This window comes from Streptomyces sp. CNH189, from assembly GCF_000527195.1.
On sequence record NZ_AZUS01000001.1, the window covers coordinates 398,673 to 615,916 of the forward strand.

The following is a 217,244-nucleotide window of genomic DNA, read 5'->3' on the forward strand; positions in this document are numbered from 1 at the left end:
GTGCTGGCGAACACCTCGCACGTGGTCGGCGGGGTGGCGGTGCCGACCCTGCACGGGTTCCGCCTGTCGTTCGGTATCGCCACGGCGGCGGTGGCCGTCGGCCTGGTGCTGGCCCTGTTCCTGCCCGGCCGGCGCCCGTCGGCCCACCCGCAGCTGCGGGCGAGCAGCGAGGAGGAGGCCAACCTGGAGCGCGCGGAGGAGGCGCTGCGCGGCTTCCGCGGGCGGGTGCTGGACGCGTCCGGCGCGCCGGTCGCCCGCGCGCGGGTCACGCTCATCGACCGGCACGGCCGCCGGGCGGGCGCCACGGTCTCCGCGACGGACGGCAGTTACGCCCTCGCGGTCCCGGCCCAGGGCCCGTACGTCCTCGCCGCACGCGCTCCGGGCCACGGCCCCCTGGCCTCCCCGGCGACCCACACGGGCGGCAGCCACAGCATCGCCCTGGACCTGTCGCTCCCCCCGGAGACGGTCACGGCGTGACGTCCGCCGGTTCGCCGGCGACCGCCCGGCGCACTGGTCCGGGCCGGGCTCCCAGGCCCCGGACACCCGCCGCCCGAGGCCGGGCACGCCCCGCTCCCCGCACACCGTGCACCGGGACCCCCGCCGACGCTTCCCCGGCGCCCCGCTCACGGGTCACCGGGCTTGCGGAGACCGCTGACCGGAGGCCGGGCGGCACCGGGGCCCCACGCGGTGCGGGTGGCTCCCGCCCACCGGCGGGCGGGAACCTGGGAGGCGGGTCCAGGGCGGCGGACGGCACCGCGTCCGAACGTCGCCGACGCGCCCCCCTGGTGCACCGGCCGATGCCGGCAGCCGGGTTTGCGGGCTCACCGCCGAAGCGCGGTGGTCCGGGCCTTGCACGCACCCGGTCACCTCCCGGTACCCCCCTCCCCCGCCCTCGCGGGGACTACGGCAGCATGGCCCCGTGGAGACTTCTGTGACCTGCGGAGAGGCGGACCCCATGGTGAAGGCGCCGGAGGCGGCCGTGCTCGCCGCGTTCGAGGCGGCGAAGGGGTTCATGCCGCTGGACGAGGGCCTGGCCCTGTACGCGGCCGCCGTCGAGGCGGGGCGGCTGGGGCTGCCGCTGCTGGAGATCGGCACGTACTGCGGGCGCTCCACGATCCTGCTCGCCGACGCGGCCCGCGCGGCCGGCGTCACCGCCCTCACCGTGGACCACCACCGCGGCAGCGAGGAGCAGCAGCCCGGCTGGGAGTACCACGACCCGGACACCGTCGACCCGGAACTGGGCGTGATGGACACCCTCCCCACCTTCCGCCGCACCCTGCGCCGGGCGGGCCTGGAGGAGCACGTGGTCGCGCTGGTGGGCCGCTCCCCGCAGATCGCCGCCCTGTGGGGCCGTCCGCTCGGCCTGGTCTTCATCGACGGCGGCCACACCGACGAGCACGCGAGCGCCGACTACGAGGGCTGGGCGCCGCACCTCGCGGAGGGCGGCCTGCTGGTCATCCACGACGTCTTCCCGGACCCGGTGGACGAGTTCACCGGGCAGGCCCCGTACCGCGTGCATCAGCGGGCTTTGGCGTCCGGCGCGTTCACGGAGATCTCCGCCACCGGTTCCCTGCGCGTCCTGCGCCGTACGGGTGCGGCCGCCGGGCCCCGTTAGGGTGGCTGCGTGTCGTACACCGGTCCCGACTTCGATCCGCCCCCGAACCCCCGGTCCCGCCGCCGGCCGCTGACCGTGGCCGTCGCCGCGCTCGTCTGCGGCGGCCTGCTCGGGTGGGGCGTGTACGCGGCCACGGGCGGAACGGACGACGACGGGGCGGGCGGCGCGGAGGCCAAGGGCTCCCCGTCGGCTGCCTCCCGTACGCCGTCGCAGCCCGCCTCGCCCTCCGCCGAGGACACCGGGGACACCCGGGGCGGCGGGGACGAGGAGCCCCCCGCCTCGCGGCCGCCCTCCGCCTCCGCTCCCGCCGCGACCGGCCCGCTCAAGGGCAAGGTGGTCGTCATCGACCCGGGACACAACCCGGCGAACTTCCGGCACACCGCCGAGATCAACCGCCAGGTGGACGTCGGCACCCACCGCAAGGAGTGCGACACCACCGGCACCGCCACCAACGACGGTTACACGGAGGCGGAGTTCACCCTGGACGTCGCCCACCGGATACGCGTGCTCCTGCGGAAGCAGGGCGCCACGGTGAGGCTGACCCAGGACCGCGACCGCCCGTACGGGCCGTGCGTGGACGAGCGGGCCCGGATCGGCAACGAGGCGAAGGCCGACGCCGTCGTGTCGATCCACGCCGACGGCTCGGGCGCCGGCAACCGCGGCTTCCACGTCATCCTGCCGGGCGCGGTGAACTCGGGCGGGGCGGACACCCGCGCCATCGTGGGACCCTCGCGTGAACTCGGGGAGCGCGTCGCGGGCAACTTCGTGCGCGTCACCGGCACCGCGCCGTCCAACTACATCGGCGGCGGTACCGGACTCGTCACGCGGGAGGACCTGGGCGGTCTCAATCTGTCAACGGTTCCGAAGGTGTTCATCGAGTGCGGGAACATGCGTGACGGCAAGGACGCGGCGCTGCTGACCAGCGGCGCGTGGCGGCAGAAGGCGGCGCAAGGGATTTCCGAGGGAATCGTGAGCTTCCTGCGCGGGTAGGGATCGGCCCACTGATCCGGGCGGACAGCCCGATCCGGCGGACGATAGTGTCGTCCGTACGATCAGGGGCCACCCCCGCGCTTCGCACCAGCACCCTCCGGGCGACATGGTGGCAGCGACGCCTCTTCCGACGACGAGACGACCTACGAAGGACCTGAAGTGAATATCCGCTCCCTCACTCGAGGCGACGGCGTGGTGATCGGAGCAGCGGTATTGCTGTTCATCGCGTCGTTCCTCGATCTGTACTCGATCGACGGCGCCCCGGACAGCGTGGACATCCCCAGCCTGTGGGCCAGCGGTCCGGTGCTGCTGGGCGTCGTGCTGGCGGGCATCATCGGCGCGGCCCTCGTTGTGGTCGCCCGGGGTCTGCCGCAGCCGCCGAAGGTGGCGGGTCTCGAACTGGCGCCGTTCGGTGTGGCCTTCGCGGTGTTCGCCGCCTGGAGCGCGCTGGGCAACGTCTTCGACCCGGCCGGTGGCGCCGACAACTTCGGGGGGTCGAGCGACGGCCCCGACGCGGGCATCGGTCTGATCCTCGCGCTTGTCGCCACCCTGGTGATGGCCGCCGCCGCCGTGGCCACGCCGCTGGTGCCGGCGCTCAAGGGCGCGCTGCTCCCCGCCGCCCGTCCCGCCGCCGCCCCGCAGCAGCCGTACGGCGGGCAGCCGCCCAGCGGTTACGGCTACCCGGGCGCGCAGCAGCAGGCGGCCTTCGGCGGCGGTCAGCAGCCGGGGCAGCCGTTCGGCGGTCAGCAGCCCCCGCAGGGTCAGCCGGCCGCGGCGCCCGCCCCCGACTTCTCCCCGTTCTGGTTCGCCGTGCCGGTGCCGCGCCCGCTGTTCCCGGAGGACGGCTCGCCGACCCCGATCGCCGAACTGGCCCCCGGTACCTGGTACCTGGCGGTGGAGCAGCGCGGTCAGGTGCTGGTCGCGCAGACGCAGGACGGCCGCCGCGGCGTCCTTCAGGACACCTCGGGCATCCAGCGCGGCTGAGCCCCGGTTCCGTCGTCACGGCCCCTCGCCCGCGCGGGCGGGGGGCCGTTCGCGCGCCGGGACGGCGAACGGGGCTGGTTTCAAGCGGGCGTTCGGGGCCAGACGGACACCATGTCCCCTCGATATCGCTCTGGTTCCACCTCCGCGGGGACGGTCATCGCGGTGATCGCGGACGTCATGGCCGTCATCCTCGGACTGTGGATTCTGATGTATCTGCTGGACGCCAACCGGGCCAACGACCTGGTCCGGTTCGTCCATGACGCGGCCAACTGGCTGGCTGCCTGGTCGCGTGACCTGTTCACCTTCGACGAGGAGTGGGCCCGGGTGGTCTTCGGCTACGGACTCGCCGCCGTGGTCTACCTCTTCATCGGCCACGCCATCGCCGGCCGCCTGCGCCGCCACTGACCCCACCCCACACCCGCCCGACGACACGCCCACCCACGGCCCGGCCGCGTGACCCGGGGGTCCGGGGGCACCCCCCGGGAGAACACAGCACGTTCGACGAGGAGTGGGCCCGGGTGGTCTTCGGCTACGGACTCGCCGCCGTGGTCCACCTCTTCATCGGCCACGCCATCGCCGGCCGCCTGCGCCGCCACTGACCCCACCCCACACCCGCCCGACACCCGCCCCCGGACCTGCACTGATCCGGGCCGGCACTGACCCGGACCTGCACTGATCCGGGCCGGCACTGACCCGGACCTGCACTGACCGACCCGGACCCGTACCGACCCGCCCCGGCCGGCCCGGTGGGTTCACGCGCCGGTGCGGCGTCAGGCGTCCGGGCAGCAGTCCGGGTCCATGCCCTTCGGCAGCTGTTCCCCGCCGAAGACCGCGCAGGTCGGCTCGTGACCGCCGAGGGCGGCGACGGCCAGCAGCAGCGAGCCGGCCGTCCAGGTGGTCAGCTCGCGCGGCCATATGGCGTCGTCGTCGAAGACGTACCCTGTCCAGTACAGGCCGCTCTCCGGGTCACGCAGGTGCTGGATGGACTGGAGCACCTCCAGCGCGCGGTCGGACTCGCCCGTCGCCCAGAGCGCCAGGGCGAGTTCGGCCGACTCCCCGCCGGTCACCCACGGGTTGGGGACCACGCAGCGCACGCCGAATCCGGGCACGACGAAGCGTTGCCAGCCCTCCTCGATGCGGTCCCTGGCCTCGGCGCCGGTCAGCGCGCCGCCGAGCACCGGGTAGTACCAGTCCATCGAGTAGCGGTCCTTGTCCAGGAACCGCTCCGGGTGGCGCCGGATGGCGTGCCGCAGCGCGCCCACGGCCAGCTCCCAGTCGGGCTGGGGCTCCTCGCGCTGCTCGGCGATGGCGAGGGCGCAGCGCAGCGCGTGGTGGACGGAGGAGGAGCCGGTGAGCAGCGCGTCCGTGGTGGGCGTGCCGTCGTCGTCGCGCCGCCAGCCGATCTGCCCGCCGGGCTGCTGGAGCTTCAGCACGAACTCCACGGCCGCGCACACGGCGGGCCACATGCGGTCCAGGAAGGTGTCGTCGCCCGTGGACAGGTAGTGGTGCCACACGCCGACCGCGATGTAGGCGACGAAGTTGGTCTCCCGGCCCCGGTCGGTGACGTCGTCCGGGTCGCCGTCGGCGTACGCCGCGTACCAGGAGCCGTCCTCCAGCTGGTGCCGGGACAGCCACAGGTACGCCCGCTCGGCGGCCTCGTGCTCGCCCGCCGTGTCCAGCGCCATCGCCGCCTCGACGTGGTCCCACGGGTCGAGGTGGTGGCCCCGGAACCACGGGATGGCGCCGTCCTCCCGCTGCACGGCGAGGATCCCGGCGACGGTCCGCGCCGCCTGCTCGGCCGTCAGCACGCCCTCGAGGACGAGGTGTTCGGACTGCGGGGTGCGGGGGTCGCCGGCCGGGCGGGAGGTCGTCACGTGGCGTCCGCCTCGGCGCGCGGCAGGTGCGGCTTGGTCGCGTAGGCCACGAAGCTCTTGCCGATGACCGGGTTCAGCGCCCGCTCGGCGACCCGGGTGGCCAGCGGCTTCTTCATGATGTCCCAGACCAGCAGCTTGTGGTACGCCCGCACCGGCAGCGCCTTGTCGTTGTCCACGCCGAAGGCGCACTTCAGCCACCAGTACGGCGAGTGCAGCGCGTGGGCGTGGTGGGTGCCGTAGGGGCGCAGGCCGGCCTCGCGGATCTTCCCCAGCAGCTCGTCCGCCCGGTAGATGCGGATGTGGCCGCCCTCGACCTCGTGGTAGGCGTCGGACAGGGTCCAGCAGACCTTCTCCGGGCCGTACCGCGGGACGGTGATGGCGATGCGTCCGCCGGGCTTGAGCACCCGGACCATCTCGGCGAGGACGCCCTTGTCGTCGGGGATGTGCTCCATCACCTCGGAGATGATGACGACGTCGAAGGACTCGTCGGGGAAGGGCAGGGCGAGGGCGTCGCCCTCCATGGCGGTGGCGGTGGCCCCGGCGGGCGCCTCGCCGGCCTCCTTCATCGCCGCGAACCACTTGGCGACCTCGCGGATCTCCTCGCCGTTCTGGTCCAGCGCGACGACCTGGGCGCCGCGCCGGTAGCACTCGAAGGCGTGCCGTCCGGCCCCGCAGCCGAGATCCAGGACACGGTCGCCCGGGGCGAGCGGGAACCGGGAGAAGTCGACGGTCAGCACGTGGCCCTGCTTTCACGATCGGAGGTGTCGGCCGCGGTCACGGGTACGCCGCCCGTGTCCGCGAGAGCGTCGGGGACGAGGTCGAGGTCCTCGGGCGCCGGGGCCTTGGGGGCCGGTGCCGCCGCGCGCGGGGCCCCGCCCCGGCCGGCGCGGGCGGTGTCGATGGCCTCGCGGTAGCGGGCGACGGTGCCCTCGGCGGCGCGCGCCCAGGTGAAGTTGGCCAGGACGCGTTCTCGTCCGGCGGCGCCGAGGCGGGCGCGCAGCTCGCTGTCGCCGAGCAGCCGGGTCAGCGCGGCGGCCAGCGCGCCGGCGTCGCCGGGCGGCACGGCCAGGCAGGTCTCCCCGTCGCGGCCGGCGACCTCGGGGATGGCTCCGCCGGTGGTGGCGACGAGCGGGGTGCCGGTCGCCATGGCCTCGGCGGCCGGGAGGGAGAAGCCCTCGTAGAGCGACGGCACGCAGGCGACCTGCGCCGAGCGCACCAGGTCGACGAGTTCGGCGTCGGAGATGCCCTTGACGAACTCGACGGCGCCTTCGAGGCCGTAGTGCTCCATCGCCTGGGCGACGGGGCCCTCGGCGGGGCGCTTGCCGACCACGACGAGGTGGGCGTCGGGCTGTTCGGCGCGCACCTTGGCGAGCGCCTCGACGAGGAACACCAGGCCCTTCAGCGGCACGTCGGCGCTGGAGGTGGTGACGATCCGGCCCGGGACGACCGCGACGGACGGGTCGGGGGAGAACAGGTCGGTGTCGGCGCCGATGTGGACGACGTGGATGCGGTCCTGCCGTACGCCGAGGTCCTCGACGATCTCCGCGCGGGAGCTGCCGGAGACGGTGAGCACGGACGGCAGCCGGCGGGCGACACGCTTCTGCATGCGGGTGAACGCGTACCAGCGGCGCACCGACATGCGGCGCTTCCAGTCCTCGGCGGCGTCCAGTTCGAGGCGGCGGTCGACGGTGATGGGGTGGTGGATGGTGGTCACCAGGGGCGCGCCGACGTCGCCGAGCAGGCCGTAGCCGAGGGTCTGGTTGTCGTGGACGACGTCGAAGTCGCCGCGGCGGGCGCGCAGATGGCGGCGGGCGCGCAGCGAGAAGGTCAGCGGCTCGGGGAAGCCGCCGGTCCACATGGTGCCGACCTCGAGGGCGTCGACCCAGTCGCGGTACTCGTCGCGCTTGGGGGTGCGGAAGGGGTCCGGCTGGCGGTAGAGGTCGAGGCTGGGCAGCTCGGTGAGGCCGAGCCCGTCGTAGCCCTCGTCGAGCACCGGGTAGGGCTGGGATCCGATGACCTCGACGCGGTGCCCGAGCCGGGCCAGTTCGCGGGAGAGGTGGCGTACGTAGACGCCCTGGCCACCGCAGAACGGGTTTCCCTTGTAGGTGAGGAGCGCGATGCGGAGCGGTCGCGAGCCGTCGGATGCGGGGCCCGCCGAGGGCCCGGCCTGACTGGCCTCAGCGGTCACTGCGGGACCCCCTTCTGCCTGCGCTGTCCCGCGACAGTACGACGGGACGCCGATCTAGAACAAGTTTCAGAGTTGATCGTTCGGAGGATCCGAATCTACCGGCAGGTAAGAAGGCCGGCAGCGGTGGATCAGGTGATTCACGCCACGACGGACGCCGTGCCATGCTGTCCGATCATCGATCCTCACCGACTGTCACGGACGGGACCCATGCCCGCGGAAGCCCACAGGACCAAGGCGGCGCCGGACGCCGGGCGCACCGACCCGGCCTCCCCGCTCACGGAGCGGCAGGAGGCCCGGCGGCGGCGCATCCTCGAGGCGTGCGCGCGGCTGGCGTCCCGGGGCGGTTTCGACGCGGTGCAGATGCGGGAGGTGGCGGAGTCCTCCCAGGTGGCGCTGGGCACGCTGTACCGCTACTTCCCGTCCAAGGTGCACCTGTTGGTGGCGACGATGCAGGATCAGCTGGAGCATCTGCACGCGACGCTGCGGAAGAAGCCGCCGGCCGGGGACACGGCGGCGGAGCGGGTCGCGGAGACGCTGATGCGGGCCTTCCGGGCGCTCCAGCGCGAGCCGCACCTGGCGGACGCGATGGTGCGGGCGCTGACCTTCGCGGACCGCGGTGTGAGCGCGGAGGTGGACCAGGTCTTCCGGCGGACGACGGCGATCATCCTGGACGCGACGGACCTCACCGACCCGACACCCGAGCAGCTCTCGGCCGTGCGGGTCATCGGGCACACCTGGCACTCGACGCTGATCACCTGGCTGTCGGGCCGTGCCTCCATCGCGCAGGTGGGCGTGGACATCGAGACGGTGTGCCGGCTGATCGACCTGACGACACCGGAGCCCCCCGGCTCCCCCGACGACACCCGAGCCTCCGACTCCCCCGACGACACCCGAGCCTCCGACTCCCCCTGACAGGCCTGCCGGCCGCGTCGGCCGGCGCCGGCCCCACGCCCCTCGTGTGCCGCCCGTCTCACGTGCGCCGTGACCTCGGTCACCGCACGTGTCCGTGTGTCTTCCCCGCACACGCGGGCACCCCCGGCCCCCGCCCCGGGGGCGGGTAGAGTGGCCGCGTCGTCCACGCCGTACGGGGGGAAGCCGGTGCAAATCCGGCGCTGACCCGCAACCGTGAGCCGTCCGCGAGACGGTGAGCCGGAATGCCCCATACGGATCGTGACCGGCTCACGTGCCCGGCAGCCCGCCGGCGCACGGGCACCGTCGAGGTATACGGAGCCGAGCCGCCGGGGTGTCCCGCGCTGCCCGGCCCTCTTCAGGGAGAGGCCCCGCCCACCATGAACGTCCGCCGCAGCGCCGCGGTGCTGGCCGCCGTCGCCGTCATAGGCGCCGCCGCACCGGCCGCAGCCGACTCGTCCCCCTCGCCCTCGCGGCCGGCCCTGCCGTCCGCGCTGTACGGCGACACCGACCCGCAGTACGACGGGGTGTGGCGCCAGTCGCTCGCCCTGCTCGCCCAGCACGCGGCGGACGCCGAGCCGCCGAAGGCCGCCGTCGACTGGCTGACCGGCCAGCAGTGCGCCGACGGCTCGTTCGCGCCGTTCCGGGCCGATCCGGCCGCCGCGTGCGACGCGAAGACCATGGTCGACACCAACCAGACCGCCGCCGCCGTCCAGGCGCTCGCCACGCTCGGCGGCCACGACGCCGTCACGGACAAGGCCGTCGGCTGGCTGAAGTCCGTCCAGAACAAGGACGGCGGCTGGGGCTACACCAAGGGCGGCGCGAGCGACACCAACTCCACCTCCGTCGTCGTCGGCGCGCTCGCCGCGGCCGGCGAGAAGCCCGGCGAGGTGAGAAAGGGCGGCAAGTCCCCCTACGACGCGCTGCTCGGCCTGGAACTGCCCTGCGCGGGCAAGAGCGCGGGTGCCTTTGCCTTCCAGCCGGAGAAGGACGGCGGCCTGACCGCCAACCTGGACGCGACGGCGGCGGGCGTGCTCGGCTCGCTGGGTCAGGGCCTGCTCGTCGAGCCCGGCACGGGTGACGGCACCGCGGCCACCGGCTGCGAGAAGGCCACCACTCCGGAGCGGGCCGCCGCGAACGGCGCCGCGCACCTCGCCGGCGCCCTCGCCGCGAAGGGGCACCTCCTCGCCGTCACGCCCGGCGCGGAGGACCAGCCGGACTTCGGCAACACCGCCGACGCGGTGGTCGCGCTCGCCGCGCAGGGCGACGCGGCGCGGGCGAAGAAGTCCTACGCCTGGCTGGAGGCGAACGCCGCCGACTGGGCCGCGCAGAGCGGACCCGCCGGTTACGCGCAGCTGATCCTGGCCGCCCACGCGACGGGCGCGGACCCGCGCGACTTCGGCGGCACCGACCTGGTGAAGCAGCTCACCGCGACAGGCCCGGCCGCGGCGCCGGAGAAGACCGCGAAGACGGGCGAGGAGACCAAGGACGAGGAGAAGTCGGACTCCCCGTTCGGCGTCTGGTGGTTCGTCGGCGTCTGCCTCGTCGCGGGCATCGGCATCGGCTTCCTGATCAGCAACCGCGGCAAGAGGCAGCAGCCGTGATCCGCCGGGTCACCCTGCTGTTCCTGGCCGCGCTGCTGCCCCTGCTGGCGGGCGCCGGCCAGGCCCAGGCCGTCGGCTACCGCTACTGGTCCTTCTGGGAGCGGGACGGCGGCGCGTGGACGTACGCCACCGTGGGCCCCTCGCTCGTCCGGCCCGCGGACGGCTCCGTGCAGGGCTTCCGCTTCTCCGTCAGCGAGGACTCCGGCGACGCGGCCAAGCCGCGCGGCACGGCCTCCTTCGACGAGATCTGCGCGAAGACGCCCCGGAAGGACGGCTCGAAGCGGGTGGCGCTGGTCGTCGACTTCGGCACACCCGCCGACGCCCCGTCCGGGGAGAAGCCGCCGGCCGTCCGCACGGCGTGCGCCCAGGTGCCCGAGGACGCCTCGACGGCGGAGGCCCTCGCCTCGGTCGCGAAGCCCCTGCGCTACGACAGCAACGCCATGCTGTGCGCGATCGAGGGCTACCCGGCGAAGGGCTGCGGCGAGCAGGTCGCCCTGGACAAGGAAGGCGCTTCCTCCGGCGCGCGGGACGACACCTCCGGGCAGGACTCCGCGCGGGAGGAGGACGGCTCCGGGCCCTCGGTGGGACTCATCGCCGGTGCGGCGGTGGTGGTCGTGCTGGGTGCCGCGGCCGTCTGGCAGGTCCGTCGCCGTGCGTGAGTCACGCGGCTCCGGGCGCCCGGGCCTCACCCGGTCCCGCCCGGAGCGGGGGGCGCCGCCCGCCGGCGCCCCCGTCCCGCGCTCGCGCCGCGCGGGGCTGCACCCCGGCGCGTGGTGGCTGTGGGCCCTCGCGCTGGGTGCCGCGGCCACCCGCACCACCAACCCGCTGCTGCTCGCCCTCCTGATCACCGTCTCGGGTTACGTCGTGGCCGTCCGCCGCCCGCACACACCGTGGGCCCGCTCGTACGGCGCCTTCGTCAAACTCGCCGTCGCCGTGCTGGTGCTGCGGCTGGCCTTCGCGGTCGTCCTCGGCTCCCCCATCCCCGGCACGCACACCCTGTTCACCCTGCCCGAGGTGCCCCTGCCCGGCTGGGCGCAGGGCATCCGGCTGGGCGGCCGGGTCACCGCCGAGGGCCTCACCTTCGCCCTGTACGACGCGCTGCGGCTGGCCGCGCTGCTCATCTGCGTGGGCGCCGCGAACGCCCTGGCCAGCCCCTCCCGCCTGCTGAAGTCCCTGCCCGGCGCACTGTACGAGCTGGGCGTGGCCGTGGTGGTGGCGCTGACCTTCGCCCCGAACCTGATCGCCGACGTGCGCAGGCTGCGCGCCGCACGCCGGCTGCGGGGCCGCCCCGACAAGGGCGTGCGCGGTCTGCTGCAGGTGGGGCTGCCGGTCCTGGAGGGCGCGCTGGAACGCTCGGTGTCGCTGGCCGCCGCGATGGACGCGCGCGGCTACGGCCGTACCGCCGAGGTGCCGCCCGCCGTGCGGCGCACCACGGCCGCGCTCACGCTCGGCGGTCTGCTCGGCGTCTGCGCGGGCACGTACGGGGTCCTCACCGCTGAGGGCGGCAGCTACGGGGTGCCCGTGCTGCTCGCCGGTCTGGCCGCCGCGCTGGCGGGCCTCTGGCTGGGCGGGCGGCGCACCCTGCGCACCCGCTACCGCCCGGACCCGTGGGACGCCCGCGCCTGGCTGGTCACCGCGTCCGGCGCGGCGGTGGCGGCGCTCCTCGTGCTGGCTGGCGCGCGCGACCCCGGGGGCCTCAACCCCGGTGTGGTCCCGCTGGTGGCGCCCACCCTGCCCCTGTGGCCGGCGGCGGCCGTGCTGATCGGCCTGCTGCCCGCCTTCGTCACCCCCGCCCCCGAGGCGGTCCGCGACACCCGCAAGGAGCCGACGCCGTGATCCGCTTCGAGAACGTGTCGGTGACCTACGACGGCGCGGCCGAACCCGCCGTGCGGGACGTCGACTTCGAGGTCCCGGAGGGCGAACTGGTCCTGCTGGTGGGCCCGTCCGGCGTCGGCAAGTCGACGGTGCTGGGCGCGGTGAGCGGGCTGGTCCCGCACTTCACCGGCGGCACCCTGCGCGGGAGGGTCACGGTCGCGGGCCGCGACACCCGCACCCACAAGCCGCGCGAACTCGCCGACGTGGTGGGCACGGTGGGCCAGGACCCGCTGTCGCACTTCGTCACGGACACGGTGGAGGACGAACTCGCCTACGGCATGGAGTCGTTGGGCCTGCCGCCCGAGGTGATGCGCCGCCGGGTGGAGGAAACCCTGGACCTGCTGGGCCTCGCCGACCTGCGGGACCGCCCGATCTCCACACTGTCCGGCGGCCAGCAGCAGCGGGTGGCGATCGGCTCGGTGCTCACCCCGCACCCGAAGGTGCTGGTCCTGGACGAGCCGACGTCCGCCCTTGACCCCGGCGCCGCCGAGGAGGTCCTGGCGGTCCTCCAGCGCCTGGTCCACGACCTCGGCACGACGGTCCTGATGGCCGAGCACCGCCTGGAGCGGGTCGTCCAGTACGCCGACCGGGTGGCGCTGCTGCCCGGTCCCGGCGAGCGCCCCTGGCTGGGCGCTCCGGCGGAGGTCATGGCGGTCTCGCCGGTGTGCCCGCCGGTGGTCGAGCTGGGCCGGCTGGCCGGCTGGTCCCCGCTGCCCCTGACGGTCCGCGACGCCCGCCGCAGGGCGGCCCCGCTGCGGGAGCGTCTGGAGGGCAGGCAGCCCGAGCGGGAGATCGCCGCTCCCGCGACCACTCCCCCGGTGAGGCGTCTCTTCGGGCGCGCGAAGAGGGGAGCCGCCGACGCGGCCGAGCCGGTGGCCGAGGTGCGCTCCCTCGCCGTCCGCCGCGACCGCGTGCGGGCGCTGACCCAGGTGGACCTCACCGTCTCCGCCGGGGAGACGATCGCGCTCATGGGCCGCAACGGCGCGGGCAAGTCGACGCTGCTCGGCGCGCTGGTCGGGCTGATCGCCCCGTCCTCCGGGTCGGTCCGCACGGGCGGTGCGGTCCCGCACCGCACCCGCCCCCGCGACCTGGTCCGCAAGGTCGGCCTGGTCCCGCAGGAACCCCGGGACCTGCTGTACGCGGACACGGTCGCGGCGGAGTGCGCGGCTGCCGACCGGGACGCGGAGGCGGAGCCGGGCACCTGCCGCGCGCTGCTCACCGAGCTGCTGCCGTCGGTGGCCGACGACGTCCACCCCCGGGACCTGTCCGAGGGCCAGCGGCTCACCCTCGCCCTCGCGGTGGTCCTGACCGCACGGCCGCCCCTGCTGCTGCTCGACGAGCCGACCCGTGGCCTGGACTACGCGGCGAAGGCCCGGCTGACGGCGATCCTGCGCGGGCTGGCCGCCGAGGGCCACGCGATCGTGATGGCGACGCACGACGTGGAGCTGGCCGCGGAGCTGGCGCACCGGGTGGTGCTGCTCGCCGAGGGCGAGGTCATCGCGGACGGCCCGTCGGCGGAGGTGGTCGTGGCGTCCCCGGCGTTCGCCCCGCAGGTGGCGAAGATCCTGGCGCCGCAGCCGTGGCTCACGGTCCCGCAGGTCAAGGAGGCGCTGGAGCGATGAGCGAACCGATCTCCGTGCGGCGGACGGACCGCCAGGCCCGCGCCCTGCGGCTGGGCGCCCGCTCCTGGCTGGCGCTGGCCCTGGTGAGCGCGGTGGGCGTGGCCGGGTTCGGCTGGCCGTTCCTCGCCCCGCCCGAGTCGGCGGTGAACGCGCACGCCGCGGACGCGCCGTGGCTGTTCGCCGGGCTCCTCGTCCTGCTGGTGGCCGTGGTGGCGGCGACTCTCTCGGAGTCGAGCCTGGGGCCGAAGGCGGTGGCGATGCTCGGCGTCCTCGCGGCGGCGGGCGCGGCCCTGCGCCCCATCGGCGCGGGCACGGCCGGCCTTGAGCCCATGTTCTTCCTGATGGTGCTCAGCGGCCGGGTCCTCGGGCCGGGCTTCGGCTTCGCCCTGGGCTCGGTCACGATGTTCGCGTCGGCGCTGCTCACCGGCGGTGTGGGTCCCTGGATGCCGTTCCAGATGCTGGCGATGGGCTGGTTCACGATGGGCGCGGGTTTCCTGCCGGGCCCCGACCGGCTGCGTGGCCGTGCGGAGATCTGGATGCTCGCCGGGTACGGCTTCCTGGCCGCCTTCGCGTACGGCACGGTGATGAACATGGCGGGCTGGCCCTTCATGTCGGCGCTGAGCTCGAACATCGCCTTCTCCGCCGACGCCCCGCTGGCCACCAACCTGGCCCGTTTCGTCGCGTACTGCCTGGCCACTTCCCTGGGCTGGGACCTCGGGCGGGCCGTGATCACGGTGGTGCTCACCCTCACCGTCGGCGCGACGGTGCTGCGGGCGCTGCGCCGCGCCACGAGGAGGGCCGCTTTCGAGGCGCCCGTCACATTCGGCGACGCCCCTCGGTAGGGGTTCGGACGCGTGCGGTAGGCGAGTTGGTGAAGCACCCCACATGACCGGCGTCACATACGAACGGACACCGTAGACCGGCCACAGGCCCTACTGGGGCGATCCCACCCCACAACGGATGTTGCGGACGCAAGGACACCACCCCCTCCGACCGCCGGTAGTAAAAGGGACCTTTGCGGGCAATCCCGGGATTTGTTTCTGTGGAGCAGTCGCCAGGCGCCGACGTCCCCCACGGGTCGCGGCGCCGACGTTTTGCCCGGCCTCACGGCAGGGCGCGCGACTCCCCTGCTTCCGACCGAAAGGCCGCCTGTGTCCGCCGCTTCCTTCCTCCGCTCCGTCGCCACCCCGAAGAAGGCCATCGCCGGTGCCGCCCTCACGGCCGCCACCTGCGGCACGCTGATCGCCGCCGCGCCCGCGCAGGCCGCGCCCACGGCGGCCCCCACCGCCGCCTCGGCCCAGGCGACCGCGAAGAAGTTGATCGGCAACTCGGCCGAGTTCCAGTGCTTCTCGAAGATCGTCTCGCACGAGAGCGGCTGGAACCCGCAGGCCACCAACGCCTCCAGCGGCGCCTACGGCCTGGTCCAGGCGCTCCCGGCCTCGAAGATGTCCTCGGCCGGCTCCGACTGGAAGACCAACCCGGCCACCCAGATCAAGTGGGGCCTGGATTACATGAAGGACCGCTACGGCAGCGCCTGTGACGCCTGGTCCTTCTGGCAGGCCAACAACTGGTACTGACGAACGAGCGTCACCCTGATACCGAAGGCGGCGGCCCCCCGATCCCCGGGGCCGCCGCCTTCGCCTGTGTTCAGCCCAGGACCAGCGGAAGCCGCTCTCCGAGGCCGCCCGGCGTGGCGGTCTCGTCGGCGGTGGGCAACGCCTACTCGTCCCGACGAGCAGGGCGTCCGGGTCGGACAGCTCGCCCGGGAAGGGGGCACCCGCGATCCGCTCCAGCGCCGTACGGGCCGCCGTGAGGGTCTCGGCCGGGGGTAGCGGCGCCGACGGCAGACGGGCGATCAGGTCGAGGTGGTGCGGGGTCGGCAGCTTCCTGGCCGTCTCGATCCGGCGGCGTCCGACGCCGTGGAACTCGGTGTGACCGAACTGCTCGCCAACGTCGTCCGCCATGTTCCGGGCCGCCGTTGCGCCCTGCTGGTGCTGCGCCGGCCGCAGGGGGTCCGCGTGGAAGTGACGGACGGCAGCGACCAAGTGCCGTGCGTGCCGGACGGCTTGACGCCCGACGCGGAACACGGCCGCGGGCTCGTGCTGCCGGCCGCGGTGAGCGACGCGTGGGGTGTGGTGCCCGGGGAACGGGGCGGCAAGACCGTGTGGTTCGAGTGCGCCCTGAGGCCGCACACCTGACCCGCTTGTCGGATGAACGTCACGATGGCGTATGACGTCTCCATGATCGTGGCCTCTGCCGACCTCACCCTGATCCAGCGCCCGGACACGGTGCTGGAGCGGAGGCAACCCTTCCGCTCCTTCTGCCGGCGTCATCGCCTGCCGCTCCTGACGACGCTGCCCGTGCTGCCGCTGTACGCCCTGTGGTGGGCGCTGCTGGCCACCGGCGGCGGTGACCTCGCCGCTCAGGACGCGTGGGCCGGTTTCGCCGAACGGCACGGCTCTTCGGCATACAACCTCTTCTGGTACGGCGGTATGCACACCGCCAACTACAGCCTGATTTCGCCGTACCTGATGGCGGCGCTCGGGGTGCGGGCGCTCACCGTGGTGTCGGGGGTGGCCGCCACCTGGATCGCGGCGGTGCTGATCGGGCGGGCGCGGCCACGGAAACCGCTCGCGCCCGCGCTGCTCGCCGCGCTGGGCCTGTGGTGCAACGTGGCCTCCGGGCGTACCACCTTCGCCCTCGGGGTCGCCTTCGGTCTGGCCGGGTGTCTGTACCTCACCGAGCAGAAACGTCTCGTCCTCGCCGGTGCCTACGCCGCCCTCGCCACCATGGCGTCCCCGGTCGCGGGGCTGTTCCTCGCCGTCGTCGGGGCGGGCCACGTGCTGGTGCGCCGGCCCGGACCCGCCGTCGCCCTGCTCCTGCCGCCCGCCGTGGTGGTCGGGGCGACCAGTCTGCTCTTCCCCTTCCACGGGGAGCAGCTGATGCCGGCGGGCCGCATAGGGATACCCGCGACGCTCGGGATCGCCGTCGCCGTTCTGTCCCCGCCGTCGTGGCGGGTGGTGCGGTGGAGCGGCGCCGTCTACGCGGCCGGCACCGTGCTGGTGTACCTGATCCCCTCCCCCATCGGCACGAACGTCGAGCGCTTCGCGGAGTACGCGGCCCCGATCGCCTTTCTGGTCGCGCTGCTGGCGCAGCCGCGCATGGCCGCCGTGCGGCGCGGTCTGCTGGTGGTGGCGCTGGTGTTCTCCGTGGGGTGGACCGGCAAGAAGACCGTCGACGACCTGAAGGTGTCCACGACCGTCCCGGCCTGGGCGGCGCAGACGGACGGGGTCGTGCGGGCCCTGGAGTCGCTCGGCGCGGACCGCACCCGGGTCGAGGTGGTGCCGGCGCGCAACCACCGGGAGGCGGTGGCGCTGGCGCCGTACGCGCACCTCGCCCGGGGCTGGAACCGGCAGCTCGACATGGAGCGGGCGCGGCTGTTCTACGACGGCTCGTTCTCCGAGGCGGCCTACCGGGCGTGGCTGGACCGGTGGGCGGTCGGGTTCGTGGTCCTGCACGACGGCAAGCCCGACGGGTTCGCCGAGGAGGAGGCGCGGCTGGTCCGGGCCCAGCGGACCGACTGGCTGCTGCCGGTCTGGCAGGACGCCCACTGGCGGATCTACCGGGTCCGGGACGCCGTGCCGCTGGTCTCCGCGCCGGGGACCGTGGTGCGGACGTCCGGCGCGGAGCTGGTGCTGCGGGTGGCGCGGCCCGGGACGGTGACCGTGCGGATCGCGCACTCGCCCTGGCTGCGGGTGGACGGCGGCGGGTGTCTGAGCCGGGCGGGCGAGTTCACCCGGCTCAGCGTGTCGGCGCCCGGCGAGTACCGGATCAGCTCGGAGTACGGTCCTTCTCCGGAACCGGAGGCCCGCTGCTGACCTCCGTCTCCTTCTCCGTCTCTGTCTCCTTTTCCGCGGCTGCGGTGACCGTGCGGGCGCGCGGGCCCTGGAACAGGTAGGTCAGGCCGAAGCCGGCGCCGACGACGACCGCGCCGCCGGCCGCGTCCAGGATCCAGTGGTTGCCGGTGGCGACGATCGCGGCGGCCGTGAACAGCGGGTGCAGCAGGCCGAGGGCCTTCATCCACGCCTTGGGCGCGATGATCGCGATCACGAGACCGCACCACAGCGACCAGCCGAAGTGCAACGACGGCATCGCCGCGTACTGGTTGGTGAGCGCGGTGAGCGTGCCGTAGTCGGGCTGGGAGAAGTCCTGCACGCCGTGGACCGTGTCGATGATGCCGAGGTCCGGCATCAGGCGCGGCGGGGCGAGCGGGTAGAGCCAGAAGCCCACCAGGGCGAGCAGCGTGGCGAAGCCGAGGGCGGAGCGCGCCCAGCGGTAGTGGACGGGGCGGCGCCAGTAGAGCAGGCCGAGGACGGTCAGCGGCACCACGAAGTGGAACGACGTGTAGTAGAAGTCGAAGAACTCCCGCAGCCAGCCGACCTTCACGACGGCGTGGTTGACGGCGTGCTCGATGTCCAGGTGCAGGACGCGTTCGAGGTCGAGGATCTGCCGGCCGTGCTCCTCGGCGCGGGCGCGGCCCGCCGAGTTGCTGCCGCCGGTCGCGGCGAGGCGCACCTTGGCGTAGGCGGCGTAGGTGACGCGGATGAGCAGCAGTTCCAGCAGCAGGTTGGGGCGGATCAGCACCCGGCGCAGGAACGGCAGCAGCGGCACGAACGCGAACCGGGCCGGCACGGGCGGGGCGTACGGCGTCGGCTCGGGGTCGCGGAAGTACGGCGAGGTGCGGGCGAGGAACGGCACGGCGGTGGCGGCGGCCAGTGCGGCGAGCAGCACCACGTTGTCGCGCAGCGGGTACAGGAACGCCATGTTCGGCAGCATCATCTTGGCCGGCAGTGTCATCACCAGGACGACGGCGACGGGCCACACCAGCCGGTCGCGGGCCCGCTTGCCGACCCGGCCGACGACCGTGAGCAGCACCCAGAGCAGCTGGTGCTGCCAGGCGGTCGGGGACACCGCTATGGCGGCGCACCCGGTGATGCCGACGGCGAGGAGCAGTTGGCCGTCGCGGGCGTGGTGGACGGCGCGCCGCATGCCGAGGGCCACGACGGCGGCGCCCAGCAGCAGGAACACGGCGATCTCCAGCGGGCCTTCGAGGCCGAGGCGGAGCAGGGCGCCGTGCAGGGACTGGTTGGCGAGGGCGTCGGCGGGGCCGCCGAGGCCGACGCCCGCCATGTGGTGCACCCAGTAGGTGGTGGAGTCCTGAGGCATGGCGGCCCAGGCGAGCGCGGTGGCCGAGGCGAAGGTGACAGCCGTCGTGGTGGCGGCCTGCCGGCGGCCGGTGAACCACAGCAGCGGCGCGAAGAGCAGCAGGGTCGGCTGGAGGGCCGCCGCGACGCCGACGAGGACTCCGCCGGCCCGCCGGCCGTGGGCGACGAAGCAGCCGAGCAGGACGAGCAGCACCGGGATGATGCTGGTCTGGCCGAGCCAGAGGGTGTTGCGCACCGGCAGGGACAGCATGAGCAGGCTGACGGCGACGGGCGCGGCGAGCAGGGCGGTGCGCCGGCCGACCGGCCGGGGCAGCGCGCGGGCGGCGATCAGCGCCAGGGCCACCACCAGCAGCAGGGTGCCGAAGGTCCAGCCCCAGCCGAGGGTCTCCTCCGCCGATCTGGTGAGCGGTTTGAGGACCAGCCCGCCGAAGGGCGTGCCGGTGAACTCGGTGGAGTCGTAGAGGGACCCGCTGACGTGCAGGACGCCCGCGGGGCCGACCCAGGTCTCCAGGTCGGTCAGCCGTTCACCGCTGGGGGTGGTGAGGACGTGCGCGACCTGACGTACCGCGAGGACGGCCGCGAGCAGCCACAGTCCGAGGCGTGCCGCCCGCATCCGCGCCTGGGCGCCGCCCACGGCCGTCGCCCCGAAGGGCTCGGCCGGTCTCCCACCGTGTTCCGCATTCGCCACGCCTCGTCGGCCTCCCGCCCCGATTTCTCCCCACGCGTCCCGTGCGGGGGGATTCGTCGTGCGCAGCCTATGAGGCGCGCACCCCTCGACAAGGACGCGGGACACCGCCGCTTCACCTGACGGCCCGCTCTCTTTTGTCCGGATGACGATAGTCCGCGCGGGATCACGTTGCCTCGGGATGACGCGAGAAGGATCACAACCGGCCACGACGGAGGGGGCCTCGGGGCACCGCTGCATGCCTGGACACACGGCATTTAGATGCAGTGTGCAGCTAATTACGTACCGCCCGTAAGGGGGGAAACGGCGCCTATGGTCGCTTGCTTCGGCCCGCCCGACAGTGCCGCCGCGCGGACCCCGTCCCTGATCCCGACGAAAGGCAGGCGAGCGACGTCTTGTCGACTGTCCCGGTCGCCCCTCACCCCGTCGTCCCCGGTCCAGGCTCTCCCGCGCCCGGGAAGGCCGGTCCCGCACAGGCACCCGACCCCGCCGTCGGCCCCCCGACGGTCACCGACCCCGCGCTCGTCCGGCGCGCCGTCAAGGCGGCCGCGCTCGGCAACGCGATGGAGTGGTTCGACTTCGGTGTCTACAGCTACATCGCCGTCACCCTCGGCAAGGTCTTCTTCCCCTCGGGGAACCCCACCGCCCAGCTGCTCTCGACGTTCGGCGCCTTCGCCGCGGCCTTCCTGGTCCGCCCGCTCGGCGGCATGGTCTTCGGCCCGCTCGGCGACCGCATCGGCCGGCAGAAGGTCCTCGCCCTCACGATGATCATGATGGCGGCGGGCACCTTCGCCATCGGCCTGATCCCCTCCTACGCCGCGATCGGCGTGGGCGCCCCGATCCTGCTGCTCGCGGCCCGCCTGGTGCAGGGCTTCTCCACCGGCGGCGAGTACGCCGGCGCCTCCACCTTCATCGCCGAGTACGCCCCCGACAAACGGCGCGGCTTCCTCGGCAGCTGGCTGGAGTTCGGCACCCTCGCCGGATACATCGGCGGCGCGGGCCTGGTCACCCTGATGACGGCACTGCTGTCCACGGACGACCTGCTCTCCTGGGGCTGGCGGATCCCGTTCCTGATCGCCGGCCCGATGGGCATCATCGGCCTGTACCTGCGGATGCGTCTCGAGGAGACCCCCGCGTTCAAGGCCGAGGTCGCGAAGGCCGAGACCGAGCGCCCGAAGGTGCCGCTGCGCGAGATGGTCACCGGCCAGTGGCGCGCGCTGCTGCTGTGCGTGGGCCTGGTGCTGGTCTTCAACGTCACCGACTACATGCTGCTGTCGTACATGCCGAGCTACCTCACCAGCGAGCTGGGCTACGACGCGACGCACGGCCTGGTCGTCGTGCTCGGCGTGATGGTCCTGATGATGATCGTCCAGCCCTTCGCCGGCGCGCTGACCGACCGGGTCGGCCGCCGACCGGTGATCGCGGCCGGCTGCGCCGGGTTCCTGGCGCTGTCCGTCCCGGCGCTGCTGCTGATCCGCGACGGCTCGCTGCTCGCGGTCGCCGTCGGCCTGGGCGCGCTCGGCATGCTGCTGGTCTGCTTCACCGCCGCGATGCCGTCCGCGCTGCCCGCGCTGTTCCCCACCCGGGTCCGCTACGGCTCGCTGTCGATCGGCTTCAACGTCTCGGTGTCCCTGTTCGGCGGCACGACCCCGCTGGTGGTCACGGCCCTGATCGGCGCGACCGGCGACGTCATGATGCCCGCCTACTACATGATGGCGGCCGCCGTGATCGGCGGGTTCGCGGTGTGGCGCATGGCCGAGTCGGCGGGCCGTCCGCTGCCCGGCTCGGCGCCCTCGCTGGAGGCCGGGACACAGGCGGAAAAGGTCTGACAGCCGGCGGCCGTGCCCCGTATCTTCGACAGCCGACCCGGCCGGGCCGACCGGCCGGGCGACCGACGGAAGGTACGACCGCATGAGCGAGGCACAGCTCTGGCACACGGTGGACGAGTACTTCACCGGCCGGCTCCTGGGCGACGACCCCGACGAGGCCCTGACGGCGGCGCTGCGCGACAGCGACGCCGCCGGCCTCCCGCCCATCGCCGTCTCACCGCTCCAGGGCAAGCTCCTCCAGCTCCTCGCCCAGCTCCAGGGCGCCCGGACCATCCTGGAGATCGGCACCCTCGGCGGCTACAGCACCATCTGGCTGGGCCGCGCCCTGCCCGCCGACGGGCGGCTGGTGTCCCTGGAGTACGACCCCCGGCACGCCGAGGTCGCCGTCCGCAACCTCGCCCGCGCCGGGCTCGGCGAGCGGGCCGAGGTGCGGGTCGGCCCGGCCCTGGAGTCGCTGCCGAAGCTCGCGGACGAGCAGCCGCCGCCGTTCGACCTGGTGTTCATCGACGCCGACAAGGCGAACAACCCGCACTACGTCGAGTGGGCGCTGCGGCTGACAGCCGCCGGCAGCCTGATCGTCCTCGACAACGTCGTGCGGGGCGGCCGGGTGGCCGACCCCTCGAACGGCGACCCGGACGTGGTGGGCACCCGCGCCGCCCTGGAACTGTTCGGAACCCACCCGCGGCTGAGCGCCACCGCGCTGCAGACGGTCGGCGACAAGGACTACGACGGTTTCGCCCTGGCGCGCGTGGTGGCGTGAGCGGACCCCGGCGGGCGGCTCACGCCTCGCGGTTCACACCTCGTGGTAGAAGCCGACGTTGACGCTGCGCGGGGCGGTGCGGTCCTGGATCACGACCTCGCCGCTGCCGCCCCGGGGCAGCGCCACGCTGCCGCCGTAGGTGACCGGGTGGGCGTACTCCCCGACGGTCAGCCGCACCTCGGACGACGGCTCGGGCAGCGAGCCGCGCAGCCAGGTCAGGTGCCAGGTGCCGTCCTGGCCGCACTGGAACTCCAGGTGCACGCGGGAGACGAACAGCCAGTCGTCCGGCGTCGACAGCCGGCACAGGGACCTGTCCCGGCCCACCCGCAGCACCGCGCCCGGCTCGCTGGGCGCGTCGGCCATGAGCATCCCGGCCGTGGCGCCCGCTTCCGCCGCGGACACGGCGGCCATGGTGAGTTCGAGCACGTGCGCTCCTCCTGGGAGGTCCTGGGGGCCGGGGCGGGCCCGGCGCCGGCCGGGGCGGCCGGATCGGCTCCCCGCCGCCGCATGATAAAACGCCCGGCCGTACGGCGTCCGGCACAATGGGCTCATGACCGAGCGAAAGCCACCCGGCGTCGACTTCGAGAGCTGGGTCGACAAGCAGATCCGTGATGCCGACGCGCGTGGGGAGTTCCAGCAGCTGGAGGGCGCGGGCAAGCCCCTGCCGCGCGAGGTCGAGAGCACCTACGACGAACTGTGGTGGGTGAAGCGGAAGATGGCCCGCGAGGGCTTCTCGGTCCTGCCGCCGACGCTGGCCCTGCGCAAGGAGGCCGAGGACGCGCTGGAGGCCGCTCTCGCGGCCCCCTCGGAACGGATCGTGCGGAAGATCCTCACGGAGATCAACGCGAAGATCAGCGACATGATGTTCAAGCCGCCGCCCGGCCCCCCGCTGGGCAAGAAGCCGTACGACGTCGAGGACGTCGTACGCCGGTGGCGGGAGCGCCGGGCGGCGTCGGACTGACGGGATGGTCAGGACCGACTGGAAGCTCAGGACCGACGGGACGGTCAGGACTGACGGGACGGGCGAGGACTGAGGTGACGGGCGGGACGGCTCAGACGCCCATCAGGCGCTCCGCCAGCTCGCGGTAGTCCCGCAGCGCGAGGCGCAGTTGCTCGGTGTCGGCGGCCGGCGCGGCCCCGTCCTTCGGCTCGCCCTGGGCGGGCGCCTTCCAGTTCTGCGTGAGGGTGCGGCGGCGTTCGGTGAGCGCGTCGGTCAGCCGCTCGGTCAGCTCGTGCAGGACGAGGTCGGCCTCCTCGACCGCGTCCCGCGGCCGGTCCACGAAACCGGCCACCGCCTGCCGCAACTGCTCGGAGAGCCGGTCACAGGTGTCGGTCGGCAGCAGCCGCCCGTCGGGACCGGTCTGCGGGGAATTCCCGTGCGGGGTGCCGCCCTTGTGCAGACCGGCGGTCCGGGCGCCGGCACCGTCGTGGTCCGGGGTGGTGGCGTGAACGCCGGTCCCTTCACGGCCCGGGGTGGTGGCGTGCACGCCGGTGGTGTGGGCGCCGGTGCCGTCGGGGCCGGGGGCCGTGGTGTGGGTGCCGGTGGCGTGCGTGCCGGTGGTGTGGGCGCCGGTGCCGTCGGGGCCGGGCACGGAGGTGCGGTCGGTCGAGCCGGGCACGGAGGTGCGGTCGGTCGAGCCGGGCGCCGAGGTCCGGGCCGACGCGGTGGCGTCGGTACCGTGCGTGCCGGAACCGGGCGTACCGGTCCGGGTGCCACCGGCACGGTGCCTGGTGTCCGTCCCACGGGCGGCACCTGCCGCGTCCGTCTTGCCGTGCAGTGTGGTCGCCTCGTCCCCGGGGTCCGCGGCGGCGGAACCGGTGTGCGGGGCGTCCGGGGCCGGGCCGGACCCCGGGGTGCCGGGGAGCCAGGTGTCCTGGGTGTGACGGGGGGTGTCGGGCATGACGGTCAGCTCTCCTTCGCCTGGCGGCGGTGCAGCATCGACGGGGTGCGGTGGCCGGCGCGCTCGGTGGCCGGGGCAGTGCGGTCACCGGCGGCGGCACGGCGTCCGCCCTCGTGCCGCGACGGGCGCACCAGTTCCTCGAACAGCGCCCGCGCCTCGACCATCGCCTCGCGCATCTCCTCCGTGCCGGTGTTCACGTCGTGCGTGCCGTCCGGACGGGTCTGCGCGACGCGGTGCACGCGCCGGTAGCCCTCGACGTGGTGGGCGTGGTGTACGGACAGCGCGGCGAGCTGCTCCTCGTAGTGGCCGTCGGCGGGGAAGCCCCGCGTGCCGGCGAGTTCGGCGATCAGGCGGTCCGCCTCGACGACCGCGTCCCGCGGCGCGTCGACGAACCGCTCCTGGGCGGCCGTCCAGCGCGCCTCGTACCTCTCACGCTGGGCCGGTTCCAACGGCCGTACCTCCAGGGAGCCGTGGCGCTCCACGCGCTCGGCCAGCTCCCGCTCGGCGGCCTTGGTGTCCCCGTCGTGCCGGGCGACGGCACGCTCGTACTCGGGGCCGAAGCGGCGCTTCAGGTTCGCGCCGTGGCGCGGGCCGCGTGCGCGCAGGGTCAGGACGGCCGCGACGGCGACAACGACCGCGACAATCACGATCAACGCAATGATCAGGCCAGTGGACATGGATGCCTTCCGGGGTTTCGTCCCAACCGGCACTCCTCGCGAGCCGGTTCGCGCATCGGGTTGCCCGATGCGCCGCGCACAAACTGCGCGGCGCAGACGCCCGGCCCGCCGGCCACGCCCAATTCGCTTGCGCGGGCGCCCCGCCGGGCCCCGACAATGCGTGCATGACCTGGACCGTCGCACCGGAACAGCCCGACTCACCCGCCGCCTCCGCGCTCTGGCGGGCGTATTACACGGAGGTCAGCGACCGCTGGTACCTGCTGCACGAGGGCCGCCGTACCGACCCGGAGGAGCTGGAGCGGGAGGTCGCCGCCGAGTCGGGCGCCGATCTCGCCCCGCCCCGGGGCCGGCTGCTGGTCGCCCGGTACGCGGGCGAGCCGGCCGGCTGCGCGGGCGTACGGCTGCCGTCCGGCGGGCCCGCCGAGCTGACCCGGGTGTTCGTGCACGAGCGGATGCGCGGCCGGGGCGGCGCGGCCCTGCTGGTGCGGGCGGCCGAGGACATGGCCCGCGCCGCCGGCGCCCGTGACATCGTGCTCGACACGCGGGGCGACCTGGTCGAGGCGCGAGCGCTGTACGCCCGCCTCGGCTACCGCGAGACCGCGCCCCACAACACGGCCCCCTACGCCGAGCACTGGTTCGCCAAGCGGCTCGTGTGACGGACTCCCGTAGGGGCCGCCGGGTCAGCCGGTGGGGGTCACCGCGCGCGTGCTCTGGGGGCGTTCGCCCTGGGAGCCGCACAGTTCGTCGTTGAGTTCGTGCACGAGCTGCACCAGGTCGGTCGGGCGATCCGGCCCCCACCAGTCGCCGAGCAGCTCGGCCAGGGACTCCTCGCGCGCCCGGGCCAGTCGTTCGGTCACCTCGCGGCCCTCGTCGGTGAGCACCAGGTCCACGCCCCGGCGCACGGCGAGGTGCCGGCTCTCGACCTGGCGGGTGGCCTCCAGGACGACGTCCAGCGGGACGGGGTTGCGCTCGGCGAGCCGGGCCGGTTCCACCGAGCCGTGTCGGCGGATCCGCAGCAGCAGCCAGCTCGACGCCGGGAGCAGGTCGTAACCCGCGCGGTCGGTGATCTTGAGGTAGATCTCCCGGCGCCCCTCCCGGGTGCCGAGCACCGACAGGGAGCGGCACACCTCGTCGTGCGAGGAGCGCTCCACCGGGTTCGGGGCCAGGGTTTCGGACGCGTCGGGCGCGGTGACCGAGGCGCGCAGCGGGTCCTCCTTGAGGAACCAGGCCAGCACGAAGCCCAGCAGCGCCACCGGCACGGCGTACAGGAAGACGTCCGTGATGGCGGTGGAGTAGGCGTCGAGCGCGGCGGGGCGCAGGGCGGGCGGCAGGGCGCCGATGCCGCGCGGGTCGGCCTCCAGCGTGTCGGCGGAGACGCCGGCCGGGAGGTCCGCGCCGCGGAAGGCGGCCGAGAGCTGGTCGCCGAGCCGGCCGGCGAAGATCGCGCCGAACACGGCGACACCGAACGAGGCGCCGATGGACCGGAAGAAGGTCGCGCCGGAGGTGGCGACGCCGAGGTCCTCGTAGGGGACGGCGTTCTGCACGATCAGGATGAGGACCTGCATCACCAGGCCCAGCCCGAGGCCGAAGACGAAGAAGTAGGCGCTCATCAGCGCGGTGGAGCTCTGCGTGTCGAGCTGGTGGAGCAGCAGCAGTCCGACGGCGGTGACGGCGGTGCCCGCGACCGGGAAGACCTTCCAGCGGCCGGTGCGGCTGACGATCTGTCCGGAGCCGGTGGAGGACAGCAGCATGCCGGCCACCATCGGCAGCATGTGCACCCCGGACAGGGTCGGGCTGATCCCGTGCACCACCTGGAGGAAGGTCGGCAGATAGGTCAGCGCGCCGAACATGGCGAAGCCGACGATGAAGCTGATCACGGCGGACAGGCTGAAGGTCCGCACCCGGAACAGCTTGAGCGGCAGCACCGGTTCGGCGGCCCGCCGCTCCACCGCCACGAAGGCGACGATCAGTACGGCGCCCAGCACCGCGAGCCCGATGATCTGCGGTGAGGACCAGGGCCAGGTGTTGCCGCCGAGGGAGGCCACCAGCACCAGGCTGGTGGCGACGGAGGCGATGAGCAGGGTGCCCAGGTAGTCGATCACGTGCTTGGTGGACCGGCGGGGGATGTGCAGGACGGTGGCGATGACGGCGAGCGCGACGACACCGACGGGCAGGTTGATGTAGAAGACCCAGCGCCAGCTCAGGTGCTGGGTGAACAGTCCGCCGAGCAGCGGCCCGAGCACGCTCGTCGCACCGAACACGGCCCCGAACAGGCCCTGGTAGCGGCCGCGTTCGCGGGGCGGCACCAGGTCGCCGACGATCGCCATCGACAGCACGATCAGGCCGCCGCCGCCCAGGCCCTGCAGCGCGCGGAAGCCGATCAGCTGGGGCATGTCCTGCGCCGCCCCGCACAGCGCCGAGCCCACCAGGAAGATGACGATGGCGGTCTGGAACAGGCGCTTGCGGCCGTACTGGTCACCGAGTTTGCCCCACAGCGGGGTGGCGGCGGTGGACGCCAGCAGATAGGCGGTGACCACCCAGGACAGGTGCTCCAGGCCGCCGAGGTCGCTGACGATGGTGGGCAGGGCGGTGGAGACGATGGTCTGGTCGAGGGCGGCCAGCAGCAGGCCGAGCAACAGCGCGCCGATCGACAGCACCACGCTGCCGGACACCTGTTCCTTGCTGTGGGCGGTGCCCGGCGCGTCCCCGGCCATGCGGACCTCCAGAGGTTCGTTTCACCATCCATCGTGATCGGAGTGACCGCATATGGCCTGTTGAGTCCTTCCGGAAGTCGCCATTCCGGGGGCGCGCGGACGAGAGTGTGAAGAAGATCTGCATAATCTCTGGAGTTCGCGAGGGGAGGGACGACACGTGGAACAGCCGAACGGACACCCGTGCCCGGAATGCGGTGCGCCCAGGAACAGGGACAACACCCCGGCGTGCGGCTGCACCCGGCGTGCGTCCGAGGCCCTGCGCGACGCCCGCACGGCGGAGGCGGCAGCGGCGGAGGACTTCGACCCCCTGCGCATACGGCCGTACGTAGAACTGGACGACCGCCCCGCCCCCACTACGCCGGACGGGTCCCCGGAGTCCTCACGTACGCCTCCGGCGCCGGACGGAGGACGGGCGACGCCCCCCGCCGAGGCACCGCCCACGGACGGGGCACGGTCCGCTTCCACGCACGGGGGACCTCCCTCGCCCGACGGACCGGCCGCTCACGGGACGCCCGCGCCCCGAGGACCGCACGGACCCGCGCCGGAGGGCACGCCCGCCACCCCGTCCGCACCCGGCGGACCGGCACCCGACGCCACCATGACCCTGGCGGCGATCCACCCCGGCACGCCCTCACCGGGCACGCCCCCGACCGGGCCGGCGCACGGCACCGGGCCGGCAGACGCGACGACGCACGCCACGGGAGCGCACGGCACGGGACCACACGACGCGGGACCACACGGCACCACGGCAACCGGCTCCGGGAGGCCCGGCACCGGGGCGGCAGGGGCAGACGCCGCCGGGGCGACGTCGCCCGGCACGGGAGCCTCCGGCACCGGGACGGCCGGGCCGGCGCACAGCACCGGGGCGTTCGGGGCGGGAACGCCCGGCACGGGACTTCCCGGCACGGGACTTCCCGGCACCGGGGCGACCGGGGCAGACGCCGCCGGGGCAAGGACGCACGGGTCGGCCGCACATGACGCCAGGCCCCCCGCTGCGGCACCGCCCCACGCCGACGCGCCCCACGCCGGCGCTCCCGGCACGGGAGCCTCCGACGCGGGGGCGTCCAATGCGGGCGTATCCGGCGCCGGAGCGCTCGGCGCCGGTGCGCACGGCGCGGAAGGGCAGGAGGGCCGGCCGGGCGGCGGGGTTCACGCACCGGTGCCGGCGGAGGGGGCGGTCGACGCCACCATGACGCTGCGGGCCGTCCAGCCCGGCGCGGCGGCGGGAGCCGCAGGGACCGGCGCTGCGACAGCGGCCGTGTCCGACGGGGACGCCCCCGACCGTACGTCCGGGTTGCCCACCCCCCTCGCGCCGGGGACGGCACGGCCCAACGCCGACGATCTCGGCCTCTTCGACGACGCCACGCGCCCTCTCCGACACGTGCCGGCAGGGGCGGCGGCCGCACGGCACACGGGCGACGAACCCCCGCAGCGTGGCCGCCGCAGGCGCGGTGCGCTGATCGCGGCGTCCGGTGCGGTCGTCGCCGTGCTGGGCGCGGCGGGTTGGGCGAGCGGGCTGTTCTCCTACGACTCGCCGTCCCGGGACGCCGCGGCACCGGACGACATCAGGGCGAGCGTGCCGGACCAGCCGTCCGGGTCGCCGTCGGCGGAGCCGTCCCCCGACGCTTCGCCCGCGTCGCCGTCGGCGTCCCCCTCGGGCTCGGACTCCCCGTCCGCGAGCGCGAGCGCGTCCGCCTCCCCGTCGCCCTCGGCGTCCAGTTCCGCGCCGAGCGCCTCCGCGCCGGCCGAGCCGTCGGCGACCGCGTCGAGCGGCGCCGCGTCGTCCGCGCCCGCCGTGGCCCCGGAGCCGACGGACCCGGGCGGCACCTCGCCCGTGCTGCGGCGCGGGGACCGGGGACCGGAGGTCGCCGGACTCCAGCAGCGTCTGCGCCAGGTGTGGCTGTACCACGGCGACATCAACGGGCAGTACACCCCGCGCGTGGAAGAAGCGGTCCGCGCGTATCAGTGGTCGCGCGGCATCGCGGAGGAGCTGGGCGCCTACGGCCCTCAGACCCGCGCCCGCCTGGAGGCGGAAACCCGGGTTCCCTGAGCGCTCCGGGGCCGACTCCGCCCCGGCCCACGCTGCTCGAACGCCGGAGGGGCTGATTCCGGCCCGTCCGGCGCTTGAGGACGAGGCCCGCCAGGGCCGACAGGGGGTCCGGGGCGCAGCCCCGGACACGGGCCCCGCCTACGCGGCGATGTGCAGCCGGACCATCCCCGAAGGCATCCGCTCCACCCGCACCTGCGTCAGATCACGGACGACCGCGTCCGGCCCGTGGAAGCCGGCCCGCGGCCCGATCCCCACCACCCGCATCCCCGCGGCGCGCCCCGCCGCGATCCCCGCACCGGAGTCCTCGAAGACGACGCAGTCGGCCGGGGCGACACCCAGTTCCGCCGCACCCTTCAGGAAGCCCTCCGGATCCGGCTTGCTCGCGCCGACCGACTCCGCCGTGACGCGGACCGCGGGCTGCTCCAGCCCGGCGGCGGCCATCCGCGCCGTGGACAGGGCGACGTCCGCGGACGTCACGAGCGCGTGCGGCAGCCCGGCGAGGGACGCGAGGAACTCACGGGCGCCCGGTATCGCGACGACGCCCTCGGTGTCCGCGGTCTCCTCCGCGAGCATCCGGGCGTTCTCGGCGTGGTTCTGCTCCATCGGCCGGTCGGGCAGCAGCATGGCCATCGAGGCGTAGCCCTGGCGTCCGTGCACCACCTTCATGACCTCGTCGCCGTCGAGCCCGTGGCGGTCGGCCCAGCGCCGCCAGATGCGCTCGACGGAGGCGTCGGAGTTGACGAGGGTGCCGTCCATGTCCAGCAAGAGGGCACGGGCGGTGAGTACGGAGGGGGTGGCCGTCATCGGCTGCTCCAAGAAGCGGGGGGGCGGGACCTGGGGGCGGGGTCCGTCGGTGACAGAGCGGCCCCGCCCGCCGGTCAGGGGAAACGGGCGGGAGCCACTTTGTTCACCCACGGTACAAAACTACCCCGCTCTCCCGCCAGCGGGTGCACCGGGTGTTCGCCGGCCTGCCGTCCGGGCGTCACCCGGCGACCGCCTCCCACAGGCTCCACACACCGAGGGCCAGCATGAGCAGCGCCGCTATCCGCGTGATCAGCTTCAGCGGCACCCGCTTCATCAGCGCCTTGCCGCCGACGATGCCGAGACCGGCCACCGCCCACAGCGCGAGCACGGCGCCCAGGCCCACGGAGATCGGGTCGTCGTACCGGGCGGCGAGGTTCGCCGTCATGATCTGCGTGAGGTCGCCGAACTCGGCGACGAGGATCAGCATGAACCCGGCCCCGGCGACCTTCCAGAAGGACTGGTCCTCGGGCTTGCGGACCTCCTCCTCGTCGTCGTCCTTCTTGAACAGCAGCACCGCCGCGCCGCCGAGGAAGAGCACACCCGTGATCGCGTGAACAAGCTGCTGCGGCAGCAGGGTCAGCACACTTCCCGCCGCCACCGCCAGGGCGACGTGCACCGCGAAGGCGGCGGCGACGCCGGCGAAGACGTACGAGGCGCGGTAGCGGGTGCCGAGGACGAGCCCGGCGAGCGCGGTCTTGTCGGGCAGTTCGGCCAGGAAGACGACGCCGAAGACGACGGCCGTCACGGTCAGGCTGATCAAGGTTCCTCAATCGGTCGGGGGCTGCCCCGCCGAGAGTGACGAACTTGCGCGCAAGACACCTCGGCACGGCAGAACACACGGTGCCTGTGCCGTACGGCACAGGCGTGCACTGCTTGCCGAAGGTCTCGCCGGCCGACCCTCGCGGGCCTGCCTCCGGGCGCCGGCTCAGGCTGGCTGAGCAGTATGTCGACGGTCCGGCAAAGGGCTACTCCCCTTCTGCGCCGTCCATGGTACGTGACGTCCGCGCGGACCCCGAAAGCCCGTCCCCCACGACGGGTCCCGCACCCCCGTGCGCGGAAACTTCACATCTGAACCATAGACGTGTCATGAGCGCGTCATTAACTTCTTACCGGACCCACGCCTCCCGGCAACAGGGCGCCGCGAGCATTCCCCTGCCCGCACGCCAATCCCCGCACCCCACAAGGGAGTTCGCATGACGAAGTTCTACGCGCGTCGACGGCTCAGCATAGCCGCGGCCCTCACCGGACTCATAGCCTCCGCGGGGCTGTTCAACGCCCCGGCCGCCTCCGCCGCCCTTCCCACCCCGGTGAGCGCCGCCACCGCCCGCGGCTACCTCGCCACCCTCCCCGTGCGCACCGAGAGCCGCACCGGCTACAACCGCGACCTGTTCCCGCACTGGATCACCGTCAGCGGCAGCTGCAACACCCGCGAGACGATCCTCAAGCGCGACGGCACGAACGTCGTCACGAACTCCTCCTGCGCCGCCACCAGCGGCAGTTGGTACTCCCCGTACGACGGCGCCACCTGGTCCGCCGCCTCCGACGTCGACATCGACCACATGGTGCCGCTGGCCGAGGCCTGGGACTCCGGCGCGAGCTCCTGGACCACCGCCCAGCGCCAGGCCTTCGCCAACGACCTCACCCGCCCGCAGCTGATCGCCGTCACGGACAACGTCAACCAGTCCAAGGGCGACCAGGACCCCGCCACCTGGATGCCGTCCCGCACGGCCTACCGCTGCACGTACGTCCGCGCGTGGGTCCAGGTGAAGTACCACTACGACCTGGCGGTCGACTCGGCCGAGAAGTCCGCCCTTCAGGGGTACCTCAACAACTGCTGACGCGGCACGGCCCGAACTGCCGGGTGCGCCAATCTCCCCGGTGGCCTCCGTCGCTGCGTACCGTACGGGGCGACGGAGGAAGGGGTCACCATGGCCGGACTGCGGCTCGGACCACTGCTGAGGTACGTCGACGGCTCGTCCGCGACCGTCTGGGCCGAGACGGACGGCCCGGGCACCGTGGAGGTGCGCTGTCCGGACGGTTCCGGCGGGACGTCCGGCACCTTTCAGGTGGCCGGTCACCACTACGCGCTGGTGCGCGTCACCGGCCTCGCGCCGGGGACGGCCACCCCGTACGAGGTGTTCGTGGACGGCACCCGGGTGTGGCCGCTCGACCGGAAGCCCTTCCCGTCGTTCCCGCCGTCGGTGATCCGCACCCCGGCCGGCGACGACCGTGCGCGCATCTCCTTCGGCTCCTGCCGCTGGGCCTCCCCGCCCACCGGGGAGCCCGACCCCGTGGGACCCGACGCCCTGGACGCGCTGGCGAAGCGCATCGCCGCCGATCCGGAGGGCGAACGGCCCGACGTGCTGCTGCTCCTGGGCGACCAGGTGTACGCCGACGAGACCTCCGAGGCCACGAGGGAGTGGCTGGCCGGGCGCCGCGACCTGAGCCGGCCGCCGGGCAGCCAGGTGGCGGACTACGAGGAGTACACCCACCTCTACTACGAGTCCTGGCTCGACCCGCAGGTGCGCTGGCTGCTGTCCACCGTGCCCACGTGCATGATCTTCGACGACCACGACGTGATCGACGACTGGAACACCTCCGCCTCCTGGGTCGAGGACATGCGCGCCACCTCCTGGTGGCGGGAGCGGGTGCTCAGCGGACTGATGTCGTACTGGGTGTACCAGCACCTGGGCAACCTCTCCCCCGCCGACGTCGACGCCGACCCGCTGTACGCGGCCGTACGGAAGGTCCCCGACGGCACCGACGCGCTGCGCGCCTTCGCCGCCGAGGCGGAGGCCGACGCGACGGCCGTGCGCTGGAGCTACCGGCGCGACTTCGGCCGGGTGCGGCTGGTCATGGTGGACAGCCGTGCGGCGCGGGTGCTGGAGGAGGAGCGGCGCTCGATGCTCGACCGGGACGAGGCCGACTGGCTGCGCGCCCAGGTGTTCGACGACCGCGCCTCGTACGACCACCTGCTCATCGGTACGTCGCTGCCCTGGCTGCTCCCCCACCTGGTGCACGACGTCGAGGCGTGGAGCTCCGTGCTGTGCCGGGGCGACAAAGGGCCGCGCTGGGCCCGTCTCGGGGAGAAACTGCGGCGGGCCGCGGACCTGGAGCACTGGTCGGCATTCCCGGACTCGTTCGCCGAGCTGGCGGAGCTGGTCGCCGACGCGGGCAGCGGCCCGGACGCGCCCGCCACGGTGTGCGTGCTGTCGGGGGACGTCCACCACGCCTATGTCGCCGAGCCGAGCTGGCCGGGACGTCCGGCGCCGGACGCACGCGTGCTGCAGCTGACCTGCTCGCCGGTCCACAACTCCATCCCCTCCTCCATGCGGGCCGGCTTCCGCTTCGGGTGGAGCGCCGCGGCCCGGCGGCTGGGCCGGGTGTTCGTGCGGCACGGCGGGCTGGGGCGGCCGCCGGTCGGCTGGCGCCGGACGGGCGGGCCCTGGTTCGGCAACCAGCTCATGACGCTGGCCACGCGGGGGCGTTCGGCGGCGCTGCGGCTGGAGCACGCCCAGCAGGAGCAGGCCGGTGTGCGGCTCCGGCGCGTGATGGAGCGGCAGTTGAGCCGCTGAGACCGGCGTGCACCTGTGAGTCCGCTGTGCAACGGGGGGTGGATCCGGTCACCCCGGCGGCCGGGCGGGCGGGCCGGTGCGCGCGGTGACATGCGCAGAGGGGCCTCGGGGGCGGCCGAAGGAGGGCTGAACCCGTGGCCAAATGTTGAACTTGCAAGCATCTTTTAGGCACACCTAACGTGGGATCACGACTCGGTTCCGCCCCCAGGACCGGCCTCTTCCGGGGGCCGGTTCGTGACCGAAGGAGATCCCCCGCATGAACGGACGCCTCACCAGCGCCCAGCCCTACGCCCTGGGCCTGTTCCGCATGGTCGTCGGACTGCTCTTCGCCTGCCACGGCGCCGTGTCCCTGCTCGGCCTGCTCGGCGGCACGGACGGCAACGGCGGCACCGTCGAGACCGGCACCTGGCCGGGCTGGTACGCCGCCCTGATCGAACTCGTCGGCGGCGGGCTCGTCCTGCTCGGCCTCGGCACCCGCGCCGCCGCGTTCATATCGTCCGGCGCGATGGCGTACGCGTACTTCAAGGTGCACCAGCCCGAGGCCCTCTGGCCGATCCAGAACCGCGGCGAGGGCGCGGCCATGTACTGCTGGGCCATGCTTCTGCTCGTCTTCACCGGCTCCGGGGCCTTCGGGCTCGACCGCCTGCTCGCCAAGCGCTCCACCGCGCAGGAGGGACAGCCGGCGGAGCAGACCCCGGTGACCGCGTGACCGGCCCTGACCGTCTGATCGCCTGACCGCTTCACCGCAACGACCGCACGACCGCACGACCGCACGACCGCCGGAGCCTCCCCACGGCACCCGCACCGAGTCGCACACGTCGCCCCCTGCCGCACACCGGGCAGGGGGCGCCCTCGTGTCCGGAACGGGAACCGGCGGCGCCGGGCGTACGAACCCCCCGTGACCTTTCTGTCACTTACCGGGCGTACGCTGTATGGCTGTCATCGGCCTCTCCTGCCACTCCTGCCGCTTCCCCCGCGACAGCGCGGCGGGGCACGGGCCCACGGGGGCGTACGGGGAGTGCGAGTGGAGAGTGTCGGGTCGCTGGTCGGCAGCCCGTGGATCTACGCGGTGGTGGCCCTGTCGGTCCTGCTCGACGTGTTCCTCCCGGTGTTGCCCAGCGGGGTGCTGGTGATCACCGCGGCCACGGCGGCGGCCGCGAGCACCGCGGCCTACGTGCCCGACATGTTGATCCTGACGCTGTGCGCCGCCACCGCCTCCGTCCTCGGCGACCTGGTCGCCTACCGCCTCGCCTGGCGCGGCGGCCCCCACCTGGACCGGGCCATCGCCCGCTCCCGCCGGCTGCGGAGCGCGCAGGAACGTCTCGGCGCGGCGCTCGCCCGGGGCGGCGGCGGCCTCGTGGTCCTCGCGCGGTTCGCGCCGGCCGGCCGCTCGGTGGTCTCCCTCGGCGCCGGCGCCGCCCGCCACCGCGCCCGCGACTTCCTCCCCTGGTCGGCCCTGGCGGGCCTGTCCTGGGCGGGCTACAGCGTCGCCCTCGGCTACTTCGGCGGCCAGTGGCTCGGCGCCACGTGGCTGGCCACGGCGGTCTCCGTCGGCGCGCTCTTCGCGGCGGGCGCCGGCGCCGCCTACCTGATGCGCCGCCCGCGCCCCTCCCAGGCCCAGGCGCAGTAACCGACGCGCGGCCGACACGGGGGGCAGGTCGGGCGACCGCCGACCGTCGCGAACGGCCCGCCGTCAGCACTCAGCACCCGCCGGGACCGGCCATTCCGCCCGGGACCCGCACCCGGCGGGTGCGCGGCGCGATCCGCAGGCGTCGCGGAGCCCGCGCGGCCACCCCAGGCCGGCGGGGCGCCACATCACGGCGAGGCCCGCAACGGGCGACACGGCCGCCCACCCAGTGTCCGGCGAGCGTCACCGGCAGACGCACCATCCGGCTTCACGGCCCTCGCCGGGGGCCTCGCGCCCCCTGGCGCCACGGGTCGACGGCGTGCCGTCGGCCCGCCGACGGGGGTTCAGCTCGCCGCTTGGCGGGCCGGGGCGCCCCGGACCTCCAGGTTGCCCAGGAGGTCGGCCGTGGCCTCGGCGATCGCCTCGACCGCGCGGTCGAACACCTCGCGGTTGTGGGCGGCCGGGGCCCGGAACCCGGACACCTTCCTGACGTACTGCAGGGCGGCGGCCCGGATCTCCTCCTCCGTGGCCTCCTCGGGCAGCGCGGGCGGACGCAGGGTCTTGATACTCCGGCACATGCCCCCAGTCTTGCGCCTCGGGCCGCCCGGGGCCACGAAGGAGTGAATCCCGCTCCAGGACCCCTGAGTAACTCGCCACCCAAATTCGAACAGGCGTATCATTGTCGTGTGGCTGCGACCTATGACTTTCCGAGTGACCTCCGTGCCGGTCAGGAGGAACTGCATCAGGTCCGGGCCGAGCTGTCGGCCCTGCTGAAGCGGCTCCCCTGGTCGGTCGAACCCCTCGACGGGTTCAGTGACGACAACGGCTGGCGCAAGGTCGAGCGCCCCGCCTCCCCCGGCTGGACCGAGGACGAGCAGGCCGAGGTCGAGAAGCTGCGGCGCCGCGAGCACGAACTCGCGGTGTTCGTCAGCACCCACCGCTACTGGACCGCACTCACCGGCACCGACCGCGTGCACGCCCGCTCCGCGCTGAAGCACGCCCGCGAAGCCGCGGAGGACTCGCCGTAGTTCCCGCGCACGGCCAGTGGATTGCACGTGGGGCATCCCGGCAGCAGCATGGAAGTGGACCATCGTTCCAGCGGCCGTGCGTCACATGCGGAGACCACGAGAGGCAGAGGTGAGCAGCCGAAACGTCCTGCGCAGGGGGTTCGCACTCGTGGCCGGGGGCGCGCTGCTGCTCGTCGGCGTCGCGCTGCTGGTGCTGCCCGGCCCCGGACTGCTGCTCATTCTCGCCGGGCTGCTGGTCCTCGCCGAACAGTTCCCCACCGTGGCCCGCTTCGTCGACCCCGTGCGCCGGCGCGCCATGAGCGCGGCCAGGGAGAGTGTCTCCTCTGCCGTCCGGATCGCCGGCTCCTGCCTCGTGGCGGCGGCCTTGCTCGCGGCGGGTCTGTTCTGGGGCGTCATGCCCGAACTGCCCTTCGGCGGCTGGCCGACAGGCGCGGGTCTCATCCTGTCGGCTGTCATCCTCATCGCCCTGCTGGTGTACAGCTACCGCACGACGCGCACCGGTGTCCGCGGGACCGGCTGACCGCGGGACCGGCTGACGAGATCACCGGGCCGGGCTGTCCGCGCGGTCTGATGAGAACCTCCCGGACGACCGGAAAGAGGCCCCTCACCGGGTGGGTGAGGGGCCTCTGGCCTGTGTGGGCGCGGACGGTTTCGAACCGCCGACATCCTGCTTGTAAGGCAGGCGCTCTACCCCTGAGCTACGCACCCCCGGCCCGGGCGGCACCGCCCAGGTCGAGTGGACAGCCTACATGGCCGGGGTCGCGGTCCCGCAAACCCCGTCGGGCCCCGGACCCTGGGGTTATCCCCACCCCATATCCGCCGGTCGGCCGGATCCCCGTGCGACCCCCGGCTCCGTACGGTCGAAGACATCCGAACACCGCCGCAGGGCCAGCCGTCCGTTCCAGGGGGAGACCGTCATGACCGCCACCACCCGCGCCGCCCGCACCACCCGTAGCTCCGGCACCCGGCGGGCGCGGGCCCTCGCGCTCGCCGGTGCCGTCGTGGTGCTCGGCGCGGCCCTGACCGCCTGCGCGTCGGCCGACGACGACACCGAGCCGGACCACCGCACCTTCGCCCTGCCCGGCACCACCCTCACCATCGACTCCGACGACTCGGCGCTGGAGATCGTCGCCTCGGACGCGCAGCCGGCGGGCGAGATCGCGGTCACCCGCTGGTTCCAGGGCAGCGTCACCCTCGGCTCGGGCCCGGAGGTCACCTGGTCCATGGAGGGCGACCGGCTGGTGCTGCGCGAGAAGTGCTCGGGCTTCGTAGCCGACTGCGCCGCCAAGCACCGCATCGAGGTGCCGCGCGGGGTCGCCGTCACCGTCGAGGACAAGGACGGCAGCGTCCGCGCCGAGGGCTTCCAGGACGCGCTGAAGATCCGCACCACGGACGGCTCGGTCCGGGTCACGGACACCAGCGGCCCCCTTGAGCTGCGTACCGGCGACGGATCGGTGCGCGCGGAGGTCTCCTCCCGCAGCGTGCGCACGCAGAGCGGGGACGGCTCGGTGCACCTCACTCTCAGCGCCGTACCGGACCGGGTGGAGTCCCGCAGCGGCGACGGTTCGCTGACCATCGAACTGCCCCGCGGCGCGTACCGGGTGGACACCTCCACCGGGGACGGCGCCGAGGACGTGTCCGTGCCGCGCGACGACTCCAGCGCCCACGAGGTGACCGCCCGCACCGGCGACGGCACACTCACCGTCCGCACGGCGAACTGACGGGCCCGTGTGTTCGTCCTGTACCGGTGGGAGAATGACATCGGGCCGGGCGAACGACAGTACGGGAGAGGGATGTGACGGCGACACCAGCGCAGCCGTACTCGCCGTCGGAGCCGCGCGTGCCTCGCGCGCGCCGGACCGTGTCCCCCCTGCCGCCGGGGCGGCGCCGACGCCGGGCCGCGGAGCCGCTGCGTGACACGCTCGCCCTCATGGCGCTGCCGCTGGTCGCGGCGCTGACGCTGCCCGCCGCGTTCGCCGGCGGCGGCACCCGCCGCTGGTTCGGCGGACGCGCGGAGAACCAGCGCGCCGAGGCGCAGGCCGCCAAGGACGCGGCGGCCGCCGCCTTCTACGAACTCGACACCGCCCAGCGTGATCTGCGGATCTCCGTCGAGACGATCACCGCCGTCGACGACTCCCCCGCCGCCCGCCGGGTCGTCGACGACTTCGCGGCGCTCGGCCGCCGCATCGACGAGGCCAGCCACCACTACATCGCCGCCGTCGACGCCCACGACCTCGACCGGGACGACCTGGACGCCGCCACGGCCTCCCGGGCCCGCACCGAGCTGACCGCCGCCACGGAGGAGCTGGACCGGGTCAGGCAGGACCTGGACCGGTTCGCGGACGGGCTCGGCCCGCTGCTCGGCAAGGCCGAGACCCAGCTGGCCCGGCTGGCGCCCGCCGTGGAACGCGCCCGGCAGGCGCTGCTCGCCGCCTCCCAGGCCCTCGACACCGCCCGCGGCTCCGGACTCAAGGCCGACGACCTCGCGGCCCGGCTCGCCGCGCTCTCCCCGGAGCTGACCAAGCTGAACCAGGGCGCCGGACAGCACGGCGTGCCCGGCACCCTGGACCGGGCGGCCCGCGTCACCCGCGAGGCCGAGGCGGTCCGCGTGGAGGCGGAGCGGCTGCCGGAACGGGCCGCCGAGATCGACCACCGGCTGGTGTCCCTGCGCACCCGCGCCGAGGCGCTCACCACCCGTTCCGGGCAGGTCGAGCCGGTGCTGAGCGAGCTGCGCCGGCGCTTCACCGTCGCCTGCTGGCAGGACCTCCAGGGCGTGCCCGAGATGGCCGGGCGCAACGTCCGGCAGGCGGAGGAACGGCTCGCCGAGGCCCGGGCGGCCCGTGACGAACAGCGCTGGGCGGACGCCACCGCGCTGCTGTCCACCGCGCGGGCGCTGCTGAACACCACCGACGAGGCCGTGTCGGCCGCCGGCGACCGGCTGCGGCGGCTGAACGCCGTGCAGAAGAACCCGGAGCGGGAGATCGAGCGCACCCGGTTCGCCATCCGCGACGCCCAGCGGCTCGCCATGGCCGGCCGCAACACCCCCGATCCGCGCCACGCCCGTCCGCTGGACGACGCCGTGGCCCGGCTGGAGCGGGCCGTCGCCGGGCTGGAGGGCCGCCACCCCGACTACTGGCACTTCCTCACCGAGACGGAGGCGGTACGGGAGACCGTGGGCCGTGTGGTCGCCGGGATCCGGGAGGAGCGCGGGGCCGGCGCCAACTGACCGGTCCGCTCCCGCCGGTCCGGTTAACCTGTGCCCATGCCTCGCTACGAGTACCGCTGCCGCACCTGCGGCGACACGTTCGAAATGAGCCGTCCGATGGCGGAGTCCTCGGCCCCCGCGGCCTGCCCGGCGGGCCACGACGACACGGTGAAACTGCTGTCCACGGTGGCCGTGGGCGGCACCGCGTCCGCGGCGGCCCCGGCGCCCGGCGCGGGCGGCGGGGGCGGCGGCTGCTGCGGTGGGGGCTGCTGCGGCTGACCTCCGTCCTCAGGTCCCCTTCAGCTTGGTCTTCCTAGCGTGGGGGCATGACAGCCGGCGCAGCATACGGGATCACATCCGCCGCGGACACGGGCGGCGGACCGCAGTGGGTCAACGGCCTCATGGACGCCCTCGGCGCCCCCGGGGCCGGGCTCGCCATCGCGCTGGAGAACCTCTTCCCGCCCATCCCCAGCGAGGTGATCCTGCCGCTCGCGGGGTTCGCCGCGAGCAGCGGGCGGATGAGCCTCGTCGCCGTGCTGCTGTGGACCACCGCCGGCTCGGTGGTCGGCGCGCTCGCGCTGTACGGGGTGGGCGCGCTGCTCGGCCGGGAGCGGACGCTGGCGCTGGCGGGGCGGCTGCCGCTGGTGAAGGCCGGGGACGTCGAGAAGACGGAGGCGTGGTTCCTGCGGCACGGACCGAAGGCGGTGTTCTTCGGCCGGATGATCCCGGTCTTCCGCAGTCTCGTCTCGGTGCCGGCCGGGGTGGAGCGGATGCCGCTGCCGCTGTTCCTGGGCCTGACCACGCTGGGCAGCGCGATCTGGAACACGGCGTTCGTGCTGGCGGGCTGGGCGCTCGGCGACAACTGGACCGAAGTCACGTCCGTCGTCTCGGCCTACTCCAAGGTGGTGCTGGCGGCTGCCGCCCTGGCCCTCGTGACCTTCGTGATCCTGCGCCTCCGCCGCGCCCGCACCGCCAAGGCCGACGCGGCCGCCGGGCCCGATGACACCCCTCCCGGCCCCTCCCCCACGGACACCCTCACCCTGCGCCGCCCCGACTGACGGGACCGGCCCCGGCCCTCCCGCCCACGTCGGCGCGACCACCGACACCGTCACCACGCGCCTGAACGCTACCCCGGCACCACCGCAGCCCCGGCAGCACCGCAGCACCGCAGCCCCGGCAGCACCGCAGCACCGCGGCACCGCGGCACCGCGGCACCGCGGCACCGCGGCACCAGGAAACCCCAGGACACGCCACACCACACGGCTTCCACAGCCGCACGCACCGGTGAGCCACCCGCACGCCTGCGTCCCACGGGCACGCGCCCGCACCGGACGGTCGCCGTCGCCACGCGCACCGGTGCGCCCACCGGGACACCGGCGTACCTGGAGGGACTCCCCCACCGCGTGGCTTCTGCCGCCACGCGCACCGGACGGCCCCCGAACACCGGTGCGGGCCCCCTTCGGCGCCGCGCCACCGCGCGACCGTCTCCGCTTCGCCGCGAACGCCTCTGTCGTCCAGCCGGACGGCGGAGGCGGCGCGCCGAGCCGGCGCCCCACGGTGCCCGCACCGCCGCAAGGCGGGACGGGGTCAGCGGGAGCGGATGGTGCGGAGGAGTTCGCGGAGGATGCGTTCGCCCGCCGCGACGCCCCGCTCGGGCAGGGAGCGGATTCCGGGGGCCGTCCAGTCGGCCTCGGCGAGTTCGCCGTGGCCGGGTCGCCAGCCCAGGTCGGCGGCGAGCAGCAGGTCCGCGTCGAGGAGGGAGTCGCCCGCGGCGAGGGTGAGATCCGCGCCGGTGCGCCGGGCGACCTCCCGCATGGCCGCGCTCTTGGTGAGCGGCTTCGGCACGGCGTAGATCTTGCGGCCCTGGAGAGACACCGTCCAGCCGCGGTTCTCCGCCCACTCGCCGAGTTCCTTCACCCACTCCTCGCGCAGCAGCTCGCGCTCGACGACGAGGTAGGCGAAGAGGTCCTCGGCGGTCCGGTGCTTGCGCACCCACACGGGGTCGGCGGTGCGCAGCAGATGCTCCTGCACCTCGGCCAGCGGGGCGCACTCGTCGGCCAGCCGCGCCTGGACCCGCGCGTGCCAGTCGGGGTCGGAGACGCCGTCGACGAGCAGGTGCCCGCCGTTGGCGCAGATCGCGTACGTCGGGGCGGGGCCGGGCAGGTTGATGCGCTGGTACTGCTTGCGGGTGCGGGTCGTGGTGGGGACGAACAGGGCCTCGTCACCCAGCTCGGTGAGGAGCTGGGCGGCGGTCTCCGTCAGGTAGGAGAGGGGCCGGCTCTCGTGGACCTCCACGCACAGCAGCCTGGGCGCCCGCGCGTCGGGCATGGTCAGGGCGAGGGCGGCGGCGGAGTAGATGAGGGTGCGGTCGAGGTCGCTGGCGACGATGACGGGCATCAGCGGCTCACCGCCGTGCCGTCGGCGCCGGTCGCGCCCCGGGTGTAGCGGGGGTGGATCAGGCCGACGCAGGTGTACGGCAGGTCGGCGACCTCCTCGACGGGGACGCCCCGCTGCTCGGCGAGCAGCCGGACGTGGTCGAGGTCGCTCCCGGCCCCGGCACGGGCCAGCACCTTCCACGGCACCCGGCGCAGCAGCACCCGGGTGGTCTCGCCGACGCCGGGCTTGACGAGGTTCACGTCGTGGATGCCGTACTCCTCGCTGATGCGCTCCACCGCTGCCCAGCCCTCCCAGGTGGGCGTGCGGTCGGCGGCGAGCAGCTCCTTGGCCTCTGCGCAGGCGGCCTCGGTGACCTCGTCGAAGCGGGCGGCGACGGCGTCCAGGAAGGCCACCGACAGGTCCGCGCCGGCGAGTTCACGGTAGTACTTGGCGCCGTGGTAGTCGTCGGGACCGACCAGGTCGGCGCGCAGCACGGTGCGCGAGATCAGGCCGGACACCGTGGAGTTGAGGCACGCGGACGGGATCAGGTAGTCCTCACGGGTGCCGTACGTACGGACGCAGGAGCCGGGGTCGGCGAGGACCGCGATCTCCGGGTCGAAGCCGGTGACGCCCTCGGCCTTCTCGAACTCCTCGACGGCCTGGGCGAGTTCGCGCGTGATGGCGCCCTTGCCGGTCCAGCCGTCGACGAACACCACGTCGCGCGGGTCGTGGTGGGCGGCCAGCCAGCGCAGGGCGTTGGCGTCGATGCCGCGGCCGCGCACGATGGACACGGCGTAGTGCGGCAGGTCGAGGCCGTGCCGGTGCTGCGCCCAGCGGCGCATCAGGATGCCCACCGGGGTGCCGGCGCGGGCCAGCGACACCAGGACCGGGCGGGGGGTGCGCTCGGCGAGGACGGTCTCGGTGACCACGCCGACGGCGTGCGCCAGCCGGGCCGCCGACGCCTCCAGGGCGCTGTGGAAGAGCTGCTGGTACTGCTCGCTAGGCTGGTACTCCACCGGCAGCGACTCGGCGTAGTGGGCGCCGCCGCTCTGGATCGCTTCCTCGCGCTCCTCGGTCGGCGCCTCCAGCGTCACGTCCGAGAGGTCCTGGAGCAGCCAGCCGACCTCCTCGGGCGCGTACGAGGAGAAGGCGGGGCCTCGGAGGGGCTCGGGCAGCATGGTGGCGGGCCTTTCGGGGGCGTCCTGGGCGGCGGGCGCGGCGGGCACGTACGACGGTACGACCGCGAGGAGGACCCGCGGGGTGTGTTCGGCGAGCCGGGCGAGCAGGCCGTCGGGCGCGTGCAGCGCGGGGGTGTCGGCGGCCGAGTCGACGACGGCGACGACGGCGTCGAAACCGGCGCCGGCGACGTTGTAGGCGTAGCGCTCGCCGGGGCCGTCGGCGGGGTCGTCGTGGGCGGGGAAGACCAGACGGGTGCGGATGGCGTAGCCGGGGTCGTCGACCGCGAGGACGGGTGAGCGGGTGGTGGTGGAGTAGCGCACCTCGGCGCCGGTGGTGCGCTCCAGCTCGGTGGCGAGGCGCAGGGGGGCGTACATGAGTTCCTCGAAGCCGAGGACGAGCACGCGGTGCGTTTCTTCGGGGAGGGCGGCGGATATTCGGGCCGCCATGGCGGGGAGGGCGTTCTCGAGTGCGGTGCGGTGGGCTGGGGTGAATCCGTGTCGACCGCCGTCAGGCAGACGCGTCGGCCAGCGGAGGTCGACTCGGGTGACGCGGTCGGACGGCGACTGCGGCCCGGTGGGGGCCGGTCGCGCACTTCCCCGCGCCCCTGAGGGTGCTGTCGCCGAGGCGCCTGGAGGGGGCGCGGGGAACTGCGCGCTCGACCCCGACGGCGCCGCGGCCGTCTCATGTTCCGCGACCAGCGCCTGCCCCTTCTCCAGGACGCCGTCAGGCAGCCGCACCGTCCCCGACGCGACCGTCACCAGATCGATCCGCGCCCCGATCTCCCGGCCGAACTCCTCCAGCCGCCCGGCGTCCGCCGCCGACCGCATGTCGACCAGCGCGACGACGACGTACCTCCCCCGCGGATACCGCGCGTGCAGAGCGCGCACGGTGTTCAGCACCGTGTTCCCCGTCGAGAACTCGTCGTCCACCAGCACCAGCGGCCCGTCCCCCGCCAGCAGCGCCGGATCCTCCGGCAGCAGCAGGTGGGAGGTGGCGTGCGAGTGCGACTCCTCGAAGCCGCCGGCGGTGGCGACGCCGGCGACCGGCCGGCGCGTGGAGTGCAGGTAGGGGGCGGTGCCCAGGCCGTCGGCGACGGAGTGGCCGAGACCGGTCGCGGTCTCGGCGTACCCGAGCACGACGGCCCGCCCGGCCGCCTCCTCGCCCAGCAGCTCCCGCACCCGGCGGCCGAGCTCGACGCCGTGCCCGTGGACCACGGACGGAGCCTGGGGGACGTGCTTGCCGAGGACGTTGGACACCAGCAGGTGGGCCCGCTTGGGGTTGCGGCGCAGCGCCAGCCCCAGCAGGCCGGGCAGCCGCTCGTCGCCGGTCAGCTCGACGCCGAGCCGCTCGGCGACCCAGGTGCCGGACCAGGTGTCCGCACCGGCCGGGGTGTCGTGACGCGCCGGCCGGCGCATCCCCTCGTTCACAGCCTTGTTCTCCCTCTCGGTCACTCCGCCAGACCCGCCGCGAGCAGTTCCACGAAGCCGATGTCCTCGTTGGCGACGCCGAAGACCTCGGCGCGCAGCATGGTCCGCTCCGCCCAGGCGCGGTGCGGCTTCACCTCGTTCATCTTGTTGGTGTACGCGGACCTGAGTACACCCCCGCCGCCGCGTTCCGGCCGCAGGATGTCCTGGGCGTCGCTGTACTCCTCGTGACTGACGACGGACAGCGCGTGCACGGGCAGCACGTGGGACGGGTGGATGCAGGTCTTGCCGAGCAGCCCGTTGGCCCGGTCGAGGGCGATCTCGCGCAGCAGGCCGTCCATGGCGTGTTCGATCAGCGTCTCGCGCAGCGCCGTGGCCTGCACCTCCAGGAAGGGGCTCTGCCGCAGTTGTGGCTTGAACATGCGCTCCTGGACCCGGAAGTACTCCCAGACGGGACCGGTCACGGTGAACCCGGTGCCGTCGGCCCGGGCCAGCATGTTCACCACGTCGGAGATCACCGAGGCGACGACCTGGATGTCGTACGCCGTCATGTCGGGGCCCCGGCGCAGCCCGTAGGAGGAGCAGAAGTCGGTGACGCCCAGGCGCAGGGCGAGCACGCGGTCGCGGTACTTGTCGACGGCGCCGAAGATGCCCTCCAGCGTCTCCACGCGGCTCTCGCGGTAGAGCAGCTCGGGCGACTCCAGCACCGGCATGGCGAACAGCCGGCGGCCGCTCGCGGACTCGGCGGCGGTGAGTGCCTCCAGGAACGGCAGTCCGCGCTCGGCGGTGAACTTCGGCAGCACGAATCCGGACAGCAGCGAGACCGCGGGGCCGAGGCGGCGGACCAGGTCGGGGATCTGCTCGGGGGCCCGGACCCGGATGAACAGCAGGGGCAGGTCCGCCCCGGGCCGTCCGGCCAGGTCGGTGAGCTGGCGGACCAGGTTCTCCTCGCCGGCGACGACGTCGGCGTCGCTGATGGAGTCCTCCAGGCAGAGCACCATGGAGACCACGCCACGGGCGCCCTGCTTGACGACGTCGTCGGCGAGCCGGGACCGGGTGGCGGGGCTGTAGAGGGTGGCGCCGAGCGCGGCGGACAGCACCCTGGCCGGTGAGTCGGCGGTGAAGGAGCAGGGCTCCCGGTAGAAGAGACGTTTCCTCACCGCAGGGGCGATGTGCCCGAAATGACGCATTGAACTCCCCCGTGGCTGTGGTGGACGCTGTGATGTGCCGAAAGGTGGCCGGTAATAGTACGTAGAAGTCCGTGTCGGCGGTTCCCGCCGGGCATGAACTTCAGGTAACCCCGTGGTGACGGAGCCAACCCCCCGCATTGTCGTGACCAGGACGGAGAAGGCAGGATGACCGCATGACGCACGCGATGCTGAAGGGGTCGAACGTTCCTCTCGAGGCCACCACGGTACGCGCCGTGCTGCGCTGGTCGCCCGGGCAGGGGGTGCCGGACGTGGACGCCTCCGCGCTGCTCCTCGGTCTCGACGGCCGTGTGCGCTCCGACGAGGACTTCGTTTTCTACAACCAGCCCCGGCACCCGTCCGGGAAGGTGTGGCGGCTCGGCAAGAAGCGGGTCACCGAGGGCCTGACCGACACGATCCAGACAGACCTGGCCGGTGTCGAGTCGGGTGTCGGCCGGATCCTCCTCGTCGCGTCGGCGGACGGGGTCACCTTCGACCGCGTGCGGGACTTGCGCATCCTGCTGTACGACGCGCAGACGTCCGACGGCGAGGCGCTGGCGTCCTTCGACGTCAAGCCGGAGACGGGCCGGGAGACCGCGCTCATCTGCGGTGAGCTGTACCGGCGCGGGGAGGGCTGGAAGTTCCGGGCACTCGGCGAGGGCTACTCCAACGGGCTGAAGGGCCTGGCGACCGACTTCGGCATCTCGGTGGACGAGTCGGAGGCCGCCGAGGGACCTGACGCGGACCGCCCGGCCACGCCGGAGCCGCTCGCTCAGGCCCCCGAGGGCGTCTCGCCCGACGCGCTGACCCAGCCGCAGGCCCCGGTGGTGCCGGCGGCCCCGGACGTGTCCCGCCCGCTGCCGCCCGAGCAGCCGCCCGCGGGGGTACCCACGCAGCCCGCGTACGGCTATCCCCCGCAGCAGCCCCCGGCCGCGCAGCCCGCCTACGGCTACCCGCACCCGACGAGCCCGCCCGCGTACGGCTATCCGGCGCCCGCGCCCGCCACGGCGGCGGCCCAGGCGGGGCAGGACCGGTACGGCTTCCCGCCGCCGGCCACGGGCGCGCCCGACCCGGACTTCCGGCTGCCGCCGCAGGGGCCGCAGTTCATCGGACGCTAGACGGGACAGCTCCCGGGCCGGCCGCGCTTCAGCGGTCGGCCTTCGTCTTGTAACCCCTGCCCCACTGCAGGCCCCAGCCGTAGAGCCGGTCCAGCTCCGCCTGGAAGCCGTAGACGAACCGCACCTCGCGGTGGACGAGGATCTCGTTCTTGACGTTCTCGATCATCACCACCGCGCAGGAGCGGGCCTGCGGGTGGCGTTCGTCGAGGGAGATCTCGATCCGCGGGCCGTTGCTCGGGTAGAGCGTGACCACGGCCTGGGTACGGTCGAAGGCCGGCGTCTGGTCGTAGATGTAGGCGAAGATCAGCAGGCGCTTGATGTTCTCCCGCTGGTCCAGGTTGACGTACATGGTCTCGCCGGAGGCGGAGCCGAACCGGTCGTCACCGCTCAGCTTCACGTACGGCGGGTCGTTGACGTCGCCGAGGAATCCGCCGAGGGGCTGCACCACGCCCTTGGTGCCGTCCTGGAGTTCGTACAGGCAGCCGAGGTCGAGGTCCACGTTGACCATGGACTGGCTGTGCCCGACGACCTCCGGCGGCTTGAGCGCCTTGAACGGGTGGCGCAGCAGGCTCTCGCGCTGCGGGCCGCCGAAGTCGGAGGTGCGCATCCGCCAGCTGAGGTTGATCCGCAGATGGCCGGTGGCCGCGCCCTGCTTGGTCAAGGACACGTGGCCGTGCCGTTTGGTCAGCTCGATGGCGTTGGTGGCCGCGTTGCCGGAGTCGAAGGCGTTCCCGCGCCCGCGCCACAGTCCGTCCAGGAAGCTCATTCCCGCCCCAAGTCCACTCGTCGAACCCCCGCCGGTGGCCGCGGGGCGCCGGGGCGCCGCACGGCCGACGGGGCGGCATCGAGGACTGGTCCTCGGTGCCGCCCCGTCGAGAGCGTTCCTCACCCGGAGGGCTGTCACACCCCGGACGCGACCTCTGTCTTGTCGCCCGCCCGCGCCTCGGCCTCCGCGATGCGCTTGTTGCGCCGCACGGAGGACCAGAAGGAGGCGCCGATCAGGACGACGCCGACGAGACCGGTGATGATCTCGTTGATCTGGTACTGGATGGTGACGAGCAGGATCAGCGCCAGGGCGCCGATGGCGTAGTGCGCGCCGTGCTCCAGGTACACGTAGTCGTCCAGGGTGCCCTGGCGGACCAGGTAGACCGTGAGCGACCGGACGTACATGGCGCCGATGCCGAGGCCGAGCGCCATCAGCACGATGTCGTTGGTGATGGCGAAGGCGCCGATCACGCCGTCGAAGGAGAAGGACGCGTCCAGCACCTCGAGGTAGAGGAACATGAAGAACGCGGCCTTGCCGGCCAGGGCGATCGCCGATTTGGGCTTGCCCTCGCGTGCGGCCTTCTCCTCCTCCTCGTGTTCCTGCTCCTCCTCCTCTTCGAGTTTGTCCTCGAAGTAGCCGGAGAGCCCGCCCACGATCATGTAGGTGATCAGACCGGCGATGCCGGCCAGCAGGACCGTCTCCGCCTTGTCCACGTGCGTGCCGCCGTGCTGATGGGCGTTGGCGGCGAAGGTCATGGCGGAGATCAGCAGGATGATCAGCGCGATGCAGACCGACAGCATGTCGACCTTGCCGAGCTTGGCCAGCGGCCGCTCCAGCCAGGCCAGCCACTTGATGTCGCGGTCCTCGAAGATGAAGTCGAGGAAGATCATCAGGAGGAACATGCCACCGAAGGCGGCGATCGCCGGGTGGGCGTCGGTGACGAGCTCCTGGTAACGGTCCTTGTCGCTGAGCGCGAGGTCGACCGCCTCGATCGGACCGAGCTGTGCGCTGACCGCGACGATGACGACGGGGAAGACCAGTCGCATGCCGAAGACGGCGATCAGGATGCCGATGGTGAGGAAGATCTTCTGCCAGAAGGCATTCATCTTCTTCAGGATTCCGGCGTTGACCACCGCGTTGTCGAAGGACAGCGAGATCTCGAGGATCGAGAGGATCGCCACGATGCCGAAGGCGGTCCACCCCCCGAAGAGGACCGCTGCGACCAGGCCGAGCGCGGTGACCGCGAACGACCAGCCGAAGGTTTTCAGAACCACTGGCTACCCCATGTGTGTGTACGGGTCTCCCCCGCCGCCGTGGCGGCTTTACGAAACGTTGACCCCGAAGTCTAGAGCGATGCCGCGCAGGCCTGACGCGTACCCCTGCCCTACTGCACGGAACTTCCACTCGCCCTGGTAGCGGTAGAGCTCACCGAAGATCATCGCTGTCTCGGTGGAGGCGTCCTCGCTCAGGTCGTACCGGGCGAGTTCCTGGCCGTCCGCCTGGTTCACCACGCGGATGAAGGCGTTGCTGACCTGGCCGAACGTCTGGCCGCGCTCGTCGGCCATGTGGATGGAGACCGGGAAGACGATCTTGTCGCACTGGGCCGGCACCTTGGACAGGTCGATCAGCAGGGACTCGTCGTCACCTTCACCCTCACCGGTGAGGTTGTCGCCGGTGTGCTCCACCGAGCCCTCCGGGCTCTTGAGCTGGTTGTAGAAGATGAACCACTCGTCCCCCATGACCCGGCCGCCGCTGCACATCAGCGCGCTGGCGTCGAGGTCGAAGTCGGCTCCCGTGGTGGAGCGCGCGTCCCAGCCGAGCCCGACCATCACCTGCGTGAGGTTGGGTGCGGCCTTGGACAAGGAGACGTTGCCCCCTTTGGCAAGCGTGACGCCCATGATGCTGGTCCCCCTCCGGGTGGTGTTTCTCAGGTGGTCCTGCACGTCCGGCGCCGCACGTAAACCGTGCGGCGCCGGGCGATGTGGCCGTGCGGGACGGCCGCCCGGGCGTAGCTGCCCGGGGGGTGCGCGTCTCAGACGTTCACACCGAAGTCCTGCGCGATGCCGCGCAGACCGGAGGCGTACCCCTGGCCGATGGCGCGGAACTTCCACTCCGCGCCGTGCCGGTACAGCTCGCCGAAGACCATGGCGGTCTCGGTCGAGGCGTCCTCCGACAGGTCGTAACGGGCGATCTCGGCGCCGCCGGCCTGGTTGACGACGCGGATGAACGCGTTGCGCACCTGGCCGAAGGACTGCTGGCGGTTCTCGGCGTCGTAGATGGACACCGGGAAGACGATCTTCTCGATGTCCGCCGGGACACCGGCCAGGTTGACCTTGATCTGCTCGTCGTCGCCCTCGCCCTCACCGGTGAGGTTGTCACCGGTGTGCTCGACGGATCCGTCGGGGCTCTTGAGGTTGTTGAAGAAGACGAAGTTGGCGTCGTTGCCGACCTTGCCCGAGTTGTTCAGCAACAGGGCACTGGCGTCGAGGTCGAAGTCGGTGCCGGTCGTGGTGCGGACGTCCCACCCCAGTCCGACGATGACCGCGGTCAGGCCCGGCGCCTCCTTGCTCAGCGATACGTTGCCGCCCTTGCTGAGGCTGACTCCCACGAGTCCTCCCTTGGTGTCCAGGGGCGGGATGCCCCGTTGTGCTTGGATGTCGGATCAACGAGTCGATCCTAGTGACGGGTTCCCCGGGGCCGCAGTCCCTGGCGGCGAACGATCACAGCGCGTCGAGCGCCGCGAGGTACTCGTCCGGGTCACGGGCGTCCGCCATACCGCTGCTCACGGTCCGGCGTACGACACCCTCCTTGTCGATCACGAAGGTCTTCCGTACCGCGCATCCCTTGTCCTCGTCGAGGACGCCGTAGGCGCGGGAGACGTTGCCGTGCGGCCAGAAGTCGCTGAGCAGCGGGAAGGGAAGATCCTCCTGCTCACCGAAGACGCGGAGGGTGTGCATGGAGTCGTTGGAGACGGCGAGCACCTCGGCGTCACGCTCGGCGAACTCCTTCAGCCGGTCGCGGATCTCGCCCAGCTCGCCGGTGCACACACCGGTGAACGCGAACGGGTAGAAGAGCAGCACGACGTTCTTCTGCCCACGGAAGTCGGACAGACGCACCGGGGCGCCGTGGTTGTCCTTGAGTTCGAAGTCGGGAGCCTGCTCGCCGACCGGGATCGTCATCGTCGTCCTCGTCCCTCCGCGGTGGTGCGCTGCGACCACCCTACGCAGGGGAGACGACGGTCCCGCGAACGGGCCGACGCGTGCCACGCACGACGCCGCCGGCCCGTCCGGGGGTGGTTCACCGCTTCGACTTGGCCGCCTTGGGGGTCGCCAGCCGGCTGCCGCTCCAGTCCTTGCCGACGCTGACGCTCTTGGACGCCGTCAGGCCGGCCGTGGTGGCGGCCTCCGAGATCTCGCTCGGCTCGACGTAACCGTCCCGGCCGGTCTTCGGCGTGAGCAGCAGAATCGCGCCGCCCTCTTCGATGTACGTGGTGGCATCCACCAGCGCATCCGTCAGGTCGCCGTCGTCGTCGCGGAACCACAGCACAACGGCGTCAGCCACGTCGTCGTAGTCCTCGTCGACAAGGTCGCTCTCGATGACGCCCTCGATGGCCTCGCGGAGCTCCTGGTCGACGTCGTCGTCGTAGCCGATTTCCTGGACCACCTGCCCGGGCTGGAACCCCAGCCTGCCGGCAGGGTTCGTCCGCTCCTCCGCGTGGTCCGCGGTCGCGCTCACGGGTTGCCTCCTGATCATGTCTTGGGAATGTCTCAGCCACGCGCGTGCGCGAAGCATTGGCCGTAGTCCACACGGGCGGGACCGATCGCGCAAGTACCCGGCCGTGCGCACCGCCGAAACGGTGACGATCCTGGCCGGGTCACCGCAACTTCAGGCACACCATCATCGCCCGCAGTGATGGACACCACACCTTTGTGCCCCGTTTGGGCGTTTGGGAACCGTCTGTGGGTACGAGACTCGAATGTACTCGCCCCTTGCCTCACCGTACCGGCCGGACCTTCGGATTACCTCTCGGTAGAGATGACGTCCGAGGTCCAGGGGTGGAGCATGGGACCGGCGCAATCCGGGCCGTGGCGAGCGAGACGACGGCCCTTTCACGGCCCTCCGACAGGTAAGGAACAGCGTGGCTTCCGCATCCGATCGCAACCCGATCATCATTGGCGGCCTCCCGAGTCAGGTTCCTGACTTCGATCCCGAGGAAACCCAGGAGTGGCTCGACTCCCTCGACGCCGCGGTCGACGAGCGCGGCCGGGAGCGGGCCCGTTATCTGATGCTGCGGCTGATCGAGCGGGCCCGCGCCAAGCGCGTCGCCGTGCCCGAGATGCGCAGCACGGACTACGTCAACACGATCCCCACCCGGGCCGAGCCGTTCTTCCCGGGCAACGAGGAGATCGAACGCAAGATCCTCAACGCGACCCGCTGGAACGCGGCCGTGATGGTCTCGCGCGCCCAGCGCCCGGGCATCGGGGTGGGCGGCCACATCGCCACGTTCGCGTCCTCCGCCTCGCTGTACGACGTGGGCTTCAACCACTTCTTCCGCGGCAAGGACGAGGGCGACGGCGGCGACCAGGTCTTCTTCCAGGGGCACGCCTCGCCGGGCATCTACGCCCGCGCGTACCTGCTGGACCGGCTGAGCGAGCAGCATCTCGACGGCTTCCGCCAGGAGAAGTCGAAGGCGCCGTACGCCCTGTCGTCGTACCCGCACCCGCGGTCGATGCCGGACTTCTGGGAGTTCCCGACGGTGTCGATGGGCCTCGGCCCGATCGGCGCCATCTACCAGGCCCGGATGAACCGTTACATGCACGCGCGCGACATCGCGGACACCTCGAAGTCGCACGTGTGGGCGTTCCTCGGCGACGGCGAGATGGACGAGCCGGAGTCGCTGGGCCAGCTGACCATCGCCGCGCGGGAGGGTCTGGACAACCTGACCTTCGTCGTCAACTGCAACCTCCAGCGGCTCGACGGCCCGGTGCGCGGCAACGGCAAGATCATCCAGGAGCTGGAGTCGGTCTTCCGGGGGGCCGGCTGGAACGTGATCAAGCTGGTCTGGGACCGCACCTGGGACCCGCTGCTGGCCCAGGACCGCGACGGCGTGCTGGTCAACAAGATGAACACCACGCCCGACGGACAGTTCCAGACGTACGCCACCGAGTCCGGCGCGTACATCCGCGACCACTTCTTCGGCGACGATCACCGGCTGCGCGCGATGGTCGAGGGCATGACCGACGACCAGATCCTGCACCTGGGGCGCGGCGGCCACGACCACCGCAAGATCTACGCGGCGTACAAGGCGGCCCTGGAGCACAAGGGCCAGCCGACGGTGATCCTGGCGAAGACGATCAAGGGCTGGACGCTCGGCCCGAACTTCGAGGGCCGTAACGCCACGCACCAGATGAAGAAGCTGACGGTCGACGACCTGAAGCACTTCCGGGACCGGCTGCACCTGCCGATCTCCGACAGGGACCTGGAGTCCGGTCCGCCGCCCTACTACCACCCGGGGCCGGACACCGAGGAGATCCAGTACATGCACGACCGCCGCCGGTCCCTCGGCGGGTACGTGCCGACGCGGGTGGTGCGGTCCAGGCCGCTCGCCCTGCCGGACGACAAGACGTACGCGACCGTGAAGAAGGGCTCCGGCCAGCAGTCCATCGCGACGACCATGGCCTTCGTCCGGCTCCTCAAGGACCTCATGCGGGACAAGGAGATCGGCCGGCGGTTCGTGCTGATCGCGCCGGACGAGTACCGCACGTTCGGCATGGACTCGTTCTTCCCGAGCGCGAAGATCTACAACCCGCTCGGCCAGCAGTACGAGTCCGTGGACCGGGAGCTGCTGCTCGCGTACAAGGAGGCGCCCAACGGGCAGATGCTGCACGACGGCATCTCCGAGGCCGGCTGCACCGCCTCGCTGATCGCGGCGGGCTCGGCCTACGCCACGCACGGCGAGCCGCTCATCCCGGTGTACGTCTTCTACTCGATGTTCGGCTTCCAGCGCACCGGCGACCAGTTCTGGCAGATGGCCGACCAGCTCTCCCGTGGCTTCGTGCTCGGCGCCACCGCGGGACGGACCACGCTGACCGGTGAGGGTCTGCAGCACGCCGACGGCCATTCGCAGCTGCTCGCCTCGACCAACCCGGCGTGCGTCGCCTACGACCCGGCGTTCGGCTACGAGATCGCGCACATCGTGCAGGACGGGCTGCGCCGCATGTACGGCTCCTCCGCCGAACACCCGCACGGCGAGGACGTCTTCTACTACCTCACCGTGTACAACGAGCCGATCCAGCACCCGGCGGAGCCGGCGAACGTGGACGCCGAGGGCATCGTCAAGGGCCTGTACCGCTTCAGCGAGGGCCCGGCGGGCTCGCTGCCGGCGCAGATCCTGGCGTCCGGGGTCGTGATGCCGTGGGCGGTCGAGGCGCAGAGGATCCTCGCCGAGGAGTGGAACGTCAAGGCGGACGTCTGGTCGGCGACCTCCTGGAACGAGCTGCGGCGCGAGGCCGTGGACTGCGAGCGGCACAACCTGCTGCACCCGGAGGAGGAGCAGCGCACCCCGTACGTGACGCGCAAGCTGGCCTCGGCGCAGGGTCCGGTGGTGGCGGTGTCGGACTGGATGCGGTCGGTGCCGGACCAGATCGCGCGCTGGGTGCCGGGGACGTACCAGTCGCTGGGCGCGGACGGCTTCGGCTTCGCGGACACCCGCGGGGCGGCCCGGCGGTTCTTCCACATCGACGCGCAGTCGATCGTGCTGGCGGTGCTGACCGAGCTGGCCCGTGAGGGGCACCTCGACCGCTCGGTGCTGAAGCAGGCGATCGACCGGTACCAGCTGCTGGACGTGTCGGCCGCGGACCCGGGTGCGGCGGGCGGCGACGCGTAACGCCTCCGGCGGGGGCGGGGGACGCCACCCGGGGCGGTGGGGCGGCCGCGGGTGCGTCTGGGCCGATCGCGCGGTTCCCCGCGCCCCTGGGGGACCGTCCCACCGCCGGCCCGGAGGCGCGGGGAACATCAACGCGTGTCACGTGCGGCGGCAGCATCGGTGAGGGGGCCTCCGGCTGGTTCGCCGGAGGCCCCCTCACCGATGCTGCCCCGCCGGGTCAGAGCATGCCGGAGCCCATGGCGCCCGCCCCGGCCAGCCAGATGACGGCCAGGAGCGTGTCGATGGCACCGAGGACCAGGGCGATCAGGGCCGGCACCGAGCGGGAGCCCGCCCAGCTGCGCCCCATCGCGAGCCAGCCGCACACCATCGCCACCGGGCCGAGCACGATGCCCAGGACGAAGAAACCGGCGACGGCGCAGATGGCTCCGATGATCCCGAGCGTCGCGCGATCCGGCCCGGACCGTGACCACGTCCGGCCACTGGAGCGGGGGTGCCTGCGCGTACCTTGTCCGAAGCTCGCCATCATCAACTCCCTGATGGGTTGGTTGACATGGCGGGTACCCCCGCTTCCGTCCTGAATTCCCCTTGTGTGTACGGCGGATGACCGCCGAGGCGCGCCGCACCCCTCCGGCGGCGCGCCCCGGCGGTCCTCACGGGCCGTCAGATGTGACCGACGCCCGCGCCCGCCTCCGCGTTCTCGCCGCGCTTGGTGAACAGCGCCACCGCGACGGCGACCGCGGCGACCCCGGCGGCCACCAGGGACGCCAGGCTCATGCCGGAGATGAAGGTGTCGTGGGCGACGTCGGTGATCTTCGCGGCGATCGCCTCGGGGGTGCCCTTGGCCACCGGCGGCACACCGACCTGGACCGCCTGCGAGGCCGCGGCGGCCTGCTCCGGGTCCAGCGGCGGGAGCCCGGCCTTGTCCCAGTTGCCCGGCAGGTCGCCGTCCACCTTGGAGGCCATCACGGCTCCCAGCACGGCGGTGCCGAGGCTGCCGCCGACCTGCATCGCGGACTGCTGCAGACCGCCGGCGACACCGGAGAGCTCCAGCGGGGCGTTGCCCACGATGACCTCGGTGGCGCCGACCATGACGGGGGCGAGGCCGAGGCCGAGCAGGGCGAACCAGACGGACATGGCGAGGCTGCCGGTGCTCTTCTCCAGCGTGGAGATGCCGTACATGGCGAGCGCGGTGCAGGCCATGCCGCCGGCCAGCGGGATCCGCGGTCCCACCTTGGTGATCATCACGCCCGCGAGCGGGGAGCCGACGATCATCATGCCGGTGAGCGGGAGCAGGTGCAGACCGGCGTCGACCGGGCTCAGCCCGTGCACGTTCTGCAGGTAGAAGGTGACGAAGAACAGGCCGCCCATGAAGGCGATGGCCATGAGCACCATCAGTACGACGCCCGCGGACAGCGGGACCGAGCGGAAGAGGGCCAGCGGGATCAGCGGCTCCTTCACCCTGGTCTCCCAGAAGGCGAAGGCGACGAAGCCGACCACCGAGGCGGCGATGAACCCCCAGGTCCTGCCGTCGCCCCAGCCCCACTCGGGGGCCTTGATCAGGGCCCACACGAGGCAGAACATCGCGCCGGACAGCAGGACGATGCCGGGGATGTCGAAGGAGCGGGGCGCGTTCTCCGCGCGGTGGTCGAGCAGGATCCAGGCGCCGAGCGCGACGGCGACGACACCGACCGGCACGTTGATGAAGAACACCGACTGCCAGTTGACGTGCTCGACGAGGACGCCGCCGAGGATCGGGCCGCCGGCGGTCGAGGCGCCGATGACCATGCCCCAGATACCGATGGCCATGTTGAGCTTCTCGGCCGGGAACGTGGCCCGCAGCAGGCCGAGCGCGGCCGGCATCAGCAGCGCGCCGAACAGACCCTGGAGCACACGGAAGACGATGACCAGGGTGATGCTGTCGGACAGGCCGATCGCGCCGGAGGCGGCGGCGAAGCCGACGACACCGATGAGGAAGGTCTGCCGGTGCCCGAAGCGGTCACCGAGCTTGCCCGCGGTGATCAGGGACACCGCGAGGGCGAGGAAGTACGCGTTGGTGATCCACTGGACGTCGGCGAGGGTGGCGCCGAGGTCACTGGCGATGGCGGGGTTGGCGATGGCCACGATGGTGCCGTCCAGGGCCACCATCATGACCCCCACGGCAACGGTGAACAGCGTGAACCAGGGGTGCCCGCGCAGCCCCTTGCCCGGCGTCGCCTCCGACGGGGCGCCCGAGGGTCCGTCCCCCTGCCCCGCCTTGTCGATGGTGGTCTGACTAGTCATACGTTCGAGGCTAGTGACAGCCACTGACACTTGACAAACCAATTCACCAGTCAGTAACTGACAGGACATGCGCCTATAGCCTGAACTGGAAGAACGGTTCGAGGAGGAGCCATGGAATCGGCCGGGACCGTCGCGGGCACGCTGCCGCGACCGGGTCTGCGCGAGCGCAAGAAGCAGCGCACCCGGGACGCCCTGGTCCGGGCCGCCCTGGAGCTGATCGCCACCCGCGGGTACGACGGGACGACCGTCGACGACATCGCCGCGGCCGTCGACGTCTCGCAGCGCACCTTCTTCCGCTACTTCGCCAGCAAGGAGGAGGTCGCGCTGTTCGTCCCGCGCCTTGCGGAGTCGCAGATCGCCGACGCCGTCCGGGCGCGCCCGCGGGACGAGGCGCCGCTGGAGGTGCTGCGCCGGGCCGTGCTGGACAGCTGGGACGCGATCAACGAGGCCGTCGGGCGGCTGGTCCCGGTGGAACTGCACATGCGGGTCTACCGGGTCATCGAGTCCACGCCCGCGCTGCTCGCGGCGCATCTGCGGCGGGCGGCGGAGCTGGAGGAGGAGCTGGCGGGCATCATCGCCGAGCGCGAGGGCCTGGACGTGGACGCCGACCCCCGGCCGCGGATCCTGGTGGCCGCGTTCGGCGGGGTGATCCGGGTGGCGGAGCGGCGCTGGTCCGCCGGGAACGACCTCAGGCCCGAGGCGCTGAGGGATCTGATGCGGATCTGCCTGGACCACGTCGGACCGGCCCTCGCCACGAACTGGCGTACGGAAGCATCCCCGGATCGGCACAACGAAACGTGATCCCAGTCACTGGATTGACGCGAGACACTCTCGTTCTCCTAGTGTGTCCTCCCAGTGACTTCCTTCGACACCTCCCCCCAGCTGAACATGTGGCGGGCGCTGCTGGCGCTCGCCGTGGTCTTCGTGATGCTGGCGACCACCGGCTGGACGGCACTGCGCCACCAGCGCCACCCCGCTCCCCTGCAGGCGTCGATCGCCGCGTGGGAGGACGGCCGGGTGGCCGGGAAGCGGCTGCCCGACCCCGAGTCGGCGCCCCTGCGGCTCGCCCGGTTCTTCGCCTCGCTCACCGAGGGACAGCGGGTGCGGCTCGCCCACCGCTATCCCCTGGCGGTCGGCAACATGAACGGCGCGCCGGTCGAACTGCGCTACCGCGCCAACCGGATCGCGCTGGCCGAGGCCCGCGAGGTGGAGCTGCGCCGTCTGCACGACAGCCGTCTCACCTCCTCGGGCCAGCAGCAGGCGGCCCGCAGGATGGACCGCATCGAGGCGCTGATGCGGCCAGGACGGCACATCCTCGCCTTCGACCCGGCGGGCTCCGGCCGCGTCGCGGAGGTCTTCGGCGACCTGCGGCACGCCGAGCGGGTGTCCGTGGTCGTCCCGGGTGTCGACACCGACCTGCTCACCTTCCAGCGCGCCCGGCGCGCGCACTCCGCCCCCGTCGGCATGGCCACGTCGCTGTACGCGGCCCAGCGCGCCGCCGACCCGGCGGCCCGTACGGCCGTGATCGCCTGGGCCGACTACACCGCGCCCAGCGGTCTCGGCATGGACGCGGCCACGGCGATGCGCGCGGAGGACGGAGCGGCCCGGCTGAACGCGATGGTGCGGGGACTGCCGGGCGTGGCCCCGGTCTCGCTGTTCTGCCACAGCTACGGCTCGGTGGTGTGCGGGCTGGCCGCGCACCGCGTGCCGGAGCGGGTGAGCGACATCGCGGTGGCCGGCAGCCCGGGCATGCGGGTGGAGAACGCCGCGCAGCTGCACACCACCGCGCGGGTGTGGGCGATGCGGGACGCCGACGACTGGATCCAGGACGTGCCGTACCTGGAGCTCGGCGGGCTGGGCCACGGGGCCGACCCGGTGGCCGACGGCTTCGGCGCGCGGGTCCTGTCGGCCCGTGAGGCCAAGGGGCACGCCGGGTACTTCGTGCCCGGGACGGACAGCCTGCGGAACTTCGCCGAGATCGGGGTTGGCGCATACCGGGCGGTTTCCTGTGCGCGTCAGGACGACGTCTGCCGGGCGGGTTTGTCCGGTACGACCCCTACCGGACGCGCGTAGAAGCGGAGATACTGCGGTATGCGTGGGGAGGGGACGGAGAAGCTCGTGCCGCATACGATGAGCCGCATGGGTGACGTACTGGCCGGATTTCATGCCGCCTGGGAGTTCGAATCCGACTCCGTGCTCATCCGTTACGAACGAGGGATTCGAACACCCAAGCTGTTCCAGGCGCTCGGTGAGCGGCGTGTGCCGCTGGAGGCGATCGAGGGCGTGAGCCTCACACCCGGCAAGCGCGGGTCCGTGGTGCTGCGTCTGGAGCCCCGGCCGGGAGCCGATCCGCTGATGGAGGCGGCCGCCGGGCAGTTGAAGGAGAGCAGCGACCCCTACCGGCTGGTGCTGCCCGCCGAGCGGGAGACGCTCGCCGAGTACTACGCCGACGAACTGCGCGACCGGCTCACCGAGTCGGGCCCGGCCGAACGCCACCTGGTGGCGGCGCCCGAGGCGCCGCTGCAGTTCAAGGCGTACGACGGCAAGGCGACGTTCGACGGCACAGCGGTGGCGTTCCGCTGGTTCTGGACCGGGGCCTCGTCGGCGAAGTGGAAGGCCGGCGACCAGCGGTTCCCGATAGCCGAGCTCGGCGGGGTGGAGTGGCGGTCGCCGGAGGTGTTCGAGGGTCATCTGCGGCTGCTGCGCCGGGACACGGCGGTGCCGGCGCCGGCGCAGGCCGACCAGGACCCCGCCGCGGTGGTGTTCGGACTGGGGTACGGGCCCGTGCACGAGTCGCTGCCGTTCGCGGCGGCCGTGCTGGCCGCTGTGCGGGACTGTGCGGCGGTGCCGGTGATGTCGTCGCCGGCGATGGCGGCGCCGGTGGCCGCGGCTCGGCGGGATCCGGCGGACATCGCCGAGCGGATTCGGCATCTTGGGGAGTTGCATCAGGCGGGGCTGGTGACGGATGAGGAGTTCTCCGCGAAGAAGGCGGAGTTGCTTGCGGAGCTTTAGCCCTGCCGGGTGGGGTGAGTTGTCGGGTGCGGGTGCGTGGGGGCTTGTCGCGCAGTTCCCCGCGCCCCTGGAAGGGGGTGTCCTCGCGGAGTTGTGAGGGCCCGTTCCTTCGCGAGGCGTTGCGCAGTTCCCCGCGCCCCTGAGGGGCGGTCCCTCAGGGGCGTTGTGGCGTTGCCCGCGTTTTTCTACTCCCTGCCTGCTGAGGTGAAGGTCATGTCCGCGTAGCGGGGGCCCGCCACCTTGTCGGCGATGGGGTCGAGGGACGCCAGCTCGGACTCGGTGAGGGCGATGCCGGTGGCCGCCGTGTTCTCCTCCACGCGGGACGGGCGGCGGGTGCCCGGGATCGGGACGACCGGGAGGCCGTGCACCCGCGCCTGCTGGTGGACCCAGGCCAGGGCGATCTGGGCCGGCGTCACGCCGTGTGCCTCGGCGGCCGCGCGGACCGGTGCGAGCAGGGCGGCGTTGGCGGCCGCGTTGTCCCCGGTGAACCGGGGCATCGTGCGGCGGAGGTCGTCCTCGCTGAGGTCCTTGGAGGCGTCCGCGAAGGCGCCGGTGAGGAAGCCCCGGCCGAGCGGCGAGTACGGGACCAGGGTCACGCCCAGCTCACGCGCCGCCGGCACCACCGCGGCCTCGATGTCCCGGCTGAACAGCGACCACTCCGACTGCACGGCCGCGATCGGGTGCACGGCGTGGGCGGCGCGCAGTTCGCCGGCCGTCACCTCGCTCAGCCCCAGCTGCTTCACCTTGCCCTCGCGGACCAGCTCGGCCATGACGCCGACGCTCTCCTCGATCGGGATGTTCACGTCGCGCCGGTGCATGTAGTAGAGGTCGATGACGTCGACCTCCAGGCGCCGCAGGCTCTCCTCGACGGCCTGCCGGATGTACGGCGGGTCGTTGCGGACGATGCGCCGGGTGGGCTCGTCCGGCGGGATCGACAGGGCGAACTTGGTGGCGATGACCACCTCCTCGCGGTGCGCCGCGAGGAACGGGGCGAGGAAGCGTTCGTTGTCGCCCGCGCCGTACGCGTCCGCCGTGTCGTAGAGGGTGACGCCGAGGTCCAGGGCGCGCTCCAGGGTCGCCCGGGAGGCGTCCGCGTCGGCGGGGCCGTAGGCGAAGCTCATGCCCATGCAGCCGAGGCCCTGCACACCCACCTCGGGGCCGTCCGCGCCCAGCGTGGTCGTGGGGATCGTGTGCTCGCTCATCATGCCCTTTCCGAAGCCAGGGCGCGCCCGGCGTCCGCGTAGAAGCTGATCTTGCGGTCCAGGACGGCGAGGGTGCCCTGAAGTTCGGCGATGCGGGCCAGTACGTCCTCGCGGGTCGCCTTGAGCAGTTCGAAGCGCTCGGTGTACGTGTGGTCGCCGGCCCGGACCAGCTCGGCGTAGCGCACCATGTCGGCGACCGGCATGCCGGTCAGCCGGAGCTTGCCGACCAGGGCGAGCCAGTCCAGGTCGCGGTTGGTGTAGCGCCGCTGCCCGGTGTGGGAGCGGTCGATGTGCGGCATCAGTCCGATGCGCTCGTACCAGCGCAGGGTGTGTGCCGTCAGCCCGGTGAGGGCGGCCACCTCGCTGATCGTGTACTTGTCCTCGCCGTCCGGCCGCCGGTTCCCCTGCGGGGGTCCGGCGCAGGTGTCGGTCCTGGTACCCGTGGTCTCCGTCACCGTCATGGCTTCCACGCTAGATCCTTGGAGTGCGCTCCAGGCAAGCGACGCCGAAGAGAAATGGGCGGCACGGGTCAACGGCGTCCGACTACCGTGCCGCCATGACTCCTGTACGCCGTGCGACGCCCGACGACGCCGAGGAAGTGCTGCGGCTGCGTCAGGTGATGATCGACTCGCTCGCCCGGTCCGACCCGTCCACCGCGTGGCACGCCGAGTCGCTGCCCGTGCTGCGGGAGAGACTGGCCGCGCCGGACGACGGGTTCGCCGCCTTCGTCGTGGACCACCCCCGGCGGGCGGGCGCCCTCGCGGCACTGGTGGCCGGCACGATCGAGTACCGCATCGGCGGCGCGCACAACCCGCGCGGCACCGACGGCTACGTCTTCAGCGTCGCCACCGACCCGGACGCCCGCCGCCGGGGCTACGCGCGGGCGTGCATGGACGCGCTGCTGGAGTGGTTCCGCGAGCGGGGCGCCGTGCGGGTGCGGCTGACCGCGAGCCCGGAGGCCGAGCCGATGTACCGCGCTCTGGGCTTCAGCCCCAAGCCGGACCCTTTGCTGGAGCTCAGGCTGTGAGCGCTTAGGCTCGACGGCATGTCGCTGAAGAGCCTCGCGTCGATCGAGAACTGGCCGGTTCCCACCGCTGCGGCGGGGGTGGTACGGGCGGACGGCACCGTCCTGGGCACGCACGGACCGGCCGGGCACCGCTTCTGGCTGGCCTCGGTCACCAAGCCGCTGGCCGCGTACGCGGTGCTCGTCGCGTACGAGGAGGGGGCGGTCGAGCTGGACGAGCCGGCGGGCCCGGACGGCTCGACGGTCCGCCACCTGCTCGCGCACACCTCGGGCCTCGCCTTCGACGAGCACCGGGTGACCTCCGCGCCGGGCGAGCGGCGGCTGTACTCCAACGCCGGGTTCGAGCAGCTGGGCGACCACGTGGAGAAGGCGACGGAGATCCCGTTCGGCGAGTATCTGCGGCAGGCGGTCCTCGAGCCGCTGGGGATGACGTCCACCTCGCTGGAGGGCTCCCCCGCGAAGGACGGCGTGTCCACGGTCGACGACCTGCTGCGGTTCGCGGCGGAGGTGCAGGCGCCGCGCCTGCTGGACCCGCGGACGGTGGCCGCGGCGATGACCGTGCAGTACCCGGGCACCAAGGGCGTGCTGCCGGGCTACGGGCACCAGAACCCCAACGACTGGGGGCTGGGCTTCGAGATCCGGGACGGCAAGGCCCCGCACTGGACCGGCGGGTCGTCCTCGCCGCGCACCTTCGGGCACTTCGGTCAGTCGGGCACGTTCCTGTGGATCGACCCGGACGCGGGCGCGGCGTGCGTGGCGCTCGCCGACCGCGCGTTCGGCCCCTGGGCGGTCGAGGCGTGGCCGCCGTTCACGGACGCGGTGCTGGCGGAACTGCGCGGCTGACCCCCTGTCCCGCGGCCGGACACGGCGGCTGATCCCGCCCCCCGCGGCCGGACGAACCGGAACACCCCGTACGACCTGGGGCGTTCGCGTGGGCCCGATGTGAAAACCCTGTGGAAGCGATGTCGGTGGGGCGCCCTATGATGCGCCGGACGATCACGCGGACCAGGGGAGGGCGCGACATGTTCGGCAAGTTGTTCGGCAGGGGCGGGGACGGACCGGGGGCGGATCCGTACGCCCTTCCGGCACCACGCAGGAAGAACGGGACGTACGCCCTGCGCGCCCTCGGGGACGCGCGGGTGCTGGCGGCCGTGGAGGCCGCGGACGCGGGTGACTGGGAGGCGGTCAAGACCGCCCTGGCCCCCTTCGACCTGGGCCGCGACCATCAGGTCCTCGGCCAGCTGGCCGTCCTGGACGGGGTGCAGGACTGGATCGGCCGCGCCGTCGAGGAGGACAAGGAGCACCGGGCCCTGGCCCTGCTGATATCCGGGGCGCGGCACGTCGAATGGGGCTGGGAGGCGCGGACCAGCGCGCGTGCCGTGGACGTCACGCGGGAGCAGTGGCAGGTCTTCCGCGAGCGGCTCCAGATCGCCGAGCAGCAGCTGTTCGAGGCGGCCGAGCTGCGTCCCGACTGGATCACACCGTGGCGCCACCTGCTCACCTCGGCGCGCGGCATGTCGCTCGGCTCCACGGTCGCGGAGACCCGGCGCGACGCCGCCCTGCGCCGCGATCCGCTCGACCTGGAGGTCCACCTCGCATGGCTGTCCCAGCTCCAGCCCCGCTGGGGCGGTGAGCCGGGCGAGGCCCTGGAGTTCGCCCGCGCGGCGTTCGCCAAGGCGCCCGAGGGCCACCGGCTCGGCTGCGTGGTCGCCATGGCGTACATCGAGGAGTGGGTGGAGTCCGACGACAGCGCCTGCCTCCAGGATCCCAGGATCCGGACCGTGCTGAGGCAGGCGGCGGAGCGCAGCGTCCTGCACCACGCCTACCAGCGCCGCCTGGGCTGGCAGGGCGACTACAACATCTTCGCCATGGCCCTGTCCCTGGCCGGAAGCAGCACGGCCTCGAACGTCTTCCGCGAGCTGGAGGGCGCGTACACCGAGTGGCCGTGGACGTACATGTCCGAGCCGCAGAAGACGTACGCGCGCTTCCGCAAGGCCTTCTGAGCCCCGGCTCGCCCCCTCTTCCGCCGCCCGTCGCACGCCTTCACACCCCGGACCGCCGATGACCCTGCCCGAGAACACCGCCGACCGCACCTTCCAGGTCGACCTGCGCGGCCTCGTCGACCTGCTCTCCCACCACCTCTACTCCAGCCCCCGGGTCTATCTGCGTGAACTGATGCAGAACGCGGTGGACGCGCTCACCGCCCGGCACGCCCTCGAACCGGCCGCCCCCGCGGGCACCTTCGGCATCCGGCTGTACGCCGACGCCGCCGTGGTCCGCGTCGAGGACGACGGCGTCGGCCTCACCGAGGCCGACGTGCACACCTTCCTGGCCACGATCGGCCGCAGCAGCAAGCGCGCCGACAGGATCGCCGAGCAACGCGGGGACTTCATCGGTCAGTTCGGCATCGGCCTGCTGTCCTGCTTCCTGGTCGCGGACGAGATCCACGTGGTCAGCCGGTCCGCCCGTACGCCCGGCGCGCCCGCCGTGGAGTGGCGGGGACGCGGCGACGGCAGCTACACCGTGCGCACCCTGCCCGCCTCCGCCCGGTCCCGGCCCGGCACCACGGTCACGCTGACCCCGCGCGCCGACGCCGGCGAGTGGACCCGGCCGGCGCAGGTGCGTGCGCTGGCCGGGCACTTCGGCTCGCTGCTGCGCCACCCGGTGACCTTCGACGACGGCACCGGCCCCGCCGTGCCGGTCAACCCCGAGGCGGCGCCCTGGGCGCGGACGTACCCGACGCCGGGTGCCCGCTCCCGCGCGCTGGCCGCCTACGGCGAGGAGGTGTTCGGCTTCGCCCCGCTGGACACCATCGAGCTGGACCTGCCGGCGGTGGGTCTGAAGGGCATCGCGTGCGTGCTGCCGGAGGCGGTGCCCGCCGGGCGCCGTCACGGCCACCGGGTGCACGTCAAGGGCATGCTGCTGTCGGAGCAGGCGGAGGAGATCCTGCCCGACTGGGCGTTCTTCGTCCGCTGCGTCGTCGACGCGGAGAGCCTGCGCCCGACGGCGTCCCGTGAGTCCCTGTACGAGGACGACACCCTCGCCGCCGTCCGGGACGCGCTCGCCGAGAAGCTGCGCGCGTGGATCGCCCGCGTCGCCGCCAGCGACCCGGACCTGCTGCACCGCTTCCTCCAGGCGCACCACCTGTCGGTGAAGTCGCTCGCCGTGCACGACGACGAGATCCTGCGGATGCTGCTGCCGTGGCTGCCGTTCGAGACGACCGACGGCCACTGCACCCTGGACGAGTTCTCCCGCACCCACCGCACCGTGCTGGTGACGTCCAGCGTGGAGGAGTTCCGGCAGGTCGCGGCCATCGCGTCGGCCGCCGGGCTCGGCGTGGTCAACGGCGGTTACACCTACGACCGTGAACTGGCGCACCGGCTCCCGGAGATCAGGCCCGAGGTGAGCGTCGCCGACCTCGACCCGGCGACCCTGACCGCGCACCTCGACCCGGTCGACCGGGAGACGGAACTGGCCGCCGCGGCCTACCTGGCGCTGGCCCGCGACGCCCTCGCGGTGTTCGACTGCGACGTGGCGCTGCGCGCCTTCCAGCCGGCGTCCGCGCCCGCCCTGCTCGTCGACAGCCGCGAGGCCCGGCACGAGCGCACCCGCTCCCGGCTCGCCCGTGAGCAGGAGGGCGGCCTGTGGGGCGACATCCTCGGCGCCCTGCAACAGGAGGCCCCCCGCGCGCAGCTGATCCTCAACCAGCTGAACCCGCTGGTGCGCACCGCCGTCGCGATCGACGAGCCCGAACTGGCCCGCACCAGCGCGGAGGCGCTGTACGGGCAGGCGGCGCTGCTGTCCCGACGTCCGCTCCGGCCCGCCGAATCCAGCCTCATCAACCGCTCCTTCCTCGACCTTCTCGCCCACGCCCTGCGCAAGGACAGCTGACGATGCAGACCGCACCCCAGACCACCGACGAGCTGTTCGAGGCGCTGCGCGAGAACGACCGGCGCCCCTACGGCCGCACCCGAACCGTCACCGCCGAGGAACTCGCCGAGGCGGCCGAGCTGTTCGACGAGCCGGTGCCGCTGATCCACGCTCTCCTGGAGCTCCAGGAGGCGTACACGTACGGCTCGGAGCCGCGGAAGTCGCCGGTCGTCTTCGCCCGGCTGCTGAACCTCTTCGACGAACAGCCCGACGTGTTCGACGACCGGCTGCGCCACCAGCTGTTCTGGCGGTTCAAGTGGGTCGCCAACGCCCTGCGCTGCCTGCCCGAGGTACCGCTGGCCAGCCTGCGCCAGTGGCAGACGGAGATGCGCGACCGCTACGAGAAGGCCGGGCTCGACCTCCAGCCGTACTACGGGCAGGCCTACCAGCTCGCCGCCCACGTCGGTGAGGACACCGCCCTCGCCTACGAGCTGTGGGCGGGCCGGACCCGCGGCATGCTCAGCGACTGCGAGGCGTGCGAGACCTGCGAGCGCGCCCTGTACCACCTGGCGGCGGGCGACGACGAGCGGGCCCTGCGCGCCTGGGAGCCGGTGCTGGCCGGCGAGGAGTCCTGCCAGGAGGAGCCGGCCCGTTCCGTGTCGTACGCGCTGCTGCCGCTGCTGCGCGCCGGCCGCACCGACGAGGCGCGCCGGCTGCACCTGGCGGGGTACCGGGGCTGCCGCCGCAACGCCTCGATGGCCGGGGAGATCGGCCGCCACCTGGAGTTCTGCGCGCTGACCGGCAACGAGGCGCGCGGTCTTGAACTGCTGGCGGAGAACCGCACCCTGTTCGACGAGGTGGACTCGCCGCTGGCCCAGCTCGACCTGTTCACCGGCGTGGAGGTGCTCCTCGCCCGGGTCGAGGCGCTGGGCCACGGGGAGCTGCCCGCCGCCGGGTTCCCCGCCCGGAGCTGGACGGTGGCGTCGCTGCGCGCCGAGGTGCGGCGGCGCGCCGACGACCTGGCCGGCCGCTTCGACGCCCGCAACGGCACGACGGCCCACACCGACCGCCGCACGGCCCGTCTCGGCCGGGCGCCGCTGCTGGAGTCGCTGGAGCTGACCCTGCGGCCGCGCACCCTGGAGGACGTGGCCCCGGCGACCGCCCCGGCCGCGCCGGAACCGGCCGAGGCGCTTCCCGAGGCGCCGGCCGACCTGATCAGGCGGGCACGGGAGCTGGACGAGCAGGGTCATCCTGACGCGCACGCCTGCTGGGCGCGCCTGCGCACCCTCACCACCGCCCCGGACTACGTCCACCCGGACGACCCGGAGGTGGGCCCGCTGGTGCGGCTGCGGGCGGACCTGCTGGAGGAGGAGGCCACGCTGGCGGAGCGCAAGGACGCGCACGCCGACGCGGCGGCGCTGTACGAGGAGGCGGCGGGCCTGTACGAGGACGCGGGTCTCCCGGGCCACGCGGTGGTCGCCCGCGCGTGCGCGGTGCTGGCGGGGGCGCAGGTGGCTCCGCCGGGGGCGGCCAAGGAGGGCGCTGATCCTCAGGCGCGGGCCGCCGCCCAGGTCGCGGTGTTCACGGAGGCGCACGCGGAGCTGGTGCGGCTGCACGGGCAGACGTCCGCGATCGACCCGTACCTGGAGGCGCGGCTGCTGCGCCTGCGGGTGAGTGGGCGCGGACTGCGGCTCCAGGCGTCCGGGGACAGCGAGCACGTGGCCCCGATCCTCGCCGAGGCGGAGCTGCTGTACGACTTCGCCGTCCGGCACAACCTCACCGGGCAGATCGCCGCCGCCCGGCTGCTGCGCGCCACCGCGCACGCCATGGCCGGCGACCTGCCCGCCGCGCTCGCAGAGGTGGACGGACTGGTCGAGCTGCTGCGGACGGACGGCCCCGCCTGGCACCTGCCCCGCGCGCTGTCCCTGCGCGGCAAGATCCAGCTCGGCCTGGGGGACGCGGAGGCCGCCCACGCGAGCCTCAGCGAGGGGATACGGCTGGCCGCCGAGTGGCCCGCCGAAGCGGTCGACGCTTCGACCCTGCACGGCGAACTGGCGCAGGCCTGCATGGGCCTGGGCCGTCCCGACGAGGCGTTGCGCCATCTGACCCGGTCGGCGGAGCTGGAAATGCGGGCGGGCACCCGGTTCGACGCGTTCTGCACCTACAGCAACGCCGCCCAGCTCAGCCTCGACCTCGGCCGGATCGACGACTGCATCGCGCTGCTCGACTCCCTGCTCGTGGAGCCGGACGTCGTGGGCGGCGAGCTGGACGACCGGCTCGTCGCCCAGCTGCGCCTGACCCGCGCCCGCGCGTTGCGCGCCGGCGACGACCTCAAGGCCGCCACCGCGGAGTTCGTCGCCCTCGCGGCCGAGTCGGCCGGCTGGGACGACGACCCGGGCAGCCACGCCATGATCGCCGCGGAGACGGCCGTCCTGCTCGGTGAGGCCGGGGAGTTCGCCAAGGCCCGGGAGGCCGTGGACCAGGCGCTCGCCGCCCACGCCCGCGACCCGCGGTACGAGCTGGTCAGCAACGCCCTACGGGAGCTGGCCCGGCTCCAGGCCCAGCAGCAGGGCCCCGAGGGCCTGGCCGACGCCCGCGCCTTCCTCGACGGCGCCGGCCGGGTCGCCGACGCGGCCCGCGCCGTCGGCTTCGAGGCGCACGGCCGCTCCCTGGACTCTGCCCTGGCCTACGAGTACGGGCGGATCAACGCCTACGCCGGCGCGTACGACGAGGCGCTGGCCGCACTGGAGAAGGCCGTCGGGCTGCTCGGGGAGCCGGGTGAGGACGCCGACGTGGCCGGTGAGTGGGCGGAGTGCGTCCGCCTGGCCGGTGTCGTGGAGGGCGTCTACCTGGAGCGCACCGCCCCGGCCCTCGCCCGGGTCGAGGCGGCGGCGCACCGGCTGACGGCCCTCGGCCACACCGAGGAGGCCGAATCCCTGACGGGGCTGGCGGAGCGGCTGCGCGACGAGGAGTGAGCGGTGCCGGTGCCGGGGTGGGGCGCGTGTGTCCCTCCCCGGCACCCCGAGGGGAGCCGGGCGCCGTCCCGTCTCGCGATGCGGGACGAGCGGCCGCACCGGCCCCACGCGGTGACTGTGACGGTGATCTCGTTTACGGAGCGTATCTGCGCCTTTGATGACCTTGTGTCACTGCCTCTTTGTGGCACGGACGTTAACGCCCGCCTGAACCCCTTGTGCAATCCGCGTAGACAGATCAATCTTTCGCCTGGCGGCAGGACATGCGGAGCGCGGCCACAGCGCCCGTGTTTGGCATGTTCCTGACACTTGCTCGTCCCGGTGACCTGGTGCGGACGTCCGCCGTGCGGCGCCTCACCCCCAGAGGCGCCACCCCCACACTCCCCACCTGTCGAGGAGAAACCTCAGATGGCAGTGAAGCGAAACACCAAGCGCAGATCGATCGTCGGCGTCGGCGCGGTCGCCGCGGCGGCTCTGACGGGCGGTCTGTTCACCGCTCCCGCCGCGCACTCCGCCGAATCCCCCAAGGGGGCGATCGCCTACGCGGACGCGCCGAACGCGGTCGAGGGCAGCTACATCGTCACCCTGACGTCGGGCACCAAGGCCACGTCCGCCAAGGGCAAGGGCCTCGCCAAGAAGTACGGTGCCGACGTCGAGCACACCTTCCGCGAGGCCGTCAACGGCTACACCGTCGAGGCCACCGAGGCCGAGGCCGCCGAGCTGGCCGCCGACCCGTCGGTCGCGCTGGTCGAGCAGAACCGCGCCTTCACCATCCAGGCGACGCAGACCAACCCGCCGTCCTGGGGCCTGGACCGCATCGACCAGACCTCGCTGCCGCTCAGCGGTTCCTACACGTACGACGACACCGCCGGCCAGGGCGTCACCGCGTACATCATCGACACCGGTGTGCGCGTCTCCCACAGCGACTTCGGCGGCCGCGCCCGCAACGGCTACGACGCCGTGGACGGCGACAACGTCGCCCAGGACGGCAACGGCCACGGCACGCACGTCGCCGGCACCGTCGCGGGCAGCGCCTACGGCGTCGCCAAGAAGGCGAGCATCGTCGGCGTGCGCGTCCTCGACAACAACGGCTCCGGCACCACCGCCGGCGTGATCGCGGGCGTCGACTGGGTCGCCGCCAACGCGGTCCTCCCGGCGGTCGCCAACATGTCGCTCGGCGGCGGCGCGAGCACCACGCTCGACAACGCGGTCCGCAACGCCATCGCGGCCGGCGTGACCTTCGCCGTCGCCGCGGGCAACGAGTCGACCACGGCGACCGGTTCCCCGGCCCGGGTGGCCGAGGCGATCACCGTCGGCGCGACCACCAGCACGGACGCCCGCGCCAGCTACTCCAACTACGGCTCGAACCTGGACATCTTCGCGCCGGGCTCGTCCATCACGTCGACCTGGAACACCAGCGACAGCGCCACCAACACCATCTCCGGCACGTCGATGGCCACCCCGCACGTGGCGGGCGCCGCGGCGCTGTACCTCGCGGACAACCCGTCGGCCACCCCGGCGCAGGTCTCCTCCGCGCTGGTCGCCGGCTCGGTCTCCGGCGCGGTCACCAGCCCCGGCACCGGCTCCCCGAACCGTCTGCTGTACGTCGGCGGCAACGGCGGCACCACCCCGCCCACCGGCAAGACGTTCACCAGCTCGACGCGGTACACGATCAGCGACCGGACGACGGTCGAGTCCCCCATCGCCGTCACCGGCGTCTCGGGCAACGCCCCCTCGACCCTCAAGGTCCCGGTGAACATCGTCCACACCTACATAGGTGACCTGACGGTGTCCCTGGTCGCCCCCGACGGCTCGGTCTACACCCTCAAGTCCTCCGGCACCGGCGGCTCCACGGACAACATCAACACCACGTACACCGTGAACGCCTCCTCGGAGACGGCCAACGGCACGTGGAAGCTGCGGGTCACCGACGGCTACGCCGGCGACACGGGCTACATCAGCGGCTGGGGCCTGACCTTCTGAGGTCCTGACCGAAGCGCTCCTCCTCCGCCCCGGCACGGACGTCCGTGCCGGGGCGGAGTTCGGCCGACTGGCTGGTCGTCCCCGTCCCACCCCGGCCCCGTTGTCCGACCCGTACGCCATGATCTCCCCGTAATGCCTTCGAGCACGGTACGGGGAGACGGCATGACGGCGGACGAACTGCCCACGGCACGACGCGACATGGCGGTGCTCGACGACCACGGCGTGGGGGACGCCCTCAGAGGGCTGGTGGACGGCGCGGGGTACTGGACCCGGGCCGGATCGCTGGCCGCCGTCGAGCGCACGGGACGCTACCTGGCCACAGGCGAGGGAGAACCGGGCACGGCGGGCGAGGGCTCCTGGGCGGCGTTCATAGGCCGCGTCGGCGCCCTCGCGCTGCGCGCCGCCGTCGAGCCCACGCGCGACGACCGGCGCCAACGCCTGCTCGCCCTGCTGGAGATCTGGGCGGCGGCTCCTTTCGCCGACCCCTCGGCCCGGATACGCACCGGGCTGGTCCGTCTCGCGCAGCACGGCGCCGAGGCGGCACGGGACGAGCGGGGCGCCGCGGCGGCCGTCGGCTGGGCCGCCGGAGGACTGCGGAAGTTCGTCGACCTGCGGGCGGGCGTGGCGGAGCCGCCGAGCCTGGGGACGGTCGAGGAGGTCACCGACGTACCGCGTGGCGGGTGGGGCCGCCCCGGGCAGATACGCCGGCTGGTGGACCTCGTCCGCGAGCGCGGGCCGGTGCCGTGGGACCGGGGCGCCGTGGAGGCGCTCGGGCAGGGCACCGGGATGGGCCGGGCGCAGGCGTCGTACGCGCTGGCGGGGCTGATCGAGGGGTACCTCGATGACGAGGAGCGCGCGGTGCACGGGCTGAGGGTGACCGAGATCGAGGACTGCGTCCGCGGGTCCGGCCGGACCCGCCCGCTCGACCGCCTGGACCTGCTCGCGGACGTTCTGCCCGAGGACCCGGCCGGGCTGTGGGAGCCGGGGGCCATGCACATGGTGGCCGACCGGCTCGCACGGGCGTGGCGGGAGCGGTACGGCAGGCGGACCGTGGTCCCTGAGCGCACGTTCGCCACGGTGATCGAGCTGCACCCGTTCCCGCTGTCGGCGGGCCGCTTCTGCGCGGCGTTCACCGACCACGCGTCGATCCGCGGCCTCGGCACGGACCTCGACACCTGGCTCACCAACAGCGAGTTCGGCCCGTACGCGACCGGCGGGGACCGGGAGCTCATCGACTTCAGAGACACCCTGCGCGCCCTGGCGGGCCTGGTCTCCCGCGTCTACGCCGAACTCCCCGCGGGGGACCCGGTCCGCGCCGGGGCGCCGGGCCTCCTGCGGTCCCTGCGCCGGCGCCTGGACCACCCCGGCCTGCTGCTGAACGCCGGACGGCTCAGCCGCACGGTCGGCCACCGGCTCTCCGACGTCCACGACAGGTTCGGCACCCGCCCCTACGCCGCCCCCGAGCCCCTGGACGCCGAGGCCGTCGACGACGGACTGACGGTGGCCGTGGACGGCACCGTCGACCGCCGGGGCGAGCGTTCCCAGCCGAGCCTGTACTTCCGCCCCGCGTACTACGGCGTCGACGAACGCTCCGAGCGCCTGCTGACGGCCCGCGCGGGCTCGCCCCGCGACCCGGAGTTCGCGGTCGTCGAGTGGCTGCGCGGACCGGCCTGCGAGCGCCTGGTGCAGCGGCTGGAGGACCCCTCGCTCCCGCCCGGCTCGTACGAGACGAACCCTGCCCTGTCCGCACCCGGCGTCCTGAAGAAGGCCGCAGACACCCTTCGCCTGGACGAGGACGCGACCACGCTGTACCTGCAACTGCTCACCCTGTACGCCCCGACCGACCGCAACGTCCGCACCTGGAACGGCTGGAAGCCCGCCCGCCACCGGCAGGCCGCCGCCGCCCTCCTCGACCGTGGGCTGGTCGTCGAGGACAAGCGCCCCCGCGCCGGCCGCCGCCTCTTCCTCGGCGGCGACTGGCTCCACGCCGACAAGCCCTACCAGCCCATGGAGCTTTGGAAGGCGGACCTGCTCGGCCTGGAACGCTCCTACAACGGCCGCCTGAACACTCCCCTCCCCCTCCCCACCCGCACCCTGCCCGAGCTCTTCCCGCACGCCTGGATGCTGGTGGAGTCGGGCCGGGGGCCGTCGGTGCAGCCCACCCCGTAAGACGTCGCTTCCTGTAGCTCGCGCGGACAGGCGGCATGGGGTTCGGGGCGTGCGAGTCAGTGCCGTTGCCTGATCTCGGCGCCGCTCACCAGGGCGCGGGCGTTCCGTCCCAGGAGAAGAAGCCACCGGTGGGGCCGTCGTCCGACAGCAGGGCCAGGCGGGCGGCTCCCTGGGCGGCCTCGGCCGGGTCGTCACCGGCAGCGGCGGCCAGGGGGTTGAGGTCGGTGGCCCGCATGCCGGGGGCGAGCGCGTTGACCTTGAAGCCGTCCTCGGCCAGCGTCTGGGCGTAAAGGACGGTAAGGGCGTTGAGGGCGGCCTTGGACGACCGGTAGGCGGCTGCGCCACCGCCTCCCGGGGTGAAGTGGGGGTTGGGGTTCGTGCTCCAGGTCAGCGATGCGGTACCGCTGGAGATGTTGACGATGCGCGGCTGCGGGGACCGGCGCAGGGCGGGCAGGAAGGCATTGGTCACCGCCACCACCCCGAAGACGTTGGTCTCGTACGTGCGCCGGACCTCCTCGACGCTCGTGTCGGTCGGCAGGGCGAGTGACGGTGAGATCCCGGCGTTGTTGACCAGCACGTCCAGACGGTCCACCTGGGTCGCGGCCCGTGCGATGCCGTCGGGATCTGTCACGTCGAGGACCAGCAGGCGGGCGCCTTCGCCGATCTCCTCGACGGCTCGCTGTCCGAGCCCGCGGTCGCGAGAGCCCACGTACACGGTGAGGCCCTCGGCGGCGAGGAGCCGGGCGATGTGCTTGCCGATGCCCTTGTTGGCACCGGTGACAAGAGCTGTGCGATCGTTCATGGCACCTAGCGTTCCCTGGCTGTGGGCGCCCTGCCAGGGACAACCTGTACCAGGCAGCGGGAGGAAGCGGCATGGCACGGCAGGAACTGGCCCGCTTCCTGCGGGAGCGCCGGGCGGGCCTGCGTCCACACGAGATCGGCCTGACGGTGACGGGCACCGATCGCCGGACACCTGGTCTGCGCCGCGAAGAGGTGGCGGAACTCGCCCACATGTCGGTCGACTACTACACGCGGCTGGAGCAGGCCCGGGGCCCACGGCCGTCCACTCGGATCCTGGACGCGTTGTCCCAGGCACTACGGCTTACACCGGCCGAGCGCAGCCACCTGTTCCGCCTGGCGGGATCGAGCGCGCCGCCCGGCATCAGCGCCGTGCGGTGGGTACGCCCGCATGTGGCCCGGATGCTGGAGCGGTTGCCGGAGACCGGTGCCGTCGTCACTGACGCGACGTACGGCGTCGTCGCCTGGAACCCCCTGGCCCAGGCACTGTTCGGCGGCGATCTCGAAGGCGGGAGGACGAACCTGGCCCGGCGCCGCTTCCTTGGCCAGGGGCGGATGTACGAGAGCTCCAGCGCTGAGGAGTTCGGCCACATTGTGGTGGCGCGGCTGCGACGGGCCGCCGACCGCTACCCGCATGACCCGCGGCTGACCGCTCTGCTGGCCGAACTGCACGCCGGCAGCGAGGAGTTCCGACAGATATGGCAAACGCGTCCGGTCCACGCCCCCGGGCACCGCACCAAGATCCTCGATCACCCGGAGACCGGCACGCTGCGGTTGAACTGTGACGTCCTGCTCGTGCCCGAGGACGACCAGGAAGTCGTCCTGATCACGGCCGACCCCGGATCACCCGCCGCGCGGGCCCTGCACAGGCTGGCCAGGCAGGCGGCCTGAAACGCAGGACTGGCACAGGTCTCGCCATGTCACTCACGAGACCGGCGAACCGGACCGATCCCCCTCACGCAATGCGCCCTTCAGCGAAGCATTCGCGAGCGGGATTTCGAAACTCCCGGCTTCTCTCCGGCAGACCGGGCCCTCCTTCACCTGACGAGGGAGGTCGTCCAGCAGCCTCGCGTGAGCGACGGAACCTTCGAGCCGGCTCGTCGATACTTCAGCGATCGCGAGATCGTCGAAATCCTCCAGGTCACCGGCTACTACTGGTCGTTCGGTCGCATCGCGACCGTTCTGGACGTAGAGGTGACCCAGGCCTACGGAGACGAACCGGACGGAACAAGCTGACCTCAGCGCCGCGACCCGGTCGTTGGCGGCCCGAACCTCCGGCTCAAGGAAGCAGCCTGGCTCCGTCGACTCACGGACGGCGAAGGCTAGCTCCGCTTGGGGCAGAGGTGGCGGCGGAAGAAGCGGAGTGTGTTGTCCAGTTCGGTGGGCGGCATCTCGCCGTGTCGGCCGGGGTTGGCGTGGAGCGTCTTCTCCGGGGAGGCCAAGGCGTCGAAGAGTGCCAGGCTCTGGTCCCTCGGGACGCGCTCGTCGTCCCACTGCACCAGGAATTCCACCGGGGCCGTGATCCGCGCTGCCGCCTCGGCTGACGCCGATGCCCCGCCCAGGCCCAGGACTGCCGCGCGCACCCGTGGCTCCGCCGCGACGAACGGCACGCCGAGTCCGCAGCCCAGCGAGACGCCCCAGTAGCCCACCGGGCCGGTGCCCACGTGGTCGAGCCGCTGCACCGCGTCCAGGACCGCCCGCCATTCCGGCACGGTCCGCCGGGCCACGAGGGCCTGGAAGCCGGCGATCAGCGGGGCCAGTTCCTCGCCGGCCTCCACGCGGGCCTGGTTCTCGGTCGCGATCCGGTCGTACTCCTCGACCGTCGGCCGGTCGCCGTGGGCGGGAACGTCGACGGACACGGCCGCGAAACCGCACTCGGTCACGAAACGGCGGGCAAGGGTGAGGATCTCGGGGTCCCTCTTGTGCCGGCCGCCGCCGTGTCCCAGGAGGACGAGCGGCAGCGGGGTGGCGGTGTCGTCCGCCGGCGTCCACAGGACGCCGGGGATGTCACCGAGGGAGAAGAGCTGTTCGCGGACGCCGTCGGACGACGTGTCGGAGAGGAAGCGCATAGCGATGCGTGCCTTTCGGGAGACCTCTGCGGGCGCTCCCTAGGCCATGCGAGGGAGGGAGGCCCGACCTGTCGAAGCGTTGATCGGTCTCACCTCCTCAGGACGCAGCAGTGCACGGCGGCAGGAACGTACCACGGCGGCCTGTCGGGACGCCCCCGTCCGCCTATGGCTCGTGGCGCGCGAAGTCCGGTACCCCGTCGAGTGCTTGCGGATCGCCCAGCGACCTCGTCGGCACGGGCGCACAGGAGGGCCGATCCGAAGGCGGGGCCTCGTCGTGGGCGGCCGTCCGGATGCCGTCGACCGGCCCCCGCCGGAGGCTGGAGGGGTGGAGGCGTCGGACGAGTGTTAGATTACAGTCGACATATAAACGCACCGGAACGGAAAGAGACCGACATGAGCACCTACCTGATCAACCACCTGCGGATCCCCGGTGACGTACCCAACGAGGCAGGGCTGTCCTACCTGGAGCAGGTCGAGGCGACCGTCGCGCCGTTCGGGGGCAAGTGGCTCGCACAGGGAGACGTGGACGTGGTCGAAGGAGCGTGGCCGGGGACGGTCGTGCTCATGGAGTTCCCCGACCGCGCCGCGGCGGAGGCCTGGTACAACTCCCCCGAGTACCGGGACATCCGTCCCCTGCGGGTCAACAACGCGATCTCGGATCTCATCCTGGTCGACAGCCTTCCCGACGGTTTCACCGTCCGCGGCTTCGCACAGCAGGTCCGCGCCATGGTGGCGCAGGCGTCCGACAGCTGACATCGCCGGAGCCGGAGGCCGACACGGGGAGGTCAGAACCCTGACATCTCCCACAGCAGCAGCTCCGCCTCCGTGACCGCCACCGCCTCGATGTTCTTCTCGTCCGTGAGGCGGGCCGCGTCGCCCGGTTCCAGCAGCTCGCCGTCCAGGCGGACCGTGCCGCGGACCACATGGGCGTAGACGTACGGCGCGTCCGGGACCGCCGTCCGCCCGCCCGGCGACAGGCGGCGGACGTGCAGCATCGCCCCCGCCTCCGGGAGGGCGTACGGCGTGGAGTCCGCTATGCCGCGGACGACCTCGTAGCGCGGCTCGCCGCCCGGCTTCAGCGGGGCCAGCCACATCTGGAGGAAGGTCAGCGAGGACCGGCCCGCGTTGCGCTCCACGTGCCGCACGCCCGACGCCGCACTGAGGCGCTGCACGTCGCCGGGGCGGATCACCGTCTCCTGCCCCGTGGAGTCACGGTGGGTCAGCTCGCCCGCGACCACCCACGTGACGATCTCGGTGTGGCTGTGCGGGTGCTCGTCGAAGCCGGCGCCCGGGCCCAGGTGCTCCTCGTTGCAGGCGATCACCGCGCCGAAGCGGAGGTTGTCCGGGTCGTAGTGCGGGCCGAAGGAGAGGGCGTGCCACGTCTCGATCCCGGCCGCCGGATCGCCGCCCCGAAAGCGCTCGCTCGCCCGCCTCACGTCCATCACGGCATCCACCGTAGGCCCTGTGCGGCGGGGCCGGGACGGCGCACGGCGGGGGCACCGGAGCCCGGGCGCGGGGCACGGACCGGCGGCCGGGGCGCGACCCGGGGCACGCGCGGCCGTCCGGATGAGGCAGTCTTGTCCCCGTGCCCGAACCCGAAACCAGTACGCCCGAACCCGACGCACGCCCCGCCCATCCGCACCCGGCGACCCTCAAGCGGCTGGAGCAGTCGTCCGGCAGTCTCGCCGCCCAGGCCATCGCGCGGATGGACGAGACACTGTCCTGGTACCGGGCCATGCCCCCGGAGAACCGTTCCTGGATCGGTCTGGTCGCCCAGGCGGGCATCGCCGCCTTCACCGAGTGGTTCCGGCACCCCGACGCCCCGCAGGCCATCTCCACCGACGTCTTCGGCACGGCGCCGCGCGAGCTGACCCGGGCCATCACACTGCGCCAGACCGTGGAGATGGTGCGGACCACGATCGAGGTGATGGAGACCGCCATCGACGAGGTGGCGGCGCCGGGCGACGAGAGCGTGCTGCGCGAGGCGCTCCTCGTGTACGCCCGCGAGATCGCCTTCGCCACCGCCCAGGTGTACGCCCAGGCCGCCGAGGCACGCGGTGCCTGGGACGCACGCCTGGAGTCGCTGGTGGTGAACGCCGTACTCAGCGGGGAGGCCGACGAGGGCGCCGTGTCGCGGGCCGCCGCCCTCGGCTGGAACTCGCCGGAGCACGTGTGCGTGGTGCTGGGCACCGCCCCCGACGGGGATTCCGAGCTGACCGTGGAGGCGATCCGGCGGGCCGCCCGGCACGCCAAGCTCCAGGTGCTCACCGGGGTGCTCGGCGACCGGCTCGTCGTCATCGCGGGCGGCAGCGACAACCCGCTGGCCGTCGCGAAGTCGCTGATCGGGCCGTACGCGGCCGGTCCCGTCGTCGCCGGGCCCGTGGTGCCGGACCTGCTGGCCGCGACCCGGTCCGCGCAGGCCGCCGCCGCCGGCCTCAAGGCGTGTTCCGCCTGGCAGGACGCCCCGCGCCCGGTACTGGCGGACGATCTGCTGCCGGAGCGCGCGATGGCCGGGGACCCCTCGGCGCGCGAGCAGTTGGTGGAGGAGATCTACAGACCGCTGGAGGAGGCAGGCGCGGCGCTGCTGGAGACACTCAGTGTGTATCTGGAGCAGGCGAGCAGCCTCGAGGGCGCGGCACGCATGCTGTTCGTGCATCCCAACACCGTGCGTTACCGGCTTCGACGTGTGACAGACGTCACCGGTTGGTCACCCTCCGATGTACGCTCTGCGTTCACCCTGCGGATCGCGCTGATCCTGGGGCGTCTGGTCGATGGCGATCCCCAGTCCTAGCCTTTTGTGGGGGGTCGACAAAACCCCCCTCGGTTCTTCGTCCTTGTCCCCACGGGCGGCCGCGCCCGTCCCCAAGAGAGAGTGTGAGAGTGCTCGTACTCGTCGCTCCCGGCCAGGGCTCCCAGACGCCCGGCTTCCTGACCGAATGGCTCGAACTCCCCGGTGCCGCCGACCGTGTCGCCGCATGGTCCGACGCCATCGGACTCGACCTCGCCCACTACGGCACGAAGGCCGACGCGGACGCGATCCGCGACACGGCCGTCGCGCAGCCGCTGCTGGTCGCGGCCGGGCTGCTGTCCGCCACGGCACTGGGTGACATCGCTCCCGGCGCGGTCGCCGGTCACAGCGTCGGTGAGATCACCGCCGCCGCCCTCGCCGGTGTGCTCGACGACACCGCCGCCCTCTCCCTGGTCCGCAAGCGGGGTCTGGCCATGGCCGACGCCGCCGCGATCACCGAGACCGGCATGGCGGCGCTGCTCGGCGGCGACCCCGAGGTGACGGTGAAGCACCTGGAGAAACTGGGGCTGACCCCGGCGAACATCAACGGCGCCGGCCAGATCGTCGCCGCCGGCACCAAGGAGCAGATCGCCGCGCTGGAGGCGGACAAGCCCGAGGGCGTCCGCAGGGTCGTCCCGCTCAAGGTCGCCGGCGCCTTCCACACCCACCACATGGGCCCCGCGGCCGAGACGCTGGCGGAGGCCGCCAAGGCCCTCGCGCCCGCCGACCCGAAGGTCGCCTACGTGTCCAACAAGGACGGCAAGGCGGTCGCGACCGGCACCGAGGTGCTGGAGCGCCTGGTCGGCCAGGTCGCCAACCCGGTCCGCTGGGACCTGTGCATGGAGACCTTCAAGGACCTCGGCGTCACGGCCCTCCTGGAGCTCTGCCCCGGCGGGACCCTCACCGGCCTGGCCAAGCGTGCCCTCCCCGGCGTCAAGACGCTGGCCCTGAAGACCCCCGCCGACCTCGAAGCGGCCCGCGAGCTCGTCGCCGAGCACGCCGCCTGACGCCCTTAAGGAGCCGACCCGCATGGCGAAGATCAAGCCCAGCAAGGGCGCCCCGTACGCGCGCATCCTCGGCGTGGGCGGCTACCGTCCCACCCGGGTCGTGCCGAACGAGGTGATCCTCGAGACGATCGACTCGTCCGACGAGTGGATCCGCTCGCGCTCCGGGATCGAGACCCGGCACTGGGCCTCCCCCGAGGAGACCGTCGCCGCGATGTCGATCGAGGCGTCCGGCAAGGCGATCGCGGACGCCGGGATCGACGCCGCGCAGATCGGCGCCGTGGTCGTGTCGACCGTGTCGCACTTCGCCCAGACCCCGGCCATCGCCACCGAGATCGCCGACAAGCTCGGCACGGACAAGGCGGCCGCCTTCGACATCTCCGCCGGCTGCGCGGGCTTCGGCTACGGCCTGACCCTCGCCAAGGGCATGGTCGTCGAGGGTTCCGCCGAGTACGTCCTGGTCATCGGCGTCGAGCGGCTCAGCGACCTGACCGACCTGGAGGACCGCGCGACGGCCTTCCTGTTCGGTGACGGCGCGGGCGCCGTGGTCGTCGGTCCCTCGCAGGAGCCGGCCATCGGCCCGACCGTGTGGGGCTCCGAGGGCGACAAGGCGCAGACCATCAAGCAGACCGTCTCCTGGGACCGCTTCCACATCGGGGACGTCTCCGAGCTGCCCCTGGACAGCAAGGGCAACATCAAGTTCCCCGCAATCACCCAGGAAGGCCAGGCGGTGTTCCGCTGGGCCGTGTTCGAGATGGCGAAGGTCGCCCAGCAGGCGCTGGACGCGGCCGGGATCAGCCCGGACGACCTGGACGTCTTCATCCCGCACCAGGCCAACGTGCGGATCATCGACTCGATGGTGAAGACCCTCAAGCTGCCGGAGCACGTCACGGTCGCCCGTGACATCCGCACCACCGGCAACACCTCGGCCGCCTCGATCCCGCTCGCGATGGAGCGGCTTCTGGCGACCGGCGAGGCGAAGAGCGGCGACACCGCGCTCGTCATCGGCTTCGGGGCGGGTCTCGTGTTCGCCGCGACTGTCGTTACCCTCCCCTAGGCACTCCGTGCCGGATCATGCGTCCGGTACGCGAGGAAACACCGCCACACCCTCTGGAATCACAAAGAAGGAGCGCCACCATGGCCGCCACTCAGGAAGAGATCGTCGCCGGTCTCGCGGAGATCGTGAACGAGATCGCCGGCATCCCGGTTGAGGACGTCCAGCTGGACAAGTCCTTCACCGACGACCTGGACGTCGACTCGCTGTCCATGGTCGAGGTCGTCGTCGCCGCCGAAGAGCGCTTCGACGTCAAGATCCCGGACGACGACGTCAAGAACCTCAAGACCGTCGGCGACGCGACCGACTACATCCTCAAGCACCAGGCCTGAGCACGCGCGGGGCGTGAGCCCCGTCAGGGCCGGGGATCACCCCGGCCCCGCCACCCGGCGGTGGCGCCGTACGCATCCTCGTCAATCGTTGGAGAAAGAATTCCGATGAGCTCGACCAATCGCACCGTGGTCGTCACCGGTATCGGCGCAACCACACCGCTGGGTGGCGACGCGGCCTCTACCTGGGAGGGCCTCGTCGCCGGTCGTTCCGGCGTGAAGCCCCTGGAGCAGGAGTGGGCCGCCGAGCAGGCGGTCCGTATCGCGGCCCCCGTGGCCGTGGAACCCACCGAGGTCATCCCCCGGCCGCAGGCCCGCCGCCTGGACCGCTCGGCGCAGTTCGCGCTCGTGGCGGCCAAGGAGGCGTGGGCGGACGCCGGGTTCGAGGCCAAGGCCGGCGAGGACCCGAACGTCGACCCCGACCGGCTGGGCGCCGTGATCGCCTCCGGCATCGGCGGCGTGACGACCCTGCTGGACCAGTACGACGTGCTGAAGGAGAAGGGCGTACGCCGTGTCTCCCCGCACACCGTCCCCATGCTGATGCCGAACGGCCCGTCCGCGAACGTGGGTCTCGCGGTCGGCGCCCGCGCGGGCGTGCACACCCCGGTGTCCGCGTGCGCCTCGGGCGCGGAGGCCATCGGCTACGCCATCGAGATGATCCGCACCGGGCGCGCCGACGTGGTCGTCGCGGGCGGTACGGAGGCGGCGATCCACCCGCTGCCGATCGCCGCGTTCGGCAACATGATGGCGATGTCCAAGAACAACGACGACCCGCAGGGTGCCTCGCGCCCCTACGACGTCGCCCGGGACGGCTTCGTCCTCGGCGAGGGCGCGGGTGTGGTCGTCCTGGAGTCCGCCGAGCACGCCGCCGCGCGCGGCGCCCGCGTCTACGCGGAGGCGGTCGGCCAGGGCATCTCGGCCGACTCGCACGACATCGTGCAGCCGGAGCCGGAGGGGCGGGGCATCTCGCACGCCCTGCAGAACCTGATGGACCGCACGGACCTGGACCCGGCGGAGATCGTGCACGTGAACGCGCACGCGACGTCGACGCCGGCGGGCGACATCGCCGAGCTGAAGGCGCTGCGGAAGGTCTTCGGGGACGACGCGGACCACATGGCGGTCTCCGCGACGAAGTCGATGACCGGGCACCTGCTCGGTGGCGCGGGTGGCGTGGAGTCCGTCGCCACGGTGCTGGCGCTGTACCACCGGGTGGCGCCGCCGACGATCAACGTGGAGAACCTGGATCCTGAGGCCGAGGCGGCTGCGGATGTGGTGCGCGGTGAGGCGCGGAAGCTGCCCGTGGACGGGCGGATCGCCGCGTTGAACGACTCGTTCGGGTTCGGTGGGCACAACGTGGTCTTGGCGTTCCGGACGATTTGATCGCCCCCCGGGGCGGTCCGGAAGGGGTTCACCTCTGGGAGGTGGGCCCCTTCTGGTGTTCGCCTTGAGCGCAGTCCCCCGCGCCCCTGGATGCCTGCGGGCCGGTGGGGGCTTGTCGCGCAGTTCCCCGCGCCCCTTCGGGCGCGTGCCTGGCTGCGGGTTCGTGGGGGTTGAGGGCGCAGTTCTCCGCGCCCCTTCGGGGCGCTACACGACCTGGTGGAGCCAGCGGACCGGGGCGCCTTCGCCCGCGTAGCGGAAGGGTTCCAGTTCGTCGTCCCAGGGCTTGCCGAGGAGCTTGGCGATCTCCGACTCGAGGTCGGTCTCCTCCGCGCGGGAGCGGACCAGGGCGGCGCGCAGGCGGTCCTCCGGGATGAGGATGTCGCCGTGGATGCCGGTGACGGCGTGGAAGATGCCGAGGTCGGGGGTGCAGCTGTAGCGCTCGCCCTCCGCGCTGGGGCACGGCTCGGAGGTGACCTCGAAGCGCAGCATCTGCCAGCCGCGCAGCGCGGAGGCGAGCTTGGAGGCGGTGCCGGCCTGGCCCTGCCAGGAGAACTCCGAGCGCCAGGTGCCGGGGGAGGCCGGCTGGCGGATCCAGTCCAGGCTGACGCGCGTGCCGAGCACCGCGGCGACGGCCCACTCGACGTGCGGGCACAACGCGCGCGGCGCGGAGTGCACGTACAGAACTCCACGAGTCGTCACCGGAACCTCCGGGCTGAGCGGGTCGTCTTCGATCGGGCGGAACAGCCACGGCCCGCCGGGCCGCGCTGATGGCGAGGCTACCGTGCGACGGCGCAAGGAGTGTGACGTACCGTCCGTCCCGGCGGGGGGAAAGTCGCGCCGTTCACCCGGCAGGACGCCGGTGCGGGTGACGTGGGTTGCTTCCGGACGGGCCCCCCGGACGAGCGGGAACTCCCGTGCGTTGTTATGGGTTGGGGGTCGGACGGATGACAGCGGGACGTGCGGGGAGGCGACGGATGGAGCAGGCGACGCGGAGGCGGGGCAGGGCCGTGCTCGCCGCGGTGGCGGCCGTCGCGTTCGGCGTGGCGGGCTGCGACGCCGTCGGCGGTGACGCTCCCGGCGCCGCGGGGACGAAGGCGTCGTCCGCCCGGCCCACGCCGCTGTGGGACACCCGCCCGGACTCGGTGGCCGCCGTCGGTGACTCGATCACCCGGGGGTTCGACGCGTGCGCGGTGCTGACGGACTGTCCGGAGGTGTCCTGGGCGACCGGCGGCAGCGAGGAGGTCGACAGTCTCGCCGTACGGCTGCTGGGGCGGGCCGGCGCGGCCGGGCGGAGCTGGAACTACGCGGCGACCGGGGCCCGGATGGAGGACCTGCCCGCACAGATGGAGCGGGCGGTGCGGCGCGCCCCGGAGCTGGTGGCGGTGATGGCGGGGGCGAACGACGCCTGCCGGGAGAGCGTGGCGGCGATGACACCGGTGGCGGAGTTCCGCGCGAACTTCGAGGCGGCGATGCGTACGCTGCGCCGGTCGCTGCCGAAGACGCAGGTGTACGTGGCGAGCGTGCCCGACCTGAAGCGGCTGTGGTCGCAGGGGCGGACCAGCGCGCTGGGCAAGCAGGTGTGGCAGCTGGGCATCTGCCCGTCGATGCTGGGCGACGCGGACGCGTTGGACGCGGCGGCGACCGAGCGGCGGGCGACGGTGCAGAAGCGCGTGGAGGACTACAACGAGGTGCTGCGCGAGGTCTGCGCCAAGGACCGCCGCTGCCGTTCCGACGACGGCGAGGTGTACGCGTACCGGTTCGGCACCGCGCAGCTGAGCCGCTGGGACTGGTTCCACCCGAGCGTCGACGGACAGGCCAAGCTGGCGGAGATCGCCTACCGGACGGTCACGGCGCCAGGCCCGTGACCTATTGTTTCGCACATGAACGAACTCTTCGGCACACTTTCCGACGGCACGCCGGTGCACCGTTGGACCCTGGAGCGGGCGGGCGTACGGGTACGGATCCTGTCGTACGGCGGCATCGTGCAGGACGTCGAGGTGCCGGACCGGGACGGGCGGACCGGGAACGTAGTGCTGGGGTTCACCGGCCTGGACGGCTACCTCGCGCATCCGGAGCCCTTCCTGGGTGCCCTCATCGGCCGGTACGCCAACCGGATCGCGGGCGCGCGCTTCACCCTGGACGGCGTCGAACGCACCCTCGCGCCGAACGACGGGCCGAACTCGCTGCACGGCGGTGAGCGGGGCTTCGACAAGCGCGTCTGGGACGTCACCGAGGTGGAGCACGGTCTGCGCCTGTCGCTGGTCTCCGAGGACGGCGAGGAGGGCTTCCCGGGCCGCCTGGAGGTCACGGTGACGTACACGCTGGACGAGCGGGGCGCGCTGCACCTCGCGTACGAGGCGGTGACGGACGCCGCGACGCACGTGAACCTGACGAACCACACGTACTGGAACCTGGCCGGTTCCGGCTCCGCCTCCGGACACGAGCTGCGGCTGGCCGCCTCCCGCTGGACGCCGTCCGGCCCGGATCTGATCCCGACCGGTGAACCGGCGGACGTCTCCGGCACCCGCTACGACTTCCGCGAGGCGCGCAAGACCGGCAGCGGCTACGACGACAACTTCGTGCTGGACAAGGGGGTGACGCCGGCCGCCGAGGAGGTGGCCGAGCTGTACGACCCCGCGTCGGGCCGGGTGCTGACCGTGGCGACCACCGAGCCGGGCATGCAGGTGTACACGGCGGACCACATCGGGGAGCCGTTCGAGCCGGGTGCGGGCATCGCGCTGGAGACGCAGCACTTCCCGGACTCGCCGAACCGTCCGGAGTTCCCGGGCACGGTGCTGAGGCCGGGCGAGGTGTTCCGCTCCGAGACGGTGTACGGCTTCTCCGCGCGGTAGCGGGCGGGCCTCGCGCGGGGCCCAGGCGCGGCGGGCCCGGACACACATGAGCCCCGGTCCGGGGTCAGGGTCCCGGGCCGGGGCTGTTCATGGGGTACCCCGCCGGGACCCGACGTTAACCGCTGAGCCGCTTCCGGTCGCTGCCGATCCCGCTCCCGCGGCGAATCCCGTACGAACCCTTCACATTCGGCCAGTGGTGTTCCCCCGCCGCTCCGGTACGCGTCGGGCGGTGTCCGTCGCACCGTGGTGTGATCCACCCCGGTCACGCGATACTGCGGGCCTCCGGCATCCACCCGTACCCCACGACGACGGAAGGCCCCCATCCCGTGATCTCTCCCCGTGTGCGCATCGGTGTGCTCGGTCTGGCCCTGCTGACCGCCCTGTCCGCCCCCACGACCGCGACCGCGACCGGACCGGCGGCCCCGACCACCGGCACCGCCGCACCGCCGACCGTCGAGGAGCTGCGTCTCGACGAGGCCGCGCCCCAGGAGATACTCCGCCGCTCCGGCTTCGACACCGTCGCGCCCGCCTTCGCCCGTGCCCTGGACCGGGCCCGCTCCTACGCCGAGGCCCGGCGCGTCGTGGAGCGGGAGGGCTCCGCCCTGTGGCGCGGGGCGGTGGACCGGGCGCAGGGGCGGGGCCCCGCGGGCGGCGACCTGAGCCGGGACGACGACCGGCCGCTGTACTGGGCGCGGCTCGGCATGACCCGCGAACTGCGGGGCTGGGAACCGCGGTTCGGGCTGGACGAGGCGCGGCGGGCGAAGCTGCTCGACACGCTGGAGCAGACCTCGCGCGGGCAGACCGCGATCAGGTATCCGCACGGCAAGGGCCTGAAGCGGGTGCTCGTGACCGGCTTCGACCCGTTCACCCTGGACCGGGACATCCGCATCTCCAACCCTTCGGGCGCCGTCGCGCTGGCCCTGGACGGCACGGTGATCGAGACGGCGAGCGGCCCGGCGCGCGTCGAGACGGCCGTGTTCCCGGTGCGCTGGCGGGACTTCACCGACGGCACGGTGGAGCGGGCGCTGCGGCCGCATCTGCCGGAGGTCGACCTGTTCACCACGGTCAGCCAGGGCCGGGTGGGCCGCATCGACGTCGAGCGGACGAACGGCGCGTGGCGGGGCGGCTTGGGAGACAACGAGAACACCGGCACCCCCGAGATCGTGCCGGTCTCCGACCCCGCCTCGCAGCCGCAGTGGACGTCGACGACACTGCCGTACGCGGCGGTCGTCGCGGCGGACACCGGCCGGTTCCCGGTGTACGACAACACGACGGTCACGGAGATCCCGGCGGGCGGGACGGAGAAGGTGGACCGGCCCGACGGGCCGACGCCCGGCTCGACGGCGCGGGCCGGGGGCGGCGGCGACTACCTGTCCAACGAGATCGCCTACCGGGCGACGCTGCTGCGCGACCGCCTGGGACTGCACGACACGCTTCCGGGCGGACATGTGCACACCCCGGTGCTGGAGTTCGGCGCGGGCAACACCACGGAGGTCACCGACCCGCGCTTCGTGCGGAACCGGCTGGACATCATCGCCCAGGTGCGCGCCGTCGTGGCCGTCGCGGTCAGTGCGTCGGAGCGAGCGCGAGGCTGACGCCGAGGCCGGCCAGCGCGGTCCCGATCACCTTGTTGAGGACCCGCTGGCCGCGCAGCATCAGGCCGCGCATCCGGTCGTGGGAGAAGAACAGCGCGACGACGCCGAACCACAGCAGGTGGGCCAGCGACATGAACAGGCCGTAGCCCGCCTGCCTCAGGAGCGGGGTGCCGGGGTCGACGACCTGCGCGAAGGTCGAGACGACGAAGAGGGTCGTCTTGGGGTTGAGGACGTTGGTCAGGAACCCGGTGCGCAGGGCGGCGAGCGGTGTCAGGCCGGTGCGGTGCTCCAGGTCGACGGTGACCTCGGCGCGGGTGCGGAAGGTGCGGACGCCGATGTACACGAGGTAGGCCGCGCCGGTCAGTTTGACGACCGTGAAGAGGAAGGCGGAGGAGGCGATCAGCAGCCCCACGCCGAGCATCGTGTAGGTGACGTGCACCAGGACCCCGGCGGCCACCCCGGCGGCACCGAGCAGCCCGGTGCGGCGGCCGTAGAGATAGCTGTTGCGGACCACCATGGCGAAGTCGGCGCCCGGGGCGATCACCGCGAGGACGGTGATGACGGCGACGGCGAGGACCTCGGTCACGCGTCGACGCCCTCCTCCTCGGACTCGGCGGCGCTGTCGTCGTCCTTGGTCTCCTCGCCGAGGAGGTCCCGGGCCATGAGGGTGGCACCGGCGACGGCGCCGGGCATCAGGAACACCGCGACGAACGGCACGAGGAAGGCGACCGCCAGGGGGGTGCCGAAGCCCCACACGAGGGTCTTGCGGGACCGCAGCAGCGTGAGGCGTTCGCGCAGCTGCACACCGCGCCGCTGGAGGGCGACGGCGGTGAGCTCCTCGGTGAGGAAGAACCCGGTGACGAAGAAGCCGATCACCGGGACGACGGTCTGTCCGGCCACCGGGATGAACCCGAGGGCGAACAGCAGCACCGCCCACACGGCCGCGCGCACCACGATGCGGAGGCTGTCGCGGGCGGAGATCCACAGCTCGCGCCAGAGCGGCAGGTCCGACTCGGGCGCGGTGCCGTCGGGCGAGACGTCACGGTCGACCTTCTCGGAGAGGCTCTCGTAGAACGGCTGCCCGACGAGCAGGGTCACGGCGGTGAAGGTGAGCACGCTCAGCAGCAGGCCGAGCGCGAACAGCACGGCGGTGAGGAAGCCGCGGAACAGGCCCGCCCAGGGGTCGGCCCAGTCGTCGGCGAACGGCGTCGCCCAGCCGACCAGATCCGCGCCCCACAGGGCGAGCGAGATCAGGGCCGCCGCGTACAGCACCAGGGTGATCAGTCCGGGCAGCAGCCCGAAGCCGTAACTCCTGCCGTGCCGGCCGACCCACTTCTGGCCCTTCAGCAAGTACCGGAACCCTGCCCCGAGATCGCGCATGGGAGGACTGTAGCGGGCGCCCGGACGGGTGACGGGCGTGGGCCGCACCCCACGTCCAGGGATGCGGCCCACGCCGTACGCAACGAGGCCGGCCGGGCGGGCGTCACGGCCCGCCCGGCCGGCGTCTGCCGTCTGTCGCCCGCCGTCAGAGCTTGACGATCATCTTTCCGGTGTTGTCGCCGCGCAGGACGCCGAGGAAGGCGTCCAGGTTGTTCTCGATGCCCTCGACGACCGTCTCGCGGTACTTCAGCTCGCCCGAGCGGATCCAGGCGCCGACCTCCTGGACGAACTGCGGCTGCAGGTCGTAGTGGTCGCCGACCAGGAAGCCCTCGATGCGGCCGCGGGTCTGGATCAGCCGGGCGAGGTTCTTCGGGCCGGGTGCGGCCTCGGTGTTGTTGTAGACGGAGATGGCGCCGCAGATGGCGATGCGGCCGTCCCGGTTGAGGGAGCCGATGGCCGCCTCCAGGTGGTCCCCGCCCACGTTGTCGAAGTACACGTCGACGCCGTCGGGGGCGGCGGCGCGCAGCTGCTCGCTCACGGGGCCGTTCTTGTAGTTGAACGCGGCGTCGAAGCCGTACTCCTCGGTGAGGAGCTTGACCTTCTCGTCGGACCCGGCGGAGCCGATCACCCGGGAGGCGCCCTTGAGCTTGGCGATCTGGCCGACCTGGCTGCCGACGGCGCCGGCCGCGCCGGACACGAAGACGGAGTCGCCCTCCTTGAAGGAGGCGGTGCGCAGCAGGCCCGCGTAGGCGGTGAGGCCGGTCATGCCCAGCACGCCCAGGTACGCCGACAGCGGGGCGGCCTCCGGGTCCACCTTGACGGCGGTCTTCGCGTCGACGACGGCGTACTCGCGCCAGCCGTAGAAGTGCAGGACGTGGTCGCCGACGGAGATCCCCTCGGCGTTCGACGCGACGACCTCGCCGACGGCCCCGCCCTGCATGGCCTTGCCCAGCTCGTACGGGGCGACGTAGGACTTGGCGGCGCTCATCCGGCCGCGCATGTACGGGTCGACGGAGAGGTACTCGTTGCGCACCAGCACCTGGCCCTCGCCCGGGGTGCGGACCTCCGCCTCGACGAACGCGAAGTCCTCCGGCTTGGGCCAGCCGACCGGCCGGCTCGCCAGCTGCCATTCGCGTGCGGTGGCGGGGGGCGTGGGGGTGTCGGACATGAAGAGGACCTTTCCTCGAATACTTCAGTACCTGAAACAACCATGCGACTGAACATTTCAGGCTGTCAAGCAAGTGGGTACCCTGGAGAGCATGGCCACACCCCGCACCACGCCCAGCCGCCCCGACGATCTCACCCTGGAGGTCGTCGAGCTGATCGGCGCGGTCGTGGCGCGCTACCACGAGGAGTACGAGGAGGCGGCCGCCGGATACACGCTGACCGGCGCCCAGGCGAAGCTGCTGAGCCTGCTCAGCCTGGAGCCGCTGCCGATGCGGAGGCTGGCGCAGCGGCTGAAGTGCGAGCCGTCGAACGTCACCGGCATCGTGGACCGGCTGGAGGCGCGCGGACTGGTGGAGCGGCGGCCGGACCCGGCGGACCGACGCGTGAAGCTTGCGGCGGCGACGGCCGAGGGGCGGCGGGTGGCGCGGAGCCTCCAGGAGTCCTTGCGGTTCGCCCGCGCCCCGCTCGCGGGCCTGTCGGACCAGGAACGGGTGGCCCTACGAGACGCGCTGCGACGCATGCTGGGGCCGGAGAGCGACTAGCCCCCTACTCCGACGGGGGCGCCGGCCGCCACGCTCGGGGGACGGCGGGGCCGCTGTACCCCTGGGAGACGGCGCGCGGGGGCCGCTGCGGCTGGGGGCGGTAGGACGCGCCCCGGTACGCCCCAAGGCGGCGGGCGCCGCCCGCAGTGCGCGCCTGGGGGACGGCGAGTGAGGGCCGCTGGGCCCGGAGACGGCTCACGGTGGCTGCTGTGGTCGGGGGCGGCTCGCGGCGGCCGCGGTACGACCGACGGCTGCCGGTGGGGCCGCTGCCCGGCACGGCGGGTGGGGGCTGTTGGGCGGCCGCCGGGTGTGATGTTCGGGGGCGCGCTGCGGCGGCCCCCGGGTGGAGGCCGTTCAGGTCACCGGGATCGGGTGCGGTGCGGGCCGCGTCCGGGTCAGGTGCACCACCAGAGGAACTTCTTGCAGGTTTGCGAGGGTTCGGGTTCCGGCTCCGGCTCCTCGGTGGTCGGATCGGGGTCGGGGGCCTCCGTCTCCGGCGGGTCCTCCTCGGTGGGAGGTGTCGCCGGCTCGGTCGTGGGCGCGTCCGCGGGCGCCGACGACTCGGTCGCCTCCGCCGACTCCTCGTCCGCCCCTTCCGACTCCTCGTCCTCGGGTGAGGACGCGGACGCCGAGGCGGACCCAGACGCCCCGGGGCTGGGTGACGTCCCGGGCGTCCCGGCCTCCGCGGCGGAACCACCGCTCTCCGACGCGCTCGGCTCGACCGCCTCCGCGCCCCCGTCGACCGACTCCTCACCGGCGACCGCCGGGCGGGCCTCCGACCCGGGCGCGTCCAGCCCCAGTTCCGCCAGGCTCAGTCCGCCGGCCGCGAGGACGAAGCCCGCGACGACCATCAGGGTGCGGTTGCGCCGCCTGCGGTGGGCCGCCGCCTTGCGGTCGCGGCGGCTCGGCCCGGTGTGCCGGTCCTCGTCCTCCGGCTCCCGCCCCCGGCGCCGGGCGGCGCGCCGTCCCTGCGGCGGGGCGTCGGCCTCGACGTCCTCACGGTCCTCGCGCACGTCGTCCGGGCGGTCCTCGGCGCGGGCGTCGTCACCCGCGTAGGCATCGTTGTCGGCGTACGCGCCGTGGTCGGCGTCCTCGCGGAGGTGCGCGTCGCCGTCGCCCCGCACGGGCGCCGGCGCGCCCTGCCCCTGCTGGGCGCGCAGCGTCTCGACGGGCGTGCCGCAACCGGGGCAGGCCAAAGCGCCGTTGAGGTGCCGTCGGCACGGCTGACAAAAGTCCATGACGCGGGAAGGTTAGATTCCGGTCCGGTCCGGTTCCTAGGCCTTCCTGTGAAGGTTTGGTGCGGACGCTTACGCAATGGTTTCGAACCTGCCGAAACCGTTATGTGCGCGACCCATTGACACCCCCGCCGCACCGTCCTTAGTGTCTCGCCAGCATTTCGAACGTGTGACGAAATATCGAACGAGTCGATCCACCGCACACGCCGATGACAGTCCATCACCGCAGCGAGGGGCAACCGCCGTGCGCATCACCGGAATCAGCACACACGTGGTCGGGACGCCGTGGCGCAACCTGACGTACGTCCAGGTGCACACCGACGAGGGAATCACCGGAGTCGGCGAGACCAGGATGCTCGGCCACACCGACGCGCTCCTGGGCTACTTGAGGGAGGCCGAGGCCAACCACGTCCTCGGCTCGGACCCGTTCGCCGTCGAGGACCTGGTCCGCCGCATGAAGTACGGCGACTACGGCCGCGCGGGCGAGATCGTGATGTCCGGGATCGCGGTCGTCGAGATGGCCTGCTGGGACATCAAGGGCAAGGCGCTCGGCGTCCCCGTCTGGCAGCTGCTCGGCGGCAAGGTCACCGACAAGGTCAAGGCGTACGCCAACGGCTGGTACACCACCGAGCGCACCCCGGAGGCGTACCACAAGGCGGCGCGGACGGTGATGGAGCGCGGCTACCGGGCGCTGAAGATCGACCCGTTCGGCACGGGCCAGTTCGAACTCGACCACAAGGACACCCTGTACGCCGTCTCCCTGATCGAGGCGGTGCGGGACGCGATCGGCCCCGAGGCCGAGCTGATGCTGGAGATGCACGGCCGCTTCTCCCCCGCCACCGCCGTCCGTCTCGCGCACGAACTGGCGCCGTTCAAGCCCGCGTGGCTGGAGGAGCCGGTGCCGCCGGAGAACCTCAAGGCGCTGGAGAAGGTCGCCGCGAAGGTCGACATGCCGGTCGCCACCGGTGAACGCATCCACGACCGCATCGAGTTCCGCGAGCTGTTCGAGAGCCAGGCGGTCGACATCCTGCAGCCGGACGTCGGCCACATCGGCGGCATCTGGGAGACCCGCAAGCTCGCGGCGACCGCCGAGACGCACTACATGCTGGTCGCCCCGCACAACGTCGGCGGCCCGGTGCTCACCGCCGCGTCCCTCCAGGTCGGCTTCACCTCCCCGAACTTCAAGATCCTGGAGCACTTCAACGACTTCGCCGACGCGGAGATCAAGAAGGTGGTCAAGGGCGCACCCGTGGTCGACCCGGAGGACGGCTGCTTCCACCTCTCCGACGCGCCCGGCCTCGGGGTGGAGCTGGACGTCGACGCCGCGGCCGAGTTCCCGCAGCAGCAGGCCCGGTTCGACCTGTGGGCCGAGGGCTGGGAGCAGCGCAAGCCCAAGGGCACGAAGTGAGCGCCCCGGACGCCCCCGCCGGGGGTGCCGCCGTCGTCGTCGAGGCGCCCGGCGCGCACCGCCTGGTCCCGCACGAGCCGCGCGAGCCCGGTCCCGGCGAGGCGCTGGTCCGGGTGCACGCGGCCGGCATCTGCGGCAGCGACCGCGAGGTCTACCAGGGCAACCGGCCCGAGGGGTACGTGCGGTACCCGCTCACGCCCGGCCACGAGTGGTCCGGGACGGTGTGGCGGGTGGGCGCGGGCGTGCCCGGGGAGCTGGCCGGCCGCAAGGTGGTCGGCGAGGGGTTCCGCAACTGCCAGGTGTGCGACCGCTGTCACGCCGGTGAGACGACCTTGTGCACCGCGGGCTACGAGGAGACCGGCTTCACCCAGCCGGGCGCCATGGCCCCCACGCTGACCCTGCCCGCCCGCCTGCTGCACGTCCTGCCGGACGACGCCGACCTGTCCGCCGCCGCGCTGCTGGAGCCGGCCGCCTGCATCGCCGCCGCCGCGCTGAAGGCGCGTGCCGTGCCCGGTGAGCGGGTGGCGGTGGTGGGCACCGGCACGCTGGGCATGTGCGCCACGCAGTTCCTGCGCGCCGCCTCGCCCGCCGAGCTGCTGGTGGTCGGCACCAGGGACGACCGGGAGGCGCTGGCCCGGCAGTTCGGGGCCACCTCGTTCCGCACCAAGGACCAGCCGCTCCCGGACGACTTCGACGTGGTGATCGAGACTGCCGGGTCGGCCGACGCGGCCCGCACCGCGGCGGGTCTGCTGCGGCGCGGCGGGCGACTGGTGCTCACGGGCATCCCGGCGCCGGGCGCCGACGGGCTCGACCCGACGGATCTGGTGGTGCGGCAGCTGGAGGTGCACACCGTCTTCGGCGCGCCGCCGGACGCCTGGGCGCACACGGTGCGGATGTTCGCGGCCGGACTGCTCGACCCGCTGCCCCTGGTCACCCACGAACTGCCGCTCGCCGAGTTCCCCGCCGCCATCGAGCTGGTGGGGTCCGGTGATCCGAAGGTGGGCAAGGTCCTGCTCCGTCCCTGATCCGCGCCGGTACGAGGACGAGCCGACGACCCTCGTACCGGCGCGCTCCGCCCGCGTCCCGACCGCGCCGGCTCCCTGTCCCGTTCCTCCCGCTCCCGTCACCCGTACCGCACCGGCCCCGGTCGGCCCGCATCCCGGGTCGCGAACCATGTCCGGTATATCGAACACGAAGGACACCCTGTGACCGACGTTTCCGTCACGGCGCCCCGCAGGCCCGGTGAGCAGGCGCTCGCCGCGCTCGGCCTGGGCGCGCCCGCCCTCGACCCCGTCGACGCCTCGCCGCACTCCTTCCCCGGCGGCGGCCGCTGGCGCACCGAGGTCCCCTCCTGCGAGGGACCCGAGGCGCTGGCGGTGGTACTGAAGGAGTCCTCGCGCCTCGACGTGCCGGTGCACCGGATCAGCCAGGGCAGCGGCGTGTGGATGCTGACCGACGCCGAGATCACCGAGATGGTCGAGGCGACCGCCGAACGGGACATCGAGCTCTGCCTGTTCACCGGCCCGCGCGGCACCTGGGACATCGGCGGCTCGGTCCGCACCGACTCGAACGGCGCCGGGCTGCGCGCCCGGGGTCACGACGCGGTGGCCGGCTGCGTGGAGGACGCGGTGCGCGCCACCGAGCTGGGCGTGAAGTGCCTGCTGGTGGCCGACGAGGGCGTGCTGTGGACGCTGCACCGGGCGCGGGCGGCGGGCATCCTCCCGGCGGACACCACGCTGAAGGTGTCGGCGCTCGTCGGGCCGGTCAACCCGGCGTCGTTCGCGGTGCAGGAGCAGCTCGGCGCCGACTCGGTCAACGTGCCCAGCGACCTGACGCTCACCCATCTCACGGAGATCCGGCGGGTGTCGGCGGCCCCGATGGACATGTACATCGAGGCGCCGGACGACCTGGGTGGTTATGTGCGGATGTACGAGGTGGCGGAGCTGATCCGGCGCGGCGCCCCGGTGTACCTGAAGTTCGGGCTGGCCAAGGCGCCCGGCATCTACCCGTACGGCCACCACCTGCGGGAGGTCGCCCTGACGACGGCGAAGGAGCGGGTGCGGCGCGGCCGGCTGGCGCTGGACCTGCTGGCCCGGCACGGCGCCGACGGCGACATGGCGCCGCTCGGTTCGCGGCTGCCGGGCGAGCTGCGCAGGTTCGACACCCCGTCATAACGTTCCGGAAACGCGGCTTCACACAAGTGGACACAGCCGCGCACAATCCCACACACCTGTTCTCGGCCCAGGGGGCGAACGCCCTTCCGGCACAGGCCCGGCACCGCCTCGCACACGGCACCACCGACTCCACCGACTCCACCGAGTCGCCCGATCCGCTCAACCCGCCCGACGATCAAGGATGATCATCATGCGCAACCGCAGAGCCGCATTCGCCACCACGGCCACCGCCGTCTCCCTCGCCCTCGCCCTGACCGCCTGCGGCCAGAACAGCGAGGGCGGCAGCGAGAACAAGAAGGGGAGCTCCGAGGGAGCGACCATCGGCATCGCGATGCCGACCAAGTCCTCCGAGCGGTGGATCGCCGACGGCAACAACGTCGTCAAGAACCTGGAGGACAAGGGCTACAAGACCAAGCTGGTGTTCGGCGAGGACGAGCCGGACCAGCAGGTCTCCCAGATCGAGAACATGATCACGCAGGGCGTGGACGCCCTGATCGTGGCGGCCATCGACAACAAGTCGCTGGGCAACGTGCTCCAGCAGGCCGCCGACGCCGACATCCCGGTCATCTCCTACGACCGCCTGATCCTCGGCACCGAGAACGTCGACTACTACGCCTCCTTCGACAACGAGAAGGTCGGCGAGCTTCAGGGCACCTACATCGCCGAGCAGCTCGGCCTGGCGGACGGCAGCGAGAAGGGCCCGTTCAACATCGAGCTGTTCGCCGGCTCCAACGACGACAACAACACCCGCTACTTCTTCCAGGGCGCGATGAACGTCCTCCAGCCCTACATCGACAAGAAGCAGCTCGTCGTCCGCTCCGGCCAGACGGAGCTGACCCAGGTCACCACGCTGCGCTGGGACGGCGCCACCGCCCAGCGGCGCATGGACGACATCCTCACCAAGTCGTACAAGAGCGCCAAGGTCGACGCGGTGCTCTCGCCCTACGACGGCATCTCCATCGGCATCCTGTCGGCGCTGAAGTCGGACGGCTACGGCACCGCGAGCAAGCCGCTGCCGGTCATCACCGGCCAGGACGCCGAGGTCGCCTCGGTGAAGTCGATCATCGCCGGTGACCAGTCGATGACCGTCTACAAGGACCTCCGCAAGCTCGCGAAGGTGTCCTCCGACATGGTGGACGCCCTGCTCAACGACAAGAAGCCCGAGGTCAACGACACCAAGACGTACGACAACGGCTCGAAGGTGGTGCCGGCCTACCTGCTGGAGCCGGTCGCCGTGAACAAGGACAACTACGAGAAGGCCCTCGTCGACTCCGGCTACTACAAGGAAAGCGACCTCAAGTAACCGCCGCCCCCTAAGGATTGGAAGGCACGACCATGGCGGGACCCGTCCTGGAAATGCGCTCGATCGTCAAGACCTTTCCCGGCGTCAAAGCGCTGTCGGACGTCAACCTGACCGTCCGGCAGGGCGAGGTCCACGCCGTCTGCGGGGAGAACGGCGCCGGCAAGTCCACCCTGATGAAGGTGCTCTCGGGCCTGCATCCGCACGGCAGTTACGAGGGGGAGATCCTCTTCGACGGAGAGGTCTGCCGCTTCAAGGACATCCGGGCGAGCGAGCAGCGCGGCATCGTCATCATCCACCAGGAACTGGCGCTGGTGCCGTTCCTCTCCCTCGCGGAGAACATCTTCCTCGGCAACGAACACGCCCCCCGCGGGTTCATCGACTGGAACGAGACCCTCCGGCACGCCACCGAGGTGCTGCGCCGGGTGGGGCTCGACGACCACCCGGAGACCCGGGTCGCCGACATCGGCGTCGGCAAGCAGCAGCTCGTGGAGATCGCCAAGGCGCTGTCGAAGAAGGTGCGGCTGCTCATCCTCGACGAGCCGACGGCGGCGCTGAACGACGAGGACAGCGGCAAGCTCCTGGACCTGATCCTCGAGCTGAAGAAGCAGGGCATCACCTCGATCATCATCTCCCACAAGCTCAACGAGATCCGCCGGGTCGCCGACTCGGTGACCATCCTGCGCGACGGGCGGACCATCGAGACGCTCGACGTGAAGGCCCCGGAGACCACCGAGGACCGGATCATCAGCGGCATGGTCGGCCGGGACCTGGAGAACCGCTTCCCGGAACGCACCCCGCACCAGCCGGAGGAGGGCGCGGCGCCGGCCCTGGAGATCCGCGACTGGACCGTGCACCACCCCATCGACCAGTACCGCAAGGTGGTCGACGACGTGTCGCTGCACGTGCGGCGCGGGGAGATCGTCGGCATCGCCGGGCTGATGGGCGCGGGCCGCACGGAACTGGCGATGAGCGTCTTCGGCCGTAGCTACGGCCGGTACGCCGGCGGCACGGTGGTCAAGGACGGCGAGGAGATCCGCACCCGGAGCGTCCCCGAGGCGGTCAAGCACGGGATCGCCTATGTCACCGAGGACCGCAAGCACTTCGGGCTCAACCTCATCGACACCATCAACCGGAACATCTCGCTGAGCGCGCTCGGCAAGGTGTCGAGGGCCGGTGTGGTCGACGAGCACGAGGAGCGGACGGTCGCCGAGTCCTTCCGCACGTCCATGAACATCAAGGCGCCGACCGTGTTCGAGCCGGTGAACAAGCTGTCGGGCGGCAACCAGCAGAAGGTCGTCCTCAGCAAGTGGATCTTCACGGGCCCCGACGTGCTGATCCTGGACGAGCCCACCCGCGGCATCGACGTGGGCGCCAAGTACGAGATCTACACGGTCATCGACCGGCTGGCCGCCGAGGGCAAGGCGGTCGTCTTCATCTCCTCCGAGCTGCCGGAGCTGCTCGGCATGTGCGACCGCATCTACACCATGGCCGCCGGGCGGCTGACCGGGGAGTTCTCACGGTCCGAGGCCACGCAGGAATCGCTGATGCGCCAGATGACGAAGGACAAAGAGGTAACGCGATGAGCACGGATGTGACCGCCAAGACGCCGGCCCCGGCGCCGTCCGGCAAGGGCGGCGGGGCCCCGGGCGGCGGACTGTGGGGGCTGGTCCTCGAGGGCATGCGCCGCAACATGCGGCAGTACGGCATGCTGATCGCCCTCGGCCTGATCGTGACGCTGTTCGCGGTGTGGACCGACGGCGACCTGCTGCTGCCCCGCAACGTCTCCAACCTGGTGCTGCAGAACAGCCATATCCTGATCCTCGCGATCGGCATGATGCTGGTCATCATCGCGGGCCACATCGACCTGTCGGTGGGATCACTGACCGCGTTCGTCGGCGCCCTGGCCGCCGTGCTCATGGTCAAGAACGACATGCCATGGCCGCTGGCCGTGGCGCTGTGCCTGGTCATCGGCGCGGTCTCCGGGGCCGTGCAGGGGTTCCTCATCGCGTACGGCGGCATACCGTCGTTCATCGTCACCCTCGCGGGCATGCTGATCTTCCGCGGTCTGACGGAGATCTACCTGGAGGGCCAGACCCTCGGCCCGTTCCCCGAGGGCGAGCAGAAGATCGGCATGGGCTTCCTGCCGGAGGTCGGCCCGGAGACCAACTACCACAACCTCACGCTGCTGCTCGGCCTGGTGCTGGTCGCGGCCGTGGTCCTCCAGGAGGTCCGGGACCGCAGGCGGCAGCAGTCGTTCTCGCTGGACGTGCTGCCGAGGAACCTGTTCCTGCTGAAGCTGGTCGCGGTCACCGCCGCGATCCTCACCGTCACCCTGCTGCTCGCCAGCTACAAGGGCACCCCGGTCGTGCTGCTGATCTTGGGCGTGCTCGTGGTCGGCTACAGCTACGTGATGCGCAACGCCGTGTTCGGCCGTCACATCTACGCGATCGGCGGCAACCTGCCGGCGGCCAAGCTGTCCGGCGTGAAGGACAAGAAGGTCACCTTCTACGTCTTCCTGAACATGGGCATGCTCGCGGCCCTGGCCGGTCTGGTGGTCGCCGCCCGGCTGAACGCGGCCTCGCCGAAGGCGGGTCTCAACTTCGAACTCGAGGCGATCGCCTCGGCGTTCATCGGCGGGGCCTCCATGAGCGGCGGTGTCGGCACCGTCCTCGGCGCCATCATCGGCGGTCTCGTCCTCGGCGTGCTGAACAACGGCATGAACCTCCTCAGCGTCGGCACCGACTGGCAGCAGGTCATCAAGGGCCTGGCCCTGCTGGCCGCGGTCGGCTTCGACGTGTGGAACAAGCGCAAGGTCGGTTCGTAAGTCAGCCCGGGCCCCGCCGCACGGCGGGGCCCCTTCCCTTCAGGGAGCCGCACTGATGGAACTGAACAGACGCACGGTCATCGCGGGAGCCGCCGCGGCCGGCGTGGCAGCCACCACCGCCCTGGGCGGCGGCACGGCGTACGCCTCGTCCGGGGGACGGACCAAGCCGGTCCGGGAGCCGTTCGGCAGGCTCGCGGACGGCACCCGGGTGGACCGCTGGACGCTGGAGAACGGCGGAACCCGGCTGAAGGTCCTCTCCTACGGCGGCATCGTCCAGTCGCTGGAGATCCCCGACCGGCGCGGCCGGCGCGCCAACGTCTCCCTCGGCTTCGCCGCCCTGGAGGACTACGTCGCCTCCAGCCCGTACTTCGGCGCGCTGATCGGCCGCTACGGCAACCGCATCGGGAAGGGCACCTTCACCCTCGACGGCAAGCGGTACCAGCTCTCCGTCAACGACGGCGAGAACAGCCTGCACGGCGGCGCGCAGGGCTTCGACAAGCGGGTGTGGGACGTCGAGCCGTTCACCCGGGGCTCCGACGTCGGCTTGTACCTGTACTACACCTCCTCCGACGGCGAGATGGGCTACCCGGGCACCCTGCGCACCAAGGTGACGTACACCCTCACCCGGGACGGCGACTGGCGTGTCGACTACGAGGCGGTCACCGACCGGCCCACGGTCGTCAACCTCACCAGCCACGTCTACTGGAACCTGGCCGGCGAGGGCAGCGGCAGCGTCCTGGACCACGAGCTGTCCGTGGCCGCCGCCCGCTACACGCCGATCGACGCGGGGCTGATCCCCACGGGCGAGCTGGCGAAGGTCGCGGGCACCCCGTTCGACTTCCGGCGGGCCAAGCCGGTCGGACGGGACATCCGCACCGCCCACCAGCAGCTGCTGTACGGGCAGGGCTTCGACCACAACTGGGTGCTCGACAAGGGCATCACCGCCCGGCCGGAACACGTGGCGACCCTGCGCGACCCGTCCTCCGGCCGCACCCTTCGCATCGCGACGAACGAGCCGGGCCTGCAGTTCTACTCCGGCAACTTCCTCGACGGCACCCTCGTCGGCAGCGGCGGCCGGGTGTACCGGCAGGGCGACGGGCTGTGCCTGGAGACCCAGCACTTCCCGGACTCGCCCAACCGTCCCTCGTTCCCCTCGACCGTGCTGCGGCCGGGCCGGACGTACCGGACGACGACGGTCCACTCGTTCGGGGTCTGAGGAGGTCCTGACCCACCTCCGGGAGGTGTGAGCGCGTTCACAGGGCGTCCTCACATTTTCCTCACACGTGCTGAACGGCCCCTCGGTCCGTTCCGTATGTCTGGGTGGCCCGTGCTCCCCCGCGCGGGCCACCCAGGCATGACGGGCCCGTCACGTCCCCGGTGGGCCCGCCGCACACGGAGGTTCCCTTGGCCGACAACGTCACCTCGTTGTTCCGCAGCACCGCGGCGCACAGCCCGTCGATGGCGGCGCTGACGAGGGAGAGCGACGGGGCCGGCCCGGTGGACTTCTGCATTCCCTGCAACCCGTACTTCCCGACCCCCGCCATGTTCGAGGAGCTGGCGGCCCGGCTGCGCGACATCATCACGTACTACCCGAGCAGCGCCGACACCATCACCGCCGAGCTGTGCAGCCTGCTTCGACTCCCCCCGCAGTGCGTGGCGATGGGCAACGGCTCGACGGAACTCATCACCTGGATCGACCACCTGCTGGTGCGCGAGTCGCTCGCGGTGCCGGTGCCGACCTTCGGCCGCTGGACCGACCAGCCCATGGAGACCGGCAAGCGGGTCGACATGTTCCCGCTCCAGGAGTCCAGCGGTTTCGCCCTGGACCTCGCGCAGTACGCCGAGTTCATCCGCGCCCGCGGCACCCGGGTCGCCGTCGTCTGCAACCCGAACAACCCCGACGGCGGCTTCCTGCACAAGCACGCGGTCGTGCAGTTCATGGACGCCATGGCCGACCTGGACCTGGTGGTGATCGACGAGTCGTTCCTGGAGTTCGCGGACGCGGAGAACGAGCCGAGCGTCGTGCAGGAGGCGATGCTCCGCCCCAACGTCATCGTGCTGCGCAGCCTCGGCAAGAACTTCGGCCTGCACGGCATCCGCTTCGGCTACCTGGTGGCCAACCCCGCGCTGGCCGGGCGGATTCGTTCCATGCTGCCCAAGTGGAACCTCAACTCCTTCGCCGAGTACGTGGTGTTCATGCTGAAGGAGCACGGCGCCGAGTACGCGCAGAGCCTGCACCAGGTCCGCCGCGACCGGATGGACATGTCCGGCCAGCTCTCCTCGCTGCCCGGCCTCACGGTCTACCCCTCGCAGGGCAACTTCCTCTTCGTGCGCCTGCCCGTCGGTGCCGAGGGCACCGTGGTCCGCGACCGGCTGCTCACCGAGCACCGGATCCTGGTGCGCGAGTGCGGCAACAAGATCGGCTCGTCCAGCCGCTTCCTGCGTCTCGTGGTGCGCCCCCAGGTGGACGTGCGTCGCCTGGTGTCCGGCCTGGAACAGGTGCTCTACGGGACGTCCAGGAGGGGAGCCGCCGTGCCCGAGCAGGCCACAGGGACCGGCTACAGCTCGGGCACGGCGGCGGTGGACCGCCTGGTGAGCGAGACCAACGGGGCCGGGACGCACGGCCTCGCCCAGGCCGCCGGTGCCGGCATGCCGCTCCCCGCCGCCGCGTCCGCCCCGGCGGTGGGCGCGGGCGGCGGGATGCCGGTGCCGGCCGCGGCCGGGCTGCCCCAGCCGGAGGCCCGGCCGGTCGTGCGGGAGGCGCCCCGGCCGCAGCCCGTACCGCAACCGGCGCCGCAGCCCGTGCCGCAGCCCGTGGCGCAGCAGCTTCCGCCGCTGGTGCCTTTCCCGGAGCCGGCCGGGCAGCCCGCGCCCGCCGCCCCTCCACTGGCGCCCGCCGCGGCCGCCTTCCCCGCGCCCGCGCCCATGCCCGCCCCGATGCCCGCGCCCGCCCCGATGCAGGCGCCGGCTCCGATGCAGGCGCCGCCGCCGCCCACCGGGCCCACGCCGCCCGGGGTGCCCGCCCGTGGCGGTCTGACGGCCGCACAGGTCCGCGGGACCGACGGGCTGTCCATGGCCCCGGCCACGGGCTGGCCGGGGGCCCAGAGCTGGCCGGAGGCCGCGGGCATGGGGCAGACGGGCTGAGTCACCGGCCCGCCTGTCTCCGTCCCCGGTTCGTCACTGCTCGGACGAGGTCGCCGTCGGGGTCGGGCAGGGCGCGTCGGGGTCCTGCGGGGTGGGGCTGGGGTCGGGTGTGGCCGACTCCGGGGAACAGGGGTCCGGGGTGGTCGGGTCCGGCGACGGTTCGGGAGTCCCGGTGGGGGACTCGCCGGGCGGCTCCGTGGGCTCCTGGCTCGTCGGGGGCTCCGTCGGAGTGTCCGTCGGGGAGGTGCTGGGCCCCGGTGACGGTGATGTGGGCGCCGAGGGGTCCGGAGAGCCGGGAGAGGACGGGGACGGGCGCGGGGACGGTCCCGTACCGCCCGGAGGGCTGGGCTGCGGCCCGATGACGACGCCTCCGCCGCCGTTTCCGCCGTCGACCGGCTTCGTCGCCGGGGTGTCGCCGCCCGCGCCGGGACTGCGGGGGACGACGCCCTTGCCGTCGGGCACGGCGTGGACCCCGTGGCTGTAGAACGCCAGCCAGTACCTGACCAGGCGCAGGTAGGAACGGGAGTGGTTGTAGCTCAGGACCGCCCGGTCCAGGTCCGCGGGACGGCCCAGGTTCCGGTCGCCGGCGCACAGGTAGTGGCCGGCCGCCAGCGCCGCGTCGAAGATGTTGTTCGGGTCGGCGCGGCCGTCGCCGTTGCCGTCCGTGCCCCAGCGGGCCCAGGTGGAGGGCAGGAACTGCATCGGGCCCACGGCCCGGTCGTATACCGTGTCGCCGTCGTGGGCGCCCCCGTCCGTGTCCCGGATCAGCGCGAAGCCGCGTCCGTCGAGGGGCGGCCCGGTGATCCGGCCGAGGGTCGTGCCGTTCCTGTCGACCGCGCCGCCGCGCGCCTGGCCGGACTCGACCTTGCCGATGGCGGCCAGCAGTTCCCACGGCAGCCGGCAGCCGGGGTCCGTCCTGGCGACCGAGGTCTCGGCGGCGCGGTAGGCGCGCAGCACGGTGGCCGGGATGCCCGACTGCGCGCGGACCTCCCGCCCGAGCACGGGCGAGGCGGAGGTGGTGGCCTTCGCGGTGCGCAGCGGCGGCAGTTCGGTGTGGTACGAACCGTCACCCGGGGGAGCGAGTGCGGCGTAGGGGTCGCCCACGGTCGGCGGCTCCGCGCCGTCGCCCGCCGGTTCGGCCCGGGCCTTCTCGGCGTCCCGGACGAGACCGGGCGCCTGGGAGGCGGTCAGGGCCGTCATGGCGGCGACGGCGAGCACGGTCGTGCGCAGTCCCCTGCGCACCCGGCCGGAGTACCGGCGTCGGGATCGGCGTACGGACATGGGTGTCACTCCTGTCGGATCCGTCCGAGGTGCGTGCTGGCCGCGGGCGTGGGGGTCCCGGTGGGGACGGGGTCCCGGCGGGATCGGGGTCCCCGGCGGGTGCGGGATCCCCGGCGGGTGCGGGGTCCCGGCGGGTGCGGGGTCCCGGTGGGTGCGGACCGTTCCGGTGGCCCGGGGTCCCCGTGGCGGCGGGTGGTTCCGGTGGCGCGGGGTGTCTGACGGGTGCGGGTGGCTCCGGTGCTACGAGGGCGTTCGGTGCGGGGCGTGGGCCGGGACGGGGCACGGTGAGGACCGGAGGGTGCCTCCGGTGGCGGCCCTAGCCGCGGCCGAAGGTGTCGAGGGCGGTGACGAGCCAGCGTCCGTCGCGATGCACGACGTCCACGGCGAGCATGGCCGCCGCGTACACGCCCTCGTCCCGCGCCGCGTCCTGCCCCTCGCCCGCCTTGGCGCCGGCGGTGGCGACGCTGCTCTGGTCGGCGTAGACGAGGACCCGGGCCCGGTCGCCGTCGATCCGCTCGACCGCGGTCTCGGTGACCGTCGTGGTGATCACGGCCTTCTGCGCGTCGGCCCGCTTGCGGACGTCGGCGAGCAGGGCCCGGTGCTGGGTGACGGCCTTCCCGGTCAGGAGGTCCTTCGCGGCCTTGTCGAACGCGCCGGGGTCGGCGTGGTCGTAGGAGAACAGCAGGTCGACGGCCTCGGCCACCTGCCCCTTGATCTCGCTGGTGCGGGCGAGGTCGGTCAGTGCGGTGTTGCTCCGCGCGGGCTCGGCGCGCAGCGACTCCGCCTCGGCGTGGGCCCAGCCCGCGAAGGCGCCGAGGAGCAGCGTGAGCGCGCAGAGCGCCACCAGACCGAAGGGGCGGCGCGGCCGGGACCGGGCGGTCGCGCTCCCCCCGTCCGCGGCCGGTTCGGGCCCGCGCGGGGAGGGCGGCGCCTTCACGGCGGTGCGGACGGCCCCGCCGCGCTTGCCGGTGCGGTCCTCCGCGGCCTCGGGGCGAGGGGCGGCCGTCGCGGTCGCGGCGGGGCCGGCGACGCGGGCCTGACGGCGCCGCTGGCGGTTGATGTGGTGACGGGTCGTCGACATGGTGGTGTCCTCCTCGCTGCGGCCGGCTGGTGCGGTACGTAACCGGTCAGCCGGCCGGTGTGCCGCCCACGGGTGCCTGGCCGAGGGCGCTCAGCTTCCACCGGCCATCGGTGCGGGTGAGTTCGCCGAGCATGCGGCTGTCCTTGTCGGTCCGGGTCCCGTCGGACGCCTCGACGGTGACGCGCAGGGCGACCAGCACCCGGGCACGGCCGGCGCGGTCGTCGAGTTCGGTGACGGCGCCGGACAGCACCCGGGCGGTGCTGACCGTCCTGGCCTCCTTCACCTGGTCGGCGAAGTCCGTCCGGCCGGAGCTGAGTTGCTCGTGCAGTTCCCCGGTCGTCGACGCCTCCCAGAGGTCGAGTCCCTGGTTCACGTCACGGTGGTCGAGCGTGTTGAGGTTCTGCACGGCCTGCTCCCCCGCGGCGAGCGCCGCGTCCCGCTGCACGGCGTAGGCGGCCCGGTCGTCGTGGGCCGCCCGGTACCAGTCCTGGCCCGCCCACGCGGCGAAACCGCCGGCGGCGAGGGCGAGAGCGAGCGCGGCGGCGTGCAGCGTCCGGAAGCGGCTCGCGGCGAAGCGGCGGACCGGTCGTTCCATGGGGTGCTCCAGTCTCCCGCGCATGGTCAGCGGGCCTTGATGTCGACGATCCGCCACCGGTCGTCCTCGAGCCGTGCCGTGACCGTGAGCTGGGCCGCCGCGGTGGTGGCCGCGTCCCCGCCCCGGCGCGAGGCCTGGTCGAGGAAGACCAGCAGGCGGGCCCGGTCGCCGTCGAGTTCCACCACGCCGGTGCGGACGGCGCGGGTGCTCAGGGTGACGCGTTGCGCGGTGAGGTCCTCGCGGACGCGGTCGAAGAGGGTCGCGTACTGGCGGGCGGCCCGCCCGTCGAGGGCGGTGCGCGCGGAACGCTCGGCGGCGGCGGTCCCGTCGGGCGTGTAGGAGAAGACCCGGGCGAGGGCGTTGCCGACGTCCCCGGCGACCCGGGTGGTGGCCTCGGTGTCGGTGAGCGCCCGGTTGCGGGCGGACTCGGCCGACCGCAACTGGTGGGCCGCGTAGAAAAAGCTGCAGCCGCCGAGGAGCAGGGTCGCCGCGGCCCCCGCCGCGACGGCCCGCCGCAGCCGCGTGCCCCGCGAACGGCCGTCGCGGGCGGCGGAGTTCTCCGGGCGGTCGTCGCGGGCGGCGGAGTTCTCCGGGCGGTCGTCGCGGCCGTCACCGGGCTCGCCCTCGGCGGAGGCGTCCCCCGGCACATCGTCGTCGGCCGTGAGTCCCTCGCCGGCGGGGTCCTGTCCCGTGCCGGGCTCACGCGCGCCGGCCCCGCGGGGCAGCCACGTCCGTGTCATCGGTCGCTTCCCTCCCTCTCACCTTCGACCGGGACGGCGCTCAGCGCCTTCACCTTCCACACGTCCTCGCCCGTGCGGGCCAGAACGGCCTCCAGGCGCTTGCGGTCGACGGCCGGCTTCTTCGTCCCGGCCGGCGTGGTCTCGACGCGGACGGTGGCGATGAGCTTGGCCGTGCCGGAACGGGTGTCGAGCGCGGTGACGGCGGCCTCGGTGACCGTGCCGCGCGCCGACGCCCCCGCGCGGACCCCGGTGCCGCCGAGTTCCTCGCGCAGCGGGCCGGTGGACACCTCACGCCAGTCCCGGACGCTCCGCTGCGCACGCTGCCGTGTGGAGGCGTCGATCGTGGTGAGCACGGCGAGGGCCCGGCGCCCGTCGGCGAGCGCCTCGTCCCGTTCCCTGCCGTACGCGAGACCGTCGTCGGTGCGTGCCTGGGCGTACGTCCACGCGCCGGTGCCGCAGAAGCCGGCCGCCAGTGCGAGTGCCACTGCGGCGAGGATCCGGGCGCGCCTCATCGGGTCCCTCCGGTGGCCGGAAGGAGGACGCCCGTCAGGTCGCGCGGTGCCTCGCCGCTCTGTCCGGGCAGGGCGAGCGCGCCGGGAGGCGCCGCGTTGCCGCCGCGGGCGGCGTCGTCGCTGCGGGCCGCGCCGCTGCCGGAGGGCAGGGAGCCGGGGCGGGCCGGTGCGGGCACCGCGCCGCCCTTCGGGGCGTTGGCCGCGCCGCGCACGTTCTTGCCCGTCGACGGTGGTGAGGTGCAGGCCGCGCCGGTGTTCAGGGGCGGGGCGGTGCCGAGGTCGAGGCCGTTGCGGTAGCGCGTGGCGCCGTATCCGGCCGTGCAGGGCAGGGGGTCGAAGAAGGTGACGGCCATGCCGAGGTTCAGCTTCCCTCCGTCGACGGCGGTGGAGCCGGCGGAGACGACCGCCGGGTACGTCACGAGCAGTTCCTCGATGCCCCGCTGCCGGGTGACGGCGACCTCGGCGGTGGTGAGGAGGTTGGCGAGCACGACGCCGAGGCTCGGGTCGAGGTCCCGCAGCACGCCGCTGACCTGGGTGGCGGCCTCGGGGGTGACCGCGAGGAGGCGGCGCAGGTCGGCGTCGGACCCCTTGAGGGCCCGCGCCAGTTCCTCCGCCCCGGTGGCGAAGCCGCGGATCGCCTCGCCCTCCTGGGCCTGGGTGCGCAGGACGGTCTCGCCGTCGTGGATGAGCAGGGTGGTCGACGGCAGGGCCCGGTCGGCGGCCCGGACGAAGTCGCTGCCGCTGTCGAGCAGCACCTGAAGGTCGTCGCCGTGCCCCTCGAAGGCCTTGCCGAACTCGTCGACGACCGTGCGCAGATCGTCCTGCGGGACCGACCGCACCAGGTCGTCCACACTGGCGAGGACGTCGGTGACGGGGGCGGGCACGTGGGTGTCGGCCTGCTCGATGCGGGTGCCGTCCGTGAGGTAGGGGGAGCCGTCGCTCTCCGGCCGCAGGTCGACGTACTGCTCGCCGACGGCGGAGAGCCCGGCGACCACGGCCTTGGTGTCGGCGGGGATGCGGGGGGCGGACTTCTTGATCCGCAGCTCGGCGACGACGCCGTCGTCGGTCAGCCCGATCGGGCCGACACGGCCCACCGAGACGCCTCGGTAGGTGACGTCCGCGTGGGTGAACAGGCCGCCGGTGCGGGGCAGTCGTACGTCGACCGTGTAGTGGTCGGCGACGCCGACGTGCCGGCCGAGGTCGGCGTAGCGGATGCCGAGGTAGGAGAGGGCGAGGACCGCGACGAGGAGGAAGGCGAGGTTCTTCAGCCGTACGGCGAGGGTGATCACCTGCTGTCACCCGCCTCCGGGCTCGACGGTGCGCTGCCCGCGCCGGCCGTGGGCGGGGACACGGAGGGCAGGGGCAGCGAGGAGGCGCCCCGCGACCGCGTCGACGAGGAGGGGGCGGAGGCCTCGGGGGGAGCGGAGGGCGTCGGGGAGGGCCGTGGGTCGTCGATCGGCGGGATCACCTGGGTCCCGGGCACGGCGACCATGCTCAGGTACGCGTTGAGGTAGTCGCCCTTCACCCCGTTCAGCACCTCGTCGGTGAAGGGGTAGGTCACCAGCACCTGGAGGGAGTCGGGCAGGTCCGCGCCGGCGTCGGCGAGCTCCTTCAGCGTCGGCGCGATGGCCTTGAGGTCGGCGATCATGTCGTCCTTGCTCGCGTCGATGGTGGACACGGCGACGCCGGAGAGCGTGTCGAGGGAGCGCAGCATGGTCAGCAGGGAGCCGCGCTGCCTCTCCAGCGTCTTGAGTCCCGGCGAGAGGTCGGTGAGGACCGTCCCGACGTCGTCCTTGCGGTGGGCGAGGGTCGAGGAGAGCCGGTTGACGGCGTCGAGGGCGTCGGTGATGTCCTCGCGGTGGTCGTCGAGGTCGGTCACCAGGGTGTTCACCCGCCGGAGCATCGAGCGGACCTCGGGTTCCCGGCCGCCGAGCGCCGCGTTGAGTTCCCGGGTGATGGTCTTCAGCTGGTTGACGCCACCGCCGTTGAGCAGCAGGGACAGCGCGCCGAACACCTCCTCCACCTCGGTGTTGCGGCTGGTGCGGGCCAGCGGGATGACGCTGCCGTCGGAGAGCCGGCCGCCCGCGCTCCGCCCGCGGGGGGCGACGAGCTGGATGTACTTCTCGCCCAGCAGGCTGGACTGCTGGAGACGCGCGGTCGCGTCGGCGGGCAGCGTGACGTCGCCGTTGATCTCCATGGTGACGCGGGCCGACCAGTCGTCACCGAGTTCGATGCCGGTGACCCGGCCGACCGCGACGTCGTTGACCCGCACCGCGGAGTGCGGAACGAGACTGAGGACGTCACCGAGTTCCGCGGTGACGGTGTAGGGCCGGTCACCGAGGTCGGCGCCGCCGGGCAGCGGCAGGTCCTCGATGCCACCGAAGCCGCCGCGGGGCAGGGCGGCGACCCCGCCGACGGCGAGGGTGAAACCGAGGCCGAGGGCGATCAGCCCGCCCACGGTGAGGCCGGCCGCCCGGCCGGTGGTGAAGACACCGCGTCCGAGGGCCGAGGCGGCCCGTTCGCCGGTCCGTGTGCCGCGCCTCATCTCTGCCCCTCCCCCTGGGCCGCGGGCCCGCCGCTCGTGGCGGAGGCGCCGGTGACGGGCAGTGGGAGCAGGGGGCCTCCCATGCTGATCTCGTTGAGGTTCGCGCGGCCGTCGAGGGTGCGGGTGTCGGGGTTGTAGGCGTTCACGACGTTGCCGGCGGCCAGCGGCGCCACGTCCAGCGCCTCGGCCAGCGAGGCCCGTTGCTCGACGAGGGTGCGGGTGATGGGGACGAGCCGGTCGACGTTCTCCTTCAGCTCGCCCCGGTGGTCCTCGATGAAGGTCTTCACCTGGCCGAGGGCCTTGCCGAGTTCCTCGAGGGCGCCGGTGAGGTCGTCCTTGTTGTCGGCGAAGAAGCCGACGACCACGTCGAGGCGTTCCTGCGCGGTGCGCACGTCGGTGTCCTTGTCCTTCAGCATGGTGGTGAACGTCTGGAGGCTGCGGAGCGTCGAGAACAGGTCGCCGCTGCTGCCGTCCAGGGTCTTGGCCGCCTTGCCGAACTCCTCGACGCCGTCACCGATGGCCTCGCCGTTGCCGTCCAGGTTGGCGGCGCCGGTCCGCAGCAGCCCGGACAGGGCGCCCTCGGCGTTGGCGCCGTCCGGGCCGAGCGCGTCGGCGAGTTCGGTGATCGAGTCGTAGATCTGGTCGATCTCGACGGGGATCCGGTTGCGCGAGGCGGGCAGGACCGCTCCGTCGGCGAGGACGGGGCCGCCCGTGTGGGCGGGGGTGAGCTGCACGTAGCGGTCGGCGACGACGCTGGGGGCGACGACGACGGCCCGCGCGTTCTCGGGGACCTTGACCCCTTCGTCGAGGCGCAGGTCCACGCGGACGGTGGTGCCCTGCGGCCGCACCGACTCCACCTCACCGACCCGCACCCCGAGGATGCGCAGGTCGGATCCGGCGTAGACGCCGATGACGCGGTCGAAGTAGGCGGTGACGCGGACGCCGTCGGGGGCGAGGGCCGAGGCGGCGGTCAGTCCGCCGGCGGCCAGCACCACCAGGGCGAGCAGTCCGCCGAGGATCTTTCTGCGTCGGGTCATCGCTCACCGCTCCCCGCGGCCGCCGCCTGCTGCTTGGGAGGCAGGCATCCGCTCTCGGGCTGGGACGTCTCCGGCAGGTAGTCGCGGGGCACGACGCCGCACAGGTAGCTGTCGAACCAGCGGCCGTTGCCCAGGGTGTTGCCGACCATGCGGTAGTACGGGCCGACCAGGGCGAGCGTCTTGCCGAGCTGGTCGTTGTTCTTCTCCAGGACGCCGGTCACCCGGCCGAGGGCCTTGAGGGTGGGGCCGAGCTGTTTCTCGTTGTCCTCCACCAGGCCGCCGAGTTCGGTGCCGAGGTCGCGGCTGCCCTTGAGCAGGGCGCTGATCGCGGTCCGCCGCTTCCTGAGTTCGCCGAGCAGGGAGCCGCCGTCCTCGATGAGGGTCTCGAAGCTGGACTTCTTGTTCTCCAGCGTCTTGCTGAAGCGGGCACTGCCCTTGAGGAGGCGGGAGAGTTCCGCGTCGCGCTTGGAGACGGAGCGGGACAGGTCGGACAGGCCGGTGGCGGCCTTGCTCACGTGGGGCGGTGAGTCCTTGAAGGTGTCGGAGATGGTCTCGAAGCTCTCCGCGAGCCGGCGGGTGTCGATGGCGTCGACGGTGCCGCTGAGGTCCTGGAAGGCCTGGGTGACGTCGTAGGGGGAGGTCGTGCGGGTCGACGGGATGCGGCTGCCGGGGTCCTGCGGCCGGGATCCGAGCGGGTCGACCGCCAGGTACTTGTCACCGAGGACGGTCTTGACGGCGATGGCGGCGGTGGTGCGGTCGCCGATCCAGGCGTCTTCGACCGTGAAGGAGACCTTCACCTTGGCGCCGTCCAGCGCGACGCCGGTGACCTTGCCGACCTTGACGCCGGCGATGCGCACCTCGTCGCCCTCGTCGAGGCCCGCCGCCTCGGTGAAGTCGGCGCTGTAGCCGGTGCCGCCGGTGAACGGGAGCCGGTCCGCGCCGTAGGCGAGGCCGCCGAGCAGGGTGAGGGCGAGCAGGCCGGCGATGCCGACGGCGACGGGGTTGCGGTCCTTGACCGGCTTCAGACGCGGGCGCCTCATCCGCGGCACCTCGATTCGGTGATCGCGATGCCGGTCGGCGGTTCGGAGCCGTCCGAGGTGGTCACTCCGCTCACGCGTGCCTCGCAGAGGTAGAGGTTGAACCACGATCCGTAGGAGGACAGTCGGGCCAGGGCGGTCATCTTGGCGGGGGTCCGGTCGAGGAACTCCTCGATCTGCGGGGTGTGTTCGCCGAGGTTGCCCGAGAGGCGGCCCAGTTCGCGGATGTCCCGCTTTAGGGGGGCGCGTCCGTCGTCGAGGAGGTCGGCGGTCACGGTGGTCAGGTCGCCCATGGCCACGACGGCCCGGCCGAGGGGCTCGCGGTCCTCGTCGAAGCCGGAGACGAGGTCCCGCAGGGTGACGACGAGGTCGTCGAAGCTGTCCTCGCGGTCGTTGAGGGTGTCCAGCACGGTGGTGAGGTTCTCCACGACCGCGCCGATCACCTTGTCCTTGGCGGCGACGGTGGTGCTGAGCGAGCCGATGCGGCGGATCAGGCTGTCGACGGTGGCGCCCTCGCCCTGGAGGACCTGCACGATCGATCCGGCGAGCTCGTTGACGTCTTTCGGCGAGAGCCCTTCGAACAGCGGCTTGAAGCCGTTGAAGAGGAGAGTCAGGTCGAGTGCCGGCGTCGTGCGGTCCAGCGGCACGGTGGCGCCCTCCTCCAGGGTGCCGCCGAGGTCGCCGCTGCCACGTCCGAGGGACACGTAGCGCTGGCCCACCATGTTGAGGTACTTCACCGCGGCGGTGGTGGAGCGCGGCAGCCGGCGGTCCTCGCGGACGGTGAACGTGACCTGGGCGAGGCGCTGTCGCACGACGCGTACGTCGGTCACCTCGCCGACCGTCACGCCCGAGACGCGCACGCTGTCCCCGTCCCGCAGGCCGGTGACGTCGGTGAAGAGGGCCTTGTAGGTACGGCCGCCGCCGCCCGTCCCGGAGCCGGCGACGCCGAGGCCGAGCAGGGTGGTGGCGAGGGCGGTGACCACCACGAAGGCGAGGGACTTGAGCAGCGGTCCGGTCAGCGGCCGGCGCCGGGTGTGCGCGGTGTCGTCCCTGGTCATCCGAGGGTCACCTCCGTACCGCGGTAGACGGGACCGACGAGGAGGCTGCTCCAGTCGGGAAGGTCGCCGGGGGCCGCGCCGGTGGCGGGGGCGAGCAGTTCGTTGACGAGGTCGTTCTCCGCCGGGGAGTTGGCGGGTCCGAGGTCCTCGTCGGCCGCGGCGGAGGCGGACCGCGCGGTGGGCCGGGGCAGCGGGCCGACGTAGGGCACGGAGGGGCAGCGCGGCCCGCCGGCGGAGTCGTACACCGGGGTGTCGCGGCCGGGGCGGTAGGCGCCGCGCGCGGCGACGGAGGTGACGTCGACGTGGATGCCGGGCCGGTCGGTGCCCTTGCCGAGTGCCCGGTCCATGTCCGGGACGAACTCGGCGAGGGTGCGCAGGGTGCACGGGAAGGAGGAGGAGTACTCGGCGAGCAGTTCCAGGGTCGGCCGGCCGGCGGCGGTGAGGCGGATGAGGTTGCCCCGGTTCTTCCGCAGGAAGGCGGTCATGTCCTCGGCCGTCCGGGTCGTGGTGCCGAGGGTGGAGGCGAGTTGGGCCTCCTGCTCGGCGAGGGTGCCGCTGGTGGTGGTGAAGTCGGTGAGCGCCGTGACGATGTCGGGTGCGGCGTCCGCGTAGATGTGGCTGACCTTCACGAGTTCCCTGAGGTCGCGGTTGAGGGCGGGCAGGTGCGGGTTGAACTCGGCCAGGTGCTCGTCCAGCAGGCTCAGCGTCTCGCCGAGCCGGCCCCCGCGGCCTTCCAGGGCCTGCGAGACGGCCGACAGGGTCGCGGAGAGCTTCTGCGGCTGGACGGCGGTGAGCATGGGCAGGACGTTGTCGAGCACCTGCTGGAGTTCGACGGCGTTCGCGGAGCGGTCCTGGGGGATGACGGCGCCGGCGGCCAACGGTTCGGCCGACGGGTTCTCGGGCGGTACGAGGGCCACGAACCGTTCGCCGAACAGGGTGGTGGGCAGCATCTGGGCGCGGACGTCGGCAGGGACGGAGTCCAGCGTGCCGGGCTTCATGGCGAGGGTGAGGCGGGCGCCGTCGCCGGTCGCGTCGATGGCGCGGACCTCGCCGACGACGACGCCGCGCAGCTTCACCTCGGCGCCGGGGTGCATCTGGTTGCCGACACTGCCGGTCTCGACCACCACCGGGTCGGACGCGGTGAACTTCTTGTCGTAGACGGCGACGGCCAGCCAGATCAGCAGGGCCGGCACCAGCACGAACACCACTCCGGCGAGCCGGTGGCGCAGGGTCTGTCCTCGGGATCCCCGGGGTCCGTTCATGTCACCCCGCCACCTTCACGGTCGTGGTCGCGCCCCACAGGGCGAGCGACAGGAAGAAGTCGGTGACGCTGATCAGGACGATGGCGTTGCGCACGGACCGTCCGACGGCGACGCCGACACCGGCGGGGCCGCCCGAGGCGCGGAATCCGTAGTAGCAGTGGGCGAGGATCACCATCACGCTGAAGATCAGCACCTTCAGTACGGAGAGCAGCACGTCCGTCGGGGAGAGGAAGAGGTTGAAGTAGTGGTCGTAGGTCCCCCGGGACTGTCCGTTGAACAGGACGGTCACGTAGCGGGAGGCGAGGAAGGAGGAGAGCAGCCCGATCGCGTAGAGCGGGACGATGGCGACGACGCCGGCGATGATGCGGGTGGTGACCAGGTACGGCACGGAGCGGATGCCCATGCCCTCCAGGGCGTCGACCTCCTCGTTGATGCGCATGGCGCCGAGCTGGGCGGTGAAGCCCGCGCCGACGGTCGCGGAGAGGGCGAGGCCGGCGACCAGGGGGGCGATCTCGCGGGTGTTGAAGTAGGCGGAGACGAATCCGGTGAACGCGGCCGTGCCGATCTGGTCGAGGGCCGCGTAGCCCTGGAGTCCGACGACGGTCCCGGTGAAGAGCGTCATCGCGATCATCACGCCGATGGTGCCGCCGATGACGCCGAGGCCGCCTGAGCCGAAGGCCACCTCGGCCAGCAGGCGCTGCACCTCCTTGAGGTAGCGGCGCAGCGTCCGCGGGATCCACAGCAGGGCCCGCACGTAGAACAGCAGGTGGTCGCCCGAGCGGTCGAGCAGGGCGAGCGGGGAGGCCATCGGGACCTCAGCCTCCCTTCGGCGGGACGATCTGGAGGTAGACGGCCGTCATCACCATGTTGACGAAGAAGAGCAGGAGGAACGTGATGACGACGGACTGGTTGACGGCGTCGCCGACGCCCTTGGGCCCGCCGCGCGGGTTGAGGCCCCGGTAGGCGGCGACGATGCCGGCGATGAACCCGAAGATCAGCGCCTTGAGTTCGCTGACGTACAGGTCGGGCAGCTGGGCGAGGGCGGAGAAGCTGGACAGGTAGGCGCCGGGGGTGCCGCCCTGCATGACGACGTTGAAGAAGTAGCCGCCGAGGATGCCGACGACGGAGACCAGACCGTTGAGCAGGACGGCGACGCCCATGGCGGCCAGGACCCGGGGCACGACCAGCCGCTGCACCGGGGAGACGCCCATGACCTCCATCGCGTCGAGTTCCTCGCGGATGGTGCGGGAGCCGAGGTCGGCGCAGATGGCCGAGCCGCCGGCGCCGGCGATGAGGAGGGCGACGATGAGGGGGCTCGCCTGCTGGACGACGGCGAGGACGCTGGCGCCTCCGGTGAAGGACTGGGCGCCCAGCTGCTGGGTGAGGGAGCCGACCTGGAGGGCGATGACGGCGCCGAAGGGGATCGAGACGAGGGCGGCGGGCAGGATCGTCACGCTCGCGACGAACCAGAACTGTTCGGTGAACTCGCGGAACTGGAAGGGTCTTCGGAAGACGGCGCGGCTGACCTCGGCGGCGAGCGCGAAGAGCCGGCCGGTCTCGCGCAGCGCGCCGGTGATCATGCGCCGCTCCCGGCGACGGGCGCCGTGACGGTGGCCGCCGCCGCGTCCCGCGCGTAGGTCTCCCGGATGGCGGAGCGCGCGGCCGGCGGCAAGGTGTCGATCATGCCCATGACGCGCTCACGCCGTCGTGCGACGGCGCGGCGCGGCGGAAGACCGGGGGACGGCTCCAGCTGCGGCACGATCAGCCGGGGCGCGGCGGGCGTCGCGGAGTTCGCCTCGGCGGCGAGGGTGGCCGCGTCCTTCTCCTCGGACATCCCGATGGGACCCTCACGCCGGCCGCCGAGGAACTGGGAGACGACCGGCTCGTCGCTGGTGAGCAGCACCTCGCGCGGGCCGAAAGTGACGAGCTCGCGCCGGAAGAGCATGCCCATGTTGTCGGGCACGGTGGCGGCGATGTCGAGGTTGTGCGTGACGATCAGCATGGTCGCGTCGATCTGCGCGTTCAGGTCGATCAGCAGCTGCGAGAGGTAGGCGGTGCGGACCGGGTCCAGCCCGGAGTCCGGTTCGTCGCACAGGATGATCTGCGGGTCGAGCACGAGCGCGCGGGCCAGGCCGGCCCGCTTGCGCATGCCTCCGCTGATCTCGCCTGGAAGCTTGCCCTCCGCGCCCAGCAGTCCGACGACCTCGATCCGCTCCATGACGATGCGGCGGATCTCGGACTCCTTCTTGCGGGTGTGCTCACGCAGCGGGAAGGCGATGTTGTCGAAAAGGGACAGGGACCCGAAAAGGGCTCCGTCCTGGAACATGAGACCGAACAATTTCCGGGTCTCGTAAATATCCCTCTCGGGGCTGTTCACCATGTCCACCCCGTCGATGAGGACACGGCCCTTCTCGGGTTTGAGCAACCCGATGAGCGACTTCAGGAAAACGGTCTTCCCGGTGCCGGACGGACCCAGCATCACACTGACTTCTCCGGCCGGGAGAGTGAGTGACACGTCCCGCCAGATGTTCTGCTTACCGAAGGACTTGGTCAGCCCTTCGACCACTACTTCGATTCCCATATCACCTCCAGCGGACGTCCGTGACACACAGGGCGGGCGCACGTCGCCCTCCACGACTTGTCACCACGCAGACAACACATCGGCCCGGCACCCGAGCCGAGGATCAGGGGCGGGGTCTCGCGCCGCCGGGGGGCGGAGCGACGCGAGTCCCCGCCGACGAACGCACCGGCCGGCGGGAGGGTGGGCCGGTGGAACGTCCGTCGGGACTCCGTCCGCCAGGGGTCCGCGACCCGGAGCCGAGCACCGCACCGGCACGTTACGGCCGAGTAACCTCAGCGGGCAACACCGCATTACGAGTTTTCCGGGATACCGGCCCACCCCCCACGGAACCTGTCAGCGGGAGAACAAGAAACCCCCGAGAACTTGTCCGCCGGTGAGCAACACGATCCGCCGCCCGCACCCGCTGGGCAGCGCGACCCCGGAACCGGCCGCACACCCATTCCTTGACAGCACGTGATGAACGCGACCCAGGGATTCCTCACCCAGGGAACAGCTTGTTCCCTTTTCCGAAAGAATCATGGGACGCCGCATTGTTCGGCTAAGTTTACCGCCAGTAACGTCGTGTTCATGGACAGGCAACAGCGTCCAGCCGCGGTGCGTACGTCCGCTTTTCCGGGCGCATACGGACACGGCCCGTCTCAGCCGGTCGACCCTCAAGGAGATTCCCGGACCATGAAGAATTACCTGAAGAGATCAGCCGTCGCGGCGTGTGCGGCCGCGGCCGCGCTGACCCTCACCGCCGGTACCGCCTCCGCGGCGCCCTCCACGGTGTGGACCGTCAGCCCGTCGCCCGCCGCCTTCACCGCCGTGAACGTCGGCAACATCGTGCTGACCGCCACCATCCCGATGACCTGCACGGCCTCGAACGCGAGCGGGACGATGGCGAGCACCACCGGCAACCCGGCGACCGTCGCCGCCATCAACACCATGAACTTCGGAAGCTCCGGCGCTCCCTGCACCAGCGTCCTGGGCAACGTCACCACCGTCGCCGTCACCCCGTGGAACGTCGTCGCGACGGACTACAACTCCGCGACCGGCGTCACCACGGGCTACATCGGCAACGTCAAGGCCAACGTGAGCGCCGGCGTCTGCAAGTTCACGGTGTCGGGCAAGGCCTCGGCCACCTACACCAACAGCACCGGCGTCCTGGCGGTCAACAGCGTCGCCGGTGAACTGACGGTCAGCAACCCCGTCAACTGCGGGGCGATCGTCACGCCCACCACCAAGCCCACCTTCAAGGGCAACTACGCCGTCAAGGTGGCCGGTACCACCACCATCCCGACCATCGTCGGTTCCAACCCGTAAGCCGCCACCCGCTCGCCCTCGCCCGGCCGGCACCTCCGGCCGGGCGTTCGCGGGCTGCGTCCCGGATCCCACCGACACCGTCCCTCCCGCCGAGCGGAGTTGTATGAGAGTCCAACGAGCCGCCACCGCGCGGCCACGCCGAGCCCGCGCCAAGCTCACGTCGATGGCCGCGTTCGTCGTGCTCGCCGCCCTGATCCCGACCACGGCGTCGGCCGCGGACACCCAGGAGGTCGACGCCGAACTCCCCTACGTCTGCGCCTTCCCCTCGGGGACGGCGCCCGTGACGGTGCGGATCTCGGCGGAGTTCCCGCAGCGGACCCGGGCGGGCGAGGCGTTCTCCCCCACCGGCGTCACCACCGCTGTGGAGCTCCCGGCGGAAGTGGTGGCGGACCTCGCCGCGCGCGACGCGTCCGAGGTACGCGCCGGTACCGCGCTCGCGGTGGACGTCGCCCAGGGCTCGGCCACGGCCACGGCGACGTGGCGGGGCAGCTCCGACCCCGTCGCCCTGCCGGAGTCCGGGCCGCTGACGCTGACCACGCGGGGCGACGTCCCCACGGTGACGGGCCGGAGCGACGACGACCTGACCTTCACCGCGGGCGGCATGGCGATCGACCTGACGCCCGGTCCGGGGGACGACGGCGGCGGCACGGGGACCGGCCCGCTGACCGTCGACTGCGCGCTCGCCGAGGACGCGCCGGACATGGGGCTGCTGGCCACCGTGCCGGCTGGACCGGACGCGCCGGGGGCGAGCGCTTCGCCGTCCGCACCGGCACCCGGCGGGACGTCCCCGGCACCGGGAGGCGGACCGCGGGACCGGCAGGGCGAGCGGTCCTCCACGGTGCCGGAGAACGCACCGGGCACCGCCGTCGACCGTGACGACGTGCCGCCGTGCCGCTACGACGAGCAGAATCCGCCCACGCCTCTGTCGCTCAGCGCCTACGTCACCGGCTACGCCAACGTGAAGAAGCAGAAGGCCGCTTCGTACCTCCCGCCGTCCTGCGTACTGATCGACGGCGGAGAGTTCCAGATTCCGGTCGACGAACCCTTCGACCCGGAGTACCTGGTCATGACCCTGGAGACGACCGGCGAGTTCAGTTACCAGGGGCGCAAGGAGACGCCGCCCTACGACAGCACCTTCCTCTCCTTCGACTTCACCCCGGTGAAGACCACCATGGTGCTGAAGCAGACGGGCCCCATGACGATCGACGCGCGCATGAAGATGCGCTTCTCCGACTCGTTCATCACCACGGAGACCTACGTACGGGCCCCCCTGGTCGCCCACGTCACCGCCCTCGAGGTCAACGGCACCCCGCTGGACGTCGGTCCCGCCTGCCGGACCGAGACGTCCCTCACCTCCGTCGACCCGGACCCCGCGAAGCATCCCGGCGACCACGTGGTGCTGTACGGCAAGGCCGAACAGGTCATCGGCGAGGACGTCACCGGCTACACGGTCCTCACCGGCGGCCCGCTGTCCGGCGAGGTGACCATCCCGGCCTTCACCGGCTGCGGCACCGACGGCGAGGACCTCGACCGCCTGCTCACCGCCTCCGTCTCCGGCCCCGGCAACTACATCAAGCAGGTCCAGGGCCAGACGTGCACCCCCCTCGTCCCTGTGTTCGAAACCCCCGAAACCCGGGGCCAGTGCACGGAGGACCTCCAGCCCTACCAGATCCCGGTCGCCGAGCGCTGAGCCGCCCGGCCCGCCCCCTCCCCGCGAGAAAGGCCACCACCATGCACGCGTTCACCCCCCGCACCAGACTCGCCACCGTCTCCGCGCTCACCGCGCTCGGCGCCTTCGCCTCCCTCTCCACGGCGACCGCGGCCGATCCCGCGCTGAACGGCGAGTGGGCGCCCTTCACCCGCTGTCCCGTGGACGCGCCGGCGATGCTGGCCGCCGACGGCTTCGAGAAGACCCCGCAGTGCGTGGTGTCCACCTCCTCCGGCGGCTCCATCAAGCTGGGCGACACCACCGTCGTCACCGGGAAGACGAACCTGCAGATCGGCATCGTGCAGAACGCGGACGGCACCAGCAGTGTGGTGGCCCCGCCCGGCGGCGCGCTGATCGCCGAGCCCGCCACCGTGCCCGGCGGGCTGCTCGGCCTGATGTGCCCGAGCGCCATACCCGTGATCACGGGCCTGTGCGAGTCGCTGGAGAACTCCAGCCTCAACAAGATCACCGCGACCATGGAGTCGGTCGGCGCGCCCTACGACTTCAACCAGACGGCCGGCGTCCTGACCGACATGCCCATCGTCGCCCTGCCGGTCCGCATCCACCTGGAGAACCCGCTGCTCGGCAGCAAGTGCTACATCGGCACGGCCGCCAACCCGATCGTGCTGCTGCCCGAGAACCGGAACTACCCGGACTTCGGCATGACCTTCTTCCAGGGGAACGGCACCACCGACCCGGCCGGTGAGATGAGCCGTATCGACCTCACCGGCGCCACCCAGAACGACAGCACCTTCGCGGTCCCCGGCGCCACCGGCTGCGGACTGAACGTCGGTCTCATCAACGCCGCGGTCAACGCCAAGACCGGGCTGCCCTCCGCCGCCGGGAACAACAGCCTGACCCTCAACGACACGCGGACCTACCTCACCGGCCTCAACGCCCCCGGCACCGCCGCTCCGCGGGCCGGCGAGGTCCTGGCGGAAAACTGGCACTCCGCCGTCCGGTGACACCCGGCCGACCGGCCCTTTCCCACGTCTCCCGGGGGTCGACACCGGCCACTGTGAAGCGGTTGCTGCCCAAGAGGTGTACAAGACAATTAAGTTGACTTACCGTCAGCTTTTCAGACCGGTGCACGTGGCGGCCCGACCGGGCTTCGTCCCGCGGGGCGTAACCCGGTCGGGCCGTCCTGCCGGACAGGTCGGCCAGCAAGGGATCAGTCATGCCCTCAATCGCACGTCCTTCGGTGCTCGGCGAGCCGCTCGACCCGCTCCCCCGGCAGTTCGCCGCCTTCATGCGGCCGCTGCTGCCGGGACTGCTGAACGAGATACGGACCGAGGTCACCCGCGCCTTCCCGGTGTACGGCAGGCTGCTCAACGGCCCCGACGGGCACGCCATCCGCCAGGGGGTCGAGCAAGCGCTCACCGCCTTCGTGGACCGGGTGGCCGACCCCGGCACCAGCTCGGAGCTGCGGGACGACCTCCTGCGCAGGTTCGGCCGGGTCGAGGCATACGAGGGCCGTGACCTGGAGGTGCTGCAGGGCGCCTACCGGCTCGGCGCGCGCATCGCGCTGCGCCGGGCCAAGACCCTGGGACGGCAGCACAGCCTCTCCCCCTCCCTGGTCCTCGCCTTCGCCGACGCCCTGTTCGCCTACGTCGAGGAGCTGGAGGCCGTCACCCGGGAGGGGTACACGGAGGTGCGGGACAGGGCGGCCTCCGAGGTGTCCGCGTTACGAAGACAGCTGTTACACCTGCTCCTGGCCGCCTCCCCGCTCCCCCAGACGACCATTTCCGAACTGTGCGCGTCCGCGGCCTGGGAACTGCCCCGGACGTGCTTCCTCGTCGCCCTGCGTCCCCCGGTTCCCGAGCACATCCAGGCAGGACTCGACAGCGATGTCCTCGCCGACTTCGACATCCCCCAGCCGCATCTGCTGGTGCCGGGAGAACTCACCCCCGAACGTCTCGAGATGATCCGCACCGCCCTGTCCGGTACCCGCGCCGCGGTGGGCCTGACCGTACCGGTCGCCCAGGCGGCGGACTCCGTCCGCTGGGCACGCCGCGTGCTCCAGCTCGTCGACGACGGCGTCGTGGCCGACGCTCCGCTGGTCCGCTGCGAGGACCATCTGACGACCCTGTGGCTGCTGTCCGACCCCGCCCTGGTCGACCGTCTCGCCGCCCGTGAGCTGGCGCCGCTCGACGGGCTGACCGCCAAGCGGCGCGACCGCCTGGTCGAGACCCTCCGGCTGCACGTGTCCACCCGCGCCCCGGCCGAACAGGTCGGCGAGATGCTGGGGGTGCACGCCCAGACCGTGCGCTACCGGCTGCGGACGCTGGACACCTACCTGGGCGACCGGCTCGCCGACCCCGACCACCGCTTCGCCCTCGAGGTGGCCCTGCGTTCGCGCCACCTGCGCGGCCGCGACGGCGCGCGGTGACGTCGTCGCCGTCGCGGCGGGACCGCGGATCGCACGCCGCGTGTGACACGGCGGGGGCGGGCGTCCGCCCGCCCCCGCCGTCCGGTCACTTCGCCGGGCACTCCTTCCACGCGAGGTGGTACACCGTGTTGATGTCCCCGTCCGTGGAGTCCATGGTCATGTAGCTGACCTTCCGCGGGTCTGTCCCGGCGGTGACTCTCAGCTCGGTGTTGATGTTGAAGTTCCGCTGCACGCCGCAGGGCGCGTAGACGAGCTGCGCCCAGTCGGTCTCGTCCGTGGCCTGCCAGTTGTCGTCGTACGGACCCGCGTAGGGGTGGCTGCGGTACTCCGTGTTGGGCGACCCCTGGAAGTAGTACGAGGCCCGCTGGGTGGCCCGGGCGCCGGGCTGGAGCGCGGCGAAGCCCCGGTAGTCGGCGCTGGCGATGGCGTAGGTGAAGCCGGCCGGTACGTGGACCAGCAGGCTGAGCTGGCAGTTCCTGCGGCCGGCCGTGGGGTCGGAGTTCCCGCCCGCCTGGGCGAGGTAGTCGCTGTAGGTCACGGTGAACGCGGTGTTGTCGGCCGAGACGGCGACGGCCGCGGTACCGGCGGGACATCCCGACCCGTTCACCGTGGCGACTTTGATGACGATCTTGTCCGGCGGGGGGTCGTCGAATCCGGTCGCCGGGTTGTGCGCGGGTAACGCGGCGCCGAGCAGCGCGGCCGCCGCCACGCCGAGAAGCAGGCCACCAGCCATGGTTCTCCGTCCTTCGGTGGGGGGTGGTGTCGTACGGGGTGCCGTACGAGGTGCTGTGCGGGGTTCTGTGCGGGGTGCTGTGCGATGATTGAAGCGTCATGTACACGCCAAGCCGACGGGCACACGCACTCCCGGCTTCGTGAAGGAGACATGAAGGAGCGGTGAAGACCGGGAGCGCTCGCATCGTAGGGACGCGCGGAGCCCGGGGGACAGGGCGAACTCAGGCCATTCACTCCGGTCCGTAAATCACCGGTGCACAGGCGGGCGTACCGGGCCCGCCGTGTGAACGGCGAGCGCTCCGGTTCGTGGACAATGGCCCAGCACCGCTTGTGGCACAGACCAGGAGGCGCTCCCTTGGAGCTCAGCAGGCGCACCTTCACCGCCCTGACCGGCACGGCCGCGCTCGGCCTCGCGCTGGCCGGCAGCGGCGGGGCGGCGACCGGCCCGCAGGGGCCGCGCGTCGTGCCGACCGGACCGCCGCCCCCGCCGCCGGCCGCCGACGGCGGACGCCACCGCGTCGCCTTCGACCGGCACTCCCTGCTGGTCGACGACCGGCGCCTGGTGCTGTGGTCCGCCGAGATGCACCCCTTCCGGCTGCCGAGCCCGTCGCTGTGGCGGGACGTGCTGCAGAAGCTGCGCGCCCACGGCTTCAACGCGGTCGACGTGCCCGTGCCCTGGAACCTCCACTCCCCCGCGCCCGGCGTGCACGACTTCACCGGGGTGCGCGACCTGAACCGCTTCCTGTCCACGGCCGCCGAGGAGCGGCTGTACGTGGTGCTGCGGCCCGGCCCCTACCTCGGCGCGGACCTGGACGCCGGCGGCCTCCCCGGCTGGCTGACGGCCGCCGCGGGGACCGCGCGCACCGACGACCCCGAGTACCTGCGGCACGCGGAGGAGTGGCTCGGCGCGGTCGACGCGATCGCTGTCCGCCACCTGTTCACCGCGGGCGGCGGCACCGTGCTGCTGTACCGGCTCGAGGACGGGAGCCCGGTACCCGCCGACGACCCGGCCGCGCGCGCCCACCGGTCCCGCCTGTACGCGAAGGTGCGCGCCGACCGCATCGACGTGCCGGTGCTCGACGGCGAGGGCTGGTTCGGCGACCGCGGCTCCGGGCCCCGCACGGCCGGCTTCTCCGCCGGGGCGGGCGGCGGTGCGGCCGACCCGTGGGGCGGGGCGCCCTCCGGCGGCGAGGGGTACGCCCGGGTGCGCGAGGTCCACGACGCCGTGCAGGAGCGGCGGCGCCGCCTCACCGCCCTCGCCGGCCGGGTCACCGTGCACCACACCGGCATGGGGTTCGGCGGGACGTCGTGGGGCTGGCTGCCCGGGCCGGGCGTGTACACCTCGTACGACCACGGGGCGGTGCTCGACGAGGGGCGCCTGCCGGCGCCGAACATGGCCGCCGTCCAGCAGCTCGGGCACCTGGTGCGGACCGTGCCGGACCTAGCCCGGCTGGAGGAGGCCGGGGACGGCCCGCGGCGGGCGGCGGACGGCCGGCTGACGGTGCGCCACCTCGCCAACCCCGACACCGGCGCGCGGGTGTACGTGGTGCACAACGACACCGACGAGGAGGTCCGCGCCCCGCTGCCCGGCACCGGCATCGAGGTGCCGGTCACCGTGGCCGCCGGGGACGCCAAGCTGCTCGCCACCGGCCTGCGCCTCGGCCACCGCACACTCGCCTGGACCACCGCCCAGCCGATGCTCAGCATCTCCACCGGGCGGCAGGACGTGGCCGTGTTCGTCGGCCGGCACGGGGAGAGCGCCCAGCTGGCGCTGGACTGCGAGCGGCAGCCGGGCGTCGACCGCGCGGACACCGAACCGGCCTGGGCCTACGAACGGGGCCGGCTGAACGTGGTCGTACCGCTCGGGGTGGGCGGCCTGAGCCGGGTGCTGGTCAAGGACGGCGACTCCGAGACCCCCCTCGTGCTGCTGTTCGCCGACGACGAGACCGCGCTGCGCCTGTGGCCGTACGAGACCCCGGCCGGGCCGCTGCTGGTCTACGGCCCCGCCCTGCTGCGCTCGGCCGAACTGCGCGACGCCACACTCCACCTGACCGGCGACGTCGGCATCGAGACGGGCGTGGAGGTGTGGGGGCCGCGCGGGATCGCCGAGGTCACCTGGAACGGCGAGCCGGTGCCCACCTACGTCGGCCGGGCCCGCAGCCGGGTGATGGAGGGGCTGATGCCGGCCGTGCGCGCGGTGGCGCTGCCCGCCCTCGACGGCTGGCGGTTCCGCACCGAGAACCCGGAGTCCGACCCGGACTTCGACGACTCCGCGTGGACGGTGGCCGACCGCACCACGTCCCACAGCACCACACCCGTTCCCGAGGGCGGACCCGTGCTGTTCGCGGACGACTACGGCTTCCACCACGGCGACGTCTGGTACCGGGGGCGGACGGAGGACACCACCGGCATCCGGTCGGTGGCGCTGTCGTACAGCACCGGCACACAAGGCCTGCTGATGGCCTGGCTGGACGGCCGGCCGCTTGGCACCCACCGCATGCCGGTACCGGACGAGGACACCGCCGGACAGGGCACCTGGACGGCCACCGCGCGCCTCGACGTCCCCGAGGCGCTGCGCACCCCCGGGGAGCATGTGCTGTCCGTGCTCGTACGGCCCATGCAGCACGCCGGGACCGCTCCCGGCGAGGACGCCCACAAGGCCGCGCGCGGGCTGGTCGCCGCCGAGTTCACGGGCGGCACCCCCGCCGTCGAGTGGCGCATCAGGGGCGCCGCCGAGCCGGAGCGGGTGTGCGGGCCGTACAACAACGGCGGGCTGTACGGCGAACGGCGCGGCTGGCATCTGCCGGACCACGACGACCGCCGCTGGCGGACGGTCGAGCTCCCGCGCGCGGAGCGGCGGCAGGGCGTGGCCTGGTACCGCACCCGCTTCCGGCTCGGGCTCGGACCCGACCTGGACGCGTCCGTCGGGCTCACCCTGGAGGACGACCCGGAGCGCGCCTACCGGGTGCAGATCTTCCTCAACGGCTGGAACCTCGGCCAGTACGTCAACGACGTCGGCCCGCAGCACACCTTCGTGCTGCCGAACGGCATCCTGCGGGCCCGCGGCTCCAACACCCTGGCGCTGGCGGTGCTGTCCGACGGGACCACGCCGGCCGGGCCGCACACGGTCCGGCTGACGCTGCTGGACGCGGTACGCGGCGGTGTCCCGGTGGAGCCGGTGGACTCACCGGGGAGGTGAGCCCACCGGGCGGCGGCTCACGCCAGCCGGATCACGTTCCACGACAGCGGCTCCAGCACGGCGGTCAGCCGCCCGCCGCCCAGGGTGGTGCCCTCGGCCGCGTGCGGCACCACCCGTCCGGGCTCGGCGAGGGTGTTGCGCGCGTCCGGGTCGGCGTCCGCGAGCACGCTGTGCTCGACGACGGACGTCGGGCCGAGCCCGTTCAGCGCGACGTCCAGCGGCAGCGGTTCGGTGCGCGAGCGGTTGACGGCGAACACGGTGACCGAGCCGTCCTCGCCGCGCACGGCGGTCGCGTGCAGCAGATCCGCCTCCCCGTACTTCTTCGTGTCGTACGTCGGTGAGTCCACGCGCACGTCGAGGACCTCGCCGCGGCCGTACTTCGAGGCCTGGGCGAACGGGAAGAACGTCGTCTGCCGCCAGGCCGGGCCGCCGGGCTCGGTCATGATCGGGGCGATCACGTTGACCAGCTGGGCGAGACAGGCGACGGCGACCCGGTCGGCGTGCCGGAGCAGCGCGATCAGCAGCGAGCCGAGGACGACGGCGTCCGTGACGCTGTAGTTGTCCTCCAGCAGGCGCGGCGCCTCGGGCCAGTCCAGGGCGCCGACCTGCTCCTCGGTGCGGGACATGTACCAGACGTTCCACTCGTCGAACGAGAGGTTGATCTTCTTCCGGGACTTCAGGCGGGCCCCGACGTGGTCGCAGGTGGCGACCACGTCCTCGATGAAGGTCTCCATGTCGACGGCGGAGGCGAGGAAGGAGTCCACGTCCCCGTCGAGCGGCTCGTAGTAGGCGTGCAGGGAGATGTGGTCGACCAGGTCGTACGTCTCCCGCAGGACGGTCGCCTCCCACTCGGCGAAGGTCGCCATGGACCGGCCGGAGGAGCCGCAGGCGACGAGCTGCACGCCGGGGTCGATCTGACGCATGGCACGGGCGGTCTCGGCGGCGATGCGGCCGTACTCCTCGGCGGTCTTGTGGCCGGTCTGCCAGGGGCCGTCCATCTCGTTGCCCAGGCACCACAGCCGGATGCCGAAGGGGTCCTTGTCGCCGTGCTCCGCGCGCAGGTCGGACAGGGCGGTGCCGCCGGGGTGGTTGGCGTACTCCTGGAGCTGGAGGGCCTCGGCGACGCCCCGGGTGCCGAGGTTGACCGCCATCATCGGCTCGGCCTGCGGGCCGACCTTCCGCAGGAACGCGATGTACTCGGACAGGCCGAAGCGGTTGGTCTCGGTGGAGCGCCACGCCAGGTCCAGCCGGCGCGGGCGGTCCTCCACGGGGCCGACGGAGTCCTCCCAGCGGTAGCCGGAGACGAAGTTGCCGCCGGGATAGCGGACGGCGGTGACGCCGAGCTCGCGGACCAGGTCCAGGACGTCGCCGCGGATGCCGTCGGCGTCGGCGGTGGGGTGACCCGGTTCGAAGACGCCGGTGTAGACGCACCGGCCGAGGTGTTCGACGAAGGAGCCGAACAGGCGGGGGTCGACCGGGCCGACGGTGAAGGCGGGGTCCAGGGTGAAGCGGGCGGTGCGCATCGTGTCCTTTCGACGGGTCGGGTCCTGCTGCGGGCGCGTCACCGGGCGTCGGCTCCGGTACCGGGCGCCGCGAAGCCGAAGCTCCCCGCGACCCAACCCCCGGAACCTGGCGAGGAGTTGCCCGCGGTCAGGCCAGGCCGTCCCATTCCCTGCCCCATCTGCTCGCGTGCCATGCCCGTCGGAGGTGTACGACTGTTCGGTATCTCGAATGACGCCCGTAACTTCGAACGGGACCGTAGGTGTCGGGTGGTGCCGCGTCAATGCCTCGGACGGAACTCGCCCGGCCGCGCACCCCGCACGGCCGTCCCCGGCCGCCCGGCGGTCACCGGATCGCGTGACGCGGGCACTTCCGGCCGCGTACTCTCGAACGGCCTGACGTGCGGCGGTCGCACGGGCGAGGGGACCAGATGGATGGCGCGGGCGCACGGACGCGGGCCGTACGGCTCGCCTCCACGCTGCGGCGCTCCCGCACCCGCGCCGCCCTGCGCCGCCTGGCCCGCGATCTCTCCGCGGCGCTGCGCGCACGGCCCCGGCCGCCCACGGACGTGCGGGCGGCCTGCCGGGGACTGTGCGAGGAGATGACCGCGCGGCGCGGCGGGCGGCCCGTGGTCCTGCGCTTCGAACGCTTCCCGGACGAGATCGAAGTGACCGGCCTGTGGGTGGAGTTCCAGGACTTCGACCTGGTCATCGTGGAGGAACGGGCGGAAGCCATGCAGCAACTGGTCATCCTCGGGCACGAGTTGTGGCACATGCACGCCGGACACCGGCAGCACGCCCCCGCCGGGGCGCGGCGGGTCCTGGCGGGTGACGCACCGGACTGGGACACCGCGCTGGTGATGGCCGCGCGCCACGGCTCACGCGAGGCCGACGAGGCCGAGGCCGACGAGTTCGGGCACCGGATGGCCGCCGCCGTACGCCCCCTCCTGGACGACCGGGGCACCGGCGACGGCGGCGGCCTCGTCCAGCGGGCCCTGGGCTACCGCGGCGGGAAAGGCACGCGCCGGTGACCGCCCCGCTCGCCCTCACCCCCGCGGACGTCCTCGACGACCTCTACATCTCCTTCTGGATCCCCACGGGCGTCCTCACCGCGGCCCTCATCATCAAGCTGCCCACCATCGTCCGTCTGTGGCGGGACCCGCTGCTGCGCGCGGTGGGCGGACTGCTCCTGCTCGCCTGCACGGTCTTCGTCTTCGTGGCGCCCACGACCATCGCCCGGGTCAACCGCCTCACGGGGGTGCCGAACATCTCGGCGCCGTGGTGCTACTCCCTGCTCACCGCGTTCTGCGCCTCCTGCCTGCTGCTGATCATCGCCTGGCGCAACGGGCTGTCGGACCGCTCCGCCGCCACCCGGCGGGCGATGCGCTGGGTGGTCTCCCTCTACTCCGGGGTGATCGTCGCCCTGTGGGTGCTGTTCTTCCTCGCGGACGCGTCCGAGGAGCGGCTGCGGGACCTGGACACGTACTACGCCACCACGCCGTTCATGCGCGAGCAGATCCTGCTCTACCTGCTCGCGCACACCGTCGCCGTCCTGATCACGTGCCGGCTGCTGTGGAACTGGGTACAGACCGCGGGACTGGACGCCTGGCTGCGCTGGGGCCTGAAGTGCCTGGGCGTCGGCTACGCGCTGAACCTGGTCTTCGACGCCGCCAAACTCACCGCCGTGGGCGCCCGCTGGACCGGGAACGACCTGGACTGGCTCAGCACCGACCTGGCGCCGCCCGTCGCCTGCCTGTCGGCCATCCTGATCGCGGTGGGCTTCATCCTCCCGCACGCCGGCCAGTACCTGCACGAGCGCTGGCGCGTCCGGCTCGCCCACCACCGGCTGCGGCCGCTGTACGAGCTGATGCGCTCGGCCAACGGCAGGAGCGTGCCGTTCCTGCTGCGCGCCACCCCGGAGCTGCGGCTGATCCGCCGGGAGACCTTCATCCGCGACGAACTGCTGTCCCTGGCCCGGCACATCGACGAGGAACGACGCGGCCGCACACGCGAGGCGGCGCGCGGCCTCGGGTTCCCGCCGGAGCGGGCCGGGGCGCTGGCGAACGCGGTGGCGATCCTGGAGGCCGTCGAGTGCAGGCGCCGTTCGCCGGACGGCGAGGGCGCGCAGGACTCCGACACCACCGACCTGCTGCGGGAGATCGGTGCCGTCTCCCGGGAGCTGCGCCGCCCCCACACCGTCGAGGCGGTCCGCGCGCGTGCCGCCGCCCTCGCGCCGGACGCCCCCGAGGGCGTCCCGCGCGGCACGTCCGCCGGGCGCGGGGAACCGGCCCGGTGACCGCCGCGCCCGCCCGGCGCCGAGGACGGGCGCGCACCGGAGGAACAGATCCCCGTGAGATCCCCGTGAGAACCGACGACAGGTCAGGAGAACGAAGAGCGTGCCCGCCGTCCCAGAGAGAAGACGCCCGTCCATGAGCGGACGTCCCGCCACCGCCGTCGTGCTCGGCGGATCCTTCGCCGGACTGCTCGCCGCGCGGGCCCTGGCCCCGTTCGCCCGGGTCACCGTGGTGGAGCGCGACGCGCTGCCCTCGGGTCCCGAGCCCCGGCGCGGCGTCCCGCAGGCCCGGCACGCGCACCAGCTGTGGTCGGGCGGGGCGCGCGCCCTGGAGGAACTGGTCCCGGGCACCACCGGGCGGCTGCTGGCGGCGGGCGCCCACCGCCAGCCGGTCACCGCGAACACCGTGGTGCTGTCACCGCACGGCTGGTACCGGCGCTGGGACGAGTCCCACTTCATGCTGCTGTGCACCAGGGACCTGCTGGAGGCGACCGTACGGGCGGAGGTGCTCGGCGACGAACGGGTCGAACTGCTCGACCGGACCGAGATCCTCGCGCTCGACGGCACCCGCGCCGCCGTCACCGGTGTCCGGGTCCGCGCGCACGACGGCGCCGAACGCACGCTGCGGGCCGATCTGGTGGTCGACGCCACCGGCCGCGCCTCCCGCACCGCCCGGTGGCTGACCGACGCCGGTCTGCCCGCTGTCGAGCGCCGGGACGTCGACACCGGGCTGGTGTACGCGAGCCGCCTCTACCGCGCCCCGGAGGGGGCCCGGAACGGCTTCCCGGTCGTCAACGTGCAGCAGGACCCGCGCACCGGCGGGCCGGGCCGCGGCGGGGTACTGCTGCCCGTGGAGGACGGGCACTGGCTGGTCACCCTCTTCGGTACCCGGGGCGGCGAACCCACCTCCCAGGCAGACGACTTCGAGCGGTACGCCCGCGAGGAGCTGCGCCACCCGGTGATAGCCCACCTGCTCGGCGCGGCGGTCCCGCGGACGGAGGTGTCCCTCACCCGGGCCACCGGCAACCGCCGCTTCTTCTACGAGCGGATGAAGGAGTGGCCGGAGAACCTGGTGGTGGTCGGGGACGCGCTCACCGCGCTCAACCCCGTCTACGGCCACGGCATGGCGGTGGCCGCGCGCGGCGCGGCGGCGCTGCGCGCGGCGGTGCGCCGGCACGGGTGGGGGACGCCGGGACTGGCCCGCCGCGCACAGCGTGCGGTGGCCCGGCCGGTGGGCGCGGCCTGGGACCTCGCCCTGGGCCAGGACGTGTTCTACCCGGGCCCGACCCACGGCGCCCCGTCCGCGCGGGACCGGTGGCTGGCCGCGTACGTCGGCCGGCTGATGTACACGGCCACCGGGAACGGGCGCATCGCGCGGCGGGTCACCGACGTGACCTCGCTGGAGCGGGGCGCGGGGGTGCTGCTGGCCCCGTCCGTGCTGATGGCGGCACTGGCGGGGCCGCTGAAGCCCGCCCTGACGGCCCCGCCGCTGACGGCGGAGGAACGCAAGGCGGCCGGCCTGACCTGAGGTCCGGCCGGCTCAGCCGGCGAAGGCGGGCTGGGCCACGCCCTTGCCCGCACCCGGCACCACCAGCAGGGACCCGGCGAGCGGGTGCGGGGCGGTCAGGCCCACGCGGGCCGTGGTGATGTAGAGGTCGGTCAGCGCGGGGCCGCCGAAGGCGCAGGCCGTGACGCGCGGGACGGGCAGCTCGATCACCCGGTCCAGCTCGCCGGACGGGGTGTAGCGGCGCACCGCCGCCCCGTCCCACAGGGCCACCCACACACAGCCGTCGGCGTCGACGGTGAGGCCGTCGGGGTAGCCGGCGCCCTCCTCGATCACGGCGAGCGGGCGGCGGCCGGAGACCGTGCCGTCCTCGCCGGCGTCGAACACGTCGACGCGCCGGGTGGGGGTGTCGATGTAGTACATCAGCCGGCCGTCGGGGCCCCAGCCGGTGCCGTTGCTCACGGTCGCGTCGTCGAGCAGGACGGTGACCGTGCCGTCGCCCGTCACCCGGGACAGGGTGCCGCCGCCGGTCGCCTCGTCGTAGCGCATGGTGCCCGCGAAGAGGCTGCCGTCGGGGGCGACGGCGGCGTCGTTGCCCCGGCGGCCGGGGACCGGTTCGCGGTGCAGCCAGCGGAAGGAGCCGTCGGGGTCGAGCAGGCCGATGCCGTCCCGCAGGTTCAGCACCAGGCCGCCGCCCGCGCGGGGCTTGACCGCGCCCACGTGCTGCTCGGTGCGGCGCACGGTGCGCCGGCCGGTGGCGGGGTCGTAGGTGTGCAGCCGGGAGCCCAGGATGTCGATCCACAGCAGCCGGCCGGTGGCCGGGTCCCAGGTGGGGCCCTCGCCCAGTTCCGCCTCCGCGCGGACCGCGACGTCGAACGCGAGTGTCATGCCATGCTCCTGTGGCCAAGGCGCTCGGAGAGTTCGGCGGCGCCCTTGACGGCGAGCTGCTCCAGCTCGCCCAGGCGGTCGTCGCTCCAGCGGATCATCGGTACGGAAATGGACAGCGCGGCGACCACCTGTCCGGTGCGGTCGCGCACGGGCGCGGCGACGCAGGAGACGTCCGGGTTGGACTCCCGGCTCTCCACCGCCACGCCCCGGCCGCGGATCTCCGCGAGTCTCTCGCGCAGGACGGCCGGGTCGGTGATGCTGTTCGGGGTCATCGCGGCCAGCTCCGCGTCGTCGGGGAAGCGCGCGGCCAGTTCCGGCTCGGGGAGGGAGGCCAGCAGCATCTTGCCGACGGACGTGCAGTGCGCGGGGAGCCGGCGGCCGGCCGCCGACACCATCCGCACCGCGTGCGTGGAGTCGACCTTGGCGATGTAGATGACGTCGGTGTGCTCCAGGATCGCCACGTGCACGGTCTCGTCGCAGGTCTCGGCGACGGACCGGGCGACCTGCTGGCCCTCGGCGGCCAGGTCCAGGTGCTCGGCGTAGCGGGCACCCAGCTGGTACGGCCGGACGCCCAGCCGGTAGCGGCCCGGCTGACCGGCCACCGGGACGATGTACTTACGTGCCGCGAGCGTGGTGACCAGCTCGTGGACGGTGGTGCGGGGCAGTTGCAGCTTCCGCACGATGTCGGGGGCGGAGAGCGTGCCGTCCCCGTCGAGGAAGAGCTCGAGGATGTCGAGAGCCCGGGTCACGGCTGGTACGAGTCGTCCCACGACCGGCCCCCTCCTAGCGTTCGATATACCAACACACGATCGGCATGACGAACACAGGCTAGCCACAGCCCATCCAGCCAGGCAATGGGCTACAGCCCCCACACCCGCGCCCCTTGAAGAGGCGCGGGGAACTGCGCACCCAGCCACAGCGCCCCCGCACCCACAACCACCACCCACACCACGGCCGCCCCAAAGGGGCGCGGGGAACTGCGCGACCAGCCACAGCGGCCCCGCACCCGAGACACCACCCGCACCACAGGCTCCCCAAAGGGGCGCGGGGAACTGCGCACCCAACCCCCACGCACCCGCACCCGCACCCGCACCCGCACAGCCCCCCACACACAACTCCCGGAGAGCCGCCGATGGGCGACGATGAACCCGTGCCCACCGGACAACGCCCACCTGAACCGTTCACCCCCCTCCACTTCCAACTGGTACTGCTCCGCCGCATGGCCGACCACAACCCCGGCCCGGTGGAGGACGCCCGGCGTCGCCTGGGCGCCTCCCTCGCCGACATGCGCCAGGCCAACCGCCGCTGGCAGGCGATGGTCCGCTCACCCCGCCCCCGCCCGGCGCTGTCCCGCTACCGTTCCGTACTCGGCGAGCCGGAGTCACGCACCCCGCGCCGGGTCGGCGACCTGGACTGCGAGGCATGGCACTGGCCGGTCCCGCTCTGGCCGGACCTGCGCTTCGAGGTGCTGACCCCGGCGGGCGGGGGCACGGTGTGGAACGAGTGGCTGGTCCGCGCGCCGGGCGCACCGGCCCCCGTGCTGCGCACGCTGGAGGACCTCACGCCCTGGTCGTGCACGGTGGACGAGGCCGCCCGTGCCTTCGCCCCGGCCCGCCCGCTCGAGGGCTCGGCGCCCACCCGCTGGGGTCTGGCCTTCACGGCCCCCGATGCGGCGGGCGCCCGTCAGGAGGTGGTCGCCGAGTTCACCTGGGGCCTGCTCCAGCGCACGGCCGTCAGCGGCCGGCCGCCTCGATGATCCGCTCCACGACCACGGGCACCGACTCCGGGTGCAGCCACAGGAACAGGTTCGGCTCGACCAGTTCCAGCTCCATCACCCGGGGCAGCCCGTCGTCACCGTCCACCAGATCGACGCGCGCGTAGAGCAGGTCCGGCGCGCCGGGCACGGCGGCCAGGGCGCTCTCGGCGACGGCGGTCTCGGCCTCGGTCGGCGTCCAGTCCGTCAGCCCCGGGTGGGCCACCTTGCGCTGGTCGTAGGGCGTACCGGGGGCGAGCACGGGGCCCTTCCGGCTGGCGTGCAGCAGCGTCCCGCCGAAGAACTGCAGCGCCCGCTCCCCGCCGGTGTCGATGGCCCGCACGTACGGCTGCACCATCGCGGTGAACCCTTCGGCGTGCATGTGCCGCACATGCGCCACGGCCGTGTCGCGCTCGCGGGGCGTGTACCGGGCGGCGAACCGCGCACCGGCCCCGGAGGCGGGCTTCACCACGAACTCGTGGCCGTCCGGCAGGTCGACGTCGTCCCCCGGCGCCAGATACCGCGTCTCCACCACGGGCACACCGGCCGCGGCGAGGTCGGCGAGGTAGCGCTTGTCGGTGTTCCACCGCACCACGTCCGCCGGGTTGGCCAGCCGGGTCAGCTTGCCGCAGCGTTCGGCCCACGCGGTGAACTCCGCCGCGCGCCAGCTGTAGTCCCAGGTGGACCGGATGACGGCGAGGTCGAACCGCCCCCAGTCGACGGCGGCGTCGTCCCACACCTCCGCGGACGCCTCGACCCCGGCCGCGTCCAACGCCCCCACGAGCCCCGGCAGGTCCCGGTCCTCGGCCACATCGGCGCCACCCGCACAGGTAACCAACGCAACCCGCACCCCGCCACCCCTCCCTCGACCACATCCTTGCCGAAGGAGGCTAACAACCACCGCCCACCCGGCGTCACGGGCGCCGACCCCGCCGGTGCCGGCCCTCCGCTGCGCCACAATCACCCACATGTCCCTGTCCGGAACGCACGCCCACACCATCGCAGCCGATCTGCCGCCCCTGGTGAAGCGCGCCGTCGCCGCGGCCCGCGCCCACGGCTTCCCGTACTCCTGTCGCCCCGAGCAGGGCCGACTCCTGTACGCGTTGGCGGGCGGGGCCCGGGGGTCCGTCGGAGAGACCGGCACAGGGTGCGGAGTGAAACTGGCGTGGCTCGCGTCCGGCGCACGCACGGGCGTACAGCTGGTCAGTGCGGAACGGGATCCGGAACGGGCCGACGTGGCCGCCGAGGTCTTCGCGGACCACCCGGACGTGACCGTCCTCGTCGGTGACTGGCAGCGCACCGAGGCCGGCCGTCGGCGATCACGTCGAGGATGGCCTGGTGCTGAAGAAGGAGCGGTGGGAGGCCCAGGTTGGCGCAACCACTCCGTGCGGCCATCGGCGATCTGGTTCGCGACAAAGCGCATGATCTACCGAGCAGCCCGCTGTGCGCTGCCGCCGTCACTGCCGTGTGGGACCGGCAGCCGCCCTACGCGCCCGCGCCACCCGCCTCAGTTCCCTCCGCCGTGTGGGCGCGTGCGGCCCGCGGCGCGGTCAGGGCGTCGTCCGGGCGCCGCTCGCGGCCCGGGCCGGGAGCGGTGGTGGGTGGCTGGTGGTGGTCGTGCCGGGTTGGGGGTAGGACCCTGGACGCAGCGGGTCCCGGCGCACCACGGCCGCGGGACGGCGGCGGCCGACGACAGCTACCCAAGGAGTACGACGCGTGTCCTCTCTCTTCCCGGCCCTCACCGACGGCCCGGCCGGCAGCTCCGCCGGCCGTCCCGCCCTGCGCTTCGGCGAGCGCGCACTGACGTACGGGGAGCTCGCCGTCGCGGCCGGCGCGGTGGCCGGGGACCTGAAGGGGGTGCGCCGGGCCGCCGTCTGGGCCACTCCGGCCCTGGAGACCGCGGTCGCGGTCACCGCGGCCCTGCTCGCCGGGGTGGTCGTGGTCCCGCTCAACCCGAAGTCGGGCGAGCGGGAGCTCGGCCACATCCTCGGCGACAGCGCCCCCGACGTACTCCTCACCGCACCGGGCACCGGCCTGCCCGCCGCACCGGCCGCCCTCCCCCGCGTCGACGTGGACCCGGCAGCCCGCGCCGAGGCCCCTGGCTCCGTGCCCGACGACCGGGAGCGGGACCCGGAGGACCCCGCCCTGATCGTCTACACCTCCGGCACCACCGGCCCGCCCAAGGGCGCGGTCGTCCCCCGCCGTTCGATCGCCTCGACGCTGGACGCCCTCGCCGACGCCTGGCGGTGGACGGCCGACGACGTGCTGGTGCACGGCCTGCCCCTGTTCCACGTGCACGGCCTGGTCCTCGGCACGCTCGGCCCGCTGCGCCGCGGCGGCGCGGTGCGCCATCTGGGCCGGTTCACCACCGAGGGCGTGGCCCGCGAGCTGAACGACGGCGCGACCATGCTGTTCGGCGTGCCGACGATGTACCACCGGATCGCGGAGGCGCTGCCCGCCGAGCCGGAACTGGTGCGGGCGCTGTCCGGGGCCCGACTGCTGGTGTCGGGGTCGGCCGCGCTGCCGGTGCACGACCACGAGCGGATCACGGCGGCGACGGGGGCCCGGGTCGTCGAGCGGTACGGCATGACAGAGACGCTGATGAACACCAGCGTCCGCGTGGACGGCGCGACCCGCCCCGGCTCGGTGGGCGTGCCGCTGCCGGGGGTCGAACTGCGCCTGGTGGAGGAGGACGGCTCCCCCGTGACGTCGGACGACGGTGAGACGGTGGGCGAGATCCAGGTGCGCGGGCCGAACCTGTTCACCGAGTACCTCAACCGGCCGGACGCGACGGCCGCCGCGTTCACCGCCGACGGCTGGTTCCGCACCGGGGACATGGCGGTGCGCGACCCCGGCGGTGACGTCCGCATCGTCGGCCGCAAGGCCACCGACCTGATCAAGAGCGGCGGCTACAAGATCGGCGCCGGTGAGATCGAGAACGCGCTGCTGGAGCACCCAAGCGTGAGGGAGGCCGCCGTCACCGGGGAGCCGGACGCCGACCTGGGCGAGCGGATCGTGGCCTGGGTGGTGCCGGCCGACCCGCAGTCACCACCCGGCCTGGAGGAACTGGCCGCCCATGTGGCCGCGCGTCTCGCCCCGCACAAGCGCCCCCGCGTGGTCCGCCATCTCGACGTCCTGCCCCGCAACGACATGGGCAAGATCATGAAGCGGGCGCTGACGCATGGCTGACCGTCCCTCGGCCCGCGAGGCCGTCGCGCTCGTCACCGGCACGTTCACCGAACTGCCGTATCCGCGGCGGCAGTCGTCGCCGGACGGACCGCTCGGCTGGCCCGGTTACGACGCCGCCCGCGCCCGCGCCGCCGCACGCACCGGCGAGGACGAGTCCGTGGTCTGCGGGGTCGCGGACGTCGAAGGCACCCGGGCGGTGCTCGTCGCCTTCGAGTTCGGCTTCCTCGGCGGCTCCCTCGGCGAGGGCACCGGTGACCGCCTGGAGGCGGCGTACGCGCACGCCCGCGCCCACCGGCTGCCACTGGTGTCCCTGGTCGCCACCGGCGGCAGCCGGATGCAGGAGGGCATGCTCGCCCTGACCCAGCTCCAGCGGGTGGCACGCGCGTCGGCGCTCGCCCGGGAGGCGGGGCTGCCGCAGATAGCCGTGCTACGCGACCCCACGACGGGCGGCGGCTGGGCCACGCTGGGCGCGGGCGCCGACGTCGTGCTGGCGCTGCCCGGCGCGCAGGTCGGTTTCGCCGGCTCCCGGGTCCGCCCGGCGGACGCGGACCCGGCGGCGTACACGGCCGAGGCGCAGGTGGCGGCGGGCGCGGCGGACGCGCTGGTCCGCCCCGAGGAGCTGCGCGGCACCCTGGGCCGCTGGCTGCGGCTGCTGACCCGCCCCTCCGCCGAGCCGGCCCCGCCGCCGCACGCGCTGGGCGCGCCGGACCTCCCGGCCACCGGCTGGGACGCCGTCCGCCAGGCCCGCTCGTCCCGGCGCCCGCGCGCCGCCGCCTACCTCGACGTGTATTTCACCTCGCGCGTCACCCTCTCCGGCGACCGCTGCGGCGGCACCGACCCCGACGGCATGCTCTGCGGCTTCGGCGAGCACCAGGGCCGTACGGTCGCCTACGCGGCGCAGACCGGCACGGCCACCCGCCCCGCCGGCTACCGCACCGCGACCCGGCTGGTCGGGCTCGCGGACCGGCTGGGCATCCCGGTGCTGACCCTGGTGGACACCCCCGGCGCGGCGAACGACGCGGACGCGGAACGGCAGGGCGCGGGCGCCGCCATCGCGGACCTGTTCGGCGCGGTGGCCGCCGCCCGCACCCCGCTCACCACCCTGGTGATCGGCGAGGGCGGCTCCGGCGGCGCGCTGGCGCTGGCCGCGCCGGGCAACACGTGGGTAACGCCGGACAGTTACTTCTCGGTGATCGCCCCGGAGCTGGCCGCGGCCATCCTGAAGCGCCGCCCGGACGAGGTGGAGGCGACGGCGGACGCGCTCCGCATCCGCCCCCAGGACCTGGTGGAGCTGGGGGTGGTGCGGGGGGTCGTGGGCCCGGCGGGCGCTCAGCCCACGAGTTCCGCCTGAGCGGCCTCGGCCTCACCGGGCAGCGGCTTCCCGGACCGGTTCTTCACCAGTTCGACCTTCTCCACGAACAGCTGGAACAGGAGCTGGCTGGGGCCGAGTTCGCGGCCGTTCTTGCCGTTGTTGCCCTGCGCGATGCCGAGGCTGTAGGGCTCCTTGTCCTCGGCCTTCACGCCGATGTACCCGCCCAGCGTGCCCTCGTTCGCCGTCGCGTTCTGGTACGTCCCGCCGCTCTTGTTCGCCTTGCGGATCAGGTCGTTCTTGTACCCGGGGCCGAGTGCCATGTGTTCCGGGCTGAAGAGGAGTTCGTGGGCGCCGGGCCGCAGCGTGAACCTGAGCTGCACCACGTAGGACTCGCCCTCCATGTCGAAGTACCCGTCGGCCTGCCCCTGATCGCCGAGGTGCGCGCCGATCGTGAGGCCCGTGAATCCCTTCTGGCGGAACTCCTTCGCCGTGCCGGTCCCGGAGGCGACGTACGCCAGCAGCTCCTCGCGCGCGCCCTCGTCCCCCCAGTAGGTGAGGGCGGCGTACGCCTCTTCGAAACTCATGGAGCGGTACAGCTCCAGCTGCCCGCCCGTCTGCGGCTTCGTCGCCAGTTCGGCGAGGAGGCGGGGGCCGACGGACGCGATGATGTCGTCGATCCTGCGCGGCTTGCCCGCCTTGAAGCCTTTCGCCTTCTTCTTGGACTCGGCCTGCAACTTGGCCTTCTCCTTGGCGGACGCCTTGTCCTTCCCGCCCACCCCCGCCTTGCCCTCCCAGTACTCCTCCGTCAGGCGGTCCTGCGGGTTCTCCACGCGCTGCACCGCGAGCCCCGCCCCCGACGGCGCCGGGGACTCCGTACGGCGCTGCACGTCCGTGGCGGCCCGGTGGCCGGGCGCCATGACCCGGGCGGCGTTGGCCTCCGCCTCGCGCTCGAAGCGGTCCGACGGGTCGGAGACCTTCAGCCCCGCGCCGTTGTCGGTCCCGGCGACCGGGCCCTGACGCTGCTGGATGACATGGGTGAGTTCGTGGGCGAGGGTGTGCCGGTCCCCGCCGCCCGCACCGAGGACGACATGACTGCCCGAGGTGTAGGCGCGGGCCCCGACCTCGGCGGCGGACGCCCTGGCGGCGCGGTCGTCGTGGACGCGGACGTCGGAGAAGTCCGCGCCGAGGCGGGCCTCCATGTCACCGCGGGTGGCGTCGTCCAGGGGGCGCCCGGAGGTGCGCAGGACGTCGTGCACCGCCGACCGCTGCACCGGCCGCTCACCGGCCGGCGCGTGTCCGCACCCGTCGGTGTGCCGGTGCTGCTCCTCGTCGCGCGGGTGACCGGCCTGCCGGAGCATCTGTACGACCGCGGCGTTTCCGGCGCTCGCCTGAAGCCCGCTCAGCCCCACGGGCGCCGGGGCCGCCCGGGACGTCACGGCGGGGCCGGGAGGCAGCAGCGCCTGCTCGTCGGTCTTCAGCGCCGGGCGGGGTTTCTTGGGACTCACGGGATCGCCTCTTCGCTCCGTCGGGGCCGTCGCCCGTCTCGACCTGTCGTTCTGAAGCATTATCAGGAGAGCCACGGGCGCTGATCCTCCGTTCGGCGCCCGGCGCCCGCTCTCTGCCCGGACGTCCCCCGGGTTGTACGGCGGACCTGCCCTTTGAGGCAGTTCCGCCCGCCCCCGCGGCGTCGCGGAGCGAGGGGCCCCCGTTCGGCGGCCCCTCGCCCGGCCCCCCAGAAAGGGCGCCACCCCCGCCCGGCGCGCACGATGCGAAGAGGCCCGCCGACCGGCGTGCCTCCGGCCGCGCACTCGGGAGGAACTGCCGTGACCGCCAGTCTGGAGCAGCTGCGCCGCTGCCACTTCGGCGTCGACCTGGGGGCGGCTCGCACCCGGGTCTACGTCAAGGGCGCCGGCCTCGTCGTCGACCAGCCGTCCGTCGCCGCCGTCAACACCCGTACCGGAGCGCTGATCGCCGTCGGCGAGTTCGCGGAGAAGATGACCGGGCGCACCCCGGACTACATCCGCGTCGTGCGGCCCGTGACCGGAGGCACCGTCGTCGACATCGAGATGGCGCAGCGGATGCTGCGTCAGCTCATCGGCGACCGCACCCGCCGCGCGCTGCGCCGCAAGCCACGGCTGCGGGCCGCCGCCTGCACCCCGCACGACGCGGACCCGCTCGCCCAGCGCGCCGCGATCGAGACGCTGGTGGGGCTGGGCGCCCGCCGGGTGGAGCTGGTGGACACGCTGATCGCGGCGGCCGTGGGGTGCGGGCTGCCCGTGGAGCGGCCCGAGGCGACCATGATCATGGTGTGCGGTGCGGCGGCCACGCAGGTGGCCGTGCTGTCCCTCGGTTCGATCGTGCGGGCGGAGCGGATCCCGGTGGGCGGCGAGGCGGTGGACGCGGCGATCGTGCAGCACCTGCGCCACCAGCACGAGCTGATGCTCCCGAGCCAGTCCGTACGTCCGCTGCAGCTCGCGCTGGAGGGGAACGGGCTGACCCCGCAGGGTCCGGAGGTCACGGAGATCCACGGCCGGGACGTCGCCACCGGCCTCGCCCGCTCGGTGAAGGTGGACACGGCGGCGGTGCGGCGGGCCATCCAGACGCCGCTCACCGCCGTCCTCGACGGCATCGGCAAGGTGCTGCGGGGCTGCCCGCCCGACCTGGTCGCCGACCTCGCCGACCGCGGCATCATGATGGTCGGCGGCAGCGCCCTGCTGCCGGGCCTGGACCAGATGCTGCGTCAGGCGACCGGCATGCCGGTGCACATCGCGGAACGGCCGGAGCTGTGTGCGGTGGAGGGTCTGGGCGCGATGCTGGAGGGCCGCATCGCCCCCATGGTCCTCGACCCCCTGGGCGCCTGACCCACCCCCGACGGTGCCGGACCGCCCGGACGACTGACGTCGCTTCGGGGCGCCGCCCGGGTGAGGCGACTGGCCTCCCTAGGGGGCGCTGCCCCGGCGGGCGACTGGCCCCCGCCACAGGGGCGCCGCCCGGGTGAGGGTGCTGACGACGCCGGCGGCACCGGCGCGGCCAGGCGCCGGCGAACCCGCCGGGCCCCTGTGGGGCGCCCGGTGAAGTGGCGCCCGCCCGGCCCGTCACCCTCCCGGCAAGGCTGAACCCACCGGCGTCCGACACCCACCCGCAGTGCCACGGCCCCTGACGGCCCCTTACGGACCCGAACCGTCCGGCCCTCTGACACCGCCCCGACAGCCCAGGACCAGCCGGACTCTGACGACACCCCCACGCTGCCGAACCAACCGGGCGCCCGGCACCGCCCCGGCCCCGGACCTTCCGGACCCTGACACCGCCCCCGTGGCCCCCGGACCCGCCGCGCCCCCCGACGACACCCTCACCGCGCCGAACCAACCGGGCGCCCGGCACCGCCTCGACCGCCCCGACGGCCCCGGACCATCCGGGCCCCGGCGCCGCCCCGACGGCCCCGGGCCGGCCGGACCTCCGCCCCCCGGCCGTGCCGGACCGGCCGGCCCTCTGCACCGCCCCGTGGGTCACGGCACGGCCCCGGCGGGGCTGAACCCACCGGTGTCCGCACCCGCCCCCGTCGCGCGGCGGATCCGTGTGACACCCCCGCCGGCCTGCCCGCATCCATGCGGGCAGGCCCTCGTACGTTCCAGGCCATTCCGGGGCACGGTGTGTACCACCGCTCAAGGTGGGCAGGCGATCCGCAGCGCAGCAAGGCCGTGCGCAGCCTCTCGTGCGGGTACCGGCGGCGGCCGGGGCCGCCGGGACGGGCGGCCCGCCACGAGTACCGAGAGGGCGGTGACATGACTTCCGCGGCGTCGTTCCCCCCGGGAAGGCAGGACACCTTGGTCATAGCCGGTCGCATGGACGCGGACCGCGCGCTGCTCACCCCGCGCGGGGAGCTGGTCCGCGGCTGCGCCCAGATGCTGGCCGAGAAGCTGGCCGAGCTGCCCGCCGGTACCGCCCGGGTGGACCTGGACATGAGCGGCGTGCACTTCATGGACACCGCGGGCCTCGAGTTCCTCGAGGTGCTGCGCGACCACGCCCGCAGGCAGCGCATGCCCGTCACGACGACCCGCTGGAGCGGTCAGCCGCGCCGCATCCTGGAGCTGGCCGGGCTGGACACCACGGACCCGCTGCGCTCCCCGGCCCCCGCAGTGGGGATGTCGTCGGTCGCCTCGGCGGTGGCGCTGGAGCGGCAGGAGCGGCTGCACCTGCTGCAGGAGGAGGTCGAGCAGCTGCGGCAGGCCATCGCCTCCCGCCCGGTCATCGACCAGGCCCGCGGCATCCTGATGGCGACGTACGGCTGCTCCTCGGACGAGGCCTGGCACATCCTGCGGGACGCGTCCCAGCTGTCGAACACCAAGCTCCGGGCGGTCGCCGAGTCGCTCACGGCATCCGCGGCGGCGGAGGGCATCGCCCCGCCCCCGGAGGTGCGCACCGCGCTGGCCCGGGCGCTCGAGCGGCGCTCGACGCGGTGACTCCGCCCCGTGCGGGGTACTCGCCGGGAACGGGCCCGCGCGAAGGAGGCAGCATGACCGAACACACTCCGTCCCAGGCCGAGGGCGACCGGGACGACAGCGAATGGACCATCCCCGACGTCGTGCACACGACGCCCTCCCAGGCGGAGGGTGAACGCGATCCGGCGGACGCCCCGACGGAGGCCGACGACAACGCCGTAAGGGGGCGGACCGGGGCCGGCTGACCCCGGCTCGGGAGGCGACGGTTCCGTGGAACCGGGCGTGGTGGGGCGGGTGGGACTCGAACCCACGGCCGACGGATTATGAGTCCGCTGCTCTAACCGGCTGAGCTACCGCCCCATAGCGGCGTGTCGCGTACACGTGTGCGCGCCGTCTGCCGCAGCATAGCCGCTCATACGATCTCCTGCTTCGGATGGTCGCCTGCGTACGGCCCTGTTGACCATGAAGACTGCGCCGCGTCGCGCACGGTTCCACGGCACATGAAAAAGGACCCCTACGGGGTCCTCGTTCACCATGCTCCCCCGACTGGACTCGAACCAGTAACCTGCCGGTTAACAGCCGGCTGCTCTGCCAATTGAGCTACGGAGGACCGAGCTCCCCCGACTGGACTCGAACCAGTAACCTGCCGGTTAACAGCCGGCTGCTCTGCCAATTGAGCTACGGAGGAATGCCTCGTTCTGCATCGAACGCACCCGCCTGGGTATTCGCCAGAGGGCGCGCGCTCGCTGCGACACATACATTAGCGCAAGCAGGGGGGTGCTCCGCCAATCGGTACTCCCCGGCCCGTCGCCGCGCCGGAGACCCACGCAACTGCAACAACGGGAAGGGTGGCCGCCATGCGTTACCGGCTCACGTTCGTCGCCGGAGTCGTCCTTGGTTACGTGCTGGGCACGAAAGCCGGGCGGGAGCGCTACGAACAGATGAAGAGGTCCGCGCTGCAGCTGGCGCAGAACCCCGCTGTCCGCAACACCGCCGAGTCCGCGGCCCAGCAGAGCCGCGAGTTCGCCGACAAGGCGTACCACGTGATGAGCGACAAGGTCGGCGACCGCGTGCCCGACTCGGTCACCCAGCGCGTGCACGCCCTGCGCGAGCGCAGCACCCACGGCCCGGCCGAGGACGACTGGGGCACGAGCAACACCTGAGAACCACGCACCTGTCCCCATGCGGCAAAATCGCCGTATGGGGATAGTCGCCGGGTTGGACAGTGCGCCCGATTTCACTCGCATCGTCGTCTGTGACGCGGACACCGGAGCCGTGGTCAGGCAGGGGTACGCCCCGCATCCGGTGCAGGGTCCCGACGGCGGCCGCAGCTCGGACGTCGACCCGCAGGCCTGGCTGCTGTCACTCGGCGAGGCCGCGGGCGGCGGGCTGCTGGAGGGCGTGCAGGCCATCGGCGTGTCCGCGCAGGCCGGCGCCCTGGTGCCGCTGGACGCGCAGGGCAACACCGTGCGCCCGGCGATGACCGGCGGCGACAAGCGCGCGCAGGTCGCGGCGGCCGATCTGGTCGACGCGTTCGGCGGGCGCGGGGCGTGGGCGCAGGCCGTGGGCTGTGTGCCGGCCGCCGCGCAGCCGGTGACCAAGCTGCGCTGGATGGCCCGCAGCGAACCGGAGAACGCGGCCCGCACCGCCGTGCTGCTGCAGGCCCACGACTGGCTCGTGTGGCAGCTGCTGGGCCGGCCGGTGCGCCGCACCACCGACCGGGGCGGCGCCTCCGGCACCGGCTACTGGGCGGCGGCCACCGGCAACTACCGGCCCGACCTGGTGGAGCTGGCGCTCGGGCACCAGGTGATGCTGCCCGAGGTGATCGGCCCCGCGGACGCGGCCGGCACCACGCCCGAGGGGCTGCTGATCTCCGCCGGTACGGCCGACACGATGGCGGCGGCGTTCGGGCTCGGGATCGGGCTCGGCGACGCGGTGGTGTCGCTGGGCGCGTCCGGCTCGGTGATGGCCGTGCACCCCGAGCCGCTCGTCGACCACAGCGGCATGATCACCTCGCTGGCCGACGCGACCGGCATGCATCTGCCGGTGGTCACCACGCTGAACGCGGTCCGGGCGCTGCGCGGCACCGCGGAACTGCTCGGGCTGCCGGACCTGGAGAGCCTGTCCGACCTGGCGATGAAGTCGACACCGGGGTCGCACGGTCTGGTGCTGCTGCCGTACCTGGAGGGCGAGCGCACCCCGAACCTGCCGCACACCGCCGGGACTCTGGCGGGGCTGCGGCGCGAGTCGATGAAGCCGGAGCACCTGGCGCGGGCGGCGTTCGAGGGGATGCTGTGCGGGCTCGCCGACGCCCTGGACGTGCTGCGCGGCCGGGGCGTGGAGGTGCGCCGGGTGTTCCTGCTCGGTCCGACGGCCGAACTGCCCGCCGTGCAGGCGGCGGCGCCGGCGCTGTTCGGGGCGCAGGTGGTCGTGCCGCAGCCCGCGGACTACGCGGCGACGGGCGCGGCCCGGCAGGCGGCGTGGGCGCTCGGCGTGTCGCAGGGCACGCTCGACCCGCGCACCCCGCCGGTGTGGCCGGGTCCGGTGGCGCAGGTGCTGGACCCGGGCGAGGAACTGGCGGTGGGTCAGGCGGTGCGCCAGCAGTACGTCGCGGTGCGGGAGCAGACGCATCCGGGAGCGTTCCGGCCGTAGGCGGCAGCCGGAAGCGTTCCGGCCGCAGGCGGCAGCCGGGGGCGTTCCGGCCGCAGGCCGCGTCCGGGGGCGACGCGCGCGGGCCCGTAAATGGGTTGAGGTAACGCGGGTGGAGTGTTCGACGATAGGGGCCACGGGCAACCGAATGGCCCCGCCGACCACTCCGAGAGATGCAGCGTGCTCATACGACTTCTTCGTGACCGTCTACGGCCCTACAAAAGACCCCTGGCCCTCCTGGTGGCCCTGCAGTTCCTCCAGACCTGCGCCACCCTCTACCTGCCCACGCTGAACGCGGACATCATCGACAACGGTGTCGTCCGGGGTGACACCGGTTACATCCTGGGCTACGGCGGCCTGATGATCGGCATCTCGCTGGCGCAGGTCGTCTGCAACGTGGGGGCCGTGTACTACGGGGCCCGGACGGCGGCGGCCCTGGGGCGGGACGTGCGCGCCGCCGTGTTCGACCGGGTGCAGTCCTTCTCCGCCCGTGAGGTGGGCCACTTCGGCGCCCCGTCCCTGATCACGCGGACGACGAACGACGTCCAGCAGATCCAGATGCTGACCCTGATGACGTTCACCCTCATGGTGTCGGCGCCGATCATGTGCGTGGGCGGTGTGGTGCTGGCGCTCGGGCTGGACGTCCCGCTGTCCGGGGTGCTGGTCGCGGTGGTGCCGGTGCTGGGCATCTGCGTGACGCTGATCGTGCGCCGGCTGCGGCCGCTGTTCCGCACCATGCAGGAGCGGCTCGACACGGTGAACCGGGTGCTGCGCGAGCAGATCACCGGCAACCGGGTCATCCGGGCGTTCGTGCGGGACACCTACGAGCAGCGGCGATTCGCGGGGTCCAACACCGAGCTGACCGATGTGTCGCTGCGCACCGGCAACCTGCTCGCGCTGATGTTCCCCGTGGTCATGACGGTGGTGAACCTGTCGTCGATCGCGGTCGTGTGGTTCGGCGCGCACCGCATCGACAGCGGCGGGATGCAGATCGGCGACCTGACGGCGTTCCTCGCCTATCTGATGCAGATCGTCATGTCCGTGATGATGGCCACCTTCATGTTCATGATGGTGCCGCGCGCCGAGGTGTGCGCCGAGCGCGTCCAGGAGGTGCTGGACACCTCCTCCAGCGTGGTGCCGCCCTCCGCGCCGGTCACCGAGCTGCGCCGGCACGGTCATCTGGAGATCCGGGGCGCGGGCTTCCGCTACCCGGGGGCCGAGGAGCCGGTGCTGCGGGCGGTCGATCTGGTGGCGCGGCCCGGTGAGGTCACCGCCGTGATCGGCTCCACCGGCAGCGGAAAGTCGACGCTGCTGGGGCTGGTCCCGCGGCTGTTCGACGCGACCGACGGGGAGGTGCTGGTCGACGGGGTGCCGGTGGCGGACGTCGACCCGGCGCTGCTCGCGCGGACCGTCGGGCTGGTACCGCAGAAGCCGTATCTCTTCGCTGGCACGGTGGCGACCAATCTGCGCTACGGCAATCCGGACGCCACCGACGAGGAGCTGTGGCACGCCCTGGAGGTGGCGCAGGGCAAGGACTTCGTGGAGCGGCTGGAGGGCGGGCTCGACGCGCCGATCGCACAGGGCGGGACGAACGTCTCCGGCGGTCAGCGCCAGCGCCTGGCGATCGCCCGGACGCTGGTGCAGCGCCCGGAGATCTACCTCTTCGACGACTCCTTCTCCGCGCTCGACTACGCCACCGACGCGGCCCTGCGCGCGGCGCTCGCGCGGGAGACGGCCGAGGCGACGGTGGTGATCGTCGCCCAGCGGGTGTCGACCATCCGTGACGCCGACCGGATCGTGGTCCTGGACGAGGGCCGGGTGGTCGGCACCGGCCGGCACCGCGAACTGATGGCGGACAACGAGACCTACCGGGAGATCGTGCTCTCCCAGCTGACGGAAGCGGAGGCGGCCTGATGGCGGGGCCTGGGGGCCGGATGACGGCCGGGGGCGCACCCGGTCAGCGGTCGATCGACTTCAAGGGTTCGAGCAAACGGCTGCTCGCCAGGTTCGGGCCGGAGCGCCTGACGATCTACGGGCTGCTGGCCTGTGTCGTGCTGAGCGTCGGACTGAGCGTGATCGGGCCGAAGATCCTCGGCCGGGCGACCGACCTGGTGTTCGCGGGCATCGTCGGCCGGGACATGCCGGACGGCGCGACCAAGGAGCAGGTGCTGGAGTCGATGCGGGAGCGGGGCGACGACCAGGTCGCCGACATGCTCCGCTCCACCGACTTCACGCCGGGTCAGGGCATCGACTTCACCGCGGTGGGACACGTCCTGCTGTTCGCGCTGGCGGTGTTCGGGGCGGCCGGCCTGCTGATGGCGGTGGCGACCCGGCTGGTGAACCGGGCGGTCAACCGCACCATGTTCCGGATGCGCGAGGACGTGCAGACGAAGCTGTCGCGGCTGCCGCTGTCATACTTCGACAAGCGGCAGCGCGGTGAGGTGCTGAGCCGCGCCACCAACGACATCGACAACATCGGGCAGACGCTCCAGCAGTCGATGGGCCAGCTGATCAACTCGCTGCTCACCATCATCGGCGTGCTGGTGATGATGTTCTACGTCTCCTGGATCCTGGCGCTCGTCGCCCTGGTGACGGTGCCGCTGTCGTTCGTCGTCGCGACACGGGTCGGCAAGCGGTCGCAGCCGCACTTCGTGCAGCAGTGGCGCTCCACCGGAACGCTCAACGCGCACGTCGAGGAGATGTACACCGGGCACGCGCTGGTGAAGGTGTTCGGGCGGCAGGAGGAGTCGGCGCGGAAGTTCGCCGAGGAGAACGACGCGCTGTACGAGGCCGGGTTCAAGGCGCAGTTCAACAGCGGTGTGATGCAGCCGCTGATGATGTTCGTGTCGAACCTCAACTACGTGCTGGTCGCGGTCGTCGGCGGTCTGCGGGTCGCTTCCGGGTCGCTGTCCATCGGGGACGTGCAGGCGTTCATCCAGTACTCGCGGCAGTTCTCGATGCCGCTGACGCAGGTCGCGTCGATGGCGAACCTGGTGCAGTCGGGCGTGGCCTCCGCCGAGCGGGTCTTCGAGGTGCTCGACGCCGAGGAGCAGCAGGCCGACCCGTCGCCCGCCGAGCGGCCGGAGCGGCTGCGCGGGCGGGTGGAGCTGGAGCACGTGTCGTTCCGCTACGACCCGGAGAAGCCGCTGATCGAGGACCTGTCGCTGACGGTCGAGCCGGGCCGCACGGTCGCCATCGTCGGCCCGACGGGTGCCGGCAAGACCACGCTGGTCAACCTGCTGATGAGGTTCTACGAGGTGTCCGGCGGCCGGATCACGCTGGACGGCGTGGACGTCGCGCGGATGACGCGGGACGACCTGCGGGCCGGGATCGGCATGGTGTTGCAGGACACCTGGCTGTTCGGCGGCACCATCGCGGAGAACATCGCCTACGGCGCGTCCCGCGAGGTCACCCGGGAGGAGATCGAGGAGGCGGCCCGCGCGGCGCACGCCGACCGGTTCGTCCGCACCCTGCCCGACGGGTACGACACCGTGATCGACGACGAGGGCAGCGGGGTCAGCGCGGGTGAGAAGCAGCTCATCACCATCGCCCGGGCGTTCCTCTCGGACCCGGTGATCCTGGTGCTGGACGAGGCGACGAGCTCCGTGGACACGCGCACCGAGGTGCTGATCCAGAAGGCGATGGCCCGGCTCGCGCACGGCCGCACGTCGTTCGTCATCGCGCACCGCCTCTCCACGATCCGCGACGCGGACACCATCCTGGTGATGGAGAACGGCGCGATCGTCGAACAGGGGGCGCACGAGAAGCTGCTGGCGGCGGACGGCGCGTACGCCCGCCTGTACAAGGCGCAGTTCGCGCAGGCGGTCGCCGAGGTGGACTGAGGCCGTGGGGTGCCGGAGGGGCGAGGGCCGGCTCGGCCCCTCCGGCATCCCGCCGGCTAGTCGAGGTAGCCGCGCAGCTGGTCGGCGTAGGCGTGGTCGCGGAGCTTGTTGAGCGTCTTGGACTCGATCTGCCGTATGCGCTCGCGGGTCACGCCGAAGATGCGGCCGATCTCCTCCAGGGTGCGGGGCCGGCCGTCGACCAGCCCGTAGCGCAGCTGCACCACCTTGCGCTCGCGCTCCCCCAGCGTGGACAGCACCGCCTCCAGGTGCTGCCGCAGCAGCAGGAACGCCGCCGACTCCACGGGGCTTGCGGCGTCGCCGTCCTCGATGAGGTCGCCGAGCGCGACGTCGTCCTCCTCGCCCACGGGCGCGTGCAGCGACACCGGTTCCTGGGCCAGCCGCAGCACCTCGCCGACCCGCTCGGGCGGCAGGTCCAGGTGGGCGGCGACCTCCTGCGGGGTCGGCTCGTAGCCGCGCTCCTGGAGCATCCGCCGCTGGACGCGGACCACGCGGTTGATCAGCTCCACCACGTGCACCGGCACGCGGATGGTGCGTGCCTGGTCGGCGAGCGCCCGGGACATGGCCTGGCGGATCCACCAGGTGGCGTACGTGGAGAACTTGAAGCCGCGCGCGTAGTCGAACTTCTCGACGGCGCGGATCAGGCCGAGGTTGCCCTCCTGGACCAGGTCGAGCATGGTCAGCCCGCGGCCCACGTACCGCTTGGCCACGGACACCACGAGCCGCAGGTTCGCCTCGATCAGCCGGCGCTTGGCCATGCGGCCCAGGACGACGAGCCGGTCCAGGTCGTGGGCGAGCCGGCTGTCCAGGTCGGGGGTGAGGCGCAGCTTCTCCTCGGCGAACAGGCCGGCCTCGACCCGGCGGGCGAGGTCCACCTCCTCGGCGGCGGTGAGCAGGGGGATGCGGCCGATCTCCCGCAGGTACTGGCGGAACAGGTCGGCGGAGGGGCCGCCGGTCTCGGGCCGGACGCGTGAGAGGTCGACCGGCTCGACGGCCACGTCGCCGGGCTCCTCCGCCGGCTCGGCCGGCTCGGCCGGCTCCGGGGCCCGCGCCGGCGGCTCCGGACCGGTGGCGGGGTGCTGCGCGACACGGCTCTGCGCGGGCATCGCCACCAGCAGATCCGCGTCGGGCGCCGCGCCGGCGGCGTCGGTGTCGGTCTGGGTGAGGGTCTGGGTCTGCACGGGGGCGACCTCCAGGATGATCGCTGCCGGGGGGTGGGGCAGCGGTACTTCAGGGGCGGAGTCGACGGCCTCGCCGCTGTCCGTCCCGTACGCGATGAGCGGAACAGCGGGGGTGTGCGACCCGTCACCGACGGGCCGGCCGCGCTCCGAGGACTCAGGCACCGCCCCCAGTGTGGGGTACGACACATCGTCCCCACGAGGGGCGTGCGTCGACTTTTTGCGTCCGCTCCGTCACCGTCCGATCACCCGCCGCACAAACCCGGAGGCCGGAAGCGCGGGCGATCCGGCACCGTCCGCGGGCGTCCACCGCCCTGTACGAAACCCATGTGACGGTCGGCTGTTCCGGTTCCGGGGAGTACGAGCGCCTGCGCCTCCGGTCCGCCGTGGCCGGCAGCCGTCGGGTACCCCCGGTTCGCGGGGGCCGGGGACGACTTCGGGAGGCGGCTGGTGCGGGCGGTGTCGGGGGCGTTCCCCGAGGGGTGGGACCGCCTGGGGCTACAGGGCTGCCGCGCCGTGTTCGCGCAGGGCCTGGTCGTACTGCTGGAGGACCCACAACTCGTTCTGTACGGCGGACAGTTCGGCCTGGTCGGCGTGGTTCGACAGGCGGGCCAGCTTGCCGTTGACCTCGCGGACGCGGCGCTCGACGGCCCGGCGCCGCACCCGGACCAGCACCTCGCCCGCGTACACCTCGTCGACCGCCCGGCGCATGATCGCCTCGACGGCCAGCTCGGTGACCATGGCGCGGACGGTGTCGTCGGGGGCCGCGTCGCGCACCCGGATCAGGTACTCCTGCGGGTCCTGGACGCCGTACTCGGCGCCGCCCGCGTCCAGGATCGCCTGGCGCACGGCCGCGTACGGCGGAGCGGTGAACTCGTCGACGCCGTACGCGTCGAAGGCCGGGGAGACCAGCTCCGGGCGCTGCAGGGCGAGCTTGAGCAGCTCGCGCTCGGTGGCGAAGACCGGGTTGCGGAGGTTCAGGGCGGGGCCGCGTGGGGCGGAGGGGGCGGCGTACTGCTGGGGGGCGCCGCCTCCGGGCCGGCCGCGCTCCGGCGCCGGACCCTTGCCGCCGCGGTCGCGGGCCCAGCGGGCGAGCTGGGCGACCCGCTTGACGACGAACTGGGTGTCCAGGATGCCGAGCATCCCGGCAAGCTGGACGGCGACCTCGTGCTGCGCGCCGCTGTTCTTGATGCGGGCGACGATCGGGGCGGCCTCGTCGAGGGCGCCGGCCCGGCCCGCCGGGGTGTCCAGGTCGTAGCGGCGGACGATCTGACGCAGGGCGAACTCGAACAGCGGGGTGCGCGGCTCCACCAGGTCGGCGACGGCCTCGTCGCCCTTGGCCAGGCGCAGGTCGCAGGGGTCCATGCCGTCGGGGGCGACGGCGATGTACGTCTCGGCGGCGAACTTCTGGTCGTCCTCGAAGGCGCGCAGGGCGGCTTTCTGCCCGGCCGCGTCGCCGTCGAAGGTGAAGATCACGCGGGCCGAGCCGTTGTCCATGAGCAGGCGCCGGAGGATCTTGATGTGGTCGCCGCCGAAGGCGGTGCCGCAGGTGGCGATGGCGGTGGTGACACCGGCGAGGTGGCAGGCCATGACGTCGGTGTAGCCCTCGACGACGACCGCGCGGGAGGACTTCGCGATGTCCTTCTTCGCCAGGTCGATGCCGTAGAGGACCTGGGACTTCCGGTAGATCGCCGTGTCGGGGGTGTTGAGGTACTTGGGGCCGTTGTCCGCCTCGTAGAGCTTGCGGGCGCCGAAGCCCACGACGTCCCCGCCGATGTCGCGGATGGGCCACATCAGCCGGCCGCGGAAGCGGTCGATGGGTCCGCGGCGGCCCTCCTGGGCGAGTCCGGAGAGCACCAGCTCCTTGTCGCTGAAGCCCTTGCCGCGCAGGAAGCGGGTGAGGTGGTCCCAGCCCTGGGGGCTGTAGCCGACGCCGAAGTGGAGGGCTGCGGCCTGGTCGAAGCCACGGTCGGCGAGGAAGACCCGGCCGGTGTCGGCCTCGGGGGAGGTCGCGAGCTGTTCCGCGTACCACTCGGCGGCCAGCTTGTGCGCCTCGACCAGGCGGATCCGCTCACCGCGCTGGTGGGTGGGGTTGTACCCGCCCTCCTCGTAGCGCAGGGTGATGCCGGCCTGTCCGGCCAGCCGCTCGACCGCCTCCGAGAAGGAGAGGTGGTCGATCTTCATCACGAACGTGATGGTGTCGCCACCCTCCTGGCAGCCGAAGCAGTGGAAGAGTCCCTTGCTCGGGCTGACCTGGAAGGACGGCGACTTCTCGTCGTGGAACGGACACAGGCCCTTGAGGTTCCCGCCGCCCGCGTTGCGCAGCTGGAGGTACTCGGACACCACGGCGTCGATCGGGACCGCGTCCCGTACCGCCTTCACGTCCTCGTCATTGATCCGTCCTGCCACGCGTAGATTCTACGGGTGCGCCATGACATCCCCGGAGCGTGGAGCCACCGGGGATGGCCCGGCACTGTGACATACGCGGCACCGGCGAGGCGTGACGACGGGGGCGTGACCTCGTGGGCGTGCGCTCACGGAGGGCGTGCCCTCACACCTCCGTCGCCCAGACGTGCTCGTACCAGTCGCTGCCGCCGTTCGCCGGGTCGTGGTCCGGGTCGTGCCTCCACTCGCTCCGGTCGACCTTGAAGTTCGCGCCCGGCATGAGCAGGACCTCCGCCTCGGTGCCCTGGTACTGGTGGAAGGGGTCGATGTCGCGGCCGTACTTCCCGGTGAGCGTCAGCTCCAGGAGGATGCGGTGCGTCCTGGTGCCGGAGACCCGCTGGCCGCGCATGAAGCCCATGGCCACGTCCGGCTGCCTGCTGGTGCTGTCGAAGGAGCTGGTGAAGACGGAGCCGGGCCGGTAGTTCAGCGCTGCCTGCTTGCCGAGCCGGTGGACCGACTCGTCCCCGCCGAGGTTCCAGTCGCCGCGGAAGACGGTGCCGGTGACGGGAGGCAGCCGGTTCAGCGCCTCCATCGTCATGTCGGCGTGCATCTTGAGCTCCTCGAAGAGCACGGGGGCGAGGACCTCGATCCGCGCGTCGATGACGTCCGTCGCCGCCTTCTTCGCCACCGGGTCCGAGCCCCGGGCGGCCGCGAGCTGCGGCCCGATCACCGGATCCTCGTCGAGGGTGGGCACCCACTCCTGGTCAGGGCCGTCGTTCCGGGCGGCCCAGCGCAGCTGTCCCTTGATCTGCCGCAGGGAGACGGCCTCGGCGCCCGCCGTCGCCACGCCGGCGGTGCCGTACGGGGCGTACCCCTCGGGCAGCATCCGGCTGCGCACCACCGAGTTGATCATCTGGTGCGCCCCGCCGGTGTACGCCATCAGCGCGGTCGCGTGAGCGGGCTTGAAGTTCTTCGCGACGGCCTCGGTGGAGGCGCCGTCGTTGTCCGCCTTCCACTGGGCGATCCGCGGGGTGGGCGCGGTGTCGCCCGCCACGAACTCGTCGTACTTGCCCTTGACGTCACCGGCCGCCGTCTGTCCCGGTTCCATGAACCCGCTCGTCGCGGGATCCTGCGTACGCGGCTTGTTCGCCTCGGCGAGGTACATCAGCTCGTGCGGGAACTGTCCGTCGACGCAGACGTGCTGCCGCAGCTCCTCCTCCGAGAAGGGCGCGATGTTCTGGTACATCAGTGCCGCGCCCTTGCCCGCCCGGGCCGCGGACTCGCCCGGCCCCTTGACCCCGGCCGCCCAGGAACCGCGCAGGATCTCGTAGAGCGAGTGGTCCCAGGACGGGAGCATCCAGCCCATCACGGCCATCCGGTAGTCGAAGACGTCCACCCCGGGGACGTTGATCCACTGGAAGGTCTTGAGCATCCGGGTCGTGGTCCCGGACATGCCGGCGACGGTGGGAATGCCCCGCGCGGCATTCTGCTGGGGCCAGGACTCGTTCTGCTGGATCTCCCAGTAGGCGGTGCCCTCGTCCCAGGGCAGCTTGTCGTCCGGACCGGGCTTGCCGGCGAACGCCAGCTCGCGCGCGCTGAGCGGGGCGCCGCGGTCCGCGTAGTCGCGGGGTGTCTTGCGCTTGGCTTCCTTGTCCGCCTGGCTCCGCGGCTTGCGCGGCCCCTGGCTGTTGATCATCTCGCGGGTGTCGCCGGCGAACGTCTCCGGCTCCGACTGCCACAGCAGGTTGCCCAGCGCGTACGGGTCCTTCTCGTAGTTGTAGCCCTTGCCCACGAGGTTCGCCGCGGCCCACATGGCAGGCCGGGACCAGCCGTTGAGGAACGCGGAGTGCTTCTTCAGCTCCTCCTCGTTCATGCCGAGGGTCGACGCGAGCCGCGGCTTGGGCCCGATGATGCCTTCGAGGACGTGCTTGAGGGAGAGCTGCGCGCCCTTGTTGTAGTAGGCGGCGTTGTAGACGGCCGTGACCAGTTCCCGGACGTTGCCGTCCCGGGCGAAGAACTCCTTGATCTGTTCGGTGGCCATCCCCTCGCCCACCTGGCCCGCGCTCGTCCTGTCGTCCTTGAAGAACGACTTGTTGGCGAGCGCCGGGTCCTTGCGTTCCGCGTGGGCGTAGGCGATGAGCAGCTGCTTGAGCCGGTTCACGGTCCTGCGCGCCGCGTCGAGCGCCTTGGGGTGCCCGAAGGAGTACGCGCCCAGCCGCTTCTCGAACTCCTCGGCCGCCTCCTGCCAGCCCGTCCTCGTGTAGTACTGGCCGTGGTCGAAGGGCGCCTCGCCACCGCCGGCCCGCTGTACGGCGACCTCCCCGCCGGTGCGGGCGGGGGCGGCCGCCGTCCGCTGCACGGGTTCGGCCCCGGCGGGCGCTGCCCCTGCGGGCGCGGGGCCGGCGGGCACGGGGCCGGCCAGGGCACGGCGGGCGTTCTCCTCCGCCGCGCGCTCGAAGCGGTCGGAGGGGTCGGAGACGCTGAGCCCGGAGCCGTTGTCGGTGCCGGCGACCGGCCCCTGCCGCTGCTGGACGACGTGCGTCAGCTCATGGGCCAGGGTGTGCCGGTCGGCGCCGCCGGCACCGATGACGACATGGTTGCCGGAGGTGTAGGCGCGGGCCCCGACCTCGGCCGCCGAGCGCTGGGCGGCCGTCCCGGTGTGCATCCGTACGTCGGAGAAGTCGGCGCCCAGCCGCGCCTCCATCTCGGCGCGGACCGCCCCGTCCAGCGGCTGGCCGGCGGAGCGCAGCACGTCCGGCACGGACGACCGCTGCACCGGCGCGGACTCCTCGTGGCCGCAGGCGGGGCCGTCCGCGTGGCGCTGCACGGGAGTGGGGTCGCCGTGGCCGCGGGCGGGGCCGTGCGGGTGGGGCCCGGCCCCCCGCTGCCGTTCCAGCGCCTGGACGACGGCGCCGTTGCCGGCCGCGCGCTGCAACGCCAGCAGCCGCCTCGCGGCGGCCGGGGCGCCGGATCCCGCCGGTCCGGCGGTGTCGGCCGTGCGGGTGGCAGCAGGAGCGGTCCGGGCGGGACGGGCGGCGGTGTCCTGCTGGTCCTGTGAACGCATGCTGCGATCATCGGCCGTCCCGCCCCGGGACTCCAGGCTTTCCGTCCCCCATTCACTTGCCTGTTGGGGCACTTGCGCTGCACCGGAACAGCGGCCGGCGCCCCGGGCGGTCGTGGAGCCCTTACGCGGCCAGGCTCTCCAACGGCACGTGCGGGTCGGCCAGCGCCTCCGTGTCCACCGCCTCCCGGGACCGGATCAGCCGCTGGATCGGATCGGTGACGTCCCACACGTTCACGTTCATCCCGGCCAGCACGCGCCCCTCGCGCACCCAGAACGCGATGAACTCCCGCTTCCCCGCGTCGCCCCGGATCACCACCTGGTCGTAGGACCCGGGCGGCGCCCAGCCCGAGTACTCCATGCCCAGGTCGTACTGATCGGTGAAGAAGTACGGGACGCGGTCGTAGCTCTCGTCCCGGCCGAGCATGGCGCGGGCCGCGGCCGGGCCGCCGTTCAGCGCGTTGGCCCAGTGCTCCACCCGCAGACGGGTGTCGAACAGGGCGTGCGGGAAGGACGCGACGTCTCCGGCCGCGAAGATGTCCGGGTCGGACGTGCGCAGCCGCTCGTCGACGAGGACACCGCCGCCGGACGCGGGGTCGGCGAGCTCCAGGCCCGCTGCCTCGGCGAGGGAGATCCGCGGGGCGGCGCCGATCGCCGCGAGGACGGCGTGCGCCGGGTGCTCCTCGCCGTCGTCGGTACGGGCGGCGAGGACCATGCCGTCCTGGCCGGTGATCTCGGTGAGCGTGGCACCGAAGTGGAAGCGCACGCCGTGGTCGCGGTGCAGCTCGGCGAAGAGCTGCCCGAGTTCGGGCCCGAGCACCGAGTGCAGCGGGGTCTGTCCCCGGTGGACGACGGTGACCTCCGCGCCGTAGCCGCGGGCCGCCGCCGCGATCTCCAGGCCGATCCAGCCCGCTCCGGCGATCACCAGATGGCCGTTGTCCCTGCCGAGGGAGGTGAGCACGCCCTTGAGGCGCTCGGAGTGGGCGAGGCGGCGCAGATGGTGCACGCCCGCGAGGTCGGTACCCGGGATGTCCAGCCGGCGGGGTTCCGCGCCGGTGGCGAGCAGCAGCTTGTCGTAGCGGACGGTGGTGCCGTCCTCGCCGAAGCGGACGGTCTTCGCGGCGCGGTCGATCGCGGCGACGGTCGCCCCCAGGTGGAGCTCGACGTCGTGCTGCGCGTACCAGGCGGGTTCGTGGACGAAGACGCTGTCGCGCCCGGCCTTGCCCAGGAGGTAGCCCTTGGACAGCGGCGGACGCTCGTAGGGGTGGTCGTGCTCGTCGCAGATCAGTATCACGCGGCCGGTGAAGCCCTCCGCTCTCAGCGTCTCGGCCGCCTTCGCGCCGGCCAGGCCGCCTCCCACGATGACGAATGTCTGATCCGCGTCGACCACGTGATGCCTCCTTCGAGCGTTGCGCCACCAGCGAGCCTCCCGCACCCGGGGGGCTGCGGGAAGAGGGAGTGACCCGATCAGGCCACCTCCGTCACGTCCGGCCGGTGAGCCGGGCGTGCAGCGAACGGGCCGAGGCGTCCGTCAAGGACGCGATCTGGTCGACGACCACGCGCTTGCGGGCCCGGTCGTCGAGGGCCCGGTCGAACAGGCTGCGGAACTGCGGGTCCAGGCCGTCGGGGGCGCGGGCGGTGAGCGCCTCGGCCAGCTCCATGACGACGACCCGCTGGTCGGCGCGGAGCCGCTCCTGTTCGGCGCGCTGCATGACGTACCGGTCGGCGACCGCCTTGAGGACCGCGCACTCCATGCGCGTGGAGCGCGGTACGACCAGCTCCGCCCCGTACCGGGTGAGGCGGCCGCCGCCCCAGGCCTGCCGGGTGGCGCTCTCGGCGGCGAGGCAGAAGCGGCCGATGAGCTGGCTGGTGGCGTCCTTCAGGCGGGCCTGGGCGACGGCGGTGCCGTCGTAGCCGTGCGGCCACCACTCCTGGGCGAGCAGCCGGTCGAGCGCCTCGGCCAGCTCGGCGGTGTCGGTGTCCGCCGGGACGTACCGGCCGACGGCGACCGCGAAGACGGCCTCCCGCTCCGGGTCGGCGTGCAGGCAGTTGGGGTCGATGTGGCCCGCGTGCAGGCCGTCCTCCACGTCGTGGACCGAGTAGGCGACGTCGTCGGCCCAGTCCATGACCTGCGCCTCGAAGCAGGTGCGGGTGCCGGGGGCGTCCTTGCGGAGCCACTCGAAGACCGGCCGGTCGTCGTCGTAGACGCCGAACTTCACCGACGCCGGGTCGGTGGGGTGGGCGCCGCGCGGCCAGGGGTACTTGGTGGCCGCGTCGAGGGCGGCCCGGGTGAGGTTGAGGCCGACGGAGCCCTCGGGGGTGAACCGCTTGGGTTCGATGCGGGTGAGCAGCCGCAGCGACTGGGCGTTGCCCTCGAAGCCGCCGCAGTCCTCGGCGAACTCGTTCAGCGCCTGCTCGCCGTTGTGGCCGAACGGCGGGTGGCCGAGGTCGTGGGAGAGGCAGGCGGCCTCCACCAGGTCGGGGTCGCAGCCGAGGGCGGCGCCCAGTTCCCGGCCGACCTGGGCGCATTCGAGGGAGTGGGTGAGGCGGGTGCGGGGGCTGGCGTCCCACACCTGGCTCTGCTCGCCCGGAGTGACGACCTGGGTCTTGCCGGCGAGGCGGCGCAGCGCCCCGGAGTGCAGCACCCGGGCCCGGTCGCGCTGGAAGGCGGTGCGGCCCGGCCGCTTGTCGGGCTCGGCGGCCCAGCGCTCGACGGCCGACGGGTCGTATCCGGCGGGCGGGACGTGGTTCGCGGGCGGGGCGGACGTGTCGGACGTGATGCCTTCCATGACCCGACAGTAGCCCCGGCCGGTGACATCACGGACACCGGTGGTCGTGTCACGCCGGGGCGAGGGCGGTGACCCCGGTGACCGGGGCGGCGGTCCGCAGTGCCTGGTCGTAGCGGTGGAGGAGCAGGCGGGCCATCGCGGGGTGGGTGCCCAGGGGGGCGGAGACGGTGCCGGGCGCGGCCGCCGCGCACTCGGTGGCGAAGCGGCCGGGGGCGGTGAAGCAGGACGCGACGGCGACCCGGGTACGGCCGCGGGCGGCGAGGGCGCGGACCGCGTCGGGCACGGTGGGGTCGGCGGCGGAGGCGTAGGCGGGGACGACGAGGACGCCGAGCCGGGCGGCGAGCAGGGCGGCGATGCGTTCGGTGTCGGCGCGGGAGGCGGGGGCGCGGGACCCGGCGGCGGCGAGCACCACGGCGCTCACGCGGCGGCTCTCCGCGTCCCGGGGAGCCTGCCAGCCCGCCTCGGTGAGCCGGGCGTGCAGGGCGTCCACGAGCAGCGGGTGCGGGCCGATCGGGTCGGCGACGCGGGTGGGCAGCGGTGCCGCCGCGGCGGCGTCGGGGATGTCCCGGGTGACGTGGTGGCCGCGGCCGAACAGCAGCGGGACGAGGACGGCGGAGGTGGTGCCGCTCGCGCCCAACTCGTCGAGGGTGCCGGGGAGCAGGGGGGCGTTCAGCTCGATGTGGCCGAGGTGCACGGGCAGGCCGGGGCGCAGCGCGCGGACCCGCTCCAGCAGCCGTCGCACGGTGACCAGGGCGCGCGGGTCGCGGCTGCCGTGGGCCACCACGACGAGGGCGGGGGGCGGTGCGGCCGGGCGGGGCCGGGCGCCGGGATGCATCGGATACGCCGTCATGCAGCGAGCGTGACCGTACGAGGTTGCCCTGCCGTTGCGCGGGGGTCACGCGTGTTTTCGGGGCGTTCACGCGGGGGCGGGGGGCGGTGTGAGGCGGCGGGTTTCCGTCTCCCGGCATCGTGAGGCCGGTCACAGGGTGCGAACCACCGGCCCCGGCACGGCGTCCTACCGGGTCCAGGACCGACCCGGGGGAGGCCGTCCGTATGCGCCGTTTCGCGTTCCACCGTCCGCGGCTGCCGCGCACCCGAGCGGGACGGCGACGGCTGGTGCGGGCCGTGGTGGCGGTGTGCGTGCTGGCGCTGCTGCCGGCGACCTGGCTGCGGCTGAGCACCGGCGACCGGCTGCGCACCACCGCCGACGTGCCGCGCACCGAGGTGGCCGTGGTGTTCGGCGCGGGGCTGTGGGAGGGGGAGCCGTCGCCGTACCTCGCGCACCGGCTGGACGCGGCGGCGGAGCTGTACCGCGTGGGGCGGATCGAGGTGGTGCTGGTCACCGGCGACAACAGCCGGGAGGACTACGACGAGCCGGACGCGATGCGCGCCTATCTGACCCGGCACGGGGTGCCCGACGCGCGGATCGTCAGCGACTACGCGGGCTTCGACACCTGGGACTCCTGCGTCCGCGCCCGGAAGATCTTCGGCGTGGACCGGGCGGTGCTGATCAGCCAGGGCTTCCACATCCGGCGGGCGGTGGCCCTGTGCGAGGCGGCCGGCGTCGAGTCGTACGGGGTCGGCGTGGACGACCGGCACGACGTCACCTGGTACTACGGCGGCGCCCGCGAGGTCCTGGCGGCGGGCAAGGCGGCCCTGGACGCGGTCTTCCGCCCGGACCCCCACTTCCTCGGCCCCGAGGAGCCGGGGGTGCGGAGGGCGCTGGCGGACGCCGAGGGTCCCGGCACGCCGGGCTGAGGGGCGCGCCCGGTACTCGACGAGTCCTTTTCCCTCGTGGCGGACACGACACGGATCACGGTGACGCTCCCGACGGAGCGCGTCGCCGCCCTGAAGGAGCTGACCGACGGCGTCCCGGGGGATGTCGCCGAAGCGGTCGCGCGCGAGTTGCGGCACCGGGCGGTCGGAGCCGATCTTCAGCGGCCCAGGAGGAGCACGGCGCCTTCACCGAGGCGGAGCCGGCGGATGCCCGTTGGCTGATCTTCGAGCACACCGATGCCGGCGCGTCGGCGGGCAGGTCGAGCCGGTGACCGAACGGGCGGCGGAAGCCGCAGGACTGTTCGGGGCCGGCGGCTCGCCCGGCCTGTGCGGCGACCGCGTCCGGCTCGTCGGCGTCCGAGCGCGGCGCGCCGGCCCCTCACCACGCCACCCGCCCGGAGGAGAGGGCACCGTGTCCGGGGTGTAACAGCGGTCGGTTCGGTGCGTAACACCGGGCACGCAGCCTGGGCCGTATGCGAAACACCGTGACGTCCACGCACTGCCCCTACTGCGCGCTGCAGTGCGGCATGAACCTGGCGCCGGCCGCCGACGGGCGGGTTGTCGAGGTGAGCGAGCGCGCGGACTTCCCGGTGAACCGGGGCGCGCTGTGCGGCAAGGGGCGGACCGCCCCGGCCCTGCTGTCGTCCGCTGTGCGGCTGACCTCGCCGTTGGTGCGGTCGGCGGCGGGCACGCTGGAGCCGGCCTCCTGGGAGGAGGCGCTGGACCGGGTCGCCGAGGGCATCGGAGGCGCTCGGGCGGAGCACGGCGCGGACGCGGTCGGGGTGTTCGGCGGGGGCGGGCTGACCAACGAGAAGGCGTACGCGCTGGGGAAGTTCGCCCGGGTGGTGCTGGGCACCTCGCAGATCGACTACAACGGCCGGTTCTGCATGTCGTCGGCGGCCGCCGCGGGCAGCAGGGCCTTCGGCCTCGACCGGGGGCTGCCGTTCCCGCTGGAGGACGTCCCGAGGACCGGCTGCGTGATCCTCGTCGGCTCCAACCCGGCCGAGACCATGCCCCCGGCCCTGCGGTACTTCACCGAGCTGAAGGAGAACGGCGGCACCCTGATCGTCGTCGACCCGCGCCGGACGCGGACCGCCGAGCACGCCGACCTGCACCTGGCCCCGCGCCCCGGCACCGACCTCGCGCTGGCGCTGGGCCTGCTGCACCTGGTCGTCGCCGAGGGGCGCACCGACGAGGAGTACATCCGGGAACGCACGGCCGGCTGGGAGGAGACCCGGGCCGCCGCGATGGCGCACTGGCCGGAGTACGTGGAGCGGATCACAGGCGTCCCCGTGCCCCAACTGCGCGAAGCCGTGCGGCTGTTCTGCGAGCCGGAGCACGCGATGGTGCTCACCGCGCGAGGTCCGGAGCAGCAGTCCAAGGGCACCGACACGGTGAGCGCCTGGATCAACCTGGCGCTGGCGACCGGCCGGCCGGGCCGCCCGCTGTCCGGGTACGGCTGTCTGACCGGACAGGGCAACGGGCAGGGCGGGCGCGAACACGGCCAGAAGGCCGACCAGCTGCCCGGCTACCGCAAGCTGACCGACCCGGTCGCGCGGGCGCATGTGGCGCAGGTGTGGGGCGTGGACCCGGACAGCCTGCCCGGTCCGGGCCGCAGCGCCTACGAGTTGCTGGACGCGCTGGGCACGGACATCCGGGCGCTGCTGCTGATGGGCTCCAACCCGGTGGTGTCGGCGCCGCGCGCCGCGCACGTCGAGGGGCGCATCCGCTCGCTGGACTTCCTCGCCGTGTGCGACGTGGTGCTGTCGGAGACGGCCGAACTCGCCGACGTGGTCCTGCCGGTGACGCAGTGGGCGGAGGAGACGGGCACCACGACCAACCTGGAGGGCAGGGTGCTGCTGCGGCGCCGGGCGGTCACCCCGCCGGCGGGCGTGCGCAGCGACCTGGAGGTGCTGCACGAGCTCGCGGCGCGGCTGGGTGGCGAGGGCAGCCCGGAGAAGCGGTTCCCGGCCGACCCCGAGGAGGTCTTCGAGGAACTGCGGCGGGCCAGCGCGGGCGGCCCGGCCGACTACTCCGGGATCACCTACCGGCGGCTGGCCGAGGGGGACGGGGTGTTCTGGCCGTGCCCCTCCCCCGACGAGCCCGACGAGCCCGACGAACCCGGCGAACCCGGCGAACCCGGCGAGGAAACCGTCCACCCCGGCACCCCGCGCCTCTTCCTCGACCGGTTCGCCACCGAGGACGGGCGGGCGCGGTTCGTCCCGGTGTCGCACCGGGCGATCGCCGAGGAGCCCGACGAGGAGTACCCGGTGCTGCTCACCACCGGGCGGGTCGTGGCGCAGTACCAGTCCGGCGCCCAGACGCGGCGCGTGGACGAGCTGAACGCCGCCGCGCCCGGCCCGTTCGTGGAGCTGCACCCCCGCCTCGCGCAGCGGCTCGGCGCGGCCGAGGGCGACCCGGTGGCCGTGGTGTCGCGGCGCGGTCGGGCGGTGGCGCCGGCCCGGATCACCACCGCGATCCGTCCGGACACGGTGTTCATGCCGTTCCACTGGGCCGGTGAGGGCCGCGCCAACACCCTCACCAATCCGGCCCTCGACCCGACGTCGAAGATGCCGGAGTTCAAGGCGTGCGCCGTACGGCTGGAGGCGGTACGCCCGTGAGCGCACCGCCTCCGGAACCGGGGTGGCGCGGTCAGCCCACGCCCACCGCGCTCCAGGCCGCCGCGACCGCGTCGTACTCGGTGCCGCCCTCGCCGTAGAGGTCCGCCGCCGCCTTCAGGGTGGCGGTGCGGGCGCCGGCGTAGTCGGTCGACGAGGTCATGTGGACCGTCAGGGCGCGGTACCAGATCGCGCCGAGCTTGGCGCGGCCGATGCCGGTGACCGTCGAGCCGTCGCAGGTCGGGGAGTTGTGCGCGGTGCCGCCCACGGTCTTCGCGCCGCTGCCCTCGGCGAGCAGATAGGCGAAGTGGTTGGCGACGCCGGAGGAGTGGTGGACGTCGAGGTCCTTGACCGACGCGTCCCAGCAGTCCGCCGAGGAACCGTCCTTCGACGGGTGGTCCATGAAGCGCAGGGCCTCCTGGCCGAAGCCGTCGCGGACGACCTCCTCGCCGATCAGCCAGTCGCCCGGGTCCTCGGGGTTGGCCGCGTGGAACTCCACCAGCGTGCCGAAGATGTCGGAGGTCGCCTCGTTGAGGCCGCCCGACTCGCCGGAGTAGGTCAGCCCGGCGGTCTTGGACGTCACGCCGTGGGTCATCTCGTGCCCGGCCACGTCCAGCGCGACCAGCGGACCCATCTGGGTGCCGTCGCCGTCGCCGTAGGTCATGCAGAAGCAGCGGTCGTCCCAGAAGGCGTTGTTGTAGGCGTTGCCGTAGTGCACGCGGTTGTACGAGCCCTTGCCGTCGCCCGCGATGCCCCGGCGGCCGTGCACGTCCTCGTAGTAGTCCCAGGTGACGTCGGTGCCGTACTGCGCGTCCACGGCGACCGTGGCGCGGTCGGCGGTGTCACCGGTGCCCCAGTGGTTGTCGGCGTCGGTGACGACGGGGGCGGGGGCGCGGACGACGCAGACGACGAGGACGCACAGGTCGGTGCGGTTGCCCGCGTCGCCGGTGTAGGTGCCGCCGCGGGTGGGGTCCTTCAGCTCGTACCCGGTCGCGGTCTTCGTGGTCTCCAGCGGGACCGTGCCGCCGTAGAGGGACCTGCCGTCGCCGGTGGCGCTCTCCAGACGGTCCCAGGTGTCGATGCGGGTGCCGGTGTGCGCGTCGGTGAGCACCGTGCGCGCGACCGGGTTGCCGGCGGAGTCCTGGGCCGCGGCGTCCGTGCGCCAGGCGAGGCGGGGGGCACCGTGCAGGGCGTCGACCACCAGCTGCGGGCGGGCGGTGAGCCGGTTCAGGGTCTCGCCGAGGTGCGTCGCGCGCAGCACGTTCGCGGCGAGGTCGGCGGCGCGGGGCGCGGCGAGGCGCGGGGAGACGGTGGGCAGGTCGATCGCGGCACGGGTGGCGCGGGTGACGTCCCGGTAGGACCCGTCGGGGGCGAGGTGGAGCACGAAGTCGCCGCCCAGCACGGGCAGTCCGCGGTAGGTGCGGTCGTAGCGGACGTGGCGGCTGCCGTCCGCGTCGACGACGACGTCGCGGACCTTCGTGTCCTGGGCGGCGCCGAGGCCGAGGGCGTCGGCGCGCTCGGCGAGGACGGAGGCGGCGGCCTCGGCCGCGGCGGCGCGGGTGGGGCGGTCGGCCGCTCCGGCGGTGGTGGGGGTGAGGGCGGCGGCCAGCAGGGCGGCGCCGGTGACGGCGGCTCCGGCCACGGCGAGACGGGGACGTCGGGCATGCCGTATCGGGCTCAAGCGGTCTCCTGGAACGGGCGCCCCGACGCGGGTGGGGGGACGGGGCGGGGCTGGTGGTGACCGCGATTCAAGTGGGGTTGCGCCTGTCATGTCCATAGCGCAAATGTGGGGGTGTGTGAGGGGAGAGAATCGTTCCCGCAAGGCTCCGGTGGCACTTCGGTGCAGAGGGGCTCCGCCGACCGTCCGCGCAGGTGAAGCGAGTGAACCTCCCCTTCTTCGTCTACGGCACCCTCCGCCCCGGCGAGGTCAACCACGACCGCTTCCTGCGCGGCCGCACCGCGCGCGAGGAGGCGAGCCGGCTGCGGGGCGCGGTGCTGTACGAGGGCCCCGGTTACCCGTACGCCGTGGAGGCGCCGGACGGAGAGGTGCGCGGGGAGCTGGTGACCGCCCTGCCGCAGGCGTACGCGGAGCTCCTGGGGCGCCTGGACCGGCTGGAGGAGTACGTCCCGGGCGACCCGCGCAACCTGTACGACCGGGTGGCGCGGCCGGTGGTCCGGGAGTCCGACGGCGCGACGGTCCGGGCGTGGGTGTACGTCGCCGCCCCGGCGGTCGCGGCTCGCCTTCGGGCGCGCGGGACGCGCGTGGAGGGCGGGGACTGGAGAGGGCTGGGGTGAGGCGCGCGTACGCCCCCCGGAACACGCCGGGGCGTGCGCCCTCGCCCGGTCAGCCCTTCGCCGCCCCGCCCGGCCCAATCCGCCCGCACGCCGCCCGGCCGGCCGCCGCCACGGCGTTGACCTGCTGGAACACATCGTGGGCCGAGCGGCCGCGGAGCGCCTGACACCCGTTCAGCCGCCGCCCTGACGCCTCCTCAGGAAGCGCCACCCGCCCTGGGGCACTTACCTCGGAGGGGCAGGGACGCGGTCGACGGCGGCACATGGGGGTGCCGCGGGCCGGGTCGCCTCCGTGAGCTCGAGGGAGCATCGATGCGACGTACCGCCCGGCTGCTGACCGGCATGACCGGCACCGCACTCGCCGTGGCAACCGCGGGGCTGCTCGCCGCCCCCGCGTACGCCGGGGAGGCCCCCGGACCGTCGACCGGGGGTCTGCGGATGTACCCGTCGTCGGTCGCGCCGGGCGCGCAGGTCTCCGCGAACACCGCGGCGTGTGGCGACGAGGGCACGGCGGCGGGCGACGCCTCCGCCGTCGGGGCCGGCCGGTTCACTCTGGCGCCGAGCACGCACGAGCGGGACGCGATCGGGCAGTTCCAGGTGCCGCCGAGCGCGCAGCCCGGGACGTACGAGATCGTCGTCGCCTGCGCCGGGAGCGGGCGCGAGGTGACCGGTGACCTCGTGGTGACGCTGACACCGGACGCGGAGCTCGTGATTCCGCGAGGAAGTGTGAAGACGGGGGTCGGTGGCGCTCTGGGCACCGACCCCGTACAGACCGCGGCCGGGGTGACGGCGCTCGCCGTCGCCGCCGCGGGCGGTACCTGGCTCCTGCATCGCCGGGCGAGAGGCGACGGGATCTGACGGGCACCCTCCGCTGCCCGTCCCGCAGGTACCGCAACCCCTCCCCCTCCGGGTCCGACGCCCCTCGCGGCCCGGAGGGGGGTACGGGGCCGATTCGAGGTGAGGTCTCCTGATGCGCCGCAGGTTCCGCCGGCCCCGGAGTCCCGGCAACACGGCGATAGCCGCCGTCACGGTGTGCGCCCTGTGCGCGGGTGCGGTGCTGCTGCGGGACGGCAGGGGCGACGCCCCGCCGCAGCCGTCCGCCGCGCAGGCGCACTCCGAGACCGACGCGCACGGCCCGGCCCGCTCCCCGGTCCCGGCGCTGCCGCCGTCGCCGCCCGACCGGGTCCGCATCCCCTCGATCGACGTGGACGCGCCGCTGGCCGGCCTCGGGCTGACCGGGGCCGGTTCCCTGGACGTCCCGCCCGCCGACCGGCCCGACCTGGCCGGCTGGTACGAGGCGGGCACCACCCCCGGCGAGCGGGGCACCGCGATCATCGCGGGCCACGTGGACAACGCCGACGGCCCGGCCGTCTTCTACTCCCTGGGCGCCCTGGACAAGGGCAGCACGGTCGAGGTGGCCCGGCGCGACGGCACGGTCGCCCTGTTCACGGTGGACGCCGTCGAGGCGTACGACGCGCGGGGCTTCCCCGACGAGAAGGTCTACGGCGCGGCCCACCGCCCGGAACTCCGCGTCATCACCTGCGGCGCGGGCTACTCCCCCACGACGGGCTACCGGGGCAACGTGGTGGTGTACGCCCACCTGACGGGGACGCGCTGACGTCGGGGTGGCGCGGGGCTCACCCGGAGACCCCGTCCGGGCAGGACGCCGCGTCCGGGACCACCAGAAGGACCACCGGGTACGACGTGATCTGCTGGTTCGCCCCGGGCCTGCTGCCGCAGATCCGCCATGCCTGCGGGTCCACCACCTCGCGGTTCTTCCCGGTGGCGTCCTCGAAGCGGACCTGCGTGCCGTCCATCTGTTCCTGTGCCCGGAGCGCGTTGCCTCCGGTGACGTCGGGCATCACGGCGGTGACGGGCCGGGCGGCGGTGTCCGAGGGGGACGCGGAAGTCGCCGCCCTCCGGTCGGGCTCGGGGTGCGTGCCGCAGCCGGCTCCAACCGCGCAGACGGCCGCGGCGGCGAGAACGGCTCTCAGCGGCGCGGTGACTGTGGGTCTGGTGATGGCCGTGCCTTCCTCGAGGTGATCATGTCCGGCTCAGTATCCCCACCGGACACCCCCGTGCACAGGCCTACGCCAGCCACTGCTCGTACGCCATGTTCGCCACCAGGGCGAAGACGACCGTGAGCAGGACCACGCGGACGAAGCCGCTGCCGCGCTTGAGGGCGGTGCGGGCGCCCAGCATGCCGCCCGCCAGGTTGAAGACCGCCATGATCACCGCCAGTTGCCACAGCACCGCGCCCTGCCAGGCGAAGGTGGCGAGGGCGCCCGCGTTGGTGCAGCAGTTGACGATCTTGGCGGTGGCGGAGGCGGTGACCAGGTCCAGGTGGAGCAGGGCGGTGAGCGCCAGGACGAGGAACGTGCCGGTGCCGGGGCCGATCAGGCCGTCGTAGAAGCCGATGCCGAGGCCGGCCAGGCCGATCGCGGCGAGGATCTGCCGGCGTGTCGCCGGGCCGGGCGCGGGGGCGGTGCCGAAGGCGGGCCGCAGGATGACGAAGGCGGCCACCGCCAGCAGCACCACCATGATGACCGGCTTGAGCACCTCCGTGCTCATCCCGGCCGCGAGGAACGCCCCGCCCGACGACCCGGCGAGGGCGGCGAGACCGATCCGCACCGCGGTCCGCACGTCCACCGGCGCCTTGCGCGCGTACGTCACCGCCGCGCCCGTGGTGCCTACGATCGCGACCGCCTTGTTGGTGCCCAACGCGTGCGCGGCGGGAGTTCCGGCGGGCAGGCCGAGCAGCAGGGCGGGCAGGAGCAGCAGGCCCCCGCCGCCCACCACGGCGTCGATCCAGCCGGCGGCGAGCGCGGCCACGCAGAGCAGGACGACCGTGGTCAGGGATATGTCGGGCATGGCGGTGAGCCTATGGAGGCAATAGATGTTGCGTCCATCAAGATGAGCGTTTGTTGAGGTTGGCCTCCTCACACCCGCCCCGCGACCGCCCCCGGAAGCCTCACATCTCCCGCCCGCGTTCGCTGAGGGCAGCGTTCCGCGCGGGAAACAGAAGGGATGCCACCGGGTAACACCCGCCCCGCACGCTCGGGACATGACCTCGAACGAGCGTGTGGTGGTGATCGGCTCCGGCCTCGCGGGTGTACGTCTCGCCCGGCGGCTCGGCGAGCTGGGCACGCCCGTGACGCTGATCGGCGAGGAGGAGCACCCGCCGTACAACCGGGTGCTGCTCGCCGAGGTGCTCGCCGGGCGCTACCGGCCCGAGGTGATCGCCCTGCCCGCCCCCGCGGAGCTGGTCCGCGCCCGGGTCACCGGCATCGACCGGGACCGGCGGACCGTCGCCTGCGCGGACGGCACGGAGATCGCCTACGGGCGGCTGGTGCTGGCCACCGGCTCCAACCCCGTCCTGCCGCCGCTGCGCGGCCTGTTCACCGAGGACCACGAGCTGCCCCGGGGCGTGCACGCGTTCCGCACCCTGGACGACTGCCTGGGCCTGTCCGCCGAGGTGCGGCCGGGCATGCGGGCGGTGGTGATCGGCGGCGGACTGCTCGGCGTGTCCGCGGCCCGCGCGCTGGCCGTACGCGGCGCGCAGGTGGTCCTCGCCCAGCAGTCCGAGCGGCTCATGGAACGCCAGCTCGACCCGGCCGCCTCCGCGCTGGTCCGGCGCCATCTGACCGGCCTCGGCGTGGAGGTGCACACCGAGTGCCGGGTGCGCGACGTGCGCTGCGTCGGCGGCGCGGTCCGCTCGGTGGAGATGGCCGACGGCTACGCCCTGGACGCCGACCTGGTGGTGCTGGCCTGCGGGGTGCACCCGAGGGTCTCCCTCGCGCAGGCCGCCGGCCTCGACGTGGCCAAGGGCGTCGTCGTCGACGACGAGCTGCGCACCTCCGACCCGTACGTCCACGCGGTCGGCGACTGCGTCCAGCACGCCGGCACCGTCTACGGACTGGCCACCCCGGCCCTGGAACAGGCCGACGCGCTCGCCGCGCTGCTCGCCGGGGACACCACCTCCCGCTACACCGGCACCCGCTCGCTCACCCGGCTCACCCTGACCGGCCCGGACAGCCCCTTCGACCTGGCCGCGTTCGGCGAGACGGAGGTGCTGCCGGGCGACGACGTCGTGCAGCTCGCCGACGCCACCCGCGGCACCTACCGCAAGGTCGTGGTCCGCGACGACCGCCTGGTCGGCGGGGTGCTGGTCGGCGAACTCGGCACCGTCGGCGCCCTCGCGCGCGCCTGGGAGGGAGCAGAGCCGCTCCCGTCCGACGGCGGGCCCCTGCTCCACCTGCTCACCAACGACGGAGGCTCCTGATGCCCACGGACACCTCGACCATCGTGCTGGTCGGCCACGGCATGGTCGGCCAGCGCTTCCTGGAGGCGCTCGCCGAGCGCGGCCTGACCGCCACGCACCGCGTGGTCGTGCTGTGCGAGGAGCCGCGTCCGGCGTACGACCGCGTGCAGCTCACCTCGTACTTCTCGGGCCGCACCCCCGAGGACCTGTCGCTGACGGACGCGCAATTCATCGAGGACCACGGCATCGAGCTGCACGTCGGCGACCCGGCCGAACACGTGGACCGTGCGGCGCGCACGGTGACCGCCCGCTCCGGGATGGTCGTCGGCTACGACGTGCTGGTGCTGGCGACCGGCTCGTACCCGTTCGTGCCGCCGGTGCCGAACAAGGACGCCGAGGGCTGCTTCGTCTACCGCACCATCGAGGACCTGCTCGCCATCGAGGAGTACGCGCGGAAGAAGGCGACCGTGGGCGCGGTGGTCGGCGGCGGTCTGCTCGGCCTGGAGGCGGCCGGCGCGCTCAAGGGCCTCGGACTCACCTCGCACATCGTGGAGTTCGCGCCGCGATTGATGCCGGTGCAGGTCGACGAGGGCGGCGGCGCGGCGCTGCTGCGCACCATCGAGGACATGGGGCTGAGCGTCCACACGGGTGTCGGCACCCAGGAGATCGTGGTCGACGAGGCGGGCGCCGTCACCGGTATGAAGCTCTCCGACGGCTCCGAACTCGCCGCCGACATGGTGGTGTTCTCCGCCGGTGTCCGCCCCCGCGACCAGCTGGCCCGCGACTGCGGTCTGACGGTCGGCGAGCGCGGCGGCATCACCGTCGACGAGCAGTGCCGCACGGTCGCCGACCCGCACGTGTTCGCGATCGGCGAGTGCGCGCTGGCCGCGGACGGCCGGGTGTACGGCCTGGTCGCCCCCGGCTACGAGCAGGCGGAGACGGCCGCCGCGACCATCGCAGAGGACGAGGCCGCCTTCACCGGCGCCGACCTGTCCACCAAGCTGAAGCTGCTCGGCGTGGACGTGGCGTCCTTCGGCGACGCGCACGGCACCGCCGGGGACTGCCTGGACGTCGTCTACTCCGACTCGCGCGCCGGCCTGTACAAGAAGCTGGTGATCGGCCGGGACGGCACGCTGCTCGGCGGCATCCTGGTCGGCGACGCGGAGGCGTACGGCACGCTGCGGGCGTTCACCGGCTCCGTGCCGCCGGTCGCGCCGGAGTCGCTGGTGCTGCCCGCGGGGGCCGGGGCCCCGGCCGCGCTCGGCCCGTCCGCGCTGCCCGACGAGGCGGTGATCTGCTCCTGCCACAACGTCACCAAGGGCGCGATCCGCGGCGCGGTCACGGACCACACGTGCACCACCGTGCCCGAGGTGAAGAAGTGCACCAAGGCCGGCACGGGCTGCGGCAGTTGCGTGAAGGTGCTGGGCCAGCTCCTGGACGCCGAGCTGGAGGCGAACGGCGTCGAGGTCGACAAGGGCCTGTGCGGCTGCTTCTCCCAGACCCGCGAGGAGCTGTACGAGATCGTCCTCGCCCTGCGCATCGCCTCCCACCGCGAGCTGCTGGACCGCCACGGCCGGGAGGGGGCGCGCGGCGGCGACGGCTGCGAGGTGTGCAAGCCGACGGTCGGCTCGGTCATCGCGTCCCTGGCGCCCGCGATCGGCGCGAGTACGTACGTCCTGGACGGCGAGCAGGCGGCGCTGCAGGACACCAACGACCACTTCCTGGCCAACCTGCAGAGGAACGGCTCGTACTCGGTGGTGCCGCGCATCCCCGGCGGGGAGATCGCGCCCGAGAAGCTGATCGTGATCGGCGAGATCGCCCGTGACTTCGGCCTCTACACGAAGATCACCGGCGGTCAGCGGATCGACATGTTCGGCGCGCGGGTCGAGCAGCTGCCGCTGATCTGGGCCCGGCTGGTCGACGCCGGCTTCGAGTCCGGCCACGCGTACGGCAAGTCGCTGCGCACGGTGAAGTCCTGCGTGGGGCAGACCTGGTGCCGCTACGGCGTCCAGGACTCCGTGCGCATGGCGATCGACCTGGAGCTGCGCTACCGGGGCCTGCGCTCCCCGCACAAGCTCAAGTCGGCGGTCTCCGGCTGCCAGCGCGAGTGCGCGGAGGCCCAGTCGAAGGACTTCGGCGTCATCGCCACCGCCAACGGCTGGAACCTCTACGTCGGCGGCAACGGCGGCGCCACCCCGCGCCACGCCGACCTGCTGGCCCAGGACCTCTCCGACGCCGAACTGGTCCGCCTCATCGACCGGTTCCTGATGTTCTACATCCGCACCGCCGACCGGCTGGAGCGCACCAGCGTCTGGCTGGACCGGATCCCCGGCGGCCTGGACCACGTACGGGACGTGGTGGTGCACGACTCACTCGGCATCTGCGACGAGCTGGAGTCGCTGATGGCCGCGCACGTCGCGCACTACCGCGACGAGTGGGCCGAGACGATCAACGACCCCGAGAAGCTCGCCCGGTTCGTGTCCTTCGTCAACGCCCCGGACACCCCCGACCCGGTCGTCGCCTTCGTGCCCGAACGCGACCAGACCAAGCCCGACCTGCCCCTGCTGAGCATCGGCCTGCGTCCCGCCGACGACGTCCTGGAAGGAAGCGCACAACGATGACCCTGGCACTCGAGACGACCACCGGCCTGACGATCCGACTCCGCCTGGAGGACGACTGGTTCGAGGTCTGCGACCTCGGCGCGCTGATCCCCGGCCGGGGGGTGGCCGCCCTGCTGCCCGACGGCCGGCAGGCCGCCGTGTTCACCGACCGCACGGGACGCCTCTACGCCCTCGACAACCGCGACCCGTTCACCGGGGCGGCGGTCCTCTCCCGCGGCCTCACCGGCACCCACCAGGGCCGCCCGTTCGTCGCCTCCCCGCTCCTGAAGCAGCGTTTCGACCTGGAGACCGGCCGGTGTCTGGACGACGACACGGTCCGGGTGACGACGTACGAGGTGAAAGCGGCGTGAGCGCCTGAGCGGCACGGTGTGCCGGGCGGACACCGCCCGGCACACCGTGGCGGAGAGCCACCCTCCGGTCACGTCACGTTCGCATCACGGGACCTTCATATCCCCGACACACCTGTGGCACCCCAGTAGTTTCGTCAGCCTCGTACCGAGTCAGACGTCTTCGCACGACCTGGGGGGCTCCTCACCATGATCCCGTTCCGCACCTCCGCCGCCGCGGTGCTCGCCGCCGTCGCCCTGGCCGCCGTACCGGCCACCGCCGTGGCCCACGACGGCAGCCACCCGTTCGACAACTGCTCCGAGGCGTACGACTACGGGTACAGCGACATCCCGAGGGCCGACGAGCACTACGGCAAGCACCTCGACCGGGACAACGACGGCGTCGGCTGCGACCAGCCGCCCGCCGGCTTCGTGCCGCACGACGACAGCGACGACGACGCCGGCGCGGGCGCCGAGGACACCGGCGCCACGGAGGAGAACGGCGGCGGCACCGACCTCGCCGAGACCGGCGGCAGCGACACCACCCCCTACCTCGCGGCCGGAGGCGCGACCGTCGTCCTGCTGGGCGGCGGCCTGACGATCGCCGCGCGCCGACGCCGCGACAACCGCTGACCCGCCCTCCCGGGGGCCGGACACCCGACCCCCGGGGGATCACAGCGACAGCAGCAGGGAACTCTCCTTGCCCTGGCGGCGCCGCACATGGCCGCGCCACCCGGCCAGGGCCGCCATCAGCGTCCAGGTCACCAGGCCGGCGAACGCGCCGTGGAGCCGGCCGGCGGCGTCCACCTGGTCCGCCCGCTCCATGGGCACCACGCCCTCCGGGTCACGGATCACGTCGAGCCGCTGCCCCGGCCGGGGCGCCCGGTCGCCCTTGTAGGTCATCCGCTCGGCCAGTTCCCGGCCGTCCTCGGTGCGCAGCGTGAGCCGGTGGCTCTTGCCGCCCGTCGCGTCCGCGCTGTCGGCGACGATCACCACGCTCTCGCGCACCCCGCGCACCTCCAGCGCCAGTTCGGGCGCGTACTGGACGGCCCCGACGAGGACCAGCAGGCCGGGCGCCAGGGAGAGCAGGGCGATCCAGCCGGCGCGGTGCAGCCAGGTCAGCAGCCCGGCGAAGGTCAGGCAGAGCACGACCCCCACGACGATGGGCACCGCCACCCACCGCAGCGCCAGGTAGGACGCGCAGGCGGTGACGAGCGCGGCGACCCAGCCGCACAGCGCCACCCACATCGCGCGCCGCACCGACCGCCAGGGGTCGACGGCGCGCCCGCCCGTGCCGTCCTGGGTTCCGGTCCTGCTCCCTCGTATCACCGGTGACACCGCTGCACCTTCCGCTCCCCCGCCGTGGCGGCACTCGTCCGGCTCAGGACACTACCGGTCCCCCCGCCGTCCGGTTCCGGGTGGCCGGAACCGGATCCCCCACCCCTCTCGACGTGGGCTTTCGGCGCGAACCGGAGGAAGGATCACCTCCGTTCGTGGCGGTCCGCCACGAAGTCGTCACATCACGTTCACATCACACGTCACTCGTAACCCTCTGCATCACTACTGAACGGCCAGTAACTTCATCACGCCACAGCCCACTTACCGGCACCCGCAATCGGACTGGGGGGCATTTAGCATGCACCTGATACGAAGCACCCTCACGGCCCTCGCCGCCCTCACCCTGGCCGCCGTTCCCGTCACCGCCTCGGCCCACGACGGGGACCACCCGTTCAAGAGCTGCGCGCAGGCGTACGACAACGGCTACTCCAGGCTCACCAGCGGGGACGACCACTACGGCCCCGAACTCGACCCCGACGGGGACGGCATCGCCTGCGACGAACCCCCCGCCGGCTTCATCCCGCGCGACCACACCGAGGTCGGCGGGGACGCCACCCCCGTGGCCGACACCACCACGGCTGCCCGGAGCGACGACCTCGCCGACGAGGACAGCGGCCTCACGACCTACGTGACCACAGGCGTCGCCGCCGTGGTCCTCGTCGGAGGCATCGTGCTCATCACCTCCCGCATGCGCCGCAACCGCACCTGACCGCCCCACCGGGCGCGTTCCGCGTGGGCGCACGACGGAAGGGGCGGCACCCCCGCACGGGTGCCGCCCCTCCTTCGTGATCCGGAACCGCCGCCGATCGGTGAGGGTGGTCGGGTGACAGACGACGGCCCCGGGGTCGGACGCCCCGGAGGGCTCAGCGGTGGTCGCTGCCCTCCGAGGTGACGGCGGCGCGGCCGGCCTCCAGCCGGGCCACCGGGATGCGGAACGGGGAGCAGGAGACGTAGTCCAGTCCCACCTCGTGGAAGAAGTGGACCGACTCCGGGTCGCCGCCGTGCTCGCCACAGACGCCGAGCTTCAGGTCCGGGCGGGTCTCACGGCCGGCCTTGACCGCGGACTGCACCAGGGAGCCCACGCCGTCCTTGTCGATCGTCTCGAACGGCGACACCCCGAAGATGCCCTTCTCCAGGTAGGCCGTGAAGAAGCTGGCCTCCACGTCGTCCCGGGAGAAGCCCCACACCGTCTGGGTGAGGTCGTTGGTGCCGAAGGAGAAGAACTCGGCCGCCTCCGCGATCTGGCCGGCGGTCAGCGCGGCGCGCGGCAGCTCGATCATCGTGCCGATGGCGAGCTTGAGCCGCGTGCCGGTGGCCTCCTCGACCTCCGCGATGACCTTGTCGGCCTCCTCGCGGACGATCTCCAGCTCCTGGACGGTGCCGACCAGCGGGATCATGATCTCCGCACGCGGGTCGCCCTTGGCGTTCCGGCGCTCGGCCGCGGCCTCGGCGATCGCCCGCACCTGCATGGTGAACAGGCCCGGGATGACCAGTCCGAGACGGACACCGCGCAGACCCAGCATCGGGTTCTGCTCGTGCAGCCGGTGCACGGCCTGGAGCAGCCGCAGCTCGTTCTCGTGCGGCTCCTGCCGGGACTCGGCGAGGGCCACGCGGACCGACAGCTCGGTGATGTCGGGCAGGAACTCGTGCAGCGGCGGGTCGAGCAGGCGGATGGTGACGGGCAGGCCGTCCATCGCCTCGAACAGCTCGACGAAGTCCTGCTTCTGCAGCGGCAGCAGGCCCTTGAGGGACTCCTCGCGCTCGGCCTGGGTGTCGGCCAGGATCAGCCGCTCCACCAGCTCGCGCCGGTCACCGAGGAACATGTGCTCGGTGCGGCACAGGCCGATGCCCTGGGCACCGAACCGGCGGGCGCGCAGGGCGTCCTCGGCGTTGTCGGCGTTGGCGCGCACCCGCAGCCGGCGCTTGCGGTCGGCGAACGCCATCATCCGGTGCACGGCCTCGACCAGCTCGTCGGCGTCGTCGGCGCCGGGGTGCATCCGGCCCTCGAAGTACTCCACGACCGGGGACGGGACGACCGGGACCTCGCCCAGGTAGACCTTGCCGGAGGAGCCGTCGATGGAGATGACGTCGCCCTCCTCGACGACCTGCCCGCCGGGCACGGTCATCCGGCGGCGCTTGGTGTCGACCTCCAGCTCCTCGGCGCCGCAGACACAGGTCTTGCCCATGCCGCGGGCGACGACGGCCGCGTGGGAGGTCTTGCCGCCGCGCGAGGTGAGGATGCCCTCGGCGGCGATCATGCCGTCCAGGTCGTCGGGGTTGGTCTCGCGGCGGATCAGGATGACCTTCTCACCGGACCGGGACCACTTGACGGCGGTGTAGGAGTCGAAGACCGCCTTGCCGACCGCGGCGCCCGGGGAGGCGGCGATGCCCCGCCCGACCTGCTCGACCTTCGCCTCGTCGTCGAAGCGGGGGAACATCAGCTGGGCGAGCTGCGCGCCGTTGACCCGGCACAGCGCCTCGGCCTCGTCGATCAGGCCCTGGTCCACCAGCTGCGTGGCGATGCGGAAGGCGGCGCCCGCGGTGCGCTTGCCGACGCGGGTCTGCAGCATCCACAGCTGGCCGCGCTCGATGGTGAACTCGATGTCGCAGAGATCCTTGTAGTGGTTCTCCAGCGTCTCCATGATCTGCATCAGCTGGTCGTACGACTTCTTGTCGATCTGCTCCAGCTCCGCGAGCGGGACCGTGTTGCGGATGCCCGCGACGACGTCCTCGCCCTGCGCGTTCTGCAGGTAGTCGCCGTAGACGCCCTGGTGGCCGGAGGCGGGGTCGCGGGTGAAGGCGACGCCGGTGCCGGAGTCGGGGCCGAGGTTGCCGAAGACCATCGAGCAGACGTTGACGGCGGTGCCCAGGTCGTGCGGGATGCGCTCCTGGCGGCGGTAGAGCTTGGCCCTCTCGCCGTTCCAGGAGTCGAAGACCGCCTTGATGGCGAGGTCCATCTGCTCGCGCGGGTCCTGCGGGAAGTCCCGGCCGCACTCGGTCTTGACGACCTTCTTGAACTTGGTGACGAGCTTCTTGAGGTCGGCGGCCTCCAGCTCGGTGTCGACCGTGACCTTCTTGGCCGCCTTGGCCGCCTCGAGGGCGTCCTCGAACAGCTCGCCGTCCACGCCGAGGACGGTCTTGCCGAACATCTGGATGAGGCGCCGGTAGGAGTCCCACGCGAACCGGTCGTCCCCGGCCTGCTTGGCCAGGCCCTGCACGGACTTGTCCGACAGACCGATGTTGAGGACGGTGTCCATCATGCCGGGCATGGAGAACTTGGCGCCGGAGCGGACCGACACGAGGAGGGGGTCGTCGGCCTGGCCGAGCTTCTTGCCCATCTTCTGCTCGAGCGCGTCGAGGTGCGCACTCACCTCGTCACGCAGTGCCGCCGGCTCCTCGCCGCTGTCGAGGTAGACCTTGCAGGCCTCGGTGGTGATGGTGAAGCCGGGTGGCACGGGGAGACCGAGGTTGGTCATCTCGGCGAGGTTGGCCCCCTTGCCGCCCAACAGGTCCTTGAGGTCCTTGTTGCCCTCGGTGAAGTCGTAGACGAACTTCACGCTCTCAACGCTCGTGCCCGGCTGAGCTACGTGGGGATCTTTGTTTTCCGACACGGGTCTCGACTCCTCGAGGACGCGGTGGCTGCCCTGACGGCGAGGAATGTACCCAGATCGAAGGCCTCTGGGTACGTCCACTTGTACGTCGTGCGCCTGTGACCGGCCGAGTGCCAGCGGATCGAAAGTCAAGGCTTGGCAAGCAGTCAGGGCCGAGTGTTTTCACTTCTTGAACGCGGAGCGCCTCCCAGCACCGCGTGAGCCGCTCATGTGAGCATCTTTGCCCACGTTTGATTTCGCTCGATGAACGATCACCGGGTGGCACTGAGTGCCAATCTTTGAGAAGTGCAGCCTCCCATGATCCGCTCATCTGAGCGGAACCCCTATCAGGGGTGGCGAGAATCACGCTGCCACACGGCGCCGGGTTTCACCATGCGGACCAACGGAAGGATCGCCGGTGAACACAACGGCCCGCCCGCCCGTACGGAACAGCGGCGGATCCGGGCCCCCACGCCGGATCCGCCACCCGCTTCACCGGCCTCGGTACGGAAGGAACCTCCGGGTTGCCTGTCTTCACTCGCGCCCTCGCGCGCCTGCGCGCCCTCCGTGTTCCCACGCGCCTCGGGACCACACGTGTCCTCACGCGCTGGCGCCACGCCCGCGACGCCCACCCCGCCGCCGACCGGGCCCTGCGCCGCACGGTGCACGTGCTCGCCGCCCTGCTGGTGTGCGCCGCCCTGCTGATGCCGAACACCATGCCGGGCCTGCGCCCCGACCGCTTCACCCGGATCCCCGCCGAGGCGATCGTGGGGGCGGTGCTGCTGCTCGTCCTGCCACGCCGGCCGCGCGCCGCCGTCGCCGCGCTGTACGGGACGGGCCTCGGCCTGCTCACCGTGCTCAACCTGCTGGACATCGGCTTCAGCGAGTACCTGGGCCGCGGCTTCAACCTGGTCCTCGACTGGGGCCTGCTGGACGACGCCCTGTCCTACGTGCGGGACTCCATGGGCGGGTTCGTCGCCACCGCCGCCGCCGTCGGCGCGGTCCTGCTCGCCGTGCTCGTCGTGGTCCTCATGGCGCTGGCCACGGTGCGGCTCGGCAACGTGCTGGCCCGGCACCGCGCCCGCGCCCGTACGGGCGCCATGGTCGCGGGCACCGTGTGGATCACCTGCGCCTCGCTGGGCCTGCAGATCTCGGGCCTGCCGGTCGCCTCGGACCGCGCCGCGGACACCCTGCGCGGGCAGACCCACCGGGTGGTGGACACCCTGCGCGACGAGGCGGCCTTCGCGAAGGAGGCGCGGACCGACACCTTCGGCGCCACCCCGCCCCGGCTGCTCCTGCCGGACCTGCGCGGCAAGGACGTGGTGATCGCGTTCATCGAGAGCTACGGCCGCGTGGCCGTCGACGACCCGCTGATCGCCCCCGGGGTCACCAGCACCCTCGACGCCCGCACCGCCGCGCTCGCCCGGGCCGGGTATCAGGCGCGCAGCGGGTGGCTGACCTCGTCGACGTACGGGGGGAGCAGCTGGCTCGGGCACTCCACCACCCTGTCGGGGCTGTGGATCGACAACCAGCAGCGCTACCGCACCGCCACCGGCAGCGACCACCTCACCCTGACCAAGGCGTTCCAGAAGTCCGGCGCGTGGGACACCGTCGGCATCATGCCCGGCGTGCAGAAGACTTGGCCGGAGGCCGAGTGGTACGGCCTCGACAAGGTCTACGACGCCTTCGAGATGGGCTACGAGGGGCCGAAGTTCAGCTGGTCCACCATGCCCGACCAGTACGCCCTGGAGGCGTTCGAGCGTCTGGAGCACGGGAAGAAGCGGAACCGGCCACTGATGTCGGAGGTCATCCTCACCTCCAGCCACCAGCCCTGGGCGCCGGTCCCGGAGATGGTCGACTGGGAGGACCTGGGCGACGGTTCGGTCTTCGACGCGATCGAGGAGGAGGGCCGTGACGCCTCCGAGGTGATGGCCGACTCCGCCGAGTCCCGCAAGGAGTACGGCAGGTCCGTCTCGTACTCGGTGACCGCCCTCACCGAGTGGCTGGAGCGCTACGGCAACGACGACACGGTGCTGGTCTTCCTCGGCGACCACCAGCCCATCGCCCGGGTCACCGGGCACACGAAGAACCGGGACGTGCCGGTGACGGTCGTCGCCAAGGACCCGGAGGTGCTGCGGAAGACCGACGGCTGGAACTGGACGCCGGGTCTGCGGCCCGCCGACGACGCGCCGGTGTGGAAGATGGACGCCTTCCGCGACCGCTTCCTGAAGGCCTACGGATCGGTGCCCCGGCCGACCGAGGACTGACCCCGGCCGGCCGGACTCGGACCGGCCGGCCGGACTCAGGTCAGCTCGGGTCAGCCGCCGGAGGTGTCCAGTTCCGCGTCCTCGCCGACGCCCGCGCAGTCGTAGGGGTCCTTCAGCCAGCCGTCCGGCAGCACCACGCGGTTGTTGCCGGACGTACGGCCGCGGGGGCCGTCGGCGCCGGCCGGCCAGGACTGTTCGAGGTCCAGCTCGTCGAGGCCGTCCCGCAGCTCCTTGAGCGAGGAGGTGACCGCGAGCCGCTTGCGCATCTGGGAGCCGACCGCGAAGCCCTTCAGGTACCAGGCGACGTGCTTGCGGAAGTCGATCACGCCGCGCGATTCGTCACCGATCCACTCGCCGAGCAGCGTGGCGTGCCGGACCATGACGTCGGCCACCTCGCGCAGGGTGGGCCGGACGTAGCCGTCGGGGCGGCCCTCGAAGGCGGCGACCAGGTCGGCGAACAGCCACGGGCGGCCGAGGCAGCCGCGGCCCACGACCACGCCGTCGCAGCCCGTCTCGCGCACCATCCGCAGGGCGTCGTCGGCGGACCAGATGTCGCCGTTGCCGAGCACCGGGATCTCCGGGACGTGCTCCTTCAGCCGGGCGACCGCCTCCCAGTCCGCGGTGCCGCCGTAGTGCTGGGCGGCGGTGCGGCCGTGCAGCGCGATGGCGGTGACACCCTCCTCGACGGCGATCCGGCCGGCGTCCAGGTAGGTCAGATGGTCGTCGTCGATGCCCTTGCGCATCTTCATCGTCACCGGCAGGTCGCCGGCGCCGGAGACGGCCTCGCGCAGGATGGCACGGAGCAGGTTCCGCTTGAAGGGCAGGGCGGAGCCGCCGCCCTTACGGGTCACCTTCGGCACGGGGCAGCCGAAGTTGAGGTCGATGTGGTCGGCGAGGTCCTCCTCCGCGATCATGCGGACGGCCTTGCCGACGGTCACCGGGTCGACGCCGTACAGCTGGATGGAGCGCGGCTGCTCGCTCGCGTCGAACCGGATCAGCTGCATGGTCTTCTCGTTGCGCTCGACCAGCGCCCGGGTGGTGATCATCTCGCTGACGTACAGACCCTTGCCGCCGCTGAACTCCCGGCACAAGGTGCGGAAGGGCGCGTTGGTGATCCCGGCCATGGGGGCGAGCACGACGGGCGGTTGCACCGCGTGCGGGCCGATGGACAGGGTCGTGTTCACGGTCGGCGAGGCTGTGGGCATTCCCCCATTGTCCCGCATGCCGCGGGACGCTCCGCACAATACTTGTGTAACGGTCATTAGTTAGCCGCACTATTGACATGCGCGTACGATGGCCCGGATGCCCGAGCTCAGCCATGGCCGTCGCATGCTGGTGCTCGCGATCTGCTGCATGAGTCTGCTGATCGTGAGCCTGGACAACACGGTTCTCAACGTCGCCCTGCCCTCCCTCCAGCGGGAGCTGGACGCGAGTACCTCGGGACTGCAGTGGACCATCGACGCGTACACGCTCGTCCTGGCCTCGCTGCTGATGCTGGCCGGCTCGACGGCCGACCGGATCGGCCGGAAACGGGTCTTCATGACCGGCCTGGTCGTCTTCACCCTGGGCTCGGTGCTGTGCTCGCTAGCCCCGGACCTGAACTGGCTCGTGGTGTTCCGCATGGTGCAGGCGGTGGGCGGTTCGATGCTCAACCCGGTCGCCATGTCGATCATCACCAACACCTTCACCGATCCCCGCGAGCGCGCCCGCGCTATCGGCGTCTGGGGCGCCGTCGTCGGTCTCTCGATGGCGGCGGGCCCGCTGGTCGGCGGGGTGCTGGTGGACTCGGTCGGCTGGCGCTCCATCTTCTGGGTCAACCTGCCGGTGGGGCTCGCCGCTCTACTCTTGACCTGGCGTTTCGTCCCGGATTCCCGCGCCCCGCGGGCCCGCCGCCCCGACCCGGTCGGGCAGGTGCTGGTCATCGCCCTGTTCGGCTCCCTCACATACGCGATCATCGAGGCGCCGCACGGCTCCTGGCAGTCCACCGTGCCCTTCGCGGCGCTCGCGGTGATCGCCCTCCTCGCCCTCCTGCGCTACGAAGCGCGCCGCCCGGAGCCGCTGATCGACCTGCGCTTCTTCCGCTCCGCGCCGTTCAGCGGGGCCACGGTGATCGCGGTGAGCGCCTTCGCGGCACTCGGCGGCTTCCTGTTCCTCTCCACGCTGTACCTGCAGAACGTGCGGGGGCTGAGCGCGCTGGAGGCGGGGCTGTGGATGCTGCCGACGGCCGTCCCGACGTTCGTCTGCGCCCCGCTGTCCGGGCGGCTCGTCGGCAGCCGGGGCCCACGGCTGCCCCTGCTGATCGCGGGCGGCTCGATCACGGTGAGCGGGCTGCTGTTCGCCCTCTTCGAGGCCGAGACGTCGAACGTCACGCTCTTCGCCGGGTACGTCCTGTTCGGCGTCGGCTTCGGCTTCGTCAACGCCCCGATCACCAACACCGCGGTCTCCGGCATGCCCACCGCCCAGGCCGGGGTGGCCTCCGCGGTCGCCTCGACCAGCCGCCAACTGGGCCAGACCCTGGGCGTGGCGGTGCTCGGCGCGGTGCTGGCGGGGGGCGTGGGTTCGTCCACGTACGCCGACACGTTCGTGACGGCGTCCCGCCCGGGCTGGTGGATCCTGGCTGCGTGCGGCGCGGCGGTTCTGACGCTGGGCGTCATCACGACGGGCCCGTGGGCCCGAGCGACGGCGGAAGGGGTGGCACGCCGCCTGAAGGGGGAGGAACAGCGGCCTCGCCGCGCGGGGGTGGACGCCTGAGGGTGCCCCCGGCGGCCGCCGCGATGCCGCTGCGCGTGCGGCTCCGGCTAGTACGTGGCTGGTCGCGCAGGTCCCCGCGTAATCGCCCCGCACGGGCAACCCCCCGCCGCCGTGCCAGGTGCGGATCGTGCGTGGCTGGTCGCGCCGTTCCCCGCGCCCCTGAAAGGGCGCCTCCACCCGCACGCAACCGCCCCGCGAGGGCAACCCCCGCCGCCGTGCCCGGTGCGGGTAGTCCGCGGCTGGTCGCGCCGTTCCCCGCGCCCCTGAAGGGGCGCCTTCACCCGCGCGCGATCCGGCACCGTCCACGTCTTCCACGGAGCCCCACCTGTTGATGTTGCTTTTGCTGCACACTCCTTGTCGTCCCCGGACGGGGGCACGAGTACGGCGACACCGAATTGCCGACCGCCGGAGGCACCATGCCCCAGATCGACTCGAGCAAGGTCAGCCGCTGGGATCTGCACGGCCGTGAGCACACCGTGCGCGTCCAGCGCACCGGGGTGCAGCGGACGATCAGATGCGACACGTGCGGCTGGCGCAGAAGCGCCCAGTTCCTGCCGTGGCTCAAGGCGCAGGAGCACCTGGAGGAGGCGCACCAGGCGACGGTGGACCCCACCGCCGCCTGACCCGCACGCTCAGGCCCGCAGCCCCCGCACCAGCAGGCTGACGGCCGCCTCGAAGTCGGTGTCCGCCTCCGGGGTGCTCCACTCCGCCACGTATCCCGGGTCGTGGAAGCGGCCGGTCGCCTGGAACACGGCACGGGCGCCGGTGGCGGGTTCGACGCCGTGGAAGACGCCGGCGGCCACCCCGTCGGCGACGATGCGGGTCAGCTGCTCGGTCAGCTCGGTGATGTGCTCGCCCACCGCCTGGACCTGCTCACCGGCCAGCACGCTGTAGGTGGCGAACAGCTCCGGATCGTCACCCGCCTTGCGCCGCTTGGCGGCGAAGAGGGCGGCGAGCCAGTCCCGCAGCCGGGACTCCGGATCACGGGACGCGTCGTCGGCTATCCCGCCCAGCGCCTCGGACGTACGGTCGAGCCAGCGTTTGGTGACCGCCTCGCGCAGCGCCGCTTTGGTGCGGAAGTGCCGGTAGACGCTGCCGTGGCTGACACCGAGGGCGCGGGCGACGTCCACCACGGTGGCCTTGGCCGGGCCGTGCCGCCGCAGCACCTCCTCGGTCGCCTCCAGGATGCGCTCGGCGGTCAGGGTCTCGGTCGCTGCCATGTCTAGACCGTACCCGGCACAGGTGTCACTCCTTGGTGCCGAGGTGTGCCATCTGCTGCTCCGGGTAGCGGGCGCCCGCCGCCGCGCCGGGCGGCACCGCCCGCTCGATCGCCGCGAGGTCGGCCTCGTCCAGCGTGACGTCCAGCGCGCCCAGCGCCTCCGTCAGCCGCTCGCGGGTGCGGGAGCCGACCAGCGGCACGATGTCCTCGCCCCGCGACAGCACCCAGGCGATGGCGATCTGCGCGACGGTGACGCCCTTGCGGGAGGCGATCTCGCGCAGCGCGTCGACGAGGGTCAGGTTGTGCCGGAGGTTGTCGCCCTGGAAGCGGGGTGAGTGGGCCCGGAAGTCGCCCGGTGAGAGCTGCCGGTCGGCGGTGAAGTGGCCGGAGATCAGTCCGCGCGAGAGCACCCCGTACGCCGTGACGGAGATGCCCAGCTCGCGGGTGGTGGGCAGGATCTGGTCCTCGACGGCGCGGGAGATCAGCGAGTACTCGATCTGGAGGTCCGTGATCGGCGCGGTCGCGGCGGCCCGGCGGACGGTGTCGGCGCCGACCTCGCTGAGGCCGATGTGCCGTACGTGGCCCTGCTGGACGAGTTCCGCGATGGCGCCGACGGTCTCCTCGAACGGCACGTCGGGGTCGGCGCGGGAGATGCGGTAGACGTCGATGTGGTCGACGCCCAGGCGCTGCAAGGAGTACGCGGCGAAGTTCCGCACCGCGGCCGGGCGGCCGTCGATCGGGCCCCAGCCGCCGTCCGGGTCTCGCATCGAGCCGAACTTGACGCTGGTCAGAGCCTGTTCACGCAGACCGGCGGGAGCGGTGCGCAGTGCCTCGCCGATCAGCAGCTCGTTGTGCCCCATGCCGTAGAAGTCGCCCGTGTCGAGCAGGGTGACGCCGGCGTCCAGGGCCGCGTGGATCGTGGCGATCGCCTCGCTCCGGTCCGCTTCGCCGTACAGCGCGGACATGCCCATGCAGCCAAGACCGAGGGCGGAGACGCGGGGGCCGGTGGTTCCGAGGGGTCGGGTGTGCATCGTCATGCCCCCACTGTGGCATGACAAATGACAGAATTCAATATCTGTCATTTGCCAGCTGTCACCCGGTCGGGTATCGAGCCCGAGCCACCCTCCTGCGCCCCCCGGAAAACGCGAAACGCCGGGCCCCGGTGTTCCGGGGCCCGGCGTTCGTGCCGGTGAGGCGGAGGATCAGGCGCCGACGAGGCGCGCCGCCAGGTAGCCCTCGATCTGGTCGAGGGAGACCCGCTCCTGCTTCATGGTGTCGCGCTCGCGCACGGTCACCGCGTTGTCGTCCAGGGTGTCGAAGTCGACGGTCACGCAGAACGGCGTGCCGATCTCGTCCTGGCGGCGGTAGCGGCGGCCGATGGCGCCGGCGTCGTCGAACTCGATGTTCCAGTTCTGCCGCAGCGCCTGGGCGAGACCCTTGGCCTTCGGGGACAGCTCCGGGTTGCGGGAGAGCGGCAGCACCGCGACCTTCACCGGCGCGAGGCGGTGGTCGAGCCGCAGCACCGTGCGCTTCTCCATCTTGCCCTTGGCGTTGGGCGCCTCGTCCTCGACGTAGGCGTCGAGGAGGAACGCCAGCATCGCCCGGCCGACACCGGCCGCCGGCTCGATGACGAACGGCGTCCAGCGCTCGCCGGCCTCCTGGTCGAAGTAGGAGAGGTCCTGGCCGGAGGCCTTGGCGTGGGCGGAGAGGTCGTAGTCGGTGCGGTTGGCGACACCCTCCAGCTCGCCCCACTCACTGCCGCCGAACTGGAAGCGGTACTCGATGTCGGCGGTGCGCTTGGAGTAGTGGCTGAGCTTCTCCTTCGGGTGGTCGTACCACCGCATGTTCTCCTCGCGCAGGCCGAGACCGGTGTACCAGTTCCAGCGCTGCTCCATCCAGTACTCCTGCCACTGCTCGTCCTCGCCCGGCTTGACGAAGAACTCCATCTCCATCTGCTCGAACTCGCGGGTGCGGAAGATGAAGTTGCCGGGCGTGATCTCGTTGCGGAAGGACTTGCCCATCTGGGCGATGCCGAACGGCGGCTTGCGGCGCGAAGTGGTCTGCACCTGGGCGAAGTTGGTGAAGATGCCCTGGGCGGTCTCGGGGCGCAGGTAGGCGATGGAGCCGGAGTCCTGCGTCGGACCGAGGTGGGTGGAGAGCAGGCCCGAGAACTGCTTGGGCTCGGTGAAGGTGCCCTTGTTGCCGCAGTTGGGGCAGTTGAGGTCGGCGAGGCCGTTCTCCGGGGCGTGGCCCTTCTTCTCCTCGTACGCCTCCTCCAGGTGGTCCGCGCGGAACCGCTTGTGGCAGGAGGTGCACTCGGTCAGCGGGTCCGTGAAGGTGGCGACGTGACCGGAGGCGACCCACACGTCCGGGGCCAGGATCACGGACGAGTCGATACCGACCACGTCCTCGCGCGAGGTGACCATGTAACGCCACCACTGGCGCTTCAGGTTCTCCTTGAGCTCGACACCCAGCGGTCCGTAGTCCCAGGCGGCCTTCGTGCCGCCATAGATCTCACTACTGGGAAATACGAAGCCACGGCGCTTGCTCAGGCTGACGATGGTGTCGATCTTGTCGGCGGCCACGGTGCTCTCTTCATTACGACGACGGGCGACGAAGCGAGATTGCTTCCAGCGAAGCCTTCAGGTTACCGGCGGGGACGGCCCCTCGACCAAATCGGCCCCTCCACGCGGACCCCCAGGAGGGCTTGTTGACAACGGTTTCCATCTTCGTTGAAAATGACTGTCATGAACGTACGACGACGTCCCATATCCGCGGTCGCACTCGCCGCTGTCACCGCCCTCGGGCTCTCCACCCTGACCGCCTGCTCCTCCGACAGCGCCGCCGCGGGCACCACGGACACGTTCGACGTCGTCGCGTCGTTCTACCCGATGGCCTTCCTCGCCGAGCGGATCGGCGGCGAGCACGTCCACGTCACCAGTCTCACCGAGCCCGGCCAGGAACCGCACGACCTGGAGATCAGCGCCCATCAGATGGGGCAGCTCGAGAAGTCCGACGCGGCTCTCTACCTCAAGGGTCTCCAGCCCGCCGTCGACAAGGCCGTCGGCCTGGCCGAGGTCTCCACGAAGATCGACGCGGCCGAGCTGACCACGCTGGAGACGCACGGCACCGAGGCCGGCGGCCACGAGGACGAACACGGCGGCGAGCACGGTCACGAGGACGAGCACGCCCACGAGGACGAGCACGGCCACGACCACGACCACGAGGGCGGCACCGACCCCCACATCTGGCTCGACCCGGTCAAGTACGCCGAGGTCGCCGAGGGGGTCGGCAAGGCCTTCCAGAAGGCCGACCCGGACCACGCCGCCGACTACCGGAAGAACACCGCGACCCTGGTCAAGGATCTGAAGGCGCTCGACGAGAAGTTCCGCACCGGCCTCGCGAACCGCAGGACGGACGTCTTCCTCACCACCCACGCCGCCTTCGGCTACCTCGCCGAGCGCTACGGCCTGACCGAGGAGGCCATCAGCGGCCTGGACCCGGAGTCCGAGCCCAGCGGGGCGCGCATGAAGGAGCTCCAGGAGATCGCGAAGGCCGACGGGGTCACCACCGTCTTCTACGAGACACTGGTCAGCGACCGGACCGCGAAGACGCTCGCCGCCGACGTGGGTCTGAAGACCGACGTCCTCGACCCGGTCGAGGGCATCACGGACCACTCCCGCGGCGAGGACTACCTCCAGGTGATGGAAGCCAACCTCACGGCCCTGCGCACCGCCCTGGGCGCCCGGTGAACGACGACGACGTACCGGAGGACGGCATGACATCCGAGCCCGTGATCACCCTGCGGGGGGTTCGCGCCGAACTGGGTTCGCGCCCCGTCCTGCGCGGCATCGACCTCACCGTGCGGCGCGGCGAGGTCGTGGCCCTGCTCGGCGCCAACGGCTCCGGCAAGTCCACCGCCGTCCGCTCCGTGATCGGCCAGGTGCCCGTCACCGCCGGGGAGATCGAGCTGTTCGGCACCCCGCGGCGCCGGTTCCGCGACTGGGCGCGGGTGGGCTACGTCCCGCAGCGCACCACGGCCGCCGGCGGGGTGCCCGCCACGGTCACCGAGATCGTCTCCGCGGGCCGGCTCGCGCGCTCCCGCTTCGGCCTCTTCCGCAAGGCGGACCGTGCGGCCGTCCGGCGGGCCCTGGAGCTGGTCGGCATGGCGGACCGCGCGGGTGACCCCGCGGACGCCCTCTCCGGCGGCCAGCACCAGCGGGTCCTGATCGCCCGCGCGCTGTCCGCCGAGCCGGACCTGCTGATCATGGACGAGCCGATGGCGGGCGTGGACCTGGCGAGCCAGGAGGTCCTCGCCGACACGCTGCGGACGCAGGTGGAGCGGGGCACCACGGTCCTCCTCGTGCTCCACGAACTGGGCCCGCTGGAGCCCCTGATCGACCGCGCGGTCGTGCTCCGCGACGGCTGCGTGCTGCATGACGGCCCGCCTCCGAAGGCGGTCGGCCAGCACGCCCTGCCCGGCCACGACCACGTACACCCGCACGCACCGGCGGACGCCGGACCGATCCGCACGGGACTGCTGAGCTGATGGAATTCCTCGACTACGCCTTCATGCAGCGGGCGCTGCTCGCCGCCGTCCTGGTCGGCGTGACCGCCCCCGCCATCGGCGTCTACCTCGTCCAGCGCCGCCAGGCGCTCATGGGCGACGGCATCGGCCACGTCGCGATGACCGGCGTGGGCCTCGGCTTCCTGCTGTCCTGGTCCCCGGTGTGGATGGCGGCCCTGGTCTCCGTCCTCGGCGCCGTCCTCATGGAACTGGTCCGCTGGTACGCCAAGACCCGTGGCGACATCGCCCTCGCGATGCTCTTCTACGGCGGCATGGCCGGCGGCGTGATGTTCACCAGCCTCGCCCCCGGCGGCTCCACCTCGAACCTGTCCTCGTACCTCTTCGGCTCCCTGACCACGGTCTCCTCGTCCGACGTGACCGCGATCTGCGTGCTGGCCGCGCTGGTGGTGCTGGTCACCGTGGGGCTGCGGCGGCAGCTCTTCGCGGTCAGCCAGGACGAGGAGTTCGCGCGGGTGACGGGCCTGCCGGTGCGGTTCCTCAACCTGCTCACGGCGGTCACGGCCGCGGTCACGGTGTCCGTGGCGATGCGGGTGGTCGGCCTGCTGCTGGTGAGCGCGCTCATGGTGGTGCCGGTCGCGGCGGCCCAGCAGCTCACCCGCAGCTTCGCCGCCACGTTCGCCGGCGCCGTCGCGATCGGCGTGAGCGTGACCATCGGCGGCACCGTCACCTCGTACTACCAGGACGTGCCGCCCGGCGCGACGATCGTGCTGCTGACCATCGCCGCCTTCATCGCGCTGACCGCGCTGGCCGCGCCCCTCGCCCGCCGCCGCGCCCGGGCGCTGGCCGCCGCCGGGCCCGTGGGCGATCCCGCGGAGTGCACGATTCCGGCCAGCCGTCCGGCCGACGGCAAGGTCGGCGCCTGACTCGCCCCGACCCGGGCTGGCACAATGGCCCGGGCAAGGGCCAGACGTGAGGAGGCAGACCGGTGACGACCGCAGGACCGCCCGTGAAGGGCCGCTCCACCCGGCAGCGTGCCGCCGTGGCGGCTTGCCTTCAGGAGGTCGACGAGTTCCGCAGCGCCCAGGAGCTGCACGACATGCTCAAGCACAAGGGCGACTCGGTCGGACTCACCACGGTCTACCGCACGCTGCAGTCCCTCGCCGACGCGGGCGAGGTCGACGTCCTGCGCACCGCCGACGGCGAGTCCGTCTACCGCCGCTGCTCCACCGGCGACCATCACCACCACCTGGTCTGCCGCAGCTGCGGCAAGGCCGTCGAGGTCGAGGGCCCGGCGGTGGAGAAGTGGGCGGAGGCCATCGCCGCCGAACACGGCTACGTCAACGTGGCCCACACGGTCGAGATCTTCGGCACCTGCGCGGACTGCGCCGACGTCTCCTGACGGCGGGCCGGGGGCGGGCGTCCGGGGCGGCGCTCCCCCGCCCCGCCCGTCGCACGCGGGGCAGGTGCCGGTCGAGCAGCGCCCGCAGCCGGTCCACGTCCGACGCCTGTCGCACCCCCTGCTTCGCCAGCACCAGCGCGCAGTTCCCCGCCCGGTCCGGGCTGCGGAGCGCGAAGACCCGGTCGGACTCCGCGTAGCTGCCGAAGGTGGCCCACCCCATGCGCAGATCGCTGTGCTCGCCGACCGTACGCACGCCCTCGCGACCGACGGTGATCCGCAGCAGACCCTGGTGGCCGTTCGCCTCGATCAGGCGCCGGGCCGAGATGCCGGGGCTCAGGAACACCCCCACCGCCCACACGGCGAGGCCCACGCCCCACGCCACATCCGCCATGTCACCGTTCAGGGCACCGACGACGACGAGCGCGACCCCCGCCGACAACCCGCAGCCGAGGAAGGCGGGGTGGTACAGCAGGCGCGTCGGACCACCGCGCTTGCGGAGCACCAGCCGCACGGCGTCCGTCATGTCCTCCCGCAGCTGCATGAACTCCAGCTCGACGGTGTCCTCGTCCAGCCCCACGCCCTGTTCCGTCACGGCCCCTCCCCGGTCCTCGGTGACGAGCCGTGATCTTGGCGGCGGTTACTCCTGGCGGCCCTCCATGGCCAGCAGTTCCTCGTTCGGGATGGCGCCGCCGAAGCGACGGTCGCGGGAGGCGAACTCCAGGCACGCCCGCCACAGGTCGCGGCGGTCGAAGTCGGGCCACAGCACGTCCTGGAAGACCATCTCGGCGTAGGCGCTCTGCCACAGCAGGTAGTTGGACGTGCGCTGCTCACCGCTCGGGCGCAGGAACAGGTCCACGTCCGGCATGTCCGGGTAGTACATGTACCGCTGCAGCGTCTTCTCGTTGACCTTCGACGGGTCGAGCCGCCCGGCCCGCACGTCCTCGGCGAGCGCCTGCGCGGCGTCGGCGATCTCCGCCCGCCCGCCGTAGTTCATGCAGAAGTACAGCGTGAGCCGGTCGTTGTCCTTGGTCTGCTCCTGCGCGACCTGCAGCTCCTTGGCCACGGACTTCCACAGCTTGGGCATGCGGCCCACCCAGCGGACCCGGATGCCCAGGTCGTCCAGCTGGTCCCGGGTCTTGCGGATGAAGTCCCGGTTGAAGTTCATCAGGAAGCGCACCTCGTCCGGCGACCGCTTCCAGTTCTCGGTGGAGAAGGCGTACAGCGAGAGGGCGCCCACCCCCATCTCGATCCCGCCCTGGAGCACGTCGAGCACCCGCTCCGCGCCGACCTTGTGGCCCTCGGTGCGCGGCAGCCCCCGCTCCTTGGCCCAGCGCCCGTTGCCGTCCATGACGATCGCCACGTGCTTCGGGATCAGTTCCCCGGGAAGCTTCGGGGGCCGCGCGCCGGAGGGGTGCGGTTCCGGGGTGCTGTACTCCCGGCGCTGCCGCCCCAGGAATCCGCGTACGGCCATGTGTCTCTCGTCTCCTCGTGCCGACGTGATCGGGTCTTTACTGCTTCTCGACGTACCGGAGCGAGCGCAGTCCGCGCTCCAGATGCCAGTGGAGGTAGGCGGACACCAGCCCGCTCGCCTCCCGGACGTGGCGTGACTCGCTCGCGTCCGCGGTCTCCCAGTCTCCCGTGAGCAGTGCTCCGAGGAGTTCCAGGGCCTGCGGCGAGGGTACGACGCTGCCGGGGACCCGGCAGTCGGCGCATATGGTTCCGCCCGACGCGACCGAGAAGAAGCGGTTCGGTCCGGGCATCCCGCACTTCGCGCAGTCGGTGAAGCTGGGCGCGTACCCGTTGACCGCGAGGGAGCGCAGCAGGAACGCGTCGAGCACCAGGTGCGGCGCGTGCTCGCCGCGGGCGAGGGTGCGCAGTCCGCCCACCAGCAGCAGGTACTGCTGCACGGCCGGCTCGCCCTCGTGGTCGGTGAACCGCTCGGCGGTCTCCAGCATGGCCGTCCCGGCGGTGTAGCGCGCGTAGTCGGTGACGATGCCGCCGCCGAAGGGCGTGATCGTCTCGCTCTGCGTGCACAGCGGCAGGCCGCGGCCGACGAGCTCGCTGCCCCTGGAGAAGAACTGCACGTCGACGTGGGAGAACGGCTCCAGGCGCGCACCGAACTTGGACTTCGTCCGGCGCACGCCTCTCGCCACGGCGCGCACGCGCCCGTGACCGCGGGTGAGCAGGGTGATGATCCGGTCCGCCTCACCCAGCTTCTGGGTGCGCAGCACGATGCCGTCGTCGCGGAACAGACTCATGGGCCCATTCTCCCGTACGCGGGCACCGCCCCGTCACCCGGCGGCCGCGACCTCCGTCAGGTGAGTTCCCCGCGGCTGCGGGCGTTGACGTAGGCGGTGGTCGCGCGCAGGCGCTCGGCCGGGGTCGCGCACCGCACGGCGCCGGGGTCGGCGTCCCACTCCCGGCCGCCGCCGTACGGTCTCAGCTGCACGTAGGGGCCCTCGTGCCCCATGACGATGCCGATCCGCCCGGTCCCGGTGTCCACGACGTGCGCACCCACGGACGGCTTCACCGGGCCCGGCCCCCGTGCCGCGGGGACCCCCCGTGACGCAGGGACATTCCGGCTGTCGCGAGTGCCGCCCGCAATTCCGTCACCACACCTTCCGTTCCGTCGGCGCGGAGCGCCGCATGCCGTGCCGTCACCGTGCTTCCCCACCCTCTCCTCTTTCACTCTTCGTATGTCGGCGACGACGGTGCGTACCTATACTCCTGAGGCGTGCGTGTCCCACGGGCGCGCGTGCGCACAGGGGGGTGCGGCAGCCGCGCATGTGGGGTAAACCCCCGTGCTTTTGCGGTTGTTGGCCGGATGGGGTGAACGAGAGCCCGCCCGGGGTCCTCACCTGGTCGGTCTGCCAGGGCGCCGGCCTCGACCCCCGGCAGAAGTGCGCCACCCTCGACGTGCCGATGGACCACGCCCGTCCCGGCGGTCCCCGTATCGAGGTGGCCGTCTCCCGCGTCCCCGCCGGGGACCCCGCCTCACGGCGCGGCGTGCTCTTCCTCATCCCCGGCGGACCGGGCGGCCCCGGCCTCGGTGATCCCTCCGGCGGGGGGCAGCGGCTGCCCCAGGACGTCCGGGACCGGTACGACCTGATCGGTTTCGCGCCGCGCGGACTCGCCCCGTCCACGCGGTCGACTGCGGGGCCGACCACGCCGACCTCGCCACCGTCAGGCTGCGCCCCTGGCCCGCCCCCGACGGCTCGGTCGACGAGAACCTCGCCACCGCCGAGCGCCTCTCGACCGCCTGCGCACGCAACGGCGGTGAGCTGATCCGCCACATCAGCACGCGCGACAACGCACGCGACCTCGACCGCCTGCGCGCCGCGCTCGGCGAGCGGAGGATCTCCGCGTGGGGCGTCTCGTACGGGACGTACGTCGGAGCCGTCTACAGCCAGATGTTCCCGCACCGCACGGACCGCGTCGTGCTGGACAGCAACGACGACCCCGACCCCGGCCGGGTGGCCCGGGCCTGGCTCGCCGGCCACGAACAGGGGGTGGAGGACACCTTCCCGCACTTCGCGGCGTGGGCGTCGGCGCCCGGCAACCCGGACCGGGTCGCCGACGCCGCCGAGGTGCGTCCGCTGTTCCTGCGGCTCGCCGCCCGCCTCGACCGCGCACCGATCCCCTGGCCCGGCGTCAACCCCGAGGAGCTGAACGGCAACGTCCTGCGCCAGACCATGCTGGACAGCCTCTACCGGCCCAGCCGTTACCAGGCTCTCGCCCAGCTGATGCGGGCCGCCCGGCAGGGCACCGTGCCGCCCGCGCCGACCGCCGAATACCACGCCCGATGGGGCATGCCTGGTTCGGTTCGCCCCGATGCAGGGCGAAGAGAGGCTCGTCGTGCACCGCGTGGAAAACGTCGAGCACGGTGATGGACACCGCGGCGCGAGCCAGCGTCCAGCCGGCCCCCCGCGCCGTGCCGGACCGTCACCAGCCCCGCCTCTCGCAGATCCGCGAGGCTGCGCCGGATCACGACCGGGTTCATGGCCACGCTCGTGGCGATCTGATCCTAGGTGACCACGTCGCGTCCGCGGTCGTGCACGAGGGCCATCCAGGTCAGCACATGGACGGCGACGGTCACCCTGCTGTTGGCCTCACGTCCTCCACCCCTTGTCGTATCAGTAACAGTTACAGCAGAGGGGGGTGGGGGAAAGGGGTCACCATGCGCTGTCGCAAGAGGTCAGGACGGACGCGAGCGACGCGGGCACCCCCTGTGAACGCGGCCTCCGCCAGGTCCCGCCCGAGCGCGACTTGACCCTCCCCCTACGTCAGGCTTGAGGCTGCGTGCTGACGAAAGGGCAGGTGGATGAGCTACTCCGTGGGACAGGTGTCGACGTTCGCCGGGGTGACGGTGCGGACTCTGCATCACTACGACAAGGCGGGACTGCTCTCGCCCAGTGACCGCAGCCACGCCGGCTACCGCCTCTACAACGAGGCCGACCTCGTCCGTCTCCAGCAGATCCTCTTCTACCGGGAGCTCGGCTTCCCTCTCGACGAGATCGCCGCGATCTTCAAGGACCCGCAGGTGAACCCCCTGGAGCGGCTCCGAGCCCGGCAGCGAGAGCTGAACGAGGAGATCGCCCGGCTGCAGCGGCTGGCCGAGGTGGCGGAACGGGCCATCGAGGTCCAGGAGACCGGGGTGCCCCTGACCCCCGAAGAACGCTTCGAGGTCTTCGGCGAGGTCGCCTTCGACCTGAGTTACGCCACCGAGGCAGAGCTGAAGTGGGCTCACTCGGAAGGGCAGCGCGAGGCGATGGCACGCGCGGACGCCCACACCAAGGAGGACTGGCGCCGGCTCATGGGCGAAGCCGGCGTTTGGCGCTCGGAGCTGCTCGCCGCCTTCGACGAGGGACAACCGAGTGACGGCGAGCGGGCCATGGACCTCGCCGAGGAACACCGTCTGCACATCGCACGCTGGTTCACCTCCTGCCCACCAGACATGCACCAGCGCATCGCGGACGACTTCGTCACCGACCCGCGCGCCTTCGCCCTGGTCGTACCGCCCTCCCAGCAACGCCCGGGCCTGGCCGCCTACACCCGCAAGGCCGTCTACGCCAACGCTGCCCGCCACGCCGGTGACAGCATCGATGTCGAGGAGAACCGATGAGAATCTTGATCGCCGCGGCCGGATCGCGCGGCGACGTCGCGCCCTACACAGGCCTGGGCGCCGAACTGCGTCGGGCCGGCTACGACGTCGCCCTCGCCGCCACCGACACCTTCGCACCCCTCGCACACGACGCGGGGCTGGAGTTCCGCAGCCTGCCCGCCGACACCCGGGTCCGTGGTGATGTCACGGGCAAACGCGACCTGATGCGGACCGCCGCCGCCTTCACCACCGAACTTGGCCAGGGCTTCGCCGACGCCGTGGACCAAGGTACGGACCTGCTTCTGCTGTCGACCACCACAGCCCCGCTCGGCTGGCACCTCACCGAGGCCACGGGCACCTTGAGCCTCGGCGTTTACCTCCAGCCCACCGCGCCGACCGGCGACTTCCCACCCGTCGTGACCGGCTCCCGCTCACTGGGCCGACTCGCCAACCGGGCAACCGGACGCTTCGCCCTGCGGATGGCCGACCGCGTCTACGCACAGGCCGTCACACAGCTGCGGCACCGTCTCGCTCTCCCTCCGGCCTCGCCTGCCGAGGTGCGCCGACGACGGGAACAGGCGAACTGGCCCGTCCTGCATGGTTTCAGCACGGCCCTGGTGCCACGCCCCTCCGACTGGCGTCCCGGTCTGGACGTCGTAGGAAACTGGTGGCCGCATCACGACCCGGCCGAACGGCTGCCCTCCGAGATCGAGGACTTCCTGTCCGCCGGGCCCCGGCCCGTCCTCATCGGCTTCGGCAGCATGGCCTCCGGCGACGGGGAACGACTGAGCGAGATCGCGGTGCGAGCCCTGCGCCGCGCCGGACTGCGCGGCATCCTGCAGGGCGGCAGCGCCCGCCTCGCTGCCGACGGGGACGACGTACTCACCATCGGGGACGTACCGCACGCCCTGCTGTTCCCACGGCTGGCCGCGGTGGTCCACCACGGGGGAGCCGGCACCTCCGCCGCCGCGCTACGCGCCGGAGTACCCGCCGTCGCCGTCCCGGTCACCGCGGACCAGCCGTTCTGGGCCAGACGACTCGCCGCCCTCGGAGCCGCAACCGACCCCATCCCCTTCCGGTCCCTCACCGCCGAACGACTCGCCGACTCCCTTCACCAAGTAGTCAAGCAGCAGTCACACAGCCGAGCCGCCACGGCAGCGGCACAACACATGGCGACCGAAAACGGAGCAGGGCAAGCCGTCAAGACCATCCAGCGACTCACCGAGGGATGACGCCAATCCGTTCTTCACGCTCGTCCCGTCTCAGGCGAGGAGCCTGGGCCCCGTTGGCCACGTCCGTTCCGGCGTCATGGCGGCCCATCGCCTGACGCAGCGCGGCGATGTGACCGTGACGCTGATCAACCCGCGCTCGACCTTCGTCCACCGGGTCCGTCTTCACCAGCTGGTGGGCGGGACCGACTCCGCCGTTGTCGGCATCGAGACCGCCGCCGAGCTTGCGGAGCGGGGCCGTAGCGTGACCCTGCTCTGCGGAGGGGCGCTGGGCCCGTACGTGCACCGGCGGGGGCGGCGTTCGGTGGCCGGCCGGCCGGCGGCGCTCGGAGTGACGGCCGTGGGTCCGACGTCGCGGTGGGGTTCCACATCGGCGGTCGCCTCGGCGCGAGGATGACGGAGCCGGTGTGCAAGGGCATCCTGAAGCACCTGGCCGATGAGGCGCACAAGCCCCGGTGGATACAGCCTGCACCGCATGAAGGGAGGCGCCGGGCGCAAGAAGGCGCTGGAGGTCATGCGCGCCGAGGCACCGGTCATCGTCGAACGGGTTTCCTGGGCCCCGGGCGACCCGAGGGAAATGATCACGACATGAGTGATGACCACGCCATCGACCTGGCGACCGAGACATTCGTCGCCCACCGCAATCTGCTCTTCACCGTCGCGTACGAGATGCTCGGCTCGGCGGCCGACGCCGAGGACGTCCTGCAGGAGACCTGGCTGCGGTGGGCCGAGGTCGCACCGGTGCGGATCACCGGGCGGGGGCCGTCCAACGTCCTCCTCGTGCAGAACGAACGGGATGTCGCGACCCCGCCGAGCGGCGCGCTGAAACTGCGGAAGGCGTTCGGCGGGCGGGCGGTCATGGTCACCGTGAACTCCACCGGCCACGACTCCTACCTCGCCAACGGCACCGCGTGCGGCGACCGCACGGTCTCCCGCTTCCTCGCCACCGGCGTACGCCCCGCCCGGGACGTGTACTGCCGCTGAGGGGAGTTCGGCCTGATCCATACGAAAGGTCCATAAGGCGATGAGCTGCCGATGACGCCGTCGGCGTGACGTTTCGCCGCGTGCGCAACCGGGGCGCCCGCGGCCGGCCTCCTGTCCTGCAGTAGTGACCCCTCTGGTGAGGAGACCGACATGACCGCGACCGCGTTCACGCGCGAAGGCGACTACCTGCTCCCTCCCCCGCGACCGGCCGACCGCCTCGGCGCCGGCATCGACCCCCGCGACCGCCGCCGTCTCGACCTGCACGCCGCCCTGACGGCGGCCGGCATCCCGCCGCGTCCCGAGGACCGCGAGGCCATCGAGCACCTGAGCGCCCTGTCGGCCGGCATCAACAGCACCATCCAGCGCTGGCTGCACCACACCCTGTGACCTGGCGGGCCGGTCACGCCCTGCCCGGTGCGACCAGGCCCGACTCGTAGGCCACGATGACGAGTTGGGCCCGGTCGCGGGCGCCCAGCTTGCCCATCGTCCGGCTCACGTGGGTCTTGGCGGTGAGCGGGCTGAGGCCCAGCGCCTCGGCGATCTCCGTGTTGTTGAGGCCGCGCGCGACCAGCGCCAGGACCTCCCGCTCACGCTCGGACAGGCAGTCGGGCCCCGCGGTGACGGGCAGCGCGGGGCTGCCCAGGAACCGTGCGATCAGGCGGGCCGTGGGCCCGGGCGACAGGAGCGCGTCGCCGGCCGCCACCGTGCGGATGGCGTCGAGGAGTTCGGCGGGCCGGGTGTCCTTCACCAGGAAGCCGGAGGCCCCGGCCCGCAGCGCGTCCACGATGTTCTCGTCCGAGTCGTAGGTGGTGAGGACGAGCACCTTGACCCCGGCCAGGTCGTCGTCCGCGGCGATCAGGCGGGTCGCCTCGATGCCGTCGAGCTCCGGCATCCGGATGTCCATGACGACGAGGTCGGCCCGTTCGCGGCGGGCGAGTTCCACCGCCTGCCGTCCGGTGGCGGCCTGGCCGACGACCTCCATGTCGGGTGCCGACTCGACGAGCATCGCGAACGCCTCACGCACGAGGGTCTGGTCGTCGGCGAGCAGGACGCGGACGGTCATCCGGTGGCCCCTTCCCGGGTCGTGGTGGTCAGCGGCAGGGTCGCGGTCACCTGGAAGCCCCCGCCGGCCCGTGGCCCGGCCTCCAGCGTGCCGCCCACGCTGCGGACCCGCTCCCGCATGCCGAGAAGCCCGAAGCCGGGGGTGCCGCCCGGGACGGGGCCCGTGCCGTCGTCGGTGACGGTCAGCCGCAGCACCCCGTCCCCGCCGCTCAGGTCGACGCGCACGGCGGGCTCCGGTCCGGCGTGGCGCACCACGTTGGTCAGCGCCTCCTGCACCACCCGGTAGGCGGCGGCGCCGACCGCGGGCGGCACCGGCTCCGTGACCCGCACGTCGTGCTCCACCCGGGCGCCGGCCAGCCGCGCGCCCTCCACCAGGTCGGGCAGCCCGTCGAGCCCCGCGAGCGGGCCCCGGGCGTCCTCGGGGCCGGTGTTGTCGCGCAACACCTCCAGGGTGGCGCGCAGTTCTCCGCGCGCGGTGCGGCAGGTGCCGGCGATGTCGTCGAGGGCCTTCGCCACGGCCGCCCGGTCGAGACGCCCGGGGTCGGCGGTCAGGACGTGCGCGGCGACCGACGTCTGCACCCCGATGAGGGTGATGCTGTGCGCGAGCAGGTCGTGCAGGTCCCGCGCCATGCGCAGGCGTTCCTCGGCGACCCGGCGGCGCGCCTCCTCCTCGCGGGTGCGTTCCGCCCGCTCCGCGCGTTCGACGATCGCGGCGACGTACTGCCGGTAGACGCGGACGTCCAGGCCGAGGAGGAGCACCGCGACGACCCAGCCGATGATGCGGAGCAGTTCGACGAGGCCGTCGGGGTTGGTGAGGGCGTTCACGGTGAGGGTGGTGCCGATGACGACGGTGCCGATCAGCAGCGTCCGGCGCGGGGTGCCCGTCGCGGCGACCGTGTAGAGGGCCACCAGGGTCGCGGCCACGGGCGCCCCGTGGTGGTTGTCCAGGGCGTGGTACGGCACGACCGGGGCCACCACCGCCAGCAGCACCGGCAGCGGCCGCTTCCGCCGCCAGGCCAGCGGCACATGGGCGGCGAACAGCAGGACCCAGCCGAGCACGTCGGGCCGGCGGCCGTCGTCGGTCAGCAGCACCAGCGCGACGCCCAGGACGGCGGCGCACGCGGCGAGCACCGCGTCGTTGCGGACGGCGTGCGGGCGGGTCAGGGGGTCGCGGCTGAGCGCGGTGATGATGCCGTCCCTGGTACGGGAGTCCGCCGTGCGTGACGTCCGGGGGTGCGTGGACCTCGGGTCCGTACGCCCGGAGTCCGGGGTCACGGAGCCCCGGTCACGGGAGTTCCCGGTCCGGGCGGGCTCGGCTGCCTGTGCTGTCGTCGGGTGCACGGGGTCCATCCTCGGGGAGGAGGGCGCCCCTCAGGGAGGGAGGGGCGCCCTGTCACGGTCGTACGGGCGGATCACACCGGCTCCGGCTGCCGCTCACCGCGTTCCGGCTCGGGCGTGCGGGACAGCGCGCCCGGCCACCACATCCGGCGCCCCAGCAGCACACTCGCCGTGGTGACCAGGTAGGTGCGGACCAGGAAGGTGTCGAGGAGGACGCCGACGGCGATGACGAGGCCGAGTTCGACCATGGCGACCAGGGGGAGGGTGGTGAGCACCGCGAACGTCGCGGCGAGCACGACGCCCGCGGAGGCGATGACCCCGCCCGTGGTGCGCAGCGCGGTGAGGGCGGCCGCCTCGGGTTCGGCGCCGTTCAGGGACTCCTCCCGCATGCGGTGCATGAGGAAGATGCCGTAGTCGACGCCGAGGGCCACCAGGAACACGAAGGACAGCAGCCCGATCCCGGGGTCGGTGCCGGCGAAGCCGAGCAGCGGCCCGAAGACCAGCCCGCCGATGCCGAGCGCCGCGCCCCAGACGGCGACCACCGCGCCGAGCAGCAGCAGCGGGGCGACGAGGCTGCGCAGCAGCAGGACGAGAATCAGGAACACGGCGCCGAGCACCAGCGGCACGATGACCGCGCGGTCCCGCGCCTCGCTGCGGGCGAGGTCGAGGTGCTCCGCGCTGGGCCCGCCGACATGGGCGCCCGTGCCGTCGAGTGTGTCGCGCAGGGCCTCGATGGTGCGGGTCTCCCCCGCCGACTCCGGCGGCGCGGTGGCGAACACGGTGATCTCGGCCCAGGTGCCGTCGGCCCGTCCCGCGGCGGCCTCGGCCACGCCCTCCGTCCCCCGGACCCGCTCGACGACCTCGCCGGCCTCGCCGGCGGGCGCGATGACGGTGATCGGCTGGGCGCTGCGCTCCGGGTACTCCTCCGCCAGCGTGCGCATCGCGGCGACGGACTCGGGCCGGTCGGTGAAGGCGTCCTCCTGACGGAGGTCGCCGCCCAGGTTGAGCGTGCCCAGGGCGAGCGCGCCGAGGAGCACCGCGCCGCCGGTCAGCACGGCCGCGGGCCGGCGGGTGGCGGACGTGCCCATGGCGGCGAACAGTGACCGCCGTGCCTTCGGCGCGCTGCCGTAGGCCGGGATCAGCGGCCAGAACACGCGCCGCCCGACCAGCACAAGGACGGCGGGCAGCAGCGTCGTCATCGCGACCAGTGCCGCGAGCACCCCGACCGTGCCGACGGGACCCATGCCGCTGCTGCTGTTGAGGTCGGCGGCGAGCAGGCACAGCAGTCCGGCGGCGACCGTGCCCGAGGAGGCGAGCACGGCGGGGCCGCAGCCGCGCAGGGCGGCCCGCATGGCGTCGTACGGCCGCTCGTGGCGGCGGAGTTCCTCGCGGTAGCGGGAGACCAGCAGCAGTGCGTAGTCGGTCCCGGCGCCGAGCACGAGGACGGTCATGATGCCGCCGCTCTGTCCGGTGATCGTGATGCCGAACAGCTCGTGCGTGCCGTACGCGGCGGCCATCGCCAGGAGGGTCGCGGCGCCCGCCACGGCGAGCGGCACCAGCCACAGGAACGGGCTGCGGTAGATCAGCACCAGCAGCACGGTGACCACGCCGAGCGTGGCCGTCAGCAGCGTGCCGTCGATGGTGTCGAACACCTCGTCCATGTCGGAGCCGACCGCCCCGGGCCCGCCGACCTCGGCGCTCAGTCCGTCCGTCCCCCCGACCCTCTCCCGCACCCCGTCGACGAAGGCGAGCTGCGCCTCCTCGTCCTGCCCGGGCCCTGTGCTGGAGACCGGGTACATCAGCGTGCTGCCGTCCTCGGAGGGAACGCCCCGCGGCACGTCCGACAGCTCGTACGCCCGCTCCACCTCGGCGATCTGCGCGGCGGACGTCTTGCGGTCGGCGGCGGTCAGCCCGCCGTCGCGGTGGTAGACCACCACCAGGTCGGTGGACTCGCCGCCGGGCAGCTCGTCCTGGACGCGCGCCACCTGCGTCGAGTCGGCGCCGTCGGGCAGGTAGTCCACCGCCCGGTTCTGCTGCACGTCGGCGAACTTGCCGGCGAGCGGCAGGAGCAGCATCAGCGCCGCCACCCACAGCCCCGCCACCGCCCAGGGCACGGCCCGCCGCCCTCGTGTGCCCGTCTTGACTGGCCCCATGGCCTCGGCTCCCCTCCGGTCCGGTCGTCTGGATACGCTGTCCAGCCTTCCGGCGGCGGGGAGCCGGGACGTCCGGCGTGAGACCGAAACGGCGGGTACTGCGGCGGGCGGCCGGAGCGCGGCCGTTACTCCCCCGGGAGTACCGGCGGGGTCGTGCGGGAGGTCAGCCCCGGTCGACCATCCAGGTGCCGTCCTCCTCGTCGTCGACCCGCACCTCCAGCTCGCGCAGGCTCATGCCGGCCTCCCAGAGCTCCCGGAAGCGCTTCATCCGGTCGTGCACGTGGTCCTGGCGGGCGATCAGCCGGGTGCGGATGTTGACGTCGCGCAGGTCCTGGTCGATCTCGAAGGACACCGCCTCGTCGTAGACGATGAAGTCGTTGGTGGTGCCGCGCAGCAGATGCGGCGGCAGCTCCGGCAGGACGGCGACGCGCACCTCGATGTGCAGCACCTCCTGCTCCTCGCACAGCCGCAGCAGCCGGTCGTCCAGCTCCCGCGCGCTCTCCAGCAGGAACAGCCGCCGCACCGGCACGCCGTGCTCGATGGCCTCCTTCTGGGCGTGCAGATAGCGGCTGGCGGGCTCGCTGTTCCAGAACTGCCGGTCGACGGAGGTGCTGGTGGCGCTGATCGACTTCTCTGCGGCCCGGGTGAGGGTGAGCATCCAGTCGTGGTTCTCGCCCGGACACTCCGCGGTGAGGGTCGTGAGGTCGGTCATGTGCCCGATCACCCGCTGCATCTCCAGCCGGACGAACGTGGAGAGGATCGGCAGGCCCAGGGCGAGGACCTCCGCGAAGTTGGTGGCGAGGTCGGACACGGAGTCGATGCGCACCACGGCCGGCGACGGCGGCTCGGGCTCCGCCGTGCGGGCCGGCGGCACCAGGCGTGTCTCGACGAGCTGTTTCATGTCCTCGGTGTGCCGGTTCAGGCCGTGCCGCAGTTCGTCGTAGCGCCGTAAGCCGCCACGAACGGAGTCGGCGGTCTCGGCCAGCAGACTCTCCGCCCGCCGGGCCCGCTCCTCGGCCGCCCGGTCCGGGACCAGGACGAGGTGCTGGACGGCGACGGCGGCCACGGCGCACAGCGCGGCGGCGCCGAGCTGCCGCGCGGCACCGTCCTCCGGGCTGAGCAGCGCGGCGACGCCCCAGGCGAGCAGTCCGGCCACCAGGCCGACCAGCAGCCGGCGCGACCACGGGGTGGGCTCGGAGTGCTGGTCCGGTGTGTCGGCCCCGGTGCCGTCCGGGGTGCGGGGCGGTGTGTCGCGGCCGGGCGGTGCCGGTGCGCGGCCGGCGGGGTGTTCCGGTGTGCCCACCGTGCCCGGCGGGCCGGTCGCGTTGTCGGGCTGGGGTGACTGTGCCGTGCTCATCTCGCTTCTCCCCCCGTTGGGAAACACGTCGGTTCGGGATGCGTACGGGTGCGTGGGGGTCCGGTCGAGTCCGCTCACGGCTGGTGGGCGTCTCGTGGGCGGGGATCAGGGAGCGGGCTCCACCTCCCGGTGCGCCGGAGGGATCGCGTGCAGGGTGAGCTGGTCGCGGACGCGCTGCACCAGCGCGAGCCACTGCCGGGTGAACCCGGGCCGCTCCTCGAGCGCCTCCCACAGCGGGGCCAGCTCCCCGGACACCCGGGCCCGCGGCATCCACAGGTGCAGCAGATGGTCGACGGCGGGGCGCAACGCCCGTACCGCCGGCGGCAGATCGCCGTCCGGGCCGGTGCGGGGCCAGGACCGGGGTCCGGCGGGGCCCAGACGGATGCCGTCGAGGACGCGGACCAGGGTGGTCAGCAGCCAGTCGTGCAGGGCGAGGTCGTCGCAGAGCCCGGCCAGGTCCGCGGCCGGGGTGCCCTCGGGGACCCGCAGCCGTACGGTGCGCAGCTCGTCCTCGGCGAGGGTGAACCGCTCCAGGGCCGGCGGCTCGCCCGGCGGCGCGGTCAGCGCCACCCAGCGCAGCCGGGTGGGCCGGGACCTCAGGGGCGGCCGCTGGTCGAGCAGCGGGTGCCGCAGCAGCCGGGTGAGCAGCCCGCCGGCGATCAGTCCGACGTCGAGGTCACCGTGGCGTCCGCCGTCGAGGAGGCCGTCGGCGACCGCGTCGCGGGGCAGCTTCCCCAGCGGCTCGACCAGTCCGGGCCGCACCAGGTAGTCGCCCCAGGGACGGCGGTGGTCGGGCCCGGAGGCGGGGAGGCGGAAATGGGCGGAGGCCTGCAGCACCCGGCCCTCGGTGAGCGCGGCCCGCGCGGCGACCGTGCCGACGGCGCGGACCCGGGCGCCGTTGGCGCTGGGCAGCGGGCAGTCGACGCCGGTGAGGGTGTCCGGGGAGCGCCCGTAGAGGTTGGGGCGCTCGGAGACCAGGACCCGTTCGTCGGCGCGCAGCCGCAGCAGTTGGGCGGCGGCACGGCTGTCGAGGGCCTGCGCCGCGGGCAGCAGACAGGTGCGGACCTCGCCGCAGGCGAGCACGGCGCGCGGTGCGGTCCCCGCCGGCCGCACGTCGGGTCCCCCCGCCGACTCCCGCATCTCAGGTCGCCTCGTAATAGACGTAGGAGACGCGGTCGGTCACCGGACCGGGGACGGGCACGCCCTCGCGCCCGGAGCGCGACGCGACCTGGGACAGCGCCTCCCGGTCCACGTCGGTCCGGTCGAGGATCACCCGCACGGCGTGCTCGACGGGCAGGAAGCGGTTGGGGAGCACGGAGCAGGTCCGGTAGGCGGCGAAGGGGTCCGCCCGGGGGTTGAGCCGCACCAGCGGGGGCAGTTCGTCCCAGTCGTCGGGGAACGCGGCACCGGTGTGCGGCTCCGCCGTGAAGACGGCATCGCCCTGGTGGCGGAGCAGCCCGAGGCGGGCGAGCTGCCACACGGCGGCCAGGAAGGGGCAGGACCACAGGCGCTCCCCGCCGGCACCGTCGTTCCACAGCTCGACGTCCAGGAACACGGAGTGGCGGCGGGCCGCGGTCTCGGTGGGCGGCTGCCAGTCGGTGGCCTTGCGCATCGCCTGGGGGGCGCGGGCGGCGGGGCTGCGCACCCCGTTGGCCAGCCAGCCGGTCCGGGCGGTCGGCGGCCGGTGGCCGTAGCTGCCGGGCGGCGGTTCCTCGACGATGCGGGCGGCCACCGCCTCGGCGACCGGTACCTTCCCGGTGACGGCGCAGCCGGACTCGCGGGCCAGGTAGTCGATGCTCAGACCGGCGCGCTCGGCCTCCGCCAGCAGCAGGGGGACGACGTCGGCGGGGCTGGAGAAGCGGGCGAAGTAGTCGTCGACGAGGAAGCAGGTGCTGAGGCGGGGGCGTTTCCCGCCGGCCCGGTCGCGCGCGTCGGCGCGGGCGGCCTCCACCCAGGGCCGCACCCGGGCGAAGTGCCGGCGCAGGTGGTCCGCCCCGGCCTCGAAGTCCTCCATGTACAGGTGGCCCAGCTCCAGGGAGAGGTGGGACAGCGGCACCGCCTGGGTGCGCGGTTCGGCGGTGGTCTCACGGAACACCGCTTCGGTCATGGCAGCCCCCAGTGCGCGTCGTCGGTGAGCCGCCGGGCGATCTCCTCGAGCGCCTCCAGCGTCTCCTTGTTGGCGATCTGGGTGGCGAGCACGTCGTCCTCGGTGATCAGCTGCTCGCGCCACTGCAGGATCGGTTCCAGCGGTACGGTGCCGAGCACCACGCTGTCGCCGATGTGCTGGTCGGAGGCGAGCCGGCGCAGCGCCTTGTTGCAGGACTGCATCCACGCCGCCTGGGCGGGCGAACCCTGCGCCCACATGGCCGACTCGGGGTCGGGCACGGCGGCCCGGACGAAGCGGATGTTGCCCTGCAGCGCCGCCTCGTCGTGCCCGCGGTCGACACCGCCGCGCAGGATGCCGTTCTCCTTGTGGACCAGCCCGGCGGCGGCGATGACGTGCTGCCGGGTCCAGCGGTGGAAGACCAGCCAGCGGTAGGCGACATGGCGCATCCGGGGGTGGGCCGTGGCCGCCAGGACCAGGTCGACGGCGTAGCTGCGGCCGGCGCTGAGGTCGACCAGGACCAGGTCGAACTCGCTGTTGAGCCGGAGCAGCAGGTCGATGCAGCGCTCCAGCGCGTCCTCGCCGGTGGCGAACTCGCCGCCGCCCGCGTCGCCGGGGTAGAGCACCAGCCGGCCGGCCTGGTTCTGCCGGGCGCGCAGCACGGTGTGCTCGGTATGCCGCCAGATGTCGATGCTGGCCGGTTCGGTGACCTCGCCCTCCAGGTAGGAGTGCAGGCCCCGTTCCTCGGTGCCGCGCAGCGCGCTGGGCACGTCGAAGACGGCTGCGGCGGTGGGCGAGCCGAAGTCGAAGTCCACGTAGGCGACGTGGTCGCCGATGAGGGCGCGCTGGTAGGCCAGGTTGGCGCTGGTGACCGAGCGGCCCGTGCCTCCCTTGTCGGAGGCCGCGAAGACGAGCACGGCTCAGCCCTCCTGTGCCGCGGCGTCCCGGGCCTGGGCCAGGGTGTCGAGTTCCTGGAGCACGGGCAGGGCGAGCGCGAAGGCGGTGGCGGGCCGGTCGTCGACCAGGCCGCGGGCGTGGTCGAGCCGGCTCTCTATGCTCCGCATGGCCCGGCCGCGGCTGCCCTCGGCGGTGGTGGACGCCTCCAGCTGTTCCTTGCCGAACAGGTGGGTCGCCTCGCTGAGCAGGTCTCGGGCCAGCTCGGCGAGTTCCGGGCTGCGGATGGGCTGCTGCTCGTACATGTTGCGGGCGGCCACCAGGCACTCGGTGACGCGCTCGGTGACGCTCCAGGACAGGCGGCGGTTGACGTCGCGGGCGTCCGGGAAGACGGCCCGGACGTCGTCCCAGAGGCCGGCGCCGTGGCCGTCCCCGATCCTGCGGTTCCACAGGTGCTCGAAGGTCTGCTCGGCCAGGCGCAGCAGCCGGTCCTGGGCGTCGATGTTTCGTGACAGCTCGGCGAGCTGGACGGTCCGCTTCAGCAGCTGGGCGGAGAAGTCGGTCATCCGCCACTGCAGCAGCGACCCGGACCGCTCGGACCCGGCGAGCGGCATCAGCACACCCGGGTCGTGCAGCCGGACGACGGTGTCGTTCCTGGTCATGCGGCTGGTGACGCGGCCGCGGTCGGCGAGGCGCTCCATGATGGAGACGGTGCGGGTGAGGTCGTCGTCGGTGGCCTTCCGGCGCACCAGGTCGTGGACCAGGATGGCCGCGACGGTGAGGGAGAAGTACTCCGACTCCAGGCGCAGTCCGGTGGTCTGCCAGGGCAGGTCCTCCAGGGGCCAGCGCTCGGAGCCGAAACGGGCGACGGCCGACCAGTACTGCTGGCTCAACTCCCAGCGCAGCCGCAGCGCCTCGGCCAGTTTCTGCTGGTCGGCGTCGAGCAGTCCGAGGGTGAGGGTGCGCTCGGAGAACAGGTCCTGGATGCCGTCGAGGGCGACGACGGTGAAGTACACGTACGGCAGCCGGTCGGCGATGCCGTCGGGCTGGCCGGGCACCTGGACGTCCAGGTCGGTGATCCGGGGGGCGTCCTTGACCACGCCCCAGGCCCAGCCGCACTCGAAGAGCTGGCTCTCATCGCGGATGGACTCGTCGACCTGGATGCCGCGGCTGAGGCTCTCGATGATGGTGGCGCGCAGCGGGCGGAAGCGGCGGGAGAACTGCTGGAGCACCGCCCGGTCGGAGTGCCGGTTCTGGCCGATGACCTGGATCAGTCGCCGGCCCTGTTCGGACTCGGCGTCGAAGACGTTCACCGTGAAGGAGCGCAGCAGGCTGATCATGGCGGCGGTCAGCCGCGTGTTGGTGGCGTCCCGGAGTTCGCCGAGCGCCCGGCGCACTTCGGGGCGGGTGGTGCTGCTCTCGTAGACCTTGAGGAAGCCGAGGGTGGCCAGGCACAGCGTGACCGACATGGAGTAGGAGTCGACGACGCCTAACTTGCCCTGTTCGTAGGTGAGTTCGTCCCCCGGGTCGACCGGTTTGAAGTACGGCCCGCCGGCGAAGGTGGGGCTGTCGTCGGGTCCGGTGTGGGTGCGCATGAACTGGGTCAGCGCGGTGATCAGGTTCGGCGGGATCTCCAGCCGGCTGCCGACGCGCTCCAACGCCTGGAGCACGTCCCGCTCGGTGGTGTCCGGCTGGTCCAGGCGGAAGGCGGGGATCTCGGTGGCGGGGTACAGCAGGCAGAGCAGCCGTTCGGCGTCCGCGACACTGCTCAGCCCGTCGGTGTCCCCCCAGACGAGCTTGCCGTCGTCGAACGAGTGGCGGGCCGCGGCCCGCCAGATGTCCAGCAGATGCTGGCGCGGCTTGATCTGCATCCCCCTACCCCTCGTACAGATCCGGTTGCCCGTGTGCAGACATGGTCCCCGTTCCTACGTGTCGGCAATCGCCGAATTCCGCCGTCCCAGGGCGAGGATGATGCCCTCGTGCCCCGTCCGCACCATGTGGTGCAGATCGTGGATCTCCAGGTCGTCGGCCCAGTCCCGCAGGGAGTCGCGCACCCCCCGCTCGTTCACCCGGTAGGCCGGATACCGATGGTCGCCGACCTGGTAGCCGACCGATTCCTTCATGAACGCGGTGGCGAACGGGGCGCCCTCGTTCAGCGCGCCCATGAAGCAGGTCACGCCGCGGCGGAACTCGTCGGGGCACTCCGACATGGAGTCGGCGACGAAGAACATGGTCCCGATGTCCCAGCGGCGCTGCCCGTCGAGGTCCAGGAGGTTGGCCCGCTCCACGCGTACGATCTCGCCGAAGCGTCCCCTCGGCTCGACGTCCGCGTAGGCGGGGTGCTTGCCCAGCTGGTCCCAGAAGGGGTCCCAGACCACGTCGTACCCCGCGGGGGACGCCTGCTTCTCCAGGTACTCCACGTTGGGCCGGGCGTACTCCAGCAGCAGGACCTTCTCGCACCACGGCAGCATGGACAGCGCCGGGTAGAGGTTCGCGCCGGCCCCCACGTCGACGCCGCGCACCGAGTCCGGGACGCCGTCCGCGAAGCACTTCCCGAAGTAGTCGCGCATCAGCCGCACGATCAGCAGATCGACCTCGAGCGGAGTGCGGTAATTGGCGTCGACATAGGCCTCAGGATCGAACTTCGACCACGGGGCGTCGGCGTTTCGGTCCATCATCACCCTGCCGCGTTCCATTCAGTGTCGGACGAGACCGTGTGCCTGACTGCGCGTTCCGGCGAACGTCGGCAGGTGAAGCAGCATCTCCGGTTCTCGCACGGTAGGCCGAAGTGGCACGCGGAGACAGCCAGGAACACGCCAGTCCTCTATGACGGGCGCACGGCAGGCGCACGTCAGCATCTCCGTGCACACCTGAACTCGCCCTTGCACGCGGTGAGTTGACGGCTCACTCTAGCCAGAAGACGCCACCGGCCGCCACCGGAAGCCGCAATCCTCCCGGGTGAACGCGCCGGTGCGTTCGCGTTGACGTCCGCACGTCCCGACTGGGGGTGGCATGACCGCCGAACCGCTGGAGCGCACGCTGGACCGGCACGGGCACCTCGAGGACCCCGACGGGTTCCCCGAACCGGGTGCCCTGGTCCTGCGGGTCGCCCGGGAGTCCGATCTGCCCGAGCTGCGCCGGCTCGACGAGGAGGTGTTCCAGGAGGTCGCGTATCCGGCCTTCCTGCTGCGCCAGTTGTTCGACGTGTACGCCGAGCACTTCCTGGTCCTGGACGGCGGCGCGGGCGTACTGCGCGGCTACGTCCTGGCCGCGACGACGGCCTTCAGCCGGGACAGCTGGATCCTCGGCCTGTGCGTGACCGAGGGGCACCGCCGGCACGGGCTGGGCCGGGAACTGATGACGGAGATCCTGGACCGGCTGCGCGAGGACGGCATCGAACAGGTGCGCCTGACGGTCGAGCCCGCCAACCGTGCCGCGATCCTCCTCTACCGCTCCCTGGGCTTCCACCCCGAGGAACCGGACGGCGGCCTGCGCCGCGACTACTTCGGTCCGGGCGAGCACCGCAGGATCATGCGCCTGGAGCTGCGCTGAGGGCGCCCGTCACCACAGGGTTCAGGACGGCGTCCGGGCTGCCGCCAGGAGGCGGCCGACGTCGTCCGAGCAGATGGTGAGGGCCGCGCCCACCGTGGCGAGGGCGTCGCGTTCGGCGGGGGTGTACGGGCCGTCGGCGAGGGCGATCCGGGCGCCCTGGAGCAGGACCGCCTCGCGGCCCGGGCCGGCCAGGTGGGGCGCGAGCGGGTCCAGCGCCTCGTGCAGTTCGATGGACAGGCCCGCCACGCAGGGCTCACCGGTGAAGCGTCCGGTGTCCGCCTCCAGTGCCTCGACCAGCGCGGCGAGCTGCTCCTCCGTGCAGTCCTCGATGCCGGCCGCGCGCACTCCGGCCGCGGCGGTCTCCAGGGCGGCGCGGGAGCAGGCGCCGCCCGCGGCGAGCACGGCGAGGGCGACGGTGTGGACGGCGTCCCGCAGCATCGCGGAGAAGCGGGTGGTGGTGGGGTGGTCCAGCACGTCGGTGCCGAAGTGGCGGCGGCAGGCGGCGCACTCCACGGTCGGCGCGCAGGCCCCGCGCGGCAGCACGGGCACGCCCAGCACGGTGAAGCGGCGGCGGCCGGTCAGCCGCTGGTAGTTGCGGTCCCCGCCGCAGCCGGGGCAGAAGAACTCCCCGTCGCCGACGGCGGTCCAGGCGGCGCGGGTGCCGAACAGGCGCGCGCGTGCGGAGGTACGGCTGTCGGGTCCCCGTTCTGGCAGCACGTCGCACCTCCATCAACGCCACAGCACCGTCGCCGCGTCTGCGTGATGTTAGCCACATCCGGGAGTGGAGTCAGTACCCGGGACGAGACCTTTCCGTGACCTCCACAGTGATTGGCCGGTAACCGACGCCGGGCCCCGCCCGCCGGTGACGGCGGACGGGGCCCGGCGGTGACGGCGGACGGGGCCCGGCGGTGACGGCGGACGGGGCCCGGCGGTGACGGCGGACGGGGCCCGGCGGTGACCTCTACCGGCTGATCAGCGTGCCGCGCGGTTGACGGCGGAGACGACCGCCTTCAGCGAGGCGCGGGTGGTGTTGGCGTCGATGCCGATGCCCCACAGCACCTTGTCGCCGATGGCGCACTCGATGTACGAGGCGGCCTGCGCGGAGGCGCCCTCGCTCATGGTGTGCTCCTGGTAGTCCAGCAGGCGTACGTCGATGCCGATGCCCTGCAGGGCGTGGAAGAAGGCCGAGATCGGGCCGTTGCCGGTGCCGACCAGGGTGGTCTCCTCACCGTCGACCGTGGCCTGCACGGTGAGGGTGTCCACGCCGTCGCGGTCGGTGGTGGACTGGCCGGCGGCGACCTGGATGCGGCCCCAGGGGTTGTCCGGGTTCGGCAGGTACTCGTCCTGGAAGACCGACCAGATGTCGGCCGGGGTGATCTCGCCGCCCTCGGCGTCCGTCTTGGCCTGGATGATCTTCGAGAACTCGATCTGCATCCGGCGCGGCAGTTCCAGCTTGTGGTCGTTCTTCAGGACGTACGCCACACCGCCCTTGCCGGACTGCGAGTTGACCCGGATGACCGCCTCGTAGGAGCGGCCGACGTCCTTGGGGTCGATGGGCAGGTACGGGACCGCCCACTCGATGTCGTCGACGGTGACGCCCTTGGCCTTCGCGTCGGCCTCCATGGCGTCGAAGCCCTTCTTGATGGCGTCCTGGTGGGAGCCGGAGAAGGACGTGTAGACCAGGTCGCCCACGTACGGGTGGCGCGGGTGGACCTCCATCTGGTTGCAGTACTCCCACGTACGGCGGATCTCGTCGATGTCGGAGAAGTCGATCTGCGGGTCGACGCCCTGCGAGAACATGTTCATGCCCAGGGTGACCAGGTCGACGTTGCCGGTGCGCTCGCCCTGGCCGAACAGGCAGCCCTCGACGCGGTCGGCGCCGGCCATGACGGCCAGTTCGGCGGCGGCGACGGCGGTGCCGCGGTCGTTGTGCGGGTGGACGGACAGGCAGACGTACTCGCGCCGGGAGAGGTTGCGGTGCATCCACTCGAAGCGGTCGGCGTGCGTGGACGGCGTCGAACGCTCCACCGTGGCGGGCAGGTTGAGGATGATCTCGCGGCCCGGGCCGGGCTGGTGGACGTCCATCACCGCCTCGCAGACCTCCAGCGCGAAGTCCAGCTCGGTGTCGGTGAAGATCTCCGGGCTGTACTGGTAGCCGAACTCGGTCTCGGGACCCAGCAGCTTCTCGGCGTACTCCACCACCAGGCGGGTGCCGTCGACGGCGATCTGCTTGATGTCGTCCTTGGAGCCACGGAAGACGACCCGGCGGAAGACCGGCGCGGTGGCGTTGTACAGGTGGACGGTGGCGCGCCTGGCGCCCTTCAGGGACTCCACGGTGCGCTCGATCAGGTCCTCGCGGGCCTGGGTCAGCACGGAGATGGTGACGTCGTCCGGGATCGCGTCCGGGTCCTCGATGATGGAGCGGACGAAGTCGTAGTCGGTCTGGCCCGAGGAGGGGAAGCCGACCTCGATCTCCTTGTAGCCCATGCGTACCAGCAGGTCGAACATCGCGCGCTTGCGCACGGGCGACATGGGGTCGATCAGAGCCTGGTTGCCGTCACGCAGGTCGGTGGAGAGCCAGCGGGGCGCGGCGGTGATCCGCTGGTCGGGCCAGGTGCGGTCGGGGATCTCGACCTGCTCGTACCGGCCGTACTTGTGGATCGGCATGGTGCTGGGCTGCTGGCGGTTCGCCATGATGCGGGGGCTCCTCGATGGTCCGCGGAATGTCCTGGGGGACGGCCGACGGCGCAGCGCCAGACTCCGCGGGGAGGGGGTCGGCCTCTAACGCAGACCCTCACCGCGGCAGCTAAGGAGAAGCAGCCCGAAGTACATGATGCTCCGCAGCTTAACCGAGTCGCCCACCGTGCGGGGTTCCGTATCAGTATGCGGGATCCGGCGGACGAACAGGACAAAGAGTGCCGTATACCACTTCCACAGCGGACGCCGGGCCGTTATCGCGACGGCATTCATCCGTCATGGTTGCGGGTAGTGACAGGCAGGTCACTCAGTGCAATGGTGCCGACATGACGACGAACGGGGGCCACCGGCCCGTCTTCTGCACCATCGTCCCGCCACACGTCCTCGACCGGCTCTCCCAGGCCGAGGACCCCCTGCTCCACGGCCCCGCGCGCCGCACCCTGCGCCGCGACGCCTACGAGCGCACCCAGCGCCGGCTGACCACGGTGGTCGGCGCACCGGCCGTCGCCACGCTCGCCGGCGCCGAACCCGGCAAGCCGCAGCGCACCGTGTACGACGCCGGCCACGGCACCGAACTGCCCGGCGAGAAGGCGCGCGGCGAGGGCGAGGAGCCCGGCCAGGACGCCACCGTCAACCGCGCCTACGCCGGACTCGGCGCCACCTTCGACCTGTTCCTGAAGGAGTTCGGCCGGGACTCCATCGACGGCAGCGGACTGCCGCTGGACGCCACCGTCCACTACGACCGCGAGTACAACAACGCCTTCTGGAACGGCGAGCAGATGGTCTTCGGCGACGGGGACGGCGAGATCTTCCTCGACTTCACCCTCGCCGTCGACGTCATCGGCCACGAACTCGCCCACGGCGTCACCCAGTACACGGCGAACCTGGACTACTTCGGCCAGTCGGGCGCGCTCAACGAGTCGGTGTCGGACGTCTTCGGCGCGCTCATCAAGCAGTACACGCTGGGCCAGAGTGCCGGGGAGGCCGACTGGCTGATCGGCGCCGGGCTGCTCGCCCCGCGCGTCACCGGCACGGCCCTGCGCTCGATGAAGGAGCCCGGCACGGCGTACGACGACGACGTGCTCGGCAAGGACCCGCAGCCGGCGACGATGGACGACTACGTGAAGACCGGCCGCGACAACGGCGGCGTTCACATCAACTCGGGCATCCCCAACCACGCGTTCTACCTGGCGGCCACCACCCTGGGCGGCAACGCCTGGGAGCGCGCCGGGCAGGTCTGGTACGACGTGCTGACCGGCGGGGAGCTGGACCAGGACGCACAGTTCACCGACTTCGCGACGCTCACCGTGAAGGCGGCGCGCGCCCGGTACGGGGAGGGCGAGGAGCTCGTGGCCGTGACCAAGGCGTGGGAGCGGGTGGGGGTGCGCACGCTGTAGTTCCGTACTAGACACGGACCATGCGTATTCAGGTGCGCCGCACGGGCGGCTTCGCGGGGATCGAGCGGCAGGCCGAGGTGGACACCTCGGGACGGGCCGACGCGGCGGAGTGGCACGCGCTGGCGGAACAGGCCGTGGCGGCCGGCGGGACGACCCCGCCGACCGGCGTCCCGGACGGTTTCAGCTACCGGATCACGGTGGACGGCAGAACGGTGTACTGCGCGGACCCCCGGCTGACGGAGGAACAGCGGACGCTGATCAGGAGGGTGCTGAAGGAGGGGGCGTGAAGGTCAGTCCTCGACAGGCTCCAGGCGAACGGGTTCGGCACCACCGAGACACAGCATGCGCCCCGCCTCCTCGTCGTCGGCCTTCTCCGGTGGCAGCACGTGGATTCCCGCCGTGGGCGCGGGGGACCATCCGAGATTGCGCGGAGGGTCGTGCTCCTCGTCATGCCCGACATGAAGACGCGTCGGCGGAATGGACACCGTGCACATGTCGCCCACGCGAAGTTCCGATGCCGCGGGCTCGATCCGGTGGGAGTCAGGTCACGCCCCCTGCGGTGACACCGCAGGGGGCGTGACCGGCATCGGCGATGCGGGCCGGCATGGATTGTCCATGGCCGATGATCATCAAAATGGGGGGTCGTCGGGGGTGGATGACGGGATGACACGCAATGGTTGATGTCGCTTTTCAGCAGGCCAGCGGTCGTCTATCTCTTGCGCGGCAAGGGTGCATGCCCGGCAGGCGTTGTCCCATTCAGGCATCCAGGGGTAGGGCGAGGGTGTTACTCCCTCTCCCTGAATGCCACACAGAGTCCGCTGAAAGTACGCGTACGCGTGTGCTGTGTCGTCGGCAGTGGAGGGCATACGCGCCTTCTCCCAACGTTGGCCCACAGACGAGTAGACAGCACTCGATACGGGCCGACCCTCGTCGTCCGCCAGGATGACTGCATAACACCATGTGCATGCCCACTCGTGAGGTGATTTCAGGTCACCTGTCGGCGGCAGTCGTTGAGCATCGTGGCCGCACACCTCGCAGATCATGTCAGGTCCTCCTCGGGTTCGGCATCAATCCTCAGTTCGTGACACGTCACGTGCCGTCCCAGAATCTTCTGTTGACTGCTGTACACATGAGTGGCCACCCAGTCTTCGGCCCTACCTGTGCTGCGGTTCCAAACTCGTGCAACCGCCACAGTGGCATTTTCCTGCCCGTATGCGCTGTACAGCGACGTCGCTTTTTTGTACAGGCCCTGGACATCGGACGACGATATGGACGGGCAGTTGTCGTTGTGTACCAGCAGCGAGGAAGCGCCGGCGGCCACATAATACGTGTGGACCTCGGAGACCGTCAGGTTGTGGACGGTTGCATCTGCGCTGGTCCAGCGTTCGATCGCGGTGATCTGGACGTACGTGCCGGCGCTGGTCTGGAGCCATTGGCCGGGCTGGAGGTCGGTGGCGTCGAGCCATTGGCCGAGTTCGGGTGCCCAGAAGGGGTGGCCGTCGGTCGCGGTGACCTCGGCGGTTGCCTCGCCGTTGTCGCCGTCGGTGTCGATGACGACCTTGACCATGCGCTTGAGGCCTTCGCCCTTGATCTCGGCGGTGACCGTCTCGACGCGGGTCTCGCCGAAGTCCCTCGGCCAGGACTCCCCGGTCTCGGAGCTGACGATGATGAAGGCGGACGGCGGCACGGTCGTCTTCAAGGGCACGAAGAACCCGGCGATGTCCACGGGCGACGCCCTCGAGGTGGGCCCCCTCCCCGGCACGGTCGCCTCCGGCGACACGCTGGAGGCCTACGGCGGCACCCTCAAGGTGACGGCCTTCGGCTTCATCACGATCACCTGCACGGCGACGGGGCCGCAGGCACCGGGGCCGTTCGTGTTCGACTGACGCAATCGGTGCTCATTTAGTCGGCTTCTGCGGAGGTCCGCACGGCCGTACGGCGGCGCCGAGCACCGACGTTGGTGGCGGGGCCGGACGGCACGATGCGGGAGGTGCTCACGGCGGGCCGACAGTGAAGTGGCCGTGAGGCATCTGTGCGGTGCCTCACGGCCACTCCGAGTAGTTACTCCCAGTTGCTTGCCGCGGCGAACGCCTTCACTGCAGAGGTCACCGCGCGTGCAAAGTCCTCGGCAGTCGCTCTGATTTCGTCGACCGAAGCCGTGTTGCTGTTTGTTTCGCGCGCCCTGGTCAGACGTGCCACCAGCTCGCTTTCGGCCTCGAGTTCCATGCGGACGAGTGGGCCGGGCGCTGGGCGAGGATCACCACTTCTCACAGTGACAGGGACTTCTCCTCCCAGCTTGAAGTCCACCATGGAACACAGTGTCCGCAGCGTTTGGAGAGCGCGCTCGACCCGCTCGGCGGAGGGGTTAGCCGAACCGACGAGCGCTTCTGCGACCAAACCAACGGACTGTTCGGCGTAGAAGCCGGGGTGCGCGGTCGGGTCTTGCTCCTCGTCCTGGCTCTCTGCGTCCGCTGTTCCCAAGGCATCGAGATGGTCGAGGCAGTCGTCCGCCGTCGCTTCGTCACTTACGGCGGCCCACATGAGGTGCAGCCCTCTGCGCAGCCACTCCCGTTGCTCGTCACTGCCGAAAACCCGGCAGAAGCCGGCCCCTCGCTCCGCTGCCGCAGCGCCGAGTAGTTTCAGCTCGTTATCCGACGGGTTCCGGATCTCTTCCGCAGTCGGCATTCCGCTGCCTCCTCCAATCCTCTTCGGAGAGCCAAAACAACCTGTATGGCGAATTCTGCGACTTGTGGCCAAACCCGCCTGCCAATGTCATGCCGCGGACGTTCATCAGCGGGAAACAGGTGGCGTTGCAGAAGTTGATAGTCGTGGCACCGAAGATTGCATGTTCGTTAGGAGCTAGACTCTTGAGAATTCCCTCTTCCGCATGGCCGGCTGCCTGCACGAACTCTTCCCCTGGCCGCAGTGACCATGATGAGGGCTGAGCCCCGCCGCCGTTGCTGCCGATGCGGATCGAGATCTTCCCAGTGTCGGCGTTGAGAACGCCGATCACAGCTGTCGTGCCATTGTATTGGGCGCCGTAGTAGTCATTCCGCATCGACTGCAGTTCCTGCGCGCGGTCGTGTGCGAGCCAGGCGTCGTCCTCTGTCGTACCGCAGTTGTGGACGAGGACCGGGGTAGCCCCTGCCAGCGCATAGTACGTGTGGGTGTTGCCGACGGTGAGGTTGTGGACGGTCGTGCCCGGTGTCGTCCAGCGTTCGATCGCGGTGATCTGGACGTGCGTGCCGGCGCTCGTTTGGAGCCATTGGCCGGGTTGGAGGTCGGTGGCGTCGAGCCATTGGCCGAGTTCGGGGACCCAGAAGGGGTGGCCGTCGGTCGCGGTGACTTCGGCGGTTGCCTCGCCGTTGTCGCCGTCGGTGTCGATGACGACCTTGACCAGGTGCTTGAGGCCTTCGCCCTTGATCTCGGCGGTGACCGTCTCGATGCGGGTCTCGCCGGTTTCGGGGTCGGTGGCGACGACCTTGTCGCCGACTTCGACCTCCTCGATCGGCTTGGACGACCCGTCCGCCATCAGGACCTTGGTGCCGGGGACGAAGCTGTTGCCAACGTCGCAGGATTCCCCGTCCCCTCCGTCGGCCTTGCCGGAGTCGCCGCTTCCGCTGCTGCCGCCCTTGCTGCGGGAGGAGCCGCCGGAGTCGCCGCCCGGCTTGGAGCCTCCGCTCTTGCCGCCTCCGGAGCCCTTGCTCACCGAGGACGCCTTCGGGGCCGCCTTGGCCTGGGCCTGTTTCTGGACGGGGTTACCGGTCTTCTTGGTCTGCGCGACCGCCTTGTCCGAGGTTCGTTTCGCCTGCTCCGCCGCCTTCTTCTTGGCGCGTTGCGCGGCTTCCTTCTTCGCCTTCTCGATGGCGGCCTTCTTGGCCTTCAGCGCCGCCGCCTCGGCCGCCTTCGCGGCCCTCAGGACGGCCTCGGCGGCCTTCTTCGCCTTGCGGAAGGCCTGGATCGCGTCGATCGTGCGGTCGATGGCCTTCAGNACGCCGGGGATCTTGCCCGCCTTGAACCACGGGATCGCGCCCAGGACCATGCCGGCGCACGACCACATGTCACCGCCGAAGCAGGCCATCGCGTCGTTGATGCCGATGAAGTCCTTCAGCGTGGACCACGCCGCGCCCAGGATCACCGAGGACAGCGACTTGCCCATGGTGGACTGCGCCTGCGCGACCTGCGCCGCGGACAGACCCGCTCCCGCCAGGGCCGCGGCCCGCTCCGAGGCGGTCAGGGAGATGGCCAGACCCGTCGGGTCGGACATCGTCACCGGGTTGTTGTGCGCGTAGGC

At 72.7% G+C, this 217,244-nt stretch carries 189 protein-coding genes, 4 tRNA genes, 6 pseudogenes and 1 riboswitch (1 of these 200 only partly in view); of the genes and pseudogenes, 108 read left to right on the forward strand and 91 right to left on the reverse strand.

The features are described from left to right. The 5 genes from B100_RS0101765 to B100_RS0101785 all read left to right on the forward strand — a co-directional run. Nucleotides 1-477, forward strand: partial view of an MFS transporter gene (locus tag B100_RS0101765; RefSeq protein ID WP_024882761.1) — the 3' portion only. Its footprint begins 1,260 nt before the window's first position; 477 of the gene's 1,737 nt are visible here — the last part of the coding sequence; the start codon falls outside the window, past its left edge; its stop codon occupies nucleotides 475-477. Nucleotides 478-955: 478 nt separating this feature from the next. Then, on the forward strand, nucleotides 956-1,615 hold the full coding sequence (locus B100_RS0101770; protein ID WP_024882762.1) for a class I SAM-dependent methyltransferase: 660 nt from the start codon (nucleotides 956-958) through the stop codon (nucleotides 1,613-1,615). A 9-nt stretch (nucleotides 1,616-1,624) separates the two neighbouring features. Beyond that, nucleotides 1,625-2,605, forward strand: a complete 981-nt coding sequence (locus B100_RS0101775) for an N-acetylmuramoyl-L-alanine amidase (protein ID WP_024882763.1) — start codon at nucleotides 1,625-1,627, stop codon at nucleotides 2,603-2,605. A gap of 159 nt (nucleotides 2,606-2,764) precedes the next feature. Further along, entirely contained in the window at nucleotides 2,765-3,589 is an 825-nt protein-coding gene (locus B100_RS0101780) for a DUF5336 domain-containing protein (RefSeq protein WP_024882764.1), read from the forward strand. A gap of 111 nt (nucleotides 3,590-3,700) precedes the next feature. Then, the gene (locus B100_RS0101785) at nucleotides 3,701-3,994 is read left to right on the forward strand and encodes a hypothetical protein (protein WP_048457677.1); all 294 of its coding nucleotides are present in this window, start codon (nucleotides 3,701-3,703) and stop codon (nucleotides 3,992-3,994) included. A 365-nt stretch (nucleotides 3,995-4,359) separates the two neighbouring features. On the opposite strand, the gene B100_RS0101795 is transcribed toward B100_RS0101785, so the two are convergent. The 3 genes from B100_RS0101795 to B100_RS0101805 are packed head-to-tail and all read right to left on the reverse strand — an operon-like array spanning nucleotide 4,360 to nucleotide 7,651. Beyond that, nucleotides 4,360-5,463, reverse strand: coding sequence for a prenyltransferase (locus tag B100_RS0101795; protein WP_024882766.1), 1,104 nt, complete (start codon nucleotides 5,461-5,463; stop codon nucleotides 4,360-4,362). Further along, nucleotides 5,460-6,200, reverse strand: a complete 741-nt coding sequence (locus B100_RS0101800) for a class I SAM-dependent methyltransferase (RefSeq protein ID WP_024882767.1) — start codon at nucleotides 6,198-6,200, stop codon at nucleotides 5,460-5,462. Before B100_RS0101800 ends, B100_RS0101795 begins: the two co-directional genes overlap by 4 nt. Beyond that, entirely contained in the window at nucleotides 6,194-7,651 is a 1,458-nt protein-coding gene (locus tag B100_RS0101805; protein ID WP_024882768.1) for a glycosyltransferase family 4 protein, read from the reverse strand. Before B100_RS0101805 ends, B100_RS0101800 begins: the two co-directional genes overlap by 7 nt. 207 nt (nucleotides 7,652-7,858) lie before the next feature. On the opposite strand from B100_RS0101805, the gene B100_RS0101810 reads away from it, so the two are divergent. From B100_RS0101810 to B100_RS0101840, 7 genes are all read left to right on the forward strand, one after another. Beyond that, nucleotides 7,859-8,563 (forward strand): TetR family transcriptional regulator, encoded by a 705-nt coding sequence (locus B100_RS0101810; protein ID WP_024882769.1) that lies wholly within the window; start codon nucleotides 7,859-7,861, stop codon nucleotides 8,561-8,563. A 176-nt stretch (nucleotides 8,564-8,739) separates the two neighbouring features. Further along, a riboswitch (cobalamin riboswitch) is annotated at nucleotides 8,740-8,811 on the forward strand. Between the two features lie 129 nt (nucleotides 8,812-8,940). Next, nucleotides 8,941-10,164 carry an SCO2321 family membrane protein gene (locus B100_RS0101815; protein ID WP_024882770.1) on the forward strand — a complete coding sequence of 408 codons (1,224 nt, stop codon included), beginning with the start codon at nucleotides 8,941-8,943 and terminating at the stop codon, nucleotides 10,162-10,164. After that, the gene (locus B100_RS0101820; protein WP_024882771.1) at nucleotides 10,161-10,823 is read left to right on the forward strand and encodes an SCO2322 family protein; all 663 of its coding nucleotides are present in this window, start codon (nucleotides 10,161-10,163) and stop codon (nucleotides 10,821-10,823) included. The genes B100_RS0101815 and B100_RS0101820 overlap by 4 nt, the downstream gene beginning before the upstream one ends. Then, a complete protein-coding gene (locus B100_RS0101825; protein ID WP_024882772.1) occupies nucleotides 10,816-12,000 on the forward strand; it encodes a CbiQ family ECF transporter T component in 1,185 nt (394 codons plus the stop codon). Before B100_RS0101820 ends, B100_RS0101825 begins: the two co-directional genes overlap by 8 nt. Next, the gene (locus tag B100_RS0101830; RefSeq protein WP_024882773.1) at nucleotides 11,997-13,661 is read left to right on the forward strand and encodes an ABC transporter ATP-binding protein; all 1,665 of its coding nucleotides are present in this window, start codon (nucleotides 11,997-11,999) and stop codon (nucleotides 13,659-13,661) included. Before B100_RS0101825 ends, B100_RS0101830 begins: the two co-directional genes overlap by 4 nt. After that, complete coding sequence (locus B100_RS0101835) at nucleotides 13,658-14,503, forward strand: ECF transporter S component (RefSeq protein ID WP_024882774.1); 846 nt, start codon at nucleotides 13,658-13,660, stop codon at nucleotides 14,501-14,503. Before B100_RS0101830 ends, B100_RS0101835 begins: the two co-directional genes overlap by 4 nt. Nucleotides 14,504-14,812: 309 nt before the next feature. Beyond that, on the forward strand, nucleotides 14,813-15,238 hold the full coding sequence (locus B100_RS0101840) for an aggregation-promoting factor C-terminal-like domain-containing protein (protein WP_024882775.1): 426 nt from the start codon (nucleotides 14,813-14,815) through the stop codon (nucleotides 15,236-15,238). Between the two features lie 70 nt (nucleotides 15,239-15,308). Here the strand turns inward: B100_RS0101840 and B100_RS37430 are convergent. Continuing rightward, nucleotides 15,309-15,538: pseudogene (locus B100_RS37430) on the reverse strand (maleylpyruvate isomerase N-terminal domain-containing protein); the annotation flags it as partial. 54 nt (nucleotides 15,539-15,592) lie between these two features. Between B100_RS37430 and B100_RS36245 the strand changes: the two are divergent. After that, complete coding sequence (locus tag B100_RS36245) at nucleotides 15,593-15,859, forward strand: ATP-binding protein (protein ID WP_051489903.1); 267 nt, start codon at nucleotides 15,593-15,595, stop codon at nucleotides 15,857-15,859. Between the two features lie 42 nt (nucleotides 15,860-15,901). Further along, nucleotides 15,902-17,539: a hypothetical protein gene (locus B100_RS0101850; protein ID WP_486585577.1), complete on the forward strand. Its 1,638-nt coding sequence runs from the start codon at nucleotides 15,902-15,904 to the stop codon at nucleotides 17,537-17,539. Here B100_RS0101850 and B100_RS0101855 read toward each other — a convergent pair. Next, nucleotides 17,493-19,574, reverse strand: a complete 2,082-nt coding sequence (locus tag B100_RS0101855) for a bifunctional glycosyltransferase 87/phosphatase PAP2 family protein (protein WP_024882778.1) — start codon at nucleotides 19,572-19,574, stop codon at nucleotides 17,493-17,495. The genes B100_RS0101850 and B100_RS0101855 overlap by 47 nt on opposite strands. A gap of 392 nt (nucleotides 19,575-19,966) precedes the next feature. Here B100_RS0101855 and proP point away from each other — a divergent pair, with 392 nt between their 5' ends. Both proP and B100_RS0101865 read left to right on the forward strand, forming a co-directional pair. Continuing rightward, entirely contained in the window at nucleotides 19,967-21,400 is a 1,434-nt protein-coding gene (proP, locus tag B100_RS0101860) for a glycine betaine/L-proline transporter ProP (RefSeq protein WP_024882779.1), read from the forward strand. 82 nt (nucleotides 21,401-21,482) lie between these two features. Continuing rightward, nucleotides 21,483-22,160, forward strand: a complete 678-nt coding sequence (locus tag B100_RS0101865) for an O-methyltransferase (protein ID WP_024882780.1) — start codon at nucleotides 21,483-21,485, stop codon at nucleotides 22,158-22,160. A 33-nt stretch (nucleotides 22,161-22,193) separates the two neighbouring features. Here B100_RS0101865 and B100_RS0101870 read toward each other — a convergent pair whose 3' ends face one another. After that, nucleotides 22,194-22,586, reverse strand: a complete 393-nt coding sequence (locus B100_RS0101870; protein WP_024882781.1) for an FHA domain-containing protein — start codon at nucleotides 22,584-22,586, stop codon at nucleotides 22,194-22,196. Between the two features lie 124 nt (nucleotides 22,587-22,710). Between B100_RS0101870 and B100_RS0101875 the strand changes: the two genes are divergently transcribed. Continuing rightward, complete coding sequence (locus B100_RS0101875) at nucleotides 22,711-23,121, forward strand: DnaJ family domain-containing protein (RefSeq protein ID WP_024882782.1); 411 nt, start codon at nucleotides 22,711-22,713, stop codon at nucleotides 23,119-23,121. Between the two features lie 91 nt (nucleotides 23,122-23,212). Here the strand turns inward: B100_RS0101875 and B100_RS37160 are convergent, their stop codons facing one another. Together B100_RS37160 and B100_RS0101885 are read right to left on the reverse strand one after the other, a co-directional pair. Next, nucleotides 23,213-24,061 carry a hypothetical protein gene (locus B100_RS37160; protein WP_024882783.1) on the reverse strand — a complete coding sequence of 283 codons (849 nt, stop codon included), beginning with the start codon at nucleotides 24,059-24,061 and terminating at the stop codon, nucleotides 23,213-23,215. Nucleotides 24,062-24,066: 5 nt separating this feature from the next. Beyond that, complete coding sequence (locus tag B100_RS0101885; RefSeq protein ID WP_024882784.1) at nucleotides 24,067-24,738, reverse strand: hypothetical protein; 672 nt, start codon at nucleotides 24,736-24,738, stop codon at nucleotides 24,067-24,069. Between the two features lie 164 nt (nucleotides 24,739-24,902). Here B100_RS0101885 and B100_RS0101890 point away from each other — a divergent pair, with 164 nt between their 5' ends. Beyond that, on the forward strand, nucleotides 24,903-25,394 hold the full coding sequence (locus B100_RS0101890) for a GNAT family N-acetyltransferase (protein WP_024882785.1): 492 nt from the start codon (nucleotides 24,903-24,905) through the stop codon (nucleotides 25,392-25,394). Between the two features lie 24 nt (nucleotides 25,395-25,418). On the opposite strand, the gene B100_RS0101895 is transcribed toward B100_RS0101890, so the two are convergent. Together B100_RS0101895 and B100_RS36865 are read right to left on the reverse strand one after the other, a co-directional pair. Further along, complete coding sequence (locus B100_RS0101895) at nucleotides 25,419-27,452, reverse strand: MFS transporter (RefSeq protein ID WP_024882786.1); 2,034 nt, start codon at nucleotides 27,450-27,452, stop codon at nucleotides 25,419-25,421. A gap of 1,524 nt (nucleotides 27,453-28,976) precedes the next feature. Next, nucleotides 28,977-29,279, reverse strand: a complete 303-nt coding sequence (locus tag B100_RS36865; RefSeq protein WP_158686691.1) for a hypothetical protein — start codon at nucleotides 29,277-29,279, stop codon at nucleotides 28,977-28,979. Nucleotides 29,280-29,286: 7 nt separating this feature from the next. On the opposite strand from B100_RS36865, the gene B100_RS36870 reads away from it, so the two are divergent. Beyond that, on the forward strand, nucleotides 29,287-29,502 hold the full coding sequence (locus B100_RS36870; RefSeq protein WP_158686692.1) for a peptidoglycan-binding domain-containing protein: 216 nt from the start codon (nucleotides 29,287-29,289) through the stop codon (nucleotides 29,500-29,502). A 138-nt stretch (nucleotides 29,503-29,640) separates the two neighbouring features. Here B100_RS36870 and B100_RS0101910 read toward each other — a convergent pair whose 3' ends face one another. Further along, nucleotides 29,641-30,306 (reverse strand): HAD-IA family hydrolase, encoded by a 666-nt coding sequence (locus tag B100_RS0101910; RefSeq protein WP_024882787.1) that lies wholly within the window; start codon nucleotides 30,304-30,306, stop codon nucleotides 29,641-29,643. A gap of 178 nt (nucleotides 30,307-30,484) precedes the next feature. Then, nucleotides 30,485-31,066 (reverse strand): TMEM165/GDT1 family protein, encoded by a 582-nt coding sequence (locus B100_RS0101915; protein ID WP_024882788.1) that lies wholly within the window; start codon nucleotides 31,064-31,066, stop codon nucleotides 30,485-30,487. A 433-nt stretch (nucleotides 31,067-31,499) separates the two neighbouring features. On the opposite strand from B100_RS0101915, the gene B100_RS0101920 reads away from it, so the two are divergent. The 4 genes from B100_RS0101920 (at nucleotide 31,500) to B100_RS0101935 (ending at nucleotide 35,511) form a co-directional block, all read left to right on the forward strand. Beyond that, a complete protein-coding gene (locus B100_RS0101920) occupies nucleotides 31,500-32,144 on the forward strand; it encodes an HNH endonuclease family protein (RefSeq protein ID WP_024882789.1) in 645 nt (214 codons plus the stop codon). Between the two features lie 90 nt (nucleotides 32,145-32,234). After that, nucleotides 32,235-33,881 (forward strand): alkaline phosphatase D family protein, encoded by a 1,647-nt coding sequence (locus B100_RS0101925; protein WP_024882790.1) that lies wholly within the window; start codon nucleotides 32,235-32,237, stop codon nucleotides 33,879-33,881. Between the two features lie 256 nt (nucleotides 33,882-34,137). Beyond that, nucleotides 34,138-34,590, forward strand: coding sequence for a DoxX family protein (locus B100_RS0101930; protein ID WP_024882791.1), 453 nt, complete (start codon nucleotides 34,138-34,140; stop codon nucleotides 34,588-34,590). Between the two features lie 315 nt (nucleotides 34,591-34,905). Further along, nucleotides 34,906-35,511, forward strand: a complete 606-nt coding sequence (locus tag B100_RS0101935; protein ID WP_024882792.1) for a VTT domain-containing protein — start codon at nucleotides 34,906-34,908, stop codon at nucleotides 35,509-35,511. 341 nt (nucleotides 35,512-35,852) lie between these two features. On the opposite strand, the gene B100_RS0101940 is transcribed toward B100_RS0101935, so the two are convergent. Next, entirely contained in the window at nucleotides 35,853-36,086 is a 234-nt protein-coding gene (locus B100_RS0101940; RefSeq protein ID WP_024882793.1) for a DUF2277 domain-containing protein, read from the reverse strand. Nucleotides 36,087-36,194: 108 nt separating this feature from the next. On the opposite strand from B100_RS0101940, the gene B100_RS0101945 reads away from it, so the two are divergent. Together B100_RS0101945 and B100_RS0101950 are read left to right on the forward strand one after the other, a co-directional pair. Beyond that, nucleotides 36,195-36,536: a hypothetical protein gene (locus tag B100_RS0101945; protein WP_024882794.1), complete on the forward strand. Its 342-nt coding sequence runs from the start codon at nucleotides 36,195-36,197 to the stop codon at nucleotides 36,534-36,536. Nucleotides 36,537-36,645: 109 nt separating this feature from the next. Next, the gene (locus tag B100_RS0101950; RefSeq protein WP_024882795.1) at nucleotides 36,646-37,056 is read left to right on the forward strand and encodes a PGPGW domain-containing protein; all 411 of its coding nucleotides are present in this window, start codon (nucleotides 36,646-36,648) and stop codon (nucleotides 37,054-37,056) included. Between the two features lie 116 nt (nucleotides 37,057-37,172). On the opposite strand, the gene B100_RS0101955 is transcribed toward B100_RS0101950, so the two are convergent. Continuing rightward, nucleotides 37,173-37,244 (reverse strand) — tRNA-Val (locus tag B100_RS0101955). 209 nt (nucleotides 37,245-37,453) lie between these two features. Between B100_RS0101955 and B100_RS0101960 the strand changes: the two genes are divergently transcribed. The 4 genes from B100_RS0101960 to B100_RS0101975 all read left to right on the forward strand — a co-directional run bounded on the left by B100_RS0101960 (nucleotide 37,454) and on the right by B100_RS0101975 (nucleotide 40,799). Beyond that, a complete protein-coding gene (locus B100_RS0101960; protein ID WP_024882796.1) occupies nucleotides 37,454-38,257 on the forward strand; it encodes a DUF4097 family beta strand repeat-containing protein in 804 nt (267 codons plus the stop codon). 74 nt (nucleotides 38,258-38,331) lie between these two features. Beyond that, nucleotides 38,332-39,762 (forward strand): hypothetical protein, encoded by a 1,431-nt coding sequence (locus B100_RS0101965; RefSeq protein ID WP_078540678.1) that lies wholly within the window; start codon nucleotides 38,332-38,334, stop codon nucleotides 39,760-39,762. Between the two features lie 36 nt (nucleotides 39,763-39,798). Further along, nucleotides 39,799-40,020, forward strand: a complete 222-nt coding sequence (locus B100_RS0101970) for an FmdB family zinc ribbon protein (RefSeq protein ID WP_024882798.1) — start codon at nucleotides 39,799-39,801, stop codon at nucleotides 40,018-40,020. Nucleotides 40,021-40,067: 47 nt separating this feature from the next. Beyond that, nucleotides 40,068-40,799 (forward strand): DedA family protein, encoded by a 732-nt coding sequence (locus B100_RS0101975; RefSeq protein ID WP_024882799.1) that lies wholly within the window; start codon nucleotides 40,068-40,070, stop codon nucleotides 40,797-40,799. A 529-nt stretch (nucleotides 40,800-41,328) separates the two neighbouring features. Here B100_RS0101975 and B100_RS0101980 read toward each other — a convergent pair. From B100_RS0101980 to B100_RS0101990, 3 genes are read right to left on the reverse strand one after another with little or no spacing between them, the layout of a single operon-like run. Beyond that, nucleotides 41,329-42,138, reverse strand: a complete 810-nt coding sequence (locus B100_RS0101980; protein WP_024882800.1) for a hypothetical protein — start codon at nucleotides 42,136-42,138, stop codon at nucleotides 41,329-41,331. Beyond that, nucleotides 42,138-44,711 (reverse strand): phosphoribosyltransferase, encoded by a 2,574-nt coding sequence (locus B100_RS0101985; protein ID WP_051489914.1) that lies wholly within the window; start codon nucleotides 44,709-44,711, stop codon nucleotides 42,138-42,140. The genes B100_RS0101980 and B100_RS0101985 overlap by 1 nt, the downstream gene beginning before the upstream one ends. 32 nt (nucleotides 44,712-44,743) lie before the next feature. Continuing rightward, nucleotides 44,744-45,910, reverse strand: coding sequence for an HpcH/HpaI aldolase/citrate lyase family protein (locus B100_RS0101990; RefSeq protein WP_024882802.1), 1,167 nt, complete (start codon nucleotides 45,908-45,910; stop codon nucleotides 44,744-44,746). 173 nt (nucleotides 45,911-46,083) lie between these two features. Between B100_RS0101990 and B100_RS0101995 the strand changes: the two genes are divergently transcribed. Continuing rightward, nucleotides 46,084-47,025, forward strand: a complete 942-nt coding sequence (locus B100_RS0101995) for a TerD family protein (protein WP_024882803.1) — start codon at nucleotides 46,084-46,086, stop codon at nucleotides 47,023-47,025. A gap of 28 nt (nucleotides 47,026-47,053) precedes the next feature. Here the strand turns inward: B100_RS0101995 and B100_RS0102000 are convergent, their stop codons facing one another. The 6 genes from B100_RS0102000 to B100_RS0102025 form a co-directional block, all read right to left on the reverse strand. Next, a complete protein-coding gene (locus tag B100_RS0102000; RefSeq protein ID WP_024882804.1) occupies nucleotides 47,054-47,791 on the reverse strand; it encodes a Tellurium resistance in 738 nt (245 codons plus the stop codon). Between the two features lie 134 nt (nucleotides 47,792-47,925). Beyond that, nucleotides 47,926-49,065: a DUF475 domain-containing protein gene (locus tag B100_RS0102005; RefSeq protein ID WP_024882805.1), complete on the reverse strand. Its 1,140-nt coding sequence runs from the start codon at nucleotides 49,063-49,065 to the stop codon at nucleotides 47,926-47,928. A gap of 48 nt (nucleotides 49,066-49,113) precedes the next feature. Next, nucleotides 49,114-49,689, reverse strand: a complete 576-nt coding sequence (locus B100_RS0102010; RefSeq protein WP_024882806.1) for a TerD family protein — start codon at nucleotides 49,687-49,689, stop codon at nucleotides 49,114-49,116. Between the two features lie 134 nt (nucleotides 49,690-49,823). Beyond that, on the reverse strand, nucleotides 49,824-50,399 hold the full coding sequence (locus tag B100_RS0102015) for a TerD family protein (protein WP_024882807.1): 576 nt from the start codon (nucleotides 50,397-50,399) through the stop codon (nucleotides 49,824-49,826). 112 nt (nucleotides 50,400-50,511) lie between these two features. Next, on the reverse strand, nucleotides 50,512-50,970 hold the full coding sequence (locus B100_RS0102020) for a peroxiredoxin (protein WP_024882808.1): 459 nt from the start codon (nucleotides 50,968-50,970) through the stop codon (nucleotides 50,512-50,514). A gap of 118 nt (nucleotides 50,971-51,088) precedes the next feature. Beyond that, entirely contained in the window at nucleotides 51,089-51,526 is a 438-nt protein-coding gene (locus tag B100_RS0102025) for a DUF3052 domain-containing protein (protein WP_024882809.1), read from the reverse strand. A 403-nt stretch (nucleotides 51,527-51,929) separates the two neighbouring features. On the opposite strand from B100_RS0102025, the gene aceE reads away from it, so the two are divergent. Further along, entirely contained in the window at nucleotides 51,930-54,677 is a 2,748-nt protein-coding gene (gene aceE / locus B100_RS0102030; RefSeq protein WP_024882810.1) for a pyruvate dehydrogenase (acetyl-transferring), homodimeric type, read from the forward strand. 217 nt (nucleotides 54,678-54,894) lie between these two features. On the opposite strand, the gene B100_RS0102035 is transcribed toward aceE, so the two are convergent. Beyond that, nucleotides 54,895-55,203, reverse strand: coding sequence for a hypothetical protein (locus B100_RS0102035; RefSeq protein ID WP_024882811.1), 309 nt, complete (start codon nucleotides 55,201-55,203; stop codon nucleotides 54,895-54,897). A 134-nt stretch (nucleotides 55,204-55,337) separates the two neighbouring features. Continuing rightward, the gene (locus B100_RS0102040) at nucleotides 55,338-56,957 is read right to left on the reverse strand and encodes an MFS transporter (protein WP_024882812.1); all 1,620 of its coding nucleotides are present in this window, start codon (nucleotides 56,955-56,957) and stop codon (nucleotides 55,338-55,340) included. A 111-nt stretch (nucleotides 56,958-57,068) separates the two neighbouring features. On the opposite strand from B100_RS0102040, the gene B100_RS0102045 reads away from it, so the two are divergent. The 3 genes from B100_RS0102045 to B100_RS0102055 all read left to right on the forward strand — a co-directional run bounded on the left by B100_RS0102045 (nucleotide 57,069) and on the right by B100_RS0102055 (nucleotide 59,969). After that, a complete protein-coding gene (locus B100_RS0102045; RefSeq protein WP_024882813.1) occupies nucleotides 57,069-57,758 on the forward strand; it encodes a TetR family transcriptional regulator in 690 nt (229 codons plus the stop codon). Nucleotides 57,759-57,812: 54 nt separating this feature from the next. Continuing rightward, nucleotides 57,813-59,030, forward strand: coding sequence for an alpha/beta hydrolase (locus B100_RS0102050; RefSeq protein WP_024882814.1), 1,218 nt, complete (start codon nucleotides 57,813-57,815; stop codon nucleotides 59,028-59,030). 66 nt (nucleotides 59,031-59,096) lie between these two features. Continuing rightward, nucleotides 59,097-59,969: a DUF4429 domain-containing protein gene (locus B100_RS0102055; RefSeq protein ID WP_024882815.1), complete on the forward strand. Its 873-nt coding sequence runs from the start codon at nucleotides 59,097-59,099 to the stop codon at nucleotides 59,967-59,969. Nucleotides 59,970-60,154: 185 nt separating this feature from the next. Here the strand turns inward: B100_RS0102055 and B100_RS0102060 are convergent, their stop codons facing one another. Both B100_RS0102060 and B100_RS0102065 read right to left on the reverse strand, forming a co-directional pair. Continuing rightward, nucleotides 60,155-61,171 (reverse strand): aldo/keto reductase, encoded by a 1,017-nt coding sequence (locus B100_RS0102060; RefSeq protein WP_024882816.1) that lies wholly within the window; start codon nucleotides 61,169-61,171, stop codon nucleotides 60,155-60,157. Continuing rightward, on the reverse strand, nucleotides 61,171-61,632 hold the full coding sequence (locus tag B100_RS0102065) for a MerR family transcriptional regulator (RefSeq protein WP_024882817.1): 462 nt from the start codon (nucleotides 61,630-61,632) through the stop codon (nucleotides 61,171-61,173). Before B100_RS0102065 ends, B100_RS0102060 begins: the two co-directional genes overlap by 1 nt. Before the next feature lie 95 nt (nucleotides 61,633-61,727). On the opposite strand from B100_RS0102065, the gene B100_RS0102070 reads away from it, so the two are divergent. The 7 genes from B100_RS0102070 (at nucleotide 61,728) to B100_RS0102100 (ending at nucleotide 73,189) form a co-directional block, all read left to right on the forward strand. After that, the gene (locus B100_RS0102070) at nucleotides 61,728-62,198 is read left to right on the forward strand and encodes a GNAT family N-acetyltransferase (RefSeq protein ID WP_024882818.1); all 471 of its coding nucleotides are present in this window, start codon (nucleotides 61,728-61,730) and stop codon (nucleotides 62,196-62,198) included. Nucleotides 62,199-62,216: 18 nt separating this feature from the next. Continuing rightward, nucleotides 62,217-63,038 (forward strand): serine hydrolase domain-containing protein, encoded by an 822-nt coding sequence (locus B100_RS0102075; RefSeq protein WP_024882819.1) that lies wholly within the window; start codon nucleotides 62,217-62,219, stop codon nucleotides 63,036-63,038. A gap of 179 nt (nucleotides 63,039-63,217) precedes the next feature. Next, entirely contained in the window at nucleotides 63,218-64,198 is a 981-nt protein-coding gene (locus B100_RS0102080) for a hypothetical protein (RefSeq protein ID WP_024882820.1), read from the forward strand. A gap of 58 nt (nucleotides 64,199-64,256) precedes the next feature. Further along, nucleotides 64,257-66,086 carry an HSP90 family protein gene (locus B100_RS0102085; protein WP_024882821.1) on the forward strand — a complete coding sequence of 610 codons (1,830 nt, stop codon included), beginning with the start codon at nucleotides 64,257-64,259 and terminating at the stop codon, nucleotides 66,084-66,086. Nucleotides 66,087-66,088: 2 nt separating this feature from the next. Next, nucleotides 66,089-69,040 (forward strand): hypothetical protein, encoded by a 2,952-nt coding sequence (locus B100_RS0102090; RefSeq protein WP_024882822.1) that lies wholly within the window; start codon nucleotides 66,089-66,091, stop codon nucleotides 69,038-69,040. 405 nt (nucleotides 69,041-69,445) lie between these two features. Then, the gene (locus tag B100_RS0102095; RefSeq protein ID WP_024882823.1) at nucleotides 69,446-71,020 is read left to right on the forward strand and encodes a S8 family serine peptidase; all 1,575 of its coding nucleotides are present in this window, start codon (nucleotides 69,446-69,448) and stop codon (nucleotides 71,018-71,020) included. A gap of 162 nt (nucleotides 71,021-71,182) precedes the next feature. Further along, nucleotides 71,183-73,189, forward strand: coding sequence for a hypothetical protein (locus B100_RS0102100; protein ID WP_024882824.1), 2,007 nt, complete (start codon nucleotides 71,183-71,185; stop codon nucleotides 73,187-73,189). Nucleotides 73,190-73,274: 85 nt separating this feature from the next. On the opposite strand, the gene B100_RS0102105 is transcribed toward B100_RS0102100, so the two are convergent. Further along, nucleotides 73,275-73,991 carry an SDR family oxidoreductase gene (locus tag B100_RS0102105; RefSeq protein WP_024882825.1) on the reverse strand — a complete coding sequence of 239 codons (717 nt, stop codon included), beginning with the start codon at nucleotides 73,989-73,991 and terminating at the stop codon, nucleotides 73,275-73,277. Nucleotides 73,992-74,062: 71 nt separating this feature from the next. Here B100_RS0102105 and B100_RS0102110 point away from each other — a divergent pair, with 71 nt between their 5' ends. Together B100_RS0102110 and B100_RS36875 are read left to right on the forward strand one after the other, a co-directional pair. Next, nucleotides 74,063-74,878 (forward strand): MmyB family transcriptional regulator, encoded by an 816-nt coding sequence (locus B100_RS0102110; protein ID WP_024882826.1) that lies wholly within the window; start codon nucleotides 74,063-74,065, stop codon nucleotides 74,876-74,878. A 180-nt stretch (nucleotides 74,879-75,058) separates the two neighbouring features. Continuing rightward, on the forward strand, nucleotides 75,059-75,223 hold the full coding sequence (locus B100_RS36875; RefSeq protein ID WP_158686693.1) for a hypothetical protein: 165 nt from the start codon (nucleotides 75,059-75,061) through the stop codon (nucleotides 75,221-75,223). An 86-nt stretch (nucleotides 75,224-75,309) separates the two neighbouring features. Here B100_RS36875 and B100_RS0102120 read toward each other — a convergent pair whose 3' ends face one another. After that, nucleotides 75,310-76,056: an alpha/beta hydrolase gene (locus B100_RS0102120; protein ID WP_024882827.1), complete on the reverse strand. Its 747-nt coding sequence runs from the start codon at nucleotides 76,054-76,056 to the stop codon at nucleotides 75,310-75,312. Nucleotides 76,057-76,449: 393 nt separating this feature from the next. Here B100_RS0102120 and B100_RS0102125 point away from each other — a divergent pair, with 393 nt between their 5' ends. Beyond that, the gene (locus tag B100_RS0102125) at nucleotides 76,450-76,809 is read left to right on the forward strand and encodes a DUF1330 domain-containing protein (RefSeq protein ID WP_024882828.1); all 360 of its coding nucleotides are present in this window, start codon (nucleotides 76,450-76,452) and stop codon (nucleotides 76,807-76,809) included. A 32-nt stretch (nucleotides 76,810-76,841) separates the two neighbouring features. Here the strand turns inward: B100_RS0102125 and B100_RS0102130 are convergent, their stop codons facing one another. After that, entirely contained in the window at nucleotides 76,842-77,498 is a 657-nt protein-coding gene (locus B100_RS0102130) for a pirin family protein (RefSeq protein ID WP_199785202.1), read from the reverse strand. A gap of 143 nt (nucleotides 77,499-77,641) precedes the next feature. On the opposite strand from B100_RS0102130, the gene fasR reads away from it, so the two are divergent. The 5 genes from fasR to fabF all read left to right on the forward strand — a co-directional run bounded on the left by fasR (nucleotide 77,642) and on the right by fabF (nucleotide 82,611). Further along, nucleotides 77,642-78,847 (forward strand): fatty acid biosynthesis transcriptional regulator FasR, encoded by a 1,206-nt coding sequence (fasR, locus tag B100_RS0102135; RefSeq protein ID WP_024882830.1) that lies wholly within the window; start codon nucleotides 77,642-77,644, stop codon nucleotides 78,845-78,847. An 89-nt stretch (nucleotides 78,848-78,936) separates the two neighbouring features. Beyond that, nucleotides 78,937-79,851 (forward strand): ACP S-malonyltransferase, encoded by a 915-nt coding sequence (locus B100_RS0102140; RefSeq protein ID WP_024882831.1) that lies wholly within the window; start codon nucleotides 78,937-78,939, stop codon nucleotides 79,849-79,851. 22 nt (nucleotides 79,852-79,873) lie between these two features. Then, the gene (locus B100_RS0102145) at nucleotides 79,874-80,905 is read left to right on the forward strand and encodes a ketoacyl-ACP synthase III (protein WP_024882832.1); all 1,032 of its coding nucleotides are present in this window, start codon (nucleotides 79,874-79,876) and stop codon (nucleotides 80,903-80,905) included. A gap of 80 nt (nucleotides 80,906-80,985) precedes the next feature. Next, nucleotides 80,986-81,234 (forward strand): acyl carrier protein, encoded by a 249-nt coding sequence (locus B100_RS0102150; protein ID WP_004931691.1) that lies wholly within the window; start codon nucleotides 80,986-80,988, stop codon nucleotides 81,232-81,234. A 105-nt stretch (nucleotides 81,235-81,339) separates the two neighbouring features. After that, nucleotides 81,340-82,611 carry a beta-ketoacyl-ACP synthase II gene (gene fabF, locus B100_RS0102155; RefSeq protein ID WP_024882833.1) on the forward strand — a complete coding sequence of 424 codons (1,272 nt, stop codon included), beginning with the start codon at nucleotides 81,340-81,342 and terminating at the stop codon, nucleotides 82,609-82,611. Nucleotides 82,612-82,815: 204 nt separating this feature from the next. Here the strand turns inward: fabF and B100_RS0102160 are convergent, their stop codons facing one another. Then, the gene (locus tag B100_RS0102160; RefSeq protein WP_024882834.1) at nucleotides 82,816-83,310 is read right to left on the reverse strand and encodes a DUF3145 domain-containing protein; all 495 of its coding nucleotides are present in this window, start codon (nucleotides 83,308-83,310) and stop codon (nucleotides 82,816-82,818) included. Between the two features lie 275 nt (nucleotides 83,311-83,585). Between B100_RS0102160 and B100_RS0102165 the strand changes: the two genes are divergently transcribed. The 3 genes from B100_RS0102165 (at nucleotide 83,586) to B100_RS0102175 (ending at nucleotide 87,058) form a co-directional block, all read left to right on the forward strand. Then, on the forward strand, nucleotides 83,586-84,476 hold the full coding sequence (locus tag B100_RS0102165) for an SGNH/GDSL hydrolase family protein (protein ID WP_024882835.1): 891 nt from the start codon (nucleotides 83,586-83,588) through the stop codon (nucleotides 84,474-84,476). 15 nt (nucleotides 84,477-84,491) lie between these two features. Continuing rightward, complete coding sequence (locus tag B100_RS0102170; protein ID WP_024882836.1) at nucleotides 84,492-85,463, forward strand: aldose epimerase family protein; 972 nt, start codon at nucleotides 84,492-84,494, stop codon at nucleotides 85,461-85,463. Between the two features lie 326 nt (nucleotides 85,464-85,789). Then, on the forward strand, nucleotides 85,790-87,058 hold the full coding sequence (locus B100_RS0102175; protein WP_024882837.1) for a pyroglutamyl-peptidase I family protein: 1,269 nt from the start codon (nucleotides 85,790-85,792) through the stop codon (nucleotides 87,056-87,058). Here the strand turns inward: B100_RS0102175 and B100_RS0102180 are convergent. From B100_RS0102180 to B100_RS0102190, 3 genes are all read right to left on the reverse strand, one after another. After that, nucleotides 87,030-87,644, reverse strand: a complete 615-nt coding sequence (locus B100_RS0102180) for a LysE family transporter (RefSeq protein WP_024882838.1) — start codon at nucleotides 87,642-87,644, stop codon at nucleotides 87,030-87,032. The two genes, B100_RS0102175 and B100_RS0102180, sit on opposite strands and share 29 nt — an antisense overlap. Then, nucleotides 87,641-88,438, reverse strand: a complete 798-nt coding sequence (locus B100_RS0102185) for an EI24 domain-containing protein (RefSeq protein ID WP_024882839.1) — start codon at nucleotides 88,436-88,438, stop codon at nucleotides 87,641-87,643. The genes B100_RS0102180 and B100_RS0102185 overlap by 4 nt, the downstream gene beginning before the upstream one ends. Nucleotides 88,439-88,583: 145 nt before the next feature. Beyond that, on the reverse strand, nucleotides 88,584-89,606 hold the full coding sequence (locus B100_RS0102190; RefSeq protein ID WP_024882840.1) for an MDR family NADP-dependent oxidoreductase: 1,023 nt from the start codon (nucleotides 89,604-89,606) through the stop codon (nucleotides 88,584-88,586). Nucleotides 89,607-89,697: 91 nt separating this feature from the next. Between B100_RS0102190 and B100_RS0102195 the strand changes: the two genes are divergently transcribed. Further along, nucleotides 89,698-90,147 (forward strand): MarR family transcriptional regulator, encoded by a 450-nt coding sequence (locus B100_RS0102195; protein WP_024882841.1) that lies wholly within the window; start codon nucleotides 89,698-89,700, stop codon nucleotides 90,145-90,147. A gap of 395 nt (nucleotides 90,148-90,542) precedes the next feature. Here the strand turns inward: B100_RS0102195 and B100_RS0102200 are convergent, their stop codons facing one another. Continuing rightward, entirely contained in the window at nucleotides 90,543-91,385 is an 843-nt protein-coding gene (locus B100_RS0102200) for an SCO2400 family protein (RefSeq protein WP_024882842.1), read from the reverse strand. A 241-nt stretch (nucleotides 91,386-91,626) separates the two neighbouring features. Between B100_RS0102200 and B100_RS0102205 the strand changes: the two genes are divergently transcribed. The 8 genes from B100_RS0102205 (at nucleotide 91,627) to B100_RS0102245 (ending at nucleotide 102,235) form a co-directional block, all read left to right on the forward strand. Then, the gene (locus tag B100_RS0102205) at nucleotides 91,627-92,790 is read left to right on the forward strand and encodes a mandelate racemase/muconate lactonizing enzyme family protein (protein ID WP_024882843.1); all 1,164 of its coding nucleotides are present in this window, start codon (nucleotides 91,627-91,629) and stop codon (nucleotides 92,788-92,790) included. Then, nucleotides 92,787-93,815: an alcohol dehydrogenase catalytic domain-containing protein gene (locus B100_RS0102210; RefSeq protein WP_024882844.1), complete on the forward strand. Its 1,029-nt coding sequence runs from the start codon at nucleotides 92,787-92,789 to the stop codon at nucleotides 93,813-93,815. The genes B100_RS0102205 and B100_RS0102210 overlap by 4 nt, the downstream gene beginning before the upstream one ends. A gap of 180 nt (nucleotides 93,816-93,995) precedes the next feature. Then, entirely contained in the window at nucleotides 93,996-94,964 is a 969-nt protein-coding gene (locus tag B100_RS0102215; protein WP_024882845.1) for a hypothetical protein, read from the forward strand. A 190-nt stretch (nucleotides 94,965-95,154) separates the two neighbouring features. Next, nucleotides 95,155-96,267: a multiple monosaccharide ABC transporter substrate-binding protein gene (gene chvE, locus B100_RS0102225; protein ID WP_024882846.1), complete on the forward strand. Its 1,113-nt coding sequence runs from the start codon at nucleotides 95,155-95,157 to the stop codon at nucleotides 96,265-96,267. Between the two features lie 32 nt (nucleotides 96,268-96,299). Continuing rightward, nucleotides 96,300-97,850: a multiple monosaccharide ABC transporter ATP-binding protein gene (gene mmsA, locus B100_RS0102230; RefSeq protein ID WP_024882847.1), complete on the forward strand. Its 1,551-nt coding sequence runs from the start codon at nucleotides 96,300-96,302 to the stop codon at nucleotides 97,848-97,850. Then, a complete protein-coding gene (gene mmsB / locus B100_RS0102235) occupies nucleotides 97,847-99,091 on the forward strand; it encodes a multiple monosaccharide ABC transporter permease (protein WP_024882848.1) in 1,245 nt (414 codons plus the stop codon). The genes mmsA and mmsB overlap by 4 nt, the downstream gene beginning before the upstream one ends. Before the next feature lie 55 nt (nucleotides 99,092-99,146). Continuing rightward, nucleotides 99,147-100,307: an aldose epimerase family protein gene (locus B100_RS0102240; RefSeq protein WP_024882849.1), complete on the forward strand. Its 1,161-nt coding sequence runs from the start codon at nucleotides 99,147-99,149 to the stop codon at nucleotides 100,305-100,307. A 188-nt stretch (nucleotides 100,308-100,495) separates the two neighbouring features. Next, a complete protein-coding gene (locus tag B100_RS0102245) occupies nucleotides 100,496-102,235 on the forward strand; it encodes a pyridoxal phosphate-dependent aminotransferase (protein ID WP_024882850.1) in 1,740 nt (579 codons plus the stop codon). A 33-nt stretch (nucleotides 102,236-102,268) separates the two neighbouring features. Here B100_RS0102245 and B100_RS0102250 read toward each other — a convergent pair whose 3' ends face one another. The 14 genes from B100_RS0102250 to B100_RS0102315 form a co-directional block, all read right to left on the reverse strand. After that, the gene (locus tag B100_RS0102250) at nucleotides 102,269-103,516 is read right to left on the reverse strand and encodes a lytic murein transglycosylase (protein WP_024882851.1); all 1,248 of its coding nucleotides are present in this window, start codon (nucleotides 103,514-103,516) and stop codon (nucleotides 102,269-102,271) included. A 316-nt stretch (nucleotides 103,517-103,832) separates the two neighbouring features. Beyond that, complete coding sequence (locus B100_RS0102255) at nucleotides 103,833-104,597, reverse strand: hypothetical protein (protein ID WP_024882852.1); 765 nt, start codon at nucleotides 104,595-104,597, stop codon at nucleotides 103,833-103,835. Between the two features lie 46 nt (nucleotides 104,598-104,643). Then, nucleotides 104,644-105,192: a nuclear transport factor 2 family protein gene (locus B100_RS0102260; RefSeq protein ID WP_024882853.1), complete on the reverse strand. Its 549-nt coding sequence runs from the start codon at nucleotides 105,190-105,192 to the stop codon at nucleotides 104,644-104,646. Nucleotides 105,193-105,218: 26 nt separating this feature from the next. Then, nucleotides 105,219-105,932 (reverse strand): nuclear transport factor 2 family protein, encoded by a 714-nt coding sequence (locus tag B100_RS0102265; protein ID WP_024882854.1) that lies wholly within the window; start codon nucleotides 105,930-105,932, stop codon nucleotides 105,219-105,221. Beyond that, nucleotides 105,929-106,444, reverse strand: coding sequence for a hypothetical protein (locus B100_RS0102270; protein ID WP_024882855.1), 516 nt, complete (start codon nucleotides 106,442-106,444; stop codon nucleotides 105,929-105,931). Before B100_RS0102270 ends, B100_RS0102265 begins: the two co-directional genes overlap by 4 nt. After that, a complete protein-coding gene (locus B100_RS0102275; RefSeq protein WP_024882856.1) occupies nucleotides 106,441-107,733 on the reverse strand; it encodes an MCE family protein in 1,293 nt (430 codons plus the stop codon). The genes B100_RS0102270 and B100_RS0102275 overlap by 4 nt, the downstream gene beginning before the upstream one ends. Beyond that, on the reverse strand, nucleotides 107,730-108,989 hold the full coding sequence (locus B100_RS0102280) for an MCE family protein (RefSeq protein WP_024882857.1): 1,260 nt from the start codon (nucleotides 108,987-108,989) through the stop codon (nucleotides 107,730-107,732). Before B100_RS0102280 ends, B100_RS0102275 begins: the two co-directional genes overlap by 4 nt. Continuing rightward, nucleotides 108,986-110,026 (reverse strand): MCE family protein, encoded by a 1,041-nt coding sequence (locus tag B100_RS0102285; RefSeq protein WP_024882858.1) that lies wholly within the window; start codon nucleotides 110,024-110,026, stop codon nucleotides 108,986-108,988. Before B100_RS0102285 ends, B100_RS0102280 begins: the two co-directional genes overlap by 4 nt. Further along, on the reverse strand, nucleotides 110,023-111,066 hold the full coding sequence (locus B100_RS0102290) for an MCE family protein (protein ID WP_024882859.1): 1,044 nt from the start codon (nucleotides 111,064-111,066) through the stop codon (nucleotides 110,023-110,025). The genes B100_RS0102285 and B100_RS0102290 overlap by 4 nt, the downstream gene beginning before the upstream one ends. Continuing rightward, nucleotides 111,063-112,121 carry an MlaD family protein gene (locus tag B100_RS0102295; RefSeq protein ID WP_024882860.1) on the reverse strand — a complete coding sequence of 353 codons (1,059 nt, stop codon included), beginning with the start codon at nucleotides 112,119-112,121 and terminating at the stop codon, nucleotides 111,063-111,065. The genes B100_RS0102290 and B100_RS0102295 overlap by 4 nt, the downstream gene beginning before the upstream one ends. Beyond that, nucleotides 112,118-113,383 carry an MCE family protein gene (locus tag B100_RS0102300; RefSeq protein WP_024882861.1) on the reverse strand — a complete coding sequence of 422 codons (1,266 nt, stop codon included), beginning with the start codon at nucleotides 113,381-113,383 and terminating at the stop codon, nucleotides 112,118-112,120. Before B100_RS0102300 ends, B100_RS0102295 begins: the two co-directional genes overlap by 4 nt. 1 nt (nucleotide 113,384) lies before the next feature. Continuing rightward, entirely contained in the window at nucleotides 113,385-114,191 is an 807-nt protein-coding gene (locus tag B100_RS0102305) for an MlaE family ABC transporter permease (RefSeq protein ID WP_024882862.1), read from the reverse strand. A gap of 7 nt (nucleotides 114,192-114,198) precedes the next feature. Then, complete coding sequence (locus tag B100_RS0102310; RefSeq protein ID WP_024882863.1) at nucleotides 114,199-114,963, reverse strand: MlaE family ABC transporter permease; 765 nt, start codon at nucleotides 114,961-114,963, stop codon at nucleotides 114,199-114,201. Then, nucleotides 114,960-115,964, reverse strand: coding sequence for an ATP-binding cassette domain-containing protein (locus tag B100_RS0102315; protein ID WP_024882864.1), 1,005 nt, complete (start codon nucleotides 115,962-115,964; stop codon nucleotides 114,960-114,962). The genes B100_RS0102310 and B100_RS0102315 overlap by 4 nt, the downstream gene beginning before the upstream one ends. Nucleotides 115,965-116,636: 672 nt before the next feature. Between B100_RS0102315 and B100_RS0102320 the strand changes: the two genes are divergently transcribed. The 4 genes from B100_RS0102320 (at nucleotide 116,637) to B100_RS0102335 (ending at nucleotide 121,366) form a co-directional block, all read left to right on the forward strand. After that, entirely contained in the window at nucleotides 116,637-117,269 is a 633-nt protein-coding gene (locus B100_RS0102320) for a hypothetical protein (RefSeq protein ID WP_024882865.1), read from the forward strand. A gap of 163 nt (nucleotides 117,270-117,432) precedes the next feature. Next, nucleotides 117,433-118,959 carry a DUF6801 domain-containing protein gene (locus B100_RS0102325; protein ID WP_486585578.1) on the forward strand — a complete coding sequence of 509 codons (1,527 nt, stop codon included), beginning with the start codon at nucleotides 117,433-117,435 and terminating at the stop codon, nucleotides 118,957-118,959. 41 nt (nucleotides 118,960-119,000) lie between these two features. Next, on the forward strand, nucleotides 119,001-119,942 hold the full coding sequence (locus B100_RS0102330; protein WP_024882867.1) for a hypothetical protein: 942 nt from the start codon (nucleotides 119,001-119,003) through the stop codon (nucleotides 119,940-119,942). A gap of 212 nt (nucleotides 119,943-120,154) precedes the next feature. Then, nucleotides 120,155-121,366 (forward strand): helix-turn-helix domain-containing protein, encoded by a 1,212-nt coding sequence (locus tag B100_RS0102335; protein WP_024882868.1) that lies wholly within the window; start codon nucleotides 120,155-120,157, stop codon nucleotides 121,364-121,366. 85 nt (nucleotides 121,367-121,451) lie between these two features. Here the strand turns inward: B100_RS0102335 and B100_RS0102340 are convergent, their stop codons facing one another. Continuing rightward, on the reverse strand, nucleotides 121,452-122,099 hold the full coding sequence (locus B100_RS0102340; RefSeq protein WP_024882869.1) for a DUF4360 domain-containing protein: 648 nt from the start codon (nucleotides 122,097-122,099) through the stop codon (nucleotides 121,452-121,454). A gap of 354 nt (nucleotides 122,100-122,453) precedes the next feature. On the opposite strand from B100_RS0102340, the gene B100_RS0102345 reads away from it, so the two are divergent. Next, the gene (locus B100_RS0102345) at nucleotides 122,454-125,297 is read left to right on the forward strand and encodes a beta-galactosidase (RefSeq protein ID WP_024882870.1); all 2,844 of its coding nucleotides are present in this window, start codon (nucleotides 122,454-122,456) and stop codon (nucleotides 125,295-125,297) included. A 17-nt stretch (nucleotides 125,298-125,314) separates the two neighbouring features. Here the strand turns inward: B100_RS0102345 and arfA are convergent, their stop codons facing one another. After that, nucleotides 125,315-126,820, reverse strand: coding sequence for an arabinosylfuranosidase ArfA (arfA, locus tag B100_RS0102350; RefSeq protein WP_024882871.1), 1,506 nt, complete (start codon nucleotides 126,818-126,820; stop codon nucleotides 125,315-125,317). 407 nt (nucleotides 126,821-127,227) lie between these two features. Here arfA and B100_RS0102355 point away from each other — a divergent pair, with 407 nt between their 5' ends. The 3 genes from B100_RS0102355 (at nucleotide 127,228) to B100_RS0102365 (ending at nucleotide 130,617) form a co-directional block, all read left to right on the forward strand. Beyond that, a complete protein-coding gene (locus B100_RS0102355) occupies nucleotides 127,228-127,827 on the forward strand; it encodes a hypothetical protein (protein ID WP_024882872.1) in 600 nt (199 codons plus the stop codon). Beyond that, nucleotides 127,824-129,092 carry an MAB_1171c family putative transporter gene (locus B100_RS0102360; RefSeq protein ID WP_024882873.1) on the forward strand — a complete coding sequence of 423 codons (1,269 nt, stop codon included), beginning with the start codon at nucleotides 127,824-127,826 and terminating at the stop codon, nucleotides 129,090-129,092. The genes B100_RS0102355 and B100_RS0102360 overlap by 4 nt, the downstream gene beginning before the upstream one ends. A 133-nt stretch (nucleotides 129,093-129,225) precedes the next feature. Next, a complete protein-coding gene (locus tag B100_RS0102365) occupies nucleotides 129,226-130,617 on the forward strand; it encodes an FAD-dependent monooxygenase (protein WP_024882874.1) in 1,392 nt (463 codons plus the stop codon). A 12-nt stretch (nucleotides 130,618-130,629) separates the two neighbouring features. On the opposite strand, the gene B100_RS0102370 is transcribed toward B100_RS0102365, so the two are convergent. Then, nucleotides 130,630-131,481: an SMP-30/gluconolactonase/LRE family protein gene (locus B100_RS0102370; protein WP_024882875.1), complete on the reverse strand. Its 852-nt coding sequence runs from the start codon at nucleotides 131,479-131,481 to the stop codon at nucleotides 130,630-130,632. Further along, nucleotides 131,478-132,251: an IclR family transcriptional regulator gene (locus B100_RS0102375; protein WP_024882876.1), complete on the reverse strand. Its 774-nt coding sequence runs from the start codon at nucleotides 132,249-132,251 to the stop codon at nucleotides 131,478-131,480. The genes B100_RS0102370 and B100_RS0102375 overlap by 4 nt, the downstream gene beginning before the upstream one ends. Nucleotides 132,252-132,613: 362 nt before the next feature. Here B100_RS0102375 and B100_RS0102380 point away from each other — a divergent pair, with 362 nt between their 5' ends. Further along, the gene (locus B100_RS0102380; RefSeq protein WP_024882877.1) at nucleotides 132,614-133,237 is read left to right on the forward strand and encodes a hypothetical protein; all 624 of its coding nucleotides are present in this window, start codon (nucleotides 132,614-132,616) and stop codon (nucleotides 133,235-133,237) included. Here B100_RS0102380 and B100_RS0102385 read toward each other — a convergent pair. Then, entirely contained in the window at nucleotides 133,215-134,045 is an 831-nt protein-coding gene (locus B100_RS0102385) for an ATP-grasp domain-containing protein (protein WP_486585579.1), read from the reverse strand. The two genes, B100_RS0102380 and B100_RS0102385, sit on opposite strands and share 23 nt — an antisense overlap. A 905-nt stretch (nucleotides 134,046-134,950) precedes the next feature. On the opposite strand from B100_RS0102385, the gene B100_RS0102390 reads away from it, so the two are divergent. After that, complete coding sequence (locus B100_RS0102390; protein WP_024882879.1) at nucleotides 134,951-136,423, forward strand: acyl-CoA synthetase; 1,473 nt, start codon at nucleotides 134,951-134,953, stop codon at nucleotides 136,421-136,423. Next, on the forward strand, nucleotides 136,416-137,774 hold the full coding sequence (locus B100_RS0102395) for a carboxyl transferase domain-containing protein (RefSeq protein ID WP_024882880.1): 1,359 nt from the start codon (nucleotides 136,416-136,418) through the stop codon (nucleotides 137,772-137,774). The genes B100_RS0102390 and B100_RS0102395 overlap by 8 nt, the downstream gene beginning before the upstream one ends. Here B100_RS0102395 and B100_RS35175 read toward each other — a convergent pair. Next, nucleotides 137,753-139,240 carry an eCIS core domain-containing protein gene (locus B100_RS35175; RefSeq protein ID WP_024882881.1) on the reverse strand — a complete coding sequence of 496 codons (1,488 nt, stop codon included), beginning with the start codon at nucleotides 139,238-139,240 and terminating at the stop codon, nucleotides 137,753-137,755. The genes B100_RS0102395 and B100_RS35175 overlap by 22 nt on opposite strands. Nucleotides 139,241-139,558: 318 nt before the next feature. Between B100_RS35175 and B100_RS0102405 the strand changes: the two genes are divergently transcribed. The 3 genes from B100_RS0102405 to B100_RS37165 all read left to right on the forward strand — a co-directional run bounded on the left by B100_RS0102405 (nucleotide 139,559) and on the right by B100_RS37165 (nucleotide 142,419). Next, nucleotides 139,559-140,596: a rod shape-determining protein gene (locus B100_RS0102405; protein ID WP_024882882.1), complete on the forward strand. Its 1,038-nt coding sequence runs from the start codon at nucleotides 139,559-139,561 to the stop codon at nucleotides 140,594-140,596. 981 nt (nucleotides 140,597-141,577) lie between these two features. Then, nucleotides 141,578-142,195: an ANTAR domain-containing protein gene (locus B100_RS0102410; RefSeq protein WP_037722367.1), complete on the forward strand. Its 618-nt coding sequence runs from the start codon at nucleotides 141,578-141,580 to the stop codon at nucleotides 142,193-142,195. A gap of 53 nt (nucleotides 142,196-142,248) precedes the next feature. Next, nucleotides 142,249-142,419: a hypothetical protein gene (locus B100_RS37165; RefSeq protein WP_167534608.1), complete on the forward strand. Its 171-nt coding sequence runs from the start codon at nucleotides 142,249-142,251 to the stop codon at nucleotides 142,417-142,419. Between the two features lie 38 nt (nucleotides 142,420-142,457). Here the strand turns inward: B100_RS37165 and B100_RS0102420 are convergent. The 3 genes from B100_RS0102420 to B100_RS0102430 form a co-directional block, all read right to left on the reverse strand. Then, nucleotides 142,458-142,534 (reverse strand) — tRNA-Ile (locus B100_RS0102420). A gap of 177 nt (nucleotides 142,535-142,711) precedes the next feature. Further along, a tRNA-Asn gene (locus B100_RS0102425) sits at nucleotides 142,712-142,784 on the reverse strand. A gap of 5 nt (nucleotides 142,785-142,789) precedes the next feature. Continuing rightward, nucleotides 142,790-142,862, reverse strand: a tRNA-Asn gene (locus B100_RS0102430). 169 nt (nucleotides 142,863-143,031) lie between these two features. On the opposite strand from B100_RS0102430, the gene B100_RS0102435 reads away from it, so the two are divergent. From B100_RS0102435 to B100_RS0102450, 4 genes are all read left to right on the forward strand, one after another. Next, nucleotides 143,032-143,337: a hypothetical protein gene (locus B100_RS0102435; protein ID WP_024882884.1), complete on the forward strand. Its 306-nt coding sequence runs from the start codon at nucleotides 143,032-143,034 to the stop codon at nucleotides 143,335-143,337. A 37-nt stretch (nucleotides 143,338-143,374) separates the two neighbouring features. Then, entirely contained in the window at nucleotides 143,375-144,826 is a 1,452-nt protein-coding gene (locus B100_RS0102440; RefSeq protein ID WP_037722368.1) for an FGGY family carbohydrate kinase, read from the forward strand. A 177-nt stretch (nucleotides 144,827-145,003) separates the two neighbouring features. Beyond that, entirely contained in the window at nucleotides 145,004-146,737 is a 1,734-nt protein-coding gene (locus tag B100_RS0102445; RefSeq protein ID WP_024882886.1) for an ABC transporter ATP-binding protein, read from the forward strand. Further along, nucleotides 146,737-148,665, forward strand: a complete 1,929-nt coding sequence (locus tag B100_RS0102450) for an ABC transporter ATP-binding protein (RefSeq protein ID WP_024882887.1) — start codon at nucleotides 146,737-146,739, stop codon at nucleotides 148,663-148,665. The genes B100_RS0102445 and B100_RS0102450 overlap by 1 nt, the downstream gene beginning before the upstream one ends. A gap of 56 nt (nucleotides 148,666-148,721) precedes the next feature. On the opposite strand, the gene B100_RS0102455 is transcribed toward B100_RS0102450, so the two are convergent. The 6 genes from B100_RS0102455 to B100_RS0102480 form a co-directional block, all read right to left on the reverse strand. Next, entirely contained in the window at nucleotides 148,722-150,026 is a 1,305-nt protein-coding gene (locus tag B100_RS0102455) for an RNA polymerase sigma factor (RefSeq protein ID WP_024882888.1), read from the reverse strand. Nucleotides 150,027-150,359: 333 nt separating this feature from the next. Beyond that, nucleotides 150,360-152,270 (reverse strand): DNA primase, encoded by a 1,911-nt coding sequence (gene dnaG, locus B100_RS0102460; protein WP_024882889.1) that lies wholly within the window; start codon nucleotides 152,268-152,270, stop codon nucleotides 150,360-150,362. A 142-nt stretch (nucleotides 152,271-152,412) separates the two neighbouring features. Beyond that, a complete protein-coding gene (locus B100_RS0102465) occupies nucleotides 152,413-155,310 on the reverse strand; it encodes an eCIS core domain-containing protein (RefSeq protein WP_024882890.1) in 2,898 nt (965 codons plus the stop codon). A gap of 121 nt (nucleotides 155,311-155,431) precedes the next feature. Beyond that, on the reverse strand, nucleotides 155,432-156,697 hold the full coding sequence (locus B100_RS0102470; protein WP_024882891.1) for an FAD-dependent oxidoreductase: 1,266 nt from the start codon (nucleotides 156,695-156,697) through the stop codon (nucleotides 155,432-155,434). A 91-nt stretch (nucleotides 156,698-156,788) separates the two neighbouring features. Continuing rightward, the gene (locus B100_RS0102475; RefSeq protein WP_024882892.1) at nucleotides 156,789-158,096 is read right to left on the reverse strand and encodes a deoxyguanosinetriphosphate triphosphohydrolase; all 1,308 of its coding nucleotides are present in this window, start codon (nucleotides 158,094-158,096) and stop codon (nucleotides 156,789-156,791) included. A gap of 49 nt (nucleotides 158,097-158,145) precedes the next feature. Next, on the reverse strand, nucleotides 158,146-158,946 hold the full coding sequence (locus tag B100_RS0102480; RefSeq protein WP_024882893.1) for a sirohydrochlorin chelatase: 801 nt from the start codon (nucleotides 158,944-158,946) through the stop codon (nucleotides 158,146-158,148). 203 nt (nucleotides 158,947-159,149) lie between these two features. Here B100_RS0102480 and B100_RS0102485 point away from each other — a divergent pair, with 203 nt between their 5' ends. From B100_RS0102485 to B100_RS0102495, 3 genes and pseudogenes are all read left to right on the forward strand, one after another. Next, nucleotides 159,150-159,854 (forward strand): ElyC/SanA/YdcF family protein, encoded by a 705-nt coding sequence (locus B100_RS0102485; protein ID WP_024882894.1) that lies wholly within the window; start codon nucleotides 159,150-159,152, stop codon nucleotides 159,852-159,854. A 36-nt stretch (nucleotides 159,855-159,890) separates the two neighbouring features. Continuing rightward, nucleotides 159,891-160,144 (forward strand): annotated as a pseudogene (locus B100_RS37435) (hypothetical protein). A gap of 201 nt (nucleotides 160,145-160,345) precedes the next feature. Continuing rightward, the gene (locus tag B100_RS0102495) at nucleotides 160,346-162,493 is read left to right on the forward strand and encodes a molybdopterin oxidoreductase family protein (protein ID WP_024882895.1); all 2,148 of its coding nucleotides are present in this window, start codon (nucleotides 160,346-160,348) and stop codon (nucleotides 162,491-162,493) included. A gap of 31 nt (nucleotides 162,494-162,524) precedes the next feature. Here B100_RS0102495 and B100_RS0102500 read toward each other — a convergent pair whose 3' ends face one another. Next, the gene (locus tag B100_RS0102500) at nucleotides 162,525-164,171 is read right to left on the reverse strand and encodes a M4 family metallopeptidase (protein ID WP_024882896.1); all 1,647 of its coding nucleotides are present in this window, start codon (nucleotides 164,169-164,171) and stop codon (nucleotides 162,525-162,527) included. Nucleotides 164,172-164,371: 200 nt separating this feature from the next. On the opposite strand from B100_RS0102500, the gene B100_RS0102505 reads away from it, so the two are divergent. The 3 genes from B100_RS0102505 to B100_RS0102515 all read left to right on the forward strand — a co-directional run bounded on the left by B100_RS0102505 (nucleotide 164,372) and on the right by B100_RS0102515 (nucleotide 166,400). Then, entirely contained in the window at nucleotides 164,372-164,785 is a 414-nt protein-coding gene (locus tag B100_RS0102505) for a gamma-glutamylcyclotransferase family protein (protein ID WP_024882897.1), read from the forward strand. Between the two features lie 309 nt (nucleotides 164,786-165,094). Next, complete coding sequence (locus B100_RS0102510) at nucleotides 165,095-165,640, forward strand: hypothetical protein (protein ID WP_024882898.1); 546 nt, start codon at nucleotides 165,095-165,097, stop codon at nucleotides 165,638-165,640. A 112-nt stretch (nucleotides 165,641-165,752) separates the two neighbouring features. Continuing rightward, complete coding sequence (locus B100_RS0102515; RefSeq protein WP_024882899.1) at nucleotides 165,753-166,400, forward strand: class F sortase; 648 nt, start codon at nucleotides 165,753-165,755, stop codon at nucleotides 166,398-166,400. Between the two features lie 19 nt (nucleotides 166,401-166,419). On the opposite strand, the gene B100_RS0102520 is transcribed toward B100_RS0102515, so the two are convergent. Beyond that, nucleotides 166,420-166,599, reverse strand: a complete 180-nt coding sequence (locus tag B100_RS0102520; protein ID WP_158686694.1) for a hypothetical protein — start codon at nucleotides 166,597-166,599, stop codon at nucleotides 166,420-166,422. 271 nt (nucleotides 166,600-166,870) lie between these two features. Next, complete coding sequence (locus B100_RS0102530) at nucleotides 166,871-167,653, reverse strand: sulfite exporter TauE/SafE family protein (protein ID WP_024882902.1); 783 nt, start codon at nucleotides 167,651-167,653, stop codon at nucleotides 166,871-166,873. A gap of 193 nt (nucleotides 167,654-167,846) precedes the next feature. On the opposite strand from B100_RS0102530, the gene B100_RS0102535 reads away from it, so the two are divergent. The 4 genes from B100_RS0102535 to B100_RS0102550 all read left to right on the forward strand — a co-directional run bounded on the left by B100_RS0102535 (nucleotide 167,847) and on the right by B100_RS0102550 (nucleotide 172,623). Beyond that, nucleotides 167,847-169,064: an FAD-dependent oxidoreductase gene (locus B100_RS0102535; RefSeq protein WP_024882903.1), complete on the forward strand. Its 1,218-nt coding sequence runs from the start codon at nucleotides 167,847-167,849 to the stop codon at nucleotides 169,062-169,064. Further along, on the forward strand, nucleotides 169,064-171,664 hold the full coding sequence (gene nirB, locus B100_RS0102540) for a nitrite reductase large subunit NirB (protein ID WP_024882904.1): 2,601 nt from the start codon (nucleotides 169,064-169,066) through the stop codon (nucleotides 171,662-171,664). The genes B100_RS0102535 and nirB overlap by 1 nt, the downstream gene beginning before the upstream one ends. After that, nucleotides 171,661-172,014: a nitrite reductase small subunit NirD gene (gene nirD, locus B100_RS0102545; RefSeq protein WP_024882905.1), complete on the forward strand. Its 354-nt coding sequence runs from the start codon at nucleotides 171,661-171,663 to the stop codon at nucleotides 172,012-172,014. The genes nirB and nirD overlap by 4 nt, the downstream gene beginning before the upstream one ends. A gap of 186 nt (nucleotides 172,015-172,200) precedes the next feature. Then, nucleotides 172,201-172,623 (forward strand): LAETG motif-containing sortase-dependent surface protein, encoded by a 423-nt coding sequence (locus B100_RS0102550; RefSeq protein ID WP_024882906.1) that lies wholly within the window; start codon nucleotides 172,201-172,203, stop codon nucleotides 172,621-172,623. A gap of 39 nt (nucleotides 172,624-172,662) precedes the next feature. Here B100_RS0102550 and B100_RS0102555 read toward each other — a convergent pair whose 3' ends face one another. Then, nucleotides 172,663-173,328 carry a hypothetical protein gene (locus B100_RS0102555; RefSeq protein ID WP_024882907.1) on the reverse strand — a complete coding sequence of 222 codons (666 nt, stop codon included), beginning with the start codon at nucleotides 173,326-173,328 and terminating at the stop codon, nucleotides 172,663-172,665. Nucleotides 173,329-173,626: 298 nt separating this feature from the next. On the opposite strand from B100_RS0102555, the gene B100_RS0102560 reads away from it, so the two are divergent. Further along, nucleotides 173,627-174,037 carry an excalibur calcium-binding domain-containing protein gene (locus B100_RS0102560; protein ID WP_024882908.1) on the forward strand — a complete coding sequence of 137 codons (411 nt, stop codon included), beginning with the start codon at nucleotides 173,627-173,629 and terminating at the stop codon, nucleotides 174,035-174,037. 154 nt (nucleotides 174,038-174,191) lie between these two features. On the opposite strand, the gene ppdK is transcribed toward B100_RS0102560, so the two are convergent. Next, on the reverse strand, nucleotides 174,192-176,939 hold the full coding sequence (ppdK, locus tag B100_RS0102565) for a pyruvate, phosphate dikinase (protein ID WP_024882909.1): 2,748 nt from the start codon (nucleotides 176,937-176,939) through the stop codon (nucleotides 174,192-174,194). 503 nt (nucleotides 176,940-177,442) lie between these two features. Between ppdK and B100_RS0102570 the strand changes: the two genes are divergently transcribed. Then, nucleotides 177,443-179,185, forward strand: coding sequence for a sulfatase-like hydrolase/transferase (locus tag B100_RS0102570; RefSeq protein WP_024882910.1), 1,743 nt, complete (start codon nucleotides 177,443-177,445; stop codon nucleotides 179,183-179,185). Between the two features lie 50 nt (nucleotides 179,186-179,235). On the opposite strand, the gene dusB is transcribed toward B100_RS0102570, so the two are convergent. After that, nucleotides 179,236-180,390 carry a tRNA dihydrouridine synthase DusB gene (dusB, locus tag B100_RS0102575; protein ID WP_037722369.1) on the reverse strand — a complete coding sequence of 385 codons (1,155 nt, stop codon included), beginning with the start codon at nucleotides 180,388-180,390 and terminating at the stop codon, nucleotides 179,236-179,238. A 97-nt stretch (nucleotides 180,391-180,487) separates the two neighbouring features. Between dusB and B100_RS0102580 the strand changes: the two genes are divergently transcribed. Together B100_RS0102580 and B100_RS0102585 are read left to right on the forward strand one after the other, a co-directional pair. Beyond that, nucleotides 180,488-181,936, forward strand: coding sequence for an MFS transporter (locus tag B100_RS0102580; protein WP_024882912.1), 1,449 nt, complete (start codon nucleotides 180,488-180,490; stop codon nucleotides 181,934-181,936). 416 nt (nucleotides 181,937-182,352) lie between these two features. Then, nucleotides 182,353-182,559 carry a hypothetical protein gene (locus B100_RS0102585; RefSeq protein ID WP_024882913.1) on the forward strand — a complete coding sequence of 69 codons (207 nt, stop codon included), beginning with the start codon at nucleotides 182,353-182,355 and terminating at the stop codon, nucleotides 182,557-182,559. Between the two features lie 9 nt (nucleotides 182,560-182,568). Here B100_RS0102585 and B100_RS0102590 read toward each other — a convergent pair whose 3' ends face one another. The 3 genes from B100_RS0102590 to B100_RS0102600 form a co-directional block, all read right to left on the reverse strand. Then, entirely contained in the window at nucleotides 182,569-183,156 is a 588-nt protein-coding gene (locus B100_RS0102590; RefSeq protein ID WP_024882914.1) for a TetR family transcriptional regulator, read from the reverse strand. 25 nt (nucleotides 183,157-183,181) lie between these two features. Next, nucleotides 183,182-184,192 carry an aldo/keto reductase gene (locus B100_RS0102595; protein ID WP_037722370.1) on the reverse strand — a complete coding sequence of 337 codons (1,011 nt, stop codon included), beginning with the start codon at nucleotides 184,190-184,192 and terminating at the stop codon, nucleotides 183,182-183,184. Nucleotides 184,193-184,357: 165 nt separating this feature from the next. After that, nucleotides 184,358-185,740 (reverse strand): glycine--tRNA ligase, encoded by a 1,383-nt coding sequence (locus B100_RS0102600; RefSeq protein WP_024882916.1) that lies wholly within the window; start codon nucleotides 185,738-185,740, stop codon nucleotides 184,358-184,360. Between the two features lie 162 nt (nucleotides 185,741-185,902). Between B100_RS0102600 and B100_RS0102605 the strand changes: the two genes are divergently transcribed. From B100_RS0102605 to B100_RS0102620, 4 genes are all read left to right on the forward strand, one after another. Next, complete coding sequence (locus B100_RS0102605; RefSeq protein ID WP_024882917.1) at nucleotides 185,903-186,907, forward strand: metal ABC transporter substrate-binding protein; 1,005 nt, start codon at nucleotides 185,903-185,905, stop codon at nucleotides 186,905-186,907. A gap of 26 nt (nucleotides 186,908-186,933) precedes the next feature. After that, the gene (locus B100_RS0102610; protein ID WP_024882918.1) at nucleotides 186,934-187,704 is read left to right on the forward strand and encodes a metal ABC transporter ATP-binding protein; all 771 of its coding nucleotides are present in this window, start codon (nucleotides 186,934-186,936) and stop codon (nucleotides 187,702-187,704) included. Then, nucleotides 187,704-188,606: a metal ABC transporter permease gene (locus tag B100_RS0102615; protein WP_024882919.1), complete on the forward strand. Its 903-nt coding sequence runs from the start codon at nucleotides 187,704-187,706 to the stop codon at nucleotides 188,604-188,606. Before B100_RS0102610 ends, B100_RS0102615 begins: the two co-directional genes overlap by 1 nt. A gap of 62 nt (nucleotides 188,607-188,668) precedes the next feature. Then, nucleotides 188,669-189,082 (forward strand): Fur family transcriptional regulator, encoded by a 414-nt coding sequence (locus B100_RS0102620; RefSeq protein WP_024882920.1) that lies wholly within the window; start codon nucleotides 188,669-188,671, stop codon nucleotides 189,080-189,082. Here B100_RS0102620 and B100_RS0102625 read toward each other — a convergent pair. From B100_RS0102625 to B100_RS0102640, 4 genes are read right to left on the reverse strand one after another with little or no spacing between them, the layout of a single operon-like run. After that, nucleotides 189,021-189,674 (reverse strand): hypothetical protein, encoded by a 654-nt coding sequence (locus B100_RS0102625; RefSeq protein WP_024882921.1) that lies wholly within the window; start codon nucleotides 189,672-189,674, stop codon nucleotides 189,021-189,023. The genes B100_RS0102620 and B100_RS0102625 overlap by 62 nt on opposite strands. 45 nt (nucleotides 189,675-189,719) lie before the next feature. Further along, the gene (locus B100_RS0102630) at nucleotides 189,720-190,553 is read right to left on the reverse strand and encodes an isoprenyl transferase (RefSeq protein ID WP_024882922.1); all 834 of its coding nucleotides are present in this window, start codon (nucleotides 190,551-190,553) and stop codon (nucleotides 189,720-189,722) included. Between the two features lie 37 nt (nucleotides 190,554-190,590). Further along, nucleotides 190,591-191,340, reverse strand: coding sequence for a DNA repair protein RecO (gene recO, locus B100_RS0102635; RefSeq protein WP_024882923.1), 750 nt, complete (start codon nucleotides 191,338-191,340; stop codon nucleotides 190,591-190,593). A 56-nt stretch (nucleotides 191,341-191,396) separates the two neighbouring features. Then, nucleotides 191,397-191,612, reverse strand: coding sequence for a hypothetical protein (locus B100_RS0102640; RefSeq protein ID WP_024882924.1), 216 nt, complete (start codon nucleotides 191,610-191,612; stop codon nucleotides 191,397-191,399). Between the two features lie 314 nt (nucleotides 191,613-191,926). On the opposite strand from B100_RS0102640, the pseudogene B100_RS33585 reads away from it, so the two are divergent. From B100_RS33585 to B100_RS0102675, 7 genes and pseudogenes are all read left to right on the forward strand, one after another. After that, nucleotides 191,927-192,870 (forward strand): annotated as a pseudogene (locus B100_RS33585) (alpha/beta fold hydrolase); the annotation flags it as partial. A gap of 533 nt (nucleotides 192,871-193,403) precedes the next feature. Further along, nucleotides 193,404-194,204, forward strand: coding sequence for a MerR family transcriptional regulator (locus B100_RS0102650; protein WP_024882926.1), 801 nt, complete (start codon nucleotides 193,404-193,406; stop codon nucleotides 194,202-194,204). Next, entirely contained in the window at nucleotides 194,201-195,415 is a 1,215-nt protein-coding gene (locus B100_RS0102655) for a glycosyltransferase (RefSeq protein WP_024882927.1), read from the forward strand. Before B100_RS0102650 ends, B100_RS0102655 begins: the two co-directional genes overlap by 4 nt. Nucleotides 195,416-195,491: 76 nt before the next feature. Then, a pseudogene (locus B100_RS0102660) lies at nucleotides 195,492-195,770 on the forward strand (hypothetical protein); the annotation flags it as partial. A gap of 230 nt (nucleotides 195,771-196,000) precedes the next feature. Next, nucleotides 196,001-196,129: pseudogene (locus B100_RS35185) on the forward strand (sigma factor); the annotation flags it as partial. Between the two features lie 18 nt (nucleotides 196,130-196,147). Next, nucleotides 196,148-196,396, forward strand: a pseudogene (locus B100_RS36260) (alpha/beta hydrolase); the annotation flags it as partial. A 150-nt stretch (nucleotides 196,397-196,546) separates the two neighbouring features. Continuing rightward, complete coding sequence (locus tag B100_RS0102675) at nucleotides 196,547-196,783, forward strand: hypothetical protein (protein WP_024882930.1); 237 nt, start codon at nucleotides 196,547-196,549, stop codon at nucleotides 196,781-196,783. Nucleotides 196,784-196,796: 13 nt separating this feature from the next. On the opposite strand, the gene B100_RS0102680 is transcribed toward B100_RS0102675, so the two are convergent. From B100_RS0102680 to B100_RS0102720, 9 genes are all read right to left on the reverse strand, one after another. Further along, on the reverse strand, nucleotides 196,797-197,459 hold the full coding sequence (locus tag B100_RS0102680) for a response regulator transcription factor (RefSeq protein WP_024882931.1): 663 nt from the start codon (nucleotides 197,457-197,459) through the stop codon (nucleotides 196,797-196,799). Next, the gene (locus B100_RS0102685; RefSeq protein ID WP_486585580.1) at nucleotides 197,456-198,799 is read right to left on the reverse strand and encodes a sensor histidine kinase; all 1,344 of its coding nucleotides are present in this window, start codon (nucleotides 198,797-198,799) and stop codon (nucleotides 197,456-197,458) included. The genes B100_RS0102680 and B100_RS0102685 overlap by 4 nt, the downstream gene beginning before the upstream one ends. A gap of 71 nt (nucleotides 198,800-198,870) precedes the next feature. Beyond that, a complete protein-coding gene (locus B100_RS0102690) occupies nucleotides 198,871-200,949 on the reverse strand; it encodes an MMPL family transporter (RefSeq protein ID WP_024882933.1) in 2,079 nt (692 codons plus the stop codon). Nucleotides 200,950-201,112: 163 nt separating this feature from the next. Further along, a complete protein-coding gene (locus tag B100_RS0102695; RefSeq protein WP_024882934.1) occupies nucleotides 201,113-202,306 on the reverse strand; it encodes a membrane protein in 1,194 nt (397 codons plus the stop codon). A gap of 105 nt (nucleotides 202,307-202,411) precedes the next feature. Next, a complete protein-coding gene (locus tag B100_RS0102700) occupies nucleotides 202,412-203,446 on the reverse strand; it encodes an SCO2521 family protein (protein WP_106966921.1) in 1,035 nt (344 codons plus the stop codon). A gap of 1 nt (nucleotide 203,447) precedes the next feature. Further along, the gene (locus tag B100_RS0102705) at nucleotides 203,448-204,413 is read right to left on the reverse strand and encodes an SCO2522 family protein (RefSeq protein ID WP_024882936.1); all 966 of its coding nucleotides are present in this window, start codon (nucleotides 204,411-204,413) and stop codon (nucleotides 203,448-203,450) included. Beyond that, nucleotides 204,410-205,327: an SCO2523 family variant P-loop protein gene (locus tag B100_RS0102710; RefSeq protein WP_024882937.1), complete on the reverse strand. Its 918-nt coding sequence runs from the start codon at nucleotides 205,325-205,327 to the stop codon at nucleotides 204,410-204,412. Before B100_RS0102710 ends, B100_RS0102705 begins: the two co-directional genes overlap by 4 nt. 3 nt (nucleotides 205,328-205,330) lie before the next feature. After that, entirely contained in the window at nucleotides 205,331-207,175 is a 1,845-nt protein-coding gene (locus tag B100_RS0102715; protein WP_024882938.1) for an SCO2524 family protein, read from the reverse strand. Nucleotides 207,176-207,229: 54 nt separating this feature from the next. Further along, a complete protein-coding gene (locus B100_RS0102720; RefSeq protein WP_024882939.1) occupies nucleotides 207,230-207,982 on the reverse strand; it encodes an SCO2525 family SAM-dependent methyltransferase in 753 nt (250 codons plus the stop codon). 334 nt (nucleotides 207,983-208,316) lie between these two features. On the opposite strand from B100_RS0102720, the gene B100_RS0102725 reads away from it, so the two are divergent. Beyond that, complete coding sequence (locus B100_RS0102725) at nucleotides 208,317-208,856, forward strand: GNAT family N-acetyltransferase (protein ID WP_024882940.1); 540 nt, start codon at nucleotides 208,317-208,319, stop codon at nucleotides 208,854-208,856. Nucleotides 208,857-208,877: 21 nt separating this feature from the next. On the opposite strand, the gene B100_RS0102730 is transcribed toward B100_RS0102725, so the two are convergent. Together B100_RS0102730 and leuA are read right to left on the reverse strand one after the other, a co-directional pair. Beyond that, nucleotides 208,878-209,573, reverse strand: coding sequence for a TerB family tellurite resistance protein (locus B100_RS0102730; RefSeq protein ID WP_024882941.1), 696 nt, complete (start codon nucleotides 209,571-209,573; stop codon nucleotides 208,878-208,880). 255 nt (nucleotides 209,574-209,828) lie between these two features. Beyond that, on the reverse strand, nucleotides 209,829-211,550 hold the full coding sequence (leuA, locus tag B100_RS0102735) for a 2-isopropylmalate synthase (RefSeq protein ID WP_024882942.1): 1,722 nt from the start codon (nucleotides 211,548-211,550) through the stop codon (nucleotides 209,829-209,831). 329 nt (nucleotides 211,551-211,879) lie between these two features. On the opposite strand from leuA, the gene B100_RS0102745 reads away from it, so the two are divergent. After that, nucleotides 211,880-212,950, forward strand: coding sequence for a M4 family metallopeptidase (locus tag B100_RS0102745; RefSeq protein ID WP_024882944.1), 1,071 nt, complete (start codon nucleotides 211,880-211,882; stop codon nucleotides 212,948-212,950). 20 nt (nucleotides 212,951-212,970) lie between these two features. Further along, nucleotides 212,971-213,237, forward strand: a complete 267-nt coding sequence (locus B100_RS0102750; RefSeq protein WP_024882945.1) for a protealysin inhibitor emfourin — start codon at nucleotides 212,971-212,973, stop codon at nucleotides 213,235-213,237. 752 nt (nucleotides 213,238-213,989) lie between these two features. On the opposite strand, the gene B100_RS35190 is transcribed toward B100_RS0102750, so the two are convergent. Then, nucleotides 213,990-214,517 (reverse strand): polymorphic toxin-type HINT domain-containing protein, encoded by a 528-nt coding sequence (locus B100_RS35190; RefSeq protein WP_024882946.1) that lies wholly within the window; start codon nucleotides 214,515-214,517, stop codon nucleotides 213,990-213,992. Between B100_RS35190 and B100_RS37440 the strand changes: the two genes are divergently transcribed. Beyond that, nucleotides 214,402-214,836: a hypothetical protein gene (locus B100_RS37440; protein WP_037722372.1), complete on the forward strand. Its 435-nt coding sequence runs from the start codon at nucleotides 214,402-214,404 to the stop codon at nucleotides 214,834-214,836. The genes B100_RS35190 and B100_RS37440 overlap by 116 nt on opposite strands. A 175-nt stretch (nucleotides 214,837-215,011) precedes the next feature. On the opposite strand, the gene B100_RS0102765 is transcribed toward B100_RS37440, so the two are convergent. Both B100_RS0102765 and B100_RS0102770 read right to left on the reverse strand, forming a co-directional pair. Beyond that, nucleotides 215,012-215,635 carry a hypothetical protein gene (locus tag B100_RS0102765; RefSeq protein WP_024882948.1) on the reverse strand — a complete coding sequence of 208 codons (624 nt, stop codon included), beginning with the start codon at nucleotides 215,633-215,635 and terminating at the stop codon, nucleotides 215,012-215,014. Then, nucleotides 215,598-217,244: polymorphic toxin-type HINT domain-containing protein (locus B100_RS0102770; RefSeq protein ID WP_024882949.1), on the reverse strand; the 1,647-nt coding region annotated here is incomplete at its 5' end. The genes B100_RS0102765 and B100_RS0102770, both read right to left, overlap by 38 nt.

Coding starts and splice junctions, on each gene's coding strand:
- B100_RS0102655 (WP_024882927.1), top strand. CDS start 194,201: ATGAGAATCTTGATCGCCGCGGCCGGATCGCGCGGCGACGTCGCGCCC.
- B100_RS0102325 (WP_486585578.1), top strand. CDS start 117,433: ATGGCCGCGTTCGTCGTGCTCGCCGCCCTGATCCCGACCACGGCGTCG.
- B100_RS0102280 (WP_024882857.1), bottom strand. CDS start 108,989: ATGAGGCGCGGCACACGGACCGGCGAACGGGCCGCCTCGGCCCTCGGA.
- B100_RS0102340 (WP_024882869.1), bottom strand. CDS start 122,099: ATGGCTGGTGGCCTGCTTCTCGGCGTGGCGGCGGCCGCGCTGCTCGGC.
- B100_RS0102185 (WP_024882839.1), bottom strand. CDS start 88,438: ATGCGCGATCTCGGGGCAGGGTTCCGGTACTTGCTGAAGGGCCAGAAG.
- B100_RS0101930 (WP_024882791.1), top strand. CDS start 34,138: ATGAACGGACGCCTCACCAGCGCCCAGCCCTACGCCCTGGGCCTGTTC.
- B100_RS0102520 (WP_158686694.1), bottom strand. CDS start 166,599: ATGGACGGCACGCAGGTCCGCTTCGAGGACGCCACCGGGAAGAACCGC.
- B100_RS0102240 (WP_024882849.1), top strand. CDS start 99,147: ATGGAACTGAACAGACGCACGGTCATCGCGGGAGCCGCCGCGGCCGGC.
- B100_RS0102305 (WP_024882862.1), bottom strand. CDS start 114,191: ATGGCCTCCCCGCTCGCCCTGCTCGACCGCTCGGGCGACCACCTGCTG.
- B100_RS0102365 (WP_024882874.1), top strand. CDS start 129,226: ATGAGCGGACGTCCCGCCACCGCCGTCGTGCTCGGCGGATCCTTCGCC.
- B100_RS0102200 (WP_024882842.1), bottom strand. CDS start 91,385: ATGGACTTTTGTCAGCCGTGCCGACGGCACCTCAACGGCGCTTTGGCC.
- B100_RS0102290 (WP_024882859.1), bottom strand. CDS start 111,066: ATGAGGCGCCCGCGTCTGAAGCCGGTCAAGGACCGCAACCCCGTCGCC.
- B100_RS0102100 (WP_024882824.1), top strand. CDS start 71,183: ATGACGGCGGACGAACTGCCCACGGCACGACGCGACATGGCGGTGCTC.
- B100_RS0101925 (WP_024882790.1), top strand. CDS start 32,235: ATGGCCGGACTGCGGCTCGGACCACTGCTGAGGTACGTCGACGGCTCG.
- B100_RS0102480 (WP_024882893.1), bottom strand. CDS start 158,946: ATGACGGCGTATCCGATGCATCCCGGCGCCCGGCCCCGCCCGGCCGCA.
- B100_RS0102315 (WP_024882864.1), bottom strand. CDS start 115,964: ATGGGAATCGAAGTAGTGGTCGAAGGGCTGACCAAGTCCTTCGGTAAG.
- B100_RS0102450 (WP_024882887.1), top strand. CDS start 146,737: ATGGCGGGGCCTGGGGGCCGGATGACGGCCGGGGGCGCACCCGGTCAG.
- B100_RS0101910 (WP_024882787.1), bottom strand. CDS start 30,306: ATGACGGCCACCCCCTCCGTACTCACCGCCCGTGCCCTCTTGCTGGAC.
- B100_RS0102120 (WP_024882827.1), bottom strand. CDS start 76,056: ATGCGCTTCCTCTCCGACACGTCGTCCGACGGCGTCCGCGAACAGCTC.
- B100_RS0102300 (WP_024882861.1), bottom strand. CDS start 113,383: ATGAACGGACCCCGGGGATCCCGAGGACAGACCCTGCGCCACCGGCTC.
- B100_RS0101810 (WP_024882769.1), top strand. CDS start 7,859: ATGCCCGCGGAAGCCCACAGGACCAAGGCGGCGCCGGACGCCGGGCGC.
- B100_RS0101960 (WP_024882796.1), top strand. CDS start 37,454: ATGACCGCCACCACCCGCGCCGCCCGCACCACCCGTAGCTCCGGCACC.
- mmsB (WP_024882848.1), top strand. CDS start 97,847: ATGAGCACGGATGTGACCGCCAAGACGCCGGCCCCGGCGCCGTCCGGC.
- B100_RS0101850 (WP_486585577.1), top strand. CDS start 15,902: ATGATCGTGGCCTCTGCCGACCTCACCCTGATCCAGCGCCCGGACACG.
- B100_RS0102150 (WP_004931691.1), top strand. CDS start 80,986: ATGGCCGCCACTCAGGAAGAGATCGTCGCCGGTCTCGCGGAGATCGTG.
- B100_RS0101890 (WP_024882785.1), top strand. CDS start 24,903: ATGACCTGGACCGTCGCACCGGAACAGCCCGACTCACCCGCCGCCTCC.
- B100_RS0102070 (WP_024882818.1), top strand. CDS start 61,728: ATGACTCCTGTACGCCGTGCGACGCCCGACGACGCCGAGGAAGTGCTG.
- B100_RS0101975 (WP_024882799.1), top strand. CDS start 40,068: ATGACAGCCGGCGCAGCATACGGGATCACATCCGCCGCGGACACGGGC.
- B100_RS0101990 (WP_024882802.1), bottom strand. CDS start 45,910: ATGCGTCATTTCGGGCACATCGCCCCTGCGGTGAGGAAACGTCTCTTC.
- recO (WP_024882923.1), bottom strand. CDS start 191,340: ATGAGTCTGTTCCGCGACGACGGCATCGTGCTGCGCACCCAGAAGCTG.
- B100_RS0102595 (WP_037722370.1), bottom strand. CDS start 184,192: ATGACGATGCACACCCGACCCCTCGGAACCACCGGCCCCCGCGTCTCC.
- B100_RS0102515 (WP_024882899.1), top strand. CDS start 165,753: ATGCGCCGCAGGTTCCGCCGGCCCCGGAGTCCCGGCAACACGGCGATA.
- B100_RS0102255 (WP_024882852.1), bottom strand. CDS start 104,597: ATGTCGACGACCCGTCACCACATCAACCGCCAGCGGCGCCGTCAGGCC.
- B100_RS0102020 (WP_024882808.1), bottom strand. CDS start 50,970: ATGACGATCCCGGTCGGCGAGCAGGCTCCCGACTTCGAACTCAAGGAC.
- B100_RS0102725 (WP_024882940.1), top strand. CDS start 208,317: ATGACCGCCGAACCGCTGGAGCGCACGCTGGACCGGCACGGGCACCTC.
- B100_RS0102110 (WP_024882826.1), top strand. CDS start 74,063: ATGGCACGGCAGGAACTGGCCCGCTTCCTGCGGGAGCGCCGGGCGGGC.
- B100_RS0102680 (WP_024882931.1), bottom strand. CDS start 197,459: ATGACCGTCCGCGTCCTGCTCGCCGACGACCAGACCCTCGTGCGTGAG.
- B100_RS0102530 (WP_024882902.1), bottom strand. CDS start 167,653: ATGCCCGACATATCCCTGACCACGGTCGTCCTGCTCTGCGTGGCCGCG.
- B100_RS0102010 (WP_024882806.1), bottom strand. CDS start 49,689: ATGGGCGTCACGCTTGCCAAAGGGGGCAACGTCTCCTTGTCCAAGGCC.
- B100_RS37160 (WP_024882783.1), bottom strand. CDS start 24,061: ATGCCCGACACCCCCCGTCACACCCAGGACACCTGGCTCCCCGGCACC.
- mmsA (WP_024882847.1), top strand. CDS start 96,300: ATGGCGGGACCCGTCCTGGAAATGCGCTCGATCGTCAAGACCTTTCCC.
- leuA (WP_024882942.1), bottom strand. CDS start 211,550: ATGGCGAACCGCCAGCAGCCCAGCACCATGCCGATCCACAAGTACGGC.
- B100_RS0102700 (WP_106966921.1), bottom strand. CDS start 203,446: ATGCGGGAGTCGGCGGGGGGACCCGACGTGCGGCCGGCGGGGACCGCA.
- B100_RS0101895 (WP_024882786.1), bottom strand. CDS start 27,452: ATGGCCGGGGACGCGCCGGGCACCGCCCACAGCAAGGAACAGGTGTCC.
- nirB (WP_024882904.1), top strand. CDS start 169,064: ATGCCCACGGACACCTCGACCATCGTGCTGGTCGGCCACGGCATGGTC.
- B100_RS0101940 (WP_024882793.1), bottom strand. CDS start 36,086: ATGTGCCGGAGTATCAAGACCCTGCGTCCGCCCGCGCTGCCCGAGGAG.
- B100_RS0102750 (WP_024882945.1), top strand. CDS start 212,971: ATGCGTATTCAGGTGCGCCGCACGGGCGGCTTCGCGGGGATCGAGCGG.
- B100_RS0101875 (WP_024882782.1), top strand. CDS start 22,711: ATGACCGAGCGAAAGCCACCCGGCGTCGACTTCGAGAGCTGGGTCGAC.
- B100_RS0102250 (WP_024882851.1), bottom strand. CDS start 103,516: ATGTCCGTACGCCGATCCCGACGCCGGTACTCCGGCCGGGTGCGCAGG.
- B100_RS0102265 (WP_024882854.1), bottom strand. CDS start 105,932: ATGACACGGACGTGGCTGCCCCGCGGGGCCGGCGCGCGTGAGCCCGGC.
- fabF (WP_024882833.1), top strand. CDS start 81,340: ATGAGCTCGACCAATCGCACCGTGGTCGTCACCGGTATCGGCGCAACC.
- B100_RS0102040 (WP_024882812.1), bottom strand. CDS start 56,957: ATGACTAGTCAGACCACCATCGACAAGGCGGGGCAGGGGGACGGACCC.
- B100_RS0102745 (WP_024882944.1), top strand. CDS start 211,880: ATGACGACGAACGGGGGCCACCGGCCCGTCTTCTGCACCATCGTCCCG.
- B100_RS0102370 (WP_024882875.1), bottom strand. CDS start 131,481: ATGACACTCGCGTTCGACGTCGCGGTCCGCGCGGAGGCGGAACTGGGC.
- B100_RS0102590 (WP_024882914.1), bottom strand. CDS start 183,156: ATGGCAGCGACCGAGACCCTGACCGCCGAGCGCATCCTGGAGGCGACC.
- B100_RS0102485 (WP_024882894.1), top strand. CDS start 159,150: ATGCGCCGTTTCGCGTTCCACCGTCCGCGGCTGCCGCGCACCCGAGCG.
- B100_RS0102610 (WP_024882918.1), top strand. CDS start 186,934: ATGACATCCGAGCCCGTGATCACCCTGCGGGGGGTTCGCGCCGAACTG.
- B100_RS0102560 (WP_024882908.1), top strand. CDS start 173,627: ATGCACCTGATACGAAGCACCCTCACGGCCCTCGCCGCCCTCACCCTG.
- B100_RS0102720 (WP_024882939.1), bottom strand. CDS start 207,982: ATGATGGACCGAAACGCCGACGCCCCGTGGTCGAAGTTCGATCCTGAG.
- B100_RS0102075 (WP_024882819.1), top strand. CDS start 62,217: ATGTCGCTGAAGAGCCTCGCGTCGATCGAGAACTGGCCGGTTCCCACC.
- B100_RS0102065 (WP_024882817.1), bottom strand. CDS start 61,632: ATGACGGTGACGGAGACCACGGGTACCAGGACCGACACCTGCGCCGGA.
- B100_RS0102335 (WP_024882868.1), top strand. CDS start 120,155: ATGCCCTCAATCGCACGTCCTTCGGTGCTCGGCGAGCCGCTCGACCCG.
- B100_RS0102765 (WP_024882948.1), bottom strand. CDS start 215,635: ATGCCGACTGCGGAAGAGATCCGGAACCCGTCGGATAACGAGCTGAAA.
- B100_RS37165 (WP_167534608.1), top strand. CDS start 142,249: ATGACCGAACACACTCCGTCCCAGGCCGAGGGCGACCGGGACGACAGC.
- B100_RS0102395 (WP_024882880.1), top strand. CDS start 136,416: ATGGCTGACCGTCCCTCGGCCCGCGAGGCCGTCGCGCTCGTCACCGGC.
- B100_RS0102190 (WP_024882840.1), bottom strand. CDS start 89,606: ATGTCCGACACCCCCACGCCCCCCGCCACCGCACGCGAATGGCAGCTG.
- B100_RS0102380 (WP_024882877.1), top strand. CDS start 132,614: ATGGGCGACGATGAACCCGTGCCCACCGGACAACGCCCACCTGAACCG.
- B100_RS0101835 (WP_024882774.1), top strand. CDS start 13,658: ATGAGCGAACCGATCTCCGTGCGGCGGACGGACCGCCAGGCCCGCGCC.
- B100_RS0102695 (WP_024882934.1), bottom strand. CDS start 202,306: ATGAGCACGGCACAGTCACCCCAGCCCGACAACGCGACCGGCCCGCCG.
- B100_RS35190 (WP_024882946.1), bottom strand. CDS start 214,517: ATGGTCAAGGTCGTCATCGACACCGACGGCGACAACGGCGAGGCAACC.
- B100_RS0102630 (WP_024882922.1), bottom strand. CDS start 190,553: ATGGCCGTACGCGGATTCCTGGGGCGGCAGCGCCGGGAGTACAGCACC.
- B100_RS0101985 (WP_051489914.1), bottom strand. CDS start 44,711: ATGCGCCGGCCGGCGCGTCACGACACCCCGGCCGGTGCGGACACCTGG.
- B100_RS0101865 (WP_024882780.1), top strand. CDS start 21,483: ATGAGCGAGGCACAGCTCTGGCACACGGTGGACGAGTACTTCACCGGC.
- nirD (WP_024882905.1), top strand. CDS start 171,661: ATGACCCTGGCACTCGAGACGACCACCGGCCTGACGATCCGACTCCGC.
- B100_RS0102330 (WP_024882867.1), top strand. CDS start 119,001: ATGCACGCGTTCACCCCCCGCACCAGACTCGCCACCGTCTCCGCGCTC.
- B100_RS0102105 (WP_024882825.1), bottom strand. CDS start 73,991: ATGAACGATCGCACAGCTCTTGTCACCGGTGCCAACAAGGGCATCGGC.
- B100_RS0102195 (WP_024882841.1), top strand. CDS start 89,698: ATGGCCACACCCCGCACCACGCCCAGCCGCCCCGACGATCTCACCCTG.
- B100_RS0102650 (WP_024882926.1), top strand. CDS start 193,404: ATGAGCTACTCCGTGGGACAGGTGTCGACGTTCGCCGGGGTGACGGTG.
- B100_RS0102170 (WP_024882836.1), top strand. CDS start 84,492: ATGAACGAACTCTTCGGCACACTTTCCGACGGCACGCCGGTGCACCGT.
- B100_RS0102550 (WP_024882906.1), top strand. CDS start 172,201: ATGATCCCGTTCCGCACCTCCGCCGCCGCGGTGCTCGCCGCCGTCGCC.
- B100_RS0102715 (WP_024882938.1), bottom strand. CDS start 207,175: ATGCAGATCAAGCCGCGCCAGCATCTGCTGGACATCTGGCGGGCCGCG.
- B100_RS0102705 (WP_024882936.1), bottom strand. CDS start 204,413: ATGACCGAAGCGGTGTTCCGTGAGACCACCGCCGAACCGCGCACCCAG.
- B100_RS0101995 (WP_024882803.1), top strand. CDS start 46,084: ATGACGCACGCGATGCTGAAGGGGTCGAACGTTCCTCTCGAGGCCACC.
- B100_RS0102045 (WP_024882813.1), top strand. CDS start 57,069: ATGGAATCGGCCGGGACCGTCGCGGGCACGCTGCCGCGACCGGGTCTG.
- B100_RS0102320 (WP_024882865.1), top strand. CDS start 116,637: ATGAAGAATTACCTGAAGAGATCAGCCGTCGCGGCGTGTGCGGCCGCG.
- B100_RS0102270 (WP_024882855.1), bottom strand. CDS start 106,444: ATGAGGCGCGCCCGGATCCTCGCCGCAGTGGCACTCGCACTGGCGGCC.
- B100_RS0101920 (WP_024882789.1), top strand. CDS start 31,500: ATGACGAAGTTCTACGCGCGTCGACGGCTCAGCATAGCCGCGGCCCTC.
- B100_RS0102285 (WP_024882858.1), bottom strand. CDS start 110,026: ATGACCCGACGCAGAAAGATCCTCGGCGGACTGCTCGCCCTGGTGGTG.
- B100_RS0102055 (WP_024882815.1), top strand. CDS start 59,097: ATGGGTGACGTACTGGCCGGATTTCATGCCGCCTGGGAGTTCGAATCC.
- B100_RS0101785 (WP_048457677.1), top strand. CDS start 3,701: ATGTCCCCTCGATATCGCTCTGGTTCCACCTCCGCGGGGACGGTCATC.
- B100_RS0102580 (WP_024882912.1), top strand. CDS start 180,488: ATGCCCGAGCTCAGCCATGGCCGTCGCATGCTGGTGCTCGCGATCTGC.
- B100_RS0102615 (WP_024882919.1), top strand. CDS start 187,704: ATGGAATTCCTCGACTACGCCTTCATGCAGCGGGCGCTGCTCGCCGCC.
- dusB (WP_037722369.1), bottom strand. CDS start 180,390: ATGCCCACAGCCTCGCCGACCGTGAACACGACCCTGTCCATCGGCCCG.
- B100_RS0101815 (WP_024882770.1), top strand. CDS start 8,941: ATGAACGTCCGCCGCAGCGCCGCGGTGCTGGCCGCCGTCGCCGTCATA.
- B100_RS0101980 (WP_024882800.1), bottom strand. CDS start 42,138: ATGCCCGTCATCGTCGCCAGCGACCTCGACCGCACCCTCATCTACTCC.
- B100_RS0102145 (WP_024882832.1), top strand. CDS start 79,874: ATGGCGAAGATCAAGCCCAGCAAGGGCGCCCCGTACGCGCGCATCCTC.
- B100_RS0102035 (WP_024882811.1), bottom strand. CDS start 55,203: ATGATGGCGAGCTTCGGACAAGGTACGCGCAGGCACCCCCGCTCCAGT.
- B100_RS0102355 (WP_024882872.1), top strand. CDS start 127,228: ATGGATGGCGCGGGCGCACGGACGCGGGCCGTACGGCTCGCCTCCACG.
- B100_RS0102465 (WP_024882890.1), bottom strand. CDS start 155,310: ATGCGTTCACAGGACCAGCAGGACACCGCCGCCCGTCCCGCCCGGACC.
- B100_RS0102510 (WP_024882898.1), top strand. CDS start 165,095: ATGCGACGTACCGCCCGGCTGCTGACCGGCATGACCGGCACCGCACTC.
- B100_RS0102165 (WP_024882835.1), top strand. CDS start 83,586: ATGGAGCAGGCGACGCGGAGGCGGGGCAGGGCCGTGCTCGCCGCGGTG.
- B100_RS0101885 (WP_024882784.1), bottom strand. CDS start 24,738: ATGTCCACTGGCCTGATCATTGCGTTGATCGTGATTGTCGCGGTCGTT.
- B100_RS0102440 (WP_037722368.1), top strand. CDS start 143,375: ATGGGGATAGTCGCCGGGTTGGACAGTGCGCCCGATTTCACTCGCATC.
- B100_RS0102260 (WP_024882853.1), bottom strand. CDS start 105,192: ATGGAACGACCGGTCCGCCGCTTCGCCGCGAGCCGCTTCCGGACGCTG.
- B100_RS0102475 (WP_024882892.1), bottom strand. CDS start 158,096: ATGGAAGGCATCACGTCCGACACGTCCGCCCCGCCCGCGAACCACGTC.
- B100_RS0101970 (WP_024882798.1), top strand. CDS start 39,799: ATGCCTCGCTACGAGTACCGCTGCCGCACCTGCGGCGACACGTTCGAA.
- B100_RS0102495 (WP_024882895.1), top strand. CDS start 160,346: ATGCGAAACACCGTGACGTCCACGCACTGCCCCTACTGCGCGCTGCAG.
- B100_RS0102085 (WP_024882821.1), top strand. CDS start 64,257: ATGACCCTGCCCGAGAACACCGCCGACCGCACCTTCCAGGTCGACCTG.
- B100_RS0102435 (WP_024882884.1), top strand. CDS start 143,032: ATGCGTTACCGGCTCACGTTCGTCGCCGGAGTCGTCCTTGGTTACGTG.
- arfA (WP_024882871.1), bottom strand. CDS start 126,820: ATGCGCACCGCCCGCTTCACCCTGGACCCCGCCTTCACCGTCGGCCCG.
- B100_RS0102535 (WP_024882903.1), top strand. CDS start 167,847: ATGACCTCGAACGAGCGTGTGGTGGTGATCGGCTCCGGCCTCGCGGGT.
- chvE (WP_024882846.1), top strand. CDS start 95,155: ATGCGCAACCGCAGAGCCGCATTCGCCACCACGGCCACCGCCGTCTCC.
- B100_RS0101770 (WP_024882762.1), top strand. CDS start 956: ATGGTGAAGGCGCCGGAGGCGGCCGTGCTCGCCGCGTTCGAGGCGGCG.
- B100_RS0102000 (WP_024882804.1), bottom strand. CDS start 47,791: ATGAGCTTCCTGGACGGACTGTGGCGCGGGCGCGGGAACGCCTTCGAC.
- B100_RS0102585 (WP_024882913.1), top strand. CDS start 182,353: ATGCCCCAGATCGACTCGAGCAAGGTCAGCCGCTGGGATCTGCACGGC.
- B100_RS0102060 (WP_024882816.1), bottom strand. CDS start 61,171: ATGAGCGAGCACACGATCCCCACGACCACGCTGGGCGCGGACGGCCCC.
- B100_RS0102125 (WP_024882828.1), top strand. CDS start 76,450: ATGAGCACCTACCTGATCAACCACCTGCGGATCCCCGGTGACGTACCC.
- B100_RS0102080 (WP_024882820.1), top strand. CDS start 63,218: ATGTTCGGCAAGTTGTTCGGCAGGGGCGGGGACGGACCGGGGGCGGAT.
- B100_RS0102130 (WP_199785202.1), bottom strand. CDS start 77,498: ATGGACGTGAGGCGGGCGAGCGAGCGCTTTCGGGGCGGCGATCCGGCG.
- B100_RS0102295 (WP_024882860.1), bottom strand. CDS start 112,121: ATGACCAGGGACGACACCGCGCACACCCGGCGCCGGCCGCTGACCGGA.
- B100_RS0102410 (WP_037722367.1), top strand. CDS start 141,578: ATGGACGCGGACCGCGCGCTGCTCACCCCGCGCGGGGAGCTGGTCCGC.
- B100_RS0102310 (WP_024882863.1), bottom strand. CDS start 114,963: ATGATCACCGGCGCGCTGCGCGAGACCGGCCGGCTCTTCGCGCTCGCC.
- B100_RS0102090 (WP_024882822.1), top strand. CDS start 66,089: ATGCAGACCGCACCCCAGACCACCGACGAGCTGTTCGAGGCGCTGCGC.
- B100_RS0102095 (WP_024882823.1), top strand. CDS start 69,446: ATGGCAGTGAAGCGAAACACCAAGCGCAGATCGATCGTCGGCGTCGGC.
- B100_RS0102675 (WP_024882930.1), top strand. CDS start 196,547: ATGACCGCGACCGCGTTCACGCGCGAAGGCGACTACCTGCTCCCTCCC.
- B100_RS0102605 (WP_024882917.1), top strand. CDS start 185,903: ATGAACGTACGACGACGTCCCATATCCGCGGTCGCACTCGCCGCTGTC.
- B100_RS0102690 (WP_024882933.1), bottom strand. CDS start 200,949: ATGGGGCCAGTCAAGACGGGCACACGAGGGCGGCGGGCCGTGCCCTGG.